General features: G+C 37.9%; 209 protein-coding genes, 3 tRNA genes, 1 other RNA gene and 3 pseudogenes (2 of these 216 only partly in view). 113 read left to right on the forward strand and 103 right to left on the reverse strand.

The annotated features are described in order from the left end of the window. Positions 1–125, forward strand: partial view of a T9SS type A sorting domain-containing protein gene (locus JK629_RS12075; protein WP_202335874.1) — the final stretch only. It extends 1,219 nt beyond the left edge of the window; only the last 125 of its 1,344 coding nucleotides appear in the window; the start codon falls outside the window, past its left edge; the stop codon is at positions 123–125. A 154-nt stretch (positions 126–279) separates the two neighbouring features. Here the strand turns inward: JK629_RS12075 and JK629_RS12080 are convergent, their stop codons facing one another. Then, positions 280–948, reverse strand: a complete 669-nt coding sequence (locus JK629_RS12080) for a ZIP family metal transporter (RefSeq protein WP_202335875.1) — start codon at positions 946–948, stop codon at positions 280–282. Further along, positions 948–1,679 carry a class I SAM-dependent methyltransferase gene (locus tag JK629_RS12085; RefSeq protein ID WP_202335876.1) on the reverse strand — a complete coding sequence of 244 codons (732 nt, stop codon included), beginning with the start codon at positions 1,677–1,679 and terminating at the stop codon, positions 948–950. Before JK629_RS12085 ends, JK629_RS12080 begins: the two co-directional genes overlap by 1 nt. Before the next feature lie 58 nt (positions 1,680–1,737). On the opposite strand from JK629_RS12085, the gene JK629_RS12090 reads away from it, so the two are divergent. Continuing rightward, positions 1,738–2,895 (forward strand): THUMP domain-containing class I SAM-dependent RNA methyltransferase, encoded by a 1,158-nt coding sequence (locus JK629_RS12090; protein WP_202335877.1) that lies wholly within the window; start codon positions 1,738–1,740, stop codon positions 2,893–2,895. 44 nt (positions 2,896–2,939) lie between these two features. Here the strand turns inward: JK629_RS12090 and JK629_RS12095 are convergent, their stop codons facing one another. The 3 genes from JK629_RS12095 to rlmD are packed head-to-tail and all read right to left on the reverse strand — an operon-like array spanning position 2,940 to position 5,552. Continuing rightward, the gene (locus tag JK629_RS12095) at positions 2,940–3,674 is read right to left on the reverse strand and encodes a DUF6048 family protein (RefSeq protein WP_225626018.1); all 735 of its coding nucleotides are present in this window, start codon (positions 3,672–3,674) and stop codon (positions 2,940–2,942) included. Then, on the reverse strand, positions 3,637–4,134 hold the full coding sequence (locus JK629_RS12100; RefSeq protein ID WP_202335878.1) for a DUF6452 family protein: 498 nt from the start codon (positions 4,132–4,134) through the stop codon (positions 3,637–3,639). Before JK629_RS12100 ends, JK629_RS12095 begins: the two co-directional genes overlap by 38 nt. A 2-nt stretch (positions 4,135–4,136) precedes the next feature. After that, complete coding sequence (rlmD, locus tag JK629_RS12105) at positions 4,137–5,552, reverse strand: 23S rRNA (uracil(1939)-C(5))-methyltransferase RlmD (protein WP_202335879.1); 1,416 nt, start codon at positions 5,550–5,552, stop codon at positions 4,137–4,139. A 146-nt stretch (positions 5,553–5,698) separates the two neighbouring features. Between rlmD and rocD the strand changes: the two genes are divergently transcribed. Beyond that, the gene (gene rocD, locus JK629_RS12110; RefSeq protein WP_202335880.1) at positions 5,699–6,940 is read left to right on the forward strand and encodes an ornithine--oxo-acid transaminase; all 1,242 of its coding nucleotides are present in this window, start codon (positions 5,699–5,701) and stop codon (positions 6,938–6,940) included. 65 nt (positions 6,941–7,005) lie between these two features. Here the strand turns inward: rocD and JK629_RS12115 are convergent, their stop codons facing one another. The 3 genes from JK629_RS12115 to JK629_RS12125 all read right to left on the reverse strand — a co-directional run bounded on the left by JK629_RS12115 (position 7,006) and on the right by JK629_RS12125 (position 9,628). After that, positions 7,006–7,326, reverse strand: a complete 321-nt coding sequence (locus JK629_RS12115; RefSeq protein ID WP_202335881.1) for a CCC motif membrane protein — start codon at positions 7,324–7,326, stop codon at positions 7,006–7,008. A gap of 64 nt (positions 7,327–7,390) precedes the next feature. Further along, a complete protein-coding gene (locus JK629_RS12120; protein WP_317193644.1) occupies positions 7,391–7,687 on the reverse strand; it encodes a DUF2752 domain-containing protein in 297 nt (98 codons plus the stop codon). A 12-nt stretch (positions 7,688–7,699) separates the two neighbouring features. Beyond that, complete coding sequence (locus tag JK629_RS12125) at positions 7,700–9,628, reverse strand: T9SS type A sorting domain-containing protein (RefSeq protein ID WP_202335882.1); 1,929 nt, start codon at positions 9,626–9,628, stop codon at positions 7,700–7,702. A gap of 180 nt (positions 9,629–9,808) precedes the next feature. Between JK629_RS12125 and JK629_RS12130 the strand changes: the two genes are divergently transcribed. Beyond that, the gene (locus tag JK629_RS12130) at positions 9,809–10,354 is read left to right on the forward strand and encodes a Smr/MutS family protein (protein WP_202335883.1); all 546 of its coding nucleotides are present in this window, start codon (positions 9,809–9,811) and stop codon (positions 10,352–10,354) included. A gap of 62 nt (positions 10,355–10,416) precedes the next feature. Here the strand turns inward: JK629_RS12130 and JK629_RS12135 are convergent, their stop codons facing one another. Further along, complete coding sequence (locus JK629_RS12135) at positions 10,417–11,304, reverse strand: hypothetical protein (protein ID WP_202335884.1); 888 nt, start codon at positions 11,302–11,304, stop codon at positions 10,417–10,419. Positions 11,305–11,465: 161 nt separating this feature from the next. On the opposite strand from JK629_RS12135, the gene JK629_RS12140 reads away from it, so the two are divergent. Continuing rightward, positions 11,466–12,620, forward strand: a complete 1,155-nt coding sequence (locus JK629_RS12140) for a cysteine desulfurase family protein (protein ID WP_202335885.1) — start codon at positions 11,466–11,468, stop codon at positions 12,618–12,620. A 32-nt stretch (positions 12,621–12,652) separates the two neighbouring features. Here the strand turns inward: JK629_RS12140 and JK629_RS12145 are convergent, their stop codons facing one another. Next, positions 12,653–15,112, reverse strand: a complete 2,460-nt coding sequence (locus tag JK629_RS12145) for a TonB-dependent receptor (protein WP_202335886.1) — start codon at positions 15,110–15,112, stop codon at positions 12,653–12,655. A gap of 9 nt (positions 15,113–15,121) precedes the next feature. After that, positions 15,122–16,813: a M23 family metallopeptidase gene (locus tag JK629_RS12150; protein WP_202335887.1), complete on the reverse strand. Its 1,692-nt coding sequence runs from the start codon at positions 16,811–16,813 to the stop codon at positions 15,122–15,124. Positions 16,814–16,963: 150 nt separating this feature from the next. On the opposite strand from JK629_RS12150, the gene JK629_RS12155 reads away from it, so the two are divergent. The 4 genes from JK629_RS12155 to rny all read left to right on the forward strand — a co-directional run bounded on the left by JK629_RS12155 (position 16,964) and on the right by rny (position 19,335). Continuing rightward, positions 16,964–17,254 (forward strand): hypothetical protein, encoded by a 291-nt coding sequence (locus JK629_RS12155; RefSeq protein ID WP_202335888.1) that lies wholly within the window; start codon positions 16,964–16,966, stop codon positions 17,252–17,254. 10 nt (positions 17,255–17,264) lie between these two features. Further along, complete coding sequence (locus tag JK629_RS12160) at positions 17,265–17,555, forward strand: cell division protein ZapA (protein ID WP_202335889.1); 291 nt, start codon at positions 17,265–17,267, stop codon at positions 17,553–17,555. Between the two features lie 53 nt (positions 17,556–17,608). After that, positions 17,609–17,717: non-coding RNA, 6S RNA (ssrS, locus tag JK629_RS12165), on the forward strand. A 55-nt stretch (positions 17,718–17,772) separates the two neighbouring features. After that, positions 17,773–19,335: a ribonuclease Y gene (gene rny, locus JK629_RS12170; protein ID WP_202335890.1), complete on the forward strand. Its 1,563-nt coding sequence runs from the start codon at positions 17,773–17,775 to the stop codon at positions 19,333–19,335. Between the two features lie 69 nt (positions 19,336–19,404). On the opposite strand, the gene JK629_RS12175 is transcribed toward rny, so the two are convergent. Next, the gene (locus tag JK629_RS12175) at positions 19,405–20,412 is read right to left on the reverse strand and encodes an aldo/keto reductase (protein ID WP_202335891.1); all 1,008 of its coding nucleotides are present in this window, start codon (positions 20,410–20,412) and stop codon (positions 19,405–19,407) included. A gap of 141 nt (positions 20,413–20,553) precedes the next feature. Next, positions 20,554–21,450 (reverse strand): site-specific tyrosine recombinase XerD, encoded by an 897-nt coding sequence (gene xerD / locus JK629_RS12180; protein ID WP_202335892.1) that lies wholly within the window; start codon positions 21,448–21,450, stop codon positions 20,554–20,556. Positions 21,451–21,559: 109 nt separating this feature from the next. Here xerD and JK629_RS12185 point away from each other — a divergent pair, with 109 nt between their 5' ends. From JK629_RS12185 to aroQ, 5 genes are all read left to right on the forward strand, one after another. Then, a complete protein-coding gene (locus JK629_RS12185; RefSeq protein WP_202335893.1) occupies positions 21,560–22,105 on the forward strand; it encodes a porin family protein in 546 nt (181 codons plus the stop codon). A gap of 149 nt (positions 22,106–22,254) precedes the next feature. Further along, a complete protein-coding gene (locus JK629_RS12190) occupies positions 22,255–22,842 on the forward strand; it encodes a porin family protein (RefSeq protein WP_202335894.1) in 588 nt (195 codons plus the stop codon). 122 nt (positions 22,843–22,964) lie between these two features. Continuing rightward, positions 22,965–23,612, forward strand: a complete 648-nt coding sequence (locus JK629_RS12195; protein ID WP_202335895.1) for a porin family protein — start codon at positions 22,965–22,967, stop codon at positions 23,610–23,612. Between the two features lie 84 nt (positions 23,613–23,696). Beyond that, entirely contained in the window at positions 23,697–24,284 is a 588-nt protein-coding gene (locus JK629_RS12200) for an outer membrane beta-barrel protein (RefSeq protein ID WP_202335896.1), read from the forward strand. A gap of 73 nt (positions 24,285–24,357) precedes the next feature. Next, positions 24,358–24,774: a type II 3-dehydroquinate dehydratase gene (gene aroQ / locus JK629_RS12205; protein WP_202335897.1), complete on the forward strand. Its 417-nt coding sequence runs from the start codon at positions 24,358–24,360 to the stop codon at positions 24,772–24,774. A gap of 99 nt (positions 24,775–24,873) precedes the next feature. Here the strand turns inward: aroQ and lpdA are convergent, their stop codons facing one another. From lpdA to JK629_RS12225, 4 genes are all read right to left on the reverse strand, one after another. Then, positions 24,874–26,250 (reverse strand): dihydrolipoyl dehydrogenase, encoded by a 1,377-nt coding sequence (gene lpdA / locus JK629_RS12210; protein WP_202335898.1) that lies wholly within the window; start codon positions 26,248–26,250, stop codon positions 24,874–24,876. A 676-nt stretch (positions 26,251–26,926) separates the two neighbouring features. After that, complete coding sequence (gene msrB, locus JK629_RS12215; RefSeq protein WP_202335899.1) at positions 26,927–27,331, reverse strand: peptide-methionine (R)-S-oxide reductase MsrB; 405 nt, start codon at positions 27,329–27,331, stop codon at positions 26,927–26,929. Next, the gene (gene msrB / locus JK629_RS12220) at positions 27,315–27,809 is read right to left on the reverse strand and encodes a peptide-methionine (R)-S-oxide reductase MsrB (protein ID WP_202335900.1); all 495 of its coding nucleotides are present in this window, start codon (positions 27,807–27,809) and stop codon (positions 27,315–27,317) included. The genes msrB (JK629_RS12215) and msrB (JK629_RS12220) overlap by 17 nt, the downstream gene beginning before the upstream one ends. Positions 27,810–27,898: 89 nt before the next feature. Next, positions 27,899–28,435, reverse strand: a complete 537-nt coding sequence (locus JK629_RS12225; protein ID WP_202335901.1) for a collagen-like protein — start codon at positions 28,433–28,435, stop codon at positions 27,899–27,901. A 223-nt stretch (positions 28,436–28,658) separates the two neighbouring features. Between JK629_RS12225 and JK629_RS12230 the strand changes: the two genes are divergently transcribed. The 3 genes from JK629_RS12230 to JK629_RS12240 all read left to right on the forward strand — a co-directional run bounded on the left by JK629_RS12230 (position 28,659) and on the right by JK629_RS12240 (position 32,319). After that, the gene (locus JK629_RS12230; protein ID WP_202335902.1) at positions 28,659–29,477 is read left to right on the forward strand and encodes a M48 family metallopeptidase; all 819 of its coding nucleotides are present in this window, start codon (positions 28,659–28,661) and stop codon (positions 29,475–29,477) included. Between the two features lie 80 nt (positions 29,478–29,557). After that, positions 29,558–30,877 carry an MFS transporter gene (locus JK629_RS12235; protein ID WP_202335903.1) on the forward strand — a complete coding sequence of 440 codons (1,320 nt, stop codon included), beginning with the start codon at positions 29,558–29,560 and terminating at the stop codon, positions 30,875–30,877. A 47-nt stretch (positions 30,878–30,924) separates the two neighbouring features. Beyond that, positions 30,925–32,319 carry a DUF6252 family protein gene (locus JK629_RS12240; protein WP_202335904.1) on the forward strand — a complete coding sequence of 465 codons (1,395 nt, stop codon included), beginning with the start codon at positions 30,925–30,927 and terminating at the stop codon, positions 32,317–32,319. 73 nt (positions 32,320–32,392) lie between these two features. Here the strand turns inward: JK629_RS12240 and JK629_RS12245 are convergent, their stop codons facing one another. Beyond that, on the reverse strand, positions 32,393–33,121 hold the full coding sequence (locus tag JK629_RS12245) for a head GIN domain-containing protein (protein WP_202335905.1): 729 nt from the start codon (positions 33,119–33,121) through the stop codon (positions 32,393–32,395). Positions 33,122–33,345: 224 nt separating this feature from the next. On the opposite strand from JK629_RS12245, the gene lon reads away from it, so the two are divergent. The 5 genes from lon to JK629_RS12270 all read left to right on the forward strand — a co-directional run bounded on the left by lon (position 33,346) and on the right by JK629_RS12270 (position 40,234). Further along, on the forward strand, positions 33,346–35,796 hold the full coding sequence (gene lon / locus JK629_RS12250) for an endopeptidase La (protein WP_202335906.1): 2,451 nt from the start codon (positions 33,346–33,348) through the stop codon (positions 35,794–35,796). Between the two features lie 133 nt (positions 35,797–35,929). After that, positions 35,930–36,949, forward strand: coding sequence for a type IX secretion system protein PorQ (gene porQ, locus JK629_RS12255; protein WP_202335907.1), 1,020 nt, complete (start codon positions 35,930–35,932; stop codon positions 36,947–36,949). Then, on the forward strand, positions 36,949–37,644 hold the full coding sequence (cmk, locus tag JK629_RS12260; RefSeq protein WP_202335908.1) for a (d)CMP kinase: 696 nt from the start codon (positions 36,949–36,951) through the stop codon (positions 37,642–37,644). Before porQ ends, cmk begins: the two co-directional genes overlap by 1 nt. A gap of 55 nt (positions 37,645–37,699) precedes the next feature. Beyond that, the gene (mscL, locus tag JK629_RS12265; RefSeq protein ID WP_202335909.1) at positions 37,700–38,125 is read left to right on the forward strand and encodes a large-conductance mechanosensitive channel protein MscL; all 426 of its coding nucleotides are present in this window, start codon (positions 37,700–37,702) and stop codon (positions 38,123–38,125) included. A gap of 54 nt (positions 38,126–38,179) precedes the next feature. Continuing rightward, positions 38,180–40,234, forward strand: coding sequence for a response regulator (locus tag JK629_RS12270; protein ID WP_202335910.1), 2,055 nt, complete (start codon positions 38,180–38,182; stop codon positions 40,232–40,234). Here the strand turns inward: JK629_RS12270 and JK629_RS12275 are convergent. Next, the gene (locus JK629_RS12275) at positions 40,231–40,602 is read right to left on the reverse strand and encodes a DNA topoisomerase IV (protein WP_202335911.1); all 372 of its coding nucleotides are present in this window, start codon (positions 40,600–40,602) and stop codon (positions 40,231–40,233) included. The genes JK629_RS12270 and JK629_RS12275 overlap by 4 nt on opposite strands. Positions 40,603–40,646: 44 nt before the next feature. Beyond that, on the reverse strand, positions 40,647–41,063 hold the full coding sequence (locus JK629_RS12280) for a helix-turn-helix domain-containing protein (protein ID WP_202335912.1): 417 nt from the start codon (positions 41,061–41,063) through the stop codon (positions 40,647–40,649). 290 nt (positions 41,064–41,353) lie between these two features. Here JK629_RS12280 and JK629_RS12285 point away from each other — a divergent pair, with 290 nt between their 5' ends. From JK629_RS12285 to JK629_RS12305, 5 genes are all read left to right on the forward strand, one after another. Next, entirely contained in the window at positions 41,354–42,520 is a 1,167-nt protein-coding gene (locus JK629_RS12285; protein WP_202335913.1) for a M14 family zinc carboxypeptidase, read from the forward strand. Between the two features lie 32 nt (positions 42,521–42,552). Next, positions 42,553–43,032, forward strand: coding sequence for an Lrp/AsnC family transcriptional regulator (locus JK629_RS12290; protein WP_062622982.1), 480 nt, complete (start codon positions 42,553–42,555; stop codon positions 43,030–43,032). A 70-nt stretch (positions 43,033–43,102) separates the two neighbouring features. Continuing rightward, on the forward strand, positions 43,103–43,618 hold the full coding sequence (locus JK629_RS12295) for a DinB family protein (protein WP_202335914.1): 516 nt from the start codon (positions 43,103–43,105) through the stop codon (positions 43,616–43,618). Beyond that, positions 43,619–44,575, forward strand: a complete 957-nt coding sequence (locus JK629_RS12300; RefSeq protein ID WP_202335915.1) for a YihY/virulence factor BrkB family protein — start codon at positions 43,619–43,621, stop codon at positions 44,573–44,575. It begins immediately after the preceding gene. Between the two features lie 108 nt (positions 44,576–44,683). Further along, on the forward strand, positions 44,684–45,232 hold the full coding sequence (locus tag JK629_RS12305; protein ID WP_202335916.1) for a type 1 glutamine amidotransferase domain-containing protein: 549 nt from the start codon (positions 44,684–44,686) through the stop codon (positions 45,230–45,232). A gap of 64 nt (positions 45,233–45,296) precedes the next feature. Here JK629_RS12305 and JK629_RS12310 read toward each other — a convergent pair whose 3' ends face one another. Both JK629_RS12310 and aroB read right to left on the reverse strand, forming a co-directional pair. Further along, complete coding sequence (locus tag JK629_RS12310; protein WP_202335917.1) at positions 45,297–45,590, reverse strand: hypothetical protein; 294 nt, start codon at positions 45,588–45,590, stop codon at positions 45,297–45,299. A gap of 77 nt (positions 45,591–45,667) precedes the next feature. Next, the gene (gene aroB / locus JK629_RS12315) at positions 45,668–46,738 is read right to left on the reverse strand and encodes a 3-dehydroquinate synthase (protein ID WP_202335918.1); all 1,071 of its coding nucleotides are present in this window, start codon (positions 46,736–46,738) and stop codon (positions 45,668–45,670) included. Between the two features lie 71 nt (positions 46,739–46,809). On the opposite strand from aroB, the gene JK629_RS12320 reads away from it, so the two are divergent. Then, positions 46,810–47,982, forward strand: a complete 1,173-nt coding sequence (locus tag JK629_RS12320) for a proline dehydrogenase family protein (protein WP_202335919.1) — start codon at positions 46,810–46,812, stop codon at positions 47,980–47,982. Between the two features lie 10 nt (positions 47,983–47,992). Here JK629_RS12320 and JK629_RS12325 read toward each other — a convergent pair whose 3' ends face one another. The 7 genes from JK629_RS12325 to porX form a co-directional block, all read right to left on the reverse strand. After that, on the reverse strand, positions 47,993–48,373 hold the full coding sequence (locus tag JK629_RS12325; RefSeq protein WP_202335920.1) for a hypothetical protein: 381 nt from the start codon (positions 48,371–48,373) through the stop codon (positions 47,993–47,995). A gap of 53 nt (positions 48,374–48,426) precedes the next feature. Further along, complete coding sequence (locus JK629_RS12330; protein WP_202335921.1) at positions 48,427–49,626, reverse strand: alanine dehydrogenase; 1,200 nt, start codon at positions 49,624–49,626, stop codon at positions 48,427–48,429. 54 nt (positions 49,627–49,680) lie between these two features. After that, a complete protein-coding gene (locus JK629_RS12335) occupies positions 49,681–49,977 on the reverse strand; it encodes a hypothetical protein (protein ID WP_202335922.1) in 297 nt (98 codons plus the stop codon). A 181-nt stretch (positions 49,978–50,158) separates the two neighbouring features. After that, entirely contained in the window at positions 50,159–50,299 is a 141-nt protein-coding gene (locus JK629_RS12340) for a hypothetical protein (protein ID WP_202335923.1), read from the reverse strand. Positions 50,300–50,658: 359 nt separating this feature from the next. Further along, the gene (locus JK629_RS12345; RefSeq protein ID WP_202335924.1) at positions 50,659–51,171 is read right to left on the reverse strand and encodes a hypothetical protein; all 513 of its coding nucleotides are present in this window, start codon (positions 51,169–51,171) and stop codon (positions 50,659–50,661) included. Positions 51,172–51,438: 267 nt separating this feature from the next. Beyond that, entirely contained in the window at positions 51,439–51,852 is a 414-nt protein-coding gene (gene tsaE / locus JK629_RS12350; protein ID WP_202335925.1) for a tRNA (adenosine(37)-N6)-threonylcarbamoyltransferase complex ATPase subunit type 1 TsaE, read from the reverse strand. A gap of 94 nt (positions 51,853–51,946) precedes the next feature. Further along, on the reverse strand, positions 51,947–53,497 hold the full coding sequence (gene porX / locus JK629_RS12355; RefSeq protein ID WP_202335926.1) for a T9SS response regulator signal transducer PorX: 1,551 nt from the start codon (positions 53,495–53,497) through the stop codon (positions 51,947–51,949). Between the two features lie 158 nt (positions 53,498–53,655). Between porX and JK629_RS12360 the strand changes: the two genes are divergently transcribed. The 11 genes from JK629_RS12360 (at position 53,656) to JK629_RS12410 (ending at position 65,087) form a co-directional block, all read left to right on the forward strand. Then, entirely contained in the window at positions 53,656–54,900 is a 1,245-nt protein-coding gene (locus tag JK629_RS12360; RefSeq protein WP_202335927.1) for an HD domain-containing protein, read from the forward strand. Between the two features lie 120 nt (positions 54,901–55,020). After that, a complete protein-coding gene (lpxD, locus tag JK629_RS12365; RefSeq protein WP_202335928.1) occupies positions 55,021–56,046 on the forward strand; it encodes a UDP-3-O-(3-hydroxymyristoyl)glucosamine N-acyltransferase in 1,026 nt (341 codons plus the stop codon). Next, positions 56,039–57,445, forward strand: a complete 1,407-nt coding sequence (locus JK629_RS12370) for a bifunctional UDP-3-O-[3-hydroxymyristoyl] N-acetylglucosamine deacetylase/3-hydroxyacyl-ACP dehydratase (protein ID WP_202335929.1) — start codon at positions 56,039–56,041, stop codon at positions 57,443–57,445. The genes lpxD and JK629_RS12370 overlap by 8 nt, the downstream gene beginning before the upstream one ends. Continuing rightward, positions 57,446–58,231 (forward strand): acyl-ACP--UDP-N-acetylglucosamine O-acyltransferase, encoded by a 786-nt coding sequence (gene lpxA, locus JK629_RS12375; RefSeq protein WP_202335930.1) that lies wholly within the window; start codon positions 57,446–57,448, stop codon positions 58,229–58,231. A gap of 43 nt (positions 58,232–58,274) precedes the next feature. Next, positions 58,275–58,841 (forward strand): elongation factor P, encoded by a 567-nt coding sequence (gene efp, locus JK629_RS12380; protein ID WP_202335931.1) that lies wholly within the window; start codon positions 58,275–58,277, stop codon positions 58,839–58,841. Between the two features lie 52 nt (positions 58,842–58,893). Beyond that, positions 58,894–59,832 carry a UDP-3-O-(3-hydroxymyristoyl)glucosamine N-acyltransferase gene (locus JK629_RS12385; protein ID WP_202335932.1) on the forward strand — a complete coding sequence of 313 codons (939 nt, stop codon included), beginning with the start codon at positions 58,894–58,896 and terminating at the stop codon, positions 59,830–59,832. Continuing rightward, on the forward strand, positions 59,829–60,242 hold the full coding sequence (locus JK629_RS12390; protein WP_202335933.1) for a nuclear transport factor 2 family protein: 414 nt from the start codon (positions 59,829–59,831) through the stop codon (positions 60,240–60,242). Before JK629_RS12385 ends, JK629_RS12390 begins: the two co-directional genes overlap by 4 nt. 110 nt (positions 60,243–60,352) lie before the next feature. Then, a complete protein-coding gene (gene sucD, locus JK629_RS12395; protein WP_202335934.1) occupies positions 60,353–61,225 on the forward strand; it encodes a succinate--CoA ligase subunit alpha in 873 nt (290 codons plus the stop codon). Between the two features lie 168 nt (positions 61,226–61,393). After that, on the forward strand, positions 61,394–62,140 hold the full coding sequence (gene fabG / locus JK629_RS12400; protein WP_202335935.1) for a 3-oxoacyl-[acyl-carrier-protein] reductase: 747 nt from the start codon (positions 61,394–61,396) through the stop codon (positions 62,138–62,140). Positions 62,141–62,218: 78 nt separating this feature from the next. After that, positions 62,219–64,252, forward strand: a complete 2,034-nt coding sequence (locus tag JK629_RS12405; RefSeq protein ID WP_202335936.1) for a vWA domain-containing protein — start codon at positions 62,219–62,221, stop codon at positions 64,250–64,252. Between the two features lie 19 nt (positions 64,253–64,271). Next, positions 64,272–65,087: a prohibitin family protein gene (locus tag JK629_RS12410; RefSeq protein WP_202335937.1), complete on the forward strand. Its 816-nt coding sequence runs from the start codon at positions 64,272–64,274 to the stop codon at positions 65,085–65,087. Between the two features lie 4 nt (positions 65,088–65,091). Here the strand turns inward: JK629_RS12410 and JK629_RS12415 are convergent, their stop codons facing one another. Continuing rightward, positions 65,092–66,843, reverse strand: coding sequence for a sodium:solute symporter family protein (locus JK629_RS12415; RefSeq protein WP_202335938.1), 1,752 nt, complete (start codon positions 66,841–66,843; stop codon positions 65,092–65,094). Between the two features lie 287 nt (positions 66,844–67,130). Here JK629_RS12415 and hisG point away from each other — a divergent pair, with 287 nt between their 5' ends. The 10 genes and pseudogenes from hisG to corA all read left to right on the forward strand — a co-directional run bounded on the left by hisG (position 67,131) and on the right by corA (position 76,313). Then, positions 67,131–67,988, forward strand: a complete 858-nt coding sequence (hisG, locus tag JK629_RS12420) for an ATP phosphoribosyltransferase (RefSeq protein ID WP_202335939.1) — start codon at positions 67,131–67,133, stop codon at positions 67,986–67,988. Positions 67,989–68,052: 64 nt separating this feature from the next. Further along, positions 68,053–69,339, forward strand: a complete 1,287-nt coding sequence (gene hisD, locus JK629_RS12425) for a histidinol dehydrogenase (protein ID WP_202335940.1) — start codon at positions 68,053–68,055, stop codon at positions 69,337–69,339. A gap of 4 nt (positions 69,340–69,343) precedes the next feature. After that, the gene (gene hisC / locus JK629_RS12430; RefSeq protein WP_202335941.1) at positions 69,344–70,396 is read left to right on the forward strand and encodes a histidinol-phosphate transaminase; all 1,053 of its coding nucleotides are present in this window, start codon (positions 69,344–69,346) and stop codon (positions 70,394–70,396) included. Further along, positions 70,393–71,529, forward strand: a complete 1,137-nt coding sequence (hisB, locus tag JK629_RS12435) for a bifunctional histidinol-phosphatase/imidazoleglycerol-phosphate dehydratase HisB (RefSeq protein ID WP_202335942.1) — start codon at positions 70,393–70,395, stop codon at positions 71,527–71,529. Before hisC ends, hisB begins: the two co-directional genes overlap by 4 nt. A gap of 122 nt (positions 71,530–71,651) precedes the next feature. Then, on the forward strand, positions 71,652–72,233 hold the full coding sequence (hisH, locus tag JK629_RS12440; RefSeq protein WP_202335943.1) for an imidazole glycerol phosphate synthase subunit HisH: 582 nt from the start codon (positions 71,652–71,654) through the stop codon (positions 72,231–72,233). A 1-nt stretch (position 72,234) separates the two neighbouring features. After that, positions 72,235–72,966 carry a 1-(5-phosphoribosyl)-5-[(5-phosphoribosylamino)methylideneamino]imidazole-4-carboxamide isomerase gene (hisA, locus tag JK629_RS12445; RefSeq protein WP_202335944.1) on the forward strand — a complete coding sequence of 244 codons (732 nt, stop codon included), beginning with the start codon at positions 72,235–72,237 and terminating at the stop codon, positions 72,964–72,966. 217 nt (positions 72,967–73,183) lie between these two features. Continuing rightward, positions 73,184–73,504, forward strand: a pseudogene (locus JK629_RS12450) (four helix bundle protein); the annotation flags it as partial. A gap of 81 nt (positions 73,505–73,585) precedes the next feature. Beyond that, positions 73,586–74,335, forward strand: a pseudogene (gene hisF, locus JK629_RS12455) (imidazole glycerol phosphate synthase subunit HisF); the annotation flags it as partial. A gap of 240 nt (positions 74,336–74,575) precedes the next feature. Continuing rightward, positions 74,576–75,181, forward strand: coding sequence for a bifunctional phosphoribosyl-AMP cyclohydrolase/phosphoribosyl-ATP diphosphatase HisIE (hisIE, locus tag JK629_RS12460; protein WP_202335947.1), 606 nt, complete (start codon positions 74,576–74,578; stop codon positions 75,179–75,181). A 43-nt stretch (positions 75,182–75,224) separates the two neighbouring features. Continuing rightward, a complete protein-coding gene (gene corA / locus JK629_RS12465; RefSeq protein WP_202335948.1) occupies positions 75,225–76,313 on the forward strand; it encodes a magnesium/cobalt transporter CorA in 1,089 nt (362 codons plus the stop codon). A gap of 92 nt (positions 76,314–76,405) precedes the next feature. Here corA and JK629_RS12470 read toward each other — a convergent pair whose 3' ends face one another. Further along, positions 76,406–77,161 (reverse strand): arylesterase, encoded by a 756-nt coding sequence (locus JK629_RS12470; RefSeq protein WP_202335949.1) that lies wholly within the window; start codon positions 77,159–77,161, stop codon positions 76,406–76,408. Positions 77,162–77,281: 120 nt separating this feature from the next. Between JK629_RS12470 and JK629_RS12475 the strand changes: the two genes are divergently transcribed. Both JK629_RS12475 and JK629_RS12480 read left to right on the forward strand, forming a co-directional pair. Next, entirely contained in the window at positions 77,282–77,971 is a 690-nt protein-coding gene (locus JK629_RS12475; protein ID WP_202335950.1) for an ABC transporter ATP-binding protein, read from the forward strand. Between the two features lie 47 nt (positions 77,972–78,018). Then, positions 78,019–80,508, forward strand: a complete 2,490-nt coding sequence (locus JK629_RS12480; protein WP_202338055.1) for an ABC transporter permease — start codon at positions 78,019–78,021, stop codon at positions 80,506–80,508. Between the two features lie 105 nt (positions 80,509–80,613). Here JK629_RS12480 and JK629_RS12485 read toward each other — a convergent pair whose 3' ends face one another. After that, positions 80,614–81,231: a DEAD/DEAH box helicase gene (locus JK629_RS12485; protein WP_202335951.1), complete on the reverse strand. Its 618-nt coding sequence runs from the start codon at positions 81,229–81,231 to the stop codon at positions 80,614–80,616. 429 nt (positions 81,232–81,660) lie between these two features. On the opposite strand from JK629_RS12485, the gene JK629_RS12490 reads away from it, so the two are divergent. Together JK629_RS12490 and JK629_RS12495 are read left to right on the forward strand one after the other, a co-directional pair. Further along, a complete protein-coding gene (locus JK629_RS12490) occupies positions 81,661–82,761 on the forward strand; it encodes a fatty acid desaturase family protein (RefSeq protein ID WP_202335952.1) in 1,101 nt (366 codons plus the stop codon). A gap of 78 nt (positions 82,762–82,839) precedes the next feature. After that, positions 82,840–83,031, forward strand: coding sequence for a cold-shock protein (locus JK629_RS12495; RefSeq protein ID WP_202335953.1), 192 nt, complete (start codon positions 82,840–82,842; stop codon positions 83,029–83,031). Positions 83,032–83,266: 235 nt separating this feature from the next. Here the strand turns inward: JK629_RS12495 and JK629_RS12500 are convergent, their stop codons facing one another. The 3 genes from JK629_RS12500 to JK629_RS12510 all read right to left on the reverse strand — a co-directional run bounded on the left by JK629_RS12500 (position 83,267) and on the right by JK629_RS12510 (position 84,971). Continuing rightward, entirely contained in the window at positions 83,267–83,476 is a 210-nt protein-coding gene (locus tag JK629_RS12500) for a hypothetical protein (protein ID WP_202335954.1), read from the reverse strand. Between the two features lie 29 nt (positions 83,477–83,505). Further along, positions 83,506–83,646 (reverse strand): hypothetical protein, encoded by a 141-nt coding sequence (locus tag JK629_RS12505; RefSeq protein WP_202335955.1) that lies wholly within the window; start codon positions 83,644–83,646, stop codon positions 83,506–83,508. Between the two features lie 374 nt (positions 83,647–84,020). Further along, a complete protein-coding gene (locus JK629_RS12510) occupies positions 84,021–84,971 on the reverse strand; it encodes a hypothetical protein (RefSeq protein WP_202335956.1) in 951 nt (316 codons plus the stop codon). A 137-nt stretch (positions 84,972–85,108) separates the two neighbouring features. Here JK629_RS12510 and JK629_RS12515 point away from each other — a divergent pair, with 137 nt between their 5' ends. The 4 genes from JK629_RS12515 to JK629_RS12530 all read left to right on the forward strand — a co-directional run bounded on the left by JK629_RS12515 (position 85,109) and on the right by JK629_RS12530 (position 88,166). Beyond that, the gene (locus JK629_RS12515) at positions 85,109–85,456 is read left to right on the forward strand and encodes a hypothetical protein (RefSeq protein ID WP_202335957.1); all 348 of its coding nucleotides are present in this window, start codon (positions 85,109–85,111) and stop codon (positions 85,454–85,456) included. Positions 85,457–85,545: 89 nt separating this feature from the next. Continuing rightward, positions 85,546–86,055 carry a hypothetical protein gene (locus JK629_RS12520; RefSeq protein WP_202335958.1) on the forward strand — a complete coding sequence of 170 codons (510 nt, stop codon included), beginning with the start codon at positions 85,546–85,548 and terminating at the stop codon, positions 86,053–86,055. A 175-nt stretch (positions 86,056–86,230) separates the two neighbouring features. Beyond that, positions 86,231–86,941: a DedA family protein gene (locus tag JK629_RS12525; RefSeq protein WP_202335959.1), complete on the forward strand. Its 711-nt coding sequence runs from the start codon at positions 86,231–86,233 to the stop codon at positions 86,939–86,941. 445 nt (positions 86,942–87,386) lie between these two features. Beyond that, positions 87,387–88,166: a hypothetical protein gene (locus JK629_RS12530; RefSeq protein WP_202335960.1), complete on the forward strand. Its 780-nt coding sequence runs from the start codon at positions 87,387–87,389 to the stop codon at positions 88,164–88,166. Between the two features lie 772 nt (positions 88,167–88,938). Here JK629_RS12530 and JK629_RS12535 read toward each other — a convergent pair. Next, positions 88,939–90,210: a hypothetical protein gene (locus tag JK629_RS12535; RefSeq protein ID WP_202335961.1), complete on the reverse strand. Its 1,272-nt coding sequence runs from the start codon at positions 90,208–90,210 to the stop codon at positions 88,939–88,941. Between the two features lie 180 nt (positions 90,211–90,390). Further along, positions 90,391–92,529: a catalase gene (locus tag JK629_RS12540; protein WP_202335962.1), complete on the reverse strand. Its 2,139-nt coding sequence runs from the start codon at positions 92,527–92,529 to the stop codon at positions 90,391–90,393. Between the two features lie 1,296 nt (positions 92,530–93,825). Between JK629_RS12540 and JK629_RS12545 the strand changes: the two genes are divergently transcribed. The 3 genes from JK629_RS12545 (at position 93,826) to JK629_RS12555 (ending at position 95,571) form a co-directional block, all read left to right on the forward strand. Further along, entirely contained in the window at positions 93,826–94,566 is a 741-nt protein-coding gene (locus tag JK629_RS12545) for an SDR family NAD(P)-dependent oxidoreductase (protein ID WP_202335963.1), read from the forward strand. A gap of 64 nt (positions 94,567–94,630) precedes the next feature. After that, positions 94,631–95,020, forward strand: a complete 390-nt coding sequence (locus JK629_RS12550; RefSeq protein WP_202335964.1) for a hypothetical protein — start codon at positions 94,631–94,633, stop codon at positions 95,018–95,020. 47 nt (positions 95,021–95,067) lie between these two features. Continuing rightward, entirely contained in the window at positions 95,068–95,571 is a 504-nt protein-coding gene (locus JK629_RS12555) for a hypothetical protein (RefSeq protein ID WP_202335965.1), read from the forward strand. A gap of 484 nt (positions 95,572–96,055) precedes the next feature. Here the strand turns inward: JK629_RS12555 and JK629_RS12560 are convergent, their stop codons facing one another. Continuing rightward, positions 96,056–96,400: a hypothetical protein gene (locus tag JK629_RS12560; RefSeq protein WP_202335966.1), complete on the reverse strand. Its 345-nt coding sequence runs from the start codon at positions 96,398–96,400 to the stop codon at positions 96,056–96,058. Positions 96,401–96,726: 326 nt separating this feature from the next. Here JK629_RS12560 and JK629_RS12565 point away from each other — a divergent pair. After that, positions 96,727–97,856, forward strand: a protein-coding gene (locus tag JK629_RS12565) for an IS3 family transposase (RefSeq protein WP_202335967.1) whose coding sequence is annotated in 2 segments (ribosomal slippage) — positions 96,727–96,988 and positions 96,988–97,856 — 1,131 coding nt in all. Because the reading frame shifts where the segments join, the coding sequence is not laid out codon by codon here. Between the two features lie 29 nt (positions 97,857–97,885). Here the strand turns inward: JK629_RS12565 and JK629_RS15705 are convergent. Further along, positions 97,886–98,788 (reverse strand): annotated as a pseudogene (locus JK629_RS15705) (transposase); the annotation flags it as partial. A gap of 258 nt (positions 98,789–99,046) precedes the next feature. On the opposite strand from JK629_RS15705, the gene JK629_RS12575 reads away from it, so the two are divergent. Continuing rightward, on the forward strand, positions 99,047–99,721 hold the full coding sequence (locus JK629_RS12575; RefSeq protein ID WP_202335968.1) for a hypothetical protein: 675 nt from the start codon (positions 99,047–99,049) through the stop codon (positions 99,719–99,721). A gap of 1,086 nt (positions 99,722–100,807) precedes the next feature. Continuing rightward, positions 100,808–101,170, forward strand: coding sequence for a nuclear transport factor 2 family protein (locus tag JK629_RS12580; RefSeq protein WP_202335969.1), 363 nt, complete (start codon positions 100,808–100,810; stop codon positions 101,168–101,170). Between the two features lie 554 nt (positions 101,171–101,724). Here the strand turns inward: JK629_RS12580 and JK629_RS12585 are convergent. From JK629_RS12585 to JK629_RS12595, 3 genes are read right to left on the reverse strand one after another with little or no spacing between them, the layout of a single operon-like run. Continuing rightward, positions 101,725–102,648, reverse strand: a complete 924-nt coding sequence (locus JK629_RS12585) for a hypothetical protein (protein WP_202335970.1) — start codon at positions 102,646–102,648, stop codon at positions 101,725–101,727. A 20-nt stretch (positions 102,649–102,668) separates the two neighbouring features. Then, positions 102,669–103,277, reverse strand: a complete 609-nt coding sequence (locus tag JK629_RS12590) for a hypothetical protein (protein WP_202335971.1) — start codon at positions 103,275–103,277, stop codon at positions 102,669–102,671. Between the two features lie 13 nt (positions 103,278–103,290). Continuing rightward, positions 103,291–104,187 (reverse strand): hypothetical protein, encoded by an 897-nt coding sequence (locus JK629_RS12595; RefSeq protein WP_202335972.1) that lies wholly within the window; start codon positions 104,185–104,187, stop codon positions 103,291–103,293. Positions 104,188–104,638: 451 nt separating this feature from the next. Here JK629_RS12595 and JK629_RS12600 point away from each other — a divergent pair, with 451 nt between their 5' ends. The 4 genes from JK629_RS12600 to JK629_RS12615 all read left to right on the forward strand — a co-directional run bounded on the left by JK629_RS12600 (position 104,639) and on the right by JK629_RS12615 (position 107,788). Further along, on the forward strand, positions 104,639–105,496 hold the full coding sequence (locus JK629_RS12600; RefSeq protein WP_202335973.1) for a universal stress protein: 858 nt from the start codon (positions 104,639–104,641) through the stop codon (positions 105,494–105,496). A 39-nt stretch (positions 105,497–105,535) separates the two neighbouring features. After that, positions 105,536–106,075 carry a hypothetical protein gene (locus JK629_RS12605; protein ID WP_202335974.1) on the forward strand — a complete coding sequence of 180 codons (540 nt, stop codon included), beginning with the start codon at positions 105,536–105,538 and terminating at the stop codon, positions 106,073–106,075. After that, the gene (locus JK629_RS12610) at positions 106,072–106,704 is read left to right on the forward strand and encodes a hypothetical protein (protein ID WP_202335975.1); all 633 of its coding nucleotides are present in this window, start codon (positions 106,072–106,074) and stop codon (positions 106,702–106,704) included. Before JK629_RS12605 ends, JK629_RS12610 begins: the two co-directional genes overlap by 4 nt. A gap of 64 nt (positions 106,705–106,768) precedes the next feature. Continuing rightward, entirely contained in the window at positions 106,769–107,788 is a 1,020-nt protein-coding gene (locus tag JK629_RS12615; RefSeq protein ID WP_202335976.1) for a L,D-transpeptidase, read from the forward strand. 37 nt (positions 107,789–107,825) lie between these two features. Here the strand turns inward: JK629_RS12615 and JK629_RS12620 are convergent, their stop codons facing one another. The 3 genes from JK629_RS12620 to JK629_RS12630 are packed head-to-tail and all read right to left on the reverse strand — an operon-like array spanning position 107,826 to position 110,875. Further along, the gene (locus JK629_RS12620) at positions 107,826–108,521 is read right to left on the reverse strand and encodes an ABC transporter ATP-binding protein (RefSeq protein WP_202335977.1); all 696 of its coding nucleotides are present in this window, start codon (positions 108,519–108,521) and stop codon (positions 107,826–107,828) included. Positions 108,522–108,530: 9 nt separating this feature from the next. Further along, a complete protein-coding gene (locus JK629_RS12625; RefSeq protein WP_202335978.1) occupies positions 108,531–109,784 on the reverse strand; it encodes an ABC transporter permease in 1,254 nt (417 codons plus the stop codon). 5 nt (positions 109,785–109,789) lie between these two features. Continuing rightward, positions 109,790–110,875: an efflux RND transporter periplasmic adaptor subunit gene (locus JK629_RS12630; protein WP_202335979.1), complete on the reverse strand. Its 1,086-nt coding sequence runs from the start codon at positions 110,873–110,875 to the stop codon at positions 109,790–109,792. Positions 110,876–111,105: 230 nt separating this feature from the next. Between JK629_RS12630 and JK629_RS12635 the strand changes: the two genes are divergently transcribed. Together JK629_RS12635 and JK629_RS12640 are read left to right on the forward strand one after the other, a co-directional pair. Beyond that, the gene (locus JK629_RS12635) at positions 111,106–111,441 is read left to right on the forward strand and encodes a carboxymuconolactone decarboxylase family protein (RefSeq protein ID WP_225626020.1); all 336 of its coding nucleotides are present in this window, start codon (positions 111,106–111,108) and stop codon (positions 111,439–111,441) included. Further along, a complete protein-coding gene (locus tag JK629_RS12640) occupies positions 111,438–111,824 on the forward strand; it encodes a hypothetical protein (RefSeq protein WP_202335980.1) in 387 nt (128 codons plus the stop codon). The genes JK629_RS12635 and JK629_RS12640 overlap by 4 nt, the downstream gene beginning before the upstream one ends. Before the next feature lie 92 nt (positions 111,825–111,916). Here the strand turns inward: JK629_RS12640 and JK629_RS12645 are convergent, their stop codons facing one another. Next, entirely contained in the window at positions 111,917–112,849 is a 933-nt protein-coding gene (locus JK629_RS12645; protein WP_202335981.1) for a DUF6600 domain-containing protein, read from the reverse strand. Positions 112,850–113,219: 370 nt separating this feature from the next. On the opposite strand from JK629_RS12645, the gene JK629_RS12650 reads away from it, so the two are divergent. From JK629_RS12650 to JK629_RS12660, 3 genes are all read left to right on the forward strand, one after another. Then, complete coding sequence (locus JK629_RS12650; RefSeq protein ID WP_202335982.1) at positions 113,220–113,672, forward strand: HD domain-containing protein; 453 nt, start codon at positions 113,220–113,222, stop codon at positions 113,670–113,672. Between the two features lie 113 nt (positions 113,673–113,785). Beyond that, on the forward strand, positions 113,786–116,182 hold the full coding sequence (gene ppsA, locus JK629_RS12655; RefSeq protein ID WP_202335983.1) for a phosphoenolpyruvate synthase: 2,397 nt from the start codon (positions 113,786–113,788) through the stop codon (positions 116,180–116,182). Between the two features lie 651 nt (positions 116,183–116,833). Then, entirely contained in the window at positions 116,834–117,904 is a 1,071-nt protein-coding gene (locus JK629_RS12660; RefSeq protein WP_202335984.1) for a response regulator, read from the forward strand. A 27-nt stretch (positions 117,905–117,931) separates the two neighbouring features. Here JK629_RS12660 and JK629_RS12665 read toward each other — a convergent pair whose 3' ends face one another. Then, the gene (locus JK629_RS12665) at positions 117,932–119,635 is read right to left on the reverse strand and encodes a sensor histidine kinase (RefSeq protein WP_202335985.1); all 1,704 of its coding nucleotides are present in this window, start codon (positions 119,633–119,635) and stop codon (positions 117,932–117,934) included. 589 nt (positions 119,636–120,224) lie between these two features. On the opposite strand from JK629_RS12665, the gene JK629_RS12670 reads away from it, so the two are divergent. Continuing rightward, a complete protein-coding gene (locus tag JK629_RS12670; RefSeq protein ID WP_202335986.1) occupies positions 120,225–120,683 on the forward strand; it encodes a hypothetical protein in 459 nt (152 codons plus the stop codon). 73 nt (positions 120,684–120,756) lie between these two features. Beyond that, positions 120,757–121,206, forward strand: coding sequence for an Hsp20/alpha crystallin family protein (locus JK629_RS12675; RefSeq protein WP_202335987.1), 450 nt, complete (start codon positions 120,757–120,759; stop codon positions 121,204–121,206). Between the two features lie 348 nt (positions 121,207–121,554). On the opposite strand, the gene JK629_RS12680 is transcribed toward JK629_RS12675, so the two are convergent. From JK629_RS12680 to JK629_RS12695, 4 genes are all read right to left on the reverse strand, one after another. After that, positions 121,555–122,037: an NUDIX domain-containing protein gene (locus JK629_RS12680; protein ID WP_202335988.1), complete on the reverse strand. Its 483-nt coding sequence runs from the start codon at positions 122,035–122,037 to the stop codon at positions 121,555–121,557. Between the two features lie 107 nt (positions 122,038–122,144). Continuing rightward, complete coding sequence (locus JK629_RS12685; protein ID WP_202335989.1) at positions 122,145–122,456, reverse strand: YtxH domain-containing protein; 312 nt, start codon at positions 122,454–122,456, stop codon at positions 122,145–122,147. Between the two features lie 215 nt (positions 122,457–122,671). Further along, on the reverse strand, positions 122,672–123,436 hold the full coding sequence (locus JK629_RS15630) for a patatin-like phospholipase family protein (RefSeq protein WP_202335990.1): 765 nt from the start codon (positions 123,434–123,436) through the stop codon (positions 122,672–122,674). Between the two features lie 204 nt (positions 123,437–123,640). Next, complete coding sequence (locus tag JK629_RS12695; RefSeq protein WP_202335991.1) at positions 123,641–125,071, reverse strand: PAS domain-containing protein; 1,431 nt, start codon at positions 125,069–125,071, stop codon at positions 123,641–123,643. A gap of 266 nt (positions 125,072–125,337) precedes the next feature. Between JK629_RS12695 and JK629_RS12700 the strand changes: the two genes are divergently transcribed. From JK629_RS12700 to JK629_RS12735, 8 genes are all read left to right on the forward strand, one after another. Continuing rightward, complete coding sequence (locus tag JK629_RS12700) at positions 125,338–126,189, forward strand: universal stress protein (protein WP_202335992.1); 852 nt, start codon at positions 125,338–125,340, stop codon at positions 126,187–126,189. 82 nt (positions 126,190–126,271) lie between these two features. Continuing rightward, positions 126,272–126,715: a hypothetical protein gene (locus JK629_RS12705; RefSeq protein ID WP_202335993.1), complete on the forward strand. Its 444-nt coding sequence runs from the start codon at positions 126,272–126,274 to the stop codon at positions 126,713–126,715. Positions 126,716–126,921: 206 nt separating this feature from the next. Further along, a complete protein-coding gene (locus JK629_RS12710; protein ID WP_202335994.1) occupies positions 126,922–129,345 on the forward strand; it encodes a TonB-dependent receptor in 2,424 nt (807 codons plus the stop codon). A 59-nt stretch (positions 129,346–129,404) separates the two neighbouring features. Continuing rightward, positions 129,405–130,532, forward strand: a complete 1,128-nt coding sequence (locus tag JK629_RS12715) for a PepSY-associated TM helix domain-containing protein (RefSeq protein ID WP_202335995.1) — start codon at positions 129,405–129,407, stop codon at positions 130,530–130,532. Positions 130,533–130,727: 195 nt separating this feature from the next. Next, positions 130,728–132,455 (forward strand): helix-turn-helix domain-containing protein, encoded by a 1,728-nt coding sequence (locus tag JK629_RS12720; RefSeq protein WP_202335996.1) that lies wholly within the window; start codon positions 130,728–130,730, stop codon positions 132,453–132,455. Positions 132,456–132,703: 248 nt separating this feature from the next. Next, the gene (locus JK629_RS12725; protein WP_202335997.1) at positions 132,704–134,137 is read left to right on the forward strand and encodes an amidohydrolase family protein; all 1,434 of its coding nucleotides are present in this window, start codon (positions 132,704–132,706) and stop codon (positions 134,135–134,137) included. 311 nt (positions 134,138–134,448) lie between these two features. Next, positions 134,449–135,057 carry a DUF3575 domain-containing protein gene (locus JK629_RS12730; RefSeq protein WP_202335998.1) on the forward strand — a complete coding sequence of 203 codons (609 nt, stop codon included), beginning with the start codon at positions 134,449–134,451 and terminating at the stop codon, positions 135,055–135,057. A gap of 97 nt (positions 135,058–135,154) precedes the next feature. Beyond that, positions 135,155–136,396 (forward strand): S41 family peptidase, encoded by a 1,242-nt coding sequence (locus JK629_RS12735; RefSeq protein ID WP_202335999.1) that lies wholly within the window; start codon positions 135,155–135,157, stop codon positions 136,394–136,396. Positions 136,397–137,071: 675 nt separating this feature from the next. Here JK629_RS12735 and JK629_RS12740 read toward each other — a convergent pair. Beyond that, positions 137,072–139,309, reverse strand: a complete 2,238-nt coding sequence (locus JK629_RS12740) for a caspase family protein (RefSeq protein ID WP_202336000.1) — start codon at positions 139,307–139,309, stop codon at positions 137,072–137,074. 29 nt (positions 139,310–139,338) lie between these two features. Then, positions 139,339–141,306 (reverse strand): tetratricopeptide repeat protein, encoded by a 1,968-nt coding sequence (locus JK629_RS12745; RefSeq protein WP_202336001.1) that lies wholly within the window; start codon positions 141,304–141,306, stop codon positions 139,339–139,341. A 126-nt stretch (positions 141,307–141,432) separates the two neighbouring features. On the opposite strand from JK629_RS12745, the gene JK629_RS15615 reads away from it, so the two are divergent. Continuing rightward, positions 141,433–141,561 carry a hypothetical protein gene (locus JK629_RS15615; RefSeq protein ID WP_262896511.1) on the forward strand — a complete coding sequence of 43 codons (129 nt, stop codon included), beginning with the start codon at positions 141,433–141,435 and terminating at the stop codon, positions 141,559–141,561. Between the two features lie 90 nt (positions 141,562–141,651). Here the strand turns inward: JK629_RS15615 and JK629_RS12750 are convergent, their stop codons facing one another. From JK629_RS12750 to JK629_RS12765, 4 genes are all read right to left on the reverse strand, one after another. Beyond that, complete coding sequence (locus JK629_RS12750) at positions 141,652–142,512, reverse strand: formate/nitrite transporter family protein (protein WP_202336002.1); 861 nt, start codon at positions 142,510–142,512, stop codon at positions 141,652–141,654. Between the two features lie 89 nt (positions 142,513–142,601). Then, positions 142,602–143,231 carry an NADPH-dependent F420 reductase gene (locus tag JK629_RS12755; RefSeq protein WP_202336003.1) on the reverse strand — a complete coding sequence of 210 codons (630 nt, stop codon included), beginning with the start codon at positions 143,229–143,231 and terminating at the stop codon, positions 142,602–142,604. A gap of 22 nt (positions 143,232–143,253) precedes the next feature. Next, the gene (locus JK629_RS12760) at positions 143,254–143,451 is read right to left on the reverse strand and encodes a hypothetical protein (RefSeq protein ID WP_202336004.1); all 198 of its coding nucleotides are present in this window, start codon (positions 143,449–143,451) and stop codon (positions 143,254–143,256) included. 10 nt (positions 143,452–143,461) lie between these two features. Then, positions 143,462–144,076 (reverse strand): nitroreductase family protein, encoded by a 615-nt coding sequence (locus tag JK629_RS12765; protein ID WP_202336005.1) that lies wholly within the window; start codon positions 144,074–144,076, stop codon positions 143,462–143,464. A gap of 137 nt (positions 144,077–144,213) precedes the next feature. Between JK629_RS12765 and JK629_RS12770 the strand changes: the two genes are divergently transcribed. The 3 genes from JK629_RS12770 to JK629_RS12780 all read left to right on the forward strand — a co-directional run bounded on the left by JK629_RS12770 (position 144,214) and on the right by JK629_RS12780 (position 146,027). Further along, on the forward strand, positions 144,214–145,173 hold the full coding sequence (locus JK629_RS12770) for a TerC family protein (protein ID WP_202336006.1): 960 nt from the start codon (positions 144,214–144,216) through the stop codon (positions 145,171–145,173). 78 nt (positions 145,174–145,251) lie between these two features. Continuing rightward, positions 145,252–145,554 carry a ribosome hibernation-promoting factor, HPF/YfiA family gene (hpf, locus tag JK629_RS12775; RefSeq protein WP_202336007.1) on the forward strand — a complete coding sequence of 101 codons (303 nt, stop codon included), beginning with the start codon at positions 145,252–145,254 and terminating at the stop codon, positions 145,552–145,554. Continuing rightward, a complete protein-coding gene (locus JK629_RS12780) occupies positions 145,554–146,027 on the forward strand; it encodes an arsenate reductase family protein (RefSeq protein WP_202336008.1) in 474 nt (157 codons plus the stop codon). The genes hpf and JK629_RS12780 overlap by 1 nt, the downstream gene beginning before the upstream one ends. Here JK629_RS12780 and JK629_RS12785 read toward each other — a convergent pair whose 3' ends face one another. The 12 genes from JK629_RS12785 to JK629_RS12840 all read right to left on the reverse strand — a co-directional run bounded on the left by JK629_RS12785 (position 146,028) and on the right by JK629_RS12840 (position 155,728). Continuing rightward, positions 146,028–146,393, reverse strand: a complete 366-nt coding sequence (locus tag JK629_RS12785; RefSeq protein WP_202336009.1) for a hypothetical protein — start codon at positions 146,391–146,393, stop codon at positions 146,028–146,030. Positions 146,394–146,516: 123 nt separating this feature from the next. After that, on the reverse strand, positions 146,517–146,765 hold the full coding sequence (locus JK629_RS12790) for an acyl carrier protein (RefSeq protein WP_202336010.1): 249 nt from the start codon (positions 146,763–146,765) through the stop codon (positions 146,517–146,519). A 5-nt stretch (positions 146,766–146,770) separates the two neighbouring features. Further along, complete coding sequence (locus tag JK629_RS12795; RefSeq protein WP_202336011.1) at positions 146,771–148,042, reverse strand: beta-ketoacyl-[acyl-carrier-protein] synthase family protein; 1,272 nt, start codon at positions 148,040–148,042, stop codon at positions 146,771–146,773. Beyond that, positions 148,039–148,485 carry a 3-hydroxyacyl-ACP dehydratase FabZ family protein gene (locus JK629_RS12800; protein ID WP_202336012.1) on the reverse strand — a complete coding sequence of 149 codons (447 nt, stop codon included), beginning with the start codon at positions 148,483–148,485 and terminating at the stop codon, positions 148,039–148,041. Before JK629_RS12800 ends, JK629_RS12795 begins: the two co-directional genes overlap by 4 nt. 7 nt (positions 148,486–148,492) lie before the next feature. Next, positions 148,493–149,266: an SDR family NAD(P)-dependent oxidoreductase gene (locus JK629_RS12805; protein ID WP_202336013.1), complete on the reverse strand. Its 774-nt coding sequence runs from the start codon at positions 149,264–149,266 to the stop codon at positions 148,493–148,495. 2 nt (positions 149,267–149,268) lie between these two features. Continuing rightward, positions 149,269–150,321, reverse strand: coding sequence for a type III polyketide synthase (locus tag JK629_RS12810; protein ID WP_202336014.1), 1,053 nt, complete (start codon positions 150,319–150,321; stop codon positions 149,269–149,271). Next, positions 150,318–151,037, reverse strand: a complete 720-nt coding sequence (locus tag JK629_RS12815) for a class I SAM-dependent methyltransferase (protein WP_202336015.1) — start codon at positions 151,035–151,037, stop codon at positions 150,318–150,320. Before JK629_RS12815 ends, JK629_RS12810 begins: the two co-directional genes overlap by 4 nt. After that, entirely contained in the window at positions 151,034–152,161 is a 1,128-nt protein-coding gene (locus tag JK629_RS12820) for an NAD(P)/FAD-dependent oxidoreductase (protein WP_202336016.1), read from the reverse strand. The genes JK629_RS12815 and JK629_RS12820 overlap by 4 nt, the downstream gene beginning before the upstream one ends. A 67-nt stretch (positions 152,162–152,228) precedes the next feature. Further along, the gene (locus tag JK629_RS12825) at positions 152,229–152,936 is read right to left on the reverse strand and encodes an OmpA family protein (RefSeq protein WP_202336017.1); all 708 of its coding nucleotides are present in this window, start codon (positions 152,934–152,936) and stop codon (positions 152,229–152,231) included. Positions 152,937–152,941: 5 nt separating this feature from the next. Next, positions 152,942–153,421, reverse strand: a complete 480-nt coding sequence (locus JK629_RS12830) for a lipocalin family protein (RefSeq protein ID WP_202336018.1) — start codon at positions 153,419–153,421, stop codon at positions 152,942–152,944. Positions 153,422–153,462: 41 nt separating this feature from the next. After that, on the reverse strand, positions 153,463–153,624 hold the full coding sequence (locus tag JK629_RS12835; RefSeq protein WP_202336019.1) for a DUF1328 family protein: 162 nt from the start codon (positions 153,622–153,624) through the stop codon (positions 153,463–153,465). A 97-nt stretch (positions 153,625–153,721) separates the two neighbouring features. Next, positions 153,722–155,728, reverse strand: coding sequence for an alpha-ketoacid dehydrogenase subunit alpha/beta (locus JK629_RS12840; RefSeq protein ID WP_202336020.1), 2,007 nt, complete (start codon positions 155,726–155,728; stop codon positions 153,722–153,724). A 122-nt stretch (positions 155,729–155,850) separates the two neighbouring features. Here JK629_RS12840 and JK629_RS12845 point away from each other — a divergent pair, with 122 nt between their 5' ends. The 4 genes from JK629_RS12845 to JK629_RS12860 are packed head-to-tail and all read left to right on the forward strand — an operon-like array spanning position 155,851 to position 158,912. Next, on the forward strand, positions 155,851–156,801 hold the full coding sequence (locus JK629_RS12845; protein WP_202336021.1) for an isopenicillin N synthase family dioxygenase: 951 nt from the start codon (positions 155,851–155,853) through the stop codon (positions 156,799–156,801). Positions 156,802–156,819: 18 nt separating this feature from the next. Continuing rightward, positions 156,820–157,176 carry a translation initiation factor gene (locus tag JK629_RS12850; protein ID WP_202336022.1) on the forward strand — a complete coding sequence of 119 codons (357 nt, stop codon included), beginning with the start codon at positions 156,820–156,822 and terminating at the stop codon, positions 157,174–157,176. A gap of 12 nt (positions 157,177–157,188) precedes the next feature. After that, positions 157,189–158,061 carry a nucleoside phosphorylase gene (locus JK629_RS12855; protein WP_202338057.1) on the forward strand — a complete coding sequence of 291 codons (873 nt, stop codon included), beginning with the start codon at positions 157,189–157,191 and terminating at the stop codon, positions 158,059–158,061. Next, positions 158,058–158,912, forward strand: a complete 855-nt coding sequence (locus JK629_RS12860; RefSeq protein ID WP_202336023.1) for a substrate-binding domain-containing protein — start codon at positions 158,058–158,060, stop codon at positions 158,910–158,912. Before JK629_RS12855 ends, JK629_RS12860 begins: the two co-directional genes overlap by 4 nt. Before the next feature lie 216 nt (positions 158,913–159,128). On the opposite strand, the gene JK629_RS12865 is transcribed toward JK629_RS12860, so the two are convergent. Further along, complete coding sequence (locus JK629_RS12865; RefSeq protein WP_202336024.1) at positions 159,129–159,794, reverse strand: uracil-DNA glycosylase; 666 nt, start codon at positions 159,792–159,794, stop codon at positions 159,129–159,131. 39 nt (positions 159,795–159,833) lie between these two features. Between JK629_RS12865 and JK629_RS12870 the strand changes: the two genes are divergently transcribed. Both JK629_RS12870 and JK629_RS12875 read left to right on the forward strand, forming a co-directional pair. Further along, entirely contained in the window at positions 159,834–162,008 is a 2,175-nt protein-coding gene (locus JK629_RS12870) for an endonuclease MutS2 (RefSeq protein ID WP_202336025.1), read from the forward strand. A 70-nt stretch (positions 162,009–162,078) separates the two neighbouring features. Continuing rightward, complete coding sequence (locus tag JK629_RS12875; RefSeq protein WP_202336026.1) at positions 162,079–162,483, forward strand: thiol-disulfide oxidoreductase DCC family protein; 405 nt, start codon at positions 162,079–162,081, stop codon at positions 162,481–162,483. 25 nt (positions 162,484–162,508) lie between these two features. Here JK629_RS12875 and JK629_RS12880 read toward each other — a convergent pair whose 3' ends face one another. The 3 genes from JK629_RS12880 to aroC all read right to left on the reverse strand — a co-directional run bounded on the left by JK629_RS12880 (position 162,509) and on the right by aroC (position 166,007). Next, positions 162,509–163,306 (reverse strand): hypothetical protein, encoded by a 798-nt coding sequence (locus tag JK629_RS12880; RefSeq protein WP_202336027.1) that lies wholly within the window; start codon positions 163,304–163,306, stop codon positions 162,509–162,511. Positions 163,307–163,481: 175 nt separating this feature from the next. Further along, on the reverse strand, positions 163,482–164,927 hold the full coding sequence (locus tag JK629_RS12885; RefSeq protein ID WP_202336028.1) for a dicarboxylate/amino acid:cation symporter: 1,446 nt from the start codon (positions 164,925–164,927) through the stop codon (positions 163,482–163,484). Positions 164,928–164,942: 15 nt separating this feature from the next. Further along, the gene (gene aroC, locus JK629_RS12890) at positions 164,943–166,007 is read right to left on the reverse strand and encodes a chorismate synthase (RefSeq protein WP_202336029.1); all 1,065 of its coding nucleotides are present in this window, start codon (positions 166,005–166,007) and stop codon (positions 164,943–164,945) included. Between the two features lie 172 nt (positions 166,008–166,179). Between aroC and JK629_RS12895 the strand changes: the two genes are divergently transcribed. Continuing rightward, the gene (locus JK629_RS12895) at positions 166,180–167,016 is read left to right on the forward strand and encodes a UDP-2,3-diacylglucosamine diphosphatase (RefSeq protein WP_202336030.1); all 837 of its coding nucleotides are present in this window, start codon (positions 166,180–166,182) and stop codon (positions 167,014–167,016) included. Here the strand turns inward: JK629_RS12895 and JK629_RS12900 are convergent. Then, positions 167,013–169,946: an FAD-binding and (Fe-S)-binding domain-containing protein gene (locus JK629_RS12900; RefSeq protein ID WP_202336031.1), complete on the reverse strand. Its 2,934-nt coding sequence runs from the start codon at positions 169,944–169,946 to the stop codon at positions 167,013–167,015. The genes JK629_RS12895 and JK629_RS12900 overlap by 4 nt on opposite strands. A gap of 133 nt (positions 169,947–170,079) precedes the next feature. Here JK629_RS12900 and JK629_RS12905 point away from each other — a divergent pair, with 133 nt between their 5' ends. Continuing rightward, a complete protein-coding gene (locus JK629_RS12905) occupies positions 170,080–170,580 on the forward strand; it encodes a hypothetical protein (protein WP_202336032.1) in 501 nt (166 codons plus the stop codon). Between the two features lie 121 nt (positions 170,581–170,701). Here JK629_RS12905 and bshA read toward each other — a convergent pair whose 3' ends face one another. The 8 genes from bshA to JK629_RS12945 all read right to left on the reverse strand — a co-directional run bounded on the left by bshA (position 170,702) and on the right by JK629_RS12945 (position 180,181). Continuing rightward, the gene (gene bshA, locus JK629_RS12910) at positions 170,702–171,847 is read right to left on the reverse strand and encodes an N-acetyl-alpha-D-glucosaminyl L-malate synthase BshA (RefSeq protein WP_202336033.1); all 1,146 of its coding nucleotides are present in this window, start codon (positions 171,845–171,847) and stop codon (positions 170,702–170,704) included. A 40-nt stretch (positions 171,848–171,887) separates the two neighbouring features. Next, entirely contained in the window at positions 171,888–174,806 is a 2,919-nt protein-coding gene (locus tag JK629_RS12915; RefSeq protein ID WP_202336034.1) for a glycoside hydrolase family 3 N-terminal domain-containing protein, read from the reverse strand. A gap of 15 nt (positions 174,807–174,821) precedes the next feature. Then, entirely contained in the window at positions 174,822–175,307 is a 486-nt protein-coding gene (locus JK629_RS12920) for an ABC transporter ATPase (protein ID WP_202336035.1), read from the reverse strand. 65 nt (positions 175,308–175,372) lie between these two features. Then, complete coding sequence (locus tag JK629_RS12925; RefSeq protein ID WP_202336036.1) at positions 175,373–176,164, reverse strand: (Fe-S)-binding protein; 792 nt, start codon at positions 176,162–176,164, stop codon at positions 175,373–175,375. Positions 176,165–176,218: 54 nt separating this feature from the next. Then, positions 176,219–176,653 carry an LNS2 domain-containing protein gene (locus tag JK629_RS12930; protein WP_202336037.1) on the reverse strand — a complete coding sequence of 145 codons (435 nt, stop codon included), beginning with the start codon at positions 176,651–176,653 and terminating at the stop codon, positions 176,219–176,221. Between the two features lie 12 nt (positions 176,654–176,665). Next, a complete protein-coding gene (locus JK629_RS12935) occupies positions 176,666–177,997 on the reverse strand; it encodes a (Fe-S)-binding protein (protein WP_202336038.1) in 1,332 nt (443 codons plus the stop codon). Positions 177,998–178,000: 3 nt separating this feature from the next. Further along, on the reverse strand, positions 178,001–178,951 hold the full coding sequence (locus JK629_RS12940) for an MlaD family protein (RefSeq protein WP_202336039.1): 951 nt from the start codon (positions 178,949–178,951) through the stop codon (positions 178,001–178,003). A 54-nt stretch (positions 178,952–179,005) separates the two neighbouring features. Next, positions 179,006–180,181, reverse strand: coding sequence for an N-acetylmuramoyl-L-alanine amidase family protein (locus JK629_RS12945; protein ID WP_225626022.1), 1,176 nt, complete (start codon positions 180,179–180,181; stop codon positions 179,006–179,008). Between the two features lie 164 nt (positions 180,182–180,345). Here JK629_RS12945 and JK629_RS12950 point away from each other — a divergent pair, with 164 nt between their 5' ends. Continuing rightward, positions 180,346–183,063, forward strand: coding sequence for a putative LPS assembly protein LptD (locus tag JK629_RS12950; RefSeq protein WP_225626024.1), 2,718 nt, complete (start codon positions 180,346–180,348; stop codon positions 183,061–183,063). Positions 183,064–183,109: 46 nt separating this feature from the next. Beyond that, a complete protein-coding gene (locus JK629_RS12955) occupies positions 183,110–183,490 on the forward strand; it encodes a RidA family protein (protein ID WP_202336040.1) in 381 nt (126 codons plus the stop codon). Between the two features lie 19 nt (positions 183,491–183,509). Here JK629_RS12955 and JK629_RS12960 read toward each other — a convergent pair whose 3' ends face one another. Next, positions 183,510–187,829 carry a translocation/assembly module TamB domain-containing protein gene (locus JK629_RS12960; protein ID WP_225626026.1) on the reverse strand — a complete coding sequence of 1,440 codons (4,320 nt, stop codon included), beginning with the start codon at positions 187,827–187,829 and terminating at the stop codon, positions 183,510–183,512. Positions 187,830–187,952: 123 nt separating this feature from the next. Here JK629_RS12960 and tsaD point away from each other — a divergent pair, with 123 nt between their 5' ends. From tsaD to JK629_RS13000, 8 genes are all read left to right on the forward strand, one after another. Continuing rightward, positions 187,953–189,014 carry a tRNA (adenosine(37)-N6)-threonylcarbamoyltransferase complex transferase subunit TsaD gene (gene tsaD, locus JK629_RS12965; protein ID WP_225626028.1) on the forward strand — a complete coding sequence of 354 codons (1,062 nt, stop codon included), beginning with the start codon at positions 187,953–187,955 and terminating at the stop codon, positions 189,012–189,014. A 10-nt stretch (positions 189,015–189,024) separates the two neighbouring features. After that, positions 189,025–189,738, forward strand: a complete 714-nt coding sequence (locus JK629_RS12970; RefSeq protein WP_202336042.1) for a 16S rRNA (uracil(1498)-N(3))-methyltransferase — start codon at positions 189,025–189,027, stop codon at positions 189,736–189,738. A 44-nt stretch (positions 189,739–189,782) separates the two neighbouring features. Then, complete coding sequence (locus tag JK629_RS12975) at positions 189,783–190,427, forward strand: DUF4159 domain-containing protein (protein ID WP_202336043.1); 645 nt, start codon at positions 189,783–189,785, stop codon at positions 190,425–190,427. A 90-nt stretch (positions 190,428–190,517) separates the two neighbouring features. Then, a complete protein-coding gene (locus JK629_RS12980) occupies positions 190,518–191,612 on the forward strand; it encodes an AI-2E family transporter (RefSeq protein ID WP_225626029.1) in 1,095 nt (364 codons plus the stop codon). Positions 191,613–191,615: 3 nt separating this feature from the next. Beyond that, entirely contained in the window at positions 191,616–192,785 is a 1,170-nt protein-coding gene (locus JK629_RS12985; RefSeq protein WP_202336044.1) for a THUMP-like domain-containing protein, read from the forward strand. Positions 192,786–192,939: 154 nt separating this feature from the next. Further along, positions 192,940–193,023 (forward strand) — tRNA-Ser (locus JK629_RS12990). Between the two features lie 55 nt (positions 193,024–193,078). Then, positions 193,079–193,153: transfer RNA gene (locus JK629_RS12995), tRNA-Pro, on the forward strand. Between the two features lie 40 nt (positions 193,154–193,193). Then, a tRNA-Arg gene (locus tag JK629_RS13000) sits at positions 193,194–193,267 on the forward strand. Positions 193,268–193,310: 43 nt separating this feature from the next. Here JK629_RS13000 and JK629_RS13005 read toward each other — a convergent pair. Next, the gene (locus JK629_RS13005; protein WP_202336045.1) at positions 193,311–195,356 is read right to left on the reverse strand and encodes an HD family phosphohydrolase; all 2,046 of its coding nucleotides are present in this window, start codon (positions 195,354–195,356) and stop codon (positions 193,311–193,313) included. Positions 195,357–195,486: 130 nt separating this feature from the next. On the opposite strand from JK629_RS13005, the gene JK629_RS13010 reads away from it, so the two are divergent. Together JK629_RS13010 and JK629_RS13015 are read left to right on the forward strand one after the other, a co-directional pair. Continuing rightward, positions 195,487–196,665 (forward strand): acetyl-CoA C-acyltransferase, encoded by a 1,179-nt coding sequence (locus JK629_RS13010; protein WP_202336046.1) that lies wholly within the window; start codon positions 195,487–195,489, stop codon positions 196,663–196,665. A 29-nt stretch (positions 196,666–196,694) separates the two neighbouring features. Next, on the forward strand, positions 196,695–197,444 hold the full coding sequence (locus JK629_RS13015) for a C40 family peptidase (RefSeq protein ID WP_202336047.1): 750 nt from the start codon (positions 196,695–196,697) through the stop codon (positions 197,442–197,444). A gap of 57 nt (positions 197,445–197,501) precedes the next feature. Here the strand turns inward: JK629_RS13015 and JK629_RS13020 are convergent, their stop codons facing one another. Both JK629_RS13020 and gyrA read right to left on the reverse strand, forming a co-directional pair. Continuing rightward, the gene (locus tag JK629_RS13020; protein WP_202336048.1) at positions 197,502–198,758 is read right to left on the reverse strand and encodes a tetratricopeptide repeat protein; all 1,257 of its coding nucleotides are present in this window, start codon (positions 198,756–198,758) and stop codon (positions 197,502–197,504) included. 10 nt (positions 198,759–198,768) lie between these two features. After that, a complete protein-coding gene (gene gyrA / locus JK629_RS13025) occupies positions 198,769–201,291 on the reverse strand; it encodes a DNA gyrase subunit A (RefSeq protein WP_202336049.1) in 2,523 nt (840 codons plus the stop codon). A 258-nt stretch (positions 201,292–201,549) separates the two neighbouring features. On the opposite strand from gyrA, the gene JK629_RS13030 reads away from it, so the two are divergent. After that, a complete protein-coding gene (locus tag JK629_RS13030) occupies positions 201,550–204,102 on the forward strand; it encodes an ATP-dependent Clp protease ATP-binding subunit (RefSeq protein ID WP_202336050.1) in 2,553 nt (850 codons plus the stop codon). A 93-nt stretch (positions 204,103–204,195) separates the two neighbouring features. Beyond that, positions 204,196–204,570, forward strand: coding sequence for a hypothetical protein (locus JK629_RS13035; protein ID WP_202336051.1), 375 nt, complete (start codon positions 204,196–204,198; stop codon positions 204,568–204,570). A 14-nt stretch (positions 204,571–204,584) separates the two neighbouring features. Here JK629_RS13035 and JK629_RS13040 read toward each other — a convergent pair whose 3' ends face one another. From JK629_RS13040 to JK629_RS13050, 3 genes are all read right to left on the reverse strand, one after another. Next, positions 204,585–205,469, reverse strand: a complete 885-nt coding sequence (locus JK629_RS13040; protein WP_202336052.1) for a T9SS type A sorting domain-containing protein — start codon at positions 205,467–205,469, stop codon at positions 204,585–204,587. Between the two features lie 22 nt (positions 205,470–205,491). Further along, positions 205,492–207,003 (reverse strand): histidine ammonia-lyase, encoded by a 1,512-nt coding sequence (gene hutH / locus JK629_RS13045; RefSeq protein WP_202336053.1) that lies wholly within the window; start codon positions 207,001–207,003, stop codon positions 205,492–205,494. Positions 207,004–207,157: 154 nt separating this feature from the next. Next, positions 207,158–208,702, reverse strand: a complete 1,545-nt coding sequence (locus tag JK629_RS13050; RefSeq protein WP_202336054.1) for an NAD(P)H-hydrate dehydratase — start codon at positions 208,700–208,702, stop codon at positions 207,158–207,160. A gap of 163 nt (positions 208,703–208,865) precedes the next feature. Between JK629_RS13050 and JK629_RS13055 the strand changes: the two genes are divergently transcribed. Beyond that, positions 208,866–209,270 (forward strand): hypothetical protein, encoded by a 405-nt coding sequence (locus JK629_RS13055; RefSeq protein WP_062621384.1) that lies wholly within the window; start codon positions 208,866–208,868, stop codon positions 209,268–209,270. Positions 209,271–209,332: 62 nt separating this feature from the next. Here JK629_RS13055 and JK629_RS13060 read toward each other — a convergent pair whose 3' ends face one another. Next, positions 209,333–210,010, reverse strand: coding sequence for a DUF2461 domain-containing protein (locus tag JK629_RS13060; protein WP_202336055.1), 678 nt, complete (start codon positions 210,008–210,010; stop codon positions 209,333–209,335). A 136-nt stretch (positions 210,011–210,146) separates the two neighbouring features. Between JK629_RS13060 and JK629_RS13065 the strand changes: the two genes are divergently transcribed. After that, on the forward strand, positions 210,147–210,581 hold the full coding sequence (locus JK629_RS13065; RefSeq protein ID WP_062621380.1) for a hypothetical protein: 435 nt from the start codon (positions 210,147–210,149) through the stop codon (positions 210,579–210,581). A gap of 196 nt (positions 210,582–210,777) precedes the next feature. Here JK629_RS13065 and JK629_RS13070 read toward each other — a convergent pair whose 3' ends face one another. From JK629_RS13070 to JK629_RS13080, 3 genes are all read right to left on the reverse strand, one after another. Then, positions 210,778–211,092 carry a hypothetical protein gene (locus JK629_RS13070; protein WP_202336056.1) on the reverse strand — a complete coding sequence of 105 codons (315 nt, stop codon included), beginning with the start codon at positions 211,090–211,092 and terminating at the stop codon, positions 210,778–210,780. 323 nt (positions 211,093–211,415) lie between these two features. After that, positions 211,416–212,084 carry a response regulator transcription factor gene (locus JK629_RS13075; protein ID WP_202336057.1) on the reverse strand — a complete coding sequence of 223 codons (669 nt, stop codon included), beginning with the start codon at positions 212,082–212,084 and terminating at the stop codon, positions 211,416–211,418. A gap of 40 nt (positions 212,085–212,124) precedes the next feature. Then, positions 212,125–214,380, reverse strand: coding sequence for an ATP-binding protein (locus JK629_RS13080; protein WP_202336058.1), 2,256 nt, complete (start codon positions 214,378–214,380; stop codon positions 212,125–212,127). Positions 214,381–214,702: 322 nt separating this feature from the next. On the opposite strand from JK629_RS13080, the gene JK629_RS13085 reads away from it, so the two are divergent. Beyond that, the gene (locus JK629_RS13085) at positions 214,703–214,858 is read left to right on the forward strand and encodes a lmo0937 family membrane protein (RefSeq protein WP_202336059.1); all 156 of its coding nucleotides are present in this window, start codon (positions 214,703–214,705) and stop codon (positions 214,856–214,858) included. A 120-nt stretch (positions 214,859–214,978) separates the two neighbouring features. Here JK629_RS13085 and JK629_RS13090 read toward each other — a convergent pair whose 3' ends face one another. The 6 genes from JK629_RS13090 to JK629_RS13115 all read right to left on the reverse strand — a co-directional run bounded on the left by JK629_RS13090 (position 214,979) and on the right by JK629_RS13115 (position 223,108). Continuing rightward, on the reverse strand, positions 214,979–215,917 hold the full coding sequence (locus JK629_RS13090; RefSeq protein ID WP_202338061.1) for an EamA family transporter: 939 nt from the start codon (positions 215,915–215,917) through the stop codon (positions 214,979–214,981). Positions 215,918–215,982: 65 nt separating this feature from the next. Then, entirely contained in the window at positions 215,983–217,329 is a 1,347-nt protein-coding gene (locus tag JK629_RS13095) for a DEAD/DEAH box helicase (protein WP_202336060.1), read from the reverse strand. A gap of 121 nt (positions 217,330–217,450) precedes the next feature. Beyond that, on the reverse strand, positions 217,451–219,004 hold the full coding sequence (locus tag JK629_RS13100) for a DEAD/DEAH box helicase (RefSeq protein ID WP_202336061.1): 1,554 nt from the start codon (positions 219,002–219,004) through the stop codon (positions 217,451–217,453). Between the two features lie 95 nt (positions 219,005–219,099). Next, positions 219,100–219,321, reverse strand: a complete 222-nt coding sequence (locus JK629_RS13105; protein ID WP_202336062.1) for a VF530 family protein — start codon at positions 219,319–219,321, stop codon at positions 219,100–219,102. A gap of 10 nt (positions 219,322–219,331) precedes the next feature. Beyond that, positions 219,332–220,930: an SDR family NAD(P)-dependent oxidoreductase gene (locus JK629_RS13110; RefSeq protein WP_394369417.1), complete on the reverse strand. Its 1,599-nt coding sequence runs from the start codon at positions 220,928–220,930 to the stop codon at positions 219,332–219,334. A gap of 78 nt (positions 220,931–221,008) precedes the next feature. Further along, complete coding sequence (locus JK629_RS13115) at positions 221,009–223,108, reverse strand: elongation factor G (RefSeq protein WP_202336063.1); 2,100 nt, start codon at positions 223,106–223,108, stop codon at positions 221,009–221,011. A gap of 359 nt (positions 223,109–223,467) precedes the next feature. On the opposite strand from JK629_RS13115, the gene JK629_RS13120 reads away from it, so the two are divergent. Further along, on the forward strand, positions 223,468–223,722 hold the full coding sequence (locus JK629_RS13120) for a YtxH domain-containing protein (protein WP_202336064.1): 255 nt from the start codon (positions 223,468–223,470) through the stop codon (positions 223,720–223,722). A gap of 70 nt (positions 223,723–223,792) precedes the next feature. On the opposite strand, the gene JK629_RS13125 is transcribed toward JK629_RS13120, so the two are convergent. Together JK629_RS13125 and msrA are read right to left on the reverse strand one after the other, a co-directional pair. After that, positions 223,793–224,239 (reverse strand): cold-shock protein, encoded by a 447-nt coding sequence (locus JK629_RS13125; protein ID WP_202336065.1) that lies wholly within the window; start codon positions 224,237–224,239, stop codon positions 223,793–223,795. Between the two features lie 205 nt (positions 224,240–224,444). Continuing rightward, entirely contained in the window at positions 224,445–224,984 is a 540-nt protein-coding gene (gene msrA / locus JK629_RS13130) for a peptide-methionine (S)-S-oxide reductase MsrA (RefSeq protein ID WP_202336066.1), read from the reverse strand. 151 nt (positions 224,985–225,135) lie between these two features. On the opposite strand from msrA, the gene JK629_RS13135 reads away from it, so the two are divergent. Then, on the forward strand, positions 225,136–225,744 hold the full coding sequence (locus tag JK629_RS13135; protein WP_202336067.1) for a hypothetical protein: 609 nt from the start codon (positions 225,136–225,138) through the stop codon (positions 225,742–225,744). 2 nt (positions 225,745–225,746) lie between these two features. Here the strand turns inward: JK629_RS13135 and tamL are convergent, their stop codons facing one another. Together tamL and JK629_RS13145 are read right to left on the reverse strand one after the other, a co-directional pair. Next, on the reverse strand, positions 225,747–228,011 hold the full coding sequence (gene tamL, locus JK629_RS13140) for a translocation and assembly module lipoprotein TamL (protein WP_202336068.1): 2,265 nt from the start codon (positions 228,009–228,011) through the stop codon (positions 225,747–225,749). 46 nt (positions 228,012–228,057) lie between these two features. Continuing rightward, on the reverse strand, positions 228,058–230,686 hold the 3' portion of the coding sequence (locus JK629_RS13145; RefSeq protein ID WP_202336069.1) for a translocation/assembly module TamB domain-containing protein. It continues 2,474 nt past the right edge of the window; 2,629 of the gene's 5,103 nt are visible here — the last part of the coding sequence; its start codon lies beyond the right edge, outside the window — the gene reads right to left on this strand; it ends in the stop codon at positions 228,058–228,060.

A 230,686-nucleotide genomic window follows, 5' to 3' on the forward strand; every position in this document is an offset into this window, starting at 1 on the left:
TACTTGTTTTGCACCCACAAAATTCTGAAGTTGAATTAAACTTAACCTTTTTGCCAAAGGGAATTTACTTAATAACCCTGAGTGCAAATGAAGCTAAAAAGACGATTAATATTATTAAAGAATAATAATTTGAAGTAATGTTAAAAAAAAGCTGCCAATAAGTGGCAGCTTTTTTTTTAACATTCTGAAAAAAAGTTATTTATACCAATAATCCGGAGTTAAAACATTCAGAAAATTAAATGTGTTCGTATTTTTTCAGCAATAATAGAAAGATTTACTTTATAATAAATACGCTATAAGTACTGCCACAACTACAGCTGTCATTTTGGTAAGATTAAATTTGTGATTTTTTGAACTTTCAAAAAGTATCGTGGTTGAAACATGAAGAAAGATACCAATTACAACTGCAGTTATTTCAGTTTCATATAAATGAACAATATCGTAGTTTTTAGAAATAAAATTTCCCAGGGGGGTCATCAATGCAAAAAAGAATAAAAATAATAATGTTGTGGACCTACGATAGCCGGCTGTTATGAAAAAGAAAGAAAGAATAATTGCTACCGGAATTTTATGGATGATAATTGCGATCATCAGATTATTTTCTTCCGAAATTGGAAAACCTTCTATAAACGCATGAATACTGAGGCTTATAAATAAGATCCAAGGAAAATGCTTGTTTTCGGAATGTAGATGCACGTGCCCATGTTCTGCCCCTTTGGAGAAGAATTCAAGGAATATTTGCAATAAAATTCCTATCATTATGAAAACACCAATGTTTTTTGATGGTGTTTCAAAAACCTCTGGCAATAATTCAAATACAGTAATTGATAAAAGGAAAGCTCCACTAAAAGCAAGAAAAACTTCCATATTCCTCAATTCTCTTTTCTTAAGAAATAATGCAATTACATAACCAAATGCAACTGAAAGGAAAAGCAATAAATAATTCATCAATTAAAAATTAATATTAGGCGTTCGGAACTCTTTTTGTCAAATTTATTTAAATGATAATCACCAAATGTATGCTTAAGTTCAATAGCAGCTTCTTCAAAATATTCTTGAAAATCTGTTAAAGTCAATGCCTTTACGCGTTCGGTGAAGAGATAATCCTCGCCTTTGTCAGAGAATCTTATTTTTTTTACGATATATCCATCTTCTAAATATTTTTCAATATGAAATAGGATGTCGCCCACTTTTTTCTTTTCACTGGCAACCAAATTTTTAATTGCCAATTCCACATTCAGAAAATCAATTACACCACAGCCATTGGGGTTTAACTCAGCTTTTATGGACTTAATGGTACGTAGATTGTCTACTTCGTTTTCGAAATATCCAAAACTGGTAAAAAGATTAAAAACCGCATCAAATTTTTTCGGATAGGGTAAGCACATATCGTGGACTTCAAAGTGAAGGCCCGGTTTTTCATATTGTTTTGCGTGCTGAATGCTTTCTCTGGAAAGATCTACGCCCGTAACATCAAAACCTTGCTTATACAGATATTTTGCATGGCGCCCTTTGCCACAGGCCAAATCCAAGATAGAATCTGCTGGTTTCAAGTTTAAAAATTCGGTAAGCTGGTTCATAAAAAGTGCCGCTTCCCTGTGGTTTCGGTCTTTGTAAAGTATGTGGTAATAAGGAGTGTTGAACCACGAAGCGTACCAGTTGTCTTTTTCTTTTTGCATAGTTATCGTTTCGCCCTGCTAAAATACTGTATTTTTGCAGGAAATCTGTTTAATTATTATGACAAAGAATTTTAAAATGGTTGCCAAGACCCTTTTTGGGATGGAAGAACTGCTGGCACAGGAACTTCGCCAATTGGGCGCTTCTTCTATTGAGATTGGTACGCGAAACGTTTCCTTTGAAGGCGATACTGGATTTATGTACAAAGCAAATCTTTGCTGCCGCACGGCCATTAAAATATTGAAACCGATTACAGCCTTCAATATTTTTACTGAGGAAGATCTATATAAAAAGATTTATGAGATGCCGTGGGAAAACTTTATGGACGTGAAAGGTACTCTTGCCGTAAACGCAACTGTTTTTTCCGATGTTTTCACACATTCGCAATACATTGCCCTTAAAACGAAAGATGCTATTGTAGACAGATTTAGAGATAGGGAAGGGGTACGGCCTGATGTAGATTTAGACCACCCTACGCTTCGTATAAATATTCATATTGACAGAAATATTTGTACCGTTTCCTTAGACAGTTCGGGGGAATCACTACATAAACGTGGTTATAAAGTTGAAAGTACATTGGCACCCATAAATGAGGTGCTGGCAGCAGGTGTGCTTATGCTTTCGGGCTGGCAAGGGCAGTGCGATTTTCTGGATCCCATGTGTGGGGGAGGAACAATCCTTACGGAAGCGGCAATGATAGCTTGCAACATTCCCCCAAACTTAAACCGTGAAGAATTCGGTTTTGAGACTTGGCCAGATTTTGATGTAGATCTTTACGAAAAGATTGAAGAAGCCGCATTAAAAAAGGTTCGGGATTTTCCGCATAAAATTTATGGATTTGACACAGATCCAGTGGCTATAAAAAAGGCAAAGGAAAACATAAAAAGCGCAAACCTTCAGGATTTTATTGATGTAAAGCAACAGGATTTCTTTGAAAGTGAAAAGGAAAATGATAAACCGCTTTATATCGTTTTCAATCCACCGTATGATGAGCGTATTTCCGTGAAGGATGTGGAAACATTTTACAGTTCTATTGGTAACACTTTAAAACGTGGTTATCCTGGTACACAGGCTTGGATGATTACTTCAAATATGGAGGCTTTGAAATTTGTGGGGCTTCGACCTTCAAAAAAGATAAAGCTTTTTAATGGAAAGTTAGAATCTAAACTTGTACGTTATGAAATGTATGAGGGCAGTAGGAAGGCAAGTAAACAGTGAGCATTTGACAATTAGCAGTGATAAAAACTATTAATAGGTTTCTGCTATTCTGATTTTTCTTGGGAAACCTCTTTCTTTTTGAAGATAGGAATTAAATATGAAACTGAATATACATAACCTACCCCAAACTCACTATAATCATACGTTCTGTTGAAACCGGGAATATATAGGTTAGCAAAATTATCTGGTTCGGTTTCTGAGATTTTTCTTTTTAGTTGAACATTTATGGACAGGTAAAGATTGTTTACTATTTCAGTTTTAATTCCCAAAATAAATTCAGCCCAATGCGCGTTCAAACCACTGAATTCCTGGGGGTCATTAATAGTTTCCGCAGGAAAGGCGGGATTATCCGTATAGATTCTATAACTCAGTAATTCTTGTTTAAAGGTTGAGAAACCGTACCGTAAACCAAGTGTGATTGCATTTTCCATTCCCAACCAATTTTCATATGCATTGTAATCAAAACCTATTTTGGCGTAGCTTCCATTGGTTTTTGACGAAACGTAAGGCTCTACCCAATCTTTCGATTCGTTCCCCAATTCCACAGCGGCATAAAACTTTTTGGTCACCCTGAAATCGCCCATCACTTCAAAACCGGAATAGCCGTCTTCAATTAAAGTTCGCAACGGTTTTGCAAGATCTGCACCCACACGAATGCCATACTTTTCAATTTTCGGAACCGTGTCAGTTGCATTTTCTTTATTGTTTTGCGCCACGCTTGCGTGCGTACCGCAAAAAATACTAATGCAGCACAGTAATATGGGCGCTATTTTCATCATTAACGGTATCTCTTAGTAGTATAATTTCCTGAATCCAATTCTCGGCTCCTTCTTCTTCTAAATTTTTATCCAAATTAAAATATTCACTTTTGTAACCACAGGCGCGGGTAACATATAAATTGCGGCGTTGGTAAACGAACCTTACTTTATCAAAATTCTTAATGGTATCGCTTCCTGAAACAATGCTTCTTTTAAAAAGATAGTTAGTGGTGTCGGAATTTGTGTTCAGGGGGATTGCTATAGAATCTGTGTTTGCAAGCTTTACAACCTCAACAGAGTCAATATTATTTGTAATTACCGATAGCAAATTAACTTTCTTTGCATTGGCAGGATTTGTTATATCTTTAAAATTGATGATTAAATTTGGCGTAGTTGCGGTATCTGGTGGGCAAATATCATCTTTTGTACAGCCTTTAAAGGTGAAGATTATAAGTATGGATGCAATTATTTTTTTGATCATGTTTATGATTCTCGTTTTTTCAAAAGTACAACATTTTCTACGTGATGGGTCTGTGGAAACATATCTACAGGCTGTACTTTCAAAACCTTATAATTTGAATCCAAAAGCGCCAAATCACGCGCTTGGGTTGCGCTATTGCAACTTACGTAAACAATTTTAGGAGCGCCCAAGTTCAGTAATTGCGAAACCACATCAGCATGCATCCCGTCGCGGGGCGGATCGGTGATAACAACATCCGGTTTCCCGTGGGTATTGATAAATTCCTCATTAAAAACTTTTTTCATGTCGCCCACGTAGAATTCAACGTTTTGAATATTGTTTAATTGCGCGTTTTCTTTGGCAGCTTCAATAGCATCGGGGACTGCCTCAACACCAATCACCTTTTTGGCTTTTTTGGCGACGAATTGAGCAATTGTTCCCGTTCCCGTATAAAGATCGTAAACCAGTTCCTTACCACTTAACTCGGCAAAATTACGGGTTATTTTATAAAGCTCGTAGGCTTGTTCGCTGTTCGTTTGGTAAAAGGATTTGGCGTTTATTTTAAATTTCAAACCTTCCATTTCCTCAAAAATATGGTCTCTTCCGGAGAAAAGTTTAATATCTTGATCATATAGCGTATCATTCCCTTTTGAATTGATTACATATAACAGGGAAGTAATCTGTGGAAATTCTTTTGCAACAGCGCTTAAAAGTAAATTTCTGTTTTCTTCATCTTCGTGAAAGAACTGGACCAAAACCATTATTTCGCCCGTCGAAGAAGTACGTATCATCAGTGTTCTTAAAAAACCTTCCTGATTTCGAGTGTTAAAAAAAGAAAGATTTAATTTTTCGGCTTTGGCTTTTATAAAATCGCGGATGGCGTTACTTGGATCGGCTTGGAGATAACAGATATCGAGATCCAGAATCTTATCCCACATTCCAGGAATATGAAATCCCAAAGCATTTCGGTTTTCAATAACTTTATCGCTTTTAATCTGTTCCAAAGTCAGCCATTTGTTATCGCTAAAGGAAAACTCCATCTTGTTGCGATAGAAATATTGATTTTCGGAACCCAGAATAGGTTTAATTTCCGGTAATTCTACTTTGCCGATACGCTTTAAATTTTGTTCAATTTCTTTTTGCTTAAAAAAAAGTTGGTGCTCATAGCCCATATTTTGCCATTTGCAACCCCCGCAGGTTCCGAAATGTGGACAAACAGGCTCGACTCTTTTCTCGGAATATTTTGTAATCGTAATTGCAGAGCCTTCATAATATGCTTTTCGCTTTTTATGGGTCTGTACAATAACGGTATCGCCGGGTACAGCGTTGTCAATAAAAACTACTTTTCCATCCGGGGCCTTTGCCACGGCTTTTCCTTTTGCTCCCGCATCAATTACCTCAATATTTTCAAAAAGTACTCTGTTGTTTCGTCTTCCCATAGGCGCAAAAATAGTATAAATGGAACTTTTAAAACCTTTTGAAGCTTCAAAAAATGTGGGATTATTTTAGTAATTTGCACCCCTAGGGTGATTTCTCTCCATTAAGTAGGAATCAAAACTTTTTTACTTCAAATTTTTACAATTTTATGTCAGTCTTAGAGCAAACAGCTTCACAAAAAGCTATCGATTTAGAAAACAAATACGGAGCCCATAACTATCACCCATTGCCAGTAGTCTTGAGCAGGGGAGAGGGTGTGTATGTTTGGGATGTGGAAGGTAAGAAATACTACGATTTTCTTTCGGCCTATTCTGCGGTTAACCAAGGACATTGCCACCCAAAAATTGTGGGTGCAATGACTGAACAGGCAAAAAAGTTGACGCTTACTTCACGTGCATTTTATAATGATATGCTTGGAAAGTATGAAAAATTTGCCTGTGAGTTTTTTAATTTCGATAAGTTACTTCCAATGAATACGGGTGCCGAAGCAGTGGAAACTGCCTTGAAAATATGTAGAAAATGGGCTTATGAAAAAAAAGGCATTGATGAAAATGAAGCAGAAATAGTAGTTTGCGAAAATAATTTTCACGGAAGGACTACCACCATTATTTCTTTTAGTAACGATCCTGTGGCACGTAAAAATTTTGGGCCCTATACCAAAGGTTTCATAAAAATAGAATACGACAATCTTGAGCAACTTGAGAAGCATTTGGAAAGCAATAAAAATATCGCAGGTTTCCTTGTAGAGCCCATTCAGGGGGAGGCTGGAGTTTACGTACCTTCGGAAGGCTATTTAAGCAAAGCAAAGGCCTTGTGCGAAAAACATAATGTGCTTTTTATTGCCGATGAAGTACAGACAGGTATTGCCCGTACCGGTAAATTACTTGCTGTTGACCACGAAAACGTTAAGCCCAATCTCTTAATTTTGGGTAAAGCCTTGAGTGGCGGCGCTTATCCGGTTTCTGCGGTTCTTGCCAATGATGATGTGATGAATGTAATAAAACCTGGAAATCACGGTTCCACTTTTGGTGGAAACCCTGTGGCGGCTGCCGTTGCAATAGCTGCACTAAGTGTAGTTAAAGATGAAAAACTTGCCGAAAATGCTGAAAATCTTGGACAGATATTCCGAAACGAACTGAATATGTATATTGAAAAAAGCAATATTGCAAAATTGGTTCGTGGAAAAGGCTTGCTGAACGCTATTTTAATAAATGATTCTGAAGACAGCGATACTGCCTGGAATATTTGTTTAAAGCTGCGTGACAATGGTTTGCTTGCAAAACCTACCCACGGTAACATCATTCGTTTTGCACCTCCTTTAGTAATGAACGAGACACAGTTGCGGGAATGTGTTTCTATCATAATTGAAACGTTAAAGACCTTTGAGTAACTTTTTGCTAAGAAAATTTTAAATAAAAAAGCGGCCCAAAGGCCGCTTTTTTATTGTGTTGATGGCTACATACCGTATTCTTTCATAAGCTCTTCATTCATATTCATAATACCTTCCATTCCCAAAGTGGAAAAGAGGTAGATTACATATACCAAATAAATTGCACTGAGAATAATTCCAATAATGGAAAGTATTTTTCCAGTTTTAACATTTTGATAGCCTGTATAAATTTCTGGATTGGCCATATAGACTTTAGTGGCTTTGCCGGCCATTACAATAGCAACAATTCCAAAAATAAGACCTAGTCCATAACAACAACAGGTTACAATAGAAATAATTCCAAAGACGAGAATTAAGGTTGCGTTGGGTAGTTTTTGTTGTTCCATGTTTTCCAATAATTTAGATGTGAATTTAAATGTAGCAAAAAAATTAAAACTGTTTTTCAATAAGTTACATAAAATGGCTCATTTTGATGAAATAACTTATTATCATCACAAGGGCATTCAGAAGTATAAGTCCAATTTTTAAATGATAATCAAATTTAAATTTCACAAAAAAATTAAACAAAATTACAGCCAGCAGCAGAAAAATAGTATAAATGGCTGGATATATTTTAAAGGCCGCCTCAAACTGACCGGAAAAAAGAAGGGCTGTCGCACGTTGCATGCCACAGCCCAAACATTCTATACCGAAGATTTTCTTGTTTATACAAGGAATCATATAATCTTCTATGCCCTTTAGGAACATACAGATTATGATTTACTTATTATGAACGATGGCTTTATAATCAATAGCAATGTCATCTGCAGTCATTAGTTTTACCAAGTACACACCATCACTTAAATTACCCGTATAAAAACTGTACTTATTGTTTGCGCCCAGATTTGATTCGGAAATTACAAGTTTTCCATTCATATCATAGACAGATGCAGACTTTATAATATAACCTTCCGGGTTGTTGATTTCAAGTTGTTGAACTGGATTATTTTGAAATAGAGTCACATTGTCCAAAACAATTTTTTTAGTCTCCAATTCAGTTTCAGGAACATCGCGAATTACGTTTGCATTACGGAAAACAATAAAAAACCTGTTTTCATATCTGCCAGCAGGTAGATTTAATGTTGCACTACGGCCTCCGGTTATTTGCTGATAGTTATTTTCTACACGATCAAACAGATAGGCGTGTTCATAAGGCTTTTTAATTTCTTCAACTGCCTTAATATCAACTTTGCTCTGATTTTTTATTTTAAAAGCGATAGGAACTTGTTTTGATTGCTCATATTTAATACCATTAATAACATAAGGCTTGCGATTATTATCGTCACCGATTGGGAAATAAGCATCAGTCTGTAAATCTTGTGCGCTCAAGCCGTCCAATCCGCGATCGTAACCATCGGTAGCCTGGTCATAAAAGGCTATAACCATATCTCTGGTTACGGCTTCGTCAAAGATTGACCAAATGCGGATGCTTGGGGTACGATAGTCCGGTCTTGCAGTAGTAGGATCGGTGCGGTTTAAATCTTCATTTTCGGAAGTCTGGTCAGCAGAACTCCCCTCGGGTCTTTGAAATACAGAACCGGCGGTATCTTCTTTATAAAATACTCTGTATGAGTTTTTTATTTCAACATTTCCAGTTGCATTACCTACAAACATTATTCCTTGGCCTATAGGAGCGAAACGTTTGTTGTCGTCACTATTGGTACTAGATCCAGCTCCTCCTGTGGTCCCTCCAGCGGCAGTATAATAATAAAATGGTGCCGCTGAGTATGTTCCTAAATTATCTAAATCATAAGGGTCATTATCAGTATCTTCAGGACCCACGGTATAAACACCATAACCGAAAGGCTTTTGTGAGTAATAGTGTGAAGCTACGGTACGGTCTTCATCATAATACCAAAATGTTGAAAGTTCATTATTATCAGGTAAGTCATAAAATAACTTATTTAAATCCATTGCGGATGGATAAGGATTTCCACTCAGTGTCATCTGAGGAACCCCTGCAACAGGTGCGGCTACGGGAATGGAAAAATTTCCATTATTGGGTCTTCCTCTAAATTCATAAACTTGGTCTCCCCCTGGAGCACTTAGCCCAACGCCTTTCATAGTAAAGCCAAAACCGGGAGGCGCATTGTTTCCACTATTCATGCGTATATAATGTCCTTCGGCCTCAGTTCCGGGTTGAGGATGCGTATAAAGCCAACGGGTAGATACAGTTATGGGCGTAGTAGTGTCCAGACCATCACGTCCCGTTGTTATATTAACCTTACTAGCGCCAGTTAAACTACTAGCATTGGGTTCATATAAAAAATTAACACCAAAACTTCTATTGCCTGTAGGATTTGGTGAACCAATGTTTCCTGGATTTCCAATTGGCGAGCACCAATAATAATAAGCCCAGGCATTGGTTTCAGGTGTATTTTGTTGCACTGAAAGTTGACCGTCTCCACTGTTGTTAGAAGTAGTTCCGCCTTGTATTAACTGTCCATTATTTCGCAAATAAATACTGGCCTCGGTATCGTTAGCAGTTCCGTTTCTTGTTAAATTCACATAATCAGTAACATAGAGAACTTCATCATTTACATACACATAGCTATCTGTGCCAGAATTGGTATTAGGCTTCACGGATAACTGCGCAAAAGCACCAGCAGTAGTTAATAGTAAACTTGAAAAGAGTAGTAGGTTTTTCATATTTTTACGGTTTTTAAAAGCTTTGATGTGGGGCAAAAAAGCCTTTTTTCACGGTTTAAATTTAAAAATAATATTTAATATATTGAGATGTTTGCCCTAAAATACGTAAAATTTTAGTTTAGAGGTATTTATGGGCATTAAATAGTGCGTTTTTTTTTAAAAGAGTTTATAATATTTCATATGAAAATTGGTGATAAAGTTTCTGTTTTGGATGATGCCATTTCTGGCGTTGTTACTGGTGTGAAAGGGAATGAGGTAGCTATTCTGACCACCGATGGCTTTGAACTGGTTTTTTTAAAAAATGAACTTATTGTTGTGGACGGTTCGTTATCAAAACGCGAACTTGCGCAGATGGACGTGGAGGCTATAATTTCAGAAAAACAACAAAAAAAGCCTGGAAAAACCCAGCGCATCAAGTCCAAAGAACGCAACTTACCGCCTATGGAGGTAGATTTGCACATAAACCAGTTGGTGCCAAAAACCCGCGGATTGGATAATTATGAAATGTTGACTATTCAGTTAGACACCGCAAAAAGGCAATTGGATTTTGCCATTTCAAAACGCATTCAAAAAGTTGTCTTCATTCATGGGGTAGGCGAAGGTGTACTTAGGACAGAACTGGAATATCTCTTTAACCGTTACGAAAACATAAAGTTTTATGATGCAGACTATAAAAAGTACGGTCGTGGAGCAACTGAAGTTTACATTTTTCAGAATGTGAAATAGTGAAAGAAAATTAACTTATATTTCTTTTTGATCTATTCTTGCTAAAAACTAAGGTTTGCAGATTAGAATTCTGGCGTGGTGGTTTTGTTTACTGTTTTTATATTTAGAAGCATTCCCATATCCAATGTTTCTTGGGTAATGGTTTCGTCCCCACTTACCAACACTACATTTTTCAGAACAATTTCCGCACTTTTGGAAATGGTATATGTGTGCTCACGATACAGGTTTACTTGATAGTCTATTGCTATTTCAGGGTTAAGATAATCTGCACCTGCTGTAGTGTCTGTAACGTCGTTTCTGGGATCAAGATCCATGTTTTTATCTTCGTCACGGGTTAGGATGCCATCACCATCATCATCAGGGTCTAAATAATTGGGGATTCCATCGCCATCAGTGTCTAATGGACTAGTTAAGGGATTGTTGTCGCCATCAGCGTTTTCAATATCAAGTTCAAGTGCCGTGGGTACGTTGTCGCCATCATCGTCTACATCATATAAATCTGGTATGCCGTCTCCATCAGTATCACCGTCAAATTCATCATCTGCATCCACGCCATCGTTATCGTCAAAATCAAAAACTGTTGTAAATTCTGCAGTACCATCGGTAGCAACGTAGTTTGCGGTAACATTTGGGGAAGTAGGGGGCACACTTTGGCAGAAATAATCATCGGTCAGATCGCCATCGTAGGTTCTATAGTTTACAAAGTTAGCAGTCCCATTTAAGGTATAGGATGCCGTGCCCTGTGCTCTGTATAAACTATCGGTAACACCCAATTTAAGCGAGAGGCTTTCCCGTGCCTCAGGATTTATTTTATAGAAAACATAGTCTCCAAGCTCGCCACACACTTCCAATGAGGCATCGTCAAAATTGAAGGTTGTTATAATAATATCGCCGTCATCACAGCTTGTGAAAATAAAGGAGGCAACCAAAATCAGGAAAATCTTTTTCATCGTAAATTTAAAAGTCATCGTCGGTTTACAAAGTAACGCAATTCTTTTTAACTGAAATGCCGACAAAACTGTTTTAATATGTATTTTTGCGAACCGAAATAGAGGAAGAGCCCTGCTTCAAATAAAACTCGGCACTTGCCGGTTTTTATAAAAAATAACCAATGAAGAAAGTATATTTTGATAGCGCAGCAACTACCCAATTGCGCGACGATGTTATTACCTGCATTACAGAGGTTTTAAAAACTGAATACGGAAACCCTTCATCTACACACTCTTACGGTAGATCATCAAAATCATTGCTTGAAAATGCCCGCAAGGAAATCGCAAAGCTTTTAAATGTTTCTGCAAGCGAAATTATATTTACATCTGGTGGGACGGAAGCCGATAATTTAATTCTTTGCAGTGCCGTACGCGACCTTGGTGTAAGGCGCATCATTTCCAGCAGGATTGAGCATCATGCGGTTTTGCATACATTGGAATGGTTAAAGGATGAATACAATATCCAGCTTGAGTTTGTAAAATTGGACAAATGCGGGCATGTTGATTATGCTCATTTGGAAAATCTTTTAGCAGCTTCTTCAGAAAAAAACTTGGTAAGTTTGATGCACGTTAATAATGAGGTGGGAAACCTTTTGGATTTGAAGAAGGTTTCACATCTGTGTAAAGAATACAAAGCTCTTTTTCATAGTGATACGGTACAATCCGTTGGGCATTTTGAACTTGATTTTAAGGAAATACCAATTGATTTTGCCGCCGCCGCTGCGCATAAATTTCATGGGCCTAAGGGAGCTGGCTTTGCTTTTGTTAGGAAAAATTCTGGGTTGCGTTCACTCATACATGGAGGCGAACAGGAACGCGGTCTGCGTGCAGGTACAGAAGCTGTGTATGCCATCGCAGGCATGGCGGAGGCGCTAAAACTATCATACCATAAACTCGAAAAGGAGCGAAATTACATCATGGGCTTGAAAGATTATTTTAAGCAAGAGCTTTCAAAAAATATTCCTGGGGTAAAATTTAACGGAAGTTGTGACGATAATGAGCGCAGCACCTATACACTTCTAAATGTGTGTTTGCCCATTTCCACAGAAAAGGCAATGTTATTATTGTTTCAACTGGACTTAAAAGGAATAGCCTGCAGCAAAGGAAGCGCTTGCCAAAGCGGGGCAGAAGGTGGTTCGCACGTTTTGAATGAAATTCTTTCCGAAGAGGATTTGAGCAAACCTTCCATTCGATTTTCTTTTTCCAGCTTCAATAAAAAAGAAGAGGTAGATTATGTGGTTGATGTTTTAAAGGAATTTATCTCCGAAGGAATCTAATCCAAAAGAGAAAATTGTCATTCAATATCTGCCTAAAATTTTGCCGTAAGCCTTACGTTAAAAACACGTGGTGTTAAGTAATTCGGGATTGAGTATTGAACTTTGGTGTAAACATCTCTTACGAATGTGTTTGTGATAGAGTTTTGCACATCAAAGATGTTGAATATTTCTGCACCGATTGAAAATTCCTTAAAAGGTTTTAGCCAACCACTTTCCCTAAGTTTTGTATCGTCAACAATAACGTAGCTTACGCCAAGATCTGCACGTTTATAATCTGGCAGCCTAACTTGGTAGTCGTAAGGGTCTGCATAACTTGGTGAACCACCGGGAAGCCCCGTATTATAAGTAAGGTTTAAGTACATTTTAAGCGATGGAATTACTTTTACATAATCCTGGAACAGCATCCCAAACTTCAAACGTTGGTCTGTTGGCCGAAAAATATACCCGCGATCGTTAATATTTTCCTCGGTTTTTAAATATCCAAAACTTAACCAGCTTTCCGTTCCGGGCACAAACTCCCCGGCCAAGCGCAAATCAAGTCCGTAAGCGTATGCTACTGCACTGTTATTGGCGCGATAGCGAATGCGAACATTTTCCAAGGTGTATGGGTTCACATCGGTTAGATGCTTGTAATAAATCTCAGAATTGAGCCTAAAGGCACGGTCCCACATTTTAAAGCTGTAATCATTGCCGAATACAATATGAATGGATTTCTGCGCTTCCACACCTGGGCGAACGGTTCCGGTAGAATCCCGTAATTCTCTATAAAATGGAGGTTGATGATACACTCCGCCCGATAGGCGGAAAAGCATGTCCATTTCCCAATCCGGTTTTAAAGCAACTTGGGCCCGAGGACTAAAAACGGTTTGTGTGGTACTTGTTATATCCTTACCACTAACGGTCCAATTATGTGCACGAACACCCGCATTTAGCCAAAGTTCGCTATTGCCAAGACTGGTTTTTCTGCTCCATTGAGCATAGCCCGATATTCTATCTATTTGGGTATCGTTTTGTGCACGAACGTTGGTATATGGTACAATTGGAGATGTATCTGCTGCATACGGTTGATCGTTCGGTGGAAATATAGGCGGACGGATGGAAAACCCTGCCGAGTCAATAATTTCATATTCCTGAACCCGATCGCGAATGTCTTCGTGAGTGTACTTTATGCCGTACTCGATATTGTTTTCATCTAATGAAAGATTTCCTTTGTGCTCTACGTTAAGAATCAATGCGTCCAAATCATTCCGTGCGTGGGTAAGTTGGCTCCCAATGCCGCGCGTAAATTCTACCGTGCCCAAATCTTCGCTTCCAATTTCAGTATTTACTTCTCCCAATCGATATTCCGCAAGAATATCATAATATTCCTGTTCTGTAGTTTGGTAAAGCGAACCAATAAATTTTGCAGTGTAATTATCTGAAACTACCCAAGTAGATTTTAATGCGCCGAAGTAGGTATTGTATCGATCTTCTTCCCGGCCTTCATAAAAAACTAGCAGCGCGATAGGATCTGTAATCGTTCCAAAGTTTGTTTGCCTTGTTAAGGGTCTGTAATTGTATTCGTTTAGCGACACATTGCCCAAAAAGCTTAATTCAAATTTATTGGTGAATTTATAGGTAAGATAAGTCTGTGCATCTGCAAATTTAGGTCTGTAGTTTGTTTCGGTTTCCTTTGCGTTGACCAATAAACTGTTATCGCGATAACGAATTCCGAGAATTCCAGAAAGTCGCCCATTTTTTGAAATTCCTTCAACGGAACCACTTGCGCCCAAAAGGCTCAAATCTACCGATGCGCCAAAATCAACAGGCCGACGGTAGGTTATATCCAAAACCGAGGAAAGTTTGTCGCCATATTTGGCCTGAAACCCTCCAGCGGAAAATTCCACATTACTTGTAAGCTCGCTGTTTACGAAGCTTAAACCTTCCTGTTGCCCGCTTCTTATAAGAAAAGGACGATAAACTTCAATCTCGTTTACGTAAACAAGGTTTTCATCATAGTTCCCGCCGCGAACGGCATATTGTGTGCTCAGTTCATCGTTGCCGTTAACGCCTGGGAGCGATTTCAGAAGATTTTCTACTCCAGCATTGGCGCCAACCATTTTTCGTATTACTTCTGGTGAAATGGTGGTAACACCTTCCACGCGTTTGTTTTCACGACCCGAAATAACGACTTCGGGAATTTGTTCTACATCAATTTTTAATACTGGATTCAATTCGTAATCCTCATTTGGACTTAAATTAAAACGAAGCTTGGCATTTTTATGACCAACGTGGGAAAAAATAACAACCACCTCTTGGTCTGAGGGAATTTCCAAAAGATAATAACCATTTAAATCGGAAATAGTTCCCTGGTCTTCATATGTTACGTTTACACCGGCAAGCGGTGTGTTATTTTCATCCAGAATGACTCCTCGTACGGTTGCCTTTTGGGCAAATACAACGGTTGCGAAAAAAAAGAAAAGGAGTGTAAGCGGTAGTTTAATTGTTTTCAAAAGCAAGGGTTAGGGTTGTTTTCTGAAAAATTTTGCTTCAAATGTAGCACTATTTCCCACATTATCTATTACAATAACTTTCAAATTATTTTCTGTTTCTAGATTTACGTTATCATTGAAATTATAAGTTAGAACGTCTTTTTTGTAATCATATTCCATCAAAATGAATTTTTCATTGATAGTAGCCCGATAGGAACTAATTCCGCTAAGATCGTCCGTAATTTTTAGCTGTAGAAAATTTTGGTTGCTGATCCATTTTCCATCTGAAAAATTTACGGGTTTTATAGTGGGTGCATTTGTGTCTGAAGCAATAGTATAGCTTCCAAAGGTGCGTGTTTTGGCGGTAAGCTTATCCCCATTTCGGGTGGTGGAAGTATAGTAGGGCTGTCCGCGATAGTTAAGCCTTCCTATATAAAGCTTATCGCGGTCAGCTTCATTGTATGATGAAATATCGGCCGTAATTGAAATATTGCTGTGGATTGGAATTAAATCTTCGTGAAATTTCAGAACGTCACCTTCGTCTTTAATATTCAAATAAGTGTCTTCATATAAGCTATTTGCCGGAATGTAAATACTCCATTTGCCTTTTGTGATTGATGTTGCATGGTCTGCATAAATGAAATCATCGGTTTTCTCAATGTTTTTAGGCTCTAAAATTTCAAGCTTTGCACCTTCAATAGGTACTGAAATATACATACGATTGCCATTAAAATCATTGACCTCAATAGTGTAAATGGATTGAAGGCTATCTTGAACTGTTATGTATCCATTTTCGTCTTCCTCTATAATTATGCTCAGCGGATTGTTGGTTTCGCGGAAGAGCTTTTGTACCATACTTTTGTTGGTTTCATAATAATTATAATCTGTATACCGGTTTAAATATCGCGTTTCCGAAAAGGAAAATTTATCAAAAAGCACCTTAAATTTTTCGGTTCCGTTAAAACGGGTCTCAATGCTATATGCGCCATTTTTATTTGAAGCGCCATCTTGCTGGTCATAGGTAGTAATTCCGAAGCCAATCTTCCCAAAAGCCTTAATGTCCTCTGTTTTGTAATTGCCGTCCTTTTGTTTTATCATCCGCAATTTGGTGCGGTTTTGACCTTGGTTAACGTGTGCATCTTCCCCAATGGGATAAGCGAATATTGCGCTTACAATAGGTTTTTTTGAATCTGGAATTTCTATACCAAAGAGCAATGGGTTCATGGGGCGTTGTGAAGAATCCCTGATTTCGAAATGAAGGTGTGGGCCGCCGCTACCGCCGGTATTGCCAGTGTAAGCGATTAGATCTCCTTTTTTTACGGGTAACAAGCTTTGATCAGGAAAGAGTTCTAGTTCAAACGTTTCTTTGTTATACTGGGTATCTTTCACATACTTTTCAATATCGCCGGCAAAGCTCCGCAAATGTCCATAAACAGTGGTGTACCCATTGGGGTGAAGAATATAGAGCGCTTTTCCGTAACCGTAATGCTGCACATTTATTCGGCTCACGTAACCATCTGCTGGGGCATATACCGGCAGCCCTTCACGTTGTTCGGTTTTAAGGTCTAGACCACTGTGGAAATGGTTGGCGCGCATTTCGCCAAAATTTCCGGCTAGGACTAAATTTATGTCCAAAGGGTTGGAAAAATAATCTGTAGGAATACCGTTCTGTCCGTAAGCAACCGCGCCAAAAAGCAGTAGCATTGATAAAATTTTCTTCATAGTGTAAAAATAAGAATACGCTATAATTAAAAGGGGAGAGAATTGGTTTATTGTATCTATTTTTCAATAATACAAAAAATAATGGAAAACTGTTTGCTTATTAACGATGGTATGCTAACTTTGTGAAAGAAGTATTGAACACAGATTTTAATGAGTAATCTTTCTGAAATAGTTGATTCTCTTGAAAATAGAATTGGCGAGCTGCTCAAAAGGCACGAAAAATTAAACAAGGCCAATGTAGCGCTAGAAGAAGAACTCAAAATTTTACAGTCTAAACAGCAACAATTTGAAGAAGAAATTGAAACTTGGACCGAAAAATGTAACTCATTAAAAATGGCAAATTCAATGCTCGGCAGCGACCAGCATAAACGAGAAACTAAACTCAAGATAAACGCTCTCATTCGGGAAATTGACCTTTGCATAAGCCAGCTTTCCGAATAAAAATATAACAATGGCCGAACCATTAAAAATAAAACTATCAATTGCAGACAGGGTTTATCCCTTGACCATTAATCCTTCACAGGAAGAGGGGTTGCGGTTGGCAAGCAAAAAGATAGAAGAAATGATTAAGAAGTTCGAGCAAAGTTATGCCGTACGCGATAAACAGGATGTGTTAGCCATGTGCGCCCTCCAGTTTGCAGCCCAGGTAGAGCAAAAGCAAATTGATAATTCAAGAGATACGCAGGAAACAGAAACAAGGCTAAAGGCTTTGGACCGTTTGCTGCAGGAGCAATTATCATAACGTTCTTTAAATTAAATAAGGTTACTGCCTACATTAATACTAATTTTTGGTAAACTCAACAGGAATTCTTTAAAAAGGGTGAGTTGAAGTTGTAAAAGCGAGCCGTCTTTGAGCGGATACTTGACCAGCTTGTTAGCCCTAAACATTCATTTTAAGGAGTTTATTCAAAATAAATATATTGATGTAGGCTTTTTTTATACATATAATTCAACTAAAAATGGACATCATAACTATTGTAATTAGCGCCATAGTTGGTATTGCGATTGGTTTTTTTATTGCAAAAATACTCGAGCGCAATAACGCCTCCCAACTTATAATAAGAGCAAAAAAGAGCGCATCCTCAATACTGAAAGAGGCAAAATCAGAAGCCGAAACCATAAAAAAGGATAAAATTCTTCAGGCTAAAGAGAAGTTTTTGGAACTGAAGTCAGAGCACGAAAAAGTAATCCTTAACCGTGATAAAAAGATTTCAGAAGCAGAAAAAAGAACACGCGATAAAGAATCACAAGCTTCCAGCGAACTTGCAAAATTGAAAAAATTAAATGCTGAGCTTGAAGAAAAAAAGACCGATTATGACGAGAGAATTTCCTTACTCGACAAAAAGCAGAGCGAAGTAGAAAAGCTTCACCGAAGTCAAGTGGAACAGTTGGAGGTAATTAGCAGTCTTTCTGCTGAAGATGCAAAGGCGCAACTGATGGAAAGCTTGAAAGACGAAGCCAAGACGCAGGCAATGGCATATGTTCAATCTTCCATGGAAGAAGCAAAAATGACTGCCCAGCAAGAGGCCAAAAAAATTATAATCAATACCATTCAGCGTATAGGAACGGAAGAAGCAGTGGAAAACTGTGTATCTGTGTTCAATCTTGAAAGCGATGATGTAAAAGGTAGAATTATTGGACGTGAAGGTAGAAACATCCGCGCCATTGAAGCTGCCACGGGCGTGGAGATTATTGTTGACGATACACCAGAGGCTATCATTCTTTCCTGTTTTGATTCCGTGAGAAGGGAAATTGCGCGATTATCACTTCACAAATTGGTTACCGATGGGCGTATTCACCCGGCACGTATTGAAGAGGTGGTTCAAAAAACCACCAAACAAATTGAAGAGGAGATTATTGAAGTGGGAAAAAGAACCGTTATCGATTTGGGAATACACGGTCTGCACCCCGAACTTATAAAAGCCGTGGGACGTATGAAATATCGATCTTCTTACGGTCAAAATCTTTTGCACCACTCGCGCGAAGTGGCAAGACTTTGTGGTGTAATGGCTGCGGAGCTTGGACTGAACGCCAAATTGGCAAAACGGGCTGGATTGTTGCACGATATTGGAAAAGTTCCTGAAACGGAAACTGAAATGCCACACGCACTTTTAGGAATGCAATGGGCCGAAAAGTATGGAGAAAAACCAGAGGTTTGCAATGCAATTGGAGCCCACCACGATGAAATTGAAATGACCGGATTGCTCTCTCCAATTGTTCAAGTTTGCGATGCTATCAGCGGTGCAAGACCGGGTGCAAGACGCCAAGTGCTGGATAGTTATATTCAGCGGTTGAAAGATTTGGAAGATATTGCTTTCGGATTTGGTGGCGTAAATAAAGCATATGCAATCCAAGCAGGGCGAGAGCTTCGTGTAATGGTTGAAAGTGAAAAAGTGAGTGATGAAAAGGCAGCCCAGCTTTCTTTTGAAATTTCACAAAAAATCCAAACAGACCTGACCTATCCTGGACAGGTGAAAGTCACTGTTATTCGCGAAACACGTGCTGTGAACATTGCAAAATAAGACCAAGTATAGAAATAAAAAAAAGCTCCAAATGGAGCTTTTTTTATTTCTATTATTCAGGAAATTAGATTATTTAAAAACATTCTTTACAGTATCAATACCTTTTTTGATACTTTCAACAATAGGAGAATTTTCATCATAAATATCTTCATAACCCTTACTAGGTTCCTCAAAAAAATTTCCTGTTATAAATCGATAATGCTCGTCCAATTTGGCAATTGCCTTCATATCTGAATCTTCTAGTTCTATAGAGGCCGCTTTAAAATTTTCCTCTATGTGCTCCTTACTGGTTGATTTGGGGATTGCAGCGTTCCCGCGATGCGCATGCCAACTTATCAGAATTTGTCCGGCAGAGGCATTGTGTTTTCTTGCAATTTCTTTAATTGTTTTTATTTCCAAAAGATTGGGTTCGTCTTTTCCTTTCATGGCATCAGATCGATCTCCAGAACCCAAGGGGGAATAGGCGGTAATATGTATGTTTTCTGATTTGCAATATTTTAAAAGATCATCCTGTTGAAGCAGGGGATGAAGCTCCACTTGGTTCATTTCAGGCTTAATGGTCGCTTGGGCGATCAGATCTTTTAATTTTATATCACTGAAGTTGGAAACCCCAATGTGGCGTGCAAGGCCATCTTTCTTAGCTTTCTCCATCTGTTTCCAAGTTTCAATTATTGGCGCTTCCTCAGGAGTTAAGTAATCCTCAGGTTTTTTAGGAAATTCAACGCCATGTCTAAAAGCTACTGGCCAATGGATTAAAAATAAATCTAAATAATCGAGTTTAAGTTTCTTAAGGGATTCTTCCAAAGCGGGTCTTACCTGTCCTTCGGCATGCGAATCGTTCCAGAGTTTTGAGGTGATGAAAATGTCTTCACGAAATATTTCACCTTCGTCGAATATTTCAGAGAGCGCTTCACCTATCTCCTCTTCATTGCCGTAGGCGGCTGCGGTATCTATATGGCGGTACCCTGCGTGAATTGCATCTTTCACCGCCTTTTTAACTTTGCTGCCAGTGGATTTCCATGTTCCCAGCCCTATAGCGTGCATTTTATCTCCGTTGCTAAATTCTAATGTTTTCATTTTTTGTTTGATTTAGTTTTTCTTTTCAAAATACAAAAGGACAGTTGTAATTTGAAAGATTTGGGAAAGTTTAGGTTTTTTTTAACCAAGGCGAAACTTTAACCCATTGTTTTGTGCCTTAATGAAGTGTTGCACTTCAACTTATTTTCTTGGATGGTACCGATTGATGATTTCTGTCAAATGCGTTCGGTCTATATGGGTATATATTTCAGTAGTGGTAATGCTTTCATGGCCCAGCATTTCTTGTATGGCACGAAGATCGGCACCATTTTCTAGAAGATGCGTGGCAAAAGAATGCCGAAAGGTATGCGGGCTTATCGTTTTCCGGATTCCTGCTTTTTCAGCCAAACGTTTTACAATAGTGAATATCATGGCGCGGGTCAACGGTCTGCCATGCTGGTTTAGGAAAAGCGTATCCTTGGCGGCGGCATCAATTTCTTGATGTACCCTTACTTCCTTTCTATAAATAGTGATATATTTTTCGGTCGTTGTACCAATGGGAACTAAACGCTGCTTATCGCCTTTTCCCGTTACTTTAATAAATCCTTCATCAAAAAACAGATCGGAAATCTTTAGGTTGGTAAGCTCTGAAACGCGTAGGCCACAGCCATAAAGAGTTTCAAGAATTGCGCGGTTACGCTCGCCATGTTTGTTGCTTAAATCTATGGCATTTATAAGGGCGTCAATTTCATCAACAGCCAATGTATCCGGAAGCTTTCTTCCCAGTTTTGGGGATTCAATGAGTTCCAAAGGATTTGTTTTTCGATAATCTTCAAAGATTAGGTAATTAAAAAATCCTTTCAAACCAGAAATAAGCCTGCTTTGGGAGCGTGGGTTTACTTTTTTTGCGATCTCATAAATAAATTGCTGTAACGTTTCTTCAGAAATAAAAACTGGGGAGGTGTTTACTTGATTGGTTTCCAACCACTGTATCAGTTTTTTTACATCCAGCGAATAATTTATAATGGAATTTTCAGAAAGCCCACGTTCCAAACGCAAGTAGTTTTGATAATCCTTTAAACTCTGTTGCCACTTCATACTGCTATATTACCACTAAAAACAATAGTTAACAAAAAACTAAATGTATTTTAGGGCATAAGATTAAAGGTATCTTTGTGTTTTAATAAAAACTTTAAAATCCAAATTTATGAGAAATTTAATTGTAGCAGTTATTACATTATTTATTGGAACCACAACTTTTTCACAGGAAATTGACTTAGGGATTAAAGCCGGGGCCAACTTTGCAAATATCACGGATGCTTCAGGACTATCCAATAAAACTGGTTTTCAGGCAGGTATTTTTGCAGGGATAAAGTTTACCGATAAAGTGGGTATTCAAGCTGATTTGCTCTACTCCCAGCAAGGAGCTGAATTTGATGCTGGTGAATTTGACCTAACATATGTGAATGTGCCTGTGGTACTTAAATACTATTTAGTGCAAGGCCTAAACATTCAAGCGGGGCCGCAGTTTGGTTTTATTGTTGATGATGAAATAAAAACAGTATTTGGTGATATTGAAGAATCAATAGAGGCCGAAAAAACGGATGTTTCTGGAATAGTAGGGGCAGGGTATGATTTTCCTTTTGGGGTGCGTTTGGATGCTCGCTACAATTTTGGATTGACCAAAGTTGTTGATGGTAGCGACAGTAAAAACAGTGTTTTCTCTGTGGCATTGGGGTATTCGTTTCTTTAAAAAAAAATATTTTAAAATTTAGAAAATTTAAGCCACCTATTTAGGTGGCTTTTTTAGTATATTTTTTTATTAAAAAAATATATTGAATCAATTAAGTGATTTTTTTTTATCTTCGACTTTATTAACTAACATTTTAAAACAATTTAATTATGAAAAAAATTTTACTTTTTACAGCATTTGCAATTTTTGCATTTGTGAACTCACATGCGCAAGGAGAGTTTAGAATTGGTTTTAAAGCCGGTGTTAACGTTGCTTCAATAGGAGGGGATGATACGTTCGGAATTGGCAGCTTCGGTTCACGGACTGGATTTCACGTTGGTGCTCTTGTAGAAATACCAATAAATGAAAAATTTTCCGTTCAACCAGAACTTTTGTATTCAGCAAAAGGTAGTAATTATGATTTTTCTTCTGGGGATACCGATATTAAATTAGACTATATCGATGTGCCAATTTTAGCTAAATATCATATAATACAGGGGTTAAGCGCTGAATTAGGTCCAGTAATTGGAGTTTTGGTCAAAGCCGATGCTGATAATGGGGATGAAACTGAAGATATTAAGGAATTTTATAAATCAACAGATATTGGTATTGGTATTGGAGCCTCTTATAGACTTCCAATGGGAGTTTTCTTTAGTTTGCGTTACAACAAAGGATTGACCGACATAAATGACAATCCTGATACGAATGCAAAAAACCAAAACAACGTGTTCCAGGTTTCTGCTGGCTACTCGTTCTAAATTTCGAATTTTCCATTTTAAAAAGCAGGGCAAGGTTCCTGCTTTTTTTATTTATGGTCTGTTTTGTTTGTTTTTTTAAATTTCAGCTATCTTTAATGAGATAACCTTTAAAATCTTTAATTATGAAAAAACTCTTACTTTTTGTGGCAATTGCCGTAATGACTATTAGCAATGCCCAATCCCAGGAATTGCGGATAGGTGCAAAGGCTGGTGTGAATTTCGCCTCGGTAGGCGGGGACTTTACAGATAATTATGATGGGCGTACAAGCTTTCACATAGGTGGTTTGGTTGAAATTCCCATTTCCGAAAAATTTTCCATTCAACCTGAACTTTTATATTCCGGACAAGGTGCAAAATCTGAATATGATAACAGTTTTGGAGATAGTTTGGTAATCGGGAAGGAAAAATTAAAATTGGATTATATAAATATTCCCATTATGGCGAAATATTATATTATTGAAGGTTTGAGTGTGGAGGCGGGCCCACAATTTGGAATTTTAGTTTCTGCAAAAAATGAATACGAGGAGTCCGGCTTTAGAGGAGATATATCCGGGGAGGAAGATGTAAAGGATTTTTATAATACGTTAGATATTGGCTTTGGATTGGGTACATCTTATCGATTGAACAACGGGGTATTTTTCAGTGCCCGCTATGTGATTGGTCTAACAGATATTACTGATGATGGCGATGTCGATTTTGGATCTTTTGATATTGATGGTTATAAACAGCGCAATGGCCTATTGCAACTTTCAGCGGGATTCTCTTTTTAGATTAGAATCATATCGATATATAAAAGCAGGATCTATATTCCTGCTTTTTTTATTTTGATATATTTGCGACCCATAAACCACACTATGAAACTAAACCTACTTTTTATTCTATTCTTTATTTACTCAACCGCATTAATCGCCCAGACAAAAAAGTTTGAGGTAGGTCCTGTAATTGCCGTAGAGTTCCCATTTGCAACCAATGGCAATGATACTGATTTGGAATATGACTATTCCGTAAGACCTTCCGTAGGTGCAGCATTTAAAATTTCTTTTTCTGAAAAATTAAAACTGCAACCCGAACTGACTTTTCAGCTTCGGGAAGTAAAAGTGTATAGAAAAGGTAGTGATAATGCTTTACTGCGAAATTCTCCTGTATATATTGTAATTCCCGTATATGCAAATTATGCAATCAATGAAAAGTTTAGTTTGCTTTTTGGACCACGACTTGGGGTTGACCTTACATTTAGTGCTAGCTATAGTACAGGCTCAAACGGCACGTATAGCGAAACAACAGGTGAGAGTCCTGAGTTTGCTGGTGTGTTTGGGTTTCAATACACAACTCCCATCAATTTGTTCCTAAACGTAAAAGGAGTGTATGCTTTTACGAATCCCGATTATTCCGATGATATAAATGAAGGGGCAATAATGATAGGTGCCGGGTGGTTTTTTTAAGTCTTACCAAAACTCTTTGTTTAAAGCGCTATATTTGAAATGGTAAGTTTCTTTCTTTAAAAAAAAATAATAAATGAAAATCGTCATAATAAACGGCCCAAACCTAAACCTGCTCGGTAAACGCGAGAACGATATTTACGGCAACGAAACGTTCAATGATTTTTTTGAAAAGCTACAGAAAAGATATGCAAACCAAGAAATCTCTTATTTTCAATCCAACATTGAAGGGGAATTGATTGATAAAATACAGGAAGTAGGTTATACGTACGACGGTATTATTCTAAATGCCGCTGCCTATACGCATACATCCGTAGGAGTTGCCGATGCCGTGAAGGCGATAACCACGCCCGTTGTGGAAGTACATATATCCAATACTTTTTCAAGGGAAGATTTTAGGCATAAAAGTTATATCTCCCCAAATGCCAAAGGTGTAATAGTAGGTTTCGGGTTACAGAGTTATGAATTGGCTTTACAGAGTTTTATGAAATAGTATTGAGTACTTAGAATTGAGTAGTGAGAATAAAAAAACCGCAATATTGCGGTTTTTTATTTTAAATCACGATAGAGTCTCAATACTCAATACTCAAATCTATAAGTGAATCACTTCACCATAGGCATCCGCAACAGCTTCCATTACCGCTTCGCTCATCGTTGGGTGTGGGTGGATTGCTTTTAGCACTTCGTGGCCCGTTGTTTCCAGTTTTCTTCCCAAAACAGCCTCAGCGATCATATCGGTAACGCCGGCGCCAATCATGTGGCAGCCTAACCATTCCCCGTATTTGGCATCAAAAATCACTTTTACAAAACCGTCCTTTTCACCAGAGGCGCTTGCTTTCCCACTTGCGCTGAAAGGAAATTTTCCAACCTTCAGCTCGTACCCAGCATCCTTGGCTTGTTTTTCGGTCATACCAACGCTTGCAATTTCTGGCGAAGCATAGGTACAACCTGGAATATTTCCGTAATTAATAGGCTCTACGTGAAGGCCTGCAATTTTTTCAACACAGGTAATGCCTTCTGCCGAGGCCACGTGGGCGAGGGCAGGACCGGGCACAACATCGCCAATGGCGTAATAACCGGGAATGTTGGTTTGGTACCAATCATTAACCATTATTTTTCCTTTATCGGTAACGATACCAACATCTTCAAGCCCAATATTTTCAAGGTTTGAAGCAATTCCTACTGCCGAAAGAACGATTTCAGCTTCCAGGGTTTCTTCCCCTTTGGAGGTTTTTACGGTAGCTTTTACCAGCTTTCCCGAGGTATCCAATTTCTCTACGGAAGAATTCGTCATTACTTTTATTCCCGCTTTTTTGAAAGAACGCTCAAATTGTTTTGAAACGTCTTCATCTTCCAGCGGAACTAGATTTGGCAAAAACTCAACAATTGTTACTTCGGTTCCCATAGAATTGTAGAAATGGGCAAACTCAACGCCTATGGCGCCACTGCCCACAACAATCATACTTTTGGGTTGTTTCTTTAGTGTCATTGCCTCACGATAACCAATTACCTTTTTGCCGTCCTGTTTTAGATTTGGCAATTCGCGTGATCGGGCTCCGGTGGCAATGATTATATGGTCTGCGGAATATTCCTTTCCATCCACGTCAACTTTTTTTCCGGGTTTTATTTTTCCAAAGCCGTTTATAACTTCAATTTTGTTTTTTTTCATTAAAAACTGAACGCCTTTGCTCATACCTTCGGCAACACCACGGCTTCTTTCAATTACTTTTCCGAAATCTTTATCAAACTCCTTTACGGTAAGTCCGTAACTGTCTGCGTGTTTTAGATACTCAAAAACTTGGGCACTTTTTAAAAGTGCTTTGGTGGGAATACAGCCCCAATTTAAACAAACGCCTCCAAGGCTTTCCTTTTCAACAATGGCGGTCTTTAAACCTAATTGTGAAGCCCGTATGGCTGTTACATATCCGCCGGGGCCGCTTCCTAAAACTATTACGTCGTATTTACTCATTATGTAATTTTAAGTGTATTTCTTTTGAAGCAACGAATTTACGAAATACCAAGGGAATTACTCAATTCATATTTCCTATTTCCAAATAAATTTTCTGGGCTAAGGATGAGTAAAAATCTCCAACCGTAATCAAAGTAGTGCTTTACAGGAAGTTTAAACATAATATTAAAGCTTACATTTATTTTTTTGATGAAAATTTGCAAAGCCCTATGTGAATGTCGTACATTTAAAATTTGATAGTCAAGTCTCTCCACTATCAAGTCAAATTTCAAACCTTCGAAATTTGTATGCCGACTGTAAGCCGACTGTAAGCCGACTCTATGCCGATTCTATGCCGTCTTCATGCCGACTATACCCCATAGATACTTCACTGCTGCTCCCTAATCAAGCCTATAAATCTCTCTTTATAATAGAGTCTTAAAGCGCCAGGTCGATGAATGGCCACACGAGTTTCTGCTTTCCCAAGTTTTAGAAAAGTTTATGGATAGAAGGATTGCCAATAAAAATTGGATAAACGCTATCAATCGGAGTGGGGTCGTGATGGACAGAAAAAAGGCCAAATTAGAGAAAATCGATCTTTCAAACATTATAAAAACATCAAAATCCAAAAGTTTAAATTTATGGAATTTGATGTTTTATTTATTAGCTAAGGAAAGCTTGAGCTAAAACTAATATATTATTTCTTATTAAACCCTAATGAAAGAGAATTTACACAATACCGTTGTCCCGTTTCCGTAGGCCCATCATTAAAGATATGTCCTAAATGGCTGCCACAGTTGGAGCAGAGAATTTCGGTACGCATCATGCCATGTGATGTATCTTTCACATATTCTACAGCACCTTCTATAGAATCGTCAAAAGACGGCCATCCACAACTGCTTTCAAACTTGCTTTCGCTTGTAAAAAGCGGCGTGTGGCAAGCTCCGCAGACATAGGTGCCGTTTTCAAAATGCAGGTTATACTCCCCAGTGCGTGGAAATTCTGTTCCCTTTTCACGAAGAATGTGGTACCTTTTTTCGCCCAGTTGCTCGCGCCATTCGGCTTCAGATTTTGTTACGGGGTATTTATTTGGATTCTCCATTGTCGGGAATAAAATTTAGTGCCACACCATTTATACAGTGTCTTTTACCTGTGGTTTCTTCAGGGCCATCGTCAAAAACATGCCCTAGGTGCCCGCCACAAACGGCGCAATGTTCCTCGGTGCGGGTATAGCCCAATTTATTATCTGTTGAATAGGCAACGTTTCCTTCAATGGCCCGGTCAAAACTGGGCCAACCTGTGCCGCTGTCAAACTTGTGTTCGCTTTCAAAAACAGGTGTTCCACAGCCTGCACAAACGTATGTGCCCTTTTTATGATTGTCATTTAATTCACTTGAAAAAGCACGTTCCGTACCTTCGTGGCGCAAAACCCTATATTCTTCCGGTGAAAGCTGGGCTTTCCATTCGGCATCGGTTTTGTTTACGGTAAAGGTTTCTTTTTCGGGAGTCTTGCCTTTTTGTGCAGGGGAATTGCAGCTAAAAAACAATAGACTGATACATAATAGACTGAATGACTTCATAGATATAAAATTGATTTTTAAGAAATGTTTAGATATGCAACTTTGTCTTTGGAAACAATGAATACTTACAGTTTACAAAGACTTTGATACTAAAGTTCTATTTTTTCAATTTGTGAGCCATCGGTTTGCATTACTTCCAAAAGATCGTCCATTGAAGGATTTGTTTTTGCAAATTCTGCAGGCACCACGGCTATTCTAAATATTTGATTTGTGGTGGGATCGGGATTGTCTCCAATATTAGTAAGATCGAAATTTCCTTCAATAGTAAACTGGATGTCAACAAATGTATGATTGAAGTTATATTGGTACACATCACCAGTATCATCAAGGTAAAAAACGCTTTGCGGAAGCTGTGTCCATATATCAGCCGTTTCGCCATTTCCAATATCGCCACGTCCTTCATATCTATAAGCTAAGACTACATCACTTTCAAAAACTTCAAAAGGAAATTGAATAAATGATGTTTCATAAATATTCTCGGAAGGAATATAATTAAAATCAACATTTGCTTCAAAAACCTGAGCATACACCAAACCACCCGGTTCACCCGGAGGTCCTGGGTCACCTTCGCAGGAAGTAAATAAAATGGTTGATGAAAGGGCCAAAAAAAGAAGTATGTTTTTCATAATAAGTAATTTTAAAGATTATAGGTTTAGGCTGTTCAAAAGTCGTTCCAACTTTTAAAAGGCTATAAATTTAAAGGCTTCCAGAACACTTCACTATTAAGAAAACATTAAAGTTTAGAAAATTTTGGAATAATAGTTGAAAAATTAATTTTACAATAATTTTAATACCATACTACAATTTATATTCCTAGTTTTAACGTTAAATCAAAACCATCATCGCTATATGAAAGTTTTAAAATCATTATCCATATTATTTTTGGGAACACTAGTTGTAGCCTGTAGCACCAATCCTTTTACGGGAAAACAAACTTTGGCTTTAGTTCCCAATTCACAGATTTTACCAATGGCGTTTCAACAATATCAGGAATTTTTGACTGAGCATAAAGTTGTGACCAATACCGCTAATGCCCGAATGGTGAAAAATGTAGGGCAAAAAATTGCCGCCGCAGCAGAAAGATATCTAAATGCAAACGGTTACGCAGGTTATTTATCAGATTATCGTTGGGAGTATAACTTAATTGATAGTCCCGAAGTGAATGCTTGGTGTATGCCTGGCGGAAAAATTGTAGTATACACAGGCATATTGCCAATAACCAAAGATGAAGCAGGATTAGCTGCAGTAATGGGCCACGAGGTTGCCCATGCCCTTGCCAACCATGGACAGCAACGTATGAGTGCTGGACAATTGCAACAATTGGGTGCGGTAGCCGGAAACATAGCTTTGGCAAATAACCCAGAAAATGCTCAAATTTTTAATACCGCTTATGGATTGGGCTCAAATCTGGGAGTAATGTTGCCTTTTAGTAGAAGCCACGAAACAGAGGCCGACCATATTGGATTAATTTTGATGGCCATAGCCGGATACGAACCAAGCGTTGCTGCAGAACTATGGCAGCGTATGCAGGCACAGGAGCAAGGAACACCGCCAGAATTTTTAAGTACTCACCCATCCAGCAGTACAAGAATTCAGAACATCCAAGCTTGGGTGCCAGAAGCAAAGGCAGAGGCAAGAAAATTTGGTGTTACTTCTTTTAAAAGATAAATTTGGATACATAAATTTTAAAATCCCGCTCCACGCGGGATTTTTTATTAGATTAGTGGCGTCAAAAATTTAAAAATAAGATGCCCAACTTACCCAAAGGAAGTAAAAGACTGCTAAACGCCTGGGCTTTTTATGATTGGGCAAATTCTGTTTATAGTCTTGTAATCGCCTCGGCTATCTTTCCCATTTTTTATCAAACGCTTTTTAAATCAGCGGGAGTTAGCACGGTCTCTATTTTTGGAGGAGCGATCAGGAGTACACCGCTAATCAGTTATACTACCGCTGCAGCCTTTTTAGTAGTTGCAATTATTTCACCGCTGCTTTCAGGTATTGCCGATTATGTTGGGAACAAAAAGAATTTTATGAAGTTCTTCTGTTATCTGGGCGCTATTTCCTGCATGGGGCTTTACTTTTTCAGTATTGAGAGCATTCATATTAGTCTTCTTTTTTATTTTGGTGGATTGATTGGTTTTTGGGGAAGTCTCGTTTTCTATAATTCGTATCTTCCGGATGTTGCCTTTCCCGAACAGCAGGACAGGGTAAGTGCACGTGGCTATTCATTAGGATATATAGGAAGTGTTGTACTGCTGCTTTTCAATTTGGGAATGGTCATGTTTCCTGAAGCTTTCGGTTTTGGGGAAGGGGGAGAAGCAAGTATGAAAGCGATGCGCTGGTCTTTTGTTACCGTAGGGGTTTGGTGGATTCTATTTAGCCAATATTCCTTTTATTTTCTTCCGAAGGGAAACAAAAGCGGAAAACGAGTTAGTACAAAAATACTTTTGAACGGTTTTAAGGAATTGAAAAGCGTTTATGGCTCGCTTTCCGAAAACATCCAACTTAAAAGATATTTGGCTGCGTTCTTTGTGTACAGTATGGCCGTACAAACTGTGATGCTTGTGGCTACTTACTTTGGTGAACAGGAAATTGCTTGGGGCGCTGACAATGCAAAGACAATGGGATTAATTATAAGTATTCTAATTATTCAATTGGTGGCGGTGGGTGGTGCAATTTTAACTTCCAGAGCATCAGAGAAATTTGGCAATATTCCGGTACTTGTTGTTATCAATATTATTTGGGTAGGTATTTGCGTGGTGGCATTTTTCATCCAAGAGCCGCTTGAATTTTATATTACGGCAGGAGTGGTTGGCTTGGTTATGGGTGGAATACAGTCCCTTTCTAGATCTACCTACTCAAAATTCTTGCCCGAAACGAAAGACACTACTTCCTATTTTAGCTTTTACGATGTTGCGGAAAAAATAGGGATTGTTATAGGAATGCTTATTTATGGATTTATTGACCAGATAACAGGAAGTATGCGCAATTCAATATTATTTTTGGTTCTATTTTTTATGGCTGGGGTATTTTTACTATTAAGAGTGCCAAGAAATAAAAACCATTAAACAATTTTTGTTTAAGTTTGCGTTTATTACCTACAAACTACTTATTTATGAAGAAAATGTATTTATTGAAGGGAATGCTATTGGTTTTTTTGGCATTTCAATTTTTTTCCTGTGAAAACGAGCCCCTCACAGGCGAATTTGTACAAGAAGAGCAAAACGATGCTGAAGAAGGCCAGTTTAGAGCGCAGATTGAAGGTCAGCAATTTATTGCAAATACAGTATCAGCAACCCTTACCACCGATAATGAACTTGTTATAACAGGCACTAAACCGGGAGGGGAAAGTATTGTTCTTACGATAGCAAATGCAGCTGTAGGTAGCTTCAATTTAACTTTAGGCGGTACCAATGAAAATAGCGGCAGCTATTTTGATGGATCGGCAAACGTGCTTCCCTATATTTCGGCAGATGCATTGGGCGGTTACGGCCTTATGAATATTACGGAACTTGACGCCAGTACTAATACCATTACGGGAACTTTTAGTTTTGTAGGCTTTCGCATAAAAGTAGATGGCGATGGAAACCCCATACTCGATGGAAACGGTGATCCTATTTTGGAAAATATTGAAATTTCCAACGGAGCTTTCAATGGTATAGAATACGTAATAGACGACACTGGCGGAGGTGGCGGCACAGGCAACCCTAATGATGAATTTTTTGCAAAAGTTGATGGCGTTGATTTTATTGCTGATACAATTACGGTTACCGAACCGATGGTGAGTGAAGTACACATGATAAAAATTGAAGCGAAATCACAACTTGGTGAAATGATGCGCATAGATGTACCGCGTTCATTGGGCGTGGGAACCTTTGATATGGTTAACATCTCAGACGGAACAAAATTGATAGCACTTTACAATGCAGGCGGAGGTGCCGAAAACCTTACTTCAAATCCTGGGACTATAACAATTTCAGAATTTGATTTGGAGGCTGGAATTCTAAAGGCGTCCTTTTCATTTACCGGTACAGATCCATTAAATCAACTTCCGGATGTTGTAGATGTTACAGAGGGAAGTTTTACAGTGTACTTTGAGGGCGTCCCGGGAGCAAATAATATGTTTACGGCAAACGTGGACGGAACGGGCTATACCCCAGACAATATTGAAATTACAACCTCAGTGGTAAATCAATATCCACGCATTACCATTACAACTACTATCGGTGATAAAAAAATGGAATTAACCTTTCCGGCGACTGTTACTGAAGATACTTTTGAAATGGGCACAGAAGTAATTGACGGGGATGAAATAGTAGCAACATACACACCATTGGTGGGAACTTCAATAACCTATGTGTCTAATCCTGGTATAATTACAATTACAAATTATGATATTGCTAATGGTATTATTGAAGGAATTTTTAACTTTACCGCAATAGATGCAACCGGTCAAGATCCTACTGTTTATCAAATAACTGGCGGATCTTTCTTAGTGGTTCTTCCATAAGAGTAGAAATTTATACAAATAAAAAGCCGTTTTTGGAATTCCAAAAACGGCTTTTCATTTTTCTAACAATTTGTTACAGGGATTTTACCTTTCCAGAACCTATTACTTTTACGTCGTTTGAACTTGGATTGCCCAAATAATAGATGGTGCCTGAACCTTGTATTCTTGCTTTCAAACTGCTCTTGGCAAAAACCGTGACATCTCCCGACCCAGAAAGATAAATTTGTGCATTTTCAGCTACAAGTTCCTTGCCTGAAAAATTTCCGCTGCCGGTTGTTTTAACCTCCATATCTTTTACTCTTCCTGAAACCTGAATTTCACCTGAACCGTGCACCTTTGCATCCATTGCATTTGATTCTACTTTCACATTTATTGAACCAGAACCCAGTAAATTTAGTGAGAGCGCGTTTCCTTCCAGCACATCATTACTTTCAACCACGCCCGAACCTCGCATCGATATTTCAGAAATATCTTCAAATGGAATGGTAATCTTAATTTTTTTAAAATTATGTAAGGTAACATTGTTGACCATGGAAATGGTAAGAGTTTCCCCATCAGATTTCACAACAATCTTGTCCTGTACATTCGCTTGGGCTGTAACTTCTATATTGCCTTCAGTTCCTTTTTCTAGATAAACATCCATAGGCCCCGAGACCTGGATGATATTATAGGGTTCGGTCTTAACTGTTTTTGTTATTACATTTTCTTTTTTATTGTTGAGATTTCGGTTTTGGGCTGAAAACTCAATATTTGCTGATAAAAATACCGTCAGTGCAATAAAAATTTTAAATAATGGTGTCATAATTATATAATTAAATTGGTTACTTAATATAAAAGACTTCCTTTTCACCCGAATGTTACACTTCAGAATAAAATAGAATTATAGATGGCATAACTCTTGAAATACAAAAAAGAGAACCTTTGATACAGTTGAAAATCAGAGGTATTTTAATAAGAAAATCTTAAATATTAATCAATAATACATTGTGCTCATTACATTTGTGACACAATGTCCTAAATATATATATGGCCCATTCAAAACTTACATCATTAGACAAGTTGTCATTTCAAGATTTAAAGGAAGACGCAGAGTTTATCCCTCTCATGTCTGCAGAAGATGAAGATGCAATGCACAAGGAAGATCTTCCGGAAATACTGCCCATTTTGCCCTTGCGAAATACAGTATTATTTCCGGGTGTTGTGATTCCAATTACTGCGGGACGTGACAAATCCATAAAGCTTATTAACGAAACCAATAAAGGAAACAAGGTAATAGGTGTAGTTTCCCAAAAAGACGAAAACGAGGAAGAGCCAGGCATTGCAGATATCAATACCATAGGTACGGTAGCACAAATACTTCGTGTTTTAAAAATGCCCGACGGCAATACTACAGTAATCATTCAAGGAAAAAAACGTTTTGAGGTTGCTGAAATTCTCACGACAAGCCCATATATGACGGCAACCATTACTGAAGTTGCCGAAGCCCGACCTGAAAAAGAAAGTGAAGAGTTTAAAGCTATAATAGACTCCATAAAGGAAATGGCCTTAAAGATTATTAAGGAAAGCCCAAATATTCCCTCGGAAGCTGCTTTTGCAATAAAAAATATTGAAAGCTCTAGTTTTCTAGTGAATTTCGTTTCTTCAAATTTGAACATCGCTGTTGAAGAAAAGCAAACACTTCTGGAAATAAACAATTTGAAAGATCGTGCACTGGAAACGCTTCGGTATATGAATATGGAGATTCAAAAGCTTTCACTTCGAAATGACATTCAATCCAAGGTTCAAAGTGATATTAACCAGCAGCAACGCGAATATTTTCTTCAGCAACAAATGAAGACCATTCAAGAGGAACTAGGAGGATCTTCTATGGAGGAAGAAATAGAGGAGATGCGCGAACGTGCCACCAAAAAGAAGTGGGGCAAGGATGTAGAAAAACATTTTCAGAAAGAGCTTTCAAAAATGCAGCGCATGAATCCACAGGTTGCAGAATTCAGTATCCAAAGAAATTATTTGGATTTGCTGTTAGATCTTCCGTGGAACAAATACAGTAAGGATAAATTTGATTTAAAGCGCGCGCGAAAAATTTTGGACCGCGATCATTATGGACTCGATGATGTTAAAAAACGGATCATAGAATATTTGGCTGTCCTGAAACTTCGAAATGATATGAAATCACCCATACTTTGTCTGTATGGCCCTCCCGGAGTTGGAAAAACCTCTTTAGGAAAATCCATCGCGGAAGCCCTGGGCAGAAAATATGTGAGGATGAGTTTGGGTGGACTTCGCGATGAAGCTGAAATAAGAGGACACAGAAAAACCTATATAGGCGCCATGCCAGGACGCATTATACAAAGCATAAAAAAAGCGGAAACAAGCAATCCTGTTTTTGTTTTGGATGAGATTGACAAAATTTCAGCAAGCAACCAGGGAGATCCTTCCTCGGCAATGCTAGAAGTACTTGACCCAGAGCAAAACAATGCCTTTTATGATAACTTTTTGGAGTTGGGTTACGACCTTTCCAAAGTAATGTTCATCGCTACTTCAAACAGTTTGAGCACCATTCAGCCGGCATTGCGCGACCGCATGGAAATTATAAATGTTACGGGTTACACTATTGAGGAAAAGGTAGAAATTGCAAAACGCCACTTACTTCCGAAGCAATTAAAGGAGCACGGAATGGATAGTGAGGCTTTGAAAATTGGAAAACCGCAGTTAGAGAAAATAGTCGAAGGCTATACGCGTGAAAGCGGGGTTCGTGGTCTGGAAAAGCAAATTGCCAAAATGGTTCGTTACGCAGCAATGAAAATTGCAATGGAAGAAGAATACGAAGTTAAAGTAACCAATGATATAATCATCGAGGTGTTGGGCGCTCCCAAATTAGAACGTAACAAATATGAAAATAATGATGTGGCTGGTGTAGTAACCGGACTTGCATGGACTAAAGTTGGCGGAGATATCCTTTTTATTGAATCAACACTTTCCAAAGGAAAAGGAACATTGAATATGACTGGAAACCTTGGTAAGGTAATGAAGGAATCTGCCACTATCGCTTTGGAATATATTAAATCCAATGCTGAAAAGTTGGGTATTAATCCAGATATTTTTGACAGTTATAACGTTCACATTCACGTGCCTGAAGGCGCAACACCCAAAGATGGGCCAAGTGCAGGAATAACGATGCTTACTTCATTAGTATCTCTTTTTACACAAAGAAAAGTGAAAAAATCCATCGCTATGACCGGTGAGATTACACTTCGAGGAAAAGTACTGCCCGTGGGAGGAATAAAGGAAAAGATTCTTGCTGCAAAACGAGCACGTATTAAGGAAATTCTACTTTGTGAAGACAACAAGAGCGATATAGATGAGATAAAACCTGAATATTTAAAAGGACTGACTTTCCATTATGTAAAAGATATGAGTGATGTATTGGAATTAGCGCTGACCAAAGAAAAGGTCAAGAATGCTAAAAAACTTTAAACCGTATCCAGAATAGATGATTAATGTATATTTGTTATCAGCGACTATGCATTAATCATCAATCATTTCTTTCCTTTGTAAAAATAAATTATACTTGCATTCGTTTAGTTTTTAGTTACGGTAACTCACGTCTATGACCCAAAAGGTTTTCTTAGTTGTTTCCTTATTAATATCTCAGCTTTTGGCGGCTCAGATAGGAGGTAGGGCAACTTATCAATTTTTAAACCTAGTAAATAGCCCACGGATGGCTGCGTTAGGGGGAAAAGTAGTAACAAACTATGATTATGACCCCACCCAGCCTTTGTTAAATCCAGCCAGTATTAATCCAGCAATGGATAACCAACTTTCTTTGAACTACACAAATTATATTGGTGATGTAAATTATGGTACTGCCACCTATGCTTATCTATGGGATAGAAGAACACAGGTATTGCACGCTGGAGTTACTTATGTGAATTATGGGAAGTTTGATGGGTATGATGAACTTGGAAACCCGACGAATAGTTTCAGTGGTGGGGAAGTAGCACTTTCCTTGGGTCATGCCCGAAACATTGCTTTTACAAATTTCCACGTAGGTGTAAATGTGAAACTGATTTCTTCAACTTTGGAAAATTATTCTTCTTTTGGAGGAGCACTGGATATTGGCCTTATGTACGTTTACGAAGATTGGGACCTTCATATTACAGGAGTTGCAAGAAATCTTGGAACACAGTTTACGCCCTATCACGAAGAATATGAGCCCCTTCCTTTCGAACTTATTTTTGGAATTTCTCAGACCCTTCAGAATGTGCCTATTCGCTGGCACTTCACTATGGAAAATATGCAGCAATGGAATATAGCATTTTCTAATCCTTCCAGAGAAGAAACCGACTTGGAGGGAAATACCCAAAAGGAAAACATTAATTTTATCGATAATGCTTTTCGGCATATGATTGCGGGTATTGAAGTTTTTCCCGAAAGCGGGTTCAATATTCGTTTGGGATATAATTTTAGAAGAGGTGAAGAATTGCGAATAGCAGAAAAGCGTGCATTTGCAGGGTTAAGTGCAGGATTCGCAATTAAATTGAATAAATTGAGATTGAGCTATTCCTATTCAAAATATAGTACCGCAGCTTCCTCAAGCTTTTTCGGACTAAATATAGACTTACAGTAATGCAAAAAATTACTATTGCCATAGACGGATACTCCTCTACCGGAAAAAGTACGGTTGCCAAACAATTGGCAGATCATCTAGGCTATGTTTATGTTGATAGTGGGGCTATGTACCGGGCAGTAACGCTATATGCCATGCAAAAAGGTATTATCTCAAAAAAGCATTTTGATGTTGAAAAACTAAAAAAGTCGCTTTCCGAAATTCATTTAAAATTTCACAAAGAAGCAGCTTGGAACAAGGCACATATCTTTTTGAACGGAAAGGACGTAGAAGACAAAATAAGGAACCTTGAGGTTTCAGAATTTGTAAGTCCGATAGCAACAATCCATGAAGTACGTGCAAAGTTGGTTGCCCAACAGCAACAAATGGGTTTGGAAAAAGGTGTGGTAATGGATGGAAGAGATATTGGCACCGTAGTATTTCCGCGTGCGGAATTAAAAATTTTCATGAATGCTTCTGCTGAAGAGCGCGCGCAAAGAAGATACAAAGAGCTTTTGGCACGAGGCGAAAAAATTCATTTAGACGAGGTTTTGAAGAATATTCAGGAGCGCGACCATATAGATACTACAAGAGCTGACTCTCCATTGCTACAGGCCAAAGATGCCATAGTGATTGATAATTCTGAAATGAATCTGCAAGATCAGTTCCACACTGTACTTCAGCTTGCTAAAGACCGAATTGCGGGTCGCATATAATTTCTTTATATTTCTAGAATCTTTTTTATTAAGCTATAATTCAAACTGATATACAATGGCTTCATTTTTTCAGGAATTTAAAAATTTCGCCATAAAAGGCAATATGATTGATATGGCGGTAGGTATTGTTATTGGCACCGCCTTCAATAATGTAATAAGCACAATCGTAAAAAAAATAGTAATGCCCCCGCTGTCATTGCTTACCGATGGAGTAAATCTTGCCAACAAAAAATACGTTCTGCGCCCTGCAAGCGGCACATCAGAAGAAATTGCTATTGGTTATGGGGAACTGATGGAAGTATTGATTGACTTTTTCATCATTGCATTTACCATATTTGTCGTCATTAAGTCTATCAATCGCTTCAAGAAAAAAGCGGAAGACCCTAAGGATAAATCTGTTGAAACGCCCAAAGACATCCAACTTCTTTCAAATATCAAAAAATTGATGGAAGAACAGAATGCTTTACTTAAAAAAAAGTAAGAAATTTCTAAATAAAATTAGAGAAAAAGAAAAGGAGAACAAATACATTTAGTAATGCGTAAAATCAAATTTTCAAAATATTCCCATGAATATAAATTTGGCTTGCTATCGCTATTGATATTTTTGATTCTTTCTACTTTATGCGTTCTTACATATTACTGGACCCTTCAGGATCAAAAGGAGGATAAGCTTAAACAACTGGAGGTTCTTGGAAGTTTGACCTATCGGGATTTTGAAAAAATAGTGCACCACAACATTAATTCGTTGGAAGATTTGGCTGGAAGGATTATGGAAAGCAATGGGGCATTTGCAAAATATCTACAGTCAGACACTGAAAGGATAATTCGCCAAAATCAAGGAATAAAGTTTATTGAATTTATAAATGAGAGCGGAATTATAACTTTTATAAACCCTCTGGAACCGAATAGAAAAGCCTTAAACTATGACATAAAGTCTCATTTTCGATATTCTGATTGGATTGCAGTTTCAAGAGATACCCTAACAAATATTACTCCTTGGATAACCCTTACCCAATCGGGAAAGGCATTTTTGGTTGATGTACCTATTTATTATGATGAAAAATTCAAAGGCACAATTTCAGCCGGAATGGATTTTAAACCCGAATTTGATAATTTAAGTTCCAAACAGAATCTTTACAGTATTTTGATTAAAGATGAAAAGGGAAATATTTTTTACAGCTACAACAATCCATCTCCAGAAATTTTTGAATCGGCCCAAATCTTTTCAAAGACCTTAAGTCCGCTTTCCAATAACATTTCCGGGAGCTGGAAGTTTGAATTTATGTTTGATTCCAAGGATGAATTAAAAGCCACATCCTTGCAAAACAAAATATTGGCTCTCGGTATTTTTTTATCGTTTACCATCGGACTATTAGCCTATTTTTTTCTTATGGCCAAACAGCAATATATTCGTTATAAGTTGATAAACAGAAAATTAAACACACTAAACGAAGATTTAAGAAAAGAGCGAATTAGAGCAGAAGATGCTTCAAGGGCGAAAACACAATTTCTGTCCAATATGAGCCATGAAATTAGGACACCTTTAAGTGCAATTTTGAGTATTTCTGAAATATTAGAAGGGAAAGAACTTTCATCCAGTGAAAAGGAATTTCTGAAATTAATGCAAAATTCCTCAAAAACGCTTTTAAATCTTGTGAATAACATTCTTCACATAGATAAAATAGAAGCCGGAAAGATGGAGCTTTCCAGAGAACTTTTCAATCCGTTCCTAACGCTTAAAAAGATTGTTGAAATCTACGCTCCAACCGCTACAATGAAAGGAATTGAACTTATCACCAATTTTGATAGTGTAAAAAATCCCAAAAATGTTATGGGAGATCTCTCACGCACGGAACAGATTTTTACCAATCTCATTAACAATGCGACAAAGTTTACTGAAAAAGGAAAAATTGAAATTTTATATGAAGAAATATCATTGGAGGGTAAGCTAAAACTTATTTTTATCGTAACTGATACCGGTATTGGGATTGAACCTTCAAAAATGCCACAACTTTTTGAACGATTCACGCAATTGGATTTCGGAATTACAAAAAAGCACCAAGGCAGTGGTCTAGGATTAGCGATTACTAAAACACTTACTGAAATGATGGGTGGAACACTGGAAGTGAAGAGCAAATTGGGTGAAGGGTCAACTTTTACGGTATCTCTACAATTTCCAATAGCGGAACACCAAGAAGAAATTATTAAAACAAGAAGTTATAGAGACTTAAGCTATTTAAAAGTTTTAGTGGTTGACGATAATGTATTAAACCAAAAAATTCTGGTCAAAATACTTTCCAAAAATAACATAGAACCCGATGTATCAAAAGATGGTGACGATGCCTTATTGAAATGTGCATCAAAGCATTATGACCTTATTTTTATGGATGTGCATATGCCCGGAAAAGATGGATTTGAAGTGGTAAAACACTTACGAAAAATGGACAATACGGCGGTTATTCTGGGCTTTTCTGCAGATGTTACGAAAGAAGCAATAGAACGCGGCATTAAAGCTGGCATGAACGATTACCTCACAAAGCCGATAGAACAGGAAGCCCTATTTGCCACGTTGAATAAATACTTTTCCTAAATTGATTTCTTAGCTGTAGCCCTGCTCTTTTTAGTTTTGCCTACTTCACTGAACTCAAAGGTGTAACTGTCTTTATCAGTAGTTAAAATTTTAATGTGAATGGCTTTCTTTTCAGCCTGGTTTTTCGGGTTTATTTTTTTTAAAACGTACTCACAATCGTTTATCCAATGAATGGATGAAGAATCTTTTTTCCCTTGAAAATAATCAATCTCTATAGAATCATTCCGCACTATGGTGGTTTTGAATACTTCAGTGCCGGAAAGGGCTTCAAATTCAAATGTTCCCGTTTTAAAATCCGCACAATTCCGCTCAGATTCATAACAACCTATTAATAGAAAAAGAGTGCATAAAGCTAAAAAAAATCGCATATTTATTTTTTTTTGCGAATTTCCGAAAAAAATACTGAAACTATTCAGTTTTGGTATGTATTAAAAGTTCCGTCTTTATAAAATATTACAATCCGTTCAATTTCCTTTTTATTTTCATTGAAATTTGCAGCTTTAGGCTTATCAGTAACGTACGCTTCGGAAAATAAACTAGGAGGTTCCTTTTCTATCGTTTGTTTGTTTTCTATAACAGTTTTCGCATCATTCTTTTCAGAAAGAGTAGGGAAGCTTCCCTTTCCAAAAAGCAACCAATCCATATCTACTTCTGGAAATTTTTGACAAAGTTTCATCACAAATTCCAGGCTTGGTTTATTTCTACCCGACAATAAATGTGAAATAGTGGAGCGATTAAAATCTATTTCCTCGGCAAATGCCGCTGCCGATAAATTGAAATATTCCAATATTTTTTCAAGTCTTTTTGTAAAATCAGATGTGTTTACCATTGTAACGAACTAGCCAGTATAATAAGGTTTACAAATGTAAAACATTTCTTTAACGCATCATAATTATTGATGATAAAACAATTTAATCATTAAACTTTATATTTATATATACTATGTTAAAATACTGAAAATAAATAAACTAAACTGTTTCATCGGCAACATTAATATTTTGAGCTGTATTCAACACTAAAAAACAAAATTATGGTTACAATTGTAATCGAATACCCTTATTTATTTTGTTTACGTTTGTAAACAAGGCATTGTTTAACTTTGTAAACTAATCAAATGGTATGGAAATAGAGCATTGGTACTCCAACAATTTTGAGACGCATTTAAGGGGCAGATATATTGCTATGAAGCATATTTATCCATTATTGGATTTGTATAAAACATGCTATGAGATTTCCGTTTCAGGAGTTTCTGAAATGGGACAGGATATTCCAATAATCAAAGTCGGGAACGGAAATAAAATTGTTTTAGGGTGGTCACAAATGCATGGCAATGAATCCACAACGACCAAGGCTCTTTTTGATTTTTTACGATTTATTCATCAAAAAGACAATTTCCAATCTGAAATTGAAAGTTTTTTAAGCACATATTCTTTTTTCATACTGCCAATGCTGAATCCGGACGGAGCAAAGCTTTACACGCGTGAAAATGCAAATGGAGTGGATTTGAACCGGGATGCCCAGGAACTTTCGCAAAAGGAGAGCCAAATTCTTCGAAATGTTTTTGAAAAAATAAAGCCCTCCCTTTGTCTTAATCTTCACGATCAACGGTCTATATATGGTTTTAAAAACGGAAAGCCAGCTGTTGTTTCATTTTTATCTCCAGCAGCTGACAAAAAAAGAACCTTAACTCCCTCTCGGAAATTAGCTATGGAATATATAGTGAAAATGAACCATTTGCTGCAGTATTATATACCTGGGCAGGTTGGCAGATATGACGATAGTTTTAATGAGGCCTGTGTAGGCGACACTTTTCAGAAAGCGGGCGTGCCTACCATTTTATTTGAGGCCGGTCACTGCGATACAGATTATCAGCGTGAAAAAACACGGAAGTATATTTTTTATTCCCTGCTCTCATTGTTTAATATACTTGAAACTGATAAGGAAATCATTAATCACAAAACTTATTTTCAAATCCCTGAAAATCTTAAAAATTATAACGATTTCATTTTGAGAAATGTAAAGTTGGAATCTGAAAAGAAGTTTATATCTGTGGCAATTCAATATCGAGAGATTTTGAAAAACGAAACCATTGTATTTGAGCCTTTTATTGATGAAATTGGAGATTTGAAGACTAAATTTGCCTATATCGAAAGAAACGCGCAAGGAGCTGAAATTTTAACAAATTCACAACAAAATTTAACAGTCGGTGAAAATATTTCAGAAATAATTGATAAAAATGATAAATCAGTGGTTTTTTTTCAAAAAATAAATTCTATGATAGCTTAAAACTTCATAGTTTTGCAAAAAAATAAATATATATGCCAAAGTTTAAATTAGACGATGTAGATCACAAAATTCTTGATCTTTTAATTGATAATACAAGAATCCCCTTTACCGATATAGCAAAGAAATTGGAAATTTCTGCCGGTACCGTACATGTTAGGGTGAAAAAAATGGAAGAAGCAGGTATTATTACCGGATCATCCCTCCAGGTAGATTACAAAAAACTGGGTTATTCTTTTATTGCTTATGTAGGAGTTTTTATCTTCAAAACATCCCAAACACAATTTGTTTTAGAGCGCATTAGTGAAATTCCATTTGTAACGGTAGCTCACGTAACTACAGGCAAATTCAATATCTTTTGTAAGATTAGAGCTCGTGACACTGCACACGCTAAGGATGTAATTTATCAAATTGATGACATAGAAGGGGTAAGCCGCACAGAAACCATGATTTCTATGGAAGAAAGTATTAACGACAAAAAAAGATTGCTCCATTCAATTTTTAATGAAATATAATTTCAAAATTTAATTTATTAAAAAACCTTTGCCAACTGGCAAAGGTTTTTTTTATCTTTAAAATAAAACTATGAGAGGTAGTGAAATTGATGCTTCAGAATACAATTCCTATTATCAGGGCTATGTAGACTTTGTAAATAACTTGCGTTTGCTTGATGCTTTTGAAAGGGGACTGGAAAATACTCAAGCCTTTTTTGCCAGTTTACCACAAGCAAAGCTACATTATCGCTATGCAGAAAATAAATGGACACCAAAAGATATTTTACAGCATATTATAGATACGGAAAGAGTTTTTGCATATAGAGCGCTCTACTTTTCAAGAGCCAATAATGCGAATTTGAAAGGCTTTGATGAAAATGAATTTGCCCAAAATACAGTTGCCAATACAAGAAGCATCGATGATCTTTTACAGGAATATACTGCGGTGCGCAACGCTAGCATCTGCCTTTTCAGAAGCTTTGACAAAGAGCGATTAAAACTTATTGGAACGGCAAATAACAGCATTATGTCTGTTGCAGCTGCGGGATTTATCATTTGTGGTCACGAAATTCACCATCAAATCATTATTAAAGAACGCTATCTCTAAATGAAGGTTTTTAAGCTATTAAAGGACACTTATCTTAGTTGGGACAAAAATGATCCTTGGGCAAAGAGTGCTGTTATTGCTTATTACGCCTTGTTTTCATTGCCATCCCTATTGATAATAACTGTTTATTTTGCTGGTGTGTTTTTTGGAAGGGAAGCGGTTGAAGGCAGGATAACAAAGGAGATTGCTGGATTAATAGGTCAAGAAAGTGCACAATTGATTCAAACAATGATTGTTAACTCCGCACTTTCTGACAACTCGGTACTCTTTATAATTTTTGGGATAGGAATGCTCATTTTTGGAGCGACAGGTGTTTTTTTTCAGCTTCAGAAAGCATTAAATGATATTTGGAGCGTTCGTGCAAAAAAGAATACCCTGCTAGATACCTTAAAGCGCAGGTTGATTTCCTTCGGAATGGTCCTCGCAATTGGTTTGTTGCTGTTAATATCATTGGTAATAAGTACTGCAATAAATGCTTTAAGTGATTTAATTGGAAATTATTATACAGACCTTTCCTCACAAATAATTCAAATTGTAAATTTTATATTTTCACAAATAATAATTACGGCGTTATTTGCCACAATTTTCACCTTACTGCCAGATGTAAAAATAAAATGGCGTACCAACCTTATTGGTGCTTTTATGACGGCCTTATTGTTTTTAGCAGGTAAATATTTAATCGGGTTTTATTTTTCTGCCTCCGACCCCGCCTCAGTTTATGGCGCCGCGGGAAGCTTGGTACTGATCCTTCTATGGGTATATTATACTTGTTTAATTCTTTTTTTTGGGGCTGAGTTTACAGTGAATTGGGCTCTCCTACGAAATATTACCATTGAGCCCACGAGCAACGCCACATTATCTTACGAACTTGAAATGCAGAAACTTCGCGAATACAAGCGAAAAGTAGAGGAGGATAAAAAAAAGGCCGAGACCTTGAAAAATAACACTTCGTCTTAGCACTTCTTAACAAAGATTAGTAAAAGATTAATATCAGAAAATTGATAGGTGAGACCCTGCTTAGTATCTTCACGTAGAATTAATTGTTTAACCAAAAAGAAAAGAAACATGAATAAGAGAATTGCAATTTTAGCTACTGACGGATTTGAAGAATCTGAATTGAAATCGCCTAAAGAAGCGATGGAAAAAGAAGGTTTTACCGTAGAAATAATTAGTGAAAAAGAAGGAAAGATAAAAGGTTGGGCAGACGGAAACTGGAGTAATGAATATACCGTTGACAAAACCATTGCAAACGCAACCGCATCTGATTATAACGCTTTGGTTCTTCCGGGCGGTGTAATAAACCCAGATAAACTTCGAAGAAATGATGATGCATTGAAATTTGTAAAATATTTCTTTGAACAAAAGAAACCGGTCGCTGCAATATGCCACGGCCCACAAACTTTAATCTCGGCTGGTGTAGTGGAAGGTAGAAAAATGACTTCCTTTAGCTCCATTAAAGATGACTTAATCAATGCCGGTGCAAACTGGGTTGATGAAGAGGTTGTGGTTGATGAGGGTTTTGTAACAAGTAGAAACCCCGATGATTTGCCTGCATTCAATTCAAAATTGATTGAGGAAATCAAGGAAGGAAAACACGAACTTCAACATGCATAAAGCGAGTTAAGTTTAAGAAATAAAAAAGAGGCTTTAAAAGCCTCTTTTTTTATGCAGGAAAGAATTATTCTTCTTCATCCATTTTCTTCTTGTCCGGTATTTCACTTATTGGCTCATTAAAATCAGCATCATCATAATCGTCCTCATCAAAATTGGCCATGGTTATTTCCAGGCGTGAGCTTACTTTAACTAAATATATGGTATCATCCGTTTTTACCTCTACTGCTTCAACGGTCTCGTTTTTAGCATTTTTAAAAGTTATTACGTGGTCATCATCATATCCATCCGGATATTTTTCCACTAACAGTGAAAGTATTTCAGGAGTTAACTTTCTATAATCTACAATAATTCGCTTCATTTAATATTCAATCTTATGGTTTGTGGTTATAAAACTATTCAAAAATTGAAGAGATAAAAATTTTTTCAATAAAATTTTCAGAAATTTTTATAATACTCAAAAGCACTGTAAATGAGCGAATTACTCACCTCGCAATCAATTTTGTACTGCCCAATGTCTTCCAAAAGAACAAATAAGACTTTGCCGTTTCTGTTTTTTTTGTCAAAAACCAAGAATTTTATCACAGCTTCAATATCACTTTTGGAAAAGTTCTGCCTTGGAAAGTAGCTTAAGATAGTTCGAGTAACATCATCTAATGTTTTTTTTGGAAACCCTAAACTTTCCGTAGAAATGTGGGTGGCTAAAATGATACCTATCGCCACTGCTTCTCCGTGGAGCAGTTCGGGCTTCTGGTCACTTTCCAAAAAATAGGATTCAATGGCGTGCCCCAAGGTGTGCCCATAATTAAGGGTTTTGCGAAGATTTTTTTCCAAAGGGTCTTTGGTTACTATTTCTTTTTTTATATCAACAGATTCGCGAATTAGTTTTTCAAATTCTACTTCATCTAAAACATTTACGCCCTTTATTCGCTCCCAATATTTTTTACTGTGGATAAGCCCGTGTTTCAGCATTTCGGCGAGACCAGAAGTTAAATGTGCTTTTGGCAATGTTTTTAGGAATTCAGTATCGATGAGGACCATTTCTGGCAGTGTAATTACGCCTATTTGGTTTTTTATGGAGCCTAGATCAACCCCGTTTTTTCCGCCAACAGAGGCATCAACCATTGCCAATAGGGAGGTGGGTATATTTATGAACCGAAGTCCACGTTTAAAGGTGGATGCAACAAAACCGCCCAAATCGGTAACAACGCCTCCGCCTAAATTAATGATTATACTGTTGCGGTCGGCGCCTTTTTCTGAAAGTGTGTTCCACACGTTCATGCAGGTGAAAATATTTTTAAAAGCTTCACCTGCAGATATTGTTAAAACCTCAAGTTTAAACTCAATGCATAGCTTTTCAAGAAAATATTCTGAGCAGTACCGTTTTGTATTTTCGTCTGTTAATATAAATATTTTAGAATCTTTCTGTTCGTACAAATAGTTTGACAATACTTTCCAGCCTAAGCTGCTATAATAAACCAATCCTTTTTCTTTTAGTGAATTTTCCATCAATTAGTTGATTGTTCTCATATATCCAGAAGCCAAATCTAACTATATTTGCACACTTTATTATAAATTTTATGATCGCAAATTCCCTTTTCGATAATACTGAAACCGCATTTAGATTAAAGAGCGATTCTGAACTGGAAAGAGCATATTTTCTTTTTAAAATGATTTCAAAAGAACCGTTGGTAAAAATTGGCACGGCAGTTACAAAATTTGCACTCAATGTAAATCTTCCGGTTGAAGGCCTAATAAGATCTACGGTGTTTGACCATTTTTGTGGCGGGGTAAGTGAAACGGACTGTATGTCTACCGTGGATAAGCTGTCTGACGTGGGAGTCTGTTCGGTTTTGGATTATTCTGTGGAAGGAAAAGAGGAAGATGCACAATTTGATGCCACGGCAAACAAAGTTATAGAGCTCACGCAATTTGCAAAAAACAAAAAGGCGATGCCTTTTTCGGTTTTTAAACCCACAGGTTTTGGGCGTTTCAAGATTTTACAAAAAGTTACCGAAAAGCAGCCTTTGACCGAAGAGGAGAAACTTGAGTGGGAAAAATTGGAAGCGCGATATGACCGTGTAGCAAAAGTAGCGCACGATTGTAATATTAGTTTGTTGATTGATGGAGAGGAATCATGGATGCAGGATGCCGCAGATGATCTTTGTGAACGGATGATGGAAAAATATAACAAGGAACGCCCAATAGTTTTCAACACATTGCAATGTTATCGCTGGGACCGTTTGGATTATTTGAAAAAACTTCACGGTAGGGCCAAAAACAAAGGGTACAAACTTGGGTTCAAAATTGTCCGTGGCGCCTATATGGAAAAGGAAAATGAACGTGCTGCCGAGAAAGGCTATAAATCTCCAATTTGCGAGAGCAAAATGGCTACTGACGCTAATTTTAATGAAATTTTAAAGTATATCCTGGATAATTTGAATGATATTGAACTTTTCGTGGGTACCCATAACGAATTGAGCACTTATTTAGCAATGGATTTAATGGAGGCGAAAAATATTTCAAAAAGTGACAACCGCATTTGGTTTGGACAACTTTTTGGAATGAGTGACCACATTACTTTTAATTTGGGAGCAGAAGGGTATAACGTTACTAAATATATTCCTTTCGGACCGGTAAAAGACGTGATGCCTTATTTAATTCGTCGTGCGGAAGAAAACACTTCTGTGGCTGGGCAAACAAGTAGAGAGCTTACCCTTCTTAAAAAAGAAAAAATACGTAGAAAATTGTAATTTAATTTTTTTAGTGGTTGGAAGTCACCTGCGCCTCTAATACTGTGGCTAACTTTTCACAATTTTCAACAGTTATTTTTATATTATTTTTGGAAATTTCTCCTTCTATTACGTAGTGCCTACAGGAATCAAGATCGGTTTTGCTTTCTGAAAAGAGAACATCGCCATCTTCCAAAAGAAAAGAAACCACTGAAGTATCCATTTTGTTTTCACGCAGCACATTTAAAGTGCTTTCAGAGAAAGCGCGCTCTTTTAAACGTATATTCTTAAGTGTTCTGGATTCTGGGCCATAGGCGCAGGAAGTTTTTTTTCCGCTGAGAACAAAAAATAAAAATACGATTCCAATTATGAAACCGCCAGAAAAATAAGCCAATCGGTATGCTAACTTCATTAAGTTTTGTTTTGGTATTTTGGGCCTGCCCCTTTATGTATTTCCTAATCGTATTAGAAAATTAACAGATTGATATCGCTATAAGACATATTGAACCAATCTGCACAAGCTTTATTTGTCAATATTCCGCGGTAAAAGTACAAACCATTTTTTAAACCATTGTCAAAGCGGATGGCATTTTCCAATCCACCGCTTTCTGCAATTTCTAGAATATAGGGGGTAAATATATTACTTATGGAAATAGAAGCCGTTTTTGGATAACGTGCAGGAATATTCGGGACCCCATAGTGTATTACTTCGTGCTTAATGTAGGTGGGGTTGTCGTGGCTTGTCATTTCAGTAGTTTCAAAACAGCCGCCCATATCTACGCAAACATCTATCACCACAGCGCCTTTTTTCATATTGCGCACCATTTCCTCCGTAACAATAATGGGCGCACGATTTTGACCACGAACTGCACCAATTGCCACGTCACATCGCAAAAGTGCTTTCATTAAATTTTTTGGCTGTATAGTTGAAGTATATAAAATCCGACCTACATTGGTCTGAATTGATCTAAGTTTTGTGATGGAACTATCAAAAACCTTAACATTTGCACCCAATCCCAACGCCGATCGTACAGCAAATTCACCTACGGTCCCCGCTCCAATAACTACGACTTCAATAGGAGGGACCCCGCTAATATTGCCGAAAAGAAGCCCATTTCCTTTTTTTGCGTTTACCATAAGTTCCGCTGCAATAAGAACTGATGCGGTACCTGCAATTTCACTCAATGCTTTAACGGCGGGATAGCTGTGGTCCTCATCTTTTATAAATTCAAACGCTAAGGCAGTTATTTTCTTTTTTGCAAGGGCGTCAAAGTAAGATTTCTGTCTCGTCTTTAATTGCAGGGCAGAAATTAATACTGTTTTGGGCTTCATTAAATCCAATTCTTCAAGGGTAGGGGGCTCTACTTTGAGAACCATGGGGCACCCGAACACTTTTTTTGTGTCGTTGGTAAGCTGTGCTCCGGCTTCCGAATAGTCTTTGTCTGAAAATCCGGCTTCATTGCCTGCTCCATTTTCAATGAGGACACGGTGTCCGTTGTTGACTATGGCGTTGACAGCGTCTGGAGTTAGGCAAATACGTTTTTCTTGAAAATAAGCTTCCTTTGGTATGCCAATAAAGAGCTCGCCTTTTTGTTTGGAAACTTCAAGGGTTTCTTCTTGGGGAAGCAATTGTGCTCTTGTGAAGGGTGATTTTGGCTTTGACATGGTACGAACTTGGCAGTTTTAATTTACGGAATTTTCACAATTTTGAAAAGTTAATTATCGAAAGAGATCTTTTATCTGCTGCCAAAAAGATCGTTTGTGCAAAAGTTCTTCCTCAAATGATTTCAAATCGTCCTGTCTCATTTGGCTAAAAAGCTTTGCTCTTATTAAATAAACAAAAGGAATAACAACCATCATTATCGGAATTACATATATAATTTCAACTTCATCAACACTGCCAAAATTTTGTTTTAGGATATTAAACAATTGAAAAACATACATGGATAAAGGCACAAGAATGATCCAATGCCACCAGTGCTTACAGGTAAAAAACCAAATTAAAAGTAAAAGCACAGGAATGATTTTGCCTGTTAAAAACCATGCATATTGATAAAGGGAAGGGAATTTAGTGGTAAATGTAAAAAAAGAAGTTTCCCAAACTTGTGTATCGCTTGGGAAACTTTCATACGCATAATATATAAATGGGGTGCATGCCATTATAAAAACAACAATGCCGCCCTGTATTAAGCTTTTTTTATCCGGCTGGCGGAACGGTAACCGTCCTCGCATCGATTTGTTGTGGGGTTTGTTCATCCTGGATTCCTTCTGGGGTACAAGAAGCGAATAATCCTACTGCAAAAATTGCGGCTACAATAATAACTTTAAAGTTTTTCATAATAATAAGTTTTTGTGAGGTTAATATGGGTCAAACTTACAATCAAAAAACTTAAGCATACTAATTATGTTAATTGTATCTTTACAGGTTATAATGCAATTAAATCCTTTGAAATTCATTCAAAAATTCAATTTAATGTTAATTTTTAACATTTACTGCAACCCTGCTTATAGTTGTTAATTCACCGGCAATGTTTTATTTGTTTTATTTCGCTTTTAGTTAGTTTTAATTTTTTTTCTTTTTAACTCCATGCTAAAGCTATAATTGTAATGTAGGTATTCTTTATACTAGATGTTAAAATGATAATTATAAAGTACCAAGGTACGTATAAATTTTGAAAATTTAGCGGGGGTCAAAAATCAGAAAAGATCTTTTATCTGCTTCCATATAGAATTTTTAGAACCTAGTTCCTCTTCGAAACTTCGTAAATCCTTTCCTATTAATTTATTCGAAAGCTGAGCTTTTATAAGATAAACAAACGGAACTATAACTAACATTATAGGAAAGAGCCACCATATTTCAACTTCATCGGTAATACCCACGTCATCATTAATAACGCTGAATAGCTGAAAGGCAAACATGCCTATTGGGATAAGAATCACGTGGTACCACCAATGCTTACAGGTAATAAACCAAATAACCAACAGTAGGAGGGGAACAAACTTCCCCATCATTGTCCATGCAGATACTTTTACTTCTTGGTACCAATTTGCTTGGTATGTAAATAAAAAAGTTTCCCACGTTTTTGTTTGTGGGAAACTTTCATAACTGTAAAAAATATACGGTGATGCTGCTATAATAAGCGCTATAATACTACCCGTTGCTAGGTATGATGATTTTACTTTTTTCAATTTGTTGGGGTGCTTGTTCATCTTGGATGCTTTCTGGGGTGCAAGAAGCAAAGATTCCTAATGAAAAAATTGCCGCGATAAAAAGTACTTTTAGAGTTTTCATAATTAATAGTTTTTGTGAGGTTAATAACACTTCAAACCTAGTATGAAAAAAGAAAAGTTTTTTAATTATTTTTAGTATATATTTATAAATTTTTTTGACAATAAATTCCCATCTCTATAATTTTTGCGATTTGGGGCAAACAACTAAAAAGTGATTTATAAAATATAGTATTTCACGCTGCAATTTTATTTCACCGGCAAAAATTTTAAAGTTCTACTTCCGTTATTATTAATTTTGATATTAATTTTATTAGCATCTTCAGGCAAAAGGCGATCAATTTTTTCGGGCCATTCAATAAAAATATAGGCTCCGCTATATAAATAATCCTCTAGGCCAATATCAAAAGCTTCAGCAATATCTTTTATCCTGTAAAAATCAAAGTGGTAAATAGCGCCCTTGGGGGTTTCATATTCGTTAACTATTGAAAAGGAGGGACTGCTTGAGGTTTCAATAACTCCCAGTTGTTTAACAAGCTCTTTTATTAAAGTTGTTTTGCCCACACCCATATCGCCATAAAAAAGAAATACATTTGAGGCTGAATTTTTTAAAAGTTGTTCAGCTATTTCGCCAATATCATTTTGGATATATGTAAATTCCATAGTTAAAACGGGACGAATATAGATAATTTATCAATTAAAAGCGAAATTATCTAGCAAATTGGTAATAATTCCTACACAGTTGTTTTAAAAAGAATTACTTAGGGGTAAAAACCGAAAATGGAATAATCATCTCTTCCAGCGACACGCCACCGTGCTGATAGGTGTTTCTATAGTAACTTACATAGTGGTTATAATTATTGGGGTAGGCAAAGAAATAGTCGCCTTTTGCAAAAATGAAAGAACTGCTCATATTTATAGTGGGCAAATAAATTGTCTTCGGATCTTTTGCCGCCAAAACCTCTTTATCTTCATATGTTAAGCTTTTGCCGGTTTTATACCGTAGATTAAGACTTGTATTTTTATCACCAATCACTTTTGAAGGGTTTTTTACATTGATTGTTCCGTGGTCTGTAGTAATTATCAGTTTGAAGCCGAGACGTGCGGCCTGTTGTATAATTTCTAGTAGCGGGGAATTTCTAAACCAACTTTGTGTAAGCGAACGGTATGATTTGTCATTTGAGGCCAATTCCTTAATAACCTCCATTTCGGTTTTGGAATGTGAAAGCATATCAACAAAATTATAGACAACCACAGTTAAGTCTTCATCCTTATGGCTTTTAAAGTTTTCCACTAGTTTTTTACCTTGCTTCAAACTTGAGATTTTATGATAGCTCCAGTTTAAATTTAGGCCCAAGCGTTTCAATTGTGCGGTTAAAAACTCTTCCTCTTTCATGTTTTTTCCGCCTTCATCCGTGTCGTTTAACCATAAATCTGGATGCAATTTCTCCATTTCGCTTGGCATAAGGCCAGAAAAAATGGCATTTCGAGCGTATTGAGTAGCAGTGGGAAGGATGCTGCAAAAAAGTTCTTCGGAAGTCTTTTTATAAATATTTGCAACCGTGGGCTCAAAGGCCTTCCATTGGTCTACCCTTAAATTATCTACAACTACAAGTAAAGTAGGAACACCCTGCTTCAGTTGAGGCTGAATTTTGTCTTTGAATAGCGTGTGCGACATGGTAGGCGCCTCGCTCGGGTCCTCAAACCATTTCGGATAATTTTTATCGATAAACTTACAGAATTGACTGTTGGCCTCTGTTTTTTGGGATTCCAAAATTTCAAACATTCCTGAATCCTCAATGTTTTCCAACTCCAGTTCCCAATAAACCAATTTTGTGTAAAGGTCTTTCCATTCCTCAAAACTATTCACCATAGAAAGGTCCATGGCAATTTTCCGGAATTCCTGTTGGTAATTTGAGGTAGTCTTTTCAGAAACAAGCCTACTGTGGTCCAGATTTTTCTTTAAGCTCAAAAGAATCTGGTTCGGGTTTACGGGCTTTATAAGATAGTCGGCAATTTTGGAACCGATGGCTTCTTCCATTATATATTCTTCTTCGCTTTTGGTAATCATTACCACAGGAATGGAGGCTTGCTGCTCCTTGATTTCCGAAAGTGTTTCAAGCCCTGTGAGGCCCGGCATATTTTCATCCAAAAAAACAATGTCAAAATTTTCTTTTTTTATTTCTTCAAGTGCTTCCGTACCGCTCTGTGCCGTCGTTACCTTGTAATTTTTGTTTTCAAGGAATAGAATGTGTGGTTTTAGCAAATCTATCTCGTCATCTACCCATAGTACTTTTATGTCGCTCATATATGTATATTTGTCTTTGTACTCCGAAGCTTTGGCAAAGAAGTATCGTTAAATTAAATTTATATAATTCTACTTTATTATTGTCGCGAAGAATTCCTTCAAAAATAGCCTTGAATTATTTCAAAAAAACAGTGAATCTATTAATTTAAAGTTAAAATTTGAAAACCCTCACAAAACATAAAATTATAAACGACCCCATCTATGGTTTTATTACCATGCCCAGCAAATTGGTTTTTGATTTGATAGAGCATAAATATTTTCAAAGGTTGCGAAGAATTTCACAAATGGGTTTTTCATACATAGTATATCCGGGTGCGCACCACACACGCTTTCACCATGCACTGGGAGCAATGTTCTTGATGCAAAAGGCGGTTCAAGTACTTCAATCCAAAGGGGTTGCGATTTCAATTAAGGAAGAGGAAGCACTTTATATTGCCATATTGCTTCACGATATTGGCCACGGGCCATTCTCCCATGCAATGGAAAATAGTATTGTGGAAAACATTAGTCACGAGCAAATCTCACTGCTTTTCATGGAGAACTTAAACCAGAAGTTTAACAAGCAATTAACGCTTGCCATTAAAATATTCAAGGACGAGCACCCGCGCAAATTTTTGCACCAGTTAGTTTCTGGGCAGTTGGATATGGACCGATTGGATTACCTAAAGCGCGACAGTTTTTACACAGGGGTCCCAGAAGGTACTGTTAATGCACAGCGATTGGTGACAATGCTCAATGTAAAAGACGATAAATTGGTAGTAGAGGAGAAGGGAATTTATTCCGTTGAAAATTTCCTCGTAGCGCGAAGGTTAATGTATTGGCAGGTATATCTTCACAAAACGGGCATTGTGGCCGAGCAGCTTTTGGTTCGGGTCCTTAAACGTGCCAAACAACTTACCGCCCAAGGAGTCAATCTTCCTGCGAGCGATAACCTTACATTTTTTCTGAAAAATACCATAAACTTAAATGTCTTTTCGGATGAAGTTCTTGAAAAATTTTCAAGTTTAGACGACTACGATATTATCTCGGGAATGAAAATGTGGGCGGGCAACGATGATTTTGTTTTGGGCAATCTCTCAAGAATGCTTCTTAACCGCGATTTGTTAAAGGTGAAAGTGAAATCTGAGCCCTTTACCACCGCGAAGGTTAAGGAGAAAAGAAGCAAGCTTGAGAAAAAATATCACATTTCAGAAGACGAAGCATCATTTTTCGTCTTTACGGGAAAGCTGGAAAACCAAGCCTACAGCATGGAAAAGGACACCATAAATCTCTTGAAGAAAAGCGGTAAAGTTATTGACGTGGCAAAGGCAAGCGATCAGTTGAATTTAGAGGCGCTGTCAAAATCTGTAGTGAAATACTATTTGTGCTATCCAAAAAACAATACAATCAGCCATCGGGGCTAAGCCCTTTTTTTCTATTTTTGCAAGAATGAAAACCAATGACCGACCTCTAATTCATTTAAAATATATTACTTTGCGGTTGCCTTTTATATGTACGTCGGTTAAAAAAAACCTTAATACCCCATGAAATTTACAGCAGCCCAAATAGCAGGAATCCTAAACGGTACCGTTGAAGGCGATGAAGGTGTTGCGGTTTCAAAGCTCGCAAAGATTGAAGAGGGTAAAAAAGGGAGTCTCACTTTTTTGGCCAACCCAAAATACACTCATTATATATATTCTACCGAGGCTTCAATTACTATTGTAAATAATGATTTTGTTGCAGAGAATAAAATCAAAACAACTTTAATACGCGTTGAGAATGCCTACAAAGCTTTTTCACAGCTATTGGAATATTATAATCAAGTAAAAATGAACAAGACAGGCATAGAAAATCCTGTCTTTATTTCTGAAAGTGCCAAGTACGGTGATAATTTGTATTTAGGCGCTTTTTCATATGTTGGTGAAAATGTAAAAATTGGTGATAATGTAAAGATTTATCCAAATGTTTATATAGGTGATAATGTAACCATAGGCGACAAAACTATCTTGTTCACTGGCGCTAAAATCTATTCCGAAACCGTAATTGGTAAATCCTGTGTAATAAACAGTGGTGTGGTGCTAGGAGCCGATGGATTTGGATTTACTCCCAATGAAAAAGGGGAATACAATAAAGTGCCCCAGACAGGCAACGTAATTATAGAGGACAATGTAGATGTGGGACCCGGTACAACCATAGATCGCGCAACTTTAGGATCTACGGTTATAAAAAAAGGGGTGAAGCTCGATAACCAAATTCAGATAGCCCACAATGTAACGATTGGTGAAAACACCGTTATTGCCGCACAAACAGGAATTGCAGGATCTACCAAAATTGGAAAAAACTGTATGATTGGAGGCCAAGTAGGTATTGCGGGCCATATCACTATTGGTGATAACGTAAAGATTCAGGCACAAAGCGGTATAGGCCGAAATGTTAAGGACAATGAGACCCTTCAAGGTTCGCCAGCTTTAAACTATGGCGATTTTAATAAAAGTTATGTATATTTTAAAAACCTTCCAAAAATAATGGAGAGGTTCAACGTAGTTGAAAAAAAACTTGACAATGAGTGAATGTTTGGTAAAACAGCGAACCATAGCTAAAGAAATTTCCCTTACGGGAGTAGGTTTGCATACGGGCAAAGAAGTTACAATTACCTTCAAGCCCGCCCCCGAGAATCATGGATACACTTTCGTAAGAATTGATTTAGAGGGACACCCAGTAATTGAAGCAGATGCCAATTATGTTGTAAACACGCAGCGCGGTACAAATTTGGAAAAGCAGGGCGTTAAAATTCAAACTTCAGAGCATGTGCTTGCTGCCTTGGTTGGGCTGGAAATTGATAACTGTACCATGGAGCTTAATGCTTCGGAACCTCCAATTATGGACGGTTCCTCAAAGTTTTTTGTGGAGGCCCTTGAAAAAGCTGGAATTGTAGAGCAAAATAAAGCGCGGGAAGAATATGTGGTAAAAGAAGTTATTTCATACCTCGACGAAGAGACCGGAAGCGAGATAATAGTAATGCCCGCGGATGAATACCAGGTAACAACCATGGTAGATTTTGGTACTAAGGTATTGGGAACCCAAAACGCATCTCTAAAGCATATTTCAGATTTTAAGGATGAAATTGCAAATGCGCGAACTTTCAGCTTTCTTCATGAAATTGAAATGCTTCTTGAGCACGGCTTAATAAAAGGTGGGGATTTAAACAATGCGATTGTTTATGTTGACAAAGAACTTTCACCAGCTACGATGGAAAAACTTCGTGTCGCTTTTGGAAAAGATTCCATTTCGGTAAAACCTAACGGAATTCTAGATAATTTAACACTTCACTATCCAAACGAAGCCGCAAGGCATAAACTTTTGGATGTAGTGGGAGATTTGGCTTTGGTAGGTACGCGCATCCGAGGAAAAGTAATTGCAAACAAGCCAGGCCACTTTGTAAACACACAATTTGCCAAAAAACTTTCAAAAATCATAAAACTGGAAGCTCGAAATAACATTCCTAAATTCGACATCAATCAACCGCCTGTAAAAGATGTAAATCAGATTATGGCCATGCTTCCGCATAGACCTCCATTTTTGCTGGTTGATAAAATTATGGAAATGACAGAAACCAGCGTTGTTGGTTTAAAGAATGTAACAATGAATGAACCCTTCTTTGTAGGTCACTTTCCTGGAGCACCTGTAATGCCGGGGGTTTTGATTGTAGAAGCTATGGCACAGACTGGAGGCATTCTTGCACTTAGCACGGTTCCAGATCCCGAAAATTATCTTACATATTTTATGAAAATAAACAATGTAAAATTTAAGCAACAGGTAAATCCGGGAGATACCCTTATATTTAAACTTGAATTAATGTCACCCATTCGCCGGGGAATAGTACATATGAGCGGTAACGCATATGCGAATGATAAACTGGTGACCGAGGCCGAATTGATGGCTCAAATGGTAAAAACAAAAAACTTATAAATGAACCAACCACTTGCATACGTCCATCCGGGCGCCAAAATAGCCAAAAATGTTGTGATTGAGCCTTTCACGACCATTCATAACAATGTTGTAATTGGAGAAGGAACTTGGATAGGCAGTAATGTGACTATTATGGAAGGTGCGCGCATCGGTAAAAATTGCAATATTTTTCCGGGAGCCGTAATCTCTGCCATTCCACAGGACTTAAAGTTTAAGGATGAAGACACAACGGTTGAGATAGGTGACGGAACTACAATTCGTGAATACGTAACTATAAACCGCGGTACTATTGATCGCGGTAAAACAGTAGTGGGTAAAAACTGCTGGATTATGGCGTATTGCCATATTGCGCATGATTGTATAGTGGGGGATAACTGTATTTTCAGCAACAACAGTACGCTTGCTGGGCATATAACTGTTGGAGACCATGTGGTTTTGGCAGGAATGACAGCCGTGCACCAATTTTGTATGATTGGCAATCATGCTTTTGTAACTGGGGGATCTTTGGTTAGAAAAGATGTGCCACCCTTTGTGAAAGCAGCGCGTGAACCGCTGAGTTATGTTGGCATCAATTCTATTGGGTTAAGAAGAAGAGGCTTCACTTCACAAAAAATTACCGAAATCCAAAATATTTACAGACTTCTGTATCAAAAAAACTACAATACCACCCAGGCCACCGAAATCATCGAAGCCGAAATGGAGGCTACACCAGAACGCGATGAGATTCTTCAGTTTATAAAAAATTCCAAAAGAGGAATTATGAAGGGCTATTTCAATTCAAACTAAACCGATATTTCAAAATATTAATCATACTTATTTAAAGTTTACAATGGCAACATCATCAGATATTAGAAAAGGACTATGCATCCGCTATAACAATGACATATATAAAATAATTGAATTCCTTCACGTAAAACCAGGAAAAGGTCCTGCTTTTGTGCGTACAAAACTAAAAAGTGTTACCACGGGGAAAGTGATTGATAACACTTTTTCCGCAGGCCATAGAATAGAGGATGTGCGTGTAGAAACACATAAGTTTCAATACCTCTACAATGAAGGAGACATGTATCATTTTATGAATACGGACGATTATTCCCAAATTCGTTTGATGAAAGATATTTTGGACACCCCAGAATTAATGAAGGAAGGCGAAATAGTGACAGTGTTAATAAATACGGAAGACAATGCGCCCCTTTCTGTTGAAATGCCTGCCCATGTGGTGTTAGAGGTAATTTCGACCGAACCTGGCGTCAAAGGAAACACAGCCACAAACGCCACAAAACCTGCAATAGTTGAAACCGGAGCCGAAATTAACGTTCCGCTTTTCATAAATGAAGGTGATAAAATTAGAATTGACACTGAAAAAGGGCAGTACCAAGAACGAATGAAAGAGTAAAATACCTTATCTAAAATTATAACGTCCAAATTAAACCACAAACTATTAACCTTTGAAATTCCCAACTCCCCAAACCCTCGAAAATATCGCAATCATAATTAGTTCAGATTATGTGGGTGAACCAACTTTTCCGGTGTTTGGGATGAATGAAATACATGTTGTTCAGCCAGGAGATATTGTTTTTGTGGATCATCCCAAATATTATGATAAAGCATTGCAGTCGCAGGCTACGGTAATTCTCATCAATAAAAAAGTAGATTGCCCCGCGGGGAAAGCTTTATTGGTTTCTGATGACCCATTTCGTGATTTCAATAAACTTACACGATATTTTAAACCTTTCCGAAGTTCCACTAGTGCAATTTCAGAATCTGCAGAAATAGGAGAGGGCACAATCATACAGCCAAATGTATTTGTGGGCAATAATGTAAAAATTGGAAGTAACTGCCTAATCCATTCCAACGTATGTATTTACGACAACACGGTTATCGGCAATAATGTTACTATTCATGCAGGTACGGTTTTAGGCAGCGATGCATTTTATTATAAAAACCGCCCAGAAAAATTTGATAAGCTATTAAGCGGAGGTAATGTGGTGATTGAAGATAATGTAGATCTTGGCGCATTGTGTACTATTGATAAAGGCGTAACAGCTTCCACCACCATTGGTGAAGGGTCTAAATTGGACAATCAAGTTCATGTGGGGCACGACACAATAATAGGCAAACGTTGTTTGATAGCCTCTCAGGTTGGAATTGCGGGATGTGTTTTAATAGAAGATTTTGTGACTATTTGGGGGCAAGTGGGAATTACTAGCGGAATTACCATTGGTGAGAAAGCGGTTATATCTGCCCAAAGCGGGGTAAGCAAATCGTTGCCCGGTAACAAGGCATATTTTGGTACCCCGGCAGATGAGTTTAGAAAAAAGTATAAGGAATTGGCGTCAATTAGGCTTATTCCAGACATTATAGAAAAATTGGACAAATTACCATGAGTAAAAAAGCAAAAGACGTAGTAAGGGATTTTTATAGATCAGATATTTTAAGGGACGAGACCGTAATGGAGCGTTTTTTCCACCCAGAATTGGTGCTTATCTGGAACAGTGCTAACGGTTTATCCATTATGCATTATGATGACATCGTTAATTTCTTCGGAGAAGTGAGAAGGTCTTACAACGATTTAAGATTAGAGGTGAGCCATTTGTTGGCTGATGACAATCATGTCACTATTCGATATAAATATTATATCAGAACCATGGAAAATCCAGATGAAGAGCTGGGCATCGCACATTTCATTGCCATTTGGGAGGTAAAAGACGACAAGCTCTACCGTGGTTACCAAGTGAGCCAACCAGTTACCGACAAAGACGATACCACCGAAAGTTACCATCGGGTTAAGGTATAATATCTTTTAAAACCCCTGCCAAAAGCTGTATCTTTGTGCCTAGTAATTAAATATTCGAAAACTTTTAATTTGAATAAAAAATAAAAATAAATAATTTCAAATAATTTAAAATGAGCGTTTTAGTAAATAAAAATTCAAAAATAATTGTTCAAGGTTTCACCGGAAGTGAAGGTACTTTTCACGCCGAACAAATGATTGAATACGGAACCAATGTAGTAGGAGGGGTTACCCCCGGAAAAGGTGGCCAAAAACATCTTGACAAGCCTGTGTTCAATACGGTTTCAGAAGCTGTTGAAAAAACAGGTGCCGATACCACAATTATCTTTGTACCACCAGCATTTGCAGCAGACGCTATTATGGAAGCCGCCGATGCAGGCATCAAGGTAATTATTACCATTACCGAAGGAATACCCGTAAAAGATATGATTACGGCTTCAAACTATATAAAAGACCGGGATTGTCGTCTCATTGGTCCTAACTGCCCAGGCGTAATAACGCCCGGTGAAGCGAAAGTAGGCATTATGCCCGGTTTTGTTTTCAAAAAAGGAAAAGTGGGTATCGTTTCAAAATCTGGAACACTTACGTATGAAGCTGCAGACCAAGTTGTAAAACAAGGCCTCGGTATTACAACCGCTATTGGAATTGGTGGTGATCCCATCATTGGTACCACTACAAAGGAAGCTTTGGAAATGCTTATCAATGATTCTGAAAGTGAAGCTGTAGTAATGATTGGGGAAATTGGAGGCCAACTTGAAATTGACGCTGCCAATTGGTACAAGAACAGTGGTATCAAAAAACCAGTAATTGGCTTTATAGCTGGCGAAACTGCACCTGCTGGAAGAACAATGGGTCACGCCGGAGCAATTGTGGGCGGAAGTGATGATACAGCCCAGGCAAAGAAAAAAGTAATGCGCGAATGTGGCATCCACGTAGTGGATTCTCCTGCGGAAATTGGAAAGAAGGTAGCCGAGGTTTTAGGCTAGTTTTTTTAAATCTTCAAAATAAGCTCTGCAAAATTCGCAGGGCTTTTTTTATGGAGAACCCGCAACCTTTTGTTATATTTGAATCCCCGCCTTTTGCGGTCTTTTAGTTCATAAATATATGGTCGAGCATGGTCAAGACTTTTTTAGTTTAAATCAAAATATTATTATATGAAATTATTGGAAGGAAAAACAGCAATCATTACCGGCGGTAGCCGTGGAATTGGAAAAGGAATCGTTGAAACCTTCGCCCAGCACGGCGCCAATGTGGCCTTCACCTATAGCTCCTCAGCTGAAGCGGCAAATGCGTTGGCTGATGAAATTTCAAAATCTGGTGTAAAGGCCAAGGCCTATAAAAGCGATGCGGCTTCCTATGACGAGTCACAAAAACTGGCAGAAGAAGTTTTGAAAGATTTCGGAAGCATAGATATTCTCGTGAATAATGCCGGTATTACAAAGGACAATCTGTTAATGCGTATTTCCGAAGAAGATTTTGATAAGGTAATTGAGGTGAATTTGAAATCGGTTTTCAATATGACGAAAGCTGTGCAACGCGCCATGTTAAAACAACGAAAGGGTTCCATTATCAATATGAGTTCCGTAGTTGGGGTAAAGGGAAATGCAGGGCAAACTAACTATGCGGCTTCAAAAGCAGGTATTATAGGTTTCACTAAATCTGTTGCTTTGGAGCTGGGTTCCCGAGACATCCGTTGCAACGCCATTGCTCCCGGTTTCATCGAAACTGAAATGACCGGAAAATTGGATGAAGCCATAGTACAGGGTTGGCGCGATGCCATTCCGTTAAAGCGCGGCGGTTCTCCCGAAGATATTGCAAACGCGTGTGTTTTCCTTGCCAGCGACCTTTCAGCCTATGTTACCGGGCAAGTGCTGAATGTTGATGGGGGAATGCTTACATAAAAAAGTTTTCAGTTTTCAGTAGCAGTATGTAGTAATCTAAACCCTGAAACTAGAAACCTTAAACCTGAAACCACTTTAGTGACCACAGAAACCATACTTTATATAATCCTCGCCGGAGTAGTATCCATTGCTCTGGCGGTTTTTATGTATGGCTATAAGTCAAAGCAAAAGGGCTTGTTGACTTGGGTTTTTGGAATCCTTCGTTTTATTACGCTTTTCTCTATTTTGCTTTTGATCATTAATCCAAAATTTAAAAGTGAAACCTATACCATTGAAAAACCGAAACTTCCCGTGCTTATTGACAATTCAGCCTCGGTAGGGGAGTTGTACCAAACGGAGAATGTTTCGGAATTACTTCAAAAATTAAAGGAAAACGGTGATTTAAACGATAAGTTTGATGTTTCCTATTATACCTTCGGAAGTGATTTTCGCGAAAGCGATTCTATTTCCTTTAATGAAAAGAACACAAACATTTCCAAAGCACTTACTTCAACTAACGAGCTTTTCAAAAACCAAACGGCTCCAACAATAGTAATTACGGATGGAAACCCAACGCTGGGCAATGATTACGAATTTTCTTCAGCCACTTTCCAAAACGCTATTTATCCAGTAATTCTGGGAGATTCCATAAAATACACAGATCTAAAAATTGAGCAGCTTAACACAAACAGATATACTTTTTTAAAAAACCAATTTCCTGTTGAAGTCATTTTAACCTATAGTGGCGTAGGCCCCGTAAATTCTGAGTTTGTAGTTACCCAAGGAACTGTAGGCGTGTTTCGTACAAACGTTTCATTTTCTGAAAGTGAAACTTCAAAGACCTTAAACTTTACGCTTCCTTCAAATTTGGTGGGACTTCAAAAATATACCGCACAAATACTTCCACTTGCAGATGAAAAGAACAAAATCAACAACAGCAAGCAGTTTGCTGTTGAAGTGATAGATCAGGCCACCAATGTTTTAGTTGTAAGCAAAATAGTCCATCCAGATTTGGGCGCACTAAAAAAAGCAATAACTACTAACGAGCAACGTACGGTTTCATTTAAAAAACCTGCAGAAGCTGTTTCAGTTTTAAATGATTATCAATTAATAATTCTCTATCAACCCGATAGAAGTTTTGCTGCGGTATTTTCAGAAATGGAGAAACTGAAAAAAAACAGTTGGGTGATCTCTGGCCTGCAAACGGATTGGTATTTTCTCAATGGGGCGCAAGACAATTTTACTAAAGAAACATCCAATCAAAGCGAAGACATACAGGCGCAATTGAACAGCAATTACGGCACATTTGCCGTGGAAGATATTGGTTTCAACAATTTTCCACCATTGCACACAGAATTTGGCGCATTGACCATACCCGTTCCAAATGAAGTGCTGCTTGAGCAGACTGTAAGCGGCCTTACAAATGGAAATCCACTGCTTGCCACACTGGAAATAAACGGTAAACGAGATGCCATTTTGGACGGGGAAGGCTTTTGGCGCTGGCGCGCACGCAGTTTTCTTGAAACGGAAAGCTTCCAAAGTTTTGATGATTTTATTGGAAATATAATTCAATATTTGGCCTCCAACAAACGCCGTACTAGACTGGAAGTGTCTTCGGAAACGTTTTATTACAACAACAAACCAATCAGGATTTCTGCCCAATATTTTGATAAAAACTATGTTTTTGATAACCGTGCATCACTAAATATTACATTAAAAAATAAGGATACCGAAAAGCAAACCGTGTTCCCTATGCTTTTGAGAAATAATTATTACGAAGTGGATCTCAATAGCCTTTCGGCAGGAGAATATAATTATACGGTTTCAGTTTCAAACGAGGCGGTTTCCAGCAGTGGCAGTTTCACTATTTTGGACTTTAATGTTGAGCAGCAATTCCTCAATGCCAATGTTTCCAAACTCCGCCGAATTGCAAAGCATACGGATGGTAGCGCTTATTTTATAACACAAACCGATGCGATGATACAAAGTCTGTTAGCCAATGATAACTTCCAAAACATTGAAAGAAGCGAACAAAAAGTGGTACCTTTGATAGATTGGAAATATCTCCTTGCTCTCATCGTTCTAGCCCTTGCTGCAGAATGGTTTGTTAGAAAATACAATGGCCTTATCTAATCAACCAAATACATATACAATGGAAAAATTACCTAAACTCACAATACCCGTAATCGTAGGAATTATTTTGCTCATAATTTTAGTGTCAAAGTCTTCTGTAACTATTGGCTCCGGTCACGCTGGGGTGCTGTATCAAACTTTTGGTAACGGTGTGGTTACCGACGAACCACCGCTAGGAGAGGGATTTCATATCATTGCCCCGTGGAACAAGGTTTTTGTCTATGAAGTGCGCCAACAAGAACTCAGTGAAAAAATGCAAGTACTATCTAGCAACGGATTGGAAATAAAATTGGACGCCTCGGCTTGGTATCAACCTATTTATAGTGATGTGGCCAAGTTACACCAAGAAAAAGGAGAAGACTATTTGCAACGCGTTATTCAGCCAGCCATTAGAAGTGCGGCCAGAAGCGTTGTAGGTCGTTATACACCAGAGCAGTTATATTCCACAAAACGGGACGCCATTCAAGAGGAAATTTTTGAGGAAACAAAAAAGATCCTTGATAAACAATATGTGCAATTAAACGAAATTTTGGTACGGGACGTAACCCTGCCACCCACTATTAAAGACGCCATTGAAAGAAAGTTAAGACAGGAACAAGAATCTTTAGAATACGAATTTAGGTTAGTGACTGCTGATAAGGAAGCCCAGAAAGTACGTATTGAAGCACAAGGTAAAGCAGATGCCAATAGAATTTTAAGTGCCTCGCTTACAGATAAAATCCTTCAGGATAAAGGAATAGATGCCACCCTCGAGCTTGCAAAATCACCAAATAGCAAAGTGGTTGTGGTAGGCTCTGGCGATAGCGGTTTGCCTTTGATTTTAGGGAATAATTAAAAACTTACTTCCGCTTCCATAGTCTAAAAATAAAAAATGCCGAAATTACTGCAATTCCAATAAGAATTGTCGCTCCCATAACATTTCCATAGATAACATATCCTGTGGCAAAGAGCGAAGTGTAAACAAAAACAATTCCCAGAAGCATCGAGGCTAAGTCAATGGTAAACACATCATGGCTTGGTCGCAAACTAATATTCGCTTTGGCTGCCACTTTTTTAAAGTTTTTCCAACCGTTGCCGTAGGGCGTAATTGCATTGTAAAAATTTGCTAGTGTCTTAGTATCCGTAGGACGGGTGAGGAGGGTTATCGCAATCCAGCTTACTGTTGTAATTGCAACGCCAATTACCAGTTTCTCATAGGGTTCCAGTCCCATTTCCACAAAATTGAAAACTATGGCAACTATAAATGAAACCGCCATGCCGGTAATTTCACTGTATGCGTTTACGCGCCACCAAAACCATCGCAATATAAAAATGAGTCCTGTTCCTGCGCCTATCTGCAATAGAATTGCAAAAGTTTCCAAAGCGCTGCTTAATACCAATGCGAGCAAAGCAGAAAAAGCCATTAACAGAATTGTGGAAATCTGTCCAACGCCAACCAATTCCTTTTCAGATGCTTCTGGTTTCACAAACCTCTTGTAAAAATCCAATGAAATATAGGAAGACCCCCAGTTAAGATGCGTGGAGATAGTGCTCATAAAAGCCGCAATCAAAGAAGCAACCACCAAACCAAGCAAACCTGCAGGCAATTTAGTAAGCATTGCAGAATAGCCCAAATCATGGCCCAAAACGGCATTTGGAAATTGCGCCTGAATATCGGTAAGTTGCGGATACACGACCAATGAGGCAAAAGCGATCAAAATCCACGGCCATGGGCGCAGGGCATAATGCATTATATTAAAGAGTAAGGTTGCGCCAATGGCATTTTTCTCATCCTTGGCGGAAAGCATACGTTGTGCGATATAGCCACCACCACCAGGTTCAGCTCCTGGGTACCAGACACTCCACCATTGTACGGCAATGGGGATTATTAATAGAACGAGTAAGGTGTTTGTATCGCCGAAATCTGGCAGAAAATTTAATTTATCCGAAACATTTTCATTGGAAAGAAGATTTTGCAAACCGCCTACTTCGGGTAAGTTCACAATGTAATACGCTGCCCAAATGGAGCCGATCATCGCTATAATAAACTGGAGGAAATCAGTAAAAATAACCCCTCGCAAACCGCCAATAGAACTATAGATAACCGTAACGATAGAAGCATATAGCACGCATTCCCATGGCTCAAGGTTAAACAATACGCCACCAATTTTTATAGCTGCCAAGCAGACCGAGGCCATAATCATTACATTAAAAAAAACACCCAAATACAAAGCCCGGAATCCCCGTAAAAAAGCCGCCGGTTTTCCACTGTAGCGCATTTCGTAAAACTGAAGATCTGTAAGTACTTTACTTCTTCGCCATAATTTTGCATATACAAAAACTGTCAGCATTCCAGTAATTAAAAACGTCCACCATACCCAGTTTCCCGAAACGCCATTTTGCCGAACAATATCTGTAACCAAATTTGGAGTATCTGCTGAAAAAGTGGTGGCAACCATAGAAATACCCAACAACCACCACGGCATATTTCTTCCTGAAAGAAAGAATTCCTGTGTATTCTTTCCAGACTTTTTGGCTACAACAAGGCCAATCACAAGAAATATAACAAAGAATGAAATGATTAAAATCCAGTCAAGCGTGGCTAAATGCATAAGAAGTATTGATTTTACAGCGGTTCGTAATTACTCCGGTTAAAGTAAAGAAATTGCTTTGAAAATTAATAAAGCGTTAAATTTTTATATTCACAGTCTTTTAAACAATCTTTTTGTTTAGATTTGTCGTCGTATTTATGAACAAATCAGTTTTACATCATCACCATATTTTCCTTCACGCGCTCGCGAGGTGATATGGCTATTGTGTAAATTCAACAATATTCGAAAACCCGTTTGAGCAATCAAACGGGTTTTTTTATTTCCCTAATTCAACTAGAAAAATTATAATGAAAAAATTAAAAATTGCAGTACAAAAATCAGGGCGTCTCCACGACGAATCGCTGGCGTTACTCAAAGATTGCGGTATTTATATAGACAATGGCCGCGACCAATTGAAAGCTTCGGCTACCAACTTTCCTTTGGAAATCTATTACCTGCGCAATGGCGATATTCCCCAATATTTAAAGGATGGCGTGGTGGACTGCGCCATTATAGGTGAAAATCTTTTGGTTGAAAAAGGCGAAGGAATTTCAATTGCCAGTCGCTTGGGCTTTTCGAAATGCAGGGTTTCGCTTGCTGTTCCGAAGACTTTTAAATACAGTTCCATAGAAGACTTTAACGGAAAGCGAATCGCTACGAGTTATCCTGAAACGACCCGTAATTATTTAGATGAAAAAGGGATAGAAGCAGAGCTACATATCATTAATGGCAGTGTTGAAATAGCTCCAAATATAGGGCTCGCTGATGCTATTTGCGATATCGTGAGCAGCGGCAGTACGCTTTTCAAAAACAATTTAAAGGAAGTGGAAGTCATTTTGAAAAGTGAGGCCGTACTTGCAGTTTCTCCTAATATTTCAGAAAGTACAACTAAAATTCTTGATAAAATTCGTTTTCGAATCCAATCCGTTTTACAAGGTCGCGACTCGCGCTATGTGCTCTTAAATGCGCCAAATGAAAAGATTGATGAAATAATCAAAATTTTGCCGGGAATGAAGAGCCCAACCTTGCTTCCGCTGGCAGAGGATGGGTGGAGCAGCATTCATTCCGTTGTAAATAGGGATGTTTTTTGGGAAGTAATTGAAGAATTAAAACAAGCTGGAGCCGAAGGAATATTAGTTTGTCCAATTGAAAAAATGATACTTTAAATTATAAAAGACGAACGACGAACGACGAACGACGCACTGAAAATAAAACTATTGAATTATAAAAATGAAAACTATAAAATATCCAAAACCTGAAATATGGTCTGAACTTTTACAACGCCCCACCCAAACGATTGCCGATGTGGAAGCGACCGTAAACGAAATTTTTTCCGAAGTAAAAGTGAAAGGTAATGCAGCAGTTAAAAAATACACCCAACTTTTTGATGGAATTTCCTTGGATGAAATAGTAGTTTCGGAAGAAGAAATTGCAAATGCAGAAAAAGAAGTACCCGAAGATTTGAAGGCAGCAATCAATCTCGCAAAAGCAAACATCGAAAAATTCCATAGCGCCCAAAAAACTGACCGTATTATAATAGAAACTACTAAAGGTGTATTGTGTTGGCAAGAAAAACGACCCATCCAAAAAATAGGGCTTTACATTCCTGGTGGGACTGCGCCGCTCTTTTCAACGGTTTTGATGCTGGCTATTCCAGCAAAAGTAGCTGGTTGCAAGGAAATTATTTTATGCTCGCCACCTGATAAAAACGGTAAAATCAACCCTGCAATTCTCTATGCGGCCAATCTTTGCGGAGTCACACATATTTTCAAAATTGGTGGAATTCAAGCTATTGGCGCAATGACTTTTGGCGCCGATACCGTTCCTGCTGTTTACAAAATATTTGGTCCGGGAAATCAGTTTGTAACCGTCGCCAAGCAAATTGCAACCAAACACGGAGTTGCTATCGATATGCCCGCAGGTCCTTCAGAGTTGCTTGTTTTTGCTGATGACACGGCGGATCCTTCCTTCGTGGCTTCCGATTTACTGTCGCAGGCTGAACACGGTGCCGATAGTCAGGTTATTTTAGTTACAACCTCAGAAAAGCTTTTGAATTCTGTAGAAAAGGAAGTGGAAAAGCAGATGGCGTCACTTCCCAGAAAATCGATTGCGGAAAAAGCAATACAAAATTCAAAAATGATTTTGGTGGAAAATAATGGACAAGCAATCAATCTCATCAATGAATATGCCCCGGAACACTTTATTGTGGTTTCAAAAGAAGAAGATTTTTTTATTGAGAACATTCGAAATGCCGGTTCAGTTTTTATTGGAAACTACACTCCCGAAAGCGCTGGGGATTATGCTTCGGGAACCAATCATACTTTGCCCACAAATGGTTATGCAAAACAGTACAGCGGGGTAAACCTCGACAGTTTTATGAAAAGTATGACCTTTCAAAAAATTTCAGCACAGGGAATTCAAAATATAGGGAAAACCATAGAAACCATGGCCGAAGCTGAAGGATTGCAAGCGCACAAAAATGCGGTGACTTTACGGTTGGAGAGTTTAAAAAAATAAAGCGATGAATAAAGATTTTAATATTAAGAGCCTTATCCGACCAAATGTGGCAAAAATGCAGCCATACAGCTCAGCCCGCGATGAATTTAAGGATTTTAACAGTGAGATGGTTTTCCTCGATGCCAACGAAAACCCGTTTGAAACTAATGTAAACCGCTATCCCGATCCGCAACAGCGACACCTAAAAAGCATTCTTTCAAAACATAAAAATATTCCAACAGATCAGATTCTTTTGGGAAATGGCAGTGATGAAGTACTCGACTTGATTTTCAGGGCATTCTGCGAACCCGCTAAAGATAACATAATCACTTTACCGCCAACCTATGGTATGTACGGAGTTTTGGCAGATTTAAATAATATTGAGAATAGGGAAGTGCTACTTGATGCAGATTTTCAGCTGGATTTGGATAAGATTTCAAGTACCGCAGATACGCGCACCAAGCTATTGTTTATTTGTTCCCCAAATAATCCAACGGGTAATTTGATAGCTTTGGAAAGAATTTTAAAGCTATTAAAAACCTTCCATGGTTTGGTAGTGATTGATGAGGCTTACATAGATTTTGCAAACGAGGAAAGTTGGATTTCAAAGCTGCGCAAATTTCCAAATTTGATTGTCACACAAACACTTTCAAAAGCATACGGATTGGCGGGAATCCGATTGGGAATTTGCTATGCTTCTGCGGAAATTATTTCGGTTTTGAATAAAATCAAGCCGCCGTACAACATAAATAAACTCACCCAAGAAACGGCAATTGAGCAACTTCAAAATACTGAAAGGATGTATAGGGAGATATCCTTATTAAAAACAGAAAAGGATACATTACTTAAAGCATTGGTTGAAATAGATTTTGTTAAAAAAGTATATCCATCAGATGCAAATTTCATCCTTTTAAAAGTTGACAATGCAGAAAGGCGCTACACACAATTATTGGCAAAAGGCATTGTAGTACGCAATAGAAGTTTGCAACCATTTTGTGAGAACACACTTCGTATAACGATTGGAACTCCTTCCGAAAACAAAAAATTAATAATTACCCTAAAAGAAATGCAACAATGAAAAAACGCGTACTGTTTATAGACCGCGATGGCACCATAATCAAAGAAACTGTAGACGAGCAGATAGATGCTTTTGACAAAATGATTTTTTATCCCAAAGTATTTAGCTACTTGGGAAAAATAGTAAAAGAGTTTGATTTTGAATTGGTGATGATTACCAATCAGGACGGTTTGGGAACGGATTCTTTTCCTGAGGAAACCTTTTGGCCAGTACATAATTTTATACTAAAAGGTTTTGAAAATGAAGGTGTTATTTTCAGTGAGGTATTAATTGACCGAACATTTCCGAACGAAAAGGCCGATACTCGGAAACCTGGAACTGGCTTGTTAAAAAAATATTTTTCCGAAGAATATGACCTGGAAAATTCCTTTGTAATAGGCGATAGGCTCACGGATATGGAACTTGCCAAAAACCTTGGCGCCAAAGGAATTTTCATAAACGATAATACTAAGTTGGGGACTTCCGAAATTTCGTTGAAAGTTGAAGAACTACAGCAAAACATCGCTTTGGAAACCAATGATTGGCAGCAGATTTATGAGTTTTTAAAACTGAAACAGCGTGTTTCAGAAATCCACCGAAAAACAAATGAAACCGATATTTCAATTAAATTGAATCTGGATGGCAGCGGGAAAAGTATTATAAACACTGGCATTGCCTTTTTTGACCATATGCTGGACCAATTGGCGCGGCACGGGCAAATGGATTTGGTAATAACCGTAACAGGAGATTTGGAAGTGGACGAGCACCATACCATCGAGGACACCGCAATTGCTTTGGGCGAAGTTTTCAACCAAGCCCTAGGGGATAAATTGGGAATGGAGCGCTACGGCTTCTGTTTGCCAATGGACGATTGTTTAGCCCAAGTTGCCATTGACTTCGGTGGAAGGAACTGGCTAGTTTGGGATGCCGATTTCAAACGCGAAATGATAGGCAAAATGCCCACGGAAATGTTCCAGCATTTTTTTAAAAGTTTTACCGATGGTGCCAAGGCAAATCTCAATATTAAAGCCGAAGGAACCAACGAGCACCATAAAATTGAAGCAATTTTTAAAGCCTTCGCTAAAGCCATAAAGATGGCTATAAAACGTGATGCTGAAAAAATGATTTTACCAACGACCAAAGGCTTGCTTTAAATACGATATACGAAATATGAAATACGAATTACGAAGTACGAGCGACGAGCTACGAGTTACGAAATATGAAATATGAAATACGAGCTACGAATTACGAACGACGGGAAATTAAAATAGGAAATATGAAAATAGCACTTATTAATTATGGAGCGGGTAACAGCCAAAGCATCAAATTTGCCTTGAAGAGACTGGGTTTTGAAGCAATTTTGAGCGATGAGGAAACTGAAATACGTAGTGCTGATAAAGTAATTTTTCCCGGCGTGGGCGAGGCGAGTAGCGCAATGCAAAAACTGAAGGTCTCAGGCCTGGACCAAGTCATTCCCACTTTAAAACAACCCGTTTTGGGCATTTGTTTGGGAATGCAGCTGCTCTGCAAATCTTCCGAAGAACGAAATACAAAGGGTTTGGGAGTTTTTGATGTGGAGGTAGTACGATTTCCCAAAGGTTTAAAAGTGCCGCAAATTGGTTGGAATCAGATTTCAAATTTAAAAACCAGCTTGTTTGAGGGTATTTCAGAAAACGAGTTTATGTATTTGGTGCATAGTTTTTACGCTCCGCTCTGTAAAGAAGCTATTGCAATTTCAGAATACGGAATTCAATATGCATCGGCATTACAGAAGGATAATTTTTATGGTGTACAATTCCATCCCGAGAAAAGCAGTACCGCAGGTGAACATATCTTAAAGAACTTTTTAAAACTATAATATGCGAATAATACCAGCAATAGATATTATTGACGGCAAATGTGTCCGACTTTCAAAAGGGGACTACAGCACGAAAAAGATTTATAATGAAAACCCATTGGAGGTTGCAAAACAATTTGAAGCCCACGGGATAGAATATTTGCATTTGGTGGATTTGGACGGTGCGAAAAGTAAACACATTGTGAACCATAAGGTATTAGAGGAAATCGCTATAAACACTACTTTAAAGATTGATTTTGGTGGCGGGCTAAAAACAAGCAATGATTTGAGGATTGCCTTTGAATGTGGCGCCAACCAAATAACTGGCGGTAGTATCGCTGTAAAAAGCCCAGAAACCTTCAATGATTGGTTACAAACATTTGGAAGTGAAAAAATTATTTTGGGTGCGGATGCCAAAGATGAAAAAGTGGCAATTAGTGGATGGATGGAAGCTTCAAATTTAGAAGTAATTCCCTTTATACAGAAATATATGGAAAGTGGAATTGAATATGTAATCTGTACCGATATCAGTAAAGACGGAATGTTGCAAGGCCCCTCATTTGATTTGTATGAAAAAATCATTACTGAAACCAAAATAGTAAAACTGATTGCCTCTGGAGGAATTTCAACTTTTGAAGAACTGCCAAAACTTGCTGAAATAGGCTGTGAAGGAGTGATTATCGGCAAAGCGATTTATGAAAATAGAATTAACTTGAAACAACTTGAAAACTATATTTTGAACGACGAGATTTGAGCTACGAGGTTTGAGCGACGAGCGACGAATGATGAGCGACGAGCGACGATTGACGAGCGACGATTGATGAACGATGAATAACGAATTCGAGCTACGAACGACGATCTATGAATGACGGGTTACGAGTTTTGAGGTGATAATTTTAAGAAAATTATTAATTTGAACCAGTCTATTATTAAAACGAAGAGGTACGCAAGATTTAAAAGCAAGAACTAAAAAGTTCACTTTGGACTGTTTGGGCCTATGTTCTAAAATTCCAAAGTCAAGGGAATTTGACTCAATTGTACGTCAACTTATTCGGTCATCGAGTTCTGTTGGCGCAAATTATCGCGCTGCAAACAGAGCAAAATCTGATCGTGATTTTATAAACAAGTTAAAAATTGTAGAAGAAGAAGCAGACGAAAGTATGTTTTGGTTGGAAATATTGTTAGAGATCAATTCAAACAACACCGAAACTATAAAAAAATTAATCGATGAAAGTGATGAGTTGGTAGCAATAACAGTAGCTTCTATAAAAACCGCAAGAAAAAGATTATGATAAATATTTCCAAATCCCGTCGTTCATCGCTCGTACCTCAAACTTCAATTCGGCGCTCGGCGTTCGTAACTCGTACTTCTTATGTTAACTAAACGAATAATCCCCTGCTTGGATATAAAAAACGGCAGAACCGTAAAGGGAATCAATTTTCTCGATTTGCGCGACGCCGGCGACCCTGTTGAGTTGGCAAAGTTCTATTCTGAAAACGGGGCAGACGAATTGGTTTTTTTGGATATTTCAGCAACCGAGGAACGAAGAAGAACCTTAGCTGAATTAGTTTTAAAAGTTGCTGAAACCATTAATATTCCCTTTACCGTTGGGGGTGGTATTTCTTCCGTCGAAGATGTGGAAATCCTTTTGAACAATGGCGCCGATAAGATTTCGGTGAATTCGTCTGCTGTAAGAAACCCACAATTGATAAACGAGTTGGCTTCAAGGTTTGGTTCACAATGTATCGTTGTGGCCATTGACGCTAAACAAATTCAAGGCAAATGGAAAGTACATTTGATGGGAGGGAAGAAGCCTACGGAACTAGATCTTTTTGAATGGGCTAAAGAGGTAGAAAAACGTGGTGCGGGCGAAATCCTTTTCACTTCTATGGATCACGACGGCACCAAAAACGGTTTTGCAAACGATGCTTTGGCAAAGCTTTCAACAGCACTGAACATTCCGATAATTGCCTCCGGTGGAGCGGGAACGATTCAGCATTTTGCCGATACTTTTATTAAAGGAAAAGCAGATGCCGCCTTGGCAGCCAGTGTGTTTCATTTTAAGAAAATCATTATTTCCGAATTAAAGAATAAACTGAAAACCCAGGGAATAGCTGTTCGAAGTACGAGATGCGAGCGACGAACTACGAACGACGAACTACGAGCGACGAACTACGAGCGACGAGTGAAGAGCGACGAAGTTTGAATAATAAAATGAAATACGAAATGGGAAATACGAAATGGGAAATACGAAATGGGAAATACGAAATGGGAAATACGAAATACGAATTACGAAATACGAGATGCGAACGACGAACGACGAGCGACGAGCGACGAAGGATAGTTAAACAAAAAACAAACAATGAATATAGATTTTAAAAAAGACAGGGACGGCCTTGTGCCCGCAATCATTCAGGATGATTTAACAAGTAAAGTGCTGATGCTTGGGTATATGAACGAGGAGGCTTTTTTGAAAACCAATCAATCAAAAAAGGTTACTTTCTTTAGTAGAAGCAAGCAAAGACTTTGGACAAAAGGAGAGGAAAGCGGTAATTTCCTGAAACTTGTCTCCATTGCTTTGGATTGCGACAATGACGCGCTCTTAATAAAAGTAAATCCTACGGGGCCTGTTTGCCACAAAGGAACTGACACTTGCTGGGAGGAAGATAATGTTTCTAGTTTTGGCTTTCTTTCAGATCTGGAAAACATCATTCAAAACAGAAAAAGGAATTCTGAAAATGAAGATTCCTACATAGCATCCCTTTTTCGAAAGGGCATCAATAAAATTGCGCAAAAAGTAGGCGAGGAGGCCGTGGAAGTGGTGATTGAAGCAAAGGACAATAATGACAATTTGTTTCTCAATGAAAGTGCCGACCTGCTCTTTCACTATATGATTTTGCTTCAGGCAAAGGGTTTTACCTTAAGCGATGTGGAGAAAACACTTCGGCAACGCCATAAAATGGAATAATCTTTTTACTTTTTCCTACCTTTAAAAAATAATCAACTTTTTTATGGCCGCACGAAGAAGAAAAAAAACACAAACCACAAAAATACAGCCCAAAAGGGCAAGAAACCTTTCCCCGGGAACGGTAACCTATACCGGTAAAAAAACTACTACGGTTACGAAACTGGACATTATAGATTATTCCAAGGAGCATTATGACCGTTTTGAGACCAACAATATACAAGAGGCTTTTACGTATGAGGATTCTGCCAATATTACGTGGATTAACGTAAACGGTCTTAGCAATACCGATGACATTGTTACTTTAGGCAACCATTTTGAATTGCACCCACTAATACAGGAAGATATAGTTACCACTAACCAACGCCCAAAAATTGACGAGTACGAAGAGTATTTATTTATTGTTTTCAAAATGTTGCACTATGATGATGCGGAACAGCTTATAAACGAGCATATAAGTATGGTTATTGGAAAGGATTACGTCATTACTTTCCAAGAGGCCGAGGGCGATGTTTTTGGAGACCTGCGTGATCGCCTTGCGCATGGTAGGGGAAGAATAAGAGGCTTGGGTTCAGACTATCTTATGTTTGCCATTATGGATGCGGTGGTAGATAATTATTTCACCGTTATTGAATTTTTAAGCAATAAAGTGGAAATACTTGAGGATAAACTTTTTGATGACAAGGAAGATGAAAATATAACCGAGGAAATCCAAGAGCTTAAAAAAGAAATACTAAGAATCAGAAAGGCAGTAGTGCCGCTTCGAGAGGTAGTAAATAGACTGGAAAAAATAGAAAACTCGCTTATTAATGAACGCACCAACAAATACATTCGCGATCTCTATGACCACATTATTCAAGTAAACGAAAGTGTTGAAATATATAGGGATATGATCTGGGGCTTAATGGATATGTACATGACCACCATTAGCAACAAAATGAACGAGGTGATGAAGGTGCTTACCATTATGGCTTCCATTTTTATCCCCCTCACTTTTATGGCAGGTATTTACGGGATGAATTTTGAACATATGCCCGAACTGCACTATAGATACGGCTATTACTACCTTTGGGGGGCCATGATTTTGGTGTTTTTTGGATTGCTTTGGTATTTTAAAAGAAAGAAATGGTTGTAACGCAGTCCGACTTACACCCTAGGTTGAATGTTTAATTGTTTATTTATGTAAGGGTTTAACTGGTGGATAGTTCGTCGCTTGTACCTCGTAACTTACCTTTTCTCAGAATCTAGAACATGCTCCAGAACCTCCCAAACAGTTTCAGCGACTATCTTATGACCCTCTGCCGTAGGATGAATTCCATCATTTTGGTTTAGCTTTTTAACTCCGCCAACGTCCTTTAAAATAAAAGGAATGAAGGCAATATTATTTTCTGCAGCCAGATCAGCAAAGATGGCGCGAAACTGCGTGGTATAATCCTGCCCCATATTGGGGGGCAACTGCATTCCTGCCAACACAATCTTTGTCTCGGGGCTTTTCGTTTTAACGGCGTCTATTATTGCTTGTAGATTAGCTTTGGTTTCAGAAATAGGCACGCCTCGCAGCCCGTCATTTGCACCGAGTTCCAAAACAAATATATCTATGTTCTGATTGAGGATCCAGTTGATTCTGCTTTTGCCGCCGGCGGAAGTTTCCCCGCTAACCCCAGAGTTTATTACTTCATAATTCAAACCCAAGGAGTCAATTTTAGATTGGATAATTCCTGGAAAAGCATCATTGGTATCATCCAGACCATAGCCAGCAGTTATACTATCCCCAAAAAATAAAATGGTCTTGCTAGAGGTATTTTCCGAAGTTTCAGTTTCGTTAGGGGTATTTTCGTTCGCTTCTATTGCAGATTTTGATTTTGTGTCATTTCCACAGGATAACAGTATAAAAACAAGTAAGAAATAACAAAACTTTAAGAGGTACTTCGACTTGGAACCTATTGTATTTAAAAGGGTTTGCGTAATTTTGAAATTCGGCATAAGGCGGCGGTTTATTAATAAAAATGAGTTCTCTCCCGAAATTTGGACAGCACTCGAACTAACATTGAAAAACTATAACGAGTTTTCGATTGCGCTCGAACAGATATATAAAAAATTTAAATGACAAAGATATTAAAGATTAACGGGCTGGAGAAAACTTATAAAAGCGGTTCGAAGCAATTAACGGTTCTTCATGATGTTTCCTTTGAAGTGGAAAAAGGCCAAATATTTTCCATCGTAGGCCCTTCGGGTAGTGGCAAGACTACTTTGCTGGGCCTATCCGCAGGCTTAGACACCCCGAGCGCAGGTAGTGTGGAATTATGCGGACATAATTTAAGTAGCCTCAATGAAGATGAACGCGCACAACTGCGCAATGAGGAAGTGGGGTTTATTTTTCAGGATTTTCAGCTCCTGCCAACCCTAACGGCCCTTGAAAACGTTAGCGTGCCTTTAGAACTGCAAGGGACTCATAAGGCTGTTAGCAGAGCAAAGGAACTTTTAGAAAAAGTAGGCTTGGGAGACCGCACACATCATTATCCGTCACAACTATCCGGTGGCGAGCAACAGCGGGTAGCAGTGGCAAGGGCATTTTCAAACAAACCTTCAATTTTATTTGCAGACGAACCTACCGGCAATCTGGACCAAGAAACTGGTGAGAAAGTAATACAGCTACTCTTTGACCTCAATAAAGAAGCCGGAACTACGCTCGTGATTATTACCCACGACTTAGATTTAGCTGCAAGGACCCAACAAATTTTAAGATTGAAGGGCGGCAGAATTTTAACTAATAAAACAACTGTTACAATTTGAACAAGCCCCAGTTAAAACCAAAGTTACATACAGCTTGGCTATTGAAAATGGCTTGGCGCGATGCCAAGGCAAGTAAGGCACGGCTGTTGCTTTTTATGGCATCCATTATCTTAGGGATTGCGGCTGTTGTTTCCATTCAGTTATTTAGCCAAAACCTTACCGATAATATCCAACGGCAATCAAAATCATTGATGGGGGCCGATTTTCTTATAGATACCGATCAGCTTCCCAGTGAACGCGCACAAGCAATTATTGATTCCCTAAAACCCGATGCTTCAGAAGTAAACTTTGTATCAATGGTAGCTTTTCCCAAGAACAAGGGCACCAAATTAGTTCGCGTACGTGGTTTGCAAGGCGATTTTCCTTTTTACGGAAATATTGATACACAGCCCGTTACAGCCGCTACTTCTTATCAAGGTTTAGGGGGCGCTTTAGTAGACGCCACTTTGATGTTGCAATACAACTTGACGGCAGGCGATTCCATTAAAGTAGGCGAAATAACTTTGCCCATAACGGGCGCATTAAACGCTATTCCCGGTAATAACGCGGTCTCCAGCTCAGTAGCGCCCTTAGTAATAATTCCGTATAGGCTGGTTGCCGACACTGAATTGTTACAGTTTGGAAGCCGAAAGGAATACCAGTTTTATTACAAACAGCCCAATACAGACCTTGTAGCTTTGGAAGTTCAATTGCAGCCCATGCTCGAGGCAGAAAACGCAGATCTGGATACCCATACCAGCACTAGCAGCCGTTTGGGGCGCAGGTATGATAATGTTGGTTCGTTTCTCAACCTTACTGCTTTCATTGCACTATTGCTGGGTTGTGTGGGGATTGCCAGCTCAGTGAATATTTACATCAAGGAAAAGATAAAGCCGATCGCCATCCTAAAATGTCTGGGCGCATCCAGAAAACAAAGCTTTTTGATTTTTCTGATTCAGATTGCTGGAATTGGAATTTTGGGAGGTTTTATAGGAACGCTGATCGGAATAGGGCTACAGGAGCTTTTCCCTATTGTATTAAAAGAGTTTCTGCCTTTTGATTTAACTATTAGTATCACTGCCCAACCCATAATCATGGGTATTCTCTTGGGCTTGGTAATGTCTGTATTATTTGCCTTACTGCCTTTATTACGCACATGGTATGTTTCGCCCCTGGAAGTACTGCGCTATAGCGGGGAATCCTCAAAACAGTCCAAAAAAGCCACCTATGGAGTTATTGTTGTGGTTGTTTTGTTTTTATTTGCCTTTTCGTATTGGTTACTTAAAGATTGGTTGTTTGCAATGGCCTTTATAGGTGGTGTTTTTTTAACCTTCGGGCTGCTTGCAGGTATTGCAACGGGTACCATGAAATTGGTAAAAAATTATTTTCCAAAGGGTGCAAGTTTTACCACACGTCAAAGCCTTCTGAATTTATTCCGACCCAACAATCAAACCATCGTATTGCTGGTAGCTATTGGCTTGGGCACCTTTTTAATCAGTACATTATATTTCACCAAGGATATTTTATTGAATAAAGCCACGCTGGGCCAAACCGCTGAAAGTGCAAACCTCATTACTATAGACGTGCAACCCGCGCAGGTAAAAGAGGTAATAAATACTTTTAAGGCCCATGATCTAGAAGTATTAAATAATATTCCGCTAGTTACTATGCGGATGCACAGTATTAAAAATGAATTGGTAAGCAGCATTCGCACAGATACTACAGCCCAAATAAAAGACTGGTTATTAAATCATGAGTTTAGAACCACCTATCGCAGTACCCTTACCCATTCCGAAGAGATTGTAGCAGGGGAGTGGGTGGGTGTGCAAAAGCTTGATGATACCGTTAAAATTTCTATCTCCGAAAATTTAGCCGAAGATGCCAATGTAACGCTAGGCGACGCCTTGATTTTTAATGTGCAGGGCGTACTTATGGAAACTGTTATTGGCAGTATTCGGAAAGTGGATTGGACAAGCCTGCAGCCCAATTTCTCTATCGTTTTTCCTAAAGGGGTCCTGGAATATGCACCACAGTTTAATGTATTGTCAACCTATACGCCCACCGAGGAAAGCTCGGCTAAGCTGCAACGCGACTTGGTCACTAAATTCCCCAATGTATCCGTTATAGATCTAAGGCAGGTGTTCAGTGTAATAGAAGATATACTGGATAAGATAACTTGGATTATCAACTTTATGGCATTTTTCAGTATCCTTACCGGGATTATTGTTTTGATAGGCTCCGTACGGACCAGCAAATACCAGCGCATAAAGGAAAGCGTCTTGCTGCGCACCTTGGGTGCCAAAAACAAACAGATACTAAACATAACCGCCCTGGAATATCTATTTCTGGGAATTTTGGGCAGTCTATTGGGGGTTCTTTTGGCCTTGCTTAGCAGCTTACTCTTGGCGGTATTTTTATTTGAGGAACCCTTTATTCCCTCGCTTATACCTTTCTTGGTTTTCTTACCGGGTATTTCCCTATTGGTTTTGGGGATAGGGTTGAGCAATATTCGTGAGGTTTTACGGAGTTCACCTTTGGAGATGCTACGGAGGAGTTAGGTGTGAGACGGGAGACGTGAGTCGTTTACCGTGGGGAGGAAGTCTGTTCTCTGTTGTCTGTTGTCTGTTGTCTGTTCTGAATTTCTTATATCATCAAGAAAATACTCAATTTTCATTACTCACTACTTTGAAATAACCCATAAAATAGTCCTCAAATCGTTTCAATAGCGGATGCATTTTTTCCGCATAGAGCACATATTGACATTTTTGAATACTTTGGGTGATGGACATTATAGCTTCATAAGATGATTTTTGCGTTAGAAACCCAGCGTCGTCGATACTGAGTATTTTTAAATCGGCAATACTTACCCCATTGGTCAAAAATAGCTTGTTCATACTTTTGGGCGTAGAAATAAGAATATCGACCCCCATGGCGATTTCTGATTTTTGTACATCATTATGAAGTTCCTCATAGCCCACGTACACCCGTAAGGAGGTATTTTTGGTATAAAAAAGAAAAGCCTCATATAGCTCCATCGCAATTTCCTTATTCTCTACTAGCACTACCGCCCTTGGGGCATTTCCACTTTCCTTACATTTCAATTTTTGCATCGTGGTAATGATAAGGGTGGTGGTCTTTCCGCTGTCCTTGGGTGCCACACAGTAAAGATTGGCACCACTTTTAATTATAGGAATGCTTTCAGTTTGAAAAGGAGTAGGCGTAGTTATTTGCAGTTGCGCTAGCTGCTCTAGTATAGCTGCATGGAGTTTTTTAAAGGACATATAAATTTTTATAAATGAAAACCGAGGGCACTGTAATTTTACAGTAAAGATAGTGCCTATTAATGACATAGATTTTTTAGATGCATATCATACCCCTGGGAAGGTAGGAAAGGGAATAGTTTAATAAAAATAAATTCTTTAACAAGAAATAGGGAGGTGGTCGGGTTAATTAGCCGTACATTCGCATTGTAACAGCTAGTGAACTTATCTTTTTTTAATCTTCGCAAATTTTAATTAATCCTTCGCTTCCTTCTATAATTTAACAGTCGTAGTGCCATAGGCGCTTTTAGGTACAAAGCCAAAAAAATTAATCAGGTTATCCTTCTTTACCGTTTTGAACAATTTGCCCCACACCACGCCATATTCTATCCATGGTAAAACCCATTTAGGTTCTATTCCAGGTTGTTGAATACCAATAAGTCAATAAAAATGAGTACTAATAATCCCAGATTTCCCAGGGAACTGAATGCTACCTTCTCCAAAACATTGCGCAGCAAGGTAAGCGCCTATTTTAAGAATAACAATACAAACAGAAATGCCAATGGCGCTATGGTAACAAAGACCATAGTAATGTTGAGCCTTTTCTTCGTGCCACTTATAATCCTTTCTACCGGTATAATTAGCTCGGTATGGTTGCTTTTTTTGGCTTATTTGATCGCAGGCCTTGGAATGTCGGGTATCGGGATGGGCATAATGCACGACGCCATTCACGGCTCCTATTCCAAAAATAAAAAACTAAATACCCTTTTGGGCTACAGCTTTAACCTTATAGGTGCAAACGATGCAGTTTGGAAAGTACAGCACAACTTCCTTCACCATACCTTTACCAATATTGAGCACGCGGATGATGATATTAACGCGCCTTTTTTTTTAAGGTTTTCGCCCCACGCCAAGCACTATTGGCTGCACCGATTTCAGCATATCTATGTATGGTTTTTTTATGGAATTTCCACCTTATCGTGGGTTACCGCAAAAGACTTTATAAGACTTAAACGATACAAGAAGATGGGGTTCTTTAATAAGAAACACGAATTCAGTAAGGTGCTGATGGCGATGATAGGGTGGAAGCTACTTTATTATAGCTATGCCCTCCTATTGCCGATGATAATGATACCCTTGGCGTGGTGGATTATACTGCTGGCTTTTGTCAGCATGCATTTTGTAACCGGACTTTTGGTGAGCACGGTATTTCAGGTAGCCCACATTATGCCCGATAACGAATTTCCTTTACCCGGTACGAAAGGAAATATGAGCGATGATTGGTACAGCCACCAGTTTAATACAACCACCAATTTTGCTCCAAAAAGCAGGTTCTTGTCGTGGATGATAGGGGGGCTCAATTTCCAGATAGAACATCACATCTTGCCGGATGTATGCCATGTACACTATAAAAACCTCACCAAAATTGTATCGGAAACTGCGGCGGAATACGGTATGCAATATAATGTAAAGAAAAACTTTGGACAGGCAATTGTGGCACATACTAAAATGCTCCGTTTGCTGGGCAGGCCACAGTTGGCCATTAATTAATAAAACAGAAATATAATAACAGAAATAATGATAAAGATATTTATAAATAAATTAATGAATATTAATAAAATAGAAACAATGAAAGAAGGAACAGTAAAATTTTTCAATGAAGCCAAAGGTTTTGGTTTTATAAAAGTAAAAGGTTCAGAACAAGACATTTTTGTCCACTCCACCAACCTTATTGATAATATCCAGGAGGATGATAATGTATCGTTTGATGTAGAAAAAGGCGACAAAGGTCTTAGCGCGGTAAAAGTTAGATTGCTTTAAGAGAGAATCCAAAGCAAAAGGAAAAAACCATCTTAACGGATGGTTTTTGATTTTTATAATCTTTTTAGTATTGCTGAGGCGTGAATTGTGAGACGTGAGACTTGAATCGTTTCTTAAATATTTTGTCCTTCGCCCTTGTCGTTCTTAGCTCGTATTTCTAATTTCTACTTTCAAATTTCGTAATTCGTCGCCCGTCGTTCTTCACTTTAGGGTTCAAAAATAAACTGAAAATAATCTACTTTTTCTTATAGGGAGATTCCTTCACATCATCCGATTCACCATAACCCACCGGATCGTTGGATTCTGGAACTTTTTTGGGATTTTCCTTTTTAGGCTTTTTTACCGATTCTGGATTGGAATTCGGTTCTTGGGGACTGTCCTGCTTTTCTATATTTTGCTCATTCTTATGTTTGGGGTCCAAAATGGGGGTTTTCTTATCTTTCATACTGTTTTCTATTTTAGAATTTTTTCCAATTATTCTTCTTCCTGCTTATCTTTTTTTGCACCTTTTCCATCCGTTTGCGATTTTGGGTTTAGGTTATCGTCCTTTGCGATTCCTTTAGCGTGGGGGATGGGGTGTTTTCCTTGTTTGTCTTCAAAATTTGGTGTTTTCATAGCAATTTGATTTTAAGTTATTTTAATACTGTTTTCTACAATATTTATACAAGCTATCAAATTCCCGGCGCTTTCCCTTGCTTGCTAACATTATTTAACAAACAATTCCTTCTTGAAAGTTAAAATGTATGGCCCCTTTATTGACTTAAAAGTATTTTGCACAGTTTAGTTGTAAACAAACAAAAAATAAATTTCCCTGCTACCGTACCTCCCAGTATGAAAAATTGGTGCTCAGCCTGAGGTGAGTGTCTCAAATCTATATCCCGATGCTTAGGGAATAAATTGCATTGTACACAATTTCTTGCCGGCAGTGGCCCAAATGCCTTTCCTCAAATAGGGGACGAAAGCAGGAGGAAGTAAAATAAACCATTTGCTTACTTTAAATACTGGATCAACAAGGCAATAACTACGCTTATGGCAAGCCCTATGTTCACCTTTCCAAAATCCTTGGCAATGATGATATAGGTATATTTAATTTTTTTCTTGTTCAACAAATAGGTTATAGCTAATTCCCTACCGGCAAGAATACCAATAAAGACCCATGTTGTGCTCATAGGTATGGAGTTTAGGTTTCCGAATACAAATAAGAAAATACCATAAATCAAATCGATAATTGTAGCAGAACGAATATTGTTGGTATTTGATTTTTGGTTGACTATCTCTTGAATTTTACCGCCTCTTTTTCTAAAGATATAGGCCATTATTAGAAGAATACAGCCTAATGAAACCAGTACCTGCTCTAGGGAAAGTTTTCTGGGCAGAAAAACATAAATATTTGCAAAATCTTGGATCAGCCATTGCGACCATAGAAAGCCCGTAGAAAACCATTGTGCCACCAACCAGTAATGTTTTTTTCTGTGCTTATCCAGTTTTGACAGGGATTGATTGGTTTCCAATTGTTTTGAAACAACCACATAAACAATAATGGCAAATACAAATGCAAGGGCATAACCATAGACAGATTTTAAGATCATTTTTTCAATAACTTGCCCTGTGGAAAACACACTTAAAATCATAAAAGTGGTACTAACAGGAACCCCCAGACGCGTTATGGCCAATAAAGCGGCGGGAGCCAAAAGATACCACCATTCCAATTTTTCCGGAAACGGTATATTGTTTAATCTGCCATAAGACACATCACCCTCATGAAAATACCATCCGTACAAAAGGGTGACAGATAAAATGCCAATGGCAAAAAGCCAGAGCCACCACCATTTTACTTTAAAGTTGGAAGAAATAAAAGTACCAAGTGTTTGGATAACATCGTTGGCAATCACTGAATAAGCCGCAATAATAAACCCAATATAACCAATAATTAATTCCATAGTATGCCGTTTAGCGCCCCGCAAATGTAGTAGGAATTGGGTTTTAAATAATGTGACGCAGGGCAAATTTTTTTCTATAATATTTGTGAATTTATTAACAAGCAATTGTCATACATTTATCCCCATAATTATCAACAATGTTGGGCTTTAGAATATTTATTTTCAGCCTTTTTATCTGGCTATCCTTTGTAGCTCCAACACAAAGCATTGGATTGCCTTCCATTGAGGAGAATCCATCAGAAATTTCCGTTTCGGCCAACGAAGCAAACAACAACGCCTTAATAGTTGACGGTTATTTTAAAACCCAGTATAGCAATGGGGCATTAAGAACTTTTAAGGTACCCTACAGCCCTTCGAATACTTCGTTGCAGCTTTTTATAGCCAAAAGCTATACTCATAAGCTTAGGTATTTTGAAATAGGGAAAAGCATCCCCTTGAGGCTGACTTCCCGAACGATTATCTTTCCCTTTCATTTTTATACATAAATACATCTTTATTATTTTTTTAGCTGTCCCCCAATCTCTGGGAATACAGCCCCCTACAACCAGTTCAGTTTAAAACTTAAAAAATAATAATGATGAAAATATCAATGTCCACAATTATCATAATTACCACCTTGTGCTGTGTGTTACCGTATTTATGGTTTGTAATTATTGCAAGAAATAGTACCAATAAGTTAAAAAAACAGATCAACAATGCCGTAAAAAAAGAAAACCTGCTATTTAGAACAAAAGAACAATGGAGCAACCATTTTATAGGAGTAGACGACGTCCAGAATACCCTACTGTTTTTAAGCGCAAATTCCTTGAAAACTCCCTATTTGAAAATAAACCTCCAAGATGTTAAGAGCTGTCAGATAATAAAGAAATCAAGAAATTATAAAAAGGAAATGAAAACGGAGACTGAATTACAGTCGTTGGATCTAGAAATCTCTTTTTATAGCAATAAAGAACCCTTTATGCTTAACTTTTATGATATGAATGATGAGTTTGCCGAAAATTTTGAGATGAAGCGAATAGAAAAATGGCAAGCGTTGATTCAGCAGAAAATCCTGAGCTTACAGGTAAATAGAAGGGCCGCATAATCATTGCATTTCAAGATAGACTGCCAATCAAGCCATAATTCATCAAATACATGATAAGTGTATTTATGGATTTTGGCTTGCAAGTGGCAATCCTAAAATGTGGGAAGTTTTAATAGGGGCACAAAAGCTAAAATTAATCCTTTGGTTGCTCGAACACTTTTAATACATCGTGACTATGGAAGTACTAAATAATCTAATAGATTTTGCGCTAAATATAGATCAACAAGTATTTCAATTGGTTTTTGAATACGGCATCTGGATTTACGTTGTTCTATTTTTAATTGTTTTTATGGAAACCGGGCTTGTGTTTATGGCTTTTTTACCGGGAGACGTATTACTCTTTACTGCAGGTGCTTTTTGCGCCGGAGTGCAAAATGATATGGGGCAAACTGCCGAATTAAATCTTGGTATTATTCTATTGTTATTGATTATGGCGGCGATTCTTGGTGATGGATTGAATTATTATATTGGGAAAAACATTGGCCTTAAAGTATTACAATGGAAAATAAGAAATAAACCTCTAGTACATCCAAAGTATATATTGAAAACCAATGAATTTTATGAACACCACGGAGCAAAAACTATAATTATAGCCCGTTTTCTGCCAATTGTCAGAACTTTTGCGCCATTTGTTGCAGGTATTGGCGCAATGGCATATTCTAAATTTTTGCGTTACAACGTGATAGGTGCCCTTATTTGGGTTTTGAGTTTAGTTCTTCTAGGCTACTTTTTCGGAAATCTCCCGTTCGTGAAAAACAATTTTGAAGCCGTAGTCGCTGGAATTATAATTCTTTCCTTGAGCCCCCTGCTTATGGAAATTGTTAGGACCAAAATTAAAAAGGTAACCGCCAATAAAAGTAAGCAGCTTACGACCAATAAATTTTAATAGCTATACAAGGGTTGCAATTGAAAGGCTTATTGCGAGGCCGATAGGGTGTGGCAATCTTTTGAGACTCGTTGCTATCATGATCTGAACTATACCTGAACAGATTAACTAGGTTGAATCTTCGATTTGCTTCAGTCGCTCCTTGGGGTCGCTCCTTCACAATGACTTCTCGACTCCTCACGAGGCAGGCTAACCAACTGAGGACGGCTGTTCAGAGTCGTCATTCATGGGGATGCGTTCAGGGTTAGAATAGGGGATAATGTGACGGGATGGTGTAGATTTTATATGTATTTTGTTTATTTAATACGCTATAAACATACTATATATACGCTGTAGATACGCTGTAGATACGCTATAAATACGCTATAAATACGCTTTAATATAGTTTGAATTAAGTTGAACCCAAGATGTTTTGTATCTGAGTGTATGTTTAAACTATACTATTATGGCAAAGCAAACAGGAAGTATTAAGTTAAAGGGAACCATTGGGGATATCAATTACTACAAATCCAACAACGATGGACATCTTGCTCGCGCGGCTGGGGGTGGGTTTCAAAAGGGTTCCATGCACAAGGAAAGCATGGTGCGAACCCTGGAAAATGCCACTGAATTTGGACGGTGCAGCAAAACAAAAAGGGTTTTCCGCATTGCTCTTGCTCCCTTTTTATGCGTGCGTAAGGATGGGGAGCTTCACGGACGGATGATGCAATTGTTTACTCAGATAAAAGATCTGGATCTTGTAAATAGCCGGGGCAACAGATGTGTGGGTCGCGGAGTGGAAACGCCTTCTGGAATTCAGTTACTTGATAGTTTTGCTTTTACTCCTTCTTGTATAATTTCTGAGGTTTTGGCGGCTTCACTGCATTATGATTTTGATTCCCGAACACTTAGCGTTACGAATTTTGACATCAAAAATGTTGATTTTCCTGCTGGGGCAACCCATATGGCGCTTACATTGGGACTTTTGCATTTTGATTTTGATACTTTAGGCTACCAACTAAAGAACAGTGTACCGCTATATATTGGCAAGGATTACAGCGCTACTTCCTTTGAGATGCAGACGGATTTGCCTGAGATGGAAGGGACGGCTGTGGCGGTTTTGGGAGTGAAGTTTTATCAGAAGTTAGAAAGTACATATTACTTATTTAAGAGTGCGAATGCCGTGGGGGTGGAGGTTTTGGGAGTGAAGGGTTTGACTGCGCTCAAGACAAGCTTCCACAATTAGCAATTATCAGTTCTCAGTTTTCAGTTCTCAGTTCTCAGTTCTCAGTTTTCAGTTCACTGTTTTCAGTTCTCAGTTCTGAGTTTTCAGTTTTGGGTTTAGGTACCGTTTTTGCGAGGCCGATAGGGTGTGGGAATCTTTTGAGATTGGTTGCTATCATGATTGGAACTATACCTGGGCAGGTTGCTTTTTATTAGTGTTTTTTCTTTTTTCCTTGATGAACCCTTCGACTGCGCTCAGGGCAGGCAAGAAACAAAAAAATCAAGGCTTACGAATCCGCCTTCCTCTCGCTGCGCTCATCGGAGGCGATAAAATTTCTTTATTTCCGGCGCAAAAATAAAGCCTTGGTGGTGCTATGATTATTATTAGATTATTTAATGTTTTGTACTTGCAACCACATTTTTAGATAAGAAGGATTTTTGCTTAATCCTCCAATAAATTCATTTTCTACGGAATCTTTTCGAAGGCCAATACTTTTCAATTAGCAATTAACAATTAACAATTAGCAATTAGCAATTAACAATTATCAGTTATCGGTTTTTTTTGTGTTTAGCTTTTAATGTTGTGAACAAAAGTCTTTGCGAGGCAGATAGGGTGTGGGAATCTTTTGAGGGTCGTTGCTATCTTGGTTGGAACTACACCTGGGCAGGTTAACTACGTAGAATCTTTGATTTGCTTCAGTCGTAAACTCCTTCGCAATGACGTTTGCGATGATTTGCAAAACTGGTCATTGCTAGCTTTGCGGAGCATTCTCTTGGCGGGTAAGCATTACCCGCTATAAACATTCAAAACATTTGTGCAGTTCCTTGGGTACATCCGCATCTTCTGATCCCTTTAAAGGCTGGGTGGGATAATCCTTGCTTTGCAGCACCTTATAAAATTCCAAAGCATACCGATCCAAATTCTTACGCCGAGCAATTAAAATTTCCCTTATTTCCTGGCCGTGCAATTGATAAATTTCCTGTGGCCAAGTGGCTAATGCTTGGTCTATAGCCGCATCTGTTAAATGGGTTTTGATATATGCTGCCTGCGCCTGGAATGTTTCCTTTGGTACCCCCTTTAAAAAATAGATATCAAAAGGATATACCAGCCCGGGCATATAATCTACTTCCTCGTGAAATGGACGCAATCGTGGCTGTACATTTTTGGATGCAATAATGCTGGGTAACAGGCCGTCAATGGTAAAAAAAGCATTGTCCCTATCACTGGCAAGGGGTATGGCGATATAGCGGTCATTCTTTTGTTGCAAGAACCATCCCCATTGCTTGGCGTGGCGATCCCAATCGCCTATTACGATATCAAAAAGCCTGTTTCTCACCAGCGCCGGGGTATCGATATGTAATTTATCCCGGTGTTTGAATTTTTGCTCCTGTAATTCCTCCGTGTCGATTATAGATATAATATTTTCAAACGCTGACCAATTTTCTTCACCTTCGGTTTCATATTCCAGCCAGTACAATTTATTGCCAAAGCCTTCATTGTATTTTCCCAAAGCCTTTTGGTTAGGAATAAATACCAACCGCGGGTGTGTATGTGGCAAGTGGACCGCCTCAGCCAGTTTTGCCACAACCATGGCTCCATAAGGATGCTGGGCGGTAATGCCGTCAATTATTAAATTCTCAATTCCCAAGGTTTTGGCGAATTCAGGTATGAGGGGTTCAGGATCTTTGGCAACACTTCGTAAGGTGTAAACCACATCTTTGCCATTTTTAAGGCGTAACGATTTAGTTTGTTTTCCACCTCCTTTTTTTATTATTGTTAGCCCTCCATAGGTACGGTCCAATAGAAGCACAGGAACCTTTACCGGGACTGCCCATTCCGCTCTGTATTGCTCACCTTGCATAATCTCTTTTAGCAACGCGCCCTCATACATGGTTGCCGCAGCCACGCTAACGCTATCCATATTTTTAAAATTTAAGGTTTCCACATTTTGTTTTCCCACTAACACATCAGTGTGGCCGGTATCGGGATGACTCCATAAGGAGAAGTAAATTATGGCGATAATAAATAAAATAAGGCCGAGTAAAATCAGTATTATTTTTTTCAAATCTGGGTATTTTTTTAAGGTAATAAAAGATTATAATAACAAACAACTAATTCAATACTAGCCTAAAATAATGGAATTTGACATCTTTTTCCAAAGCACGTCTAAAGGTTTTTAGACACCTTTAATGTGTCTATAAATTAAATAGGGGAGTATGGTGGCTCCCCTGTTTATTGCTGTACATTATGCGGGAATTTTATCTGCAATATCCATTCGGTCCCAATTGCGGTGTTTTTTTATGGCATCCTTAAATGCCTTGGCGTCTGCATTTATCAAAACCGCCTTGTCATCGGTATGCTTTCCGGCATAGGTATCTTTTAAAAAGTCTTCACCTTCATTATCCACAGCTATTGCTTTGCAATGTTTAAAAGCCTCATTTACGAATTTGGTAAATTTGGCATTTTCCCGCAAGGTTTGGATTGATTTTTTCCCGCCGGGAATATAAACGGCATCAAAAAGTACGCTTTCGGTGGTCATAATGGAAGCGTCCACCGTATGCTCCATATTTTTATCGCATTTTATACTTCCGCCCATAGGGGCTATGATTTTTAGCACCGCTCCGTCTTTCTCGGCAAGGGACTGCATTTTTTTCAGATTGGCCATACTAAAACCATCTGCGGCCAATACCGCAATCTGCCGGGTAGCAATGCTGTCGAATTTGGTTTTCGCCTGGCTCAGTGCAGGAGATTCATCCAAGTAATTCTTTTTTGTGCCCGGTTGGTGTTTTTTTACATCGGCATCGGCCCCAATAGCTTGGTTAATAGGTTTCTCAATATTTTTTGGCACCTTTAAGCCCAAACCTTTGGCAACCTGTGAGGCAAGATCGCTGTCAATCTGCTTTATTATCCAAAGCATTCGCTCCTTGATGGCCTCCTGTTTACATTTTCCCAACTCAAAGGTATAGGCATCCGCAACATGCTGTTGTTCCCATTTTGATAGGCTGCGATAGAATAGGGCAGGTTGTGAAAAGTGATCGCTAAAGCTCTCGCTACGGGTCCTGATTTTTCTAGCATCTATTCGTTCCTCATAACTTGTAAAAGCACCTTCTGCCATTTTTGAAAGGTGGGGGCACCCTCCACTGAGCATATTTGGGAAATAGGCTGTTTGTCCGTTCGGGATTTCCATTTGCATGTGGCCGTCCCTTTGGTTGTTATGATTATCTACCACCGGTCTATTGATGGGGATCTGGTGAAAGTTTGGGCTTCCCAATCGCGATAATTGCGTGTCGCGATAAGAGAACAAACGGCCTTGGAGCAACGGATCGTTAGTGAAGTCGATACCCGGTACAATATGCCCGGGTAAAAATGCTACCTGTTCGGTCTCCGCAAAAAAGTTATCGGGATTTTTGTTCAATGTCATTTTTCCAATAATCTTGACGGGTACCATTTCCTCGGGGATCAATTTGGTAGGATCCAGCAGGTCGAAGTCGTATTTGTGTTCGTCCTTTTGCGGTACTATCTGTACGCCCAGTTCCCATTCCGGGTATTGGCCCGCTTCAATGGCTTCCCATAGATCGCGGCGGTGGAAATCGGAATCGGCTCCGTTTATTTTAACTGCCTCGTCCCAAGTTACGGAATGTACTCCCAAAAGGGGCTTCCAATGAAACTTTACAAAATGCGATTCACCTTTGTCATTGATAAAGCGAAAAGTGTGGATTCCAAAACCTTCCATCATTCTATAACTGCGGGGAATGGCGCGGTCGCTCATCACCCAAATATGGTTGTGGAGGGTTTCGGTGGTATGGCTTACAAAATCGTAAAAGGTATCGTGTGCCGAAGCGGCCTGAGGAATTTCATTGTTTGGTTCCGGTTTTACGGAGTGGATGAGGTCCGGAAACTTCATGGCATCCTGGATAAAGAAAATGGGCATATTGTTTCCTACCAAATCCCAAGTACCTTCCTCGGTATAGAATTTTGTGGCAAATCCGCGTACGTCACGGGCCAAATCTGGAGAGCCCTTGGAACCCGCAACAGTTGAAAAACGTACGAATACGGGCGTTTTTCGCTTGGTGTCATTAAATATGCCCGCTTTGGTATACTCAGGGATGGGTTCGTATAATTCAAAATACCCATGAGCTCCGCTGCCACGTGCGTGTACTATGCGCTCCGGAATTCGCTCGTGATCAAAGTGGGTTATTTTTTCACGCAATAGGAAGTCTTCCAATAGGGTAGCGCCCCGTTCCCCGGCTTTTAATGAATTATTGGTGTCGTTTATCTTAAGACCTTGGTTTGTTTTCATGGTAGCGCCTTTTACTTCCCAGGTGTCCTTTTGTAGGTCTTCAATTTTCTTGGATTGTTCGTTGGTGTTGGTTTTCTTTTTCATGGTTTTTATTTGAAGATTGGCTTTTTTCTAAAATTAGGCAATTTAGGAAATGGGGTAGCATAAAGGTTTCTTAATTTTTAAAGGTGTTGGTGGAACTGCCTTGTTTTTTTGAAATTCTTGAATGGTGTCCTACTTCAGCTTTACAAGCACTGTAAAAATAAATGGAAACCATAGCCAACATGAGGGCAATGCTCCCAATAACAATTATGGAATATTTTGTTTTTTTGGAAATAAGCCAACCCTTTGTAGTATTGGATAACAACATACACTTTAGAAAAAATTTTAGGGGCGGGTAAGTAGGTGGTTAAAAGTAGGAGGTAATATCCATGCACATTGACCCATATCGGGATTTTATTAACATAAGTGATAAATATGTAATATATGGTCCACAAATTACAAACGATGCTATTCTTAATTGTGTGGCATCCAGTTTTGATGCCTTTCTTCTTCAAAAAAGCCCGCCGTCCTCTCGCTCTGCTTGTCGGAGGCGATAAAATTTCTTTATTTCTGGCGTAGGGATGGCTTTAGGCTTTAGGCTTTAGGCTTTAGGCTGTAAGCTGTAGGCTTTTGTGAATTAGGTTGGATAAAGATTTTTGCTTCATCCTCCGATTTATCTGTTGTCAGTTCTCAGTTCTCAGTTGTGAGTTTAGGTACCGTTTTTGCAAGGCCGATAGGGTGTGGGAATCTTTTGAGGCTCGTTGTTATCATGATTGGAACTACACCTGGGCAGGTTGCTTTTTCTTAGTGTTTTTTCTTTTTTCCTTGATGAACCCTTCGACTGCGCTCAGGGCAGGCAAGAAACAAAAAAATCAAGGCTTACGAAAAGATTCCTGAAAATTTCTTTATTTCCGGCGCAAAAATAAAGCTTTGGTGATGCTAGGATTATTATTAGATTATTTAAGGTTTTGTAGTTGCAACCAAATTTTTAGACAAGAAGGATTTTTGCTTAATCCTCCAATAAATTCATTTTCTACGGAATCTTTTCGAAGGCCAATAATTTTCAATTAACAATTAACAATTAGCAATTAGCAATTAACAGTTATCGGTTTTTTTGTTTTTAGCTTTTAGTGTTGTGAAGAAAAGTCTTTGCAAGGCCGATAGGGCGTGGCAATCTTTTGAGGGTCGTTGCTATCATGATTGGAACTACACCTGAACAGATTAACTACGTTGAGTCTTCGGTTTGTTTTAGTGAAACTTTTATTAAACAATTAAACGTTTTAATTATCCCAGCTGATATATGTCATAGTATATCTATCCAACAAGCCTTAATTTACTTCCTTATAAAAGCATAAAAAAATGAAAGGAAAAACAGTTATCATTACAGGTGCAGCTTCGGGAATTGGAAAAGCCACTGCAGCATTGTTTGCAAAACAAGGTGCTAATGTCGTTATCTCAGACATACAGGAAGAGGAAGGAAAAGCCACTATGGAAAGTATTGTTGCAAACGGAGGCAAAGCTTCATTTTTTAAAACAGATGTTGCCAGCCCTGAAGAAATGGAAGCATTGGTCAATTTTGCGGTTAAAACGTATGGCGGGCTAGATATTGCTGTAAATAATGCTGGTATTGGGGGAGAATTAAATCCCATTGCCGAGATGAGCTTAGAAGGCTGGCAAAAGGTAATAAACATCAACCTAAACAGCTTGTTCTATGGAATGAAATACCAGATTGCTGCCATGCTAAAAAGTGGGGGTGGGAGCATCGTAAATATTTCCTCCATCTTGGGCGCTGTGGGCTTTGGTGGTTCTGCCGGCTATTCAGCAGCCAAGCATGGGGTTGTTGGCCTTACGCAAACAGCCGCCTTGGAATATTCCGCACAAAATATCCGTATAAATGCGGTTGGGCCCGGTTTTATTGAAACCCCCTTATTGAATGTGCTGGATGCTGAAATGAAAGAACAGCTTGTTGCTTTGCATCCCATAGGTCGTCTTGGCAGAAGTGAAGAAGTGGCCGAGTTGGTTCTTTGGTTGGGAAGTGACAAATCATCGTTTGTTTCGGGTAGTTATTATCCGATAGATGGGGGATATTTGGCGAGATAATTTTTCAAAAGAAAGAAACAATAGTCTGATTTTAATGTTAATAGAAATATCGAAATTGATGGGAATGCGAAAAATAATTAGCGACATATTATTCAGTCTTGTTTTAGGAGTGATCACGCTGCACGCTGTTATTCCGCATCCACATTCAAACGAATTAACGGAAGAAGAGCATTTTGAAATTCACAAAAATGCAGATTCATTAGTTGGATTTTTAAGGCTGACTTTCCATGAGATTGAGGATAATACTTTAGACAATCCCGTTTTTACCCAAGATGAAAATATTAAATCAATAGAGGGTAAGCATACAAATTCTACAGCTTCCTTTGTTTATAGCTCCCTATTAATAATTGAAAATGCTGAAACTGCAATAGCTCCAGCATGGAAAACCGATAATTTTATAAAATTACTTATTGTTAAACCCAATGGATTAAGAGGCCCACCGCAATTAATTTAATCTTTTCGGTAAAATTTAATAATAACAATCTTTTAAAATATAAAATTATGGATGCAACCCACCTTCATTTAATATTGACACATTTCCCTATAGTGGGAACAATCATTGGAATTGGAATTATGGCTTATGGGCTATTCTCCAAAAATGATGCAATAAAAAAAGTAGCTTTGGTAACTTTTGTACTAATGGCTATTCTAACAATACCTGTTTTTTTAACAGGCGAAGAGGCCGAAGAAACCGTTGAAAATATAGCAGGAATTTCTGAACAGCTTATTGAAAACCATGAAGAACTTGCAGCAATAGCAATATGGTTCATGGGTATTTTAGGGGTATTATCTCTTATTACCTTTTTTGCAATCTTTAAAAAATGGGGATTTGCAAAAATTTTAAGTATAAGCACGCTAATTGTTTCATTAGGAACCTTTGGGATTTTTGCGCAAGTTGGAAATACAGGAGGTGAAATTAGACATTCTGAAATAAGAACAACTGCTATAAACAATGATACAGGGGTATTTAATAATGGTGAAAAGCAGGACGAGGATGATGATTAATTAAGCAATGCTCACGTGCGGGTATAAACACAATAGCGGTTTAGCGATATACGTCTGAACCGCTATTTGTGTATATAAATTACTCGTTATGTATTATGTAAATTTCATCGATTTTTACGCTAACCCTCGTTGGTGCGCTATAGTATCGCGTTCCAACGTGATTATTCTTCTAGCTTACAGCCTAAAGCTTATAGCCTATAGCAAAAATTATTATATTTGGTGTTCTCCCCGATTTTCAATGAACAATTAACAATTAACAATGAACAATTAGTAATTAGATAATTGGATTGTTGGATGGTTGGACTATATCTTAAAGCTTAAAGCAAAAAGATTTATATTTGATATTCTTACCAGTTAAAATGTACGCTGTGATGGTTTTCCGTAATGAATAAATAATGTATTGACTTATATTTGAGGTTATAAAACAAACTAATTGCGTACAGGTGCGGGATAGCAGCAATAGATCATGGCGTATATACACATGTTAGCAAACAGATGAAGAACGTCTCCGCTTCTTTTCGTCTGCATCGTATCTTAAATGGCATAATTGGCACATAGCCTTTAATCTATCGTCTGTTATATCTTGATTCGTTTCATCGTGGTCTAAGTGAGCTATAGTCAAAATAACTTTTACCGTTTTGGCTTCCATTCTCATATAATCGCCATAACTTAATTTCTCCCAAACAACCTTCTTATTTTTTTTGTAAGAGTGAACAATGCTATAGTTTTCAAGTCCACAATTTTCACACTTATGGTTCGCTCTTTCTAAAATTCTTGGTCTAATTTCAGTCAGCCAATTCTTAGGATATTTTTTGTAATCTACTGGCATAATAAATCCGATTTGCTAACACCACCTATACACCATAAAGCGATTAAGGTTAGTGCTAAGATAAAACATTGTGCTACACTTTACGGTGCATAGCCAAACCGTTGTATGCAATGAGAAAAATAAAGGTCGATTAGAAAAAGTAATTCAAAAAGTGGATAACCAAATATCAAAAGAACATTATGGATAAAACACTCTCATTTAGACCAATCCTTTTAATTGGTAGACCAATCCTTTTAATTGGATTATTATTAATTGTTGGTTTGTAAGCTTCCCTTAAAACCGAACTGTTTAAAAGTAGAATAATTATCTTAAATTTAAACAGTATTATGAGACGAAGTAAATTTTCACCGCAACAGATTGCAAAGATTTTAAAGGAATTCGACAACGGAAAGAGTGTTGACCAGATTAGCCGTGAGCACGGTGTTGCCCCTGCGACCTTCTATAAGTGGCGCTCCAGGTATGCCGGAATGAACTCCAAAGAGTTCAAGCGCCTCAAGGAGCTGGAAGAAGAGAACGCCAGGCTCAAACAGATGTATGCCACCTTGGCCCTTGACCACCAGATGGCCAAGGAGATCATCGAAAAAAAGCTCTAAAGCCCTGCAGGAAGCGAACCATTGCCAAAGAACTTATTCATTACGGCATCTGTAGGGCGTGCCGTGTACTCAACATGAGTAAGAGTGTTTATTATTATAGGCCTTTGCCCAAGGATGACAGCGAGATAGAACAGGCCTTACAACAAAAGGCAAAGGAACATTCAGAGGAAGGTTTTTGGAAGGCCTATGACCGGTTGCGCGAAGAGGGAAAACCCTGGAACCATAAGCGTATGCACAGGGTCTATGTGGCACTGGGGCTCCCCTTGCGCAGAAAGGTGAAGAAACGTTTGCCTGCCAGAACAAAAGAACCCCTGGAGGTTCCAAGCGAGCTCAACCAAACCTGGAGCATGGATTTTGTAACAGACGTCCTAGAGAACAAAAGGCGCTTTAGGGCATTTAATATAATCGACGATTTTAACAGGGAGGCACTCCATATTGAGGTCGACTTCTCCCTGACGAGCAACCGCGTGGTCTGGGTGCTCAACCACCTTATCAATAAAAAAGGCAAACCAAAAAAAATACGGATGGACAACGGCCCTGAGTTTATCGCCAAGATCGCCTCGGAATGGAGCATGATGCACGATATCGAGTTCAAGTATATACAGCCAGGGAAACCCACGCAAAATGCGTTCGTGGAAAGGTTCAATGGGAGTTACAGAAGAGGGGTACTAAACAAATACATCTTTGAAGACATAGACCAAGTAAGAGAACAGACGCATATCTGGATGCACGATTACAACCATCACCGCCCACACGATGGGCTGGGTAAAATCCCACCAATAAAATATGCGGAACTTAATTCTCTTGGGGCTAGCCCCAAGAGAATTAAAAACAATAAGTTTGTAGAAGTATTAGAAGAATGAGCAGTTCTAATTAGGGGAAGCTTACACCCTAGCCGCCGTTTTAATCGCTGTACAATGTCCGGCAATTGCTGGTTGTCCTTTCCATCCGCGTGGTAGGCCCTTATATCGCTGATCACGTGGTGGGCGGTGTCCACGCACAGCTGGCTCAGGTAGTTGAGCTTCCGTGCCTTGCCGGGCTTTACGCTGATGCGGGCATCGGGATCGGTGGGGCTGTAATGGGTCTTGTTGCTGGTATATTTACTTCCCTTGTTTCCCGCTCCGGGGCGCTGATCTTGGTCTTTGTTCCAGCGTTTGTTTCGTGAGGCAATGGCATTGAGTTCCTTCCCGTTGGCGGTAATAGTACGCTGGCCTTTATCTGATCTATCGCCCTTGCTTTTGCGAAAGGGCTTTTCTTTATCCATTGCGCTTATGTGGCGAACCTTACGAAGATGTGATTCCAGCTCTTCTTCCGGAACCTTCAGCTCCAGACTGTCCATAGAGGCATTGGCCTTGACCGGGGCGCTGTCCACCGTCTGGGTATGGCCGCTGACCATCCCTACATCCACGCAGAGGGTGAAGACCTTGGTGAACACTGCTTCAAAGACATCCTCGGGAAAGAGTTGCCGCGTACGGCTGATGGTAGAGTGCCAAGGGAGTTGCTCGTCTATCCCATAGCCCAAAAAGTAGAGGATATCCAGGCGCATCCCGCAATGTTCCACAAGCTTGCGGTCGCTGGTGATGTTCTCCAAATAACCAACCAGACAAAGCTTGAAAAATACGATCGGGTCGATGCTCTTTTGGCCGCTGTCGCCATAAAAGTCCCTTGTAAGTGCATATAAATAATTCAGGTCCAAAGCCGATTGTAGCCGACGGTAAAAATTGTGCTCCGGAACGCGCTCGCTCAAACGGAAATCGTTGAAGAGCTTTTCTTGGTAGATCTTTTTTCCTTGCATACCATGAAATTACGGAAAATCCTTAACTTGTGCAACAGGCACAACGTGTAAGCGCAATAACGGCTGAATTTCCTAATCGGAAATTCAACTCGTTTTGCTAAATTAGGTGCGTCAGTAACGGGAAAATACTCGCGTATTTTCCCGTTACTGACGCTTACACAAAACCGTTTTAGCACATTTGATCAATCAATGAACAGAATACTTTTCATAATTATTACACTTTTGTTTTTGACAAGCTGTAACGAAAAATCTTTCCGCGTGGAATCGACATTTGACAACGGTAATTATGAAATAATATATCGACCACTTTCTGACACAATTATTAACGGAAAAAAATATAACAGAAAATTCAAAATAAAGTTTAACGAAAAGGAAGACACTTTACGAAAAGGAATCTATATGAATGAGATGGCTCTTGGGGAACATTCATTTTATGAAAATAATAAGCTAATATGCAAACGGAATTATATTGTTCCAAATCCCTTCTTCATAGATATTGACAATAAAAATGAAACAGTAGATTTCAGCGCATTTAAAATCCGACCAGACTCTACCTATTTAAATACTGCAATATATTTTGACTCAAATGGAGATTCAATTATTAAAAAAAGTCATCTATATCGAACTAAATTTTACGATGAAAAATGGAATGTAGATGATTCTCTAAAAGTTGATTTTGAATTTTATTATCCAGGTTACGAAGTTGTGAAATCAGACTTATATTTCATTGTTCCACAAGACACATCAATGATTACACTTGCCTTTGATGCTGACAAAGATTATACTTTTACCAGAAAGATATTGGACAAAAAACATAATAAAATTGAAGGACTTGTGGAATTTGTAGCATTTGATAAAAACAAAAAAGCCGGAGATTCGACTGCTTATGCGCATAGAATAATGTTTATAAATGAAAAATTTAATATTGAATAAAAAACGTGCTACAACAATGCATAACCGCACTTTGCTCCGCCTGTTCGCACTTCGTGCTCGGGTCGGCGGATTCGACTGCGTCCGAATACACGCGTAATTGCTACCGGCGGTGCTTATCCGAAAAACATTAAATTTAATCCCGTACCTGCGGTTATACTAAACGTTGCCCTCAATATGAAAAAAATCATTTCGCAAAATAGAATTACAGTATTGTTGATTTTTTCATTACTCTTAATTATTATTTTTCCTTTGATTTTGATTTTTGATTCAAAAAGTCTTCAGGATTCTCGTGGTATTGGTATTATAGTAACCTTTGTAACAATATTTGTAGGACTTGTAGGACTATCCATAGATTTTCTTTTGTTTAATTTCATTAAAAATAAATTGATATTAAACATTATAGAATTAATTATGATTTTAATGTTCTTATATACATTTTGGCCAAGATAATTCAATTATGGAATAAGAATAAACTGTTTAGGGAATAAATTGCGGATGAGATTTTTGACCTTTTTTACAGAATGAAATTAAACAGAAAATGAGAAAAATACTGTGGGCAACAAAGATCTAAGTTAAAAACCTAATCTATTTTCTACAATTTCGACATAAATTTCTCGTCATAAGGCAGTCCACTCTTCGCGATTGCGAATGGCAGTTTCCTTTGGGACTGTTTACTTCTTTATATTTGGTATTCTCCCCACTTTTCAATGAACAATTAGCAATGAACAATTAGCAATTAGATAATTGGATTGTTAGATAATTGGATTGTCGGATGGTCGGACTCTTGCCTAAAACTTACAGCCTTAAGCAAAAATTATTATATTTAGTATTCTCCTCTTTTCCCTCTGGAGCTTTATACAAAGGAGGGCGGTTAAAATGCTTCCCAAGGCTAGAACCTATGCTTTCCTTATATTTGAAATTGATAAATAAATATAGGATGGGGTGCAAGTGCTATAAATAAGTTATACTATTTTGTTAATTTGTACAAGTTGTCATTACCTTATTTTAGGCTTGTTTGTGTTCCCAGTTAAATTTTGGGGCTGTATATAGAACATCGATGAACGTAAAACTTAATAATTTATCACTATGACAAAAAAGGAAATGGCAAAATCATTTCTGCAAATGGCAGGAAACGGAAAGGTAAATGAGGCCTTTGAGAAATTTATTTCAAATGACTTCATACACCACAATCAATATTTTGAGGGAAACCGTGAGGCATTGAGTGAAGCGATGGTGGCGGATCATCAAACAAACCCCAACACAAACATTGAAATTAAGTATGTTTATGAAGATGGGGATACGGTAATCACGCATTCTCTGGTTGAAAAGCAAACAATGGCTATTGCGGTAATACACATCTTCCGGTTCAGTGCTGATAAAATAGTTGAATTGTGGGATTTGGGACAGCCTATTGAGAAAGACTTACCAAACGAAAATGGATTGTTCTAATAAAAATTCTATTGCCACCAAGTACCTCAGCTAAGAATCGACTTTTCCTCCGCCGCCACAAAAGTATGTTTCATTCCTCTTAACACAGACTTCTGTATTAAGCAATGTTAAAGTAAAAGGCCTGTCTATGTAGTACCTTAAGAATTAAAAATTTGATGTTGAAGTAGTGTACGCTCGCTTAAAGCTTATAGCCTACAGCTAAGCCTCCAAAATTTAAAAAAAACTTGCAAACCGCCCCTTCAATATTGTATATTTATATTTTTAACGGCTATCCGCTACTGTATTTATAGGCATGATTATAATTCCCACTCGCGTATTCCGATTGCAAGCCGATTGCAAGCCGATTGTAAGCCGATTGTAAGCCGACCGTATGCCGACTCCATGCCGATTGCCCTCCATAGATGCTCCCTACATACCTTATAATTAAGCTATAAATTCTTTGACCTTATTGGAACATAATCCATTTTAAAGGCACAGAGCATGTCTGAATTATTCCCTTTTCTGTAATTGACAATAATCCCGGAACCCAAAAATATTGCTAAACCTGCACAATTTTATTTCAACAATTTTTTGAATGCTGCCTCCCTTTGCGTGAAGTAATTTGTATCTATCACATCCGTTGGGGTGTAGTTGGCTTCATATTGTTTCCGAATGGGATCAAAATTGGAAACATCCAGCGTATGCAATACATCGCTTGGCTTTGTGTTCAATTTGCTGTCTGTATAAGTAATAATACGGGTATTTATTGCTATAAGCTCCCATTGGTATTTGTTGCTTGGCACAGCGGAAAAAGTCATTTTCTGTATCCAGTTGCCTGCCTTATCAAATTCATATACATACTTAAAAGCAAGTTTTGAAATAAAATAGGTATTGTCAACGGGCACGTTGTTTTCATAGGAATAATAAGTTTCCGGATAATTGTATTGCACCGTTCCCAACAGCCGCTGGTTTTTGTCATATACCTGCTCCGGTTTCTGGATGCCATTTTCCGTAATATAACAATAGGTAAGTTGGTTGCTTTTGGTTTCCAATGTTTTCTCCATTCCTTTCTTCTCATTCTTGAGTTTTATTACTTCTCCCTTGGCATTTTTCTCCACAACGGGATAGTCGAACAACAATCCTATCGGGGTATCATATATCTTATAAGGACCTGACTTCCCAAAGAATTTTACGGGCTGCCCATACTCGTCCATCAATTGTTTGGTCAATTCGGTATGGTTATCATCGTAAATATATTGGGTAATTGTAGGTGTATTGTCTCCAGTATATTCAAAGGTTTCTTGTACCACATACCCCTTGGGATCAAATTGGTATGTGTTCTTTCTTGCCCTTGGTTTATGAAAATTAACATATTCGGTTTCCTCAATTTTTGTGACCGTCGTATTGTTAAGCCCAAAATGCGAAGTGTGGCATATTTGCGCCCGCAGGCCAAGGGCCACCAAAAGAAATAAGCTGATAAGGAGAGTGTTTTTGTTCATAATTGAAATGTATCTTAATATTAAGAAATAGGCTTAAGAAAGCTGTACATTAAATATTTTAAAAGTAAAAAGGGTGAAATAATCAAAAGGGAGCCCCATAAATTTTGGGGGCTAAAGATGTTCGGGAAGTTTTTTACCACAAAAAACATCAAAATACCACCCAAAATAATCGATATGTGCAACACTAGTAGGGGTGGGGTGAAGGGGCCAATTTCTAAGGAATTTGATTGTTTCCCACGAAAAAGAAATTGTTCCAATACCACGATGATTAGATTGACATTAAAAAACCAGTTCTGAAAAAAGAGAATGCCCATATTGACCATTGTCACTTCCTCATTGCCCCAACTGGCAATAAGACCAAAGAAGACGACGATAAATACAAAGTAAATAGCCATCATAAACAGCGGGCCAAAAACAGAAAAGGACACCTGTTTTTCCTCACGGCTTTCGTTCCTAAAACCATAGATGGCAACGGCAAGGATACGGATGAGTTCTGTCCACCAAAAAAAATAAATTATGTAAAAGATGGTGGTTTGCCCAAACACTACAGCCAGCGCCGTAATAAAAGTGAACAAAAGCAAATCGTTCCTTTTATATTGGTGTATGATAGTATGAAATGCAGGTTTCAAAAGCAGCAATTCCTTATTTTTTGGAGTTTATCTCTTTCAATGGATCAATCGTAAGCTGTGGTAATGCCTTGGCCTGCTCCTCATATTTGGTAATATCTGCCTCAGTATCTGTGGCTGCTATCACGGCTTTTTTTCCGTCATATCCCAACCCACGGTAAGTAATCTCGTGTACATGCCATTTTTTATCGCTCCAAGGTGCCTTGTCCAGTCGCAATCGAATGCGTTTGGTCCAATTGCCTTGTTTGTCAAATTCATACATATAGGCATCGTAGTAGTTTAACATGGTATAGGAATAATCTACTTCTATCCCCGGAAGATTATCTTCATTGTACATCGTGAAGTTATGCCCACCACCAGAGGCTATATAGATTTTTTGTCCTTTGGCGTTATAGAAAGTTTCCCTAAAACCATCGTGTTGGGCATAGCCATCGCCATACGGTCTTATTTTCCAAGTAAATTCATAGTCCTTCTTTATGGAACGCGCTACTATGGTATCGCCTTTGGCATCGGTCTCAAATTCGCTGTGAAAGCCCGCATACAGATTGCCATGAAGCCAAAACAGGTTTAGTGTGGTTTGGGTATCCGCTTTGCCTTTATCAAAAAGATTTTTTTTATTGGTGGTGTATTGGGTATAATTGGGATTATAGGTAAAGGTGGTGCTGTGGTATTTTGGGTTTTCAAAAAGGGTCACATAGCCATCATTATTGAAGGCATAGCGCGTAATGGTGGGAGTGTCGCTCATGGCGATACGGTCCTTTATATTTAGGTCTTTTTTGAATTGGTGCTCCTCAATGGAGGTTACATTGCCTTTCGGGACTTCAAAATCTCTTTTTAGGGGACTGTGCTGCGCAACGGAATTGAGTGTTGTAAATAATGTAAGTAGGGTTACAAGTTTGGAGAGTGTTTTCATAAATGGAATAATTATTTACAAAAATGAAAGAAGTACTGTTTTTTCACAATACGACAATTGCCCTATTTAAACTGATCAATTTTGGAGTTGGATTAGATTCCAATCGCGGAATGAATACCTTGCTGTTCCGGCTTTAGAAAATAAAAAAATTAGCAATTAGAAAATTGAACAGATTGCTTCAGTCGCTCCTCCTTTGTTGGCTACTAATGACAGGCTATTCATAATATTCTGCTCAGGGCAGGCTTCTTTTCGAAGGCAGAGTTTCAATTCCTTTTTTATATAAAATTGTTTAACTAACTGATAAAGGTCATTTTAGGCATTATATGTTCTCTATAACTTTACAGAACCAATTGATGGGTGAATTGTGATGGTTGCGAAAGCATTAAGAACGTATGATTTCCGACAGATGAGGATCCAATAGCCAAAACCTGCTAATTTAATATTCCTGAAAATGAAAAATATTTTACTTCCCACAGATTTTTCCAACAATGCCTTTAATGCAATGGAATATGCTGTCAACCTTTTTAAGGATGAGGAGTGCACCTTTCATTTATTGAACACTTACACGCCTATTGCTTATAACGTAGCCACTGTGGCCGACAGCTATTCGACTATGATGATAGAGGAAATTACACGAAAAAATTCTGAAAATGGTTTAGAGGAAATTGCAAACCAACTCATGGAAAAATACAATAATCCAAAACATGTTTTTGTAAAGCATGCAGCCCTCAACCTATTCATAAGTGAAGTTAGCGCCATGGTTGAGGAGCATATGGTGGATTTAATAATTATGGGCACAAAGGGTGCCACGGGTGCAAAGGAAATTTTTCTGGGAACCAATACCCTGCGTACAATTAAAAATGCGAAATGTGCAGTTATCGCCGTTCCCGAGGACTTCAGCTATGAGGCTCCAAAAGAAATATTGTTTACAACAGATTTTAATTTTTCCTTGGAAAATAAATTTCTACCACTATTAAAATCAATTTGTACCAAACATATTTCCAGGCTTAATATTCTGAATATTTACTGGGGGGAACCCTTGACGGCTGAACAGGAAAAGGTAAAAGCCGATCTGGATGTTTATTTTAAGAATAGCGCCCATTTATTCCATATAACCAAATATGCGAATTTGGTGGAGGCTGTAGTGGAATTTCAAATAAAGTTCAAGATCAATTTTATGGTGATGATACATAATAGACATTCGTTTTTTGAAAATCTTCTGTTTACGCCAGTGATAAAACGGCTGGTATGTCATACAAGCGTGCCCTTTATGGTAATTCCGGCTCATAGCCAAGCAAGAAATGAATAGGTGAATGCTAAAACGTCTAACTTAATTAAATGGAAAATCATGATATTTAAATTAAAAATCAGAAATATAATTTTCATTCTAACCATAATTATATTGGTAATCATGGCCCTAGGTTTTTGGTACAAACAACGCTATTCCATGGAAGAGGTGGCGAAGGAACAATTGCATTCCAAAAATTCGGAAACCAATATTTTAATAGCTACCCAGGGAAGCGATTTCAAAAGGGCCATTGTAACCAATATTAAAAATCACTTTAAGCTAGATACCGTTTTTCTGAATATCATAGATGTAAAGGATCTCCCCAACATAGAAATCAATGAGTATAAAGCGGTGGTAATAATCCATACGTGGGAATACGGTTCTCCGCCCGTTTCGGTCACAAACTTTATTTCCAAAAATTTGGATGCCAAAGAGAAGTTGATAGTTCTCGCAACATCAGGAAAAGGTACAAACAAAATTGAAGGCATTGATGCGCTTTCGGGAGAATCGATAGTAGAGAACGCCAGCGACTATTCCGATGAAATTATTGCGCGGCTCGTTAAAATTTTGGAATCCACTAAATTAAAACAATCGTTATGAAAAAGCTATGTCTGCTCCTTGTTCCTTTATTCTTTATGAGTTGTTCCAGCATTCAGGTGGTTGATAGTTGGAAAAATGAGGACATACTATTTTTTAAACCCCAGAAGCTATTGGTCGTAGGGATAACAGATAACTTAACGGCAAGGAAGATCTTTGAGGAAAAGATGAAAAATGAGTTATTAAAAAGAAATATCAATGCCGTGGAAAGCACCCAGGTTTTGGAGGAATCATTTTCAAATTTGGAACGAACTGAGGAAGAAATCCAAGATATGATTAAGGGGCTTTCCGAGAAGGGATTTGATGCCGTAATTATTTCCGTGGTAAAAGGGGTAGATGAAAAAAACACTTATTATCCAGGATATTATACCGTGGACTACCATTGGACACGTTTTGGGAAATATTACTATCGCTATCAGGATATATACTATAACCCGTCGTATTATAATGCATTTAGTATTTATCGGGTGGAAACATCAATTTATAACATAAATGAACCAAGTGACAATGCGCTGGTCTGGGTTGGAGCCCTAAATATTATTGATCCCCAATCCATAAAAAACACGGTAAATGAATATGTTGCAACTATAATGAAGCGGCTTGAAAAGGAAAGAATAATCACGCCTATTTAAGAAGACTGAAATATTAGGAAATAAGGGTAGTAGCAATAAGCTTACCTTTTTTAATAAGAAAAGGATGAAAATATTTAAAGTGCTGTTTTTTATTTTGGGCTATTCTTTGTTTGGATGTATGGACAGCGGTCAAAAAAAGCCCATTTTACAACCCCCAGCTCTTCGTGCTGTGGAAAATGATCTTAAAATTGATACTCAGGAACCGGAAACGATACTACTGGACAAGGATGTATCCATCCGGAATTATTTTAGGTGGATGGATAGTGTGGTCGCTGTCCACAATACAAACCATACCTATCAGCTAGATGAATACATTTTAGTGCACCATAATCCTTGGATCATTGACACCCTCGCACATACCGATTACTATTATTTGATGGAAAGGGGAATATTCAACGAAGATCCACAAGCACTACTTGCCCTGCGCAAGGGGCAGGAAATAAAAGTGCCTGATTCGCTACAAACTATAAATATAAAGCAGCGGCTTTTAAACACCTATTTAGACATAAATATACCGGCATTTAGGTTGCGTATCATTGAAAACGGAAAGCCAGTCTACAAATTTCCGATACGTGTAGGGCAAAACGGTAAGCGGTATTTGGCCATGGCTAATAGGGAAGTGGATATGCGCACAAAGCCGGGGGTTGGAACGATTATACGTGTAAATAAAAACCCGGTTTTTATCAATCCCAAGGACAATCACAAGTACCAAAGCACGCGGCGGGATGATGGAAAAGTGACCAAACTACCGGCAATCCCGTGGTTGGAACCCGCTATAAACGGACAGAGTCTGGGGCAATTGATTCACCCTACAACAAACTTGGAAACCTTGGAAAAGGCATATTCCAATGGGTGTATCGGACTGCGGGAAGCAGATGCCTGGGTGGTGTATTATTATGCTCCTTTGGGTACAAAGGTGTTGATTAGATATGATTTAACCGGCAAAAATGAGAAAGGTGAGGCCGTGGAATTTAAAAATATCTATCCAGGTTTTGAAAATAGGAGCATTCGGAAAGAAGCGTTGGAAGCAGCGCTGAAGGCCGTTGATGGAAAGCCCATTCCTGTTTGCGACTGCCATTTATGAGGAGGGTTTAAATTGCCCAATTTTTAGTGTGTGTAATTTAATTGTGGGGTGAGGTTGTTTGGGCTATCAATTTTCCATCTTCCATTTCAATTATTCTGTCCGTTTTATTTGCAAAATCTTTGTCGTGGGTTACGATAAGAAGAGATAATTGTTGCTCGATACTCAATTGCCGAAAAATATTAAACACATTTTCAGCATTATAACTGTCTAGATTTCCCGTTGGCTCATCGCCCATTATAATGGATGGGTTATTTATTAAAGCCCTGGCAATGGCGACCCGTTGTTTTTCTCCTCCTGAAATATGCGATGCTTTTTTTAAGCTTATGGTTTCTATATCGAGCATACGCAGTTTTTCAATGGCATCGTGTTCAATTTCCGCAAATGATTTTTCCCCCAGCTTTTTTGCAGGTAGCATGACGTTTTCAAGCACAGAAAATTCCGATAATAAATAATGGAACTGGAACACAAAACCTATATGCTTGTTGCGAATATGGGAAAGATGGTTATTGGTCTGCCCGGTAATCAATTGGTTATTCAAAAACAACTCGCCTTCATAATCGGTATCCATCGTAGAAAGAATATACAGCAATGTAGATTTTCCGCAACCGGATTTGCCCATTATGGAAACGAATTCGCTTTGGTTTATTTTAAAGGAAATATCCTTTAATACGTGAAATGTTGTCGCATTTTTAAAATATTTATTGATATTTCGCGCTTCAAGGACTGTTTTCATATTTTGATATTATTGGCCCCTAATGATTTCAACCGGGTCTATTTTTTTAGCTCGTATGGAAGGTAGGTAGCCAGCGAAAAAAGTTGAAAATAGGGCAAAGATGATTCCTATATAATAGTGCCATATCCTATAATTTATGGGATATGTTGTTATGGTGGGTAGGGCTTGGGTTTCAAATGGGATGTTGTCTATAATTGAAGAAAGCACAAACCCTAAAAGCAAGCCAATAAGGCCTCCTACAATCCCGATTATTAGAGCCTGGCACATAAATATAAGCTGTACGTCCCTTCCTGAAAACCCTGTGGCCTTTAGAATGGCGATATCTTTCATTTTTTCATAAATGAGCATATTGAGAATGTTGTAAATACCAAAGCCGGCCACTATTAATAGGGTTATAGATACGGCATATGTAATAAGGTTGCGAATGGAGGTGCCTGTTTCAAATTGGGCATTGGCCGTATTTATGTCCACTGCTTTTACGTTAAATTGCTGTTCCACCGTTTGGGCCATCGGCAAGGCTTTGGAAATATCATAAAGCTTGACATTTATATCGGTTATATAATTTTCCGGTTCACCCATTATGCGCTGTACGGTTTTAATAGTTGCAAAACTTTGAACGTTGTCCAAATCCGCGATACCACTTTGATAAATACCCACAACCTTGAGCGGAAAAAGTTTTCCCGTACTTGTGGTTACTTGGACCCTATCGTTTTTTTTCAATGATAATTTTTCGGCGATCCCGGAGCCCAGAATTATTCCACTATCTGTATTTTCCAAGGCTTCGGCAGAACCTTCCACCAAGTAGTTTTTAAATTCAAACAGCTCCATTTCACGCCTAATATCAATACCCGTTATGTTTCCGCCCAGTTCTATTGGCCCCGCTATATAAAATATTTGGGTTTTTACCTGTGGAATAGCGCCACGGACGTTCTTGTCCTTATTCAAAAGCTGTAGGATAGGTACGGCATTGTGGATTTTCTTTTGGGTTTGTTTTGGTTTTATGGAGGAAACAATATTCAAACTATTTTCAAATTCTGAATACAGATCTACGGGTTGGTCTTTTGAGGGTTCTATCTCATTGAAAATATGGATATGTGGAGTTTGATTAAGTACCAAATCATCCAGCATGTCGTTAAGTCCCGTCATAAAGCTGACCAAGGTTATATAGGAACCAATACCGAAAGTAACCCCCAAGGCAGCTATTGTGGTCTGCTTTATTTTGCTGACCAAATGTGTTTTTGCAATCGCGAGAATTAATTTCATTTTTTTCACGGCTCCGGTTTATAGATCCATGTATCAGCGTTTATTCCTGAAATAATTTCTACGGTGTCCAAATTTTGAAGGCCCACTACTACTGGAACAATCCCATTCTCCGTTTTCACTTTTGAACCTGGAAGCAAGTATTTTCGGGGAATAGTCAATACATTCTCTTTTGTCTCCACAATTATATTAGCCTCCCCTGATAAGCCGGGATAGAGAGTATGGGGGCTTTTTTCAAAACGGGCTTCCACCAAAAAAGTCTGATTGCGTTCGTCCTTTTGGGGGTAAACCTTACTTATATGAGCAATAAATACTTCGGGGCCATAGGCATCAAGGATAAGCAAAACTTTTTGTTCTTTCTTTATTTTTACAATATCAACTTCATCCACCAGCATTTCAATGATAAAAGTGGTAGCGCTTCCAATGCTGGCCACGGGCTCCAGAGTTGTAATTATTTCACCGGGATTTTTGTAAAGCGCATATACCTTGCCATTGATTTTGCTCACAAGGGTAAAGTCTTTTGAATTGATTAAGGTTGTTTTATAGGTATTGTTTGCCTGTGATACTTGGGTTCGCAGTTCGTTTTTAGTTCTGCGGTAATTTGTTTGAGCAATTTCCAAGGCATTGTATGAAGTCTCATACATTAACTTTTTAGCTTCATATTGTGCTTTCGAGCCTATTTGCTGTTCCCACAGATTTTTCTGCCGAAAATAATTAATGGAGTCGTCCTGATATTTGAGAATTGCATTTTTGAGTTCCTTTTCCACATTGTTGGTAAGGGCTGCCTTTCCCATATAATTCTCCTGTGCAAGCAGAAAGTTGAGTTTGGCATTTTCAGCGGTGAGCTGGGGGCTCGTATTTATGATTTGTACTATAGGGCTTCCTTGAGAAACAATGTCATTTTCCTCCACCAGATTTTTTTCCAATATGCCATTGACGTTAGCAAAAGCTTGATATAAACTGTCAGGTTGAACGGTAAGGGATGAATATACCGATGAAGTTATTGTTTGCAGCAAGGGTTGGATTTTTTCCTCCTTAGAAGAACAGGAGACTATTCCAAGCGCAAGAATAAATTGCAGAGTCAGAAATCGCATAGGAAAAATGTTTTATCAAAATTCCAATAAAATTTTTCCAATAGGAATGATAAAAATCATATTCCCCATTGGCTCCATTTCCGCATTTTGAAAAAACAGACAAGTGAAAAATATAATGCACTGATTAATATCATTCCGTACTTAACACATTGTATATAGCTTTGTTACAAACAGGGCTGAGGCCCATAAAGTTTAATGCCATGAAAAAAGATTTTCCGAAAAACTATGAAATGTTAGTTGAGCTTATGGATAAGCTGGGAGTACAAATTCAAGAAACCATGCAGGGGTTTGGGCAATTACATAAAGCCAGTATTGCGGAAGGGGCTTTGACCTCAAAGACCAAAGAATTGATTGCCTTGGGCATAGCCATTACGGTACGATGTGATGGTTGCATTGCCTATCATGTGCACGACGCCCTTGAGGCAGGTGCCAAGAAGGAGGAAATTACCGAAACCATTGGGGTAGCGATATTAATGGGAGGCGGTCCATCTGTTGTATATGGCTGTGAGGCATTGGAAGCCTTAACCCAATTTACTGCCTTAAAAAAAGCTAAACCTAGAATATGAAAACCGATAATATTAAAATAGGCGATCTGCATTTTGAGCATGTGCATTGGCAAAAAGAACTTCTATTTTGGGAAGATGAAGTGAAATCGTTTAACAACCGCTTGACGGAATTTTCAAAACGGTGGACAAATAAAAAGGTTTTGGCCCAATTGGATCATTTTCAAAAGCAATTCAATGATCACGAAAGGGTGATGAATTCATTGAAATGCGATGTTGATGCCCATGAAACCAATATAGCTACCAACGATGAAAGAGGAGGGGATGCCATAAATACCGTTTTTACAAAATATCATTTCGCTTTAAGGGAACGTATGGAAATACTGCGAAAAGTCCATGCTAATTTGAAAACGGATTTTTTCCAGTTTCTTTCCAAATATATTTAAGAACGTAAATTGGTTAGCAAGATCATTACTACATATGTTTTTGTAACGAAATACTTTTGATCTTTTCAATTTTATTTGGCAAAACCCTTTTTTTAGTTTCTGGATTTATTAAGCTTATTGGTCCTACCTCTTGGAGAATTGGTGGGGGCTTTTCTCACTGGGAGTTTTTCTACATTTCTATTCTGTTGCAGCCTATCGGTTTTGTATCTGTCGATTTTATTTCTAAGCGGATCGGGACTTATTTCGTCAATATTTCTATAAGTTCTTGGTTCTGGAGTGATAATCCGTGGTCGGTAAACCTGCAGTTCTTTTTCCTTGCGAGTTGTGGGAGAAGCATTTTTAAGTTCCCTTAGCGGAATGGGATCAATTTTTCTATTGGTGCTTCTTTCTACTTCGGCAATTTCGGGACCTTTTGCATAAAATTGATCGTGATAGCGTGTATTTCCATAATTAGTATTCGTCTTTATACGCCCGATAAAACCTTCGTCCAGGTTGCTTCTTCCCCGATTACTGATATCCTTATCATGTATGTAACGACGATCCACCACGTTCCAATAAATGATTCCGGGAGGTCTCCATGTGCCATACCATAATATTACGTTTACAGAAGGCATTAATGGCGCCCACGCATAATAGTTATCTATTTCGCCCCAAATTACCCAAGCTGGGGCCCATTCGTATCCCGGAACCCATAACCAGCCATAATGATAGTCATAAATCCATCGGCCGTAATGGAAGGGAGCCCAACCCCAAGAATATAACGAAACCCAAATCCATCCCTCAGAACAATACTCCCAATGTCCGTTGGTAAAATAAGGCTGAAAATTGCCATCTACGGAAGGATGCCACACATGGCCATAGCCGGGATAGTTAATCCAAATGCCGAATGGCGACAGGCCATCATAAAAATCCTGATAGGTTATACTAACCTCTATTTGCTGTGCTGATAATTTTTCCTGCATTCCAAGACTGAGACCGAATACTAAAATCAATACCTTTAGCTTATAAGTAATTGGGCGTTTCATTTTTTCTTAGCTTTATCGTTAATATGGGAAAGGTAGTAACTGATTATTTATCTTGAAATGATTAAGGTCAGGTAGCCGGTTTTTGCATTTATTATTCCTTTGACTTTGAAAATTCAGGCTTCGTCAAAATCTGAAAATTTGAAGTATGTCACTTCATACTTTAAGGGACGATATGGTTACCTTATTATGGTGTAAATATTATGGCAACATTTAGACTTGAGGACATCTTCCGGGAATTGATGCAGAGGTATTGCGCGGATAAAACTTATATCGCGAAGTGCTGGAGGGAGATTGAAAAAAAGTACACCACGGCTGGGCGATTTTACCATATCTGGACCATCTAGCGATGATGGTGAAGGAGTTTAAAAAGGTGCAATCGGCCGTACAGGAGGTGGATGTAGTGTTATTTGCTATTTTTTATCACGATATTGTTTACAATCCCTTGCTTTCCCATAATGAGCAAAAGAGCGCCAGACTGTTTAGGAAACGTTTGGCTCCCACCCATTTTCCGCATATAGCGAAAGTAATAACCTTAATTGAAGCAAGCAAAACCCACAATATGAGTACAGATTTTGATACAAATCTTTTTCTAGACCTGGATCTGCTGATTTTGGGAAGTAAAAGAAAGGTTTATCTGCATTATTGCGAAAACATACGAAAGGAATACCTGATGTTTCCTGATTTTATATATCGCCCTAGACGAAGAAAACTACTCTTACGCTATTTATCTCTTGAATCCATATTTAAAACTCCCTATTTTATTGAGCGATACGAAGCACAGGCACGTAAAAATTTAAGGTATTCCATTAGGGAACTGTCCTAAATTCATATACATCGACTACCTAACTGACAAAAGTCATTCCCAGCTTTCTGTGCTTCCACTAATTTTGGTAAAACATTAGTTTTCAAAATATACGACAACTGAACCTATTCTATATGGAAGCACTAATTAAAACATTTGATGAAATTCACATTTCAGATATAGCCCAAGTAGGGGGTAAAAATGCCTCCTTGGGGGAAATGTACAATGAGATGACTGCGGAGGGGATTGCAATTCCTAATGGTTTTGCCACAACGGCATTTGCTTATTGGGAATTTCTTCGGGAAAATGATATTGAAAATAAGCTGGTTCTTCTACTGAAAAATCTTGACAGAAAGACATTTTCGAATCTGTCGGAAATAGGAAATCAAGCGAGAAAATTAATTTTGTCTGGGCAGTTTTCAAGGGCATTTTCACAAGCCATTATTTCTTTCTATGGACAATTGTGCGGTAATGAACCTTTCGCTGTAGCCGTTAGAAGCAGCGCTACTGCCGAAGATCTACCTGAGGCCAGTTTTGCAGGCCAACACGATACTTTTTTAAATATAAGTGGCACACAGGCTTTATTGGCTGCGGTTAAAGATTGCTTTGCATCCCTATATACAGATCGGGCTATAAAATATAGAGAGGATAAGGGCTTTGGCCATGGCACAGTTGCCCTCTCGGTGGGGGTACAAAAAATGGTCCGTGCAGATGTAGGCTGCTCTGGGGTAGGCTTTACCTTAGAGCCAGAATCGGGATTTCAAAACATAATCCATCTTTCGGGAGTTTGGGGGCTAGGGGAGAATATTGTACAGGGCACTATAAATCCAGATGAATTTTACGTTTTTAAACCTACGCTAGAATTGGGAAAACAAGCAATAATTGAAAAAAAATTGGGCAGTAAAGCGCTCACTTTAATATACGCGCAGTCCGAAGGCCATTCTGCCACCATGAATATACCCACCCCGCAACAAAAGCAGGAGCAATATGTACTAAAAGATTCCGAAGTAACCCAGCTTGCAAAATGGGCTTTGGCCATTGAAAGGCATTACGGTAAGCCAATGGATATTGAATGGGCAAAGGATGGAATTACACAAGAACTTTATATAATTCAGGCTAGGCCGGAAACCGTACATAGTCCTAACGGTAAAAATATTGTTTCAACCTTTTCCCTTACGCAAAAAGGGAAGATTCTGGTCACGGGTAATGCCGTTGGCACCAAGATAAGGGTGGGAACCGCCAGAATACTGACAGATCCACAGCAAGGGGAAACATTGCAAAAAGGTGACATAATTGTTACGGATACCACTAGTCCTGACTGGGACCCATTATTGAAAAAAGCGGGGGGAATAATTACCAATAGGGGAGGTAGAACCAGCCATGCCGCCATTGTAGCAAGGGAGTTGGGAGTACCGGCGGTAGTGGGAAGCAATTACGCTACCCAAAATATTAAGGATGGGCAACTCATCACAATATCATGTGCGGAAGGAAAAGTTGCCTATGTTTTTGAGGGCGCACTTCCGTTTATAGAAGAGGAAATTAATTTTTCAAACATTGCAATGCCCCATACGGAAGTGAAATTAATTCTTTCAGATCCCCAACAGGCCTATCAATACTCCTTTTATCCCAATAATGGGGTTGGGCTTTTGCGTATGGAATTCATCATTACCCATAACATTAAGATACATCCCATGGCCCTTTTGAAGTATGATGAAATGAGGGATAGCGCCGAAAAGGAAACAATTGCCGGTATAACAAGACAATACGAGGATAAGGCCGCTTATTTTATTGAAAAATTAAGTGAGGGCATTGCCACTATGGCCGCGGCCTTTTATCCGAAAGAGGTTATTGTAAGAACCAGCGATTTTAAAACCAATGAATATGCAAATTTGATAGGCGGGAAGCAATTTGAGCCCAAGGAGGAAAACCCCATGTTGGGCTTCCGAGGGGCAGCCAGATATTTTAACCCATTGTATCAAGAGGGTTTTGAGCTGGAGTGCAGGTCCATAAAAAGGGTACGGGATGAAATGGGGTTGACCAATGTAAAAATAATGATCCCTTTCTGTAGAACTTTGGAAGAAGCACAGAAGGTGATTGCGTTAATGCAAAAGTTGGGTCTGGAGCGGGGAGTGAATGGACTCCAGATTTATATGATGGTCGAAATTCCGAGTAACGTAATTATAGCCGAAAGTTTTGCCGAATATTTTGATGGTTTTTCCATAGGCTCCAATGACCTTACACAGCTTACCTTGGGAGTAGATCGCGATTCGCAGCTATTGGCGGGTACTTTTGATGAAAATGACCCGGCAGTTAGAAAGATTATTGCAATGGCGATAGAAAAAGCGAATGCAGCTGGAATTAAAATAGGATTGTGTGGCCAAGCCCCCAGTGACTTTCCCGCTTTCGCATCCTTTTTAATTGAAGCGGGGATTGATAGTATCTCCTATAATCCAGATGCTCTTTTGAGAGGTATTGAAAATATGGTAGCGGCAGAAGAAATGTTAAATTTTAAAAAAATATCTTCCTACTGACCTAGGTCATATGCAACATACGTAAACTGATATACTTTAGTACTGTAAATCTGAATTGAGTTCTTTAAAATATTGAATTTTACTGTGTAACAGTGGGAATAATTCACTTTGAAAATAGAATTATGATTACATAAGAATAAGGGGTGGCTACTTTAGCAATATTGGTGTCGCTTTTGTTCCCAATAATTTATAAAGCCTATTTTCAATGGAACAGGAGTGCCGAAAGGCACTTCTGTTTCTAAATAAAAAAATATTTTTTTTATTTAGAAATGGTTTTTATTGGCTAAACCCAATAAAAACATTCCTGGAAGGCAACACTCATCCAAATCGGATAGTAGGCACGTCTTAGTAATAAGAAACGAAGCGTATTATTGTAAGTATTTGCATAAGAGACAATCTTTTCAGGGGAACAGGAATGCCAAACGGCATTCCTGTTTTTTTTAGCTAACTATGTGTATGTCGTTTATTCCCTTTTTTTGCCATCCGCAACACGTCCCGCTGACGAACAACCTCTGATACTTTAATACATATTACAGTCAAGAATAAGTATCTATATATCTGACAATTATCATATTTTTTTCCGTGCATTTACAATAATTTTAACCTTATCGTGCAATTGTTTAATTATATATGGACGCTAAAGATAAAAGGATGAAAAGTGTACTCGTTATTGACGACAATATCTCCATTCTCGAAAATATCCAAGCCATGTTGGAATTGGCTGGATACAAAGTAAAATCTGCCACAAATGGAGAAAAGGGAGTGGCTCTGGCTGAGGCAATGATGCCGGATATAATTTTATGCGATATAGTAATGCCTGGCATGGATGGCTTTGAGGTGCTAAGAAAGGTGCGAAGCAATAATAGGATCGGGACCACGCCCTTTATATTTTTGTCTGCCTTAAATGAAAAGCATCAGATTAGAAAGGGGATGAATGTAGGAGCGGATGACTTCCTTACCAAACCTTTTGACGAAGCCGAACTCATTGAAGCCATTGAAAGCCGTTTGCAAAGAATTGAATTTTTGAAAAAAGACTTCTTTAAAAGCCATATTGGAATAAATTCATTCTTCAAGGAAGCTTCCCAATTCGTAAAATTTGAGAGCCTTACCGAAAATAGGGATTGGGAAGAATATAATGCCCAGGAAATAATTTTTAGGGAAGGTCGCAATGCCCATAAATTTTATTTTGTACATACGGGTAGTGTAAAAACCTATAAAACTACTACTGAAGGCAAGGAATTCATAACAGGAATCTATGGTCCGGGGGATTTTTTTGGACAAATATCCCTAATAAATAAAAAAGGACAGTACCTGGATACCGCTTTCACACTTAAAAAATCAAAATTAATTGGAATTTCAAAAGATGATTTCAATAATATTTTGCACAGTAATAATGAAGTGTCCAATAAATTTATAGATATCATTTCCAACAATTTAATTGAGATACAGGATCAGCTCATAAACATGGCATATGCACCCGTTAGGAAGCGAGCGGCCAAGGCTTTGTTGCTATTGGATGCTAAAAATTCCAAGAGCACTTTGGAAACTGTTGCCATACGTATACAAAGGGAAGATTTTGCAAGTATGATTGGCACTGCTACAGAAACAGCTATACGGTCGCTTTCGGAATTTAGGGAGGAGGGGCTTATTAAAATGGATGTTAACCATGATATCCATCTGGTAGATAAGGAGGAGTTGCAATATATAGCGGAAACAGAATGAAAAGCCGCTCCGCGTAATTTATAAGTTTTAAGGATTTTCTTCTTGCGGCAGTAGTATTGTGAAGGTAGTCCCTTTATTTTGTGTGCTTTTGAAGTTAATGCTCCCTCCCAAAAGATCCATATAGCGTTTTACAATGCTTAGGCCAAGACCTGTGCCAGGGATGTTGCCTGTATTTTTTGCCCTGAAGAAGCGGGTAAACAGATATTTTTGTTCTTCCTTGCAAATGCCAATGCCCTGATCCTTTACCTTCAACACAAATTGATTGTCAAGGAAGCAAACTTCGAGGGTTATCTCTTTTTCCGAATACTTAATGGCGTTGGAAAGTAGGTTGATTAAAATGTTATGTAGAATGTTTCTATCCGTAATAATTTGGGTAGGCCCTAGGAAAACACAATTTATTTTTTGTCCATCCTTGCACAAATCGTTCACTTCTTCAATACTTCGTTTTATAAATTCAGAAATATCGAAGGGTTCCTTGTTGACAACTACGATACCGCGTTCCAGTTTATCCAAGGAAAGAAAGTTGTTAAGAATGGAAGTGAAGTACTTTACGGATTCCTTTATTTTATCGATATGTTTTTGCTGATTTTCCAGCAGTCCTGCCTTTAAATATTTTTCAATCAAAATTATAGAGGAGAGCACAATGGTAATGGGCGTCCTTAATTCGTGGGAAGCAATAGAAATAAAAGCACTTTTCATTTCATTTAATTCACGCTCTTTTTTTAATGCGAGGCTTATTTTTTTTGTCCGGCGCTTAATTATGGTTTCCAATTCATCGGTATAATCCTTTTTATTTTTTTCCAGTTTTTTGCGTAAGGTAATGTCTTCGCCCGAACAAAGGGTTGCCATAACTGAACCCGAATTATCAAAAATAGGAGTATTTCTCCATGCTATGAGTTTTTTCTCCCCATTTTTACACACTACCTCGCATTCAAAATAAGGAACCCATAATAAATTTTTATTTTCGGAGTGGTAATAAACGTATTTATCGCTAAGGGTTTTGTGCGGATCTATAAACTGTAAAAACCAGTCTTTATCAGAAACATCCTGTTTTGAAAAGCCGAATGAACGAATAGCCTTTTTATTGATCAGTTGAACTTTTTGGTCATTATCAATTAACAGTAGAAGAACCGGAGCTGGATCTAGATATTTTTTAATGATTTTCTTTTCCCATTGCAACTTATTGTATGAATATTTTAATAGTTCCGTCGTCTTCTGATGCTTGGTTTGCTCTTCAAAGGCAATATGATAAAACTTCTTTCCATTGTGATCCGTATAGTGCTTAGTTCCGGAAATATAAATGGGGAAGTTGCCTTTTTTGGGATGTGTAACCAATAATGAAAAAGGTGCGGTAAAACCTTGCTGTATGTTCTCTATTAATTTAAGGGATGCCTCATCCTTTAAAAGTATTGCTAAAAGTGAATTGCCTATTAGATTGTCTTTTTCTAAACATAAAATAGTACAAGCGGTATTGTTAATATTCTTAATAATAAATTCAGTATTTAATATCAGCAACCCAATAGGCGCAAAGTCAAATAAATCCTTGTAATGGTTTGAAGATTGTTTAACAACAGAGTGCTTTTGAAGTTTGTCTATTCGTGGGGCAAAAACAGTTTTTTGTGTAAGCTTAGCTGTCTTTTTCCGAAGCTTGGAACAAGGCAAAGAGGGGCTTTTTGAAATTCTTTTTTCCTCAGGGGTTTTCATTTTTTTTGAAACTTCCTCAGTGCCCATCTTGATGTTTTTAAGTAAATGGAAAAATTGTATATACAATGGATTTAGATTCCTAAAGGTACACATTATTTTGAAGCCTATACGATTGGCAATCAAAAAAGTAATTGAATTTTAAATTAAGAATATTTGTATAAATTCCGACAAACGGATTACTTTAAGTTATCGTAAAACTTACAAGACTTTCTTAAAAGAATTTTACTTTCTCTTTCAATAAAGTAGTTCAATTTTCCAGTTTTGGTGCTTAAAGCGAAAACCTATATTCTTAAGAAAATCATTTCTATACTATTTTACCTATCTAATAGCGGGTTGAAATTGGCATAAAAAAGTAACGGGATATGATTTTATTGTATGTCCGTCATTTAAAAGTTGTAAAATTCAGTTTAAAATTACTACAGATGATTCAGGTCATTTCACAACCTCCCATTATTTAGTTATTTTATGATAATAGTTTTTTTAAAAATTTAGTTCAAATAACTAACCAATTTGTTGTTAACACTCTTAAAGGCTTTTTTGTGGGGTTCAATTATAGTTTTTAAGAGTGTTTTTTTTAAACAAAAACATATTAAGGTATTAAAATCCTTTCAACTTAATGCTATTATTAGCGTGTTCAAATAATGAAGCCATGTTACTATATGAAATCCAAATGAATTACAATAAAGAAATATGGGAAGAAAAAATGCATCGAGATGTATTTAAAGTAAAATCAACCTTACTTTATATTAATGAGGATATTCCATTGGTCATGAATCTTGTTACTTATTCTCAATATAATCGGATTATTCCCAATTTATTTGAAAGATTGTTGGGTTATAAAAATGAACTTTTAAGTATAGCAGGAGAAGTGAAAACCTTTGCGGAAGAGATAGATTTATTTGAAAACAGAATAAATTTATTTGCCATACACGAAGCTCCGAATACGCTTAAAGTTTTAGAAGAGGCTTATAATATTTTATTAACGCAAATAGAAAAACTGAAAACAGATTATGACAAAATAAAAGATGAAATTTTAACTTTTACGGATAGTTTAAAAAATGAAAAATTTAAGTGAACTGATTTAGGTCATTTCGTGTAAGTTCTATGCGTATTACCTTTAATATTATTAACAATTAAATATATACACCATGGCACTTATTAAATTTAACAACAGAAGTTTTCCTTGGTTTAACAATGAACTTTCCTCTTGGATAGATTCAGATTTGTTTGATGAAGAATTATTTTCCAATGGAAATGGAAAAAAAATTCCTGCGATGAATATAAAGGAAAACAAGAACGATTTTGAGGTGGAATTATCTGTTCCCGGATTTCAAAAAAAGGAAATTGAAATAGCTCTTGAAAATGATCAACTTATTGTAAGCGCTGAAAAGTCAGCAAAGGACATTCAAGAAAATGAAAACGGCTATACCCGTAAAGAATTCAGCTATAATGCATTCGAAAGAAGGATGAAACTTCCTGAAAGTGTGGATGCAAAAAAGGATGTTAAGGCAAACTACGACAATGGAATTCTTAAATTGAAACTTCACAAAAAAGAAGCGGCCAAGATTCCACCCAAAAAAATGATCCAAATTGCCTAAGACGAAGAGAATTGAATTATTTGAGGAGATATTTTCAATTTTTCAAATGGGCTAATCCAGAACGCGCGTTCTGGATTAGTATTTTAATACCCTACTACCTTATCTTTTTATTTTTTATCAGATAACCCAGGGGAATGAATCTAAATAAAATAGCAATCACTCTTATTTTATTTGTTTGGCATCTTTACTTATTTCACGTGTATGGCGCGTATTAAATTTGACGATAAAAAATTTTTACGATATAAGCAACAACTTATGTCGGGGCTAGACTTTGCTAGCTTTTTCGGAAAGCTTCCTTCTATGCGAAAGAAAATCAATTTTAAACGAAGTAATAATAAATAAGTCTTTTTAAACCATAGAAGGGTTTGAATTTTTGAATAAAATCTTTTCAAGCTCGTTGATAAAGGGTAATTGTCCTTCTAAGATTTTTGTTTTTGCCGCGGCAAAGTTGAACCAAGCTACCTTATCAATTTCGGGATAAGTGTATAATTTTCCATTTTTGGGAGGCCATTCCAACGAAAATTTATTGCTTTGCAAGTTATTGGGGTCAAAATCTTTTTCAAGCGCCAAGGCATGCACTACCTTACCACCTTTTTGCTTTACAGGCGTTAATTGTATGAAATCTCCTTGAGGTCTAATTCCCAACTCTTCCTTAGTCTCTCTTAAAGCAGCAGTAATTATATTTTCTCCATTTTTAATTTCCCCCTTGGGAATAGTCCACGCCCCCACATCCTTTTTAGCCCAAAATGGTCCGCCGGGATGGCAAAGTAAGACTTTCCATTCCTTATTCTTTAGGGCATATAACAGCAGGCCTGCACTCTCTTTGGGCATAGTTTATTTTATTTTATTCCCAATATATAATCATAAAACATCACACCCTAAGTACAAATCATAATCCCTCTGTTTACTCGGGGAGAAAGCTGATGTCACTATTTGGATTATTGCTTTTTGAGTAGTTCCAACTTTTTTTCAAGTGCTGCTATTATCTCATGACTTTTATCGGTTAAATTGGAAATTGTTGAATTTAGGCTTCTTTCAAATTCCATCTTTTTTGTATGTGCTGTGGCGGCAATCTCATCTTTCACATGTTTTATTTTTTCGCTCAGTTCACGTGCGGTTTCTGCGGATGTATGCTTGATTTTATGTCGCGTTTTTGAGCCTTTTTGAGGGGCGTATAAAATTCCTAATACACTGCCAATCAAAGCTCCCGATAAAAAGGCAAGGGCTATATTTTTTTTAGAAGTTTCCATAAATACAATTGTTTAAGTAATTGGGTTTATACTTTAAAGTTATAGCAATCATATTCTTTTGGAAATGATATACATCAGCTCCTAAAACATATAATTCATTTTTTTTCAACCTATTCCGAATAACACAGATGCCACAAGAATTTACAGGCCAATGGGTGGATTTCGTAAAGATTGGAATTATTTATGATGATTGTTATTGTTTCATTTTCGTGTTTTTATGTTCCCTTAAAACCGAGTTTCTGTAGTTTTGAAACAGCTTCATTATAACCAATTTCAAAAATGGTATCCATATTCCTCCAATCAAATATACCGAAACGGGAAATTGTAGGCGGGGCTATTAGCACATCACATTTTGAAAGTTTGGAAACACTCTGATTGTCGAGACTTATTTGATACGCTCTATTTGCCACTTGATATGAAGATTGGAGGGATTCCACGGTAATATCCTCCAATCGATTTACATAAGATCCAATAAGGGTGTCGCATACCGTTTCAATAGAACCCACTGGAAAATTATTAAGCACTCCACCATCTATATAAAGGGCCCCATTGATGGTTACAGGGGTAAAGATTCCAGGAAAAGCCGAAGATGCAAGAATGGAGGGAATAAGGTTTCCAGATTTAAAAACCATCTCCTTGCCAGTTACAAGGTTGGTGGCGGTAATGTAAAGATGTTTCTGAAGTGTAAGGAAATCATCTTGCTCAAAATAGGGTAGGAAGTCATCATAAAATTTAGAAGAATCTATAAATCCGGGCTTACGGCGTGCATACCTTTTAATATGGAATATAGAAACTCTTTTAAAAAAGGACAATATTTCCTGCCAGGAAGTCCCATTTGCGTATAAAGCTCCTACAATAGCGCCCGCACTGGCACCTGCAATATGAGTTATAGTAATATTCTCTTCTTCAAGAGCCTTGAGCACTCCCACGTGTGCCACCCCTCTGGTGCCACCACCCGATAATACCAAACCAACTTTCATTTGATTACGTTGTGTACCAATAAATTATATTTTCAGTTTCTTTCAAGTCTTTCATTGCTTGACTTATCGAGATTACAAAACTTTTATATTCTAAATAGATAAAACTTTTGTGAGTTAAAGGCATTTTTTTAATTAATTCTGTTATGTTTTAAAAGTTGTAATCGCTTGGATCCATATATTTACTCCCTGTCTTTTTTTGGTAAATTATTTTCTTTTTCGGGGTTTAAAACCTATTAAAGGTCGCGCTTCCTGGTCCCTTTTTTCCATTTCTTCCTCAAGTCTTTTATACTCACTAATGTCCTTAATAGTGACCACAGCGGCAATCACTTTGTTTTCAGTATTAAAAATGGGCCTTCCACTCAGCAGCACCCGATGCATCTCCTCAGTCGATAGGCTTTTTAGGAGTACATCCAGATCGTTTGTTATTTCACCTTTAAAGGCCCGCGTAGCGGGTAACTCCTGAGCTGGGAATGTTTTGTTTCCTTCTGGATAAAGCACCTCAAAATGGTCTGATAAATTTATGGATATTTTTGAATCATCCTCAATTCCAAAAAGGCGATTGGCCACCTCATTGGCCAAAATTATTTTCTTTTTATTATTTGCCACGAGAACACCATCACTGATATTTTCCAATATTAAATTCAACTTTTGTTGACTTTCGTACAATTCGTCAATGAGCTGTTCTTCTTCCTTTTCATGCTGCAAAGCCGCTGTAATATCACGCACAATTGCATAAAAGTTGCCTGTGGTCTTCTCGGCTGTAGCATTCCAAGCGAGCCATTTTATGGTACCATCCTTGCAAACCCACCTGTTTTTAAAATTTATTAATTCAGTTCCTTGTGCGAGTTTTTCTATTTCGGCTTCCGTTCTTTCCAAATCATCGTGAAAGATGAAGGTGGCAAAGGGTTTGTCCAGTAGTTCAGCCGTTGTATATCCCAGAAGCTTGCCCAAAGCGGGATTAACCTTAATGAATTTTTCCTTTGTGGCTATTACTAGGCTGTCTATCGACAAATTAAAGAAGGCGTCTGCCGCTTTTAAAGAATCTATCCCCGATTTTCTTTCCGTAATATCGGTAGAGATATTGCCAATGGCATAAATTCTATTTTCGGCATCAAACAAAGGAAACTTAACGGACAGATAGGTGTGTGGACCTGAAGGGAGTTCAAAACTTTCTTCTAACTGTACTTCCCTTCCTGCCTTTATAACTTCCAAATCTGCATTGCGATAGCGGTCTGCAACTTCCGATGGCAGAAATTCGTGATTGGTGCTTCCCACGATATTCTTTCCATTTATAGGGAAAAGGGATTGAAATTCCTTGTTCACAAATAAATATTCCCCATTAATCTTTTTTACCGAAATGGCACTATTTGTATTGTCGATTATAGACTGCAACAATTTTTCGTTTTTCAATAATGCCTGTTCCGAAATTCTTTTTGCTCGCAATTGTGATGTTAAGATAAAAAAAACCGTAGTTAGCATACCCAAGGAGAGAATAATAAGGCCCATTGCCGCCCATAGCCATACAGGCTCTGTAGTTAAAGGTATTATATTCCATAAGATAATACCAAGGAGGAACATTACCACCATATTGATGATATAGCCCGCCAAAATCTTTTTTTCGAAGGAGATTTTCATAGAATGGAACTTTGTAAAAAAAATGTTCCGTAAAAATAAGGTGCAAGACGCTGTTGTAATATGATAAATATCAGCCTGTTTATCATATCAAATTTACGAGTTTAACTGTTAGGGGAGGCTATTGGATACCCCCAAACATATAGTTAGCATTTCTGCCCTTGGAATAAACTCATTAACATATATAGAAAAATTTCCCTAGCTGATGAATATCATTTACGGCTACATTTCAAAATTATACTTTTAGATAATCATTAAATCCTACGATTATGAAAAGGAAATTTTTACTGCCAACGGATTTTTCCAAAAATGCCTGGAGCGCGCTTATGTATGCCAGCAGGCTGTACAAAAATGAAGAAGTGGATTTTTTTCTTCTCCATGCATTTACTGTAAACAGTTTTGTTCTAGAAAATATGATGGTGCCCGAACCTGGCGAAAAGTGGTATGAGGATGCCAAGGCAAAGGCAGCATTGAAAATGGAAAAATTACTTAAAGAGATAGAGATTTTGGATGTTCCCCCAAACCACAACTATTTTACCCATACTCTTTTTAATTCGCCATTAGAAGCGGTTATTCAGTTTGTGGAAGATAAGGATATTGATATGGTTATTGCCTCCACAAAGGGAGAAACGGACGAGGTGGGGACATTGATGGGAAGTAACAGTATTGACTTTATGGAATATGTGCGTAATTGTCCGGTGTTGGTAATTCCCGCCGATTTATATTTTACAAAACCCAATGAAATTGTTTTTCCTACCAGCTTTAAGACTCATTTTAAGAGAAGGGAGCTAGCCCACCTCTATGAAATAGCCAAAATTACAAATGCTCCGGTTCGCATATTATATGTTTCAAAGGACGAAATTCTATCGTCCCAACAAAAATTGAAAAAGAAGCTGTTGGAGGAATGTCTGGATGGGCTAGAATACACCTTCCATACCATAAGGAATACAGATGTATTAACGGGCCTAAATGTTTTTGCCCAAAGCAGGAATAGTGGAATGATAGCATTTATCAATAAAAAGCATGCATTCCTTACAACTATTTTTTCCAAGCCCATGGTTAAGGAGTTGGGTTTTAATGCAAAAGTGCCGGTTCTGGCCTTGCATGATTTACGCAATTAAATTTTACTGATCATAGAATACTTTTTAAATAACCATAAGCAGCCTATTTTATAAAATGCAGCTTATTAAAAAAAATGAAACGATGACACCAAAAACCCACTTAAAATTTATAGAATGGAGAAATACCGCTGGTTTGCACGAAGACACCCTACAAAGCATCTCAGAACTCAATTTTCTAAAAGATGAACTGAAGTTTTTAAAAAAAATAGTAACTGAGTATGCCCTAAATATCATTGTTGAAAAAACTATTGTTGATGGAGCTAAGATCAATACTGATTTGGGTAGGTACACGTATAGAGCACAACAGCTTTTAAAGGATTTAAAAGTGCATGCAAATCAACTAAAGGTACTCTTAGACGATATTGACGTACCCGATGAACTTCAAGTTTATAAGGCAAAGCATTATAAATTGATGCTTGATACCTTGGATTTGCATGTAGATGTAAAGAAAACAAAACGAAAAATATTTTCATTGCTTGGTGCAATTATAAAAAATAACAAACGAAGAAAAATTTCCAATCTATAATTGGTTTTATAGATTCTTGTTGAATATTATTCCGCTTTATGTATATCATATCGCGCACACTCCTGTATTATCTATAAACTAATCCATAAGTAAATCAGCCCCTTAAAAATTCTTATTTAGATTTATTATAAATAATTTGCATGTACAGTTTTTGACAAATATATTTGCCGAAAATTATTATTTATATCTAGTCTAAATAAAGAACAATGAAAAACCAACTAATCACCCTTTTTACATTTCTCATCACAACTTATACCTTCGCACAAAATGCATCCATTTCCGGCACTGTAAAAGATAATAATCAAAACCCACTCTCGGGAGTAAATGTTTTTATCAAAAATGGCACTAAAGGAACCCAATCCAATGAAAACGGAACTTTCAGAATTGAAAATCTAACGAGCGGCAGTTACATACTTTCCGTTTCCTATTTGGGATTTAAAACAAGGGAAATTAATTTTTCGGTTGAAGCCAACCAAAATCTGGAACTTGAAACCATAACCCTATACGAAGGAAATGAAATTCTTAATGAAGTGGTCATAGAAGGAGAGCGCACCAATAAATTCTCAAGAAAACAAACGGCATATGTGGCCAAACTTCCCTTAAAGGATATAGAAAATACCCAAGTGTATAGCACCATAACCACCGAGCTTTTAGAATCGCAAGTAATTACAAATTTTGACGATGCCCTTAAAAATACCCCAGGCGTGGAACAGCTTTGGGCATCCACAGGCCGTGGAGGAGATGGGGCGGGATATTATTCGCTCCGTGGGTTTTCGGTGCAGCCGCAATTAGTAAATGGATTGCCCGGCCTGACCAATGGAACCATAAATCCCGCAAATGTGGAGCGCATTGAAGTGCTAAAAGGTCCTTCTGCAACTTTATTTGGAAATGCTGTAAGCTCCTATGGCGGACTCATAAATGTAGTTACCAAAAAACCCTATGTGGGAACAGGAGGGGAGCTGTCGTTTACTTCCGGTACCTACGGCTTAAACCAAATTATAGGCGATTTCAATACTGCGCTAAGTAAGGAAGACAATCTATATTTCAGAATAAATACGGCCTATACTACCGAACAAAGTTTTCAGGATGCAGGTTTTAGAAAATCCTTTTTTGTTGCACCTTCACTTTCCTATAAAGTGAATAATAGGCTTTCCTTTTCGCTTTATGCTGAAATAACCCAGGCTGAACAAACAAACCCCATGTTTTTGTTCTTAAACAGAAGTGCGCCCACGGAAGCGAATAATCTTGAGGAATTGGGTTATAACAATAAACTGTCCTTTACCAGCAACGACTTAACCCTTAAAAACCCAAACCAGAACTACCGCATTGAAATGGATTACAAGCTTTCCGATAGTTGGGAATCACAAACCTTGCTTTCAAAAAGTACGACTTCCACAACCGGATATTATTCCTATTTGTTTGACTATGGCATTTTGGGGAATGATACATTTTCCCGCTTTATCAATAAACAAAATGCAAACACGCAAACAACAGACATCCAACAAAATTTTATAGGCGATTTTAAAATTGCCTCGCTTCGAAATAGAGTGGTAATCGGATTGGATTATTTTAACGCCACCCAAACCGATAACGGTACAGGCTATGCCTTTTACGGAAATATTACTCCCGAGGGAGGCGCTAACGGTGACAATCCATTTACACCAGAGGTTGAAACAGATGCATACCCACTCTCTACCGCGGGTGTTGATGCGGTATTGGCATCACAACCTGTGGGAAACAACAAATCCAAATACCATATTTACAGTATATATGCTTCAGATGTTTTAAACATTACTGATCAACTTTCCGCTATGGTAGGGTTGCGTTTGGATCGATTTGACAACGAAGGCGATTTGACCACTACCGAAGACGATTACGACCAAACAACCTTATCTCCAAAATTTGGATTGTTATACCAGCCAATAGCCGATAAGCTATCGGTTTTCGCAAACTATCAAAACGGCTTTACCAACGTAGCGCCACAATTGGTTGGAAACCCAGAGGATGGTCCACAAACCCTAAAGACCTTTGATCCCGAACAGGCCAACCAATTGGAATTTGGGGTAAAAACTAACCTTTTCAACAATAGATTGAATGCTACCGTAAGTTATTACGATATAAAAGTGAAGGACCGCGTAATTACAGATCCAGCATCGCCATTCAATAAAATACAGGGTGGGGAAGTGGTCAGTAAAGGTTTTGAGATTGAAATAAACGCCAATCCCATTCCTGGCTTAAACCTTCGTGCAGGCTACAGCAATAACGATAGCGAAACCACAAAGTCTGACAATACCGAAATCCTAAACAGGCGTCCGCTGGAGGCTGGTCCGGAAACGCTTTACAATTTTTGGGCAAGCTATGAAATCCAAACAGGAAATCTCAATGGCTTCGGTCTAGGGGCAGGCCTTAATGGTGCCAGTGAAAGTTTTGCCATAAATTATGAATCTACCGGAGAATTTATACTCCCAAGCTATACCGTAGTAAACGCTTCCGTTTTTTATCAGGCAAATAAATACCGAATAGGTTTAAAATTAAACAATGCCCTTAATGAGGAATATTATAAGGGCTGGTCAACAATCAATCCACAGATGCCAAGAGCATTGCTGGCCAATATTTCCTACTCGTTTTAATTAGCAAATAAAAGGGCAGCTCGGTATGATATTGGGCTGTCCTTTTTAAAATCACTTCCATGTCTTTTAAAAAATTTATATTCCAACTGCATAAAATACTTGGCCTCACTACGGGCCTGGTAGTTTTTGTGGTAGCCATTACAGGTTGCTGTTGGGCGTTTCGCGAGGAAATAGAAAGCCTTTACAACGATTATAAAAAAGTAGAACCCCAAGAAACAGCCATCTTAACGCCAACGGAAGCAAAAGATATTGCAACCGCCGTCTTTCCCCAGCAAACAATTCACGGCACCCTTTTTAAAAAGGCCGATGATGCCATAGAGGTTATTTTTTATGACGCGGAACCCGAATTTTACCAAAGTGTATTTCTAAACCCATATTCCGGCAAGGTTATCCAGGTTGACGATCACCTCTCCGGATTCTTTCCCTTTATGCTAAAAGGGCATATGCGACTTTGGCTTCCTAAAAATATAGGGGAGCAGGTAGTGGGGGCTTCGATTCTGATTTTTATTGTGATCATTATTTCGGGTTTTATTTTATGGCTGCCTAAAAAGCGCAAAAATTTAAAACAACGTTTAAAATTCGACTGGAAGAAAACCACCAAATGGAAACGCAAGAATTTCGATTTACACTCCATAATTGGATTTTACGTGTGTTCACTTGCATTAATCCTCGCATTTACAGGCTCGATAATGTCCTACAATTGGTTGAAATATGTAGTCTATAAATCGGTTGGAGGGGAAAAGGAAGCGCAATTTATCATTCCTGAAAACTTAAGCGCTGGAATCAATAATGATAGCATTGCGCCTATGGATTATTTGATTGTAAAACTTCAAAAGGAATCACCAAATGCTACAGCTTATGAGCTACATTACCCAAATACCCCCGATGAAAGTATTTATGTGGAAGTATCAAACAGCGAGGGTTTATATTATGATAACGATTATCGCTTTTTTGACCAAAACACTTTGGAAGAAATTGAAACCCCAGGTATCTATGGAAAATACAAAGATGCAAAGGTCGCCGATAAAATTTTGCGGATGAACTACGACATCCACATTGGCGCCATTGGCGGAATTGCCGGTAAAATAATTGCTTTTTTGGCGAGCCTGCTTATAGCAAGTCTTCCTGTTACGGGAGTTTTACTGTGGTATGGACGCAATTATAAAAAGAAGAAAAAAGTCTCATAAAGGGCAAGCTGTGTGAACAGCGAATATTTAAAAAAGCCTTTGTTTTTTTTGTTTTAAAAACTATAATTCTAGTTTTATAAAAGGACTTAAGTTGATTTCCTTTGCTTTTTTATATTTTTATTTTTTTCTAGGTTTGTTCAATAAAAATTAAGATTTATCAACCAGAAGTCTATTGCAGTACTACCATTCGTCAATATGAGCAATGATATTGACAACGACTACTTTTGCGATGGAATTACCGAGGAAATCATAAATGCACTAACAGCAGTTAACCAAATTAAGGTTATTGCAAGAACTTCTTCTTTCGCCTTTAAAGGAAGAGATATTGATATTAGGGAAATTGGTAAACAATTAAACGTAAATACAATTCTTGAAGGCAGCATAAAAAAATCACAAGAGCGGGTTAGAATAACAGCACAATTAATAGATGTTACGGATGGAACCCATTATTGGTCCAAAAGGTTTGACAGGGAACTAATTGATATATTCGATTTAGAAGATGAGATCAGTCTTGCCATAGCGGATGAAATCCGAAATAATTTTGGGCATTTTGAAGTAAAAGACCATTTAATTGAGCAACCCACTAAGAGTATTGATGCCTATCAATTATTTTTAAAAGGACGCTTTAATCAATTACAATGGACACCAGATGCCTTAAAAAAGGCTATCCAATTTTATAATGAAGCAATTTCATTGGATGTTAATTATGCAAAGGCATATTATGGCAATGTGCAATGCTATGAGTTGTTAACCACTTGGGGGTATATGGGTAAAGAGGAAGGAACTGAAAAAGCTTTTCTCAACTTAATGAAAGCCAAAGAAATTGATACCCATTTACCCGAACACTCCATGTGTTATGTAAATAAATGTTTTTGGAGAGAATGGGACTTTACATCTACTTATCATTACTTAAGAGATGTTCTTGCCATAAATCCCAATCATACCGATGCGCTGGATGTTATGGTGAAGTTATTTATGGCGCATGGCTATTTTAATGAAGCTATATTTTATGGAAAAAAATTGTTGGAGATAGATCCGCTTTCAGCAAACAACCAATACATTTTCGCAAATATTTATTACTATAAAGGGGATTTTGATATTGCCTTAACCCATATCACCAAGGCTATTCAGCTACGTCCTGATTTTGATTTGGCCTATCATAAAAAAGCGGTTTGTTTAATTGCACTTAATAAAAGGGAACAATTGGAAAATGAATTTCAATCCAATCCTTTGTGGGAAAAGATACAATTGTTACATGAAGCTGTAAATGAAAATAGAAAATCCTTGCCGAAAGAGGTTTTATCCCGCTTTCTTTCCAATCATTTAAAAAGGGACCAACTGACCTTGTTTGAGCTCTTTATTCTTGCCAACACAAATTACACAAAGGAAGCTTATGAATTACTGAAACAATTTGTAGCACAAAAGCGCGGACAAATTCTCAATTACAAACAAGAACCTTTGTTGAAACCCTTGAGAGCGTTTAACGATTTTTACAAGTTACATACAAGTAATTTTTCAATTGATGAAATAGTTGATGATCACAAAACTGTAGAAACCACCAAACCGCTTTTATTAGAGGAAGAACAAAAGGAATTACAAACCAAATTAATTGCTTATTTTAATGAAGAGAAACCTTATCTTGATGCTTCTTTATCATTAAATACAATTTCAGAAATACTAGAAATTTCAACCAATAAAGTTTCCTTTTTAATAAATGAAGTAATTGGCATGAATTTTAATCAGTATGTTAATTCCTACCGTTTAAAGCATTTTAAAACAATAGCCTTAGACCCTAAAAATTCGCACTTAACAATTCTTGGGTTAGCTTATGATAGCGGATTCAACTCAAAGAGTGTATTTAACACCTATTTTAAAAAAACGGAAGGCCTTACCCCCAGGGCTTGGTTAAAAGCCAATTCGTAGCAAATTTCCATCAATTCGTTTCAGATTATAATTCAGGACGATTGGCTTATTTCTCTTATAAATCTTTGCAGCATAATTAGTAATCTAAAAACGAACAGTTATGAAAGTAATTCAAAAATTCAGGTTGGTATGCGCCATCTTATGGTAAACATCATTGGAAAGTTTTTTATATTGAAGAAACTAAAAATTTTAAATAAAGAATAGGCCTGGGTAGCCACAACAGCTTAGGAATAACCAAACTTAAATAAATGAAAATTCTAAAACGACTTTTAAAAATTGGATTTGTCCTTTTTGGAATCATTATTCTAACGGGAACCATTATCCTCTGGATTGATTCGTTGGAGACTAATTATTTAAAGATTAATAAAAAAGACTCACTATCCAATCAATCTTACCTAATTACCAATGTCAACATCATTCCAATGAATCAAGACACTGTTTTGGTCAATAAAATGGTATTCATAAAGGAAGGAATTATACAGCAGATAGCAGATACCATAAATGTCCATGGAATTGAAATTATAGATGCCAAAAACAAGTACTTAACCCCGGGTTTAATCGATATGCACGTGCATCTGTGGGATAGATATGAACTGGGCCTGTACCTTGCAAACGGTGTTACCGCTATAAGAAATGTATGGGGTATGCCAATGCACTTAATAATTAAGGAAGATATATTAAATGATAGGATAATTTCACCCATCTTATTTACTACAGGGCCAAAACTAACAGGACCGGAATTTATTGGTGACGATAATTTGAATTTATTTAGCCCTGAAGAAGCGAAGGAAAAGGTGGTTTCATATAAAGACAGAGGTTACGACTTCATAAAAATTTATGATGGATTGGATAAGCCTATCTTTAATGCAGTTATTGAACAAGCAAAAATTTCTGAATTGGATATTGTTGCCCATCCTTCTAAAAAAGTGCAGTTTTCAGACCATTTGAATCCTCAAATCAAGTCTATTGAACATGCCGAAGAAATTGTACAGCAACCATTACAGTATGATTTGGATACGCTTAAAATGCAAACAATCATCGGTTTAATTTCCCAATCAAAACACCCAAGCTATTGTCCTACTTTAACGGTATTCAATAATATCTATCAAATGATGAACAATGATTCTATGCTGGATTCAGAACAGTTGGATTATATGAATCCTCTCGTGAAAAGAGTAGATAGTAAAAATCAATTCAACCGTTGGTTAACTGCCAAGCAAAATGATTCAACAACAGTCAGTAGAATTAAAAAGCAACATGATTTTCATCTTACCATAGTAAAAAAACTGAATGAATCAGGAGTAAATATTATTTGCGGAACAGATGCTGGAATTGGTGTTACTCTTCCTGGATTTTCAATGCATACCGAATTGAATTTTTACAAAGAAGCTGGCCTTTCCAATTATGAAGTTTTGAAGACCGCCACCGTAAATGCTTCCAAAACACACGCCATTATGAATTCGCTTGGCACTATAGAAGTTGGTAAAATGGCTAATTTATTGTTAGTTGATGAAAATCCGTTAATTACGTTATCAACCCTTCAAAAACCAATATATGTTTTTGTGGCGGGTCGAAAATTAGATAGAAATACTTTGGATATTTACCAAGACAAGGCAAAAAAACGGAATAACTTAATTGCTTCTTCGCTTAGGTATTTAGAAAACTTGATAGTTGAAAAATAACTACGTCACCTTGTATTTTGTAAAACCTAAAAAATGTTGTTGGAAGACAGCACTGAAAAGGTAAAACAACACCTAGATAAACCAACAGTATATCCAGAAGCGTTGCGCTAAAAGCAAAAAACGCAACGCTCAACTAGACTTAACCCTAAGATGTTAAGCTTTTTTTGTTCATTCTTAACTACTCTTTACACTTCATACTTCCCTTAGGTCAAATTAAAAGGTTTGAAATCATAATTCAGTACGATTGACCTTATAATGAATTAGATCTTTGTACCATAAAATTATCTAATATCAATTATTAAACACCAATAATGAAAACAACACCTAATGTTATTCTTTATGTATTTGTAATAGTATTTTCAACATTTACGTATGCACAAGAGAAAGAAGACTTAAAGCTAAAGACACCTTCCGAATTTAAACACGCCATAAGTGCTTGTCCTGTAGCAGTGGTATTTGGTATTTATTCTGTGAATTATGAATTCTTGTATCAAAAAAAGCACGGCTTTGTAGCGCGATTTGATTATGAAGCAATTCCCAAAACCTACACCGAGGCACGAATAGAATCCAGTGGGTATTCTTTTATACTGAACTATCGTTACCATTTCAATAAGCAAATGAATTCGTATTTTGCTGGAGCTTATGGCAGATACAGACAATTTAACGGGGAAGGTAAAATCAATGAAACGAATTTTGAATTTACTATGCCCGATGTGAGCTTTGGTATAAATGCAGGAAGAAAATGGGTTTGGAAAAGTGGTTTTACCTTGACCTTTGCACTTGGTTATGGTTTTTCAAATGAAGATTGGAATAGTAAGCCAAACACCCATGATGTCAATGAAATGATTAGGGATTTTAGGAGTGATTATGACTTTATAGATCCATTTTATGGAGAGTTTTCCATAGGCTACTCATTCTAAAATATAGAAAAATAAGATATATGTTTATTTCATCAGTGTTAACCATATGGTTTTACGGCTTACGATATATAAAATATAATAGAAAATAAATAGTACTATGAATTCATTTCAAAAAATAATTATTCCTGTATTAATTTTTATCGTTTCTGCGTTTCAAGTCTTACTTGCACAGACGGCTAACAAAATTGACTGGAAAGAAGATTTAAAAATCTATAAGGAATCTTTGGAGCAAAAACACATAGACCTGTACCATTCGGTATCCAAAGATGCGTTTTTAAGTGAATGGAGCAAGATTTATGACAATGTTGACTCGTTGAACGATTTTGACATTATTTTAAAATTAATGCGCTTAACAAGACGAATAAATGATGGCCATACAGCTGTATCACTAAGAAATATCACTACACATCGATTTCCATTCGAAATTGAATTTATTGAAGGACAATGGTACGTAACAAAAACCTTGAAGGAAAATGAACAGATTCTCAAAACAGCTTTGGAATCAATTAATGGTATTTCTATTGATACCGTGGCGAAAAAAGTTTCAGGGATAGCCCAATTTGTGGAAAATGAATATTCCTTAAAGGAAAGAACGGGTAGTTATTTGACCACTGCAGAATTACTCTTCCATCTCAATTTGATTGATTCTAGGGGTAACGCTAAATTTAGTTTTCGAGATAATAATAAAAAGTTACTGACTGCGGATTTGGAAGCGATTACTAATGAACAGTGGGAGGGAAGTGAGGTTTCCAAATTAGATTTAACTATACCTGAAATAAAAAAACCTACTATTGATAATCCTAATTTGTGGTATACCTCTATTTCAGGCACAAAAGCGATATATATAAATTTTGCCGGTTATCCATCCTTTGAAGAGATGCAAGTTTTTGGTGCGCAATTAGTATCTGAGATTCAAGAAAAACAGATTAAACAGGTAATTATTGATATGCGTGATAATGGAGGCGGAGATTTATATGTGGGTACCGTTCTGGCGTATGCGCTAAATCTGGCTGATTGTATAGATTGGAAAAATGGCGTGTTCGTATTAACGAGTAATAAAACCTTTTCTGCAGCAACAAGTAATGCAGCGCTATTTAAGCAATTGTTAAATGCAAAAATTGTTGGGCAGCCCACGGGTTCCAACCCAAATGGATATCAGGATATGGATAGTTTTACGCTGCCTAATTCAAAATTAGTTATTACATATTCCAAGCGGTTGTTTCGTTTATCACCTCAAGAAAATACTGCACTACAGCCTGATATAATTATAAATCAACAACAGCATGATTTCTTTATGGGAATTGATTCGGTTTTGAAGGAAGTGATACGTACATTATAAGGTATGTATGTAAAAAATTTAGGTTGCTTCAGTCAGTCTCTAGGTCGCTCAGACGTCCTTGATTGTGGTGATCGATGGGTTTTAAAAATGGAAACCAAAAAAGCTTCCAGCCTAATGGAATGCATAGCCATATTCTAAGCATTGAACCGAAAACCAACAACCGATAATCGAGAACGGATAACGGATAACCGATAACAAACCCTAGGATCACCCGTATAAAAGCGATACCAAAGCCATAGATACTTCCTATGAAAGCCACGTATACTCACAGTAATTTAGTCTAAATTTTTGGATAAACCTTCAGGACATATCATTCAAAACCTAAAATTAATTTTCATTTATTCCATTTTTTAAGGTATTCATAGATTGCATATTTAAAAACATTCTTGACAAATTTGTGAATATGAAAATTATAGACAATCAATAATAGAGGAATATTAAAACACTTTCTGGAATATTTTTCAAAAAAAATTATAAGCTAATAATAGGGATTGCATTATAGCTAAAGCTCTAGAACCGATTATATATAAATTAGACAGACATACGCAATTTTATACAAATATCATTTGAACTATAATTTATATTATGTAAAATGGAATATTTGCATACCCTCCAAATCCTTAGTAATATGTAATGAACAGAATACCAATTGTTATACCCTACCTTAAATTGAATCTACGTTAAAAATTGAAGTTTTAGAAATTTAATAAACGAATCTTCAGGATTATCCGTTTGCATCAGGCTTATATAGGCATTGTATGCATTGGTATGTATCGAAATCTTTTCGCGCAAGCCTGCCATCGAAGCAGCCTTTGCATAATATTCCTTAGATTTTTCAAAATCACCTTTATACAGAAATGCCTCCCCAAGTGTCGCCATTTTCCACAGACTTGGGAACGGATCTTTTTCCGTTGCTTTAAATGCGCGTTCGGCATACGCCGTCATTGCTGGTTTATCTTCCTGTAACAAATTTAAAAACGCCAGATTGATGGCGTGATAATATATCTGGTTGTGGTCTTGCTTTTCTTCGGCAACTTTTAGGGCTTCAGCATAATACTTTAGGGCCCTTTTTAAATCCTCAGCATTAAAACTATTGAGATATTGGCGTTTGTAGCGTTCTCCTAAAATACCCAACAACTTGGAATTATCTTTCGCCATTGGGTGCTCTACCAGAATTTTCATGGCCTCGTCCTCTCTTCCGGCGCCTTCCAAAGCGTACATCAACCGCTCCAGGCCTTTGCTGTCAAGGGTTTTCAACTTGGGTAACAACGAATTTATCACAGCATTATATTCGCCCAGTGCAATATTCACCTCTTCCTTATTTGAAAACGTATTTAGGAAACTCTTGTTCATCAAGGTATTCAATAGCAATTGATAACTGTCGTCATTTACATCATCTATCTGTACCAACGAAAAATGATCTGCCTCTATTATCTCTTGATATTCTTTAGGAAAGGGCTCTATACTTGAGGAAATCGGCACATATTCATCTTCGGTGGCAGCAATAGTCTTAAAAACAAAAGGATATTTATTTTGAAACTTTTCATCCCAATTATTCCGAAGCTTCCGCATATAGGGACTTCCTTCCTTGAGTTCCTTTTCGTCATTTCCGTAGGTGAAAAAGTTTTTTAACTGAATTTCTGGCAATCCATAGCTGGGCGTTCCAAAAAACAGCACGTGACTAATTCTATCCAAATCTACTTTATCGAGCTGCAAAATAGCCTGTTGGGCCACAATTCCCCCCAAATCGTGGGCAACTATGGCGATGCGCTTATACTTTGAAAACTTATTTCTGATTGAGGTATTCAAAAAGTCAGAATTACGCTTTATGTCGCTCGCGCAGGCCCAAATATTTTTCCCCATTTCAGGAACTACATTCCCGCTATACCCTAATGGGAACATATCCCAACCGTCCATTTGCTCATTGGCCATCAGCAGTTGTGGCGCTTCGGAAAAGGTGTTTTCTGCATCTCCTGAAAAACCATGCACAAAAAGTATAGCACTATTACTATTCTCAGTTTCTCTAAATTTTGTAACTGGTTCTTTTTTAGGTGTATTGTCTGCTCCTACTAAAGTTTCTATTTCAGCTTCATCAGTGTTTTCATCGATTAAATTTGTAGCAAAACTCACCACAAAATCCTCAAATATTTGCAGATTTGCATATGGATTTTGGTCCGGATATATCTCCGGAACCTTTTTGAAGATGTATTGCACTACCTCAAAAATGCGCACCAACGGGTCACTTGGGTCATATTTTGAATCCCCGCGAAATACTTCTATTAAACATTTGGTAAATAAGCTGTTTTCATCCCCTTCCAAAATTACGCTCAACTGTTCCGCGCGACAGGCTGAAACTATGGTCATTCCCCGTCCGTCGTCAAGATTTTGGGCAAGTCCGTCGGCATTGGTATGCCGTGGCTGCGAATTTAAACCTGTTACTCCTGCCGTCATTCCTGCAGCGTGGCAGCAGTCCAAAAAGAAAATCAGTCTTCTGGATTTCAATTGTGAAATCTTGTATTTTATCTCTTCAGCTTTAATCCAAGTGCTCTCGTAATTGTTCGGATCGTAGTCATTTGGGCATAAATGAAAGTATTTTTGATTCTCTGACTCTGGTTTCTTTTTGGCTTCATCCTTTATAAAGGTATTGTCGCTATACATTCCGCCATGACCGGAGTAATAGAGCAAAACTGATGAATCTTCATCGGTACGATCCAACAAATCATCAAATGCTTTGAGAATGCCTAGGCGCGTGGCTTTCTTTCCTGTAAGTATTTTTATGTTTTTCTTGTAATAACTACCGTGTTTTTTGTCACCCAATATTTTGTATAATGCCTTGGCATCGGTTACGGTTTCAGGTAAATCGGCACTTCCTACCCCAATCACTAGTGCATGAGCTTTTTTGAGTTTTGCCATTTTGATAGATTTTTAAAAGCTTGGAAGGATTATTTCCAGAAGTTCATAACCTCCTCAAACGCTTTTGTTTTGTTATACTTTTTGAATTGGGGGTCGTTTTTAAAGAATTTCCAATGGTATAGATGTCCATTGGCGACGGCTTTTAGCAAATGCTTGTACAGCTCGGGTTCGTTGTTGATTGCAGCGTTATATTGAGCAATTGCGTAATCTATTTCCCCAAATTGGTGGTCTGCCCGTAAGCCTTCCAAGGTGCGTAGATTTTTTTCAGCATCAGCTACTTTTTCACGTTTTTGGTTGCTAATGGCCAATTTCACCAAAACATCAGTATTTTTAGGTTCTTGACCATACACATCTTTTAAAATACGCTGTGCTTTTTGATATTCTTCTTTATAAAAAAAAGCATCCGCCAGTATTTTTGGGGCTGCTGTTCCCTTTTCGGCATTTATTACTTTGTTTAAATATTCATTGGCTTTCTCCTTTTGTCCTTTCAGCAAATATTCCTTTCCAGCTTGCAGATAAAGCTCTTGGACTTCGGCGGACGCCGCAATAATAGCAATCTTTCGCAGAAATTGGTCCAACTCCTCCCCTTTTCCCGCTCTTATATAAGCTATAGTCAAGGGTCTGTTAAGCAGTGTTGCTTCCACTTCTTTTTGAGTGTTTTCCATAAGTTGTATGGCTGAATTGTATTTGCCCAATTCAATATCGGCATAGGCTTTTACGTAAATACGAATGGTGCAGTCTGAACAGTTTTGAAGGTTCATACTGTCCATTGCCACCGTTTTGTAAATGGCCTCCACATCTTCCGGGCGGTTCACATACTGTAGGGCCACAACCATTGCTGTTTTGTTGGTTTGCAAATCAAATGGAGCTATTTCATATTCCTTTAAAATGGTTTTATAAACGGTTCTGTTTTCTCCTTTTAGTAAAGCTTTATACATATTCAAAAGATTCAACTGTCTTTTGTTACTATAGGAATCTGGTTTTATTTGTTTTAATAAAGAATCAGCAGTTTTGAATTCACCAAGGTTGTAATAATGGGCAACGCGCAACACCTTTGGCTCAAAATAGGTGGAATCTGCGGCAATGGATTTGTTCAATAATTCAATATATGCTTCATTATCGTTGCTGTATTTTGCTTCCAATAAATATTTATAGGCCTCATATTTGGGAGGAGTTTCCTGAAGCATTAATTTTTTTTGGTCTTCCGTGATAAAGTAACCAGTGATGGATTCATTTAGTTCTTCAATGCAATTTAATGGGTTCTCAGCAGCACATTCTGTGGGTTTAAAAGAAATATTGGTCTTGTTGGTCTTTCCGTCGGTGAGCATTCCCTGAAATAATAGGTTTCCATTTTTTAGGTAGAAATTTCCCGAAATAATTTTACTGGGTTTCAAGTATTCCTTTACGATGGTGCGCTCATCCTCTTCGATGTTTCTTCCCTTTAAAATACTTCTGTATTCGTTAATTTGATCTTGGGTAATTACTTGCGCTACGTCGTTTTCGGTGATTCCATGGGTAATCCAGTCTGAGGCCATTTTACTTACAATATCATACTTAGGATCTCCAGTATTGTTTCCAAACTTGAGTACCGCAATCTTATCGCTTTTAATTACTTTGGGAAAAATATCAGTGCTTGACTGCGAAAAATTCCTCTTAACTATCAAAAAAACTGCAATAACGCATAGAGAGGTTATGATACCTAAGGCAGAGAAATACATTTTTTGAAAAGTGGTTCTTTTTTTTCTTTCCCTTTCATCAATTTCTGTTTCAGTTTTATGCAGTGGCGCTACGCGAAATTTCCATAGAAAAAAAATATAGAGTGGAAAACAAAGCAACAATACGATAATCAAGAATGCAACAGACTTTTGTGGAAGTCCCAAAGGTTGCCATGTTATGGAAAGTACCTGCAAGATTACCCAAGAAGATACAATATAGATGGACAGCATTTTAAAAACTTCCTTTTCGTGGCACTGCTTAAAAAAGGACTTTAATTTCATACAATCTGGTTAGTCCTGCTAAGTTACTTAAATTCAAAAAGTTTCTCGGATTTAAGGCTGAAAAATTAAAAGGGTATTCATTAAATGATTATATTTATGTATTGTCTAACTAAAACTGTTTTCATTATGCCCACACCAACAGATAAGCCGCCCAAAGATGACGGCAACAAGCCCAAGAAGAAAACCCAGGCCGCTAAGCCCAAACCGAAACCAAAGGTTAAACCAAAACCGGGCGCTAATATTAACCCAGGTTAATCATTGTTCCTGATTGCTAAATTAAAATATCAAAAAAAATCCCTCGGAAGAGGGATTTTTAATTTTAAATATTGTTCAGAAGAATTATTGCTAACCTTTAACATCATAAACGAACGCACGGTATTTTAGAAGCGCAACAAAGAAGGCGCCTCCCAGGGCATTGCCGAAAAGAGCCAATGCAATAAAGGAGAGGTATTCCACAAATACTATTTTAGAAGAGCTTATAAGTCCGGCGAAGACTTCCACATTTCCTACTATGCTATGGTGTAAGCCTGTAAATGCTAGTACTGCCGTAATTATGTAAATAATCAATATACGGCTTAAAGTATCCTTGGAGGCAGCGACCAACCAGGATAACAGCCCCATTAACCAACCTGCAAGTATTGAACTGATAAAAATAACACTGCCGTGATAATCGGTAACGTGGACTGCAATTTTTTCTATGGTTTCAAGATTAAAAATATTTAATTGTGGACCTATCCAAACCAATAGAAATGCTATCAAATAACCACCTATTAGGTTTCCTAAAATAACCAGTCCCCAAAGGCGCATTAAGCTTCCAAGACTTCTTTTTTTATTGAGAAATGGCAAAGTCAATAGGGAGGTTTGTTCCGTAAAAAGAATGGATTGCCCAAGAATGATCATAATAAAACCTATGGGATATACCAGGGAAAGACTTTTAATGATGCTGTCTTCAGAAATTTTTCCTTCCAAAAAGAAAAACAAAGTACAGATTAACAAATAGCTGAAACCTATTTCCAGTCCGGCAGTTAAGGAACTCAACAAAATACTCACGGGGCTTTTATCATAGGTTTCCTGCCCCTCAATAATCTGTTGTTTCAAAATCTCTCCGTGCGATTTTGCCGTGTCTGCCTCAGAAGCTTTTGAATTCTCCAATTCCTTATCAATGTCTTGCTGCTCTTTGCTCTTATTGTCTTGTTGGGTTGCCATAAGATGTGTTCATAAAAAAAATTTCGTTTTCCGAAGATAAAATTAATTGCGATATCAGAAAACGAAACCTTATTAATATATGGATCATGTTACTTTCGTATCATTTCCTCTAAATGTGCTCTATTTGTGGATTTTCCATAGATTTTCTGCTCGGGATCCATAATTTTTGTGTCTTCCAATCCGTCCACATATACAGCATCAAAACCAATATCCTCGATAAGTTGTTGCGTAATTTTCTTGCTCTCCTCATCCTGGGCCGCAAAGGGAATTGCCAGTTTGTCCGTATTACGAAAAGCCCGATCTTTTAAATGTTCGGCATAAATGGTATTAAAAGCCTTGGCGGTTTTGGCGGTTCCAAATTTCATTGCGGTATATTCGGAAGCATTACGGTTACTGTCCCGAACTTTTTGGGCCATTTCGCCATCACGTTCAGGATAGGGATTTGTAGCATCAATTATTATCTTATTTCCATATTCGCCAGCGTAAAGCTCAGAAAGTTTATCTATAGCCTTGAATGGCACTGCCAAGAGATAAACATCTGCATTGGCTTCCCAAGCCTCATCTAAGCTTACGGCTTTTGAAGTCCCTCCGGCTTCTTGCACCAATTGGTTCAATTGTTCGGGATGGCGGGAAGTAAACAGTACTTCATGACCTGCTTTGGCCCAATGTTTACCAAGATTGCCGCCAATATTTCCACTTCCTATTACACCTATTTTCATATTTTTTTTGTTTTAAGTTTGTTTATTCTTCTTCTGAATTTATTTTTTTTAGTGTTTCTGAAATTTTCTTTTTTTCGGATTTGGATTTCATTTCGGCGTCTTTTTCTTTTTTCAGCTTACCGTCTCCTTTAATTTTAAGGTTTTCCGTTTGTTGAAATTTTCCGAAGTTCAAGGATTTTCTATATTCATCCTGAAAATCTGCGTGTTTCTTCTTGCTCATAGTTTTTTATTTATTGATTTTTATTCTGAAAATTTCCGTTATAGGCAAAATCTTCCTGTGCCTTTCGCTGTCTCATTTCCTTGAGTTCCTGTTTTTTCAAATCATCCGGCAATTCATCGGGATTTCCGCCAAAATACCCAAAGGCTACAGCAGTGGCCACGTGGTAATCATCAGTAAATTCAAATTCTTCATGTGCTTTTTTGAACTGCACGCCAGCCATTTGGTGTACTGCAATGCCCATGCTGGTGGCCTGGTGCATTACATTGCCCATAAATAATCCCAAGTCATGCAATGCGTGAAAGTTTTCCTTATCGTTTTTCTCCATCGATTTCTTGAAAGCATTTATCCATAGAAGTTGGGCGTTGCCGGCCCACGTTTGGTTAAATTCATCCAAGCAGTTAAAAATCCTATCATACATTTCTGTACCCTTTATTCCCCAAATTACCCGCCACGGCTGAATATTTGAAGAACTTGGAGCCCAACGGCCTGCTTCCAATAATTTTTTGACATCTGTTTCAGTGAGGGGGTCCTTTGAAAACATCCTGGGGCTCCATCTATTTTTTAGGCTGTTCAGAATGGGGTAATCTACTGGGGTTATTTTGTTAATTGTGACTGCTTTTTCCATTTTTTTCTTTTAAATGTAATAGCTTTCCCTTTGCATAAAAAGTTTTTAAAAAAGTTTTAACGCTCTCAGGAAGTATTAACATTTTTATTTCATTTTTCAAATTTATTTGCCCTTATTTTTGTTCAAAATTTTAATCAATGATCGTCTGGGTAATATTTATCGCATTTATCATTTTATTTTTAGCGTTGGATTTAGGTGTTTTTAACCGAACTCCACATGTGATCAAAACTAAGGAAGCTGCTATTTGGACTACCGTTTGGGTAACATTGGCACTAGGTTTTTCTGGGGTTATCTATTGGCTTTTTAAAGAGGGGCTCGTAGCAAACCCTACCAATTTGGCCCCAGATATTGCGGTGCTTAAATATATTACAGGCTATTTGATAGAGCTTTCCCTGAGTATTGACAATGTTTTTGTAATTGCCGTTATCTTTTCTTCTTTCGCAATTCCGCAGAAATACCAGCATGAAGTTTTATTTTATGGCATATTAGGTGCAATTGTTTTTAGGGCGTTGATGATAATTTTTGGTGTAGCGCTTATCAATAAGTTTGATTGGATAATTTATGTATTTGGAGCTTTTTTGTTATTCACTGCTTTTAGGATGTTAACACATAAAGAGTCTGAATTCGACCCGAAGAAATCGAAAATGTTTCGATTCATGAAAAAGCTTTTTCCGGTAAGCTACAAAATGGACGGAGACAAATTTTTTATAAAACGGATGGGAGTTAAGGCCGCCACTCCCCTATTTGTTGCACTGTTAATTATTGAGTTGACTGACATCCTTTTTGCACTGGATAGTATTCCCGCAATACTTGCAATCACGGCAGATCCTTTTATAGTTTTCAGTTCCAATATTTTGGCCATTTTAGGATTGCGCTCCATGTATTTTTTAATATCACGCATGCTTACCAAATTTAGATATATCAACTATAGTCTGGTGGTTATACTTGCTTTTGTTGGGGTAAAAATGATTCTTTCACACAATGTTGAAATTCCAGAATGGCTTTCACTGGGAGTAATTGTAGTATCGCTTGCTTCGGGGATTGTTGCCTCAATTTTAATTCCAGATTCCAATCCCTCTGTGGTGGAGGAAGATTAATTTCACAAAATCCCCTTAAAAGTTTGGAATGGTTTTTTTGCTATTGTATCTTTAAAATTATAATCAAAATCGAATAATATGAATATCAATTTCGAGTATCACGAGGTGGCAGCGAGCCCAAGATTGGAAGCTTTTGTAGCTGAAAAATTAAACAAACTTGAAAATAAATACGATTCAATTGTAGGAGCCGATGTTTATTTTAAAAAAGAAAATACATCTAATCCAGAAATTGGAAAAATATGTAGTGTGCGCCTTAGCATGCCAGGCCCTACCATATTTGCGGAAACCTCTACAGCATCATTTGAAGCATCAGTTGCAAAGGTAATCACAGAGCTTAGATCTCAGCTTCAAAAACGAAAAGAGAAATTAAATTCACACTAATGAAAGATATGGGAGTAATAGCTAGAGATGAGAAACAATTGACGCTTATTTACAGTAGCAATACCCGGGTTGGCAAGCGTGCCTATGCCTATTTAAAAGGCTTTGATAAAAATTTCTTGGGTATAGATATTGCAAAAACTAAAGTTTCTGATACCCAATGGGTTGAAATTGCAGATGCCTTAAATATAAAAGTTGCAGACCTTGTTGATAAAAAGGCACTAGATTTAGATACCGAAAGTACCAATAAATATGATGCTAATGATTGGTTGAAAATAATCCAAAAAAATGACAAGGCTCTCTATTATCCCATAGCTATAAAAGGAAAAATCACACGACAAATTGTAAGTTCAACCGAATTATTGGAGTTTTATGAAGTAGATTCAGCTGGATTGGAACAAAGTCCATCCAATGATACTCCACCTGATATTGAAAGAACAACCAAAGGTGAAAATTTTATTGAAAAAAATAAATAATTATTTCTTTTCCACAGTTTCAACAGGCTGAATGGAGGGCTTAATTTTTTTATAAACATCCATTTGGGGCTGGGTCAATATATCATTCATTTCTGCAGTTTCCTCTTGTTGAAGTTTATAGAGTACGTCTAACTTTTCCTTTCCGGACAGACCAGCTTCTATTTTATACCTGCGAATTAAAAATTCCGCAACTTTTTTCTGAAACAACAACTCCTGTTTCTCGGTCATAGAAAGTTCCAAATCATAACTATCGGTAATTTCCTGTGCTTCTTTTTCAGCCTTAAAATTAGATTTTTGAAAAACCGGATCTTGCGCAAAGACGGAGAAACTAATTAATAGTGAGAGAATAAAGACTAATTTTTTCATGGTTTAAGTTTATTTTTCACTCAAAATACTGAAAAACCAAACTTTCCACAATTACTTTAACGCTCTTTAACGAGCTAATTAAGGGCGATTAACAAAAAAGTAAGAATAGGTATGGATAATTTACTACGAAGTCTTTTTTTGAATTAGCAGAATAGCATCATTCACATTTCGAAGCTGTTCCATATCTTCATTTTTAAACTCAATATTAAAGATGTCTTCTATATCCAAAATTATATCAACCAAATGCGCTGAATTTATGTTTAATTCACGTGTGAGATCACTCTTGCGGTTTATTTCATTGGCAGATACATCCTCGGGTAAGTATGTCTTGATGATAGGCTCAAGTTTTGTGTATATTTCTTGCGAAGTCATGTACTTTAAATTTTTTTAAAGATAGCACATGCGTTCACATCACCAAAACCAAAGCTGGCTTTGGCAATGGTTTGTAACGATGTTTTTTGCGTTTTCATCGAAATTTTTTCCGAAGAAATCAAAGAAGCTATTTTTGGATGCAGATTTTCACAATTTACGTTCGGAAAAACAAACCCTTCGTGAAGTTGAAGAATTGCAGAAACAATTTCTATACTTCCGCTTGCTGCCAAACAATGCCCCACCATTCCTTTCAATGAATTTATAAAAGGGAACTGATTTCCCTTTCTGTTCAATGCAATACTCCAGTTTTCTATTTCATCGGGATCTTTAATAGTTGCGGTAAGATGACCATTTATATAATCTATTTCCCAAGCTGCTGTATTTGAGTTATCCAAGGCATCTTTTATACATTTTTGAATGGCCAGACTATTGGGAGCAGTCATACTGCCACCGCATCTTTGCCCGCCATTGTTTACTGCCCCGCCAAGGATTTCGGCATAAATGGTAGCACCTCTTTGTTGTGCGCTCTCCAAGGATTCCAGCAAATAGGCCCCTGCCCCACTGCCAGGCACAAAACCGCTCGCATCTGCACTCATCGGGCCAGCAACTTCATTTGGCGAATGGTTGTATTTATAGGTAGTAACTTTCATGGCATCAAAGCCGCCCCAGATATAAGGTCCAGAATCGCTAGTACTGCCACAAAGCATGAACTTAGCCTTTCCAGAGGCAATATGCTCATAGCCCATTAAAAGCGCTTCTGTTCCGGTTGCACATGCCGATGAATTTGCAGTCACCATATTTCCCGCACCAATTAATCCACCAAGATAGGCGCTCACACCACTCGTCATGGTTTGTGCTACCGAAGTACTCCCCAATCTACGCACATTTTTATCATCAATTTTATAAATGGCTTCGCGAAATTTATCCACACCGCTTGTACCAGTTCCGAATATAATCCCTAAGTCCCAAAGAGGAGCCTCTTCAGTTGTGGCAGGAGTTATTTTTGCATCTTTTAATGCGTCCATTCCTGCAATTACCCCGTATAAAATACCACTGCTGTTGAAATTACGAAGTTGGAGGTCCGAAAGATATTCACGCTTTTTCTCTTCAGAAATTTTCGGGATTGCGCCTAATTGGCAAGAAAAATTGAGGTCGCGTAATTCAGGTACAAAAGCGATACCCGAAACGCCTTTTTTAATGGCCTCAGAAAAAGCTGAAATGCCAACGCCATTTGGCGAAACAACACCAAGTCCCGTAATTACAACGCGTTTCTTCATTTTAAATCTCTATTCACAATCATTCCACTTATGGTGCCTTTTGCAATTGTTTCGTCTTTTGCATTTAGCATTTTTACCTTACATTTCAATTTATTGAACCTATAATATATTTTTTCTGAAACTACTTTTACTTTTTCTTCGGGAAAAACCGGAAGTAGAAAATCAATTTCTGTGCTGCTTAAAGCAAAATTTATTTTTTCAGAAGAAATATCACCTTTTAAAAGATAAACACCCAAACACACCAGACCAATCTGTGCCATACATTCCGTAAGTATTACGCCCGGGGTTATGGGATTGTTTTTAAAATGACCCTCATAAAAAAACAAATCTTTTTTGAAAATATAAGTGCCCGAAATACGCTCTTCCGAAACTGAAAGCAGCTCATCTACAAACAAAAAAGGTTCGGAATATGGAAGCTGGTCTATAATGTATTGATAATCCATTTTATATTTATCTCAAACTTTCGCCCCCATCCACTTTTAATACTATTCCGTTAATCCAATCGGCTTCTTTTTTGCAGAGCAGATAGACTGCATTTGCTACGTCTTCGGGTTTGGTAAGTCTATTTTGGGGATTTCGAAGTTTGGCCATTTCAGATAATTTTTCACTTCCGGGAATTGCTAAAAAAGAAGGTGTTTCTGTAGTTCCTGCTTGAATGCAATTTGTTGCAATTTTTAAGGGGGCCAATTCAACGGCCATATTTCGCATTAAAGCCTCCAGCACTGATTTTGCTGCGGAAACGGCGGCATAGCCTGGCCAAATTTTTGTATTCCCCTCACTGGTAAAAGCGATATTTCGTGCTTTTTCTGCAAAACTTTTATGGGCAATCAACGTTTGGGTCCATTCATACCAGCTTGTTGCCATAGCGTGAATGGTTATATCCAAATCATGTTTTGACAATAATTCTTGTTTCGGACTATTCATCTTTTTTAAACTGCCCTTTGCAATACTGTGAAGTAAAATCTTAACACTATGTTTTGGAATTTGGCTGATGATTTCTTTTCTAACTTCTTCTTTCAAAGCATCTTTATTGAAAGTTTTCACCACATTTCCCCAAGATTCCATCTGCTCTACTGCTTTTTTAAATTCTTTCAAATTACTTTTGCGATCACGATGGACGATACAAATATTCATTCCCTTTGAAGCAAGTTTTTTTGCGGTGGCAAGACCCAAACCGCTACTGCCTCCAAGTATCAATGCCCATTGATCTTTAAATTCATCCATAGTTAAAACTTCAGTAATACACGTTGGGCCGAAAATCCGGGACCAAAACTTAACATCAAACCCAAATCACCCTTTTTGGGCTTTTTGTCCATAAAACGCTCCAAAACGTATAGTACAGTTGCGCTGCTCATATTGCCATACAATTTAAGTACTTCTTTGGTATCATCTATGTTTTTGCCTAAACTTCCAAATAAATCTTCTACTGTTTCAATTATTTTTCTTCCTCCCGGATGAAAAATAAGATGATCGATATCTTGGATTTTTACATTGTTTTTCTTTAAAAAGGGATGTACAATTGCTGAAAAATGTTCTGCTATTTTTTCTGGAACAGCTTTATCTAGTATCATCTGAAGGCCAGTATTTATAAGTTTAAAGCCCATCATATCTGTAGCGTCATAAAAATGGTACATTTCTTCTGCGAGTATTTCAGGACCATTGTCCTCTTCGTGAGAAGACATTAAAACACAAGCAGCACCATCGCCAAAAATTGCGGCACTAACAATATTTACCATTGAAAAATCTTCCAGTTGAAACGTAGCCGTGGGCGCTTCTAAAGCAATAACCGCAGCACGTTTGCCAGGATTGGCCTTTAAAAAGTTATTGGCATAAATTATTCCCGAAATTCCAGCGGCACAGCCCATTTCGGTTACGGGAAGGCGCACAATATCTTGCCTCATCTTTAGTTCGTTAATCAAATAGGCATCTACGGAAGGAATCATAATTCCTGTGCAACTAACGGTTATTATAAAATCGATGTCAGTAGGTTTCCAGCTTGCTTTGTCAAGTGCATTTTGAAGACACGATTTGCCCAACTTTGTAATTTCACGAGCGTAAATAGCATTGCGTTTTTCAAAACTTGTATTTGTAAATACCTCAACGGGATCCATAATGGAATATCGTTTATCTACCCCAGCTCCTTCAAAAATCTTAATCACTTTTCGTTGAAAGCGGCTTTCTTGCTCATGCATCCATTGCTTTACGAAAGGTATGACTTCTTCAGTTTTTCTACTATATTGGGGCAGTTGTTTTGCCACCGTGGTTATCTTTACACTCATAAATATTTTTTGAGCATCCATTGGTATCGGTAAGCCCAGCGCCATTGAATTTCACTCTTTTGATTTGGGATTTGTTTTGATATTTTTTTTAATTCATTCTTTTTAAAACCTTTCGCAATGGAAATTAATCCGTCGTGGCGTGCGGTTACGGTCTTTAAAAACAACTCACTCACAATTTTAAAAAGGGTGAACGCTTGTTTGCTTCTATGTAGATCATTTATTACTATTCCAATATTGACTTTGTGGATTATTTTTTTTAATAGATTTTCAATCTCTTCGGTATTGAAATGATGCAAAAACAAAGTGCATACTGCAATATCGCAATTTGGAATTAAATTTTCTTCCAAAAAAACATCAACTTTTTGAAATTTTATATTTGGATAGTTCTCGCTCCTTTTTTTTGCATATTTTAAAATATTAGCATTAAAATCAATTCCAATAAATTCAAAATTATAATTATTTTGTTGTCCAAAATCGGCACACTTCCTAAGTAATTCCCCATCACCACACCCAATGTCCAAAATTCTTACCTTTTCAGCCTTGGAGTGATTTTGCAATAGTTTTTGGATACCGTCAATTGTAATCTTGTTTCCGCCAAGCCATTTGTTAACTGTTTTTAGGTCGTCCAATAGTTTTTTCATCTCTTCTCCTCGAAAATCTGTGGAATCCATTATTTCCTCCTGCTCAGATCTATGTTTGTTGCTAAAGGTTATCATTTGGATGGGCTGCCGTGTGTTTTTTCAATAATCATTGGAACTAAGAACGGAAAAGTCTTTACCATTGCAAAGCCAAGTTTTGATGCAAAAGGATTCATTAATAATTTCTGAATGAATCTTCCCGTTTTTAATCTTTCCTCAAATTCGCTCTGCCATTGAGCTTTATATTTTTCCTCCATAGTCTTTTTGTTCAATTTTTCATTTTGATAGGCTTCAATATATATTTCTGAAAAAATTTGTGCGCTTCTTATAGCCATTGCCATACCATTTCCACAAAGAGGATGGATGAGCCCTGCACTGTCACCAACCATAAATATATGGTTTTCCACTGGTTTTTTTTCTTGAAACGATATTTGGCTAATGGTCAATGGTTTATTAAAAAGGGGGGTTGCGTTATTGAAAAATTTATTCAAAAAAGGATTTTTTGAAAGCTCCATTTTTTGAAAAGCCTCGATACCTCCATATTTTTTAAAAGATTTGAATGTTGCCAAATAACAGGCATTTACGGCTCCCGTTTCAGTTTTGCTCAAACCGCAATAACCTCCATTAAAGTTGTGCAACGCAACGGTGTCTTCCGGGAACTCATATTCATAATGTGCTTTTACAGCAAGCCAGGGTGAGTTTTGGCCCATAAATTTTCTGTTCAAAAATGAGTCAATATTTGACCTTTTTCCAAATGCTCCAACTACACAATTTCCTTCTAAACTTTTTTTATTTTGAGTTTTAACCAAGAATAGATTGTCCTTAAAAAATACTTTTTCTACGGTATCAAAAATTATTTCAACTTTACCGCGAATCGCTTCATAAAGTAGATTGTCAAACCTATAACGGCTTATGCCAAAGCCGCCAAGAGGTAATTGTGCTGTGATGGGATTGCCCTGTGTATCGGTTATTTGAAATTTTGAAATTTGTTTAGCGCCTTCAGACAAGGGATTGATTCCAAGGAGTTTTAAATAGGGCAGTATTTCGTTACTTACATATTCACCACAAACCTTGTGGTTTGGGTATTTATTTTTTTCAATTAAACAAACTTTGATTTTATTTTGGGAAAGATGTAAGGCTGTGACAAGACCTGCGAGTCCACCTCCTATTATTATAACATCCCATTTTTGTGTATGTATCATTGATAGTCTAAAACTAAAAAATCCCGCCCAAATAATGGAACGGGATTTTTATAATTTAATTTTTAAATTATTCGCCTGCTTGTTGTTTTGCTTCTTGTTTCATCTTTTCATTTGGAACAATCGCAAGGTTTACACGTCGGTTTTTAGCACGACCTTGGGCAGTTGAATTATCAGCTACTGGAGCGGTTTCGCCATACCAATTGGTAGTAAACCTACCGGCACTTAATCCTTTATTTTGGACCAGATAATTTGTAACGGATTGTGCTCTATTTTTTGAGAGTGTCATATTCATTTCATCGGAACCAACACTATCAGTATGTCCTACCACAAGTACATTGGTATCTGGATATTCCTTCAAAACGTTTGCAAGTTTATCAAGTGTGGCTTGTGATGCAGGGTTAATATTGTATTTAGCAGTATCAAAATACACACCACTGTTTTCATCAAAAGTTACAACAATACCTTCATCCACTCTCTCTACTTGTGCCCCAGGAATTTCCTGTTCTATTTTTTGTGCTTGCTTGTCCATTTTAGCGCCAATCAATACACCGGCACCTCCACCAACTACACCGCCAATTACAGCGCCAAGTTCTCCGTTTCCGCCTTTTCCAATATTGTTACCAAGTATTGCGCCCAATACGGCACCACTAGTAGCTCCTATAACGGCACCTTTCTGTTTGTTATTGGCGTTTCGTGTGGCTTCGCAGCTTGTTAGGCTAATAACAAAAGTAAATGCTAATACAACTAGTGCGGTTTGTTTAAAAAATTTTTTCATAATATTTATTCTTGAATTTTAGAAAAGTTCATATTTATTTTAAATGGTTTACCATCCAAACTTACAGTTTGTTCCCAACGCATTGATGATTCGTTTAACTGTGCCAAGCGCAATCTGTAACCTGCATTGGTGTCAGATTTACCTTTGGCGTTTGTTGGTTTTAAAAGGAAATCGTATAAACCTGTTGCTGGGTCAATTTCCTGTATTGTAAAGATGAAATTGCGCTCGCCCGTTGGACAGTTAGAATTTTCTATATTATAATTTCCGGTATTGTTATTGGGGATAAACCTCCAAGTACTTCCTTCAAAACACTCAACAGAGGTGTCATTGAATAAAGTAACATTAAAAGTGCCGGAAGCATCATAAGAAATATTGTTTAAAGACCAATATCCTTTGATTACTTTTCGGGATTCTTGAACGGTCTTGGGTGTACCGCAAGAGAATGTTGTAGCTGCAATAACAGCCATAATGAGGAATTTTTTCATAAAAAATGGATTAGTTTAAAATAGTTTAAATAGGTTGTTTTTTATTTTCTGAACAAATGGGATAGTAGCGAAAGTACAAGAAGTACTAAAAAGATCCAGAAAATAATCATTGCGATATCAGTTGCACCTTCTGCGATGCCTCCAAATCCAAAAATTGCTGCAATTATTGCAATTACTAAAAAAATAATGATCCAACGTAACATAATAAGTAGTTTTAATGATTAGTATGTCACTAAGGTAGATAACAATTTTAACGTTTGTAAACTCTTTATCTAAAGTTTAACACGGTATGTTAAAAAATTAGTAAGACAGCAATTCCAATAGGATTTTTTTGAATTTTTCCTTACTAAGGTAGCCAGCTTCTAAATTTGCTGCAAAGGGAATCGGAGTTTCTAGACTGGCAACCCTTTTTACTGGCGCATCTAAATCTTCAAAACAATTTTCCATTATTAAGGCCGAGATATCCGAAGCTATCCCCCCAAACATAGAATCTTCTTGAAGAATAATAACCTTTCCAGTTTTCTTTACCGATGTGTATATTGTTTCGGTGTCCAAAGGAATCAGTGTCCTTAAATCAATAAGATCTGCTTGAATGTCTGGATTTTGCTCCAGCGTTTCCAATGCCCAATGCACCCCTGCTCCATAAGTAATAATAGTAACGTCTTTTCCTTCTTTTAAAAGCGAGGCTTTCCCGAGCGGTAATGTATAATAATCTGTCGGCACATCTTGGCGTATGCTTCTATAGAGCGCTTTGTGTTCAAAAAACATTACAGGGTTGGGGTCTTCAATACTGGTTGCTAATAAACCTTTGGCATCGTAGGGGAAAGCCGGGTAAACTACTTTTAGTCCAGGCGTATGTGTAAACCAAGCCTCGTTGGTCTGACTATGAAATGGCCCCGCTCCCACTCCTGCGCCACAGGGCATACGCACTACTACATCGGCTTTTTCGTTCCAGCGGTAATGGCTTTTTGCGAGATAATTTATGATTGGGTTGAAGCCTGAAGTAACAAAATCTGCAAACTGCATTTCCACAACAGCTTTAAAGCCATTAATGGAAAGCCCCATCGCCGCAGAGACAATTGCGGACTCACAAATAGGGGTATTGCGAACGCGTTCTTTGCCAAATTGCTCCACAAAACCTTCCGTAATTTTAAAAACACCCCCGTATTCCGCCACGTCCTGCCCCATAATCACAAGATTGCCATGGCGCTCCATAGATTGTTTCAAGCCTTGGGAAATGGCATCGATCAAGCGAATATTTTCTTTAGCCGAATTTACGCTAACTTCTTTATAATCAAATGGTTTGTAAACATCATTTAATTCGTTTGTTTCGTTGAATTCTATCTTCGGTTCGGCAAAGGCAATGTCAAGGTTTTCATCTATTTCCTGTTTAAACTCACTTTTAAACTCTTGTATTTTTTCCTCGGAAAGCACTCCTTCGTTCAACAAATAGGTTTCAAAATTTAAAAGCGGATCGCGCAAGCCCCATTCATCAATTAAATCAGTGGGCACATACTTGGTGCCACTTGCTTCTTCATGGCCACGCATTCTAAAGGTTTTGAATTCTAAAAGAATAGGCCGCGGATTGGTTCGCATGCTTTCTACCAAATCTTTCAATTTTATGTAAACCTCCAAAATATTATTGCCCTCAATAATATGGGATTCCATTCCGTAACCTTTCCCACGGTCAGCAATATGTTCGCAATTATATTGCTCATTGGTTGGGGTTGACAAACCATAGCCGTTATTCTCAACACAGAAAAGTACTGGAAGCTGCCAAACGGAAGCCACATTTAGTGCTTCATGAATATCACCTTCGCTGGTTCCGCCTTCGCCAGTAAATACCGCACATACCTTATTATTTTGTTTTAGTTTGTTTGCCAATGCTATCCCATCGGCAACGCCAAATTGTGGTCCCAAATGTGAAATCATTCCAACAATGTGGAACTCCTGGGTACCAAAATGAAAACTTCTATCGCGGCCTTTGGTGAAACCATTCGCTTTTCCCTGCCATTGCGAAAACAAACGATTCAAGGGAATCTCTCGCATAGTGAAAACTGCTAGGTTTCGGTGCATGGGCAGAATGTATTCATCATTATCCAAAACCGCTGTAATACCTACTGAAATGGCCTCCTGCCCTATTCCGCTGAACCATTTGGAAACCTTTCCTTGCCGTAGCAGAATCAACATTTTTTCTTCTATCATCCGAGGCTTTAGCATACCGCGATAGAGTGTCAATAAAGTTTCTTCGTTAAGGTCTTTTCTATTATAATCAAAGAAAATATGTGGGGTGATTTCAGCTTTCATGTTTATTATTTGAAGATTCAAAAGTAGAAAAAAAGCAATTCTAATACGGATTATTATAGTAAAATTTAGCTGTGGAAAAACTTTCACATTTTGGTATCTTTGTAGCTTAAAAATTAAGTGTGATGAATAATATACCAAGTGTTGATTTGGCAGACTTCCTTTCCGAAGATCCAAAGAGAAAACAGAAATTTGTAGATGAAATAGGTTCTGCATATGAAGATATTGGCTTTGTTTCGCTGAAAAATCACTTTTTAAGTGACAATTTGGTAGATGAACTTTATAAGGAAGTAAAAAGTTTTTTTGCGCTTCCTTTAGAGGTAAAGAAAAAATATGAAATAGAAGGTCTGGGCGGTCAGCGCGGTTATATTTCCTTCGGAAAAGAGCACGCAAAGGGTAAAAAGGAAGGCGACTTAAAGGAGTTTTGGCATTTCGGCCAAGAACCTTCCGAAGATGCAAAACTTGAAGAAGAATATCCAAAAAATGTACAAGTGGAAGAATTGCCCGATTTTAACCACACCGGTATGGAAGCCTACAGAATGTTAGAAAAAACAGGGGTTTATGTACTTCGCGCTCTTGCGCTTTACATTGGTTTGGATGAATTTTATTTTGACCATTGGGCTACAAACGGAAATAGTATTCTTCGCCCCATCCACTACCCTCCTATTACTGAAGAGCCAAAAGGCGCAGTACGTGCGGGAGCCCATGGAGATATTAATTTAATTACTTTATTAATGGGCGCATCTGCAGGCGGTCTGCAAGTGTTGCGAAAGGATGGCGAATGGATAGATGCAATTCCTAATGAAGACGAATTGGTTATAAATGTGGGCGATATGCTTGAAAGACATACCAACAATAAGTTGCGATCAACCATTCACCGGGTTGTAAATCCACCTCGTGAAGAATGGGGAAGTCCCAGATATTCCATTCCTTTTTTTATGCATCCTCGAAGCGATATGAAGCTAAATTGCTTGGAAGAATGTATTGATGAAGAACACCCAAAAGCCTATGAAGACATTACCGCTGGCGAATTTCTGCACCAACGTTTGGTGGAGATTGGGCTGATTAAAAAGTAAGCAATTGCCAGTGGTAGTATGCAGTTAACCCTGAAACTTGAAACCTTGAAATCATTAGAAGACCAATTAAAAAATCTTTTCCCAGATCACGAGCCCAGTGAAGTTCCTGTAGAAAAAGAGGAATCCTCCATTTGGCTACAAGATGAACCCTTGCTCTGCAAATACGAAAAAAGAAAAGGAAAGCCCATCACAATTATAGAGGGATATAATGGCGCCGACAGTGATTTTAAAATCCTTTCAAAAGAAATAAAACAACTCTTGAGCGTTGGCGGAAGTTTCAAAAATGAACAAATAATTATCCAAGGCGATTATCGGGAGAAAATTATGCAGTTTTTAAAGGATAAGGGGTTTAAGGTGAAGCGTGTGGGCGGATAAAATTATATAATGATGAAAATTGAAGACTCTGAGCTTATACTCACCCCAGAAGGCAAGATATACCATTTAAATCTTACCCCTTCCGAATTGGCGCCGACTATTATCACAGTGGGTGATCCTGACCGCGTGCAGATGGTTTCAAAATATTTTGACACAATTGAAACTACCGCCGAGCACCGTGAGTTCAAAACACATACAGGAACGTACAAAGGAAAAAGAATCAGTGTTATTTCCACAGGAATTGGTCCTGATAATATTGACATTGTTTTCAATGAATTGGATGCCTTGGTGAATATTGATTTTGAAAAGCGACAAGCCAAAAAAAAGCTTACGTCGCTTAATATTATTAGAATTGGAACTTCGGGAGGTTTAACGCCCGATGTAAAAGTTGATAGCTTTTTAATCAGTACACTAGGGATTGGACTGGACAATGTGATGCACTATTATGCTAAAACAGATAAAATATTCAACCGCGATTTTGCACGCGCATTTATAGACCACACCCAATGGAATCCAGATAACTCTGTTCCTTATGCCGTGGAAGCTGATAAGGTTTTGGTTAAAAAATTCACTTCCGAAAAAACAAAGCAGGGTATCACTATTACAAATGTAGGCTTTTATGGGCCACAAGGCCGTGTGCTTCGGACACCTCTACGTGACGGAAGCCTTAATGAGAAACTTACCTCTTTCCGGTATAAAAAGAAAAAAATTACAAATCTTGAGATGGAAACTGCCACAATGTATGGAATGGCAAAATTGTTGGGCCATCACGCCCTGTCAATGAACGCGATCATTGCTAACCGTGCTTCGGGAACTTTCAGTAAAGACGCATCAAAAACCATCGATGCGCTTATTCAATATACATTGGGAAAAATTACGGAATGAAAAAATTTTTAATTGGCGGTGTGCCGGAACATTTCAACTTGCCGTGGTACATAGCCCTGCGCGATAAAAAATTTCAAAAAGAAGGAATTAATCTTCGCTGGAAGGATTATCCTGGAGGCACTGGGCAAATGGTCCGCGCTTTGAGAGAAAAGGAAATAGACATGGCCGTTATACTTACGGAAGGAATGGTGCGTGATATTATAAACGGAAACGATTCCAAAATTGTTCAGGTTTTTGTGAAATCGCCTTTGCTTTGGGGCATTCACGTTGCTGCAGCTTCCGATTATGAGGAGGTAGGCGATTTGAAAGGAACAAAAGCTGCAATAAGCCGATTTGGTTCAGGCTCACATTTAATGGCTTTTGTAAATGCTGAAAATCACGATTGGGATTTAAAAAATGATTTGAAATTTAAGGTAATACAAGATTTGGACGGTGCGTTGGAAGGATTGCCAAATGGAAATGGCGACTACTTTATGTGGGAAAAATTTATGACCAAACCTTACGTTGACAATGGTACCTTCCGTTTGGTGGGAGAATCTCCAACTCCCTGGCCCAGTTTTGTTATTGCTGTACGCAATGACGTTTTGGAAAACGAATCGGAAGCTATAAAATCTATTTTAAAGGCAATTAATGGTGTAACGGAAAATTTCAAGAATCTGGAAGGTATTGATGAAATGATTGCGAAACGCTACGGTCAAAAAATAGAAGATGTACGCGAATGGCTATCTCTTACCGAATGGAGCGATAGACAATTAACTTCTAAAGAACTGAAAAATATTCAGCAAAAACTTGTTGAACTGGATTTAATTGAAAATAAAATTCAGGAAACCAGCATCTTACATAATTTCTAAAAAAATCTTAATATTTACGCAACCCCGAGGCGCAACTTGCATCTTGTTATTATAAAACCAAGTATTATGACTACTTTTTTAATCGTTTTGGGGGCGTTGTTAGTCACAAATTTTTTGCTATTGCAGTTTAGTTGCAACGACGCTACAGAACCCGAAGTACCAGAAGAAGAATAGAAAATTTCTCCCCGTTCTATTCTTTATTATTTCAACGGTAATTTACCAATTAATTGGTTCTTTACCATTTTTCTTTAAATACTCATTTGTTTTACTGAAGTGTTTGTTTCCAAACCAATAACCTCTATTTGCAGCCAATGGCGAAGGATGCCCGCTGGTTAGCACCAAATGTTTTGAGGTATCTACTTTAGCCCCTTTCTTTTTTGCGGGTCCGCCCCAAAGCATAAAAACCAAATCTTCCCTCTCCTTTGATAGTTTTTCTATTACAGTATCAGTAAACTGTTCCCACCCTTTATTTTGATGACTTCCCGCTTGATGTGCCCGAACTGTTAATGTTGCGTTCAAAAGTAAAACCCCTTGGTTGGCCCAACGTTCCAGATTTCCATTGTTTGGAATTGTCGAACCGATATCAGTCCGTATTTCTTCAAAAATATTTTTCAGCGAAGGGGGAACCGCCACACTTTCACCCACCGAAAAGCACAAGCCATGTGCCTGTCCCGGTCCGTGATAAGGGTCCTGCCCTATTATTACAACTTTTACTTCATCAAATGGAGTATGGTCAAAGGCTGAAAATATCTGCTTTCCCGGCGGAAAACATTTAGTTGTGGTATATTCCTTTTTTACAAATTCAACCAAATTCTTAAAATAGGGCTTTTCAAACTCTTCCTTTAAAATCGCCTTCCATCCGGGCTCAATTGTTACCTGCATTATTGTTACTTTTGTATGATTGCTGAAAAAGTAAAATTAATGGAAATAAAACGGAAAGCCCGTATTGACAGTAAAACTTTAGAAGACCTGGAATTTCCTTCCGTGTTGCGGCAAGTTGCAGAATTTTGTGTAACCGAGCCTGGAAAGGAAGCAGTATTATCAATTACACCTTTTCAGGAGTTTGATGAAATTGAACCAGAATTACAACGCGTAAAAGAGTTTACAGCCTCGTTTGATGGTGACAACAGAATACCAAATCACGGTTTTGACCCTATTTTTCGTGAGCTTCGTTTGCTTGAAATTGAAAACAGCAGTTTGGAAATTTCGGGTTTCCGAAAAATTCTATCCATTTCTGAAACTACGCGTATTCTTCTAAAATTCTTTAAAAAATTTGAAGAGTTTTATATTCATTTAAATTCCTTTTCGGAAGAGGTAAATTACACTTCAATCATTTCCGAAGAAATAAACAAGCGAATAGACAAATACGGCGAAATAAAAGATGAAGCCTCCGCAGAACTGGGAGCTATCCGTCGGCGTTTGAATGTGGTAAAGGGTAAAATCAATTCCTCATTCACAAAGGCACTATCACAGTACGCACAGAGTGATTATTTAGATGAAATCCGCGAGTCTGTGGTTGAAAACCGTCGGGTACTTGCCGTAAAAGCAATGCACCGCAAAAAAGTGAAAGGCGCTGTTTTGGGCAGTTCAAAAACTGGAAGCATCGTTTATATTGAACCGCAGGAAACGCTTGAATACGCTAACGAGCTCAGTAATCTTTTATACGAGGAAGACGAGGAAATAAAGCGCATTTTAAAGGCGATGACCGAATTTGTACGTCCGCACGCCGCACTTTTGGCGAACTATCAAGAATATTTGATAACGATGGACGTGCTGTATGCCAAGGCGAAATATGGATTAAAAATAAATGGTGTATTGCCGATTATCGTTTCAGAAAAAAAGATTTCCTTAGTAAAGGCATATCACCCGCTGTTGTTGGTTTCAAATAACAAACGGAAGGAAAAAACATTTCCGCAGAGCATTGAACTGGTTCCGGACAAACGGATAATCGTAATTTCCGGCCCAAATGCTGGAGGTAAAAGTATTACGCTAAAAACCGTCGGACTCTTGCAAGTTATGCTACAAAGTGGTTTGTTGATTTCTGCGGAACCTCAGAGCGAAATGTGCTTTTTTAAACGAATTTTGACTGATATTGGTGACAACCAATCCATTGAAAATCACCTCAGTACCTATAGTTATCGTTTAAAAAAAATGAATCAATTCTTAAAAAAGTGCAATAACAAAACACTTTTTTTGATTGATGAATTCGGAACGGGAAGCGATCCCGAACTCGGGGGCGCTTTGGCGGAAACTTTTTTGGAAGTTTTTTATGAGCGGGAAGCCTTTGGAATAATCACCACTCATTATACCAATTTGAAATTATTGGCAAACGAACTTCCGCACGCAATAAATGCGAATATGCAGTTTGACAATAAATCATTGGAACCTTTGTACCAGCTGCATTTGGGAGAGGCTGGAAGTAGTTATACGTTTGAAGTTGCGCAGAAAAATGGTATTCCGTACAGCTTAATAAATAAAGCAAAGAAAAAGATTGAACGCGGCAAAGTACGTTTTGACAAAACTATTGCCAACCTTCAAAAAGAGCGGTCAAATCTCCGAAAAACTTCAGAATCTTTAAAAAGCGAAGAGCAAAAGGCGCGTTTGGAAAGTAAGCAGTTGGAGGAAGTAAATGCGCGCGTACAAGAAAAGTTGGAAAGTTACCAAGAACTATTTGATGCCAATCAGAAATTAATAAGTTTGGGGAAAAAGGTTGATGTACTTTCTGAAAAATACTTCAACAACAAACAAAAAAAACAATTGATTGATGAGTTGATGAAGCTTGTGATGATTGAGAACAGCAAGCGTAAAAAGCTTGCTCCCAAAGTAAAAAAGGCTGTAAAAGCTAAAGAGCGGGAGGTTATTAAAGAAGTTGAAAAGAAAGTTGAAGTTATTCGCGAGCGCAAAAAAGAAGAAAAAGAAAAGGCCAAAAAAATGCCGCCACCAAAACCGAAAGTTGCTTTAAAAATTGGCGACAGAGTGCGAATGATTGACGGCCGCGCCATTGGAACAATTGATACCATTGAAAAAAACAAGGCAATCGTTAATTATGGAATGTTCACGACCAACGTAAGTTTGGAAGAACTTGAAAAAGTATGAAAAAAGTTTACAGTTTTCAGTCGCAGTTTTCAGTAAAACTGTGTACTGTGACTGAGACTGAATACTAAATATGAAAAATAAAGACCAAAAAATAATCCTCTTTGACGGCGTTTGCAATCTTTGCAATGGTGCAGTAACTTATATAATTAAACGGGATAATAAAAATGTTTTCAAATTTGCGGCGCTTCAAAGTGAAATTGGTCAACAACTGATTTCAAAATTCAACATAGACACTTCAAAAGTAGATTCCATCATTCTTATTGATGGCGAAAAACATTACATAAAATCCTCAGCAGCGCTTCATATTGCCAAACAGCTGTCGGGCGCTTATCCCCTACTTTTCGGATTTATGATTGTGCCAAAATTTATAAGAAATGCAGTGTACGATTATATCGCGAGAAACCGCTATAAATGGTTCGGTAAAAAGGAAAGCTGTATGATTCCCACCTCAGAATTGAAGGCTAAATTTTTATAAGTAATAAAAGCATTATCAATTTTAACTAGTTTATTATTTGACCCACATTTAATGTTCCAGGCGACTCAGCTGCGGGAGCATTCCAAATAAAATCTCCATATTCATTTCCAGTGCCGGTGAGTTGAAGAGAATAGCCCGCTGGGGTAGTATTTTTCGATTCTTCTACGCCAATATCGGTAGAAGTTATTCCATTAGCAGCCCCCGTATTTGGGGTCAAAATACCTTCATAACTAAGGAATTGAATGACTAACCCTGCTTTGACAATAGCAATTCCATCTTCCGGTCCATTTTGAATAGATGAAACTGGAAATGACAGTGTTCCTATTCCATTAGATTGATTAGGAATAATTCCTGTTAAAGCGAATGATTCATATACCGTGCCAGTAGTACCGTTGTACAATTCAATTGTACAAATACTCAAATCATATCCGGCAGGGCCAGCAATCTCGATAAATTCCCCTACATCAGAACCTATATTTTTATAATGAAATTCATTAATCCAGATTTCTGGTGACGGGATAGTTGAACAATATATATTATTCCACACTCCCCCATCCCAGATTTGAAGACAGCTTTCTCCATTTCCATTATTCATTACGTAGACCAATAATCCTGCTTCCGATACATTGGGAGTTATTGAATTTCGAGCGGGAATGTTAGGCACCCGGGGTGGCATAAACCCTTTATAGGTTGTACCTCCATCCGAAGTACTACTCACTTCAAGCATGGATGAAGGTGCTGGTGTGGTTGTGCCAATGCCAACTTGGCAATAGGAAAATTTTGCAATACTTGCAATAGCGAAGAATAATAGTATTTTTTTCATAACTATGGGTTTTAAGCATAGCTAAGAAGGTAATAATTCAGAAATATAGATTGGGTCTATGTTTCTGGGGAGAAATCTAATTTAATAAAAATATATATTTCTTGCAAAATATTTTAAAATGTACATTTTCTTTTATCAAAAGATCATTCTAATCTTAATAGTCGATTTTAAAAAGTTACGAATCCACATCAAACGTCTCCGAAGGGTTGTCGTGCGGTACATAGTTCAACATATCCTCACCCTTGGCGATAATTGTACAAACCGTTGCATCTCCAGTAACGTTTACTACTGTTCGGAACATATCCAAAATTCTATCAACAGGGAAGATTATGGCTATCCACGCGGGGTTTAAACCAACCGATTCCAAAACAATTATAAGCATTACCAAGCCCGCACTTGGCACCGCAGCTGAGCCTATTGATGCTAATGTAGCTGTCAGTACTATGGTAAGCTGTTGTCCCAGCGTTAAATCAATCATATGTAATTGGGCAAGAAAAACAACCGCAACTGCCTGATAAAGACAGGTTCCGTCCATATTAACAGTTGCTCCAATAGGTAAAACGAAGCTGGTTATTTTTTTGTCAACTCCTAAGTTTTCTTCTACACATTCCATGGTAACAGGTAATGTAGCCGCGCTACTAGAGGTTGAAAAAGCCAAAGTCTGTGCAGGAGCCATTGCTTTAAAAAATCCTTTAAAGGGAATCTTCTTCACAAATAATTTTACCAATAATGGATAAATTAAGAAAATCATAAGCATCAGGCCTACAAAAACGGTAAGCGAGTACCAGCTTAAGCCCTTAAATATTTCATATACTTTGCCAATATCATCACCCGCCATTTTGCTTACCACGCCTGCCAAGAGTGCAAACACAAAGAAAGGCGCGGCCTGCATTACCAAATCAACCATTTTTAAAAAAACTTCCATAGCGCTATCCATAAAGGACGTAACGGGTTGTGACTTTTCATTTGGAATCAATAACAAGCATACCCCGAAAAATATTCCAAAGAAAATAATCTGCAGCATCAATCCATTATCAGTCAATGAAAAGAAGAAATTTTCAGGAACAATATCTACTAGGGGCTGTAAAGGCGTGGACTCTTTGGTTTTCTCCGCAGTCTGCATTTTTTCGGTTACCGAAGCATCTTTAAGTTCTCCTTTTGAAAGATCGGTAATTTTCTGTGCGCGCTCAAAGAAAGCGGGATCCTGCAAATAATTTATTCCATCCTTTATTTCGTGGCCTTCGGAAGCGGCCCAAATCTCATAACTTATTCTATTGTCGATTCGGCTTTGCTCATCTATTAATTTTCCTGGCTTAATTACATTTACTAATAAAAGCCCCATACTTACAGCAAAAAGTGTGGTTATCAAATACGCCAACAGCGTCTTCCCTCCCATTCTTCCCAAGCTCGAGGGGTCGCCAATATTCGCAACTCCACTAATTATTGATACTAAAACGAGTGGAACGGCAATCAACTTTAAAAGGTTGATGAAAATTTTTCCAAACGGCGCTATCCAGTCAATTGTGAATTCACTCCACCCCAACTGGCTGGAAAGCAATGCCCAAATGATACCTAAAACAAGTCCGATGATTATTTTCCAGTGTAGCGCGATTTTTTTCATGAAAATATTATGTCTTTAAATTTTTGAAATTTTGTTCAATAAATAGAAATCAGCCAATACCAAAGCTGCCATAGCCTCCACAATGGGGACGGCCCGTGGCACCACGCAAGGGTCGTGACGGCCTTTTCCTTCAGTTACGGTCTTATCTCCTTTGCTGTCAATGGTCTGCTGTTTTTGCATAATAGTAGCAACGGGTTTAAAAGCTATCTTAAAATAAATATCTTCCCCATTGCTGATTCCGCCCTGTATTCCACCACTGTTGTTGGTTTTTGTGCTTCCGCCCCTCTTAAATTCATCATTGTGTTGGCTGCCTTTCATCTTAGTACCAGCAAAACCGCTACCATATTCAAAACCTTTTACGGCGTTTATGGAAAGCATTGCTTTGCCCAGCGCTGCGTGTAGTTTATCAAAAACTGGCTCGCCCAATCCAAAGGGAACATTCTGGATAACACAGCTTACAGTACCACCAACCGTATCACCTTCTTTTCGGATTGATTTTATGTAATCCTCCATTTTTGAAGCCATTTCAGCATCGGGACAACGCACAGGGTTTCTTTCTATTTCTGAAAAGTCAACCTGTGAATAATTTTTTTTGAGTTCCATTTCGCCTACTGAAGAAACATAGGCAGTGATTTTTATATTCTGAAGCAGTTGTTTTGCGATGGCACCAGCTACTACCCTGCAAGCCGTTTCTCGTGCCGAGGAACGTCCGCCCCCACGATAGTCACGGATACCATATTTTTTATCGTAAGTATAATCTGCGTGTGAGGGACGATAAATATCTTTTATATGGCTGTAATCCTTGCTTTTTTGGTCTGTGTTTTCAATTGTGAAACCAATTGGCGTTCCCGTAGTTTTTCCTTCAAATATTCCGGAAAGAAACTTTACTTCGTCTTCTTCCTTCCGCTGGGTCACAATTGCAGATTGGCCAGGTTTGCGGCGCTGCATTTCAGCGTTTATTGCTTCAAAATCGAGAGAAAGACCTGCTGGACAGCCATCTATAATTCCGCCAATAGCGGGACCGTGCGACTCTCCAAAAGTGGTAAGTTTAAAAATTGTTCCGAAGGAATTGCCTGCCATTAGTTGCTTTTCAACAAATGTAATTGATAGGGACGAATAATGAAAATAACGTTGTTCATAATCTTTAAGAAACATTCTGAAAAGGAAATAACATTTTCGACTTTCAATCATAACTTTTACATAAAGTATTTATTCGATGAATTCTAGAAATTTGTAATGTAAATATGTATGATTGAAAAGAAAAGTTGAAATTGTTGTAATATCTGATGTCCATCTAGGGACTTACGGCTGCCACGCCAAAGAGCTTCTTCACTATTTAAACTCCGTAAAGCCAAAAAAAATTATTTTGAATGGAGATATTATTGATATCTGGCAATTCCGAAAAAGATATTTTCCCAAAGCACATCTTTTGATTATTAAAAAGATTTTGTCCTTAGCCGCAAAAGGCACAAAAGTGTATTATATAACAGGAAACCACGATGAAAAACTACGAAAGTTTAGCAATACCAAAATGGGCAATATTCAAATATGTGATAAATTAATACTCAATCTGGACGGAAAAAAAGCCTGGTTTTTTCACGGCGATGTTTTTGACGCCTCCGTGCAACACACCAAATGGATTGCTAAGCTTGGTGGTTGGAGTTACGATCTATTGATTCTTTTCAACAGGTTTATAAATTATTTATTGGAAAAAGCGGGCCGCGAAAAATATTCGCTTTCTAAGAAAATTAAAAACAGTGTAAAATCTGCCATTAAATTCATAGACAATTTTGAAAAAACCGCGACCGATTTGGCGATTGACAATGAGTTTGACTATGTAATCTGTGGCCACATCCATCAGCCAGGCATTAAGAAGATTGTGACAGATAAAGGAAGCTGCCAGTATTTAAATAGCGGCGATTGGATAGAAAACCTCACAGCTTTGGAGTATAATAATGAAAATTGGGTTTTATATTTCTATAATAACCCAAAACAAGTCTTTATTCCTGAAGAAGTTTTGCTCGAAGAACAAACGGAAGGTTTTGAAAATATGGTTGCAGCCATGAAAGCTTTTAAAACGATTATTTAATTTTTTAAAGCTTGTCTTAAAATCGTTACTGGGTGCAATGCTTTTCTGCCTGTCCCATCAAAAATTTGATGACGACAACTCGTGCCGTTAGCAGCAAAAATAGTATTATCCGTTGCTTTTCGTATTGCTGGAAAAAGCTTTAACTCTCCTATTTTCATACTCACATCGTAATGTTCCTTTTCATATCCAAAACTGCCGGCCATACCGCAACAACCAGAAGGTATAATGGTAGGTTTGTAATTTTCGGGCAAATTTAGAATATCAAAGGTTACTTTCTGGTTGCTCTGTGATTTTTGGTGGCAATGCACGTGTATTTTAATGTTTCTTTCTTCGGAAGTAAACTGTGCTGCGGAAATAGTACCGTTATGTATTTCGGCCGAAAGAAATTCCTCGATTAGAAATGTATTTTTAGAAATTGCTTCCGCCGAAATTATATCATCCGCCAACCGAAGGTATTCATCACGAAAAGATAGTATTGCCGAAGGTTCAATACCTACTAAAGGAACTTCTGTTGAAATTTTATCTTTTAAAAAGGCTATGTTTGTATTGGCCTCCTTTTTCGCTTCCTCCAAAAATCCTTTTGAAAGTAAGGCACGGCCACTATCCAAGTTATCTATCACTTCCACTTTATACCCTAAACCTTTTAAAAGTAAAAACGAATCCAAGGCTATTTCAGTATCCAAATAATTACTGAATTCGTCAACAAAAAGCAATACCTTTTTAATGGGTATATCATCGCCAGGATTATGTGTAAATAACTGGTTTTTATGTTTTTGAATTAAATCACTGAAACTATTATTTGAAACTTTAGGCAAGGATCGCTTTGGATGTATTCCACCAATTTTTTTTATAATTTTTGAAGTGAGACCATTTCTAAAAAACCAATTGGCAAGCTGCGGAAAATTGGAAGCCATATTGTTAAGTTTCGTACTTTTTCCCATCAGCTTATTGGATAATGAAACACCGTTTATTTTATTGTATTGATATAAAAACTCAGCTTTTGCAGTGCTTATATCCACATTACTGGGGCATTCACTTGCGCAGGCCTTACAACTGATGCATAGATCAAAAACCTCCTTTAGCTCTTTTGAATTGAATTTATTTGCAGCTGTATTATTTGTTAGAACTTCCCGCAGGGCATTCGCACGTGCGCGCGTAGTGTCTTTTTCGTTTTTGGTGGCGTGATAACTGGGACACATGGCTCCCGCTGCTTCTGCCGTTTTTCTACAGTCACCGCTACCGTTGCATTTTTCAGCCAAACGAAGAATTCCCTCGGAATCATTGAAGTCCAATAGGGTCTCAATATTGGGTTCTTCCCTATCTACTTCATAACGAAGGGATTCGTCCATTTTAAAAGCATTCACAATTTTTCCGGGATTGAAAATATTGTGCGGATCAAAAGCTGCTTTAATTCTTTTTAAAAGCGCATAGTTTTTTTCGCCAATCATCAACGGAATAAATTCGGCGCGTACAATACCATCGCCGTGTTCCCCGCTAAAGGAGCCTCTGTATTTTTTACAAAGTTTGGCAACATCAGTGGTTATTTTACGAAAATACTCCACTCCCACCCCTGTCTTCAAATTCAGGATGGGCCGCAAATGCAGTTCACCGGCGCCCGCGTGTGCATAATAAACAGCTTGCTGGTCGTACTGTTTCATCAACACTGAAAACTCTGAAATATAACTGGGCAAATCTTCCAAAGCAACCGCTGTGTCCTCAATACAGGCAACAGCTTTGTGATCGCCCACCATATTTCCGAGTAGGCCCAAACCGGCTTTGCGCAATTCGGCAGCCATTTCAATCTCCTCGCCTCTTAAAACCGGATTATGATAACTGTGACTTGAAAGTTTGAGGGAATCCAACAAAGATGAAGTTTGACTTTCTAAATCCGCTTCAGAATTGCTTTTCAATTCCAAGAGTAGAATTGTTTTTGGGTTTCCTTTTACAAAGAACCGATATGGCTCATACGTTTTGTTTTTTTTTGTACAATCCAAAATTACATTGTCCATCATTTCGCAAGTATGCAAATTGTGCTGCATCGCCACAATTACATCGTTTAAACAAGCTTCAAGTGTATGATAATGTGTTGCAACCATTGCGGTATATTGTGGTGGTAACGGATCTAATTGGAGTGTAATTTCTGTAGTAAATGCAAGGGTCCCCTCGCTTCCGCAAAGTAGTTTGCACAGGTTTATTTCTTCTTTAAATTCACCAAACACAGTTGTGTTCAACAGACTGTCAACCGAATAACCCGTATTTCTTCGGTGAATTTCAGGTTTTGGAAATTCCTTCCAAATTTCTTGTTGGGTTTGTTCGGAAATCAGTTCATTGTAAATCGTTTTATAGATTTTTCCTTCCAACGTATCTAGCTGTGTTTTCTGGAGAAATTTTTCTTTTGAAAGTGGTTCAAAAACTACTTCTTCCCCGTTTGAAAGAATGGTTTTCAATTTTAAAACTTTATCGCGCGTTACACCGTATTGAATTGACGTTGTGCCGCTGCTGTTGTTGCCTACCATCCCGCCTATCATGCATCGGTTGCTGGTGGAAGTGTTGGGACCGAAGAAAAGTCCGAAAGCTTTTAGATAGCGGTTCAGTTCATCGCGGATCACGCCTGGTCGCAAAGTAACTGTCTGCTTTTGGGTGTCTACTGAAATTATTTCTGTAAAATATTTTGAAACATCCACTACTATCCCATCGCCCACACATTGTCCGGCAAGAGAAGTTCCTGCAGTTCGCGGAATTAAGGAAGTGTTGTTCTTGACAGCAAAATCGATTAACTGCCGTATTGCTTCAGCATTTTTAGGATAGGCTACGGCCAGCGGTATTTTTCGATACACAGAAGCATCTGTAGCGTAAATACTGGTATGAAGGGTATCGGTGAAAAATTCACCATTAAAAGTCTTTTGAAAATTCTGAAGTTCTTGTTTCATTGCAACTTTTGTAAAAGTAAAAAACTTCCTTAACAAAACTTTGTAAATTTTACAATTGCCATTAGCATCGCATTAACGTTTACCAACTTATAATACGCCTACATTTACAGCGTTTATAACTAAAAGAAAAATTATGAGAAAAGCAGTTTTATTGACTATTGCGATTATCACGTTGAGCTTACACGCCAATGCCCAGGAAATTTCAAAAAATGCAATCGGGATACGTTTAAGTGAAAGTGATGGTTTTGGTCCAGAGGTAAACTATCAGCGAGGTTTGGGCGATAACAACCGTTTGGAACTGGGGTTGGCCTTTCACAGCGATCGTTATTGGGACGCTGTAAAACTTACTGGAATTTATCAGTGGGTCTGGAATATTGATGGAGGCTTCAATTGGTATGCGGGGCCTGGTGCTGGCGCAGGAATTGTAAGCTATGACCATAAACATAAGGATTATCCGTATGATGATAGGTATGATGATTCAGAAGCATTTGCCTTTGTAACAGGTGATGTTGGTATTGAGTACAATTTTGACTTCCCTCTTCTGGTTTCCTTTGATTTTCGCCCACAGGTGAACTTAGGCTACCGGGACGACATCAGTTTTGATGTGGGTTTAAGCGCTCGATATCAGTTCTGATAATCAAACATCACCTTATATTGAGAGAAATGCCCCACGTATTGATGGGGCATTTCTTTTTTAAAAACAAGAAAAATCCTCTTTCATATCAATTTATTTTATTGCAATCTATAAAAGAGAATTATTGAGATTGGGCAAGACTTCTTTTTGCAATTGCCTCTTCATATAACTTTTCATACAACGGAACAATTTTCTTTGTATCGTAAATCATTGCAGACTCGACTGCTTGCTTCTTAAATTTCTTCAGTGTTTCATCAGTTGCTAAGATTTTTAAGGCATTTTCGGCCATTTCATCCACATTGCCTACATCGCTTAAAAAACCGCTTACTCCTTGAATATTTACTTCTGGCAAGCCGCCTGTATTACTTGAAATTACCGGAACGCCGCAAGCCATGGCTTCCAATGCCGCAAGACCAAAGCTTTCCTTTTCTGAAGGGAGAATGAACAGATCTGTAAAACAAAGAATTTTGTCCACTTCATTGCTGTTGCCCACAAAAAGTACTTTTTCCTCAATACCTTTTTCTTCACATAGTTGCTCGCAGCCTTCACGTTCGGGCCCCTCACCTACTATTATTAATTTGGAAGGAATCTTTTTCTGAATGCGGTCAAAGACCTCTATCACGTCCTTTACACGTTTTACTGGTCGAAGATTACTCACATGGGTAATAATCCGCTCGTCCTTATCCGCCATTAAATCGCGCTGACAATCAGTAAATGTGTTGATTTTCTTCGGAATATCTATAAAATTTGGCACTACGTGTATTTCTTTCTTAATATCGAAAAGATGCAGCGTGTCTTCTTTTAAACTTTTTGAAACTGAAGTTACCACATCGCTATTGTTAATGCTAAAAGTAACTGCTGGTTTATAAAATGGATGGTTCCCCACCAGGGTAATATCTGTGCCGTGAAGCGTAGTTACCATTGGGATAAAGATATTTTCCTCGGCCAGCATTTTCTTGGCCATATAGCCTGCGTATGCGTGGGGTATTGCATAATGCACGTGTAATACTTCAATTTTATGGAGTTTTACCATATCTACCAATTTGCTAGAGAGTGCAAGCTCGTAGGGTTGGTAGTGAAAAAGTGGATAAACAGGCACCGAAACCTCGTGAAAGTGAATGTGTTTTGAAAGTAATTCTAGCCTAACGGGTTGCTTGTAGGTAATAAAATGAACTTCGTGCCCATGCTCGGCAAGTGCTAAGCCAAGTTCCGTAGCCACTACCCCGCTTCCGCCAAAGGTTGGATAACATACTATTGCTATTTTCATTTTATTATTTTCAAATTAAAGGTTACAGATCTTTTGAAATTTAATAATCAATGGCCTCATAAATGGCTTCTTGTATTTTGCTGCGCAAATCACTTCTTATCAGTTTTCGGTTTTCCGCATCGGGAAAAGTTCGGTTTGATAAAAAGACATACACAATATCCTGTTCCGGATCTGCCCAAGCAAATGTTCCGGTAAAGCCACTATGCCCAAAACTAGTCATGGAAACACAACCGCATGTAGGCCCAGATGTTCCCAATTGTGGTTTGTCAAAGCCCACGCCCCGTCGTACGTTTTTATCACAATAATAACAGGTATTGAAAAGATCCAAAATATCAGGATTAAAATAGCGCACACCGCCATAAAAACCTTTCCAAAGATACATTTGCATGATTTTGGCCACATCATTTGCATTACTGAATAAACCCGCATGGCCACTTACTCCTCCAAGCATCGCTGCGCCTTGGTCGTGCACATAGCCCTGAACTTTCTGGTTCCTAAAAATATTGTCCTGTTCCGTTGGAGGAATATTGTCTTTTGAAAATTTTTCCAAAGGAAGATATGTCATATAATTTGCCCCCAAAGATTCATAAATGTTCTCCTGAACAATTATTTCCATCGGCTTCCCGAATTTTCGTTCCAAATATTTCTTCAGAATATAATATGGAAGATCGCTGTATTTGTACTCTAAACTTGAGTTTAAATCACTATCGCGAATGGTCTCAAAAATGGTATCCATATAATCCCTGCGCATATATAGATTTTCTGCTACATGCACATTAAAATCCTTATCTGGAATTTTGGAATAATATTTTGAAGATATCCCTGTTTTTTCGTCGTTGAGTGTATGGCGATAAAATGGTATCCACGCCTTTAAACGCGCATAGTGCGAAAGCATTTCCTTTAAAGTAATATTCGCTTTGTTCGAGTTTTTGTACTCCGGAAGCATTTCTGAAAGCTTCGTATTCATACTCAATTCTTTCTTGTCCACAAGCTGCATAATCATGGGGAGGGAAGCAAGGATTTTGGTCAGCGAAGCCAAATCGTAAACGGTACTGTCCTTTACTTCATTTTGTGAATCGTATTCGTGATGTCCAAAATTTTTCTGATAAATAATTTTTCCTTTTCGGGCCACCAAAATTTGGGCTCCCGGATACATTCCTTCCTTTATACCCAAATTTGCAAGCGAATCAATTTTTTTCAGTTTATAGCTGTTAACCCCTACACTTTCTGGTGTCCCGTATTGAAGTCTGCGCAATGATTTTGTTTTTAGCATTGTGTTTAAAGGAAAATCCGCTCCCAATGAAACGGGAAGCTTTCCCTTGGCTTCCCTTGCGCCAAAGATTAGCTGGGCCGAAAGTTTTTGGGAAATCTCACTGTTTTGATAGGACATTAAAACTCCCTCAAAATTTGCTGTGGTTTTTAGATCCAGCATAGCGTAGGGTCTTGCAAAAACATCGAGAATCACGGTGTTTGTTCGGGCAATTTCATATAACCAAACAAGTTCATTTTCAGAAAATTCAAACTTTTTCCAAGGGTTTTCATTGCTTTTGTGAAATCCAATAATTACGTAGTTGTACGCCTTAAGTTTTTGGATATAATCATCCAGACTATTAGCTTTAACCCAATCTACCTTTCCATATTTTCGCAATTCATTTAAAAATATTTCGCCCGAATCATCGCCAAAATTTATATAGGCAATCCTTTTCTCTTGAAGATCTTTTATAGGAAGAATTGCACGGTCATTTTTAATAACCGTTAGCGCGTGGTCCATTGCTTCTTCATAAAGCGCATCGTCATTAACTGAATTTAAATCTTCTACTAAATAGGCCGTGCTGACAGGTTTGTAGCTATGCAAGCCTACTTTAAATTTTGCGTATAGAATTTTCTTTACAGAATAGGCCAAACGCTTTTCTGTAATAACATCTTCATTGTATGAATTTATAAGAAATTCTATGGCCTTTGGAATATCTTCGGAAATCAATAGCACATCGTTTCCTGCAAGAAATGCTGCAAGTTCAATTTCGCCAGGTTTTTTAAAATCGGAAGCGCCTTTCATATTCAAGGCGTCGGTAAAAATAAGCCCGTTAAAACCCAATTCATTTTTTAAAAGATCTGTCACCACCTTTGAAGAAAGCGAAGAGGGATAATTCATTTGAATTTCTAAAGCGGGAACATTCAAATGGGCAACCATTACACTATTCAGTCCTTCTTCAATTAATCTTTTATAGGGTACTAATTCCAAAGTATCCAAACGTTCTTTTGAAAAATCAACCGTTGGTAAGGTTTTGTGACTATCCATGTCGGTATCGCCGTGGCCGGGGAAATGTTTTGCGCTTCCCATAATGCCAGCGCTTTGCATTCCTTTCATAAAGGCGAGGGACTTTTCGGTTACATTATCCCTATCCTCTCCAAAAGAGCGATTTCCAATAATGGGATTTTTAGGATTTGTATTGATATCCACCACCGGCGCAAAATTAATATGTACTCCCAGGCGTTTACTTTGTTCACCAATACGTTGCCCAATCTTTTCAATAATCTTATTATCTGTAATTGCGCCCAAGGTCATATTCCAAGGGAAGGCGTAGGTAGAATCCAGTCGCATTGCAAGCCCCCATTCTGCATCCATACCGATTATTAAGGGAACTTTGGCAAGAGATTGGAACTCATTGTTCAACTTGGCTTGGCGCACGGGTCCCCCTTTGGAAAAAATAATCCCGCCCAAATGATATTCGGTAATTAGTTTTTTTATTTTATCGGTCTTTTCTTGTGGATCACTTGAAAAAATATCTGCCATAAAAAGTTGGCCTATTTTTTCTTCTAAAGTCATAGCATCATAGATGCTGTCCACCCATTTTTTTTGGTTCTGAAAATCGTTTTTTAGGATCAATGGGTTTTTGTCCTGTGAAAACCCTGAAAGGAATGCAAGAGAAAATAGAAAAGGAAACAATAAATTTTTCATACGTAAAAACTTCTTTTAAGATAAAAATCTATTGTGCCAACTTTCATGTGCAGGTACTTCCCAATTTTCAAGATATTCGGCCTTTGTATTAACGAGGTTATTGAAGACAACTGTGTTTTTGGAAACGGATTTATCCTTTGCCATTTTTCTGAAATCCGCCAAAGGTTTATAAGCTATATATTCACCTGAATAAAAGGTTACGTTCATTTTATCAAGTAAATCCACATTAAATTTTTCCTGAAGGGACTGTATGAAATGGACAGACGCGTCAATGCTGCAGCCCGATGCGGAAGCATTTGCCTGATTAAGCCCAAGTACAATAAATCGATTGTATCTTATTTCAAGTCCCGCTTCAAGCTCAGCGCCGTGAGCGGTCCATTTGGTTAAAAAATCTTCGGATAATTTGGTGATTTCAGTAACTTCGTCGTCACTTAATTTTCTATTTGCCTGATATATCCATATTCTGGAATCATCTGGCAGGTTTTTAAAATCTGTAAGCATTTTGGAATATTCTTTCTAATTCATTAGACCTACAAGGAGGCCTTCGGCAACATCCTGCAAGTGATTTATAAATCTTCTGCATTTGCAATCATTTCTGCAACGTCCAGCACCTGAACATTGTCTTCGGCGTGTTTAGCCTTAACGCCATCTGTCATCATGGTATTGCAGAACGGACAGGCCGCTGCAATTATTTTTGGAGCGGTTTCCAAGGCTTCTTCGGTACGTTCTACGTTAATATCTTTTTTTCCGGGTTCAGGCTCCTTGAACATTTGAGCGCCTCCGGCCCCGCAGCATAATCCGCGTGATTTGCAACGTTTCATTTCCACTAGCTCAACTTCGAGTTTTTGAAGCAGCTCGCGGGGAGCTTCATATTCGCCATTTGCTCTTCCCAAATAGCACGGATCGTGGAATGTGATTCGCTTTCCTTTAAATTTTCCACCTTCCACTTTAAGCCTTCCCTCTTCCATTAACGATTTTAGGAATTGGGTGTGGTGCATAATTTCATAATTACCACCAAGCCCTGGGTACTCATTTTTAATAGTGTTAAAGCAATGTGGGCAAGCGGTAACTATCTTCTTTATTTCATAACCGTTCAAAACCTCAATATTTGTCATCGCCTGCATTTGGAAAAGAAACTCATTTCCAGCCCTTTTTGCGGGATCGCCGGTGCAACTTTCTTCAGTTCCCAAAACGGCAAAATCTATATTTGCTTTATTGAGCAATTTCACAAAGGCTTTGGTTATTTTTTTCGCACGGTCGTCAAAACTCCCAGCGCAGCCAACCCAAAAAAGTATTTCCGGTTGCTTGCCTTGAGCCATATATTCGGCCATTGTTGGGACCTTTAGTTGTTCACTCATTTCTTAACTTTTCTGTTTTCAACCCTTCAACTGCGCTCAGGGTGATAATTTATATTAATCTTTAAATACTTCTATTGTTACTTCTTTTTCCACCAAATCGGTGAATCTCCCTTTGTATCGCGTAGCTCTCACCAAATGGTTATCCACCCAATGATAATTTCCACCGCGTGGTTTTCCCATTAACATGGTGTGGTATTTAAAACCATGTTTGTTTAGCCAATTTTCAGTTACCTCGCGATGGGCTTCGGTGCGGGAAGTGAAAAAACAGATGATGTGTCCTTCGTCATACCATTTATTCAAGGTTTTTAAAGCATCTGGAAAAGGTTCACAGGTGGCCATCCGCTCGGGTTCCTCGTTGGGAATATCATCAGTAATGGTCCCGTCAATATCTATCAAGTAGTTTTTTATCCCCTCTGGAAGAATTGGGCTCACGTGTTCACCCTTTTCTACTTTATCATGCAGCATTATTTCTACTTCTTCTTTTTTCATATAAAAATATTATCAATTCTCATCTTTCCAGTTCAAACGATCCATCTGGTTATAGGGCCAAGGCGCTCCATTGTTTTCAATATTGGTCATAGAAACATTTAGCTCCGTTGGAGCTGCGGATTGTTCCATCACCAAATATTGGCGCATATCCATAATAATACTCAGGGGGTCAATACTTACGGGGCAGGCTTCAACACAAGCATTGCAGGTTGTACAAGCCCACAGTTCTTCGCGCGTAATATAATCGTCCAGCAGTTGCTTACCGTCTGGTTTGAATTCACCGTTTTTGTCAATATTTTTTCCAATCTCTTCCAAACGGTCACGGGTGTCCATCATTATTTTACGCGGTGAAAGTTTTTTCCCGGTAATATTTGCGGGACATTCGCTGGTACAACGACCACATTCGGTGCAGGTATATGCGTTCAGCAGCTGTATTCTGCTTAAATCAGTCACATCACTGGCTCCGAATTTAGCAGGAGCTTCGGTTGCTCCTTCGGCGGGTGCCGCAAAAGGATCTACGTTAGGGTCCATCATCATTTTAACCTCGTTGGTAACGGAATCCAAATTTTTAAACTTTCCTTTTGGAACCACTTTTCCGAAGTAAACATTGGGAAACGCCAAAATAATATGAAGATGTTTTGAAAAGTATAAGTAATTCAGAAACACAAGTATTCCCAAAATGTGAAGCCACCAAGCCCCCCGCTCTATGGCAATCAGCGTTGCTTCAGAAAGATTGCTAAAAAAGGGAACTATAAATTTACTTACAGGATACGAACCAGCCTCAACGTAGTGAGCCGCGCCTAATGTTTGCAATTGCTGATCTGCCGCGTTCATGGTCAAAAAGAGAATCATCAAGACCATTTCAAAATAAAGAATGTAATTGGCGTCGTTTTTGGGCCAACCCGTCATTTCGTTTGCCCAAAATCGCTTTATTTTTTGAATGTTTCTGCGGGTCCAGAAAAGTATGACCCCCACCAAAACTAGAAGTGCCAAAATTTCAAAGGAAGCGATTAAAAAGTTATATAGCCCAATGGGCAGGACGGTTAAAAGTACTCTATGGGTTCCAAAAATTCCATCGATAATAATTTCGAGTACTTCGATATTGATGATAATAAAACCTACATATACAATGATATGAAGAAGTCCTGAGATGGGGCGTACCACCATTTTTGATTGTCCTAGCGCAATGCGTACTACATTGCCCCATCTCTCCGAGGTATGGTCGGAAGCATCTACTTCATGACCAAGTTTTATGTTGCGGATTATCTTGCGGATGTTAAGGGTAAAATATCCCACACCCGCTGCGAGGGCAATAATAAAAAGTATATTCGGAATGTATTGCATGTTTTACTCGTCTGGATTGGCTGGCGGTTCGTATTCTTTATTCTTTTTACCAAAAACGGAAATGTGCACATAACGTTTCGGGTTGAGCTTTACGTCCTGAAGGAGCTGCTCAAGCTGCCTTGAAGCGCCTTCTAGATTTTGGTATAATTTGTCGTCTTTTAATAGTTTGCCGATAGAACCTTCCCCATTATCTACGCCGGCTACAATTTTATCCATTTTGTCTACCACGTTTTGAAGATCGGTTACTAATTTACCAGTTTCCAACTGCGCCAAGGAATCTGTTAATTTTGAAAGATTTCCGGCGGTTTTGTCCAAATTTGTAAATGTATTATCAAGTTTGTCTGTGTTGTTTGAGAGGATGTGATTTAAGTTTTCAGAAACTCCAGCAAATGAGTTAAGAGTAGTATTCAAATTTGCAATTGCTTCCTTTAGGTTTTGACGGGTCTGTTCGTCAACAATCGCATTAATGCTCAACAAGAGCGTATCCACTGTGGCAAGAGTATTATTCACTTTTTTCTCCAGTGGACCGAGGGCTTTCGTAACAGCCGTAAGCATTCCGTCTTCCACATCCCCTCTAAGGGTATCGCCACTTTTTGCGATATTGCCAGCATCATACTGTGGAAAGATTCCCAATGACTTTCCGCCAATAAGCCCTGTGCTGTAAATTCTAACGATACTGTTTTTTGAAAAGTCAAAATCCTTTTCAACAGTGAACTTTACAACGAGCCCTCCCTTTGAATTGGCAAAGGATATATTCTGCACCTTGCCCACAGTAAGCCCATTTACTGTAACAGGTGCGGCTTGCGCCAAGCCTTCAACATTATCATATTTTACATAGAATTCTCTGTTTTTGTCGAGCAAATTAGTGCCCTTTAAAAAACTGTAACCAAAGATTAACAGCAATATAGCCCCGATGGCGAGGATTCCGGTTTTAACTTCTTTCGATAGTCTCAAGTGTATAGTTTTAGTTTGTGAACAAATTTAAGTGATAAATATAAAGAAAGCACGCTAATTGGCTTTGGATTTTAACACTTCGGGTAGATTAACTTTTTTCCCTTTTTTAAATGCGACAATATATGCTGAAGGATATCCTTTTTGCTGCACAAATGTTTTCATGACCTGAATTTTGTTGTAGTCTGATGTTTCACCGTAATAATATTTAAAAAGACCATTTTCCTTTTCACGTGCTACATCTTTTAATCCTTTGAAGTTGTTTGGTTTTGGATCTATTTTTTTACTGGTTGCAGCTAATTGCACTTTAAATATTACACCTTCATAAATGTCTTCTTTAGTAACTTCTATAGCTTTCTCAACCTCAAGTTCCTTCACTTCGGGATCTTTTATCTTTTCTGTGGAAATAGAAATACTGTTAATATAAGATTTTATGGCGTTACTTATTTCGCGTGCCATTTCCGATTGTCCCTTGGCGGAATTTAGATAAGCACCTTCACTTTTATTGGTGAGAAAGCCAGTTTCAATCAAAACACTGGGCATATAGGTGTTGTGAAGTACCCAAAAACCAGCCTGCTTTACACTTCTATCCTTTCGCTTTAAATTATTTATCACGTTGTTCTGTACTAAACTTGCCAATAATATGCTTTGGTCAAGATACTCTTCCTGCATTAAGACCATTCCTATTAATGATTCTGGAGCATTGGGATCAAAGCCGCCATACTTTTCCTGATAATTTTCTTCCAGATAAATTACCTCATTTTCCTTTTTTGCAACCTCAAAGTTTGCCTGGCTCTTATGAAGCCCCAACACAAAGGTCTCTGCTCCATATGCATCTGATTTATGGGCATTGCAATGAACAGAAACAAAAAGATCGGCATCTGCTCTATTTGCGATTGCCGCTCGTTCCCGCAGTTCAATAAATACATCGGTTTTACGGGTATAGATAACTTTCACATTGGGCAATTTTTCCAGCTCTGCTCCTACTTTCAATACGATGTTCAATGATATTTCGGACTCTTTATATCCATTGCCTTTGTTTCCGTGGTCGTGGCCACCATGGCCCGCATCCAAAACAACAACGAAAGGTTTAATTGGATTTTCAATGGCTGAAGCAGCAAAAGGGAAACAGGAAACCGCAATAACTAATACGAATAAAGAAAAAAGTTTCGTTTTCATCTTTAAAAGCATATTTGATAAAAAAGAAAGTGGAATGTCCAGATTATTCATCATTTATTATTTTGCAAATAGTTAATGGGTATTTCATATAGGTGTTAACGATTAAGAAAAATTGATATTTTAAAAAAATGATTTAAAAAAACGTACCCGAAAAAATATGTTTATTTTTGACCGTTTCAAATACTGAGCCAAATCTACAAAATAATAGCATTTAAGCATTGCAGACAAACAGGCATTACTTAACAATCTTCTTAACATTTCTGCTATTTTGCAGCGCTGTGTTGCATGCGCAGGACATTCCCCTGAAAAATGAAACAAATCTGCCAAAAACAACTCAAAATGATACACTTACGGTAAACCTAAAACCTGTAATAGATGAAGTAAATGAAAAAACCCAAGACACCGTAAAAGGCGATACCATTAAGCCGGAAAAAGAAACCTTAACAGATGTGGTGGACTATTATGGTGAAGATTATGTGCTTCTCAACAGAAAGGAGAATAAAATCTATATGTATAATAAGGCATACATCATTTATGGCGATATGCGGATAGATGCAGGTTTGATTATTCTGGATTATAACAAAAACGAAGTATATGCCAAAGGAATAGATAGTGCCGGTGTTTACAGCCAACGCCCCATTTTTGTACAGGCAAACAACAAAGTGGAGCCCGATTCCATTCGCTATAATTTTGATACCGAAAAGGCTTTGGTTTACAATAGCAGAACCGAGCAAAACGGGTTTAGGGTGATTGCAGATGTTACCAAAAAAGTAAACGATTCTGTAGTTTATCTGCGGAATGTAAAGTTCACCACTTCCAAAAACATTGATGATCCCGAATATTATTTTTATACCAGAAAAGCAAAGTTTGTCCCTAAAAAGAAGGTGGTTACTGGCTTGACCAATATGTATATTGCAGACGTTCCCACACCCGTTGGTTTACCGTTTGCATATTTTCCGCTGACTGAAGATCGTACGTCGGGTTTTATAATTCCTTCGTTTGGTGAGAACAATAGCCGTGGTTTCTTTTTTCAAAATGGGGGATATTATTTTGCAATCAATGAATACTTGGATTTAAGTTTGCTTGGCGATTATTATACAAATGGGAGTTATGCCTTACGAGGTGAGACCACGTATGCGTTTCGCTATAAATTTAGAGGAAATGTGAGTGCCCGTTTTGAAAAGCTTGTACAGGAAGAAAGAGGATTTCCAAACTTTAGCGAAACGAGTATTTACAACATCCGGTGGTCGCATTCACAAGATACGAAAAGCAGTCCCAATTCCCGCTTTTCAGCTTCGGTAAACATTGGTAGTAGCAAGTATTTTTCGCAATCCATCAACCAAACCAATAACGCAAGTGCATTGGTTAACACGTTAAGCTCTTCCATTTCATACTCCAAAACTTTTGAGGGCGAACCCCAGGTCAATCTTGCAGTGGCCGCAACACATTCCCAAAATACAAATACCCAGGACATAACTATGTCCCTGCCAAATTTAAACGCAAGCGTTTCAAGAATATATCCTTTCGCACCGAAGGATGGAACTAAAAAAGGAATTATACAAAACATTAACTTTCAGTACGATCTTTCAGCAGAAAACAGAATCCAGACAACAGATTCCCTTTTCTTTAAGTCAGAAATGTTCAATAATGCACAGATTGGTGCGCAGCATAACATACCACTTACAACAAACTTTAAAATCCTAAAATATTTAAGCGCTTCCCTTGGCACAAATTATAGGGAAACTTGGGTTTTGAAAAGTACGCGGCAACGTTATGACGAAAGTATAAATGATGGCCTGGGAGGCATTGTAAGAGATACGGTCTCGGGTTTTGAAAGTTACAGGACCTATAATTTTTCAACCAGCTTGGGAACTACCCTTTATGGGCTTTTCAATTTTGGAAAGGATAGCAAAATACAGGCCATTCGCCACGTGGTTCGTCCATCACTTAGCTATAATATAAACCCTGCTTTTGATAGGTATTATGATGAATTCATAATTCCCCAGACCGCAAATGAAGCTGCGGGCGAAGTGGTAGAGTATTCACGGTTTGAAAACACCCTATACGGCCCGCCAAATAAAGTGTATTCCAGCAGTATTGGAATGTCGCTAAGTAATACGTTTGAGGCAAAAGTTCGCGATCGTGATACAACTGCGCTGGAACCAAAGAAAATTGTGCTGTTGAACAATCTAAATTTTTCAACAGCTTATAACCTTGCGGGCGATTCGTTACAATGGAGTCCATTGCAGTTTACCGGAAGCATTCCTATTGTGCCGAAATTGGACTTTAACTTCAGCGGAACTCTGGACCCCTATGCTTTAGATAACAACAATAAAAAAATAGATGTATTTAATATAAACAATGGAGGAAGTCTTTTTAGACTTACCAATGCCAATGTGAGTATAAACTATTCCTTTTCCAGCAAGGATTTTAATGGAAGTGGTAAAAAGGATTTAGATCGTATAGATAATGAAACCTTCCGTAATGGAGGGCGTCCCGATGATCTTTTTGGAGATGCAGCAAATATTTATGATGGGCAAATTTATAATGATGATGAAGAGGAAGATTTTGACAAGACAAATGTAACGTGGTACAATTACAAAATTCCTTGGGATATGCGTTTGGCCTATACCATAACCTATGGCAACAGCCAGCGTCAGAATGAAATTTCCAGCCAGTCGCTTATGGTAAGCTCCAACATGGAACTTGCGCCCCGTTGGACTGTGGGCGTGTCGTCGGGCTATGATTTTAAAAACAAAGGCGTTACACTTACCCAGTTCCGATTCCAGCGCGATTTGGAAAGCTGGCAAATGAGCTTTAACTGGACACCCATTGGCAGTATCAATACTGCTTGGTATTTCTTTATCGGAATTAAATCCTCAGTGCTTAGCGATATTAAATACGATAAGCGAAGAGAAAGCGATAAGCGTTTGTAGCTGCTGGTTGATGGGAAAAAATACCGAATCACAACGTCAAATTAAAATGAAAAAAATAATCACCACCACAAATGCCCCTGCCCCGATTGGCCCTTACAATCAAGCGGTTTTAATGGGAAACATGCTTTATACCTCTGGGCAAATAGCCATTGATCCGAAAACGGGAAATTTGGTTACCGATGATATTAAAACCGAAACCAAATTAGTCATGGAAAACCTAAAGGCAATTTTGACCGAAGCAGGAATGACTTTTGAAAATGTTGTGAAAACAACAATCTTTATTAGCGATATGCACAATTTTGCTGCAATAAACGAGGTTTATTCTACATATTTTAACGAAGCTACAGCCCCAGCTCGTGAAACCGTAGAAGTGGCCAATCTGCCTAAGTTTGTAAATGTAGAGATTTCAGTGATAGCTTCACTTTAGAAGGAATACTACATACCGTTTATTCCTCTTCAGTTTTTGTGCCTTCAGAATTAAATTCCACAGGATAGCTATTGTCATCAGGGATTACAGGGAGTTCAGATTCTAAAACTATTTTTTTGTTGAAGAGTTTTTGGTACAATTCACGGAATGTATTGAAATCAACGGAATAGGAAATACCCGTACCTTGTTCAAAAATTTGGTCCTCACCGATAAACTGCAAATCAGCTTGACGATTAAAGAATTTCATACGCAACGTTCCGTCTTCATTTATTAGCCATTGCACTTCAATATCTCCAGCGACTGAGGTCTCATTTGCACCGCCTACGGGAACACCCACTTTTCCGTTAATAAGAATACGCTCGTTGATTTGTGTGGAAAGTGTGATGCCAAAACGATCTGAAGTTTCCTGATCGGGTGTTCGGGTACCCACGGAATAATCCAAACCTACCCTGAATTTGCCATCCTGATCTGCAAAAAGGTTGTTTACTAAACCAGATACTCTATCGGCCACGGTGCCCGCAAAAGCGTTTGAGCCTGCGTAATTGTCGCTCACAAAAGAGTTGGATGCCAATAAAAACAAGGCCTGGTTTTGCATTTGTTCTTGGTTTTGCAATTTGTATTGCAGCTCGCTCTTTAAAGTGGAACTAACACGGGGAAAATCTATATTGAAGCTCAATTCTGGTTGTGCCAGTTCGCCGTTTAAGTCAACATAGACTTCAACAGGAATTTTTGTGTTAATAGATGGATTATCCAATAAAACAGATGGGTTGGCCTGGGTTTTGTATACGGCACTCAAATCCAAATTGGCTTTTTCTGGAGCACCATCCCACGTAATGTTTCCACCGGGAACAACACCAATATTTCGCTGAATAATGCCCCCGTACCTAAAGTCATATTCTCCTTCATATACTTGAAAGTCGCCATACATTTGGAACTTTCCATTGGTATTAATTTCAATAAGAAGAATCCCTGCGCCGCGACCTTTTAGTGTAGAGTTGTTTTCTTGATCCACAACTACCTCTACTTCTGCATTTTTATTGATGTCCAATTCAAAATTTAATGATAATCCTTTTACATCTTCTGAAAAGATTGTTTCTCCATTAATTCTTGCCTCCTTTTCTTTTGGTGAGAGAAAGTGTACAAAGGAATCATCACCTATGGATTCTGTATCGCTAATGGGTATTTTAAAGGTTGTTCCAGCTTGTGTTGTTGCTTCAACATCAATAACCAGTTCATCTATTGGTCCTTTAATATCAGCTCTTCCGCTTATAAATGCAGTACCATAATACAGTGCATCCTCTTCTGGTGGAGTGTCGAGGACCAGAAGCCTTTCGGGTGCTTCAATGTGGAGGTCTAATTCCCAATCGCTAAAATTATTGTGGGTCGCATTTCCATAAAACACGCCAACAGTTTCATATTCGGTATCTGTTATTTGGGTGCCGTCAATTTCAAATTTGTTTTTCGTAACAATTATCTGCGCGCCGCTTTCCAGGTTAAAATCAGTATTTAAATAAGGAATCTTCAATCCGCTGTTTTCAAGAGTGAAGCGCCCTAAAATATCTGGAGATTTATAATTGCCCGAGATCCTTGCATTTCCAGTAATAAATCCACGAATATTTGTGATGACATCTGCCCCGAAGGGACTAAAAGCCTGCATGTTGAATTGATTTAAATCTACATTTAGCTGAATTTGTGGGTTGTTGGCAGACACATCTATCTCTCCCACTGCATTTATGGATTTTACATTGTTGTTTGTAAGAGAGGTATTAATGCGATATTTTGTAAGGTCTTCGTTTCCATCAATTTTTAAATTTAAATCGCCAAAAGGAATTTCGTTTATTTCAACGGCATCAATTGTAACAGAGCTGTTAGGATAGTATGCCCCATTTTTTTGAAGAAAATCAAACTTACCGTTCATATTTCCTTTTAATCGCAGACTGTCAATTTCCGGAACTATATCGCCAATATTTACATCTTTAAATTGAACTTTCAAATCCTTATAGGTTGAATCGCGCAGTACCCCCGCCATTTGAATCAATTGGTCATTATTGCTAAGAACTAAAGAATCTATTCGGACTTCCCTCAAATTATCATCGAAAACCACTTTATTCAATCGATTGTTGTTTTCGTTCAGGTACCAAACGTTTCCTTTGTAAGTGATGTCAGATTTTTTTACACCAATTACTGATTTACCTGCAGGATTGATTGTATGATACAGTGAGAGGTTAAAAAGATCCTCTTTTTTTTCTCCTCCGGCAAACTCAGACCGTACATACATAGTGTCATTCAAGGTTTTATTAATGACACTTAAATCTTTTAAATTATAAAAACCTGTATATACAGAATCTGCGGCTATATATATGTTATAAAGCGGATTATCGTTATCTACTTGAATGTTTAGTTTGCCTATATAATTATCAAAAAGAAGGATTTCCGGGGAACGGAAATCGAGCTCAAACTTTGATTCCTCAGAAGAAACTGAGCCTTTTATTCGTGTATTATCGCCAAGTTTTAGTTGTGGTACAAATACGTCTACAATTTTGTTATAAACCACAAATTCATAATCTATATATTGATTGGTGGTTACTTCTTGGGGAATATAATTTGTATAAATGCTGGCGATCCCATTCTGAAATAAATCGGGAATGTCCTTTATTAAAAATTCTCCGGAAATATTTCCATTTAAAATATCGGGTGAGTTTATATCAATGGTACGAACGGTACCATTAAAAGAAGATGTAATCGTAAAATCATCAAAATAAAAGTAATCACGTTCGTTTTGATAAAAAGTCTGACTGAAGTTAATCGTTCCCACTACATCGTCAATAGTTTTTCCTTCCATATTTACAACTACATTTCCAGTGAAAACCGAAATACTATCGCGCGTTATTAAATTGAGGTTGTTCAATTCTGCATATTCTACTTCGGCCTCAAAATCAAGTTGATTTGTTTTCTTCGATGCATCTATCAACCCTTTGAACTGAAGCTTTAAATTTGGATCATTAATAGAAAGTTCCCCATTAAAAAGTGGATTTTTCAGATTTCCTGAAAGCTGTATGTTTTTATAATCGTACCCTTCAAAAGCAAAGGAAGAAATGGTTCCGGAGACTTCAGTATTCACTGTATTTTTGTTAAAACCACGTCCATCAAAATCCAAATCGGCTGTCATTTTTCCCAAAGAAGTGGTATTCGCAATTTTTCCGAGGTTGAAATTTTTTAAGACAACATTGCCGCTATAATAAGCATTATCAATATTTGTGATATTGCCCATTTTTAAATCTACGTTTGCCTGCCCAATCGCGCTTTGCAAAATACTATTTGTGTTAAGCTCCTCACCGATAATGGAGGTATTCCCGCTTAGGCTGAAGTTTTTTAGTTCCTTTAATTCCACCGGAATTACCTCTCCTAAAATGCGTGGCATAAATCTTCTCAAATCAAAATAATTTGTAGCTATATAGTGATTGGATGCGGTAATGGCATATTCTTTTTCGGAATCCAAAATATTTTTAAAGGCATAATCGCCTTGAATATTAGTATCGTCTGTTTTGAGGTTTAAATTAGTTACGGTGAAATCATTCAGCGTTCCTTTAAGTTCAGTATCCAAATAAATAATTTGGTCGGGGCCAAATTCGTTGTAAAACCCATTGAGATCGTTCGTTGCAATTTTTGAATCCTTTAGCGTAGCAGTAATTACAACTTCATTAATAAAATCTGCCATTCCATTTTTGGAATAATCCAAATCAATTTCACCCACGATGTTTGATTCCGTGGTTTTTAAATTTAGATTTTTCAAAGTAATATTTGTTTCTGTATATGAAAAATCAGTTTGCATATCTTCAATTGCAAAACCCCGCTCCGCCAACAATGACAGGCTTTCAATATTCACCTTTACCTCAGGTCCATTTATATTCAGGTTGTTGGCAGTAATATTTACATTATGTAGGTTGAAAATTTCGGATTTTTCAAGATTTTCATCAATAATCTTAACATGGCTGTTGGTTAAGGTCACATCATTGCCGAAAAGCGAAAAAGGTGAAGTGCTAGGCTTTCCGGTATCAAACTTTTTGGCGAAAATGGAAAGATTGTCGGTTTCTTCCCCTATATAAGTTTTTACATACAGTTTTGCTTGATCCAACACTATATCCCCAAAGCCCAGATTACCTTGTATCAAGTTTTGAAAATTGATAATATTCGTCTGTAATTGCTTACTATAAATAAGGGTGTCGCTGTGGTGGTCTGCAATAAATACTTCGCGAATATCTACTTCGCCTTTCCAGTTAAGGCCCAAACGCTCTATGTTTATATCGGTCCCGTAGGTTTCATTTAGATTTGTGGTCACTTTTTTTGCGACCCAGGTTTGTACAGAGGGAATAGAAAAAATAATAACCATAAACACGAGTAGCAATACAATGATTACAAAGGTGCGAACTATTATTTTCCGAAGTTTTTTGATACGTTTTTAATGTTTAATTTTACAACCAATAAATATACCCCTTTCACTTTGACACAGAAAAACTGCTATATCCTTGGTATTGAATCATCGTGTGACGACACTGCTGCAGCCGTAATCCACAACGGCGAAATACTAAGCAATGTTGTAGCCACACAGGCAATTCATGAACAATATGGAGGCGTAGTTCCCGAACTTGCCTCAAGGGCACATCAACAAAATATTGTTCCCGTGGTTCACCAGGCCTTACGCAAAGCAAATATCGATAAAAATCAGTTATCAGCCATCGCTTTTACACGCGGACCGGGATTGATGGGCTCGTTACTTGTAGGCACCTCATTTTCAAAATCTTTGGCGCTCGGTTTGGACATTCCCTTGATAGATGTAAACCATATGCAAGCACATATTTTGGCACATTTTATCAAGACCCAAGAACAAACTGCTCCCAACTTTCCTTTTTTGGCAATGACAATAAGCGGTGGCCACACGCAAATTGTTAAGGTGACCGATTATTTTGAAATGGAGATAATTGGCCAAACCATTGATGATGCCGTGGGTGAAGCTTTTGATAAAAGCGCAAAAATTCTTGGCCTTCCCTATCCCGGCGGACCCCTGGTAGATAAATATGCGCAGGAAGGAAATCCAAAAGCTTTTAAATTTCCGAAGCCAAAAGTAGGACCCATGGATTTCAGCTTTAGCGGCTTGAAAACTTCAGTACTCTATTTTGTTGAAAAGGAAATGAATCAAAATCCTGATTTTATTTCTGAAAACATAGCAGATATATGTGCAAGCATTCAGTTTACGATTGTAGATTATTTAATGGATAAGCTTAAAAATGCTGTGAAGAAAACAGGTATTAAGGAAGTTGCAATAGGTGGCGGCGTTTCCGCGAACAGCGGAATACGAAACGCTTTGAAGGAAGCCGAAAAAAAATACGGATGGAAAACCCACATCCCGAAATTTGAATTTTGTACAGATAATGCAGCAATGATTGCCATTGTGGGCGAGCTGAAATATAAATCACAGGAATTTGCGGAGAACAACGTGGTGGCTTCTGCGAGGATGAAATTTTAAACAAAAAGGAATGCAACTTTTTTACAATCAGACTATTTCAGAAAACTCAAAAGAAGTAACTTTTGACAAAGAAGAAAGCCGCCATATAGTAAAAGCGCTGCGGATGAAGGAAGGTGATACAATTAAGATCACCAATGGAAAAGGTTCTTTTTTTTCGGCAGAAATTATAGCTGCAAATCCGAAAGCTTGTGTGGTAAAAATTCTTTCTGAAGAAGTACAGCACCCTCTGCCCTACCAACTACATTTGGCAGTTGCACCCACAAAACTTAACGACCGTTATGAATGGTTTTTGGAAAAGGCTACTGAAATAGGCATTTCACAAATAACGCCTATAATCTGCGACCACAGCGAACGAAAAAACATAAAGCCGGAACGTTACGAAAAAATCCTTCAAAGTGCAATGAAGCAATCACTGAAAGCATATTTACCTTTATTGAACGAGGCCGTTTCGTTTAAGGATTTTATAAATTCAACATCTTCTTCCCAAGGTTTAAAATGTATTGCCCATTGTGAGGAAAGTGATAAAAAATCGTTGAAATCCGTACTTTATCTAAATAATAAAATTACTATCCTAATAGGCCCCGAAGGTGATTTTTCTGAGGAAGAAATTAAGATGGCAGAGACAAATGGTTTTATACCCGTTACATTAGGAAAAAGTCGCTTGCGTACCGAAACTGCCGCAATTGTAGCTTGCCATAGCGTTGCATTCAGCAATGATATATAATTACCTATTAGGTTTGTGTCTTCTATTTCGTATTTTTGAATGCTATGCGTATAAAATTTTTCTATTTTTTCTTTTTGGTTTTCCTCGGAAGCATTTCTGCTCAGGAAATTGCCCTATTACAATACGGCGGCGGTGGCGATTGGTATGCAAACCCTACTGCGCTGCCCAATTTGGTAAAATTTTGCAACCAAAATATTAATACCGCATTAAAGGAAAAACCCCAGACCGTAACTCCCGGAAGTGTAGATATTTTTGATTACCCCTTTGTGCATATGACGGGGCATGGGAATGTTTATTTCTCTGCGGAAGAAGCAGAAAACCTAAGAAACTATTTAATGAGCGGTGGTTTTCTCTACATTGACGATAATTACGGAATGAATACTTACATCCGAAAAGAACTCATTAAAATATTCCCCAACAAAGAATTGAAAGAGCTTCCTGCTAATTATCCTATGTTTAATTATGTCTATAATTTCCCACAGGGAATGCCTAAGATTCACGAGCATGATGGAGGGCGGCCACAGGCATTTGGAATTTTTGTTGAAGATAGGTTGGTATTGCTCTACACTTTTGAAACCGACCTAGGGGACGGTTGGGAAAACCCTGAAGTTCACAATGATCCGCAAGAAGTAAGATTAAAGGCATTGCAGATGGGCGCCAATATAATAAAATATATTTTTGAAAATTAGCACTTTTAGTAATCACAGTCAAAATTTCGCCGCCTAATTCCTTAACAAAACTTTGATTTTTTCTAGTTTGGATTATAGTATATTTACGAAGTGAAAAAAACTGCAAAAGCCATAACCCTCGGTATTTTAAGGGCGCTAGCGGTACTGGTGGGCATTGTAATTTTACTTTGGATCCTGTATCAAATTCAGGCACTTATTCTTTATATAGGCTTGGCACTGGTATTATCATTGATTGGCCGACCCGTAGTTCTCTTTTTAAGAAAAAAACTTAAGTTCGGAAATACCTTAGCGTCGGTAATTACCTTGCTGCTCATTATAGGCTCTATAGGAATGGTGCTCAGTATCTTTGTGCCTATTATTATTGAACAAGGCAAACATATTTCACAAATAGATTTTGAACAAGTAAAGCGCGATTTAAACGAGCTGAACATTCAAGCCAGCGATTACCTGGGCGTAGATCATTTTCAATTGGTAGAAGCAATTAAGCGTACTACCTATGTTCAAAATTTAGATGTTGAAATCATTCCAAGCTTTATAGATATTTTCTTCGGAAATATTGCCGGCACTATCATCGGTATATTTTCTGTTCTTTTCATATCTTTTTTTCTTTTGAAAGATGAAAGTCTTATTGCCCGCTCTGTATTGGTTTTTTCTCAAAGTGGAAATGAACAAAAATTTAAGCGAATTCTTATTAAAATTAAAGAACTTCTTTCTAGATATTTTATTGGTCTTTTATTGCAGATTTTTATTCTCGCACTCTTTTATTCTGTACTGCTGCTCTATTTGGATATTCGTGATGCAGTTGCCGTGGCGCTAATTTGTGCATTTCTAAATATCGTCCCTTACTTAGGGCCCATTATTGGTTGGGTGCTGATGCTGCTTGTAATTGTTTCAAACAATCTTGGCGCCGATTTTTCAACGGGGCTTTTGCCACTTTTATTTATAGCCACTTGCGGCTATGCCATAGCACAGATTTTTGACAATTTTATTTCTCAGCCCGTTATTTTTGGACATAGTGTGCGTTCTCATCCATTAGAAATTTTTATTGTAATCCTTACTGCAGGTTTCGTTTTTGGCATTCCGGGAATGATACTTGCCGTGCCAACATATACCGCCATAAAAGTAATTGCAAAAGAATTTCTTTCCGAATACAAAATTGTAAAGCGGCTTACCCGTAACCTTTAGGTCTTGATTAATAACTCACTTTTAAATAAGGAAGTCCAAAGTTTTATAGAAAATTTTGAAGGCAGTATTCCAAAACTCGCCTTTGCAGGAAGTCCTTTTGAATCGGTTACCATTCAAGAATTGGTACAACAAATAGAAAGTCGTGGAAGAATTGAGAAAAAACTGCCAACTTGGTATAACACACGGAATATTTTATATCCACCAAAAGTGAACTTAGAACAGACTTCTTCAGAAATTACTGCAAAATATAAAGCCTCCTTAATTAACGGAAAGAAGGTTGCGGATATTACGGGTGGTTTTGGGGTGGACAGCTTTTTCCTTGCTGAAAAGTGCAACAGTGTCCATCATTTTGAAACAAATGAAGCACTCTCAGAAATTGCACAACATAATTTTGAAGTTTTTGGAAAAAAAAATATTCATTGCATTTCAAAAGATGGGTTGCAAGCTGTTTTGAATGAGGAATTTGATACGGTGTATGCTGATCCGTCGCGACGCCACAACAGTAAGGGTAAGGTTTTTTTCTTGAGTGATTGTGAACCAAACATTCCAGAAAATATAGCTGAAATATTAAAAAAGTGCGATCAATTTCTATTAAAAACATCACCTATGCTTGATATTTCAGTAGGCTTAAATGAATTACTGAACGTTTTAGAAATTCACATTGTAGCTGTGGACAATGATGTGAAAGAATTATTATGGTTGCTTGAAAAAGAAGTTGGCCGCCAACCAAAGATTAAAACAATCAATTTCACAAAATCTGGCGCTGAAACATTTGATTTTGATTGGGGCGACCCATCTACAGCTCGTTACAGTTTACCTCAAAAATATCTTTACGAACCCAATACAGCAATCTTAAAGAGTGGTGCTTTTAACCTGATTTCTGAAAAGCTGATACTGAACAAACTTCAGAAAAGCACACATTTATATACCAGTGAAAATTTAATTGATTTTCCCGGAAGGCGTTTTTTGATTGAGAAAATTGTGCTCTATTCAAAAAAAGAAATGCGCGCCGCAATAAATTTCGAAAAAGCCAACATCGCAACCCGAAACTTTCCCGAAAGTGTCAAAACACTTCGCAAAAAGTGGAAGATTGCCGAGGGAGGTGATTTTTATTTGTTTTTTGTCACAACTTTGCATAACGAAAAACAAATGTTGGTTTGTTCAAAAGTTTAAGTGGGTTTTTTTTCTAAAGAAATTTCAGTACCATTCGGTTGATTTCAACCGCATTATAATTTATCTATAAAAAAGGCTATTTTTTGTTTGCGTTATTACATTTGAAAACTTACATTTGCAACCGCATTTTAGGATGACACGTTCATAAAAAACTGGAGAGGTGCCGGAGTGGTAACGGAGCAGATTGCTAATCTGTCGACGGGCAACCGTCGCCAGGGTTCGAGTCCCTGTCTCTCCGCATTATAGAGTTTAAAAAACTCCACAATACAGTGAACAATAACAATTGCTGTTCACGGGGTGTAGCGTAGCCCGGTTATCGCGCCTGCTTTGGGAGCAGGAGGCCGCAGGTTCGAATCCTGCCACCCCGACAAAAACCGGACACACAGTTCGGTTTTTTTGTTTGTTATTGGTCGCGTAGCTCAGCTGGATAGAGCATCTGCCTTCTAAGCAGACGGTCACAGGTTCGAATCCTGTCGCGATCACATTCAATCCCCTTTTTAGGGGATTTTTTGTATCATTACAGTATTATTCTGGATATTCCACCCGAAGGTGATAAATATTGTTCAGTTTCTTTTTAAGTACTTTTTTAATGGTCTCAATTTCCTTGAAGGTAATGTTTGCATTTAAAAACTGACCTTGCGCCATTTGGTTATTGATTATTTTTTCAACAAATTCATCAATTATTGAAGAAGAAGGTTCTTTCAAGCTTTTACTTGCGGCTTCCACGCTATCGGCCATCATTAAGATGGCGGTTTCTTTTGAAAAAGGAATAGGTCCAGGATAAATAAAATCTTCTTTGTTGGCTTCGCCCTGCTGTTCGCGTTCTTTTTTATAAAAATAATATACCAAACTTGTCCCGTGGTGGGTTCTAATAAAATCTATAACCCTATCGGGAAGATTGTTTTTTCGGGCTATCTCTATTCCTTTTATAACATGGTCTATTATTATTTGTGCACTTTCCTTCGGATCAAGTTCGTTGTGTGAATTGATGGAATTAACCTGATTTTCAGTAAACATAGTAGGGTTAAGCATTTTTCCAATGTCGTGATAGAGCGCTCCTACTCTTACCAACATGCTATTGGCGCCTATTTCATTTGCAGCGGCTTCAGCCAAATTTGCAACATTAAGTGAATGATGAAATGTTCCGGGCGCTTTGTTTGAAAGCTCTTTGAGCAATTTTGAATTGGTATCGCTCAGCTCAAGCAAAGAAACGTCAGAAACCAATCCAAATATCTTTTCATAAAAGTATATCAACGGATGCGCAAAAAGTGTCGCCAAACCGCAAAGGATAAAATATTGAAAATTTTGCCATTGCATGGTTTGGATATTTCCTTCTTGAATTACAAAAAAAGCAAAATAGCCTAGAATATATATTAATGTGATCTGTCCTACCGAAATGAACAAATTTGCTCTTTTATATAATTCCGAAACGGTTAGAATTGTAACGATTCCCGCTATAAACTGAAGAAACATATATTCAAAACTGTTTGGAACTATAAACCCAAGCAATAGAATGGTCAGTACATGAACAAACAGCCCAACACGTGGGTCAAAAAACGCTTTGAGTATAAGCGGCAGAATACAAATGGGAACCACATACACATAATCTGCATGAACCTTTACTACTAGTGTAGTAAGAAAAACCATTAAAAGAACATTGAAAAAAATAAATGTGACTTTTGTGTTATTATTATAAATTACAGGCCGGTAATTTTTTAGAAATAGAAAAAGCATTAAAAATACTAACGAAACCAACATTGAGTAACCAACCAACAACCATAGAAAATTGTTTTTGCTCCAAATTTGGCTATCAAACTCAGCTTTTAAAGAGTTCAAAATCTGAAATTTATCACCTTCCACAACCTCGCCTTTGGCTATAATCCTACCGCCTTTCTCAATAATCCCCCTATTTGGGTTTAACGCTTTTATTTCGGCTTCAATAGCGGCTTCAGTTAACTTGGTATTCAACCTCACATTGGGTTCTAAAACATCGTTCAGGATATTGTACAACAGTACTTGCGCATCTTCAGCATTGTTTTTTTCCACCAATTCCCGAACTTTTTTATTTAGGTTGTCTTTTTTAAACAATTGCGAATAATTACGCTCTTCAATCTCATTGCCGTTCTTTAAATAGATAAGCCTATCGCCCTGATAATTGTGAATTTCATCCGTGACCCCGTTGTTATACACTTCAGAAATCAGCGATTCACCCAATCTTTCAATAGGTTTGTAGCCAGTGCTATATAGGCTGTCAACATATCTTATTTCTAGTTCCTCTTTAAAATTCTTAACAACCGTCGGTTCTATTTCAGAATTATATTCAAAATAGGGAATTGCGCTGCCCCGTATTTCTTCCTTTTCCTTTTTTAAGGAATCTTCATCTTTTTTTATAGTGAAACTGAAAGGAGCATACAGATTTTCATACTGCCAAGGCTTTCCTTTTTGAAAATTATATTTGAACTGCCCCCCTTTCGGAAGAAAATAGATTACTAAAAGTGTAGAAGCTATAAATAGAAAAACCTTATAAATAAGTGATTGGTTTTTCGCAAACAAAGAAAAAAGGTTCTTCATATTTTGGGTACTTAAAGTAAAGGTATAAATAAGGAACGAGTTATCCCAAAACCTATACTTGCAAAGATTGATATTTAAGTTAGAAATCCGTAATTTCGCAGTCCTTATTTCAAATTAAAAAAACATTCGCATGAGCAATAAAGTAGTTATAGTATCCGCAGCCAGAACTCCCATTGGAAGTTTTATGGGAAGTCTTTCGTCACTTACCGCCACCCAATTGGGGTCCGCGGCTATAAAGGGCGCTTTAAGCAAAATAAACCTTGACCCCTCTTTGGTTCAGGAAGTTTATATGGGCAATGTGGTTCAGGCGGGTGTGGGTCAAGCACCTGCGCGCCAAGCTGCTTTGGGTGCTGGAATTCCTGATACCGTACCGGCCACAACGGTTAATAAAGTATGTGCGTCTGGAATGAAAGCCCTAATGCAAGCTGCACAGGCCATAGCACTTGGTGATGCCGATGTAATAGTTGCCGGAGGAATGGAAAGCATGAGCAATATTCCCCACTATGTACATATGCGCAGTGGAACAAAATTTGGTCCGGCCACATTGATAGACGGAATGCAAAAAGACGGTTTGGTAGATGCCTACGATCACAACGCAATGGGTACTTGTGCCGATCTATGTGCTACGGAATATAATTTTTCCCGAGAAGACCAAGATGCTTTTGCCATAAAATCCTACGAACGCTCCGCAACAGCTTGGGCTGAAGGAAAATTTAAGGATGAAGTTGTGCCAGTTGAAGTGCCACAACGCCGCGGAGAGCCAGTAATAGTTTCAGAAGATGAGGAATATAAAAATGTAAAGATGGACAAAATTTCCTCTTTGCGTCCTGCCTTTTCAAAAGATGGTACAGTAACTGCCGCAAACGCATCAACCATAAATGATGGTGCTGGCGCCATGGTTTTAATGAGCGAAGCAAAAGCAAAAGAATTGGGCTTAACTCCTTTGGCTTACATTAAAAGCTACGCCGATGCAGCACAGGAACCAAAATGGTTCACCACAGCACCTGCAAAAGCACTTCCTAAAGCGATCGCTAAAGCAGGAATCGATATTAAAGATGTGGATTATTTTGAATTCAACGAAGCATTCGCAGTTGTAGGTCTTGCCAATATGAAAATTTTAGGATTGAACGACAGCAACGTAAACGTGAACGGTGGCGCCGTGTCATTGGGGCACCCCCTAGGCTGTAGTGGGATCCGTATTTTAATTACGCTACTAAATGTGTTAAAGCAAAACAACGGCAAAATTGGTGCCGCGGCAATCTGCAATGGTGGCGGTGGAGCTTCCGCAATGGTAATTGAAAGAATCTAAAACCCGTAACTATCTTCAATAATTTCTGAATGGATTACGGTATCTGTAATTTAAGTATTGTCCCGCTTCGAGCCGAAACTTCCGATATTAGTGAAATGGTAACGCAAGTACTTTACGGCGAACATTTCAAAATATTGGAGACGCGCAAAAAGTGGAGCCGTATCCGTCTCGCTTTTGACAATTATGAAGGCTGGATAGACAACAAACAATATTTTAATATAGCTGAAGAAGATTATACCGATTTTGAAAAAAAGGAATTGGCATTATCATCGGATTTGGTTGATTTTGTTACTGCTTCCGACAATCAGTTATTCTCGGTTTGTTTGGGGAGCAATATTTCCGCAGCATCTTATTTAAAACATCACTTTGAGGGTAAATCAGTTTCGGCAAAACTTCCGAAGGAACATTTGATTGAAACCGCACTACTCTATTTAAACACACCCTATCTGTGGGGCGGCAAAACGCCTTTTGGTATTGATTGCAGTGGTTTTACACAAATGGTCTATAAACTAAATGGCTATAAACTGCTACGCGACGCCAGTCAGCAAGCTACCCAAGGGGAAGCATTAAGTTTTATTGAAGAAAGTGAGCCCGGCGATTTGGCTTTTTTTGACAACGAGGAAGGAAAAATTACGCACGTCGGTATCATTATGAAGGATAATTATATTATCCATGCACATGGAAAAGTACGGGTTGACCGACTGGACCACAGTGGCATTTTTAATTACGAAATGCGCAATCACACCCACAAACTTCGAGTAATAAAACGAATTGTTTAAAAAATAAAAACCCCTGAGATTCAGGGGTTTTTATTTTTTAAATATTGGGTTTTGAAATTACTGTTTTTCTAGTGTTTCAAGCTTAGCTTTCATTTCCTTATACTTTGCGTCTTCCGCTAATTGCCCATAAATATTCATCAAAGTTCTAACAACTTCGGGATTATTTGGGTTTAATTGCAAGGCTTTTTCCAAGTATGGCATTGTTTCAATATAGATTTCTTTACGCTGTTGCTTCAATTCATCATATTTTTGGTTATCTGCCCTAGAATTTCCCAAGCTATTCATTTCTTCAACTAGTTTATCTTCGCCCGAAAGTTTCAAAACTGCAATATTGATAAGGGCTGCTTCATAATTAGGGTTAAGCTCCAAAGCTTTTTCATAATATTCTACCGCTTTTTCTTTTTTGCCGATTTCGGCACTTCCTACACCTAGGTTGAAATAGATTTCAGGATTATTAGGGTCTGATGCCACAATCTGGTTCATCAATTCATTATATCTGGCTACATTACCCATTTTATAACTCATGTCGGCATCAGCCCGCATCAAGTATATATCATTCGGGTTTTCTGCACGAGCAGCTTTCATAAGTGCAGTGGCTTTTTCATTATTGCCTTGCTCTATATATATAAGAGTCATATTCCTTAAAATCTCTCCCTTTCTTGATTCAGTTACACGCTTCTCCGGTTTAATGAATTCGCCAGATTTTAAAGCAATGTTTCTAAGGTTCTCGTTGTCAAAAGCTTCAACTTCTCCAGTTTCCTTGCGGGTAGCTACAAATTCTTCAGTTTCACCTGTGTAACCAGCGTCTAATGCCATTTGATAATATTTAAGGGCATTTTCATAATTCTTCCCATTTACGGCATTGCTGGCCGCAAAGTACAAATCTGATGGATCTTTGCTAACCAAGTAGCTGGCATATAATTTTTCGGTTGCCATTTCATATTGACCAGCATTCTGATCTTTTATCGCTCCATTTATTAATGCAGCTCGTAAATTTTGCAGTGGAACCGCCAATTGAGTTTCCATTTTTGGGTCAAGTTCCAGTGCTTGCCCAAAAGCCTCAGCAGCACCTTTGAGTTTATTAAAATCTGTTGCACCAGATCCTAATAAGGCTTCTCCTTTTGCAGCATAAAATTGAGCTTTAACATCGTTATCAGCAGTGCCCAGCATTGGCTCGGCCTCATTTAAGTACGTTAATGCCTCATTATATTCGTTAGACTTTATAGCTTTTTCAGCTTTTTTTATTTCTTTTTTTTGTCCAAATGAAATAGCAGATACAAATGCAAGTCCTGTTATTAAAATTCGTGTTTTCATGGTTTAAAATTTATTCGTTATTTTCGGTTTGAGTTTCGTTATTATCAAGAGTAGTGCCATCATTGGTTTCGCCTATAATTTCCACATCATCTTCGTCATCTTTCATTGCTTTTGCTACTGCTGCAATAGCATCATCTTCCCGTACTTTTATTAATCGAACGCCTTGTGTGGCACGGCCCATAACACGAAGATTAGCGACTGCCATTCGGATGGCAATCCCAGACTTATTGATGATCATTAAGTCATCATCATCGGTTACATTCTTGATTGCCACTAATTTACCGGTTTTTTCTGTAATATTAATGGTTTTCACTCCCTTTCCGCCACGATTAGTAATGCGGTAATCTTCGATAGATGATCTTTTTCCATAACCGTTTTCTGAAACGACCAAGATTTCAGAATCATCATCATCTACAGCAATCATCCCTACCACTTCATCGTTTTCATTTCCGAGTGTAATACCGCGCACCCCTGAGGCATTCCTGCCCATGGGCCTGGTTTTTTCCTCTTCAAAACGAATAGCTTTTCCAGATTTTACTGCCAACATTACTTGACTGTTGCCTGTGGTTAATTTTGCTTCAAGCAATTCATCGTCTTCGCGAATTGTGATTGCATTGATACCGTTCGTTCTAGGCCTTGAGTATTGTTCCAAAGGTGTTTTTTTAACTTGACCCTTCTTGGTGGCCATAATTACATAATGACTATTTATGTAATTTTCATCTTTTAAATCTTGAGTACAGATAAATGCTTTTACTTTATCATCTGGCTCAATATTTATAAGGTTTTGAATAGCCCTTCCTTTCGAAGTTCGCGTTCCTTCGGGGATTTCAAAAACGCGCATCCAAAAACATTTTCCTTTCTGGGTGAAAAACAACATATATTGGTGATTGGTTCCCACAAAAAGGTGTTCTAGGAAATCTTCATTACGGGTTGCCGAAGCTTTTTGTCCAACGCCTCCTCTATTCTGTGTTTTATATTCTGAAAGTGATGTACGCTTAATATAGCCTGCGTGTGATATAGTAAGAACTACCTGCTCATCTGCAATTAGATCTGTAATGCTTACGTCGCCTCCGGCATATTCGATGGTCGAACGGCGTTCATCACCATATTTTGCACGAATTTCTTCCAGTTCTTCTTTGATTATTTGCATTCTTCGTTCTTTGCTTGCAAGAATGTCCTTATAATCTTGAATTGTTTTCATCAATTCATCATACTCGCTGCGAAGTTTGTCCTGCTCTAGACCTGTCAATTGGCGCAAGCGCATTTCAACAATGGCCTTAGCTTGGATTTCCGTGAGTTTGAAGGCCTCCATTAATCGTTCCCTTGCCTCATCAGCATTGGAAGAGGCGCGAATCAATCTAATTACTTCATCAATATTGTCTGAAGCGATTATTAAACCTTCCAATATATGTGCGCGTTCTTCCGCTTTGCGAAGTAAATATTCGGTACGGCGAACCACAACTTCATGACGGTGTTCCACAAAGTAATGGATCAACTCCTTCAAGTTCAGCATTTGTGGTCTTCCTTTTACCAGTGCAATATTGTTCACGCTGAAGCTGGACTGTAATGCCGTATATTTAAATAGAGTGTTCAGAACGATGTTTGGAATGGCATCACGTTTCAAAATGTAAACGATGCGCATTCCCTTTCTATCACTTTCATCGCGGATATTTGAGATACCCTCAATTTTTTTATCATTTACAAGATCGGCAGTTTTTTTTATCATATCTGCCTTGTTTACCTGATATGGAATTTCAGAAACAATAATACACTCCCGTCCGTTTATCTCTTCAAAACTCGCCTTGGCACGCATCACGACCCGCCCGCGACCTGTGTGGAAAGCTTCGCGAACTCCTTCATAACCGTAAATAATTCCTCCAGTTGGGAAATCGGGAGCTTTTATATGCTGCATCAGCTCATCAATTTCAATATCGTTGTTTTCAATATATGCAATGGTCCCGTTTACAACCTCTGTGAGGTTATGGGGCGGCATATTGGTTGCCATACCTACTGCAATACCGGAAGCTCCATTAATCAAAAGACCAGGAACACGTGTTGGGAGTACTGTGGGTTCTTTTAGTGTATCGTCAAAATTTAGTTGGTGGTCAACGGTTTCCTTGTCAATATCTGCAAGCATATCTTCAGAAATTTTCTGCATTCTTGCTTCCGTATAACGCATTGCAGCTGGGCTATCTCCATCAACGGAACCAAAGTTTCCTTGTCCGTCCACCAGTAAATAGCGCAAACTCCACTCTTGAGCCATACGCACCATGGCGTCATAAACCGAAGTATCACCGTGCGGATGGTACTTACCGAGGACCTCACCCACAATTCTCGCAGATTTTTTATGTGCGCCCGTTGCCCGAATGCCAAGTTCATGCATTCCGAACAAAACCCTTCTATGTACAGGTTTCATTCCATCGCGAACATCTGGCAGCGCACGTGACACTATGACCGACATCGAATAATCGATGTAGGCAGATTTCATTTCATCTTCAATGTTTATAGGGATTAATTTTTCACCTTCAGCCATAAAAAAATAGGTTTATTTATCAATGTTAATCTAATGGAGCAAGATACACTTTTTCGTAGGCTTAACAGGGCTTTTTGCCATCTGTTATTCACGAATTTATTAACAAATTAGGGGGTTAAAATCGTTAATAAGTATCATTGAATATTCTTTGAATTCCATTATAAATTTTGTCCTTTTACTAAAATGATACCAAAGAGGAATAGTTTTTGTCCTATTTTGGTTAATTTAGTACTTATAAAGAAGAGAGGATTTAAAAATATGGATGATAATTTTTCCCCAAGAGTAAAAGATGTAATTGCTTACAGCAAAGAAGAGGCACTGCGCTTAGGCCACGATTTTATTGGTACTGAGCATTTAATGTTAGGGCTTTTAAGAGATGGCAGCGGCAAGGCCGTAACCATACTTAATGCACTTGCAATAGACTTAAACCACTTACGAAGAAAGGTTGAAATCTTAAGTCCTGCCAATCCAGGTGCTACTACAAACACAAACGACAAAAAGAATCTTCACCTTACACGCCAAGCGGAAAGAGCATTGAAGACTACATTTTTGGAGGCAAAACTTTTTCAAAGCAATTCCATAAATACCGCCCATCTATTGCTGTGCATTCTTCGGAATGAAAACGACCCCACTACAAAGCTTTTAAACAAGATGAAAGTAGATTATGATGTGGTGAAAGATCAATTTAAACTTATGATTACAAACGACGATGATTATATAGACACCCCAAGTGCCGAATCATTTCCAAATGATGACGACACTTCCGCGGAAGATGCGGGAAAAGAAAATTTATTTTCCAGTACTGCGTCAAAAACGAACAAAAAATCCAAGACTCCTGTGTTGGATAATTTTGGGAGAGACCTTACTGCGCTAGCGGAAGAGGGAAAGTTAGACCCTGTGGTAGGCCGTGAAAGTGAAATTCAACGAGTTTCTCAAATTTTAAGCAGAAGAAAAAAGAACAATCCCTTACTCATTGGTGAACCTGGCGTGGGTAAATCTGCCATTGCCGAAGGGTTGGCGCTTCGCATTATACAAAGAAAAGTTTCACGGATTCTTTACGATAAAAGAGTTGTGACCTTAGATTTGGCAAGCCTTGTAGCCGGAACAAAATATCGCGGCCAATTTGAGGAGCGCATGAAAGCCGTAATGAACGAGCTTGAAAAGAATGACGATATCATCCTTTTTATTGATGAAATCCATACTATTGTGGGTGCCGGTGGCGCTACAGGTTCTTTGGATGCATCAAATATGTTTAAACCAGCGTTGGCCCGTGGAGAAATACAATGTATCGGTGCTACAACGCTCGATGAATACCGTCAATATATTGAAAAAGATGGCGCACTGGAGAGACGTTTCCAAAAAGTATTGGTAGAGCCCACAACGGTTGAAGAAACCATTGAAATTCTTACCAATATTAAAGATAAATACGAAGCGCACCACAATGTGCTTTATACTGACGAAGCTATCAAAGCCTGCGTAAACCTTACGAATAGGTATATGACCGAGCGTTTCCTTCCAGACAAAGCCATTGATGCTTTGGACGAGGCTGGCTCTCGCGTTCACATAACAAATATTCACGTTCCCGAAAAAATTCTGGAAATTGAAAAACAATTGGAAGAAGTTCGTGAACTTAAAAATACGGTTGTAAAAAAACAGAAATACGAAGAAGCTGCAAAACTTCGCGACGACGAGAAAAATCTTGAAAAGGAGCTCGCCGTTCAACAAGAACAATGGGAAGCAGATTCTAAACTTCACAAGGAAACAGTTTCCGAAGAAAACGTTGCAGAAGTTGTTTCCATGATGACGGGCGTTCCCGTAAACAGAATTGCACAAACCGAAAGCACCAAGCTTGCAGCGCTCCCCGACCGAATTAAAGGAAAAGTCATTGGGCAGGACGAAGCGGTAGCAAAAGTTGTAAAAGCCATCCAGCGAAACCGTGCAGGATTAAAAGACCCAAACAAACCAATAGGTTCCTTTATTTTCTTGGGCCAAACTGGAGTTGGAAAAACACAGCTTGCCAAAGTGTTAGCACGTGAGCTATTTGATTCTGACAATGCTTTAGTGCGCATAGATATGAGTGAGTATATGGAGAAGTTTGCCATTTCACGTTTGGTGGGGGCACCTCCCGGCTATGTGGGTTATGAGGAAGGCGGCCAACTTACTGAAAAAATAAGAAGAAAGCCGTATGCCGTTGTACTTCTTGATGAAATAGAAAAAGCACACCCAGATGTTTTCAACATGTTGCTTCAGGTATTAGATGATGGTTATTTAACCGATAGCCTCGGTAGAAAGATTGATTTCAGAAACACAATTATAATCATGACTTCCAACATTGGTGCCCGTCAGATTAAAGATTTTGGTCAAGGTGTCGGTTTTGGAACTTCGGCGAAGAAAAACCAGGAAGAATCACACACTAAGAGTGTTATTGAGAATGCCTTAAAGAAAACCTTTGCTCCAGAATTTTTAAACAGAATTGATGATGTTATGGTATTTAACGCCTTAGAGCGGGAAGATATTCATAAAATTATTGATATTGAGCTTGATAAGCTTTATGCACGTATAGCAGATTTGGGCTACTACCTCAAATTAACTGAAAAAGCAAAAGATTTTATTGCTGATAAAGGTTTTGATAAGCAATACGGCGCACGCCCGTTGAATAGAGCCATTCAAAAGTATATTGAAGATGCACTGGCGGAAGAAATCATCAAAAGTAGTTTACAAGAAGGTGATACTATTACAATGGATCTTGATGAAAAAGCAAACGAGCTTACCATAAAAATAAAAAAACAAAAGAAAGCTACGGAATCTTAGGTTTTTTTTGACTGTCCGAAACCACAATTTTTTCTTAATCAAAGGCCGTAACTCCTTAAAAAGATGTATTTTAAGGAGTTATATTTTTTATTTATGATTAAAAGATTATTTTATGAGTTTGGGGAAATTAATGTTTTCAAAAATTTCGTTATTGCAATAATGAAAGAAGGCATTACTGTAAAACCTGAATATAATAGCTACCTTGAGGAAATAGCAAATACCTATTTTGCAAATAAACCTTTTGGGTACATTACCTATAGAAAAAACAGTTATGCCGTGGATCCGATGGTATATTTAAAAACGTCGGAGATTAAAAATCTTGTAGCTTTTGCAGTAGTTGCAAAAGACGGCCAAAAGATAAGCAATACTGAGATTGAAAGAATATTTTTTAAAAAGCCCTTTAAGGATTTTACTAATCTTGACGATGCCAAGGATTGGGTAAATGAACTAATTAAAGGCTATGAATAATATAAGCTGTTTCGCTATTTTATTATTTTAAATGTGCGCGCGTTATTTCCATAACCTTTTACATTTACAATATAAACACCTGTTTTGTAGCTTGCCAAATCTATGTTTAAAGTTTGTTTCCTATTATTTTGGAATGTTTTGAGTTTTCTTCCCTGCACATCGAATAGAGTTACTTCCGAAACATTTTTAGCATTGTTTAAAACACAAATATCTGTATTTGCTAATTTTGAAAGAACCACTTTTTCCAAATCCTTATTTTTTATACCTAATTGGACTGGAATGCAATCATCAATAGAATCTAGATTTACGTAAAAAGGTACTGTATTTTTAAAGTAACAGCTTAAATGGCCAACGTCGTTAATATCCGGATATCCACCGGGAGCGTTTATCATTGAGAGTGACCCAACTCCCTCAACCCATACAGCATTCTGGGTGCTTGAGGTATTTCCCGGCGTAGGAGAAAAATAATAGTGCCTGTAATTGTTTCCATCCTCCAACGGCCTTGCTACAATTGAATCCAACACAAATGGGCCTCCGTTTCTCGGAAATGGAGTTATGGGATTATTCATATTAAAAATAGCACCTTCAGCTAATGAGAAATCGTAGAGTAAATACTCATCACTTTGACCCGATGAAACAATATTCAAATAAACTTTTTTATTGGCCACATCTTCACGGAGCAAAAATGTTCGGGAAATATAATGATAACCATCTAAGATTTTATAATTCTTGCCATCTACAATTGTATCGCCGTCGGTAAAATAGACATCTGTTAAACAACCCGAAAAACAAGTTGTAAAATGCCATTCATTAACATTGTCTAACAAAGGCTTATAATTTTGGGAAATAATAGAACCCATACAGAAAAGTAAAATTATAAAGCAATATTTTTTTTTCATGATTTCGTTCTTTAAATTTATTTTATCCGAAAAGGATATCCACATCTACATCCAGAGATTGTAAAAAAGCTATGCTAGCGTGTATATCATCAGCTAATAATCTATCGTTTTCAACAAATGGGACAATAGAGCGGTACGGCTTTAAAAACGAAGTTATAAAAGGAGAAGATTGTTTTGGCTCTCTAAATTTTAAAGCCTGCGAAGCATTCATTAGCTCTATTGCCAGAATGGTTTCCACATTTTCAATTACTCGTAAACACTTGGTGGCTCCATTGGCCCCCATGCTCACATGGTCCTCCTGCCCGTTTGATGAAACAATAGAATCAACAGAAGCGGGTGTGGCCAATTGCTTGTTCTGGCTCACAATACTGGCCGCAGTGTATTGCGGTATCATAAAACCGCTATTAAGCCCTGGATTGTCAACCAAAAATGCAGGTAGTTCCCGTAACCCAGAAACCAATTGATAGATTCTTCTTTCCGAAATATTACCAAGCTCTGCCATTGCAATGGCTAAATAGTCCAAAGCCAGGGCCAAGGGTTGGCCGTGAAAATTACCTCCAGAAATAATAACATCTTCGTTTACAAAAATATTGGGATTATCAGTTACCGAATTGATTTCGGTCTTAAATGTTTTGTGTACAAAATGTATGGTGTCTTTTGTCGCGCCGTGAACTTGTGGAATGCAACGGAAGGAATAGGGATCCTGCACACTTTTCTTTTCAGAAAGACCTAATTCGCTTCCTTCCAAAAATTCCAAAATCTGCTCGGCAGTTTTTACTTGTCCCCTATGTGGGCGTACCAAATGCACCAAGGCATTGTAGGGGCTCATATTACAGTCAAAAGCATCAATGGAAACGGCGCCAATTAAATCTGCCAAGTAAGATAGTTTATAACACTTCAAAAGGCAATAAACACCATAGGCACTCATAAATTGCGTGCCATTGAGCAATGCAAGACCTTCTTTTGCTTGAAGTGTAATGGGTTGCCAGTTAAATTTTCTCAAAACTTTTTCAGAAGAAAGGCGTTCTCCACCATAATACACCTCCCCTTTGCCAAGAAGCGGTAAGGATAGATGTGCAAGTGGCGCCAAATCGCCCGAGGCACCCAAACTTCCTTGTGAATAGATTACGGGCAAAACATCATTATTATAAAAATCAATCAACCGCTCCACTGTTTCAATCTGTACGCCACTATAGCCATAACTAAGTGATTGTATTTTTAGCAAAAGCATCAATTTTACGATAGGCTTTGGAACAAACTCTCCCGTGCCACAAGCGTGGGACATGACAAGGTTTTCCTGAAGTTTTGAAAGGTTCTCTGAAGATATTTTTACATTGCATAAAGAACCGAAACCAGTGTTTATACCATATACGGGCGTTTCATTATCTTTCATTTTATTGAAAAGATACTCTCTGGACTTCTTAATGTTTAGTTGTGCTTCTTCTGAAAGCTCAAGGACTTTATTGTTTTCAGTAATATCCTTAATAGCCGATAAATCAAGTATTTCAGAACTTATATAATGTGTTTCTTGCATTGGGTAGGTATTCTTTTCGCAAAAATACTGTTTTTAAATTTCTATGGTTTCAAAAGCCGGTGGAAAACTTTCTTTGAACAGGTTTATTCTACAATTTTATTTAATTAATAATTTATTCAAAAAAATTACAACCCTATTTATATAGCCAGCTTTATTATTTTTTCTGTGAAACTGAGGTATCTTGCTCTTCACTTGCGAACAAATCTACGTACGCTTCAGAAATATTATCTATAACATCACCAGCCATCACTGCTTCATATCCCAGTTGTCCCGCAGCAATATCACCCGCACGACCGTGAAGATATACCCCAAATACGGAAGCGAGCAAAGCATCATAACCCTGTGAAAGCAAGCCCGTAATCACACCACTCAATGCATCGCCACTGCCAGCGGTTCCCATTCCGGGGTTGCCAGTGGTATTTATATATAGCTTATCTCCATAAACAGTGATTGTATAAGCGCCTTTTATTATTACTACAACTTCATATTTTTCTGAAAATTTCTTTGTTTTTTCAAGTTTCTCATAATCATTTTTCCATTCGCCAATTAGTCGTTTTAATTCCCCAGGATGTGGTGTTAATATTGAATTCTTCGGAAGAAGTTTTAACATAGCTTTATTTTCCGAAAGAATATTCAATGCATCAGCGTCAATAACAAAAGGAATATCCTTATTCTGCAATATTTTTTTAAAAGCAGCTACAGTTGCATCATTTTTCCCGATGCCCATGCCTATTCCAATTGCTGAAGGTTCAAAATCAAAAGAAATATTACTTAAATAATCCTCTTCTTTATCGGTAATTACCATGGCCTCGGGAATCGTGGTCTGAATAATAGCATAACCACATTTAGGTACAAATGCAGTTACCATACCAGCACCAATTCTAAAGGCTGAAGTAGTTGAGAGCACCGCCGCTCCCATCTTTCCGTAGCTTCCCGAAACTATTAGGGTGTGGCCATAGGTGCCTTTGTGGTCAAATTTTTCTCGGGGTTTGTAAAAACGCTGTGCTTCCAATTTTGAAATCAGTTGGCCTATGGGTTCGGTTGTTTGTAGAAATTCAATATCCAAGCCTATTTCCAAAACATCAAAATTTGAAACAAAAGAAGCCGTTTCCGGTAAAAAAAAGGAAAGCTTTGGTGTTTGGAAAGTCAAGGTATGGTTGGCTTTCAATACAGCTTCGGTATCTTCCAAGGGCAAATTGGAATATAACCCACTGGGTATATCAATAGCAAGTTTAAAAGCCTTGCTTTCATTCAAATACTGGATTAATTTCTTCACCCATCCACCGGGGCAACGATTTAAACCGATTCCAAAAATGGCGTCCACAATAATATCTTCTGGATTTATTTCAGGAAAATCACTTTCGCCCTTCATCAATAGGGGCCATTTTTTTGTTACGTTTTTTATTTTGTCATAATTGATCAAAAAGTTTTTGGAACGCTTGTCGCTGCAGTTTACTACATATACAATTACATTGTAGCCGTGTTCAATAAGCATCCGCCCTACTACCAGTCCATCTCCACCATTATTGCCAATACCGCAGAATATGCGAATGGGCACGGGCGTTCCATTTAACCGTTGGTGCAACCAATTAAAAATCTGCGTACCGGCGCGCTCCATCAACGCTTCTGAAGTAATCTGTTGTTTTTCAATCGTGATTTTATCTGCTTCGTATAGCTGTTCTGCTGAAAATATTTTCATTCGTATAATCGTTTTGTTGATTCAGGAAATTTTTAACCGCCACTTTTATTGCGGTCAATTCCAAAGATAACATTCCTTCGCATTGTTGAAAAGAACGTTTATAACTAATTGCACTTCCTTCCAAAAAGCCTTTGATTATTTCTAATTTTAGAAAAAACCATATATGGAAACACGAGATAGTTTACTGCTCCGTATGCGCCCCGAAATTTCCTCTGCTAAAATCAACGCTAACATGTCTGCCGACGAATTTTTTCAAAACAAGACGCTGCGTCCTGTGGCAAAGCTTCAAAATGAACTTTTATTGGCAGTTTTCAGGAATTATGCGGCAAAGCATAAAAACGTTTTTTACGATCTTACTATCGAAAAGAGACTGGACTATATAGAAAACGCCATCCATAAGGATATGAAATTCCGAAATTCATTGAAAGGTATTATCATTGGTCAATTTACACTTGAAGAATTTGAGATTTATATTAAAAATTCCTCAGCACTGAACAAACGGATGATGGATATAGTAAAGGAACGCTTGAAAAGCAACATACAGCTTTTGGAATACGATTTTGCATGATTTAATAAGAATTGGCAAAAACAGACCAGCGAATAGTTGGATTGTTTTGGCCAGTCTTAATTCTATAACAACGATTCCCCGTTTAAATCCGTCGTCAGCACATCGCTCATATAATTGAAGAATGGGCGGAGCAATTGGTAATGGTTAATTAAATTGTCTTTAAAATCTACTGCAAATACTTCTTCGTCGGAAAAGCTATGGGTTACGAAAAAGCTTTTCAGCCTAATTAAATCAATGTTTTTATCGTCTTTATCAAAACCTTTGGGCGCTGTCTTAACGGCATATTCCTGATTGAAATCTCCGAAGGCATTTTTAAAATCCTTCGTTGCCAAAACCTCCCGTATTTCAGTACTGTCCATTTCAAACTCTTTTCGGATCCGCAACAAATCTGCTGGATTGGGATCAAAAAAACCCCCGGCCATAAAACTGTTGCCGGGTTCCAACCGCAAATAATAACCTCCGCGTCGTTGTGCCCCTGCCCTACTGAAACTAACACTTCGGTGCACATTATAGGGTGTTTTGTCATTACTGAAACGGATGTCGCGATTTATGCGGAATATTTTTGTCTTGGCAATTTCATCGGTGGTATTTAGGCCTCTTTCCACAGCTGCATAAAATTCTTTTAATGCTTTCTCGTTGGCCAGATATTCCTTTTTATGTTCCTGCATCCATTCCCGGTTGTTGTTCTTCTTCAGTTGTAACAGGAAATCGAAAGCGGTTTTGGAAATGGTTGGGATCATGTTTTTTGTTTTTGTTTTGGAAAGATAGGGAATATTTGGGTTTGTGGTTTGTTTTGTGTAAAACGTTCAAATCCCCATAACCACTTCACAAAAAATTTTCCTACATTTATACGAACAACCTTAAAACCAATTTATTATGAATGCAACTACAAAACCAAACACGGCCTTTTGGATCATTGCCGTGCTCGCGCTTTTATGGAACTTAATAGGTGTTTATTTTTGGCTTTATGAATATTTCCTGATGACAGAGGAAATAAGAGCCACTCTTCCGCCTGAGCAAGTGGAGATTATGGCAAGTGCTCCCTCATGGAGTATGTATGTTTACGGCTTAGCTGTTTTTAGTGGATTATTGGCCAGCGTATTGTTATTGATGCGCAAAAATATGGCAGTAGGTGTATTTTTACTTTCCCTAATTGCAGTACTTATACTTCAACTGTACTGGATGTTTGGTATGGACATAATAGATAAGATGGGCCCACAATCGTTGATTATGCCACTTATCGTTATAGCTCTAGCAATTTTTGAATATTTTTATAGCAAAGGTGCGGCGCGTAATGGATGGCTTACCTAAGTTTAAAATAAAAGCAAAATATAAAAAAGCTGTAGACTGGCTGATAACCTTATAAGCGAATAAAGTCCAACAATGAATGCTTGGATGATAATTTTTTGAAACGTAGTAAGGGTTTGCTATATACTCAAATTTTGTAAAAGTGACGATGTATGGATTGTAACATTCATGAAAATAAGGCCGTTTTTTCTTCTATTGATCACAATAAATAGTATACTATTCCAAAAATAACAAGTGTGATCAAAATGCTTAGGCAGACAGTTAGTATACGTACCCTTGTTTCTGAACGAACTATATCCTCAACTTTCTTTTTTAGATCTGCCCTTTGTATTTTTGTTAGTTGTGGTTGGTGATTTTCAGGCTTGTTCTTTATAAGTTTGCTATGCTCCTCTCCATAAATAGTTTTAATTCTTTCAAAGGGAGGCCTTGCCTTTCTAGTAATAACGGAAAATTTATTCCCCGCTCCTATATAAGCAGAGGCTGCCATTGGTTTATTTCGTCTTTCTCTAGTCATTTTTCAAGTATGCTAACCAATTTTTTTGTCAATCTGTAAACAGGGAAAATAATGTTAAATTACTACATATAGTGAATTTTGATAAAATATTTTTTAGTTCAGTTTTTTATTATGCAATGTTTTTTTAAGTTTTCTCTTCATAAATTTTCCCGTTTATACCACATTAATATTCCCGTAACGAGAAGACTTACAGCGAGAAGGCTAACAATAAAAGCTGAGATATTATCGGCTATGCCAACTTATGGGTGCTTGAATTATTTTTTATTTGAAAACTAGATTTGTTTTCAAATTTGATGAATAATAAGATTTATACCATAACTTTTTTAAACCAATCCGTGTTGTGAAGCAAATTTGTAAAGCGCAATGGTATTTCCCTCTATATTAAGCTTCTTAAAAATGTTACGGCGGTGAGTTTGTACTGTAAAACTGGAAAGAAACAATTTATCAGCTATCTCTTGTGAACTGTATCCTTTACAAACCATTTGTATTACCTCTACTTCACGTTTGGTAAGATTATACTTCTTCAAAAAATCATCTAAATAGCTAAAATCATTTACGTATTCTTCTGTCTTTTCACTAAAATTAGGCATCACCGTCTTGCCGTCCAGCACTTCCAAAATGGTGTCCGCAAGCTTATCCAAATTGTCCGACTTCAATATATATCCTTTGGCGCCAGCAGCATGGCATTGCTCTGCCAATTGTTTGGAAAAATAGGAAGTCAACACCAGTATTTGGAGCTTGAGATGCATCGCTTTGATTTTTTCCAATACCTGCAGGCCATCCTTGCCGGGCATATTCAAATCCAGCAATAGCACATCTGCATCGGGTAAGGATGTGGATTGCATTAGGGTATGGCCGTTATTATAGGTATTAACGATGGTAAACCGAGGGTATTTTTCCAGTATCTCGGTAATTCCTTTTAATATTAATGGATGGTCGTCGGCTATAATTACTTTTATATGCTTTTCTGAAAAGTTGGGGACTTCTTGCATTAGGTCTTTCTTTATAATTAAAGCTCTTAGGGTTTACACACTATTTTGTCTTCTTTGTTATTTCAATGGGCAGTTCAGCCAAGATAAAGGTGCCATTGTTTGAATTGCCGTTAATTTCGATGGTTCCATTTAGGTATGCCACATTGTTTTTTAGCATTTTTAAGCCTATGCCATCTTTTCGTAAGTTGCTGTCTATTCCCTTGCCGTTATCTTCAATATAAACGGTTACGGAATCTTCCAATTCTACCAATTGTAAAAGTACGTGGGTTGCTTGGGCGTGCTTTATTATGTTGTTCATAGCCTCCTGTACTATACGATATACGGTAAGGCAATATTCCTCGCTCCAGCTGCTTGTGTCATCCAGTCCCTCAATTATCTCTTCAACTGTAAGCTTTTGGGATGTGTTTACGGCGTTAACAATATCGTGAATAGCGGCTTTTAAACCATATTTTTCCAAAGCTACCGGCATTAGGGTGTGGCTGATGTTTCTTACGCTTTCGCTTATATCTCCCAACAATTTTTGGGTAGTTTCCAGCTTTTCCTGTGCTTTGCTTTCTCTTTTAAAAACATCAGCTTGTATTTGTTTTAAGTTTAAAATGGCAATGGACAAAATAGAACCCGCTTCATCGTGCAGTTTGTGGGCTATCTTTTTACGCTCTTGCTGTTCTGCGTTTTTTAAAGATTTTGCAAGATATAAGCGGTGTTCCTGTTCTATATTTATTAGCTGTGCTTGATGACGCTCTTTCAGTTGTTTACGGCGAAGCCAAAGAGAAAGCGAGGTTAGAAATAAAATGAGCATTACACTTCCGCCAATCAATAGCAATCGCTGCCTTTCCAGTTCCTGTTTTTGTTTTTGAAGCGACATTTCCATATCGCGTTTTTCCATCTCATACGCGGTCTCGGTCTTTAGGGCATTTATCTTTTCATTTTCAGTGAAAATTGATTTTTCAAGTTCAAGCTCCTGGGTTTGATAATATAGTGCCCTTTCAAAATTTTCCTTTTCGGTATAAAGTGTTTTTAAATAGCCATAAAGTTCTTTTAAATTTCTGTTCTCACGTGCTTTTCCCTTATAAAATGGTTCCGCGGCCAAAAGATATTCTTCGGCTTTTTTCCAATTTTTTTGTTCCATTGCTGATTTCCCCAAAACAGAAAGAGAACTCGCCGCCGCCAGCTCTGCCCCTATTTGTTTACGCAATTTGTAGGCCTTTTCCAGCCGTTTATCTGCTTCGGTATAATTCTTAGAAATTACCAAGAAATTACCATAATTATGGTTGGCAAAAGCAATACCTCCAATGTCTGATGCTTTTTCAAAATACTCAATACCCTGTCGATAAAGGGTGTCCATAGCTTCCAACTGTCCCTTCTCACTGTAAACGGTCGCCAAGTTAACATAATTTAAGCCCAGGGACTTATAATTGGCTGCATCTTTAGCAAGAGCGATGCTTTTTTTGTAATAAGTAATGGCCTTATCAAACTCGCCACCATTTCGGAAAGCAATCCCAAGATTGTTGTAGACGCGCAACAGGCCGGTGGTATCCTTCTTTTTTTCACAAAGCCTTATTACCCTAAAATGGGCTTTCACTGCCTCATCAAATTTGGAAAGCCGCGAGAGGGTATTTGCATAATTGGAATATATAAGCGAAACCTGTTTATCGTTCTTGCTGCCTTTGGAAAGTGCTATAGCTTTTTCTATTAGCGACAATCCTTCCAAATAATTTCCTTTAGCGCTTACAATAATGTTATAGCGGTTATATAATTCCGCAAGTCGGTCTTTGTCCAGCGGCTTAAAAGTTTCTTCTATCGCAATGGCTTCCTTAATAAGTGTTTCAGCTTTGTTAAGGTCGCCAAGGTTTATAAACTCCCTGCCCAAGTTACCAATGGCCACAGCCCTGCCTTTTTTATACTGAATGTTTTTGGCCAATTGCATGGCAAGAGAGTCGTAACGTGCAGCCTCATGTGGTTCTCCATAAATAAAATGAAGGTTTCCAAAAGCTATATAGCTATCGGTTTCGCCTTGATCATCACCCTTTTCACTAAAAAAATTAAGTGCCTGTTCAAGATCATCAAAGCCTTTCTGACGTTCGTTCTTACTGAACAAAACCCCACGCTTTAGCAGTAACCCTGCCTTTTGGGATGGATTTGCTTCATCATTGATGAGTTGTGAAAGGCTGTCAATTTCTGATTGGGCGATGCTAGTGGCAAATAGCAATAATGCAGTTGGAAAAAGAAGTGATTTTAAAAGGTTGGCGAAAGGAGTTAAATTTAAAAAGGCAGAATTGGTTTTGGTTAATATCACAATTAGTTGAAGGTTTTTAAATAAATTATTGAGGAATCATAACTATTTTAAGAACATAAATATATACAATTCACTTAACCCCCAAAAGCTTGAAAGCGAATGAAAATCACACTATTTATCTATCAAAACCTATGTGCTTCTTTTTTAAGATGATAGGTTTCAGAAAATAGTTAATTGAATACATCATTCTGTATTTATTTCATTTCATTAAAAACCCGTAAAGACATCCACACCTATATGAGTTATGATTAAATTGATATAAGCTAAGGAAGCTGAAACTTAAAAACTAACTTCACTCAACTAACATTTAAACAACAAAACTATGGGTAACGTTTTATGGATTATTGTAGTCCTGCTAGTAATTGGCTGGATATTTGGCTTTTTAGTATTTCCTGCCATAGGTGGAATTATTCACATTTTGCTTGTTATTGCGGTTATAATGATAATTTATCAACTGCTTACGGGAAGGAAAGTGTAATATTTAACAATCAAATTTAAAGAACGCTTTTTGATATTTTATTCAGAAACGCTCTTTAATATTATATTTCAAAATGCTGCACCCCATGCTCCCAACTTTTTCAAAGTTGCTTCAAAACAATTAAAACTTACCGTTCTTTTTTACTTTACCAGAAAATCTTGGTACCGTAACCGTTGTCTTGGTAGTATTAATGAAGTACACTCCCGTTAAAAGCACGGCGGCGGCGATGATGGATTGGGTGGTGATTTCTTCGTTTAAAATATACCACCCCAAGATTAGGGCGATAATAGGATTTACATAGGTGGAGGTAGCAACTTTATCTGGTGATACCGTTTTTAGCAGATAATTGAAGGAAGTGAAGGCCACGATGCTCCCAAAAATAATCAGCAATATCATACTCCATTGCACGTGGGCTCCCCATTCCTTTGGCGCAATCCATTCTTCCCCAAAGAGAAAACTAGCAACGGCAAGGGTAATTCCGGCAGTAAACATTTGATAACCGGTATTTACAAAGAAATTTTTAGGAAGGTCAGCTTTACCAACAAAAAGACTTCCATAGGCCCAACTAAGCATACAGGCAAATATCATTACCATTCCCAATACCGTTCCCTCTTGGGCAATGAGTTGTTTTTGTGCAACGAGCAGAAAAATACCTAAAATTCCTAAGGCCACTCCTACTAACGACATCGGTTTTATGCGTTTGCCCTGCAAAAGCCACATCAACAATAAGACCACTAAAGGTTGCGCAGAAATCTCCAAGGCCGCAAAGCCGCTATCTACATACTTTAAGGCCCAAACAATAATACCATTGCCAAACGATAAAAAAAGTACGCCTACTATAAAGGTATTTTGGATTTGTTTTCGGGTAATGGCAAGGCTTTTCCCCAATAATTTGGCTATGATAAATATGAGAAGTCCCGCCGATGTAAAACGAATTGATGCCAAAAAGAATGGTGGTAGTTCTGCTACGGCAACCTTATTGAGCATATATGTAGAACCCCAAATAACGTAGATGGAGAAAAAGGCTACAACGACTAAAAGAGTGCTTGGTGCTTTCAGAGTGGTTGAAATGGTTTATTTGTTAAATTTTTAGATACTTTGATTAATAAATGGTTGCATAAAATCTACTTCCTTTTATTGCGTTTGTTGTAATTTTTATCGCCTCTTGTTTTGGGTTTTTTGTATTTCTGTTTTATGATTCGCTTATAGGAACCGCCTTGGTTTTCCTTTCGGTTTTTTTCTTTCTTTTCATGAAAAGCGGGCCCTACTTCTTCTAAATTATTAGGGTTGTTGATTTCTACTATCTGTGGTTTTTCCTCATAAGTTAACTGTTTTGAAATTTCAACCTCTTTTGGAAAATCAAGTTCCTCTATTTGTAAATCCATCAACTTTTCAATAGCAGCTTTGGCATCCTCTTCCTTTTCGGTATAAAGCAAAAGGGAAGTTCCCTCCTGCTCTGCCCGCCCCGTCCGGCCAATGCGGTGCATATAGTTTTCGGGGAAATTGGGAACGTCAAAATTGATAACGTGGCTAATTTGATCTAAATCCAGCCCACGTGCCATAACATCAGTAGTTACAAGGATACGCGTTTTTTCGGCATTGAAATTTTCTATGGAACGTATTCGATAATTCTGTGTTTTATTGCTGTGGATTACCGCTACTTCACTTCCGAAGAATTCATCTAAAATCTCAAAAAGAAGATCGGCGCTTTTCTTATTTGGAACAAAAACCAGCACTTTTGTAAAATCACTTTCATTCTGAAGCAAATATTTTAGCAGATTGGCTTTTGTGTAAAAATTCTCTACCCTGTAAGCGTATTGCGAAATGTTTTCCAAAGGTGTTCCGCTAACTGCTACCGAAACCGTAGTAGGCGCAATAAAGAAGTCGTGAATAAAAACATTTACTTCATCGGTCATCGTTGCCGAAAACATAATGTTTTGAGGCTTGTTGGGAAGCAGTTCCAAAATATTGGTAAGCTGAAAACGGAAGCCCAGATCGAGCATCACATCTACTTCATCAATTACTACTTTTTTTACGGCTTTTAATTGAAGGGCACGGCTCACGACCAAATCGTAAAGCCTTCCCGGTGTAGCTACAATAATATCAGCTCCTTCGGCTACAGCCTCTTTTTGTCGGTTAATGTTGGTTCCACCAAAAACACCAATCACTCGAATAGAAGAATATTTTCCAAATTTTTCTATTTCTTCAACTACCTGCAAAACCAATTCGCGAGTAGGAACCATTACCAATACCCGTGGATTTATTTCTTTTGAAAACTTTAAGTCCTGAAGTATGGGCAGCATATAGGCAAAGGTTTTACCCGTTCCCGTCTGCGCAATCCCAACCATATCGGTCCCAGACATTATTACCGAAAACGACTGTGCCTGTATAGGGGTGGGTTTTTCAAAACCAAGATCTGCAATGGCATACTGCAGTTGTTTGGAAATGTTAAGCTCATTGAATGATTCCATGGCGGACTGTTTGGTGCAAATATAATGCTTTGTAAATTGGGGGTTCGTTAAATGGGAATTTGTTGATTAAGAACTTGAATATTCATAAAAAACTGCAAATTTTACCCTGGAATCCGCAAACTTAATCTTCTGGTGGATGCCCGTGAATCTCCTCAAATACTGTATCAAAATTATCACGTAGATAAGTGCGCAGTTTTAGGCGGTAATCATCTTTTAACCAACTTATAAAGTTATGTGTACTCTTGCTAATACACTGAGAGTACTTCTCAATACGGTGGTCGATATCGTCACCCAACATTTTTGCAAGTCCGAGGGCATCGTAAACGTCTTCGCTGTTTTCGATGCAAATATAGGCGTGCTGTGCAATGGAGCGTTCCAGCACAACTTTACTCGATTCACCTTTAAAAGTAGCTTCTTGATAGGTTTCCTTAATATCAAAATAAACCTCTTTACTATTTGCAAATTCTGCACGAAGCTCATCGGGCATTTCGTACCTAAAATGGCTTTCCAGTTCCTCATCGCTCAGCAAACGGTCCATGTAATAATCGGGAGAGCGGAAGATTGCCTGCCAATCCAGAGGCGCTTCCCAAGGTCCAAAACGCTGGTAGTTGTTACCCAGATCGATCACGGAAAACTTCGACTTGTTGTTCAAAATACGTGAACCCCGGCCAATCATTTGGAAATATAACGTCAATGAACGGGTCGCCCTATTTAGAATAATGGTATCAATAGTAGGCTCATCAAAACCTGTAGTCAAAATACTCACTGAAGTCAATATAGCATCTGGCGTTTCATGAAACCATTTTAAAATTTGCTTTCGTTGCTTTTTGGTAGCGGTATTATCCAAGTGCATAATGGGCAAACCTTCCGCTTTTAAATGGTAATACACCTGAATGGAAGTATTGATCCCGTTGTTAAAAATTAAGGTCTTTTTTCCTTTTGAATGGTTTAAATAAGCCTGATATAGCTGATCCAGCATACCCACTGCAGAGTATAAGTCATCCGAAGATTTAACGGTATAATCACCATTGGAGCCAATTTCAAGGGAAGTGAGCCCCATATTGTATTGAAAAACTTCAACTTCGGCCAAAAACTCGTTCTCAATTAAAGATTGAATGCTTTCGCCAACAATGAGTTCGTCATAATTATCCTTCATTGGTAGATTGCGATTGGAACTCAAAGGAGTTGCCGTAACACCAAGTATAAACGATTTTTCAAAAAATTTAAAAAGCTTCGTAAACGAATTGTAATGCGCTTCATCAATAATTACCAGACCAATATCTGATATGTCAAGTTTGTTATCATTCAAACGGTTGTTTAGGGTTTCCACCATTGCAACAAAGCAGCTGTACTTTTCTTGATCATCCAAGTTTGCGGTGCTGTTAACCACTTTGTTTACGACGCCAAAGCTGGTGAGCATTTCCGAAGTCTGCTTGCAAAGTTCCACACGGTGGGTCATCACAAGTACTTTTTTGTTGTGGTTTTTTAAATATTGACGGACAATTTCCGAAAAGATAACCGTTTTTCCGCCACCTGTGGGTAATTGGTAAAGCAAATGATAATCATCTGGCGCGGTCTCAAACTTTTCAAATATCTTGTCTATAGCTCCCTTTTGGTAGCTATATAGCTCTTTGTCTGTTTTTTTTTCTTGAATCGCGTCTTTGGTCTCAGTCATAAAAATCCTCATTTTGCAGGATTGCAAAATTACATCCTTTTATAGGTTTTAAAAGAAGAAATGCCAGATTTATTACGAACGAATTTTCTGATGTTCTATTCCGACTTTGTCTTTAAGTAAAGTTGCTCCACTTTTTCGCGCGCCCAAGGCGTTTTCCGAAGAAACTTTGGGCTCGATTTAATAGACGGATTGCTATTAAAGGAATTCATCTTTATCTTTTCACCCAAAACCTCCCAACCATAATATTCCACAAGGTATTCAAGAATATCCGCCAGTTTAATTCCGTGCAAGGGGTTATTGGGTTGTTGGTTATCCATAGTCTATTTTTTACCAATCAATCGGCCTGTAATCTTTTAAAAACTTTCCGCTCCAGTGTTTTCCAGTGTTTATACCATCAATCAAGGGATCCATAACACGGGCGGCACCATCAACAATATCAAGCGGTGGCTGAAAATCGTGCAGTTCGATTTTTCGCTGTGCAAGTTCTACCGGATCTTCATCTGTCACCCAGCCAGTATCTACGGCATTAATGTAAATACCTTCCTTGGCAAGACTGCCCGCAGCGGTATGGGTAAGCATATTGAGCGCCGCCTTTGCCATATTGGTGTGCGGGTGGCGGTCTTCCTTAAAAAACCGATGGAATTTTCCTTCCATTGCCGAAACGTTTATAATGTGCTTTTTACCTGTGTTTTCCTTCTTCATAATCTCTCCCAAACGGTTGCAAAGCACAAAAGGTGCTATTGAGTTTACCAATTGAACCTCAATCATTTCAGTAGTTTCAATTTCACCAAGCCTTAAACGCCAACTATTTGTTTTTCTTAAGTCAACTTGTTGCAGATCGGCATCCAATTTGCCTTCGGGAAAAACTTCTTTTGCACTCAAGGATTTGTCAAAACTATACGGAATCTGCGAAAGTTTTGCCGATGCGCGAATACCGATACCCGGTTCTGCACCATGCCAAGTTACGGGTAAATTTTTATTTGAATTTTTCACCATCTCTGTACTGATGGTTTTTAATTCGTACAAACAATTGATGTGATCTTTGAGCAAATCTTTCACAAATTGCGGATGTTCCTCAAAAGGCATCTCTTCCCGACCCATTAAATGTTGGTAGAAACCTGCTGGCCTGCGTACGGTTTGTGCGGCATTATTAATAAGTATGTCTAGATTTTCATATTTCTGCTCAATATAATTACAGAAAATTTCTACGCTTGGAATATGCCGAAGGTCCAAACCGTGAATCTTCAAACGGTCTGCCCATTGGTGGAAATCTTCTTCCTGTGCAAAACGATAGGCAGAATCCGCCGGAAATCGTGTTGTGGCTATAACGGTAGCTCCTGCTCTAAGAAGCATTAACGAAATATGGTAACCTATTTTTAAGCGGGAACCGGTGACTACCGCTACTTGTCCAGTTAAATCGGCTGTTTGGAAACGTTTTGCGTAATTGAAATCGCCACACTCTGTACACATAGTATCGTAAAAGTGATGTAGTTTGGAATAGAGGGTTTTACAGACATAGCAATTTCGCGGGGTTTCAAGCTCAAGTTCTTTTTTGGAAATCAAATCTGCTGCCCGCAAGAGTTTTGGGGCAACAAAAACAACATTTTCGCGAGCACTTCGTATTCCAGTTTCTTTTCGGGCGGTTCGGTCTTTATTGGCTTGCTTGCGTTTTTCAGCTTTTTTGGCATCTTTCTTTCTTCGTGAAAACTCATCGCGATTGGGCCGTGAAAGTTGACCGGATGCTTTTATTAGAGCGGTGCGCTGTTCTTTTGGGATCTCAAAAATTTGGTCCGTATTGCTGTTTAAATATTCAAGAACAGCAATACATTTTGCTATATCTTTAGTATTTATTTCTTGCTTAATTGAATTTCCGCCATCGGAGTTGTTCAAATAATCCATTTCTTCCTTTAAGAAAGTCTCTGGCATATATAAATTTTTCGCCAAATATACTCACAGTTTGATTGTGCAAAACAATTTATTTCAAATAGTGATTACAAAATGCCATTAGTTTACCAAATCGTTTTGAACATTGGCGGGAACCGGTTTATAGGATGAAAACGAAGATTTAAAAGTTGCCCTGCCCTGCGTCAATGATCGCAAATCGGTTGAAAAACCATATAGCTCGGCTTCGGGAGTCAGGCTTTTCAAAATTTGATAATTGTTGTTACTCTCTACACCCAGTATCATGGAGCGTCGTGCTTGTAAATCGGTCATGACACTTCCAACCATGTCTTCGGGTACTTTTACTGTGAGTTCCATTACGGGTTCCAAAAGCTTGGGATTGGCATTTAGAAAAGCTTCCTTGAAAGCATGTGCGCCTGCAATTTTAAAGGAAATGTCATTGGAGTCCACAGAGTGCATTTTTCCGTCATAAACCATTACGCGTACATCACGAATGTACGAACCCGTTAACGGCCCTTCTTCCATTACTTCCAAAACTCCCTTCATTATTGAGGGCAAATACCGTAGGTCTATAACTCCGCCCACAATGCAGTTATAAAAAACCAATTTTCCGCCCCAAGACAGATCCATTTCTTCTTTACCGCGAATGATAAACCCTTGCGGCTCCTCCATATTCTCATTCCAAGGCTCAATTTTTAAGTGAACTTCCGCAAACTGCCCCGAACCGCCCGACTGCTTTTTGTGCCTGTAATTTGACGTTGAAGAACGTTGAATGGTTTCACGGAATGCTATTTTAGGTTTTTCAAAACGTGCCTCTACACCATAGATATTTTTAAGCGTCCAATCTATGGTGGCAAGATGAAGGTCGCCTTGGCAGGAAAGAATAAGTTGTTTTGACTCTGCAGAAAAAGATATCTTGACCGTGGGATCTTGGCTGTGTATTTTTTTTAAAGACTCGCTCAGTTTTTCCTCGTCTTTTGTATTCACGGCAAAGACCGCTTTTTTTATTCTTGATGGTGGAAATTTTATGGGCTTGATGCTGAGCACATGATTTGGGGCCGCCAAAGTATCATTGGTCTCTGTGAATTTAAGTTTTAGGGTTGCGCCAATATCCCCAACGGTAAGTTTGTTTACGGGCTGTCTTTCTTTTCCATCCATGATGAACAGTTGGTTTATTGTCTCTGTTTCGTTATTTCTGGAATTGGATAGCTTATCATTCAAGCGCACTTCACCGCTCATCACTTTAAAGAAGGTAATTTGTCCCAGATTTGGTTGATAGACAGTTTTAAAGACGAAAAGGGCCGTGGGGCTTTCCTTTGTTGCCTTTACGGCTTTTCCATCTACGCTTTGTTCGGGCTTTAAATCTGCCGCTGCGGGCGCTACATTGTCAATAAAGCCCATCAATCTTCCTGAGCCCATATCATTCAAAGCTGAAACACAAAATACTGGGAACAGTTCGTGGTTTATCATTCCGGCTTTTATGCCTTGGCGCATTTCATCTTCATTCAAAGTGCCTTTTTCCAAAAAAAGCTCCAGTAAAGTTTCATCATTTTCTGCAGCTTTTTCTATTAATTCATTATTTAATTCCTTGGCCCATTCCTTTTGGCCATCAGGAATTTCCAGTTTCGCGGGCTTTCCTCCCTCGGGCCCAAACTTGTACATTTTCATCTTAAGTACATCCACAATGCACTGTGCGCCATCTACAACTAAAGGATACTGAATTTGCAAGGCATTATTGCCCACCAAGTTTTTTATGCTCTTAAAACTTTCGTCAAACTTCGAATTGATATGATCTATCTGGTTAATCACAAATAAAGTTGGTTTGTGGAATTTATCTATATAATTCCAAATAATTTCAGTTCCCACTTCCACACCTTGCTGTGCATTTAAAACGGTAACAATAGTATCTGCAACACGGATAGAGGAAATAATTTCACCAATGAAATCATCCAAACCGGGAGTGTCTATAATGTTTATTTTGTAATTGCGCCATTCAGTGTGCAGTGGGGTGGCAAAGACGGAGTTGCCCCGCTCGTGCTCAATGTCATGATAATCAGACACTGTATTTTTATTTTCAACTGTGCCACGGCGGTTAATAAGGCCTGCTTCAAAAAGCATGGTTTCTGCAAGTGTAGTTTTACCGCTGTTGTGGGCGCCTACGAATACTACATTTTTAATGTGTTTGTCGTCATATATTTTCATCTGTGTAAATATTATTGGTTAGTTTGTTTTCAGATGTGATGCGCCAAACACTTGTGAACAGGTTTGGACTTACTTATCTCTTAATAATCATAGAGTTATTGTAGTTTTTTTTTTGATTCTTAAATTTAAGAAATTAATTCTAAAAATCTTTCAGATTTGTATTTTTCATTTATGAGATTTAAAACCTATTTTAAGAAATCTTTGGTCACTCGTTTTTAAAAAAATCTTTTTGCCCATAAAATATTGTGAAGGCTTTAAAAAAATAATTGCCTTAGTATTAAATATTTATTAAAGTCAAGCTGTAATTATGATTGAGTCTCTTAAAGCCGTATCTTCACATAAATTAATAAAAAAACAACATGAACAATAAAGGAAAAGGATTATTAGCACTGCTTGGAGTAGCAGCCGGCGCTTTTGCATTTTGGAAATACAAAACTATGTCGCCCGAAGAGAAACAAAGATTGAAAGACAAAGCCAATGAAACTGGCAGAAAAATAAAAGAGAAAGCTGGCGAAGTGGAAGAAACAATTTCAGAAAAATACGAACAGCTTACTAATTCTGCAAGAAAAGAGGCAAATGATCTTAAAAGAAAAGCAAATGATTTGACAAATTAAGAGGCATTACTAATTAGTCTAATAAAAAAATCCCGCAAATTGCGGGATTTTTTTATTCGATTGAATTATATCACTTTTTTGTGACTTTTACGGCATTCATTCCACGCTGCCCTTTTTCAAGTTCAAAAGAGACGCTGTCATTTTCCGATATTTCATCTATAATTCCGCTTACGTGCGTAAAGTATTTTTCATTGTTTTCGTCATCAATGATAAACCCGAAGCCTTTGGAAGAATCATAAAATGATACTTTTCCCTGTCTAACGGGATCAAAAGCCTCCCGCTCACCTTCTTCTTTAGGTGGAATGCCCAGTACAATATCTTCCGCGTCAATTTCTGGTTTGAGGGATGGATCTGGCGGAGTATCGGTCAGGTTTCCGTTGTGATCAACATAAACAAAGTCAATTCCCGGAGTTTTATCAGCTTTTCGGGCTTCTTTTTTCTTTTGTTTTTCTTCTCGTTTTTTCAGCTTTGCTTTTTCTTTTTCTTTCTTACTGTATGTTTGTTGCGATTTCGCCATTTTTCATTTTTTTTTATAAAAAAAGCCATCCACGATTAGCAGATGACTTTATAAGTATTTATATGTTAGTGTTTTTTTTATTTGTTTACCTAATTGGATTTAAATTATTCATCCGATTTTTTCAAAGATACAGAAAATTAAATTGTTAAAATCACAAAAAGGGTTAAAGTATTAACAGGTAAAAAATCTACTGTTTTAACGAAAATTATTTCAACTTTTCCGAATACATTTTTCTAAGCTTTGCAAGTTTCGGTGAAATGACTGCCGTACAGTATCCCTGTGATTGGTTTTTAGCATAATAATCTTGGTGGTAATCTTCCGCTGGATGGAATTTTCCCAACGGACTCAACTCTGTAACAATAGAATTTTCATAATGGGACGCCATTTCCTTTAAAACTATTTCAGCTACCTCTTTTTGCTTTTCATTGTGATAGAAAATTACCGATCGATACTGCGTACCCCTATCTGCACCTTGTCTATTCAAAGTTGTGGGATCGTGGCTGGTCATGAAAATAATGAGCAATTCTTCAAAAGTAATTACCGATGAATCAAAAGTTAGCTGAATTACTTCGGCATGGCCCGTAAGACCGCTGCATATTTCTCGATAGGTAGGTATTCCCGGCACGTTTCCGCCAGAATAGCCCGAAACTACTTTCTCTACTCCTTTTATTTGATTGAAAATTGCTTCGGTGCACCAAAAGCATCCGCCGCCAACCGTCATTTGGTGTAAATTTTTGTCTGCCATGCTGTAATTTTATTACTTTTCCAAAGATAATTAATGCGGTATGCCATGTGCCTAAAGTATTGTTAAACCTGCTAGACTATTTTGAGGAAATTTATTCTTACGTTTTATAATGAAATTTATATCTTAGAAAAAAATTATAAAACAACCTTCCATGATTAAAAAATTATTATTTGTACTGCTTATTCTAAGCTGCTCATCACTTTTGTCACAAGAAAGACCTATTGAAATTGTGGAAGGCACAAAGGGAAACCGCTTGTTTCTCTATGCCTTGAACAAAAACGAAAAAGATCTGGATATTATAATTACAGTTGAAGGAACTAATTTTCGCCAAAGTAAAAGTGTACCACGCCCCGTCCGGGTTCCAGCTGCATCAAAGGTTTTGCTTACCAATCTAATGGTTGAAAGAGGTAAAAAAGCAAATTATACATATAAGTTGGATGTAAGTGATAGCCTTTCACGCCGCGCTTTGCGCAGGGAATTTGAGGCCATAAAAATTGATCCGAAAAAGAAAGTAATCGTTTATATTCCTGAAACTTGTACCAGTTGCGATTCCTTGGTTGCCAAGCTTGATAAAAGCCCTTATTTATATACCTCATACAGCTTTTCAGAAAAGCCTGAACTGAAAAAACAGTTGGCTCCAGCCTTTGCAAATTCAACCGTAAAAATTGATTCTGTCGTTTCACCCATTGTAAGTTTGGGGGGCGTACTGCACGTGAAAATTGAGGATTACGAGCAATTATTGGAAGAGTTAAACAAATAATTTTAGAAAGGATATCCAATTCCAAAATTAAAGACCGTTTCATTTACATCAAAATTGAAACCTTCTTCGGTGGAGGGATCGTGGAATGGCGCAGCAAAATCAAAGCGAATTACAAAACCCTGCACGTCAACCCGAAGTCCTACTCCAGCCCCCATTCCCAGTTCATTTATAAAATTGGATGTGAATTTATCTGCACCATGGTAAACTGGGTTTGCTTTGGAATTCCAGATATTTCCGGCATCGGCAAAGACAGCACCTTTTAAATATGAAATTATAGGAAACCTGTACTCAATATTGGCTTCTAGCCTAATATTTCCGGTTTGGTCAAAATAGTTATTCTCTGGATTCTCCGCATCGTTATAAGTTCCTGGCCCTAATGAGCGTATTCTGAAGGCCCTAACACTATACGGCCCTCCTGAATAATATTGTTTAACATAAGGGATAATATCACTATTACCATACGCATATCCATAGCCGCCAAAGAGTCGGGTTGCGATAACTTGTTCTTTTCCAAAGTTGAAATGATATCTGAAATCTGCATCAAACTTGGCAAATTGCGCATACTCCAATCCCAAAAATTCCTTCTTCCCCATTTCGTTTTCCTTTCCGAATAGGCTGATGCTATTTCCGGCCACATCAACCGTAGCGTTCAGAAAAAATTGGTTCTTTTTGGCGGTATCTACCATGCCATTATAAGTAAAAGAATAGTTTAGCCCAGAAATAAATTGCTGGTCGAAGCTTCTTTTCAGAAAAGGATTTTCATCCAAAATTTCCTCAAATTCAGGACTTGTATTCGAAGGTTTTGTATAATTGATGGAAATGGGAATAATCTCATGGGTAACGTATTTGTTTGCCTGCCATATATACCCAAACTGAGCCGTGCCCGAAAGTAGAGTGTATAATTTTGTTCTGCTGAGATAATCTACCCCCACACTGGTTTTTGTCTTCGGAATAGCATATTCAAAGAAATCTGTATCAATTTTAATGGGGAAAATAACCCTTGGAAAAATAAGCTCAGATTTCAATCCAAGATTGATACTCGTGTTTCCACTATTGCTTCCACTGCCAAGTTGTACCTCATATCCAAAACTTGCCGTGGTATTTAAAGTTTCACCCCCATTGAATAGATTTCTATTGCTGTAAGTTACGGCCAATCCTGGGCCGGCAAAGCTGTTGGATTTTGTAACGGCCTGTAATTCTGCACGGATTGCGCGTTTGTTTAAAGGTGAAAGAAAAATATTCGCTTCCAAAATTCCCAAACTATCGGTTAGTGAAGAGTCTTTCTCTTTGTACTGAATGTTTACAAATTTATAAGCTCCAATCGTGGCGAGCCGCCTAGAGGTATTTCGGGAGTCTTCGGGACTGTAAAACTGTCCTTCCTCTAAAGTAATGAAAGGATCTAAATATTTGGGATTAAAAAAATCTGCGCTGTTTATAAAGTTTTTTTCGTTAAATCGGGTAACCTCAGTAGTTGTTGTGTCTTGGCTGTTGTAGTTTGCGTAAACGTTTATTTTTGAAATTTTATACGGAACAATTGCTTTATTGGGCACTTCCTTTTTCAATCGAAGATACAAATCGAACTTTTTTCTATCATACTGATTGGTATCTGCTTCAAAAATTAGAAAATTAGCATTAAAGTTATAGTAACCATTGTGTTTTAAATCGTTATCTATTCGCTCCCGTTCCAATTTCATGTTGGAAAGATCGAAGCGCATTCCTTTGCTTAATTTTGTCTTGCCCACACTCTGTTTTATTTCGGAATAAATTGGCCGGGGCAATGAATCCAATTGATAACTGGCAATGGTATATGGAGTTGGGGCCTTCACTGTGTAATTTATGGAAGCCTCCATTTCTTTTTCCTCAAATTCAGAACTTATTTGGCTATAAAAGAACCCTCTATTCTCCATTCTATTCCGTAGTATTTCCTCTACCTCAAAAGGTTTAACGTCACTTTGGTACACGGGCTCTTCGCCTATTCTCTTATAAAAAAAACGATTTATAAATCCTGGATTTTGCTGTTGCATTTTATAGTAGAAATGAAGACCGGGACGCATTCCCAGAAATTTACTGTTAGGTTCGGGACGCAATGCTTCTTCTAAAACGGTCTCAAGATTTTCTTTGTTATCTATTACCGAATCAGATTTAATTTCCACTGAAGCACCTGTATACAATCGCTCATCTTCCGGAATAAACTTTTTCACAGCACAAGACTGCAATAGTAGAAATACCGTTAAAAAAATAACTGTTATTTTATGATTTTCCGTCACAGGAAGTGTTTGTTTTTAATTAGTTATACTTTCAAAAAGACATTTATTATTTGTTTTCCACACGAGTTGATTCTTCAGGGTTTTGGGAACTGTCTTTATCTTTTTGTTTATTTTCTGCTGCTTCTTTCTTTTTTTGTTCTTCAGCTTCCTTTCTTCTAGCCTTTTCCTTTTTGGTTTCCCCTCGAAGCAGTGCTTGCCAGAATTCATCAAATTTGTTGAATTCTTGAGTGAAGATCAATGCTATTCCGCTCACTATTGTCTGCCCGTCCACAATATTTTCAAATTCATTCTTTCTGAAACCTTTTAATCTGTAACGTCCGTTTTCGGTCAGCAAATATTCCAAGGTTACATTACCAATCAGCGGTGCTGGCTCATTGGTGGAGCCGCTGCCTTGAATATCCACTGCACTGCCCACACGCACTATTAATCTGTCGTTGAAAAGCTTCTTTTGTGCGGCTATGTCCAATTGTGTTCTTTGCTCAGCAATTTCTCCTTGGTAATCGGTATAACTATCCAAACCGAAATCCAGTTCCACGCCGGTACTGCCCAATAATTTATCTGAAAATACATTTAATTGGTCTGAAATGGCATCGTTTAAATTATCTCGGGCAACGGTTGCAAAACCGCCGCTACTGCCGTCACTACCTGGCTCTGGATAAAACCTGCCAAGTACCAAAAGGGAAAATACCTGCCTATTAAGTTCGTCCTGCTGTGTGTTTAATTGTTGCAGTCTGCCATAAACCTGCCCCCCTATTGCACCTTGCTCATCTTCAAGCATATTAATGTCAAAACCTATAACGGGTTGTGTAAGTTGACCTTCAATATTTAAATAAACGTTGAATGGCAAAACTTGTTTGAATTTATTTTTAACACTGGGATCTGCTCCTGAGGTTACTGGCGCCATTAAAGGTGAGGCGGAAGCTTTTACTGTATATATTGCTTTAACATCAAGCTTTGCGTCAAAAGGATCTCCGGACCAGGTTACCCTGCTTTCTGGTGAAAGCTCAAATCTTCGATTTACCAAACTGTATAAATTCATCTCATAATGTCCACCTTCAATGTCATACACACCGCTTAAAGTCATCCTTCCGTTCGGATTCATATTGAAATCGAATTCACCATCACCGAAAACCTCAAAATTATCACCAGTCTCTTTATCAATGATGATGGTGATCTTTGCTGCTTTGCCAATTCTTAAAAGTGCATTTACATCTATGCCACTAACGGTAGCAGTTTTTTCTAAATTTTTGGTTAAAATAGCATCTGGATTTTCGCGATTAACAAAAATAACTACGCCATCTCTTTCCTCTATGGCAACTGCAGAAGAGGGTAAAACATAGGTAACGTCGGTTTCATCATTTACTGAAATCTGTGCATTCAGTTTGGGAATTTGAAGATCTCCCGTTAATGTCGCGTCAGCATCAAAAGAGGCTTTTCCATATATGAAATCATTATCATCTTTGGTTGCATTAAGTACTTGGAAATTTTCTGCATTCAATTTTACATCAAACGTTGGGTTCAAAAGTTTTTCAGTACCCACATTTCCGCTCATAACCAGCTCATTGCCATTTTCGTCAAGAACCGTAAAATTGTCCATTGCCAGACCATCATTGTTTATACGAAGAATTTCATTGGGAAAGGTAAATGGCGCATTCAGCTTTGTAATGGTAAAATCGGCATTTTTAAAATTAAGGCTTCCATTATATTCAGGGGAAAGGGTTGTTCCTGCAACTTCAAATTTACCCGAAAAACTACTATCGGTATTTTTTACCTCTCCCATGGTAAATCCTTCCAGAGCACTCATTTTGAATTCATTTATATCCAAATCCAAATTTAATTTTGCATCGGTTTGTGTTGCAACATAATCTCCGGTAAGGTCTAGATCTACTTCACCTTCCTTGAGCGCTAAATCAAAATCGTAACTATTTCCCCCTTTTGATTTAGCGTCTACTGTCAAAATTCCCAGATCTACGTCCAGAAGATTTAATTTCTCAACTGAAATATCTGCCAACATTCCTGCATTTCCAAAGGGTTCAACAATGGCAAGATTTCCGTTCAAGCTTCCTTTTGCAAGCTCTTCAGCGGGATTTAAATAATTTAGAATTTCACTTAATTTGAAATTTTCAAAAGTAATGGCAGCGTGCTGTTTCGCAACTCCCGGCAGGTTGTTGGATAATTCAACAACAGAATTATTTTGACTAAACCGAAAATTATTAAACTCCAAAGTATTATTGGTGTAGATAACTTCATTATCTGTGGGCGTTTGCCAGAGATTTTTATCCAAAATTATATCATCTGGTAATACATGAAAACGAAGCCTATCCGAAGTTCCAGTAATTTGCGACTGTATATTTATCAAAGTACTATCGTTATAAACTGAATTAAACGTGAGGTTAAGTTCTCCATTTTGTTGACTGCCTGTAACTTTTGTCTTGGGAATATCCAATGGGCCGCCTTTGAGACTCTTAAAACCTAAATCGAAAACAAATTTATCGGTATCGGTATCCATTCTGAAAGCTAGACTGTCCAATTCGTTTCCTCCATAATTTATATGTGGGGCAGTAATATCTGCCTTTAATTTTCGGGCAGCTTCATCAAAGGCCACGTCAATTTTAATGGTATCCAAGTCTTTAACGTTTACCAGGAAAACTTCATTTAAAACCGGCGCTTCTACT

It is taken from the genome of Aequorivita iocasae (genome assembly GCF_016757735.1).
Taxonomy (GTDB): Bacteria; Bacteroidota; Bacteroidia; order Flavobacteriales; family Flavobacteriaceae; genus Aequorivita; species Aequorivita iocasae.

Bases quoted from the DNA above. Each gene is read 5' to 3' on its own strand.
- JK629_RS12080 (WP_202335875.1), bottom strand. From the start codon at position 948: ATGAATTATTTATTGCTTTTCCTTTCAGTTGCATTTGGTTATGTAATT.
- JK629_RS12085 (WP_202335876.1), bottom strand. From the start codon at position 1,679: ATGCAAAAAGAAAAAGACAACTGGTACGCTTCGTGGTTCAACACTCCT.
- JK629_RS12090 (WP_202335877.1), top strand. From the start codon at position 1,738: ATGACAAAGAATTTTAAAATGGTTGCCAAGACCCTTTTTGGGATGGAA.
- JK629_RS12095 (WP_225626018.1), bottom strand. From the start codon at position 3,674: ATGATGAAAATAGCGCCCATATTACTGTGCTGCATTAGTATTTTTTGC.
- JK629_RS12100 (WP_202335878.1), bottom strand. From the start codon at position 4,134: ATGATCAAAAAAATAATTGCATCCATACTTATAATCTTCACCTTTAAA.
- rlmD (WP_202335879.1), bottom strand. From the start codon at position 5,552: ATGGGAAGACGAAACAACAGAGTACTTTTTGAAAATATTGAGGTAATT.
- rocD (WP_202335880.1), top strand. From the start codon at position 5,699: ATGTCAGTCTTAGAGCAAACAGCTTCACAAAAAGCTATCGATTTAGAA.
- JK629_RS12115 (WP_202335881.1), bottom strand. From the start codon at position 7,326: ATGGAACAACAAAAACTACCCAACGCAACCTTAATTCTCGTCTTTGGA.
- JK629_RS12120 (WP_317193644.1), bottom strand. From the start codon at position 7,687: ATGTTCCTAAAGGGCATAGAAGATTATATGATTCCTTGTATAAACAAG.
- JK629_RS12125 (WP_202335882.1), bottom strand. From the start codon at position 9,628: ATGAAAAACCTACTACTCTTTTCAAGTTTACTATTAACTACTGCTGGT.
- JK629_RS12130 (WP_202335883.1), top strand. From the start codon at position 9,809: ATGAAAATTGGTGATAAAGTTTCTGTTTTGGATGATGCCATTTCTGGC.
- JK629_RS12135 (WP_202335884.1), bottom strand. From the start codon at position 11,304: ATGAAAAAGATTTTCCTGATTTTGGTTGCCTCCTTTATTTTCACAAGC.
- JK629_RS12140 (WP_202335885.1), top strand. From the start codon at position 11,466: ATGAAGAAAGTATATTTTGATAGCGCAGCAACTACCCAATTGCGCGAC.
- JK629_RS12150 (WP_202335887.1), bottom strand. From the start codon at position 16,813: ATGAAGAAAATTTTATCAATGCTACTGCTTTTTGGCGCGGTTGCTTAC.
- JK629_RS12155 (WP_202335888.1), top strand. From the start codon at position 16,964: ATGAGTAATCTTTCTGAAATAGTTGATTCTCTTGAAAATAGAATTGGC.
- JK629_RS12160 (WP_202335889.1), top strand. From the start codon at position 17,265: ATGGCCGAACCATTAAAAATAAAACTATCAATTGCAGACAGGGTTTAT.
- rny (WP_202335890.1), top strand. From the start codon at position 17,773: ATGGACATCATAACTATTGTAATTAGCGCCATAGTTGGTATTGCGATT.
- JK629_RS12175 (WP_202335891.1), bottom strand. From the start codon at position 20,412: ATGAAAACATTAGAATTTAGCAACGGAGATAAAATGCACGCTATAGGG.
- xerD (WP_202335892.1), bottom strand. From the start codon at position 21,450: ATGAAGTGGCAACAGAGTTTAAAGGATTATCAAAACTACTTGCGTTTG.
- JK629_RS12185 (WP_202335893.1), top strand. From the start codon at position 21,560: ATGAGAAATTTAATTGTAGCAGTTATTACATTATTTATTGGAACCACA.
- JK629_RS12190 (WP_202335894.1), top strand. From the start codon at position 22,255: ATGAAAAAAATTTTACTTTTTACAGCATTTGCAATTTTTGCATTTGTG.
- JK629_RS12195 (WP_202335895.1), top strand. From the start codon at position 22,965: ATGAAAAAACTCTTACTTTTTGTGGCAATTGCCGTAATGACTATTAGC.
- JK629_RS12200 (WP_202335896.1), top strand. From the start codon at position 23,697: ATGAAACTAAACCTACTTTTTATTCTATTCTTTATTTACTCAACCGCA.
- aroQ (WP_202335897.1), top strand. From the start codon at position 24,358: ATGAAAATCGTCATAATAAACGGCCCAAACCTAAACCTGCTCGGTAAA.
- lpdA (WP_202335898.1), bottom strand. From the start codon at position 26,250: ATGAGTAAATACGACGTAATAGTTTTAGGAAGCGGCCCCGGCGGATAT.
- msrB (WP_202335899.1), bottom strand. From the start codon at position 27,331: ATGGAGAATCCAAATAAATACCCCGTAACAAAATCTGAAGCCGAATGG.
- msrB (WP_202335900.1), bottom strand. From the start codon at position 27,809: ATGAAGTCATTCAGTCTATTATGTATCAGTCTATTGTTTTTTAGCTGC.
- JK629_RS12225 (WP_202335901.1), bottom strand. From the start codon at position 28,435: ATGAAAAACATACTTCTTTTTTTGGCCCTTTCATCAACCATTTTATTT.
- JK629_RS12230 (WP_202335902.1), top strand. From the start codon at position 28,659: ATGAAAGTTTTAAAATCATTATCCATATTATTTTTGGGAACACTAGTT.
- JK629_RS12235 (WP_202335903.1), top strand. From the start codon at position 29,558: ATGCCCAACTTACCCAAAGGAAGTAAAAGACTGCTAAACGCCTGGGCT.
- JK629_RS12240 (WP_202335904.1), top strand. From the start codon at position 30,925: ATGAAGAAAATGTATTTATTGAAGGGAATGCTATTGGTTTTTTTGGCA.
- JK629_RS12245 (WP_202335905.1), bottom strand. From the start codon at position 33,121: ATGACACCATTATTTAAAATTTTTATTGCACTGACGGTATTTTTATCA.
- lon (WP_202335906.1), top strand. From the start codon at position 33,346: ATGGCCCATTCAAAACTTACATCATTAGACAAGTTGTCATTTCAAGAT.
- porQ (WP_202335907.1), top strand. From the start codon at position 35,930: ATGACCCAAAAGGTTTTCTTAGTTGTTTCCTTATTAATATCTCAGCTT.
- cmk (WP_202335908.1), top strand. From the start codon at position 36,949: ATGCAAAAAATTACTATTGCCATAGACGGATACTCCTCTACCGGAAAA.
- mscL (WP_202335909.1), top strand. From the start codon at position 37,700: ATGGCTTCATTTTTTCAGGAATTTAAAAATTTCGCCATAAAAGGCAAT.
- JK629_RS12270 (WP_202335910.1), top strand. From the start codon at position 38,180: ATGCGTAAAATCAAATTTTCAAAATATTCCCATGAATATAAATTTGGC.
- JK629_RS12275 (WP_202335911.1), bottom strand. From the start codon at position 40,602: ATGCGATTTTTTTTAGCTTTATGCACTCTTTTTCTATTAATAGGTTGT.
- JK629_RS12280 (WP_202335912.1), bottom strand. From the start codon at position 41,063: ATGGTAAACACATCTGATTTTACAAAAAGACTTGAAAAAATATTGGAA.
- JK629_RS12285 (WP_202335913.1), top strand. From the start codon at position 41,354: ATGGAAATAGAGCATTGGTACTCCAACAATTTTGAGACGCATTTAAGG.
- JK629_RS12290 (WP_062622982.1), top strand. From the start codon at position 42,553: ATGCCAAAGTTTAAATTAGACGATGTAGATCACAAAATTCTTGATCTT.
- JK629_RS12295 (WP_202335914.1), top strand. From the start codon at position 43,103: ATGAGAGGTAGTGAAATTGATGCTTCAGAATACAATTCCTATTATCAG.
- JK629_RS12300 (WP_202335915.1), top strand. From the start codon at position 43,619: ATGAAGGTTTTTAAGCTATTAAAGGACACTTATCTTAGTTGGGACAAA.
- JK629_RS12305 (WP_202335916.1), top strand. From the start codon at position 44,684: ATGAATAAGAGAATTGCAATTTTAGCTACTGACGGATTTGAAGAATCT.
- JK629_RS12310 (WP_202335917.1), bottom strand. From the start codon at position 45,590: ATGAAGCGAATTATTGTAGATTATAGAAAGTTAACTCCTGAAATACTT.
- aroB (WP_202335918.1), bottom strand. From the start codon at position 46,738: ATGGAAAATTCACTAAAAGAAAAAGGATTGGTTTATTATAGCAGCTTA.
- JK629_RS12320 (WP_202335919.1), top strand. From the start codon at position 46,810: ATGATCGCAAATTCCCTTTTCGATAATACTGAAACCGCATTTAGATTA.
- JK629_RS12325 (WP_202335920.1), bottom strand. From the start codon at position 48,373: ATGAAGTTAGCATACCGATTGGCTTATTTTTCTGGCGGTTTCATAATT.
- JK629_RS12330 (WP_202335921.1), bottom strand. From the start codon at position 49,626: ATGTCAAAGCCAAAATCACCCTTCACAAGAGCACAATTGCTTCCCCAA.
- JK629_RS12340 (WP_202335923.1), bottom strand. From the start codon at position 50,299: ATGAAAAACTTTAAAGTTATTATTGTAGCCGCAATTTTTGCAGTAGGA.
- JK629_RS12345 (WP_202335924.1), bottom strand. From the start codon at position 51,171: ATGAACAAGCACCCCAACAAATTGAAAAAAGTAAAATCATCATACCTA.
- tsaE (WP_202335925.1), bottom strand. From the start codon at position 51,852: ATGGAATTTACATATATCCAAAATGATATTGGCGAAATAGCTGAACAA.
- porX (WP_202335926.1), bottom strand. From the start codon at position 53,497: ATGAGCGACATAAAAGTACTATGGGTAGATGACGAGATAGATTTGCTA.
- lpxD (WP_202335928.1), top strand. From the start codon at position 55,021: ATGAAATTTACAGCAGCCCAAATAGCAGGAATCCTAAACGGTACCGTT.
- JK629_RS12370 (WP_202335929.1), top strand. From the start codon at position 56,039: ATGAGTGAATGTTTGGTAAAACAGCGAACCATAGCTAAAGAAATTTCC.
- lpxA (WP_202335930.1), top strand. From the start codon at position 57,446: ATGAACCAACCACTTGCATACGTCCATCCGGGCGCCAAAATAGCCAAA.
- efp (WP_202335931.1), top strand. From the start codon at position 58,275: ATGGCAACATCATCAGATATTAGAAAAGGACTATGCATCCGCTATAAC.
- JK629_RS12390 (WP_202335933.1), top strand. From the start codon at position 59,829: ATGAGTAAAAAAGCAAAAGACGTAGTAAGGGATTTTTATAGATCAGAT.
- sucD (WP_202335934.1), top strand. From the start codon at position 60,353: ATGAGCGTTTTAGTAAATAAAAATTCAAAAATAATTGTTCAAGGTTTC.
- fabG (WP_202335935.1), top strand. From the start codon at position 61,394: ATGAAATTATTGGAAGGAAAAACAGCAATCATTACCGGCGGTAGCCGT.
- JK629_RS12410 (WP_202335937.1), top strand. From the start codon at position 64,272: ATGGAAAAATTACCTAAACTCACAATACCCGTAATCGTAGGAATTATT.
- JK629_RS12415 (WP_202335938.1), bottom strand. From the start codon at position 66,843: ATGCATTTAGCCACGCTTGACTGGATTTTAATCATTTCATTCTTTGTT.
- hisG (WP_202335939.1), top strand. From the start codon at position 67,131: ATGAAAAAATTAAAAATTGCAGTACAAAAATCAGGGCGTCTCCACGAC.
- hisD (WP_202335940.1), top strand. From the start codon at position 68,053: ATGAAAACTATAAAATATCCAAAACCTGAAATATGGTCTGAACTTTTA.
- hisC (WP_202335941.1), top strand. From the start codon at position 69,344: ATGAATAAAGATTTTAATATTAAGAGCCTTATCCGACCAAATGTGGCA.
- hisB (WP_202335942.1), top strand. From the start codon at position 70,393: ATGAAAAAACGCGTACTGTTTATAGACCGCGATGGCACCATAATCAAA.
- hisH (WP_202335943.1), top strand. From the start codon at position 71,652: ATGAAAATAGCACTTATTAATTATGGAGCGGGTAACAGCCAAAGCATC.
- hisA (WP_202335944.1), top strand. From the start codon at position 72,235: ATGCGAATAATACCAGCAATAGATATTATTGACGGCAAATGTGTCCGA.
- hisIE (WP_202335947.1), top strand. From the start codon at position 74,576: ATGAATATAGATTTTAAAAAAGACAGGGACGGCCTTGTGCCCGCAATC.
- corA (WP_202335948.1), top strand. From the start codon at position 75,225: ATGGCCGCACGAAGAAGAAAAAAAACACAAACCACAAAAATACAGCCC.
- JK629_RS12470 (WP_202335949.1), bottom strand. From the start codon at position 77,161: ATGCCGAATTTCAAAATTACGCAAACCCTTTTAAATACAATAGGTTCC.
- JK629_RS12475 (WP_202335950.1), top strand. From the start codon at position 77,282: ATGACAAAGATATTAAAGATTAACGGGCTGGAGAAAACTTATAAAAGC.
- JK629_RS12480 (WP_202338055.1), top strand. From the start codon at position 78,019: ATGGCTTGGCGCGATGCCAAGGCAAGTAAGGCACGGCTGTTGCTTTTT.
- JK629_RS12485 (WP_202335951.1), bottom strand. From the start codon at position 81,231: ATGTCCTTTAAAAAACTCCATGCAGCTATACTAGAGCAGCTAGCGCAA.
- JK629_RS12490 (WP_202335952.1), top strand. From the start codon at position 81,661: ATGAGTACTAATAATCCCAGATTTCCCAGGGAACTGAATGCTACCTTC.
- JK629_RS12495 (WP_202335953.1), top strand. From the start codon at position 82,840: ATGAAAGAAGGAACAGTAAAATTTTTCAATGAAGCCAAAGGTTTTGGT.
- JK629_RS12500 (WP_202335954.1), bottom strand. From the start codon at position 83,476: ATGAAAGATAAGAAAACCCCCATTTTGGACCCCAAACATAAGAATGAG.
- JK629_RS12505 (WP_202335955.1), bottom strand. From the start codon at position 83,646: ATGAAAACACCAAATTTTGAAGACAAACAAGGAAAACACCCCATCCCC.
- JK629_RS12510 (WP_202335956.1), bottom strand. From the start codon at position 84,971: ATGGAATTAATTATTGGTTATATTGGGTTTATTATTGCGGCTTATTCA.
- JK629_RS12515 (WP_202335957.1), top strand. From the start codon at position 85,109: ATGTTGGGCTTTAGAATATTTATTTTCAGCCTTTTTATCTGGCTATCC.
- JK629_RS12520 (WP_202335958.1), top strand. From the start codon at position 85,546: ATGATGAAAATATCAATGTCCACAATTATCATAATTACCACCTTGTGC.
- JK629_RS12525 (WP_202335959.1), top strand. From the start codon at position 86,231: ATGGAAGTACTAAATAATCTAATAGATTTTGCGCTAAATATAGATCAA.
- JK629_RS12530 (WP_202335960.1), top strand. From the start codon at position 87,387: ATGGCAAAGCAAACAGGAAGTATTAAGTTAAAGGGAACCATTGGGGAT.
- JK629_RS12540 (WP_202335962.1), bottom strand. From the start codon at position 92,529: ATGAAAAAGAAAACCAACACCAACGAACAATCCAAGAAAATTGAAGAC.
- JK629_RS12545 (WP_202335963.1), top strand. From the start codon at position 93,826: ATGAAAGGAAAAACAGTTATCATTACAGGTGCAGCTTCGGGAATTGGA.
- JK629_RS12550 (WP_202335964.1), top strand. From the start codon at position 94,631: ATGCGAAAAATAATTAGCGACATATTATTCAGTCTTGTTTTAGGAGTG.
- JK629_RS12555 (WP_202335965.1), top strand. From the start codon at position 95,068: ATGGATGCAACCCACCTTCATTTAATATTGACACATTTCCCTATAGTG.
- JK629_RS12560 (WP_202335966.1), bottom strand. From the start codon at position 96,400: ATGCCAGTAGATTACAAAAAATATCCTAAGAATTGGCTGACTGAAATT.
- JK629_RS12580 (WP_202335969.1), top strand. From the start codon at position 100,808: ATGACAAAAAAGGAAATGGCAAAATCATTTCTGCAAATGGCAGGAAAC.
- JK629_RS12585 (WP_202335970.1), bottom strand. From the start codon at position 102,648: ATGAACAAAAACACTCTCCTTATCAGCTTATTTCTTTTGGTGGCCCTT.
- JK629_RS12595 (WP_202335972.1), bottom strand. From the start codon at position 104,187: ATGAAAACACTCTCCAAACTTGTAACCCTACTTACATTATTTACAACA.
- JK629_RS12600 (WP_202335973.1), top strand. From the start codon at position 104,639: ATGAAAAATATTTTACTTCCCACAGATTTTTCCAACAATGCCTTTAAT.
- JK629_RS12605 (WP_202335974.1), top strand. From the start codon at position 105,536: ATGATATTTAAATTAAAAATCAGAAATATAATTTTCATTCTAACCATA.
- JK629_RS12610 (WP_202335975.1), top strand. From the start codon at position 106,072: ATGAAAAAGCTATGTCTGCTCCTTGTTCCTTTATTCTTTATGAGTTGT.
- JK629_RS12615 (WP_202335976.1), top strand. From the start codon at position 106,769: ATGAAAATATTTAAAGTGCTGTTTTTTATTTTGGGCTATTCTTTGTTT.
- JK629_RS12620 (WP_202335977.1), bottom strand. From the start codon at position 108,521: ATGAAAACAGTCCTTGAAGCGCGAAATATCAATAAATATTTTAAAAAT.
- JK629_RS12625 (WP_202335978.1), bottom strand. From the start codon at position 109,784: ATGAAATTAATTCTCGCGATTGCAAAAACACATTTGGTCAGCAAAATA.
- JK629_RS12630 (WP_202335979.1), bottom strand. From the start codon at position 110,875: ATGCGATTTCTGACTCTGCAATTTATTCTTGCGCTTGGAATAGTCTCC.
- JK629_RS12635 (WP_225626020.1), top strand. From the start codon at position 111,106: ATGTTAGTTGAGCTTATGGATAAGCTGGGAGTACAAATTCAAGAAACC.
- JK629_RS12640 (WP_202335980.1), top strand. From the start codon at position 111,438: ATGAAAACCGATAATATTAAAATAGGCGATCTGCATTTTGAGCATGTG.
- JK629_RS12645 (WP_202335981.1), bottom strand. From the start codon at position 112,849: ATGAAACGCCCAATTACTTATAAGCTAAAGGTATTGATTTTAGTATTC.
- ppsA (WP_202335983.1), top strand. From the start codon at position 113,786: ATGGAAGCACTAATTAAAACATTTGATGAAATTCACATTTCAGATATA.
- JK629_RS12660 (WP_202335984.1), top strand. From the start codon at position 116,834: ATGAAAAGTGTACTCGTTATTGACGACAATATCTCCATTCTCGAAAAT.
- JK629_RS12665 (WP_202335985.1), bottom strand. From the start codon at position 119,635: ATGGGCACTGAGGAAGTTTCAAAAAAAATGAAAACCCCTGAGGAAAAA.
- JK629_RS12670 (WP_202335986.1), top strand. From the start codon at position 120,225: ATGCTATTATTAGCGTGTTCAAATAATGAAGCCATGTTACTATATGAA.
- JK629_RS12675 (WP_202335987.1), top strand. From the start codon at position 120,757: ATGGCACTTATTAAATTTAACAACAGAAGTTTTCCTTGGTTTAACAAT.
- JK629_RS12680 (WP_202335988.1), bottom strand. From the start codon at position 122,037: ATGCCCAAAGAGAGTGCAGGCCTGCTGTTATATGCCCTAAAGAATAAG.
- JK629_RS12685 (WP_202335989.1), bottom strand. From the start codon at position 122,456: ATGGAAACTTCTAAAAAAAATATAGCCCTTGCCTTTTTATCGGGAGCT.
- JK629_RS15630 (WP_202335990.1), bottom strand. From the start codon at position 123,436: ATGAAAGTTGGTTTGGTATTATCGGGTGGTGGCACCAGAGGGGTGGCA.
- JK629_RS12695 (WP_202335991.1), bottom strand. From the start codon at position 125,071: ATGAAAATCTCCTTCGAAAAAAAGATTTTGGCGGGCTATATCATCAAT.
- JK629_RS12700 (WP_202335992.1), top strand. From the start codon at position 125,338: ATGAAAAGGAAATTTTTACTGCCAACGGATTTTTCCAAAAATGCCTGG.
- JK629_RS12705 (WP_202335993.1), top strand. From the start codon at position 126,272: ATGACACCAAAAACCCACTTAAAATTTATAGAATGGAGAAATACCGCT.
- JK629_RS12710 (WP_202335994.1), top strand. From the start codon at position 126,922: ATGAAAAACCAACTAATCACCCTTTTTACATTTCTCATCACAACTTAT.
- JK629_RS12715 (WP_202335995.1), top strand. From the start codon at position 129,405: ATGTCTTTTAAAAAATTTATATTCCAACTGCATAAAATACTTGGCCTC.
- JK629_RS12720 (WP_202335996.1), top strand. From the start codon at position 130,728: ATGAGCAATGATATTGACAACGACTACTTTTGCGATGGAATTACCGAG.
- JK629_RS12725 (WP_202335997.1), top strand. From the start codon at position 132,704: ATGAAAATTCTAAAACGACTTTTAAAAATTGGATTTGTCCTTTTTGGA.
- JK629_RS12730 (WP_202335998.1), top strand. From the start codon at position 134,449: ATGAAAACAACACCTAATGTTATTCTTTATGTATTTGTAATAGTATTT.
- JK629_RS12735 (WP_202335999.1), top strand. From the start codon at position 135,155: ATGAATTCATTTCAAAAAATAATTATTCCTGTATTAATTTTTATCGTT.
- JK629_RS12740 (WP_202336000.1), bottom strand. From the start codon at position 139,309: ATGGCAAAACTCAAAAAAGCTCATGCACTAGTGATTGGGGTAGGAAGT.
- JK629_RS12745 (WP_202336001.1), bottom strand. From the start codon at position 141,306: ATGAAATTAAAGTCCTTTTTTAAGCAGTGCCACGAAAAGGAAGTTTTT.
- JK629_RS15615 (WP_262896511.1), top strand. From the start codon at position 141,433: ATGCCCACACCAACAGATAAGCCGCCCAAAGATGACGGCAACAAGCCC.
- JK629_RS12750 (WP_202336002.1), bottom strand. From the start codon at position 142,512: ATGGCAACCCAACAAGACAATAAGAGCAAAGAGCAGCAAGACATTGAT.
- JK629_RS12755 (WP_202336003.1), bottom strand. From the start codon at position 143,231: ATGAAAATAGGTGTAATAGGAAGTGGAAATATTGGCGGCAATCTTGGT.
- JK629_RS12760 (WP_202336004.1), bottom strand. From the start codon at position 143,451: ATGAGCAAGAAGAAACACGCAGATTTTCAGGATGAATATAGAAAATCC.
- JK629_RS12765 (WP_202336005.1), bottom strand. From the start codon at position 144,076: ATGGAAAAAGCAGTCACAATTAACAAAATAACCCCAGTAGATTACCCC.
- JK629_RS12770 (WP_202336006.1), top strand. From the start codon at position 144,214: ATGATCGTCTGGGTAATATTTATCGCATTTATCATTTTATTTTTAGCG.
- hpf (WP_202336007.1), top strand. From the start codon at position 145,252: ATGAATATCAATTTCGAGTATCACGAGGTGGCAGCGAGCCCAAGATTG.
- JK629_RS12780 (WP_202336008.1), top strand. From the start codon at position 145,554: ATGAAAGATATGGGAGTAATAGCTAGAGATGAGAAACAATTGACGCTT.
- JK629_RS12785 (WP_202336009.1), bottom strand. From the start codon at position 146,393: ATGAAAAAATTAGTCTTTATTCTCTCACTATTAATTAGTTTCTCCGTC.
- JK629_RS12790 (WP_202336010.1), bottom strand. From the start codon at position 146,765: ATGACTTCGCAAGAAATATACACAAAACTTGAGCCTATCATCAAGACA.
- JK629_RS12795 (WP_202336011.1), bottom strand. From the start codon at position 148,042: ATGAAGAAACGCGTTGTAATTACGGGACTTGGTGTTGTTTCGCCAAAT.
- JK629_RS12800 (WP_202336012.1), bottom strand. From the start codon at position 148,485: ATGGATTATCAATACATTATAGACCAGCTTCCATATTCCGAACCTTTT.
- JK629_RS12805 (WP_202336013.1), bottom strand. From the start codon at position 149,266: ATGGATGAATTTAAAGATCAATGGGCATTGATACTTGGAGGCAGTAGC.
- JK629_RS12810 (WP_202336014.1), bottom strand. From the start codon at position 150,321: ATGAGTGTAAAGATAACCACGGTGGCAAAACAACTGCCCCAATATAGT.
- JK629_RS12815 (WP_202336015.1), bottom strand. From the start codon at position 151,037: ATGATAACCTTTAGCAACAAACATAGATCTGAGCAGGAGGAAATAATG.
- JK629_RS12820 (WP_202336016.1), bottom strand. From the start codon at position 152,161: ATGATACATACACAAAAATGGGATGTTATAATAATAGGAGGTGGACTC.
- JK629_RS12825 (WP_202336017.1), bottom strand. From the start codon at position 152,936: ATGAAAAAATTTTTTAAACAAACCGCACTAGTTGTATTAGCATTTACT.
- JK629_RS12830 (WP_202336018.1), bottom strand. From the start codon at position 153,421: ATGAAAAAATTCCTCATTATGGCTGTTATTGCAGCTACAACATTCTCT.
- JK629_RS12835 (WP_202336019.1), bottom strand. From the start codon at position 153,624: ATGTTACGTTGGATCATTATTTTTTTAGTAATTGCAATAATTGCAGCA.
- JK629_RS12840 (WP_202336020.1), bottom strand. From the start codon at position 155,728: ATGAAAGCTGAAATCACCCCACATATTTTCTTTGATTATAATAGAAAA.
- JK629_RS12845 (WP_202336021.1), top strand. From the start codon at position 155,851: ATGAATAATATACCAAGTGTTGATTTGGCAGACTTCCTTTCCGAAGAT.
- JK629_RS12850 (WP_202336022.1), top strand. From the start codon at position 156,820: ATGCAGTTAACCCTGAAACTTGAAACCTTGAAATCATTAGAAGACCAA.
- JK629_RS12855 (WP_202338057.1), top strand. From the start codon at position 157,189: ATGAAAATTGAAGACTCTGAGCTTATACTCACCCCAGAAGGCAAGATA.
- JK629_RS12860 (WP_202336023.1), top strand. From the start codon at position 158,058: ATGAAAAAATTTTTAATTGGCGGTGTGCCGGAACATTTCAACTTGCCG.
- JK629_RS12865 (WP_202336024.1), bottom strand. From the start codon at position 159,794: ATGCAGGTAACAATTGAGCCCGGATGGAAGGCGATTTTAAAGGAAGAG.
- JK629_RS12870 (WP_202336025.1), top strand. From the start codon at position 159,834: ATGGAAATAAAACGGAAAGCCCGTATTGACAGTAAAACTTTAGAAGAC.
- JK629_RS12875 (WP_202336026.1), top strand. From the start codon at position 162,079: ATGAAAAATAAAGACCAAAAAATAATCCTCTTTGACGGCGTTTGCAAT.
- JK629_RS12880 (WP_202336027.1), bottom strand. From the start codon at position 163,306: ATGAAAAAAATACTATTATTCTTCGCTATTGCAAGTATTGCAAAATTT.
- JK629_RS12885 (WP_202336028.1), bottom strand. From the start codon at position 164,927: ATGAAAAAAATCGCGCTACACTGGAAAATAATCATCGGACTTGTTTTA.
- aroC (WP_202336029.1), bottom strand. From the start codon at position 166,007: ATGGCAGGCAATTCCTTCGGAACAATTTTTAAACTTACCACTTTTGGA.
- JK629_RS12900 (WP_202336031.1), bottom strand. From the start codon at position 169,946: ATGAAACAAGAACTTCAGAATTTTCAAAAGACTTTTAATGGTGAATTT.
- JK629_RS12905 (WP_202336032.1), top strand. From the start codon at position 170,080: ATGAGAAAAGCAGTTTTATTGACTATTGCGATTATCACGTTGAGCTTA.
- bshA (WP_202336033.1), bottom strand. From the start codon at position 171,847: ATGAAAATAGCAATAGTATGTTATCCAACCTTTGGCGGAAGCGGGGTA.
- JK629_RS12915 (WP_202336034.1), bottom strand. From the start codon at position 174,806: ATGAAAAATTTATTGTTTCCTTTTCTATTTTCTCTTGCATTCCTTTCA.
- JK629_RS12920 (WP_202336035.1), bottom strand. From the start codon at position 175,307: ATGCTTACAGATTTTAAAAACCTGCCAGATGATTCCAGAATATGGATA.
- JK629_RS12925 (WP_202336036.1), bottom strand. From the start codon at position 176,164: ATGAGTGAACAACTAAAGGTCCCAACAATGGCCGAATATATGGCTCAA.
- JK629_RS12930 (WP_202336037.1), bottom strand. From the start codon at position 176,653: ATGAAAAAAGAAGAAGTAGAAATAATGCTGCATGATAAAGTAGAAAAG.
- JK629_RS12935 (WP_202336038.1), bottom strand. From the start codon at position 177,997: ATGCAATACATTCCGAATATACTTTTTATTATTGCCCTCGCAGCGGGT.
- JK629_RS12945 (WP_225626022.1), bottom strand. From the start codon at position 180,181: ATGATGAATAATCTGGACATTCCACTTTCTTTTTTATCAAATATGCTT.
- JK629_RS12955 (WP_202336040.1), top strand. From the start codon at position 183,110: ATGAAAAAAATAATCACCACCACAAATGCCCCTGCCCCGATTGGCCCT.
- tsaD (WP_225626028.1), top strand. From the start codon at position 187,953: ATGTTTAATTTTACAACCAATAAATATACCCCTTTCACTTTGACACAG.
- JK629_RS12970 (WP_202336042.1), top strand. From the start codon at position 189,025: ATGCAACTTTTTTACAATCAGACTATTTCAGAAAACTCAAAAGAAGTA.
- JK629_RS12975 (WP_202336043.1), top strand. From the start codon at position 189,783: ATGCGTATAAAATTTTTCTATTTTTTCTTTTTGGTTTTCCTCGGAAGC.
- JK629_RS13005 (WP_202336045.1), bottom strand. From the start codon at position 195,356: ATGAAGAACCTTTTTTCTTTGTTTGCGAAAAACCAATCACTTATTTAT.
- JK629_RS13010 (WP_202336046.1), top strand. From the start codon at position 195,487: ATGAGCAATAAAGTAGTTATAGTATCCGCAGCCAGAACTCCCATTGGA.
- JK629_RS13015 (WP_202336047.1), top strand. From the start codon at position 196,695: ATGGATTACGGTATCTGTAATTTAAGTATTGTCCCGCTTCGAGCCGAA.
- JK629_RS13020 (WP_202336048.1), bottom strand. From the start codon at position 198,758: ATGAAAACACGAATTTTAATAACAGGACTTGCATTTGTATCTGCTATT.
- gyrA (WP_202336049.1), bottom strand. From the start codon at position 201,291: ATGGCTGAAGGTGAAAAATTAATCCCTATAAACATTGAAGATGAAATG.
- JK629_RS13030 (WP_202336050.1), top strand. From the start codon at position 201,550: ATGGATGATAATTTTTCCCCAAGAGTAAAAGATGTAATTGCTTACAGC.
- JK629_RS13035 (WP_202336051.1), top strand. From the start codon at position 204,196: ATGATTAAAAGATTATTTTATGAGTTTGGGGAAATTAATGTTTTCAAA.
- JK629_RS13040 (WP_202336052.1), bottom strand. From the start codon at position 205,469: ATGAAAAAAAAATATTGCTTTATAATTTTACTTTTCTGTATGGGTTCT.
- hutH (WP_202336053.1), bottom strand. From the start codon at position 207,003: ATGCAAGAAACACATTATATAAGTTCTGAAATACTTGATTTATCGGCT.
- JK629_RS13050 (WP_202336054.1), bottom strand. From the start codon at position 208,702: ATGAAAATATTTTCAGCAGAACAGCTATACGAAGCAGATAAAATCACG.
- JK629_RS13055 (WP_062621384.1), top strand. From the start codon at position 208,866: ATGGAAACACGAGATAGTTTACTGCTCCGTATGCGCCCCGAAATTTCC.
- JK629_RS13060 (WP_202336055.1), bottom strand. From the start codon at position 210,010: ATGATCCCAACCATTTCCAAAACCGCTTTCGATTTCCTGTTACAACTG.
- JK629_RS13065 (WP_062621380.1), top strand. From the start codon at position 210,147: ATGAATGCAACTACAAAACCAAACACGGCCTTTTGGATCATTGCCGTG.
- JK629_RS13070 (WP_202336056.1), bottom strand. From the start codon at position 211,092: ATGACTAGAGAAAGACGAAATAAACCAATGGCAGCCTCTGCTTATATA.
- JK629_RS13075 (WP_202336057.1), bottom strand. From the start codon at position 212,084: ATGCAAGAAGTCCCCAACTTTTCAGAAAAGCATATAAAAGTAATTATA.
- JK629_RS13085 (WP_202336059.1), top strand. From the start codon at position 214,703: ATGGGTAACGTTTTATGGATTATTGTAGTCCTGCTAGTAATTGGCTGG.
- JK629_RS13095 (WP_202336060.1), bottom strand. From the start codon at position 217,329: ATGGAATCATTCAATGAGCTTAACATTTCCAAACAACTGCAGTATGCC.
- JK629_RS13100 (WP_202336061.1), bottom strand. From the start codon at position 219,004: ATGACTGAGACCAAAGACGCGATTCAAGAAAAAAAAACAGACAAAGAG.
- JK629_RS13105 (WP_202336062.1), bottom strand. From the start codon at position 219,321: ATGGATAACCAACAACCCAATAACCCCTTGCACGGAATTAAACTGGCG.
- JK629_RS13110 (WP_394369417.1), bottom strand. From the start codon at position 220,930: ATGCCAGAGACTTTCTTAAAGGAAGAAATGGATTATTTGAACAACTCC.
- JK629_RS13115 (WP_202336063.1), bottom strand. From the start codon at position 223,108: ATGAAAATATATGACGACAAACACATTAAAAATGTAGTATTCGTAGGC.
- JK629_RS13120 (WP_202336064.1), top strand. From the start codon at position 223,468: ATGAACAATAAAGGAAAAGGATTATTAGCACTGCTTGGAGTAGCAGCC.
- JK629_RS13125 (WP_202336065.1), bottom strand. From the start codon at position 224,239: ATGGCGAAATCGCAACAAACATACAGTAAGAAAGAAAAAGAAAAAGCA.
- msrA (WP_202336066.1), bottom strand. From the start codon at position 224,984: ATGGCAGACAAAAATTTACACCAAATGACGGTTGGCGGCGGATGCTTT.
- JK629_RS13135 (WP_202336067.1), top strand. From the start codon at position 225,136: ATGATTAAAAAATTATTATTTGTACTGCTTATTCTAAGCTGCTCATCA.